This window comes from Stenotrophomonas pictorum JCM 9942, assembly GCF_001431585.1.
GTDB lineage: Bacteria > Pseudomonadota > Gammaproteobacteria > Xanthomonadales > Xanthomonadaceae > Stenotrophomonas > Stenotrophomonas pictorum.
In genome coordinates this window covers 1-178,835 of the sequence record NZ_LLXS01000007.1, presented here as the reverse complement: position 1 = coordinate 178,835, position 178,835 = coordinate 1, and the positions used below count along the sequence as shown (strand labels likewise).

The following is a 178,835-nucleotide window of genomic DNA, read 5'->3' as shown; positions in this document are numbered from 1 at the left end:
CCGCCGCCGCCGGTCAAGAACCTCGCGCCGCCGAAGCCCTCGCCGCTGCCGCCGCCGCCGGAAGCGCCTGTAGTGGACGTGCCGGAACCGCGCCCGAATGACGTGGTGACGCCGCCGTCGCCGCCGGCTCCCCCGGCGCCTCCGGTCGACATCCAGGCCAGCGTGGACATCTCGTTCAAGAACATGAACCCGCCGCGTTATCCGCCGGCCGCTTTCCGCGCCGGTATCCAGGGCGAGGTCATCCTGATCATTGATGTCGATGCCAACGGCAATGTCACCAATGTGTCTGTCGAGAAGTCCAGTCGCAATCGCGATCTCGACCGGGCTGCAATGGAAGCGGCGCGCAAGTGGAAGTTCAACCCCGCCCAGAGCGGTGGGGCGAAGGCAGCTGGTCGCGTCCGCGTCCCGGTCAACTTTGCGCTGAGCTGATCCCGGCGGCGGCCCTGACGGCTGCCCCCGCGGAACGTTTTTCGTACTTAGCTACACCCTTTAACACCACACACAACAAAGGTAAGCGTCATGCTGCAGGAAATTTTCATCGCCGCTGCTGCCGGGGGCAACGCAAACAACGCGCTCTCGCAGATGGGCTTCGAGCACCTGATCCACGAGATGACCTCCCAGCCGGGCGACTTCGCCGTCTCTTGGGTCGTGCTGATCACCCTGGTGGTGATGTCGGCCATGTCCTGGTACTGGACGGTCATCAACACCTTCCGCACCGCGCGCCTGAAGTCCGCTTCTGACCGCGTGCCGAGCCTGTTCTGGGATGCCCCGAACGCGCAGGAAGCTGTCCGTGCGATGGAAGAGCAGGCCGCTTCGGAGCCGTTCTCCAAGATTGCCCTGGACGCTGCCCAGGCGGCCGCCCATCACCAGCAGGCTGGTGCCGGCGAAACCCTGAGCCGTTCGGAGTTTGTGGACCGCGCCCTGCGTCAGGCCGTGACCCGCGAATCCAACAAGCTGCAGGGTGGCATGATCCTGCTGGCCACCGTCGGTGCGACCGCTCCGTTCGTGGGTCTGCTGGGTACCGTGTGGGGCATCTACGGCGCGCTGATCAAGATCGGTGCCACCGGTTCGGCCTCGATCGACGCCGTTGCCGGCCCGGTTGGTGAAGCCCTGATCATGACCGCCATCGGTCTGTTCGTGGCTATCCCGGCCGTGTTCGCCTTCAACTTCTTCAGCAAGATCAACAGCGCGACGGTCAGCAAGTTCGACACCTTCGCCCACGATCTGCACGACTTCTTCGCCACCGGTTCGCGCGTCCGCTAATCCGGCAAGCCAAGCAGTCCTCGCAACGATATAGACGGAGCCCGTTATGGCTTTCAGTAGTGACAACAGCAGCGGCCCCATGGCCGACATCAACGTGACGCCCCTCGTGGACGTGATGCTGGTGCTGCTGATCATCTTCATCATCACGGCTCCCCTGATGTCCCACAAGGTCAAGGTCGAGCTGCCAGAGGCCAACCTGGTCATCAATCCGGACGACGCCGAAAAGCGCCCGAGCCCGATTACGGTGGCAGTCAAGGAAGACGGTTCGCTCTACTGGAACGACGAAGAGGTCTCCAAGGAGACCTTGGAATCGCGTTTCGCCACGGCTGCCCAGCAGACCCCCCAGCCTCCGCTCAACTTGCGTGGTGACAAGACCACCAAGATGAAGGTGATCAACGAAGTCACCAAGATCGCGCAGGGCCAGGGCATGTTGGACGTCGGTTTCGTTGCCACCAAAGAAAAGGGGCAATAAGCGATGGCTTTCAGTAGTGGTGGTAACAAGGGCCCCATGGCCGACATCAACGTGACGCCCCTCGTGGACGTGATGCTGGTGCTGCTGATCATCTTCATTGTGACCGCGCCGATCATGACCTACCCGATCGCCGTGGATCTGCCGCAGCGGGTGATCAACCCGCCGCCGCAGCTCAAGGAACCGCCGCCGCCGATCGAGCTGCGTGTGGATGCCAGCAACCAGGTGTACTGGAACAACAGTCCGGTCAACGTGGCTGAGCTGCAGCAGCGCATGGAAGAGGAAGTACAGAAGGATCCGACCAACCAGCCGGAACTTCGCATCGACGCCAATCCGGATTCGGAGTACGAGGTCATGGCCAAGATTCTGGCCCAGGCCAAGAACGCCCGCATGCTCAAGATCGGTTTCGTACAGTAATACGCAACACCAAGTCATGACGCGACTGGAAAACGCCCTCGAGCAATCGGGGGCGTTTTTTTTGCCCGGCGTTCTTCGCCCGCGCGCGCAGTCGCTGGCACTCGCGGCTCTCCTTAATGAAACCCCGGCGCTGTGGGCAAGCCGGGCACCGTGTTGCCGCCTGTTGCGATGGTAGTTGTTGGACATGCCGAGGGCGTGCGCAATGACGCTCCTGCGGTAGCCGGCGGAGCCGCCCTCTTGCTTTATACGCACCCGACAAGGTGCTGCGCGGGGCCGCCTGTGTGGTGCGGTTGCGGGATGCAGGTGCCCCTACCCTTGGCGCGGGTGGCTTGGAGAGCACCGGAAGCGCGGCCTTTTCAGATGCTTCGCCACGGCAGTACGGACGTGCGCACCCACCACGTGGCCGCCGCACGCGTACGCGCAGCGGCAGGGAGCACTTCTTTCTCCGTGGCAGGTGAAGCAACCTGCGCGGAGCACGTGCCTTTCCTGCACCGCCTGGCCGCCCGCCGCTTTGAGGGACGCGTGCAGCCCGCAGAGACTGCGAAAAAGATCTGCTCCAAAGTGCGAGCAATCCCCGCCCACCAGTGGTGGACGAGGTAGAAGCGCTGCCGCGCTGGTGCGGTGAGCGGCAGACCGGTGAAACGCCTGCGTGCCGGAGCGACCCTCAGGCGTTGCCGGATTCGGCCGTGCTGATCGCGGCGAGATAGCCGCCGACGGTGGTCTCCAGCCCCTCGTACAGGGCTTCGCTGATCAGCGCGTGGCCGATGGAGACTTCCTGCACGCCGGGCACGTGGCGCAGGAACGTGGCCAGGTTGGCCTGCGACAGATCATGGCCGGCATTGACCCCAAGACCGGCGGCCTGCGCGCGGCGCGCGGCGTCGGCAAACACCGCAAGGGTGGCGGTTGGATCCCCTTCGGCAAAGGCTTCGGCGTAGGGGCCGGTGTACAGCTCGACGCGGTCGGCGCCGAGCGCGGCGGCCTGGGCGATGGCGGGATTGCCGGCATCGACGAACAGGCTGACCCGGCAGCCGTAGCTTTTGAGTGCGGCGATCAGCGGGCGCAGGCGTTCCCCATCCCGGGCGAAGTCGAAGCCGTGATCGGAGGTCAGCTGGCCATCCCCATCGGGTACCAGGGTGGCCTGGGCCGGGCGGGTCTGCTCGCACAGCGGCAGCAGGCCCGGATAGCCCTCGCGCGGCGGGGCGAACGGATTGCCTTCGATATTGAATTCAACCCCGTGCTGCTGGGTCAGTGCGGACAACGCCAGCACGTCGTCGGCGCGGATATGGCGCTGGTCCGGGCGCGGATGCACGGTGATGCCGTGCGCACCGGCGCGCAGACAGGTCATCGCCGCCCGTACCACGTCAGGCTCCCCCCCGCCGCGCGAATTGCGCAGCACCGCGATCTTGTTGACGTTGACGCTGAGGAAGGTCATGGCTGCGGGGATTCCCGATCCGGCGTTGCCGGCTGCACTGGGGGAGGCGGAGCGACGGTCGGTGCGGCGGCATCGACGCGGAACTGTTCGCGCAGTGCCTGCAGTTCCGCCGGATGCAACGCACGCGGTGCATCGGTCAGAGCGCCGCCGATACGGGCGGCATACAGGCCCTTCACCCACAGCAGCGCAAACACCAGCGATGCCAGCAGCGAGAGCAACAGCAGCCAGGTCTGTGTGGCCGAGATGGCGAGCACGAACGCACCCAGCGCGAGCAGCAGGAACAGCCAGTACATGACGATCTCCCGGTAGAGGGAAGGAAGTGTAACGGGGCGGGCCGGCACGGTTCCACGTGCCGCCGTCGCGTATCAGAGCAAGGGGGACGCCAGCCGTGCGAATGCTTCGGGCAGACGCTGGCGCCACAGCGAACGGCTGCGGTTGGGCTGCACCTCGACGGCACGGTCGAACTCGGCTTGCAGGATGGCGTCCAGTTCGGCGGTCAGCTGGCGGTCGCTGTACATCATCGACAGCTCGAAATTCAGGCGGAAACTGCGATGGTCGAAATTGGCGGTGCCGACGATGCAGGTGCTGTCATCGGCGATGAAGGCCTTGCTGTGCAGCATGCGTGGGCCGTATTCGTAGATGCGCACCCCCGCTTCGAGCAGCTCGTCGAAATAGGAACGCGCGGCAAAGGTGACGAATCGCGAGTCGCTGAGCTTGGGCACCATCAGTCGGGTATCCAGCCCGCCGAGTGCGGCCGAGGTCAGCGCCATGCGCGCGGCCTCGCCCGGCACAAAGTACGGCGTCACCAGCCACACGCGCCGCTTGGCTTCCTGGATGGCGGCCACATGCAGGCGGTGGATCGCCTCCCAGGCCGAATCCGGCCCGGACACCAGCACCTGCGCGTTGATCTGGCCGCACTCGCGGGCCGGCACCGTGGCCGGGAACAGGTCGCCGCGCTCGAAGCGTTCCGGCGCCTGGCCGGTGGCGTAGATCCAGTCCTCCAGAAACACCAGCTGCAGGCTGTGGACAACATGGCCGCGGATGCGCATGTGCAGGTCACGGTAGGCGTTGGCATTGCGGCTGTCGTCCTCCTCGTCGGTGACGTTGATGCCGCCGGTGAAGGCGATCTCGCCATCGACCACCACCAGCTTGCGGTGGGTGCGCAGGTTCAGCCATGGCCGTTTGAACGGCTTGAGCAGCTGCCGCGGATGGAACCAGGCCACCTCGCCGCCGGCGTCCAGCAGCGGTTGCAGGAAGCGGCGCCGGATCTTCGAGGAACCCACCGCGTCGAGCAGCAGCCGTACCTTGACCCCGGCGCGGGCGCGCGCGACCAGCGCATCGCGCATCGCGGTGCCGGCGTGGTCGGGCTCGAAGATGTAGTACTCCAGATTCACATGGCGGCGGGCGTCGCCGATGGCGGCCAGGATCGCCGCATAGGTCGCCGCGCCATCCACCAGCCAGTCCACCGCGGTCGCGGTGCTTGGCGCCAGCCCGGTGGTCGCCTGCCCTACCCGCGCCAGTTCGGTGCAGCGGGTATCGGGCGGACAGACCGCCTCGTAGGTGCCCATGCCCGCGCGTGAACGGCCGCGGCGCAGGCGCTGGCGCACGATCTTCTGCGGACCGAACAGGTAGAACACGAACAGGCCGATGTATGGCAGCGCCGCCAGCGACAGGATCCAGCTCAGCGTCGCGACCGGCTCGCGCTTCTGCAGCACGATGTAGCCGGCCAGCACCAGCAGATAGGCCACATAGGCCACCGCCAGGATCTGCCCCCAGTGGGGAATGCTCGACAGGCTTGTCCACAGCTCTTGGAGGGTTTGGCGCATGGGCCGATTCTAGCTGCGGGTGGGAGGCGCGCGCGGGGAGCTGATGTTGCGTTGCGTCAATTTGTACACAAGTGTAATATACCGGGATGGATAAACAGCTCCCGGCAGCCAGCGGCTACGCCAGCATCGATGAGAAGCTGGCGATCAGCAGCGCTCGCCATCCCGGCTTTCCCCGTGACCAGGCCATGCTGGCGCGGCTGGTCAAGCTGGTGCACAAGCTGTTCTGCGATCACGGCAACGCCTTGTTGCGCGATTACGGCATCAGCCATCCCGAGTACAACGTGCTGATGATGCTCGACGGCTCCGAAGCGGGCCTGAGTCCGTCGCAGATCAGCGAGGCCGCCAGCGAAAAGTCCTCCAACGTCACCCGCCTGATCGACCAGCTGCTGGCCAAGGGCCTGGTCAGCCGTGAACCCAGCGGGGAAGACCGCCGCAAGCTGGTGGTGCGGCTTACCGCCGCCGGCGAGCAGCTGATCGAAACCGTGATGCCGGCGGTGATCGCGCAGCTGCAGCGCTTCTTCAGCGGAGTGGAAGCACAGGAGCTGCAGCAGATGGAAGCCCTGCTCACGCGGGTGCTGGTGGGGCTGGAAACCCGGGCATGAGTACGCATCCGGCTGAGTGCGCGCCGGGTGCCGGGAAGCTGTCCCGCTGGACCGGCACGCTGCGCCACGCCATGACCGGCGAGGGGGCGGTCTGGGCCTACATCGGCAAGGTGCTGGTGGCCCTGTACCTGTCCGGCTGGATCGCGATGCGGCTGGGGATGAGTTCGCCGGGCACGGCGATGATCACCGTGCTGGTGGTGATGAACCGCAATACCGGCATGGTCCTGGCCAAGGCGTTCTATCGCGGGCTCGGCACCGTGGTCGGCTGTGCGATGGCGGTGCTGATCGTGGCGCTGTTTCCGCAGAGCCCGGTGATGCTGGTGACGGTGATGGCGCTGTGGGCCGGCTTCTGTGCCGGCGGCTCGGTGTGGAGCCGCGGCATGGCCTCCTATGGCTTCGTGTTGGCCGGCTACACGGTGGCGATGATCATGCTGCCGGTGATCCACCAGCCCCAGCACATCCTCAACAGCGCGCTGGAACGCACCGGTGAAGTGCTGCTGGGCATGGCGGTGACCAGTATCGTGTTCGACGTGCTGTGGCCCAACCGCCTGCGCGCCGGCCTGCGCGCGGCCGATGACGGCAACCTCAACGACTTCCTGGATTTCGTTGCCGGTGCGATCGGCGGGCGGCTGCAGGGTTTCGAGGTGATCGAACGCACCCAGAGCCGCGTGGTGCAGGGCGCGCTGCAGTTCGAGGAGCTGCGTGCCACCGCGTATTTCGACGATCCGATCCTGCGCAGCCGCAACGGCCAGCTCAAACTGATCAACCAGCACTTCATGGCCGCGACCTCGCGGTTCCAGGCGCTGCACCACCACATTGACCGGATGCGGCGTCGCGGCGAGGACGAGGTGGTCGCCGCGGTGCGCAGCGTGCTGCAGCCGCTGCCGTTGCTGCTGGAGGACCCGACGCTGCGCGGCGACCGGCTTGCACTGGCCGCGCGCCTGCGCCACTGGGGCCAACAGCTGGAAGGCGCGTTGGCGCAACAGCGGCGGCAGCTGCCGCCCACGCGCGCGGACGGCTTTGATGCCAGCGCGCTGCTGGTACGCCGCTTCGCCGAGGAGCTGCATGCCTATGTGCAGGCCAAGGCGCGGATGGAACGCGGCAAGGGCGCGTTGCGCGCGCGTGCGCCGCGGCTGTCCAAGGTGCGCTTCACCCGTGCCCAGGACGGGTACGCGATTGCCCTGGCGGCCACGCGCTGCTTCGGGGTGATGCTGGCGCTGTCGTTGCTGTGGTTGTGCAGCAGCTGGAACCAGGGCGGACTGGCGGTGTTCGGCGTGTCCGCGCTGGTGGCGATGGCCTCGGCCGCCCCGGACCCGCTGTGGGTGGTACGGCGGGCCACCCTCGGTCATCTGGTGGCACCGTTCTTCGCCCTGCCCGGCTTCATCGCGATGGCGCTGGCGACCGATTTCCCGATGCTGGTGGCGGTCACCCTGCCGACGATGATCGCCGCGCTGTACATCTCCACCCGCCCCCGGTTTGCGGTGACCGGCATGGCGTTCAATGTCGGCATCCTGGTCTCGTGGAACCTGGGACCGTCGTTCCACCCCAGTGCGCAGGCCTATCTGGACAACTCGCTGACGCTGGCCATCGGCGCGTGCGTGGCGATGGCGGTGTTCATGCTGGTGCCGGGATTGCCGGGCGGCAAACAGCGCCAGCGGCGTCTGCTCGAACGGCTGCGCGCGCAGGTGCAGCTGGCGGTGAGCGCGCCGCTGCCCGGCCTGCTGCCGAAGTTCGAGAGCGTCAGCCGCGAGCTGTTCCAGCAGGTGGCCAGCCGCACCACCCCGGGCAGCCGCGCCTCGCGGCAGCTGTTCGAATGGGCGCTGCTGGTGCACGAGGCCGGCCACAGTGCGATCGACCTGCGCCATGACCTGGCCGAACAATCATTGCCGCCGGCCCTGCAACGGCAGATCGGCCAGGCGCTGGCCCGCCTTGGCCAGTTGTACCGCATGCCGCGCGCGCAGACCCTGCAGGCGGCCCAGGACAGTGTGCAGGCGGCACTGGGCGGACTGTCCGGCCCGCAACCGCAGCCATTGCGCCGCGTGCGCGAGCACCTGTTGCTGCTGCAGATGAGCCTGGAAGACAGCGCCACCGTTCTGGCCGCCCACGTGCAACGTTCGCGCCGCCACCACCGCCTGAAGGAGGCCCGCCATGCCGTATGAAGTTTCCATCGGCGACATCTACTTCCCCGGTGCGCTGGTGCTGGTGGTGCTGTTGTTGCCGGTGTTTGGCCTGCTCGATTTCGGGCTGGGCCGGGTTGGCCTGTACCGGCGCGCGCTGCATCCGTCGCTGGTACGGGTTGCGCTGTTTGCCAGCCTCTACTGCGCGGCGCTGTTGCTGTTTCTTCCCCCCTTTTCCTAACCGAGGTTCCCGATGAAGACCGCCAGCCTGATCCGAGGCGGTGTCACCTGCGTGGTTGTGCTGCTGGCTGCAGTGATGGCCTATGTGGTCTGGCACCAGTACATGCTCTCGCCGTGGACGCGCGATGCGCGCCTGCGGGCCGAAGTGGTGCGCATCGCGCCGGACGTGTCCGGCCTGGTCACCGAAGTCGCGGTGCGGGACAACCAGCCGGTGAAAAAAGGCGAACTGCTGTTCGTGGTCGATCCGCAGCGCTACCAGCTGGCCGTGGCCCAGGCCGAAGCCGACCTGCGCGCCGCCGAAGCCGCCGCGCGTGCCGCCGGCGCCAGCATCTCGGCCGCCGCGGCCGGGGCCAGCGCCAGCCAGGCCGAATACCTGATGCGGCAGGAACAGGCGCAGCGTCGTGCCCGGCTCGGCGGCGTGGTCTCGCGCGAAGCACAGGCCGACGCCCGTGCCCTGGCCCAGGCCGCGCAGGCCAGCTGGAAACAGGCCCAGGCCGGCACCCATGCCGCCAGCGCCAGCCGCCAGCAGGCCGTGGCCGCATTGCAGCAGGCGCAGGTCGCCCTGGAGCGTGCACGGCTGGACCTGGCGCGCACGCACGTGCGGGCCAGCGCCGACGGCAGCATCACCAATCTGGACGTGCGGGTGGGCGACTATGCCGCCGCCGGCGTTCCGCGCATGGCGCTGGTGGCCAGTGAAGGCCTGTGGGTCTACGGCTACTTCGAGGAAACCAAGCTGCCCAGGATCCATCGCGGCGATGCGGTGGATATCCGCCTGATGGCCGGCGGCGTGCACCTGCGCGGCACCGTCGAAGGCATCGCCACCGGCATCGCCGATGCGGCCGGCCCGACCGGCAGCCACCTGCTGGCCGAGGTCGAGCCCACCTTCAACTGGGTGCGGCTGGCCCAGCGCGTGCCGGTGCGGGTCAGCATCGATCCGCATTCGGTGCCCGAGGGCGCGGTGCTCAGCGCCGGGATGAGCGCCACGCTGGTGATCCAGGGCGTGGACACAAAGCACAAGCCCGGCTGAAGCGCGCGGGCGCTGAATACGGACCGTCGCGCCCGCTGCGACGGCCGCGCGCTAGCGTAGGCGCATGCCTACACCCACCCCCATCAAAGGCCGCGGTGCGACCAGCCACCTTGCCGGCCGTTTCGAAACCCGGATTGCCGAAGCCGTCGACGATGGCTGGTCGGCCGATGAAAGCGAGGAGTTCGCCGCGCCACGGCTGCGTACCGACGTGCGCCCGGAAATCGCGCGCAGCATCATCAGCCGCAACAATTCGCCGGACGTGGGTTTCAGCCAGTCGGTCAATCCGTATCGTGGTTGCGAGCACGGCTGCTCGTACTGTTTCGCCCGGCCCAGCCACGCCTACCTCAACTTGTCCCCCGGCCTGGATTTCGAAACCAAGCTCTTCGCCAAGACCAACGCCGCCGAGGTGCTGCGCCGCGAACTGGCCAAACCGGGCTACGTGCCGCAGCCGATCGCGCTGGGCATCAACACCGATGCCTACCAGCCGATCGAACGCAAGCTGGGCATCACCCGCCAGCTGATCGAGGTGCTGGCCGAAACCAGGCATCCGTTTTCGCTGATCACCAAGAACGCGCTGGTCGAGCGCGACATCGACCTGCTGGCGCCACTGGCCGCGCAGCAGCTGGTCAGCGTGCACTTCTCGGTGACCTCGCTGGACCCGCACCTGTCGGCCAGGCTCGAACCGCGCGCCTCGGCCCCCCATGCCCGGTTGCGCGCGATGCGCCGCCTGAGCGAGGCCGGCATTCCGGTGGGCGTGATGGTGGCGCCGGTGATTCCGTGGATCAATGACGCCGAACTGGAAGCGGTGCTGGAGGCCGCGCGTGGAGCCGGTGCCGGCAGTGCCGGCTACGTGCTGCTGCGCCTGCCCTATGAGGTGGCGCCGCTGTTCCGCGACTGGCTGCAGGCACATTATCCACAGCGCGCCGAGCACGTGATGAGCACCATCAACCAGCTGCGCGGCGGCAAGGACTACGACAGCCGGTTCGGTACGCGTATGCGCGGCCAGGGCGCCTACGCCGAGCTGCTGGCCAACCGTTTCAAGCTGGCCAGCAAGCGGCTGGGCTTCAACGCCTCGCGCCAGCAATGGCCGGCGCTGGACTGCGGCAAGTTCACCGCACCGCTGCCGCCGACGAAGCCCTCACCGCAGGGCGAGCTGTTCTGAGCGCGGCAAAGAAAACGGCCACCGGAACGTTGCCGGTGGCCGCGGGCGCACAGTGGCCGGCAATCGGGATTACCTGGCGTCGTGCTCGCGGTGGTAACGGGTGGCTTCGGCCACTTCGTGTTTGGAGCCCAGGAACACCGGCACGCGCTGGTGCAGCTGCTCCGGGGCGACATCGAGGATGCGCTCACGGCCGTTGGTGGCGGCACCGCCGGCCTGCTCGACCAGCAGAGACATCGGGTTGGCCTCGTACATCAGGCGCAGCTTGCCGGCCTTGGACGGATCCTTGCTGTCCCACGGGTAGATGAAGATGCCGCCGCGGGTGAGGATGCGGTGCACGTCGGCGACCATCGAGGCGATCCAGCGCATGTTGAAGTTCTTGCCGCGCACGCCGTCCTTGCCGGCCAGCAGGTCGGTCACATAGGCCTGCATCGGCGCCTCCCAGTGGCGCTGGTTGGACATGTTGATGGCGAATTCCTGGGTGTCGGCCGGGATCTGCATGCCGCGCTGGGTCAGCACGAACTCGCCGGTTTCGCGGTCCAGGGTGAAGGCATGGGTGCCGTGGCCCACGGTCAGCACCAGCATCGTGCTCGGTCCGTAGATGCAGTAGCCGGCCGCGACCTGCCGGGTGCCGGCCTGCAGGAAATGTTCATCCCCAGGGTTATCCACACCCTCGGGTGCCCGCAGCACCGAGAAAATGGTGCCGACGGACACGTTCACGTCGATGTTGGAGCTGCCGTCGAGCGGATCGAACAGCAGCAGGAAGTCGCCCTGTGGATATTCCGAGGGCACCCGCTGGCTGTGGTCCATCTCCTCCGAGGCGCACGCCGCCAGGTGGCCGCCCCAGGCATTGGCTTCCAGCAGGATCTCGTTGGAAATCACGTCCAGCTTCTTTTGCGCCTCGCCCTGCACGTTGCCGGTACCGGCATCGCCGAGCACGCCGCCCAGGGCGCCCTTGCTCACCGCGATCGAGATGCTGGTGCAGGCGCGGGCCACCACCGCCACCAGCTGGCGCAGGTCGGCATTGATGCGCTGGGCGTGCTGCTCTTCAATCAGGAAGCGGGTCAACGACGTGCGGGACATGGGCAAGGACCACCTTCAGGCGAAAGGAGCGCCATTGTCGTGGGTCGGGCTGTTTTTTTCGAGCCAGCGGTCATGCCATGTCCGTTTGTGGACAGGATCGACCCGCGCGCCGGCCATTGGCTTTATCTACAGGGCTCGTACCATGGCAGGACCTGCAAGGGGAGTGGCATGGACTGGAATCAGGTGACACAGGGGCTGCTGTCGGCACTGGGTATCGGGCTGCTGATCGGCGCGGTGCGCGAGCGTCAGCATGGCAACGGCCGCCCGCTGCAGGCGGGGGTACGCACCCATGCGTTGCTGGCGCTGATGGGGACAGTGGCCATGCTGCTCGGTCCGCCGGCTTTCCTGGTGGCGCTGCTGGCCGCTGCGGCACTGGCATGGACCAGCTACCGCGCCACGTCCGCCGACGACCCGGGCCTGACGGGGGAGATCACCATGCTGACCACCGTGCTGCTGGGCGGGTTGGCGTTGCAACAGCGCGCGCTGGCCGCCGCGCTGGGGGTGGTGGTGGCGATCCTGCTGTGGGCCAAGGCCCCGCTGGCACGTTTCAGCCGCGAGCTGATCAGCGACCAGGAAATGCGCGATGCCCTGCTGCTGGCAGCCTGCGCGCTGGTGGTGCTGCCGATGTTGCCGGTGACAGCGGTGGACCCCTGGGCAGTGCTGGTGCCGTACAAGCTCTGGCAGATCGTCGTGCTGGTGATGGGCACCGGAATGCTGGGCCATGTCGGGTTGCGTGCGGTGGGCGCGCGCTGGGGCCTGCCGGTGGCCGGTTTCCTTTCCGGCTTCGCCTCCTCTACCGCTTCGGTGGCCGGGTTCGGTCGCAGCAGCCGTGCCTCACCGATGCTGGTGGCACCCTCGGCATCGGCCGCGCTGCTGGCCAATCTGGCTTCGCTGCTGCTGTTCGCCGCGATCCTCGGTACCACCTCGCCTGCGCTGTTGCAGGCCAGTGCCTGGCCGCTGCTGACCGCGGCGCTGGTGCTGCTGGGTTTTGCGGCGCTGGGTCTGCGCCATGTGCCGGATGAATCGGTTCCGGAAACCTCCACCGCCAAGGCGTTCCAGTTGCAGCACGCGCTGATGATCGCCGTGGCCATCGCAGCGGTGCTGTTGCTGTCTGAAGGGCTGCGCCGGGTATTCGGGCAGGCCGGCGCGCTGGTGGGGGCGACGGTGGCGGGGCTGGCCGAACTGCACGCGGCGGCGGCCAGCATCGCCAGCCTCACCGCCTCCGGTGGCCTGGAGCTGGGCAAGGCACGCTGGGGGGTGATCGCCCTGCTGGCGTCGGCGTCGCTGGCCAAGTCGGTGCTGGCCTTTCTCAGTGGCGGGGCCCGCTATGGCGGCATCGTCAGCGCCGGCCTGGGCGGGATGGTGATCGGGGCGGCGCTGGTGGCCTTGGGGACGGGATGAGACGGCGGGAAAACGGACAGGCACCGGTTCCCGGCCTCCGGCTTGTCCGGGCTGCGGACCTCGGGGGTGACGCCCGCCGGGAGACCAAAAAAGCCCGGGTTTCCCCGGGCTTTTTGTGTCACTGGCGCATGGCCGGTGCTCAGCTGCGGCTGACCGCGCACACGGCCTTGGCCACGTAATCCAGGTTGCCCTGGTTCAGTGCGGCCACGCAGATACGGCCGGTGCCGACGGCGTAGATGCCGTACTCGTCCCGCAGCGTATCCACCTGCGCGCGGCTCAGCCCCGAGTAGGAGAACATGCCGGCCTGCTGCTGGATGAAGGCGAACTCCGGTGCGCCCAGTTCGGCCAGTTTGGCCACCAGTCCGGCGCGCAGGGCGTGGATGCGGGTGCGCATCTGGCCCAGTTCCTCTTCCCACATCGCGCGCAGCTCGGTGCTGCCCAGCACCCCGGCCACCAGCGCGGCACCGTGGGTGGACGGGCTGGAGTAGATCGTGCGGATGATGCGCTTGATGTGCGACTGCACCGCCCTGGACTGCGCGGCGTCGGCCGCGACCACCGACAGCGCGCCGACGCGCTCGCCATACAGCGAGAACGACTTGGAGTAGGAGTTGGCGACGATGAAGCTGTCGATGCCGGCCTCGGCGACGATGCGCACGGCCACGCCGTCCTCGGCGATGCCCTTGTCAAAGCCCTGGTAGGCCATGTCGATGAACGGGAACAGCTGGTGTTCCTTCAGCAGCGCGGCGACCTGCTTCCACTGCGCCTCGGTCAGGTCCGCGCCGGTCGGGTTGTGGCAGCAGGCGTGCAGCAGCACCGTGGTGCCCGGTGCCAGCTTGGCCAGGTCGGCGAGCATGCCGTCGAAGTCCAGGCCGTGGCGGGCGGCGTCGAAGTAGGTGTAATCCACCACCTTGAAACCGGCCGCGGTGAACACCGCACGGTGGTTTTCCCAGCTCGGGTTGGAGATGGCCACGGTGGCGTGCGGCAGCGTGTGGGCCAGCAGCTCGGCGCCCACGCGCAGCGCGCCCGAACCGCCCACGGTCTGGGTGGTGGCGACGCGGCCGGCGGCAACCAGTTCCGAGTCCTTGCCGAACACCAGCTCGCGGGTGGCCGAGGTATAGGCGGCCAGGCCGTCGATCGGCAGGTAGCCGCGCGGTTTGGCCTCGGCGGCCAGCTGCTGTTCGATCTGTTTGACCGCGCGCAGCAGCGGAATACGGCCGCTCTCGTCGTAGTAGATGCCCACGCCCAGGTTGACCTTGGTCGGGCGGGTATCGGCGTTGTAAGCGTCGGTCAGACCCAGAATCGGGTCGCCAGGAACCTGTTCCACAGTTGCAAAGAAGGACACGGCGGTACTCGTATCAAGTGGCGGGAAGTGGGGGCGGTCCGGCGCGAAAGCATGCAGCGGCGGCCAGAACCGCGTCATCGTAGCAGGGCTGGAAGCCGCTGACGGCAGGGTTTCAGCTGGAACTTCCGCTTCCGCGGCGCTGCCGCCGCCGTGCCGGATCGGCGATCATTGCGCGATGACGGCATGTAAGCGTTTTTTCCTGTTTTCCGGGCTGCTCGCGGCCCTGCCCGCCGCCGCGCAAGAGCCCGCGCCGGAAGCGCAGACGCTGGACCGCGTGCAGGTGCAGGCGGCCCGGGTGCGGGCGCTGGCCGATGTCGAACTGCCGGCGGCCATCACTACGGTGAACGTGGACAGCGACCACAACGGCCGGGGCGCGCTGCTTTCCGAAGTGCTGGCCGGGGTGCCCGGCCTGCTGGCGCGCGAACGGCAGAACCTGGCCCAGGACACGCAGCTGTCGATCCGTGGCTTTGGCGCGCGTTCGAGCTTCGGTGTGCGCGGCGTGCGGCTGCTGGTCGACGGGGTGCCGGCAACGATGCCCGACGGCCAGGGCCAGCTGTCGCATTTCAACCTGCTCGGTGCCGAGCGTGTGGAGGTGCTGCGCGGGCCGTTCTCGGCGCTGTATGGCAACGCCTCCGGCGGCGTGTTGCAGCTGTGGAGCGCAGAAGGCCAGCCCGGTGATCCGTGGCGGCTGCGCAGCAGCTATGGCGCCCATGCCACGTCCAGCAGCGGCGTGCAGCTCAAGGGCCAGGCCGCTTCGATGCACTACAACGTGGCCGCCAACCACTTTTCCACTGCGGGCTGGCGCCGGCACAGCGCCGCGCGGCGCGAATCGCTCAACACCCGGCTGGATTTCGATCTGGCCCCCGGCCAGTGCCTGGCGCTGCTGTTCAACGCGCTGGAGGCACCGCACGCGCAGGATCCGCTGGGCCTGAGCGCGGCGCAGGTGCGCGAGAACCCGCGCCAGGCCACGGCGGTGGCACGCCAGTACAACACTCGCAAATCGGTCGCCCAGCAGCAGGCCGGCCTGGTCTACACGCGTGAGCGCGGGCGGCAGACCTGGCGGCTGATGGGCTATGCCGGGCAGCGCGCGGTCGAGCAGTTCCTGGCCATTCCGCCGGGGCCGCAGAACAGCCCGCTGCACGCGGGCGGGGTGATCGATCTGGACAGTGGTTACGGCGGCCTGGACGCGCGCTGGGCCTGGCAGGGCACGCTGGCCGGGCAGCCGCTGGATCTGGTGGTGGGTGCCAATGCCGACCGCCAGCGCCAGCACCGGACCGGCTACGAGAACTTTGTCGGCGACACCGTGGGGATCAAGGGGCGGCTGCGCCGCGACCAGCATGACCGGGTGTGGAATATCGACCAGTTCGCGCAGGCGTGGTGGCAGTTCAGTCCGCGCGGGTCGGCATTGCTGGGCGCGCGCCACAGCCAGGTGCGGTTCGCCTTGCGTGACCACTACCGCACCGCGGCCAATCCCGACGACAGCGGCCAGCGCGACTATGCGGCGACCACGCCGGTGGCCGGGCTGGTGTTCCGCGCCACGGACGCCCTGCGCCTGTATGCCTCGGCCGGGCATGGCTTCGAGACCCCGACCTTCAACGAGCTGGGCTACCGCGCCGATGGCGGTGCCGGGCTGGCGCTGGATCTGGCCGCGGCGCGCAGCCGCAGCTACGAGCTGGGCGGCAAATGGCACGGGCACAGCGGGGCGCGGCTGGAACTGGCGCTGTTCCGTGCCGACACCGAGGACGAACTGGCGGTGGCGGCCAATGTGGGCGGCCGCAGCAGCTACCGCAATATCGGCGCCACCCGCCGCCAGGGCGTGGAGCTGGACTGGCGCCAGCCGGTCGGCGCAGCGCAGGAACTGCAACTGGCCGCGACCTGGCTGCAGGCCACGGTGCGCGAGGGCTATCTGACCTGCACCGGCGTGCCGGCGCCATGCACCACGCCGCGCAACCGCGTCGCCGCGGGAACCCGCCTGCCGGGCGTGCCGCGCCAGCAGCTGTCCGCGCGCTGGCAGTGGCAACCGGGGACCTGGCACTGGGCGGCCGAACTGGTTGCCGCCAGTGACCTCGGCGTCGACGATCGGGGCGATGCGCGCGCGCCCGGCCACACTCTGGTGAATCTGGAGGCGGCCCGGCAGTGGTCCACCCCGCACGGCCCGCTGCGCGCGTTCGCCCGGCTGGACAATGTGCTGGACCAGCGCCACATCGGCTCGGTCATCGTCAACGACGGCAACCAGCGCTACTACGAGCCCGGCCCGGACCGCAGCGTCACGGTGGGCGTGCAATGGCAGTGGACGCGGCAGCGGTGAACAGCTCACCTCCGGGTAACGGTGCGATCACGACCCGCTGACGGCGGTGGCGGTAACTGTGTCCACCCCGCAGGGAGGTTCGTGCCATGTACCGTCCAGAGCATCCGGAATACCGCTCCGCCCCCCGGCTGTTCAATGCCCATCTGGGGGCGATACGCCGCGGTGTTTTCAAACGCCGCGCGGCCGATGCCGACGAGGTGGCGCAGGACTTCCTGCAATACAGCCTGGCCGACTACGCCAAACGCCGCCGCCAGGGATTCACCCGCTGGCGGGATGTCTATCCGGCCTATGCCTTCGCGCTGGCCAGCCATGCCGCCGACTGGCCGCGGGGCACCGGGGACACCGAGGCCGAACTGGCCGCGTACTGGGAGCAGGCGCGCGGCGAATCGCGCTTGAAGTGGGACCAGGCCCGGGCGGTGATCGAGGACGCGTGGCTGGCCCTGGACCGCATGCCGGCGGCCGCGGTCCACAGCCGTCCGCTGTAACCGGCGCAGGAGGCGCCGGCGGGTGGATCAGCCGGCCAGCACGGCCGCTTCGCGCGCCAGCTGCTCGATCCGGGCCCAGTCGCGTGACTGCAGCAGCTCGCCGGTGGTCAGCCACGAGCCGCCCACGCACAGCACGTTGGGCAGGTGCAGGAACTGTGGCGCGGTCTGCGCGCTGATCCCGCCGGTCGGACAGAAGCGCACATCGCCGAACGGGCCGTTCCACGCCGACAGCATCGCCGCGCCGCCGGCCTGCATCGCCGGGAAGAACTTGAACGTGTCCAGGCCGTGCTCCAGTCCGCGCATCAGCTCCGAGGAGGTGGCCACGCCGGGCAGGAACGGCAGGTCGACATCACGCGCGGCGGCATAGAGCCGGTCGGTGGCGCCGGGCGAAACCGCGAAGCGGCCACCCACGGCCTTGAGCTGCTCCAGCTGCCGGCCTTCGAGCACGGTGCCGGCGCCGATCACCGCCTCGGGCACGGCCTCAACCATCGCCTTGATCGCGTCCATCGCGCGCGGGGTGCGCAGGGTCACCTCGATCACCGGCAGACCCCCGCGGAACAGCGCGTTGGCCACCTGCACCGCATCGTCGATGTCGTTGGGGGTGAACACCGGAATCACCGGTGCCAGTTTCAGGATTGCGCGCACGCGCGGATCAGCGCCGGACATCGAATTTTCCTTCGCCCACCAGGGCCATCACGTCGGCGACGCCGACCGGGTTGAAGTCACCGGGAATGGAGTGTTTCAGGCAGCCGGCGGCCAACCCGAAGCGGATCGTGGCCCCGGCATCGAAGCCTTCGATCAGCCCGTGCAGCACGCCGGCGGCAAACGCGTCACCGCCACCGATGCGATCGACGATGCCGGTCAGCGTCTCTTCCGGGGCGATGGCACGGGTGCCGTCGCGGCCGAGCAGCATCGCGCCGAGCGAATGCCGGTCCACGCTGTGCGCGGTGCGCTGGGTGCACGCCATGTACTGCAGGCGCGGGAAGGCGGCAAAGGCCATCGCCGCGGCCGCATCCACGCGCGCCTGGGCATCGGCCTGCGCGAACTGCCCGCCGAGCACCACACCGATGTCGCGGTAGTCGGCGAACCCGATATGCGCGCAGTCGAACAGGTCGCGCAGGATCGCCGTGGCATCGCCACCCCAGCGCTCCCACAGCTTGGGCCGGAAGTTGCCATCGAAGGACACCTTGATCCCCATCGCCACCGCCGCGCGGGCCGCATCCAGCGTGGCCTGTGCGGCCTCCGGGCCAAGCGCCGGGCTGACCCCGGACAGGTGCAGCCACTGCGCGCCGTGCAGCAGCACCGGCCAGTCATGGCTGTCGGCGCGGGCGTTGGCGAAGGCCGAATCGGCGCGGTCGTAGACCACCTCGCTGGGCCGATGGCCGGCGCCGGTGGTCAGGAAGTACAGGCCCATGCGGCCCTCGCTGCGTCGCACGCGACTGGTGTCGAGCCCGTGCCGGCGCAGCTCGCCGGTCACCGCCGCGCCCAGCGGGTTGTCGGCGACCACGCTGACCATCGCCACGTCGTGGCCGAAGTGGGCCAGCGACACGCCGACATTGGCCTCGGCGCCGCCACAATGCACCTCCAGCGCCGGGCTCTGCAGCAGCAGCTGGTTACCGGGGGCGCCCAGCCGCAACAGCAGCTCGCCAAAGCAGACCACACGGGGGAAATTCATCAAGCGCTCCTGCTTGCAGTCGATTTCCGGGAATGATGGCACGGAAGTTTGACCATCGGTGTCATAAGTGGATCCTGTCCCTGCTGTCCTGTCCCGCACTGCCCGCCAGCAGTGCCTGGACAACGGTTTGGCACGCGTTTTCCCCCTGCTGCAGTGCAAGATGCTCCTCTTTCACGCAGCTGCTACTTTCCGTTTTGACTAGCGGTGTCATTCAGCGGATGACACAACAAGAACACCGCATCACATGTAGACCTTGGAGAGGGGAAGCACATGGATCCACGTAACGCGAAGAAAAAGACACCGGTTACCTTGCTCGCTTTGGGCATCAGCCTGGCCCTGCACTCCGGTGCCGTGCTGGCGCAGGATGCCGGCGGCGCAGCCGCGACCGAACTGGACACCGTCACCGTCACCGGCTACCGCGCCAGCGTCGAGAAGGCGCTGGACATCAAACGCGGCGAGAGCGGCGTGGTCGATGCGGTGGTTGCCGAGGATATCGGCAAGTTCCCCGACAGCAACCTGGCCGAGTCGCTGCAGCGCATCCCCGGCGTGGTGATCACCCGGGATGGCGGCGAAGGCCGCAACATCTCGGTGCGTGGCCTGGGTCCGGATTTCACCCGCGTGCGCATCAACGGCCTGGAAGCGCTGAGCACGGTCGGCAGCAGCGACGGCCAGGGCGGCACCAACCGCGGCCGCGGTTTCGATTTCAACGTGTTCGCCGCGGACCTGTTCTCGCAGCTGATCGCGCGCAAGACCGCCTCGGCCGATGTCGAGGAAGGCTCGCTCGGTGCCACGGTCGATCTGCGTACCGCGCGTCCGTTCGACTATGACGGCCTGACCATCGTCGGCAACGTGCAGGCCGGTTACAACGATGCCTCGCAGTCGGCGATGCCGCGCTTTGCCGGCCTGATCGCCAACAGCTGGGCCGACGGCAAGTTCGGCGCGCTGCTGTCGGTGGCCTACTCGGAGCGGGAGACCGTCGAGGAAGGCTCCGGCACCGTGCGCTGGGCCGGTGGCGGCACCAATGGCGGCTTCAACGCGGCCTCGCCGTTCAAGGACGCGCTGAAGACGGATGTGTATGCGCCGCGTTTCCCGCGCTACACGCTGATGGAGCATGACCAGAAGCGTCTGGGCGTAACCGGTGCACTGCAGTTCAAGCCGTCCGACCGCACCACCTTCAGCCTGGATGCGCTGTACTCCAAGATCGACGCCAAGCGCGACGAGAAGTACATCGAGGCCAACGGCCTGAGCAAGTCGTCCAACGACGGCAAAAAGGAAATCCTGGTCACCGATGGCGAGGTGCGCAACGGCGCGCTGGTCTACGCCAGGATGGACAACGTCGATATCCGCGCCGAAAACCGCCACGACGAGTGGAGCACGGACTTCTACCAGATCAGCCTGGATGGCGAGCACCGTCTGAGCGACAACTTCACCATCACCGGCAAGGTGGGTACCTCGCGCTCCAAGCACGACAACCCGGTCCAGGCCACGGTCATGATGGACAAGCTCAATGTCCAGGGCTACAGCTACGACTACCGCGGCAACGTCAACAAGCCGGTGTTCAACTACGGCGTGGATCCGACCGATCCCAATGGCTGGACCCTGTCCACGATCCGCCTGCGCCAGAACTACGTGACCAACGAGTTCGACAACGGCCAGCTGGAGTTCTCGTGGGTGATCGGGCCCTCGTTCACGCTGGAAGGCGGCGTGCAGGCCAAGAACTTCGGCTTCGATTCGATGGAGCGTCGCCGCGTCGGCAACGAAACCGTGGTGCCGACCTTCAACGGCAGCAAGATCGTGCCGGTCAACATGACCGAACTGGCCGCGCTGCAGGGCATGACCGGCGCACCGGGCAAGTGGGTGGTGCCGAACTTCAACGGCATCGCCAGCGAGTTCGACATCCTCAGCGGCGAAGGCATCTACGCGCTGGCCGACTACAACGCCAGCATCCGCAACGTGCAGGAGCAGGATCGCGGCGCCTGGCTGATGGGTAAGTTCGGTTTCGACATCGGTGCGGTGCCGGTCTCGGGCAACCTCGGCGCGCGTTACGTCAAGACCAAGCAGACCTCCACCGGCGTGGCCACGGCCAGCGGTACGCCGATCACCACCACCGTGACCCGTGAGTACAACGACTTCCTGCCCTCGCTGAACCTGGTGGCCGAGATCACCCCGGACTTCCTGGTCCGCTTCGGTGCGGCCAAGGTGATGTCGCGTCCGGGCCTGGGCAGCCTGACGCCGGGTGTGACGGTCAGCGTCAGCGGCAGTGCCAAGACGGTCAGTGGCGGCAACCCGCTGCTGGATCCGGTGCGCGCCAAGACCGCCGACCTGGGCTTCGAGTGGTACTTCAATGAAGGGGCGATGCTCGGTGTCGGCCTGTTCTACAAGGACATCGAGAGCTTCATCCAGAACACCCGCGAAACCCGTCCGTATGCGAGCAGCGGCCTGCCGGCCAGCCTGCTGGAGAACCTCAACGCCGCCGTCACCGACGATTTCGTGTTCAGCACCCCGGTCAACACCCCCGGTGGCGACCTGACCGGCGTGGAGTTCAACTACACCCAGCCGTTCACCTTCCTGCCGGGCAAGTGGTCCAACCTCGGCACGCAGCTGAACTACACCTACGTCGAATCCAAGATCCAGTACGTCACCGGCGCCGGCGTCCTGGCGCAGAAGGCCGACCTGACCGGTCTGTCGCGCAACTCGTGGAACGCCACCCTGTTCTATGAAGGCGAGAAGTGGTCCAGCCGCGTCTCGGCGACCAACCGCGACGACTACCTGATCCAGGTGCCGGGCACCGAAGCCGGTTTCGACAGCAAGGGCCTGGGTGTGCATGGCCAGAGCGGCACCACCTTCGTCGATGCCTCGATCCACTACCGCATCAGCGACCAGCTGGAGATCAGCCTGGAAGGCGCCAACCTGACCAACGAAGCCCAGGAATCGTGGGTGGCCAATCCGTCGGTCTCGCTGCCGCTGGAATACAGCGAAACCGGCCGCCAGTACACGCTGGGCCTGCGCTACAAGTTCTGACCGTTCCACCGGGCCTGTGAAGGGCCGGGTCGCCCCCACCGACCCGGCCCTGTTCCGTTGTCCACAGCGCGGCGCTGCCGGCGTCCGGCAGACCGCTCCTGCGCGGTTGCGTCTGTGCGCTGCTGGACCTGTGCTGGCGTATCGAACACTCCCCGGCCCGTGCTGGCCGGGGCTGCCAGCGCGATCAGCCCTCGCCACCGCCCCTGCTTCGTTGCCACGTTGACCGAGTCCCTCCGGGGAGGAGCCCATTACATGGATCGTCGTATGCGCCAGATCAGAAAGACACCGGTTACCTTGCTTGCCCTCGCCATCACTTCGGTGCTGGCGACCCCGGCCGCACTGGCCCAACAGGCCACCGTGCCGGCCAGCCCGACCGAACTGGACGGGTTGACCGTCACCGGCTACCGCCAGAGCCTGCAGAAATCGCTGGACGAGAAGCGCTATTCGACCGAACAGGTCGATGCCATCTATGCCGAGGACATCGGCAAGTTCCCCGACCAGAACCTGGCCGAGTCGCTGCAGCGCATCGCCGGCGTGTCGATCGACCGCGAGGGCGGTGAAGGCCAGCGCATCTCGATCCGCGGTCTGGGCTCGGACTTCACCCGGGTGCGCCTGAACGGACTGGAGGCGCTGGCCACCGCCGGCAACGGCAGCAGCGGCGTCAACCGCAGCCGCGGCTTCGACTTCAACACCTTCGCCTCGGAGCTGTTTTCCCAGGTCAAGGTCAACAAGACCCAGTCGGCGCAGATGGACGAAGGTTCGCTGGGCTCGACGGTGGACCTGCGCGGCTCGCGTCCGTTCGATTTCGACGGGTTCCAGGCCTCGGCCAGCGCCCAGGCCGGATACAGCGAGCTGGCCAGGGACTACGATCCGCGCGTGTCGGCGCTGATCAGCAACACCTGGGCCGATGACCGCTTCGGCGCGTTGCTGTCGGCGTCCTACAGCAAGCGCAACGTCTACGAGGAAGGCTACAACCCGGTGCGCTGGGAGCACGGCAACCACCGCAACTCCAACCAGTCCAACGCCGCCAACAACGGCACCTACGGCTTCTGTTCACCGCTGGGCTACAACCCGCAGACGCCGCGCAATCCGGCCTCCAACGAGACCCCGGCCGGCAGCGGCAGCCAGGCCAACCAGGACCGCAACAACGGCTGGGGCAGCTACGGCATCAGCGCCACCCATTGCGGCACCGGCCTGCCACGCCCGACGGCCACCGCCGCGAACATCGCCGCCTACGAGACCGCCACCAACGCCTGGATCCCGCGCTACCCGCGCTATATCCGCACCGCGCACGAGATCGAGCGGCTGGGCGTCACCGGCGCGCTGCAGTTCAAGGTTTCCGACGACACGCTGCTCAGCTTCGATGCGATGTACTCTCAGCTGGACAAGGACCAGCGCGAGGATTCGCTCGGCGCCAACCTGCACCGTGCCGCCAACCTCGGCGGCAAGACCCAGATCGTGGTGCGCGAGGCCGAGGTGGATGCGCAGAACCGGCTGGTCTATGGCGTGTTCGACAACGTCGACTTCCGCACCGAGTCCAGCCAGATCCAGGAATCGACCCGATTCCAGCAGTACAGCCTGAACCTGGACCACCACTTCAACGACGCGGTGAAGCTCGAAGCGCAGGTCGGCCATTCCCGCTCAGACTACGAGCGCCCGGTGTTCTCGCTGGTCAGCTTCGACAACAGCAACATCGACGGCTTCGTGATGGACATGCGCAACGGCGGCGACATGCCGGCCATGACCCTGCCGTTCGCGCTCAATGATCCGGCGGCGTGGTCGTGGCTGGGCTACGGCGCGGTGCCGGTCAACAGCAATGGCACCTCGCGCGGCAGCAACATCAGCGAAGTGCGCCTGAATCCGAGCTACGTCAGCAACGCCTTCGACACCGCCAAGCTCGACCTGCAGTTCAACCTCAATCCGACCTTCACCCTGCGTACCGGCCTTGCCTACAAGGACTACGACATGGCGTCGGAAGAGTACCGACACATCAGCTACGGCCGCCTGGCCCAGGCGCTGCCGGCCGGGGTGAGCATCGCCGACCTGAGCACCACGCTGACCGGCTTCGGCAAGAACCTGTCGGGCAATGTGCCCAGCGGCTGGCTGGTGCCGGATTTCGACAAGATCGCCACGCTGCTGGACATCAACTGCAACTGCGACAAAGGCGTGCAGGGGGGCGACTACCGGTTGGCCGGTGTTGGCCACTTCGGCGCGTCCAACAACAACTTCGAGGTCAACGAAAAGAGCCTGGGCGGCTACCTGCAGCTGGATTTCAACACCGAGCTGCTGGATCGCGCGTTCCGCGGCAACCTGGGCGTGCGCGTGGTCGATACGCAGATCAGCGCCTCGGGCTGGGCGCCGTGCAACGCAGCCACGACGGGCAACAACTCGGCCAACTGCGAGTCGTTCTTCGGCGTGGCCAGTGCCACCGCCGCGGCCGGCGAGCGCTCGCTGGTGCGCTCGATCGTCAACCACAGCTACCAGGACGTGCTGCCCTCGCTGAACCTGGCCTGGGACGTGGCCGAGAACGTGGTGCTGCGCTTTGGCGCGGCCAAGACGATGGCGCGGCCGACCCTGGCCTACCTCTCGCCCAGCGTCAGCGGAGGCCCCACCGGCTACTTCGACGACGGCCGCGTGTTCGCCATCAACCTGGGCAATCCCAAGCTTGATCCGTTCCGTTCGACCAACTACGACCTGAGCGCGGAGTGGTACTTCGCCGAAGGCGCGCTGCTGTCGGCGGCGGTGTTCTACAAGGACATCGAAAGCTATGTGCAGCGCACCCGCCTGCTGACCACCTGGGGCGACATGGGCTACTCGCTGGATCTGCTGCCGGCCGGCTTCACCGCCGACACGCTGTTCAACGTGCAGAGCTACTACAACACCCCCGGTGGCCCGCTGAAGGGCTACGAGCTGACCTACCAGCAGCCCTTCACCTTCCTGCCGGGCATCTGGAGCAAGTTCGGCATCCAGCTGAACTACACCCACGTCGAGTCGAGCATCAAGTACATGTTCAGCACGGCGGCCAACAGCAACACCAGTGTCACCACCACCTTCACCGAGAACGACCTGGTCAACCTGTCGCCGAACTCGTACAACGCCACCCTGTACTACGACGACGGCACCTTCAGTGCGCGTGTCTCCACCAGCTACCGCGACGGCTATATCGGCGAGATCCTCAGCCGCGAGAACGTCTGGGACCTGGATGGCAAGCAGCTGACCACCGCCGATGTGACCGGCAAGGACAGCGTGCGCAACGTCGACTTCAACATGTCCTACCGCCTGAGCAAGAAGCTCTCGCTGACCTTCGAGGCGATCAACCTGCTCGATACGCCGGACAGCCGCTACGTCGATTCGTCGTTGCAGCTGGCCGACCGCTACACCGTCACCGGCCGCCAGTACTACCTCGGTGCCCGCTACAAGTTCTGAGCAAGCGCCCGCCGCGCGGCGCAGGCGCCCGCGCCGCGCGGGTCTGCTGCGGTGGCGACGGTGTGGGACACCGGGGGTGTTTCCGCTACCGGTGTCTGTCGCCCCGGCTGCGGTGCCCGACACCGGGTGCCGCAACCAGGGCGCCGGCGCTGACCGCCGTGGGCGGGTGCCCTGGTTGCGCACCCTGACGGAGGCGCACGCCGGCGGCGCCTCCCGTGCGCGGATCCCGGGCGACTGGAGACCTATCCGATGAATGCAGTGCTTCGATTCCTACGCGCTTTGCTGCTGGCGACACTGCTGACACCGGCCGCGACCGTGCACGCGGCCGCCCCCACCGATCCGCAGGCCGAGACCATGCTGCTGCTGCAGACCGCCTCCGGCGGCTGGTCCAAGCACTACCGCGGCAAGGCGGTGGACTACCGTCGCCCGCTCAGCGCGGTCGAACGTGACGCGCTGCGCGCGCCCGGGCGCAAGGACGATGCCACGCTCGACAACAAGGCCACCACGTCGGAGATCCGCTATCTGCTGCAGGCCCATGCTCGTACCGGCAACCCGGCCTATCTGCAGGCCGCGCGGCGCGGGGTGAGCTATCTGCTGGCCGCGCAGTATCCCAACGGCGGCTGGCCGCAGTACTACCCGGACCGTTCGTTCTACCGCCACCAGATCACCTTCAACGACGATGCCATGACCCGGGTGCTCGAGCTGCTGCAGGACATCGTCGAGTCACGCGATGAGGCGGCACTGCTGGCGCCGGAGTTCGGCTCCGCCGCACAGGCCGCGCTGGCACGTGGGCTGGACTGCGTGCTGGCCACCCAGGTGCGCATCGAGGGTCTGCCGACCCTCTGGGCGGCGCAGTACGACGAGGTCACGCTGCTGCCGGCCAAAGCGCGGTCCTACGAGCTGCCGTCGCTGGCGGTGGCCGAATCGGTCGGTGTGCTGCGGTTGCTGATGCGCCAGCGCGATCCCTCACCGGCACAGGTGGCCGCGGTGGAGGCGGGCGTACGCTGGTTGCAGGCGCACCGGCTGCCGGATGTGGCGCTGGAGAGGGTCGACGCGCCCGAACAGGAAAGTGGACGCGATGTGCGGATCGTGCAACGGCCCGGCGCATCGCTGTGGGCGCGGTTCTACGACCTGCAGCACCAGCAGCCGATGTTCGTCAATCGTGACGGCGTGCAGGTTGCGCAGTTCGCGGCCATTCCCAACGAGCGCCGTGTCGGCTATGCGTGGTATGGAGTGTGGCCGGAGAAACTGCTGCGCAGCGAATGGCCGGCATGGCGTGCGCGCTGGGGCGTGTCGCCGCACGGCGCCCCGGCACCCGCGGTGCAGTGACGGCAGTGAAGAAACATGTGTGGAAAGAGTGAGCTGATGAACCCGAAGACTTGTTTGCGTCCCTCCCTTCTGGCCTGCGCGCTGGGCATGCTGCTGCAGGCGCCCACGGCATGGGCGGCACCGGCCCAGTTGCTGTTCCAGGTGTCCGCCGATGAGGGGTTTGTCGCCGATCGCGCCGCGGGCGATGCCACCCCCAACTTCCAGGACAAGGTGAAGATCGTCGCCGACGGCGCGCGGGGCAGCGCGATCGAGTGGGCCGATGATGGCGTGCTGTCGTGGAATGCGCCGGGCAACATCCACGCCCAGCGCGGCACGCTGTCGTTCTTCTGGCGTTCGCGTTATGCCGTGGGCGAGGCGCCGTTCGTGATCTTCCGCGTCGGCTATGCCGACCACAGCAGCTGGGACATGGCCTGGCTGCGCATCGACTGGAACGGCCACGGCTTCGATGCTTTCGTCACCGACGCCAACCTGGCGCGCACCCGCGTCTCGTTCAAGCTGGATAAAAACCCGTCGCCACAGCAGTGGCAGCACATCGCTTTCGGCTGGGATGAAGACCACGGCGTCAAACTTTTTGTCGATGGCAAGGAAGTGGCACGCGCGCAGACCACCGGCGACTACGATGCGGCGCTGGACCAGCTCGGCCTGGCCGGGCGGGTGATGGCGCCCTACCAGGTGCAGAGCCGCTACAACTTCCTGCGTGGCAGCGACTTCGACGAGATCCGCGTCTACGACCGCCTGCTCGATGGCGAGGCGGTGGCCGCCCTCGCCCGCCATGCCGAACCGCCTGTGGCGCCCACCGTCGCGCCCTCTCAGCGCAGCTGGTGGCATCGTCACGGCTGGGAAGGCGCGCCGCCACCGGCGCTTGCCGCGTCGACCACGACGATCCGCAAGGTCGAGTTTGCCGACGTCAAGGACCTCAAACAGTGGATGTGGAAAGGCACCGACGGTATCGCCGAGACCACCTGGCCGGGCGTCTACAACCGCTCGCGGTTGGCCGGGCGTGACGACTATTTCCAGCTGCCGGACTGGAACACCTATGTCGAGGGCGGCCAGCAGCTGGACCTGACCGTGCCCGACGGTGAAACCATCAACCGGGTGGAGATCCGCGGCGCCGCATTCGGCACCCTGGCTGGCACCGCCGGAACGCTGTTCACCCGGCCGCAGGGCGTGGTGCGCAGTGTCGACAGCTTCGCCGCGCAGCGCGGCGGTCAGCTGCACTTCCGCAACACCGAGCAGGAAACGCCGATCCAGGAGATCTGGGGCTACCACGTCAGCGACGCCGCCGAGCCGGCAGGCACGGTCAAGCAGCGCTACCTGATCGACAGCAGCGTGCTGCCCGATTACACCAACATCGCCGCGCTGCGGGCGTATATCGACGGCCGTTATCCACAGGCCGAACGCAGCACGGTGATGGCGCTGCCCAAGGGGGCCGGGGCACGCAAGCGCGGCGCCGGCACCTTGCCGGCCGATCCGCTGCCGATCGTGCATGTGCTGATTCCCTCCGGCGTGGGTGATGCACCGGCCGCGCAGCCGCTGATCCGCAGCTGGGCGCACAGCTGGGAGAACATGCATGACGGCCTGGACGGGGTGGCCATCGACATTCCGGCGCTGGACCTGCCGGCCACGCACGACGGACTGATCCCGCTGAACATCCGCATCAAGGACCCGATCTGGCCGGCGCGCGACATGATCGACGTATCGGTCTCGGTCAAACCCGGGCAGAAGCGCACGCTGTGGCTGGACCTGCGTGACCGCATCCTCACCGCCGACAGCCTGTGGATCTCGGTGGCCTCGGCGGCACCGGGCTTCAATGCCGCATCACTGGATGGTGGCGAAGTACGCCTTGTATTCAAGGACCGCAAGCAGGCGCTCGGTGAACACGTGGCCGACCGCTTCAACCAGGTACGCGACAACTGGGGTTTCCTGGTCGAGGAGCACACCACCTCCAAGCGCCAGCGCCTGTACGCGCGCGTCTATGCGGATCTGAGCGACCTGCTGCGGGTGGATCCGGACCACGAACTGGGCCGCCTGTACTGGAACTACATCAGCTACAACAGCCAGGGCAAGCCGCCGTTCGCGCAGCCGGCCGCGCCCAAGGGCGTGCCGCTGTGGGCGTTCCGGCAGACCGAAGACCTCAAGTACGTGCGCCGTTTCATCGACTGGTGGATCGAGAACCGCCAGGTCGCCTATGGCGATTTCGGCGGTGGCCTGTCCGATGATTCGGACCTGGTGCAGCAGTGGCCGGGACTGGCCTTGATGGGCGTGCAGCCGGACAAGCTCAACGCCTCGCTGACCGCGCTGTCCGATGCGATCTACCGCAACGGCATGTTCGCCAACGGCCTGAGCACGATCGAGACCGACGAGCTACATTCCTACGAGGAAGGCATCAACGCCAACAGCGCGATGCTCTACCTCAACTGGGGCGATCCGCTGACCGTCGAACGGCTGATGGAAACGGTCAAGGCCTTCGACGAGCGCATCATTCTGCCCAATCCGCAGGGCCACCTGCTGTTTTCCAGCAACTGGTTCGGCGGCAACAAGGTCTACCGCGAGCCGAACTGGCAGTGGCAGAAGCCGTACTCGTTCCCGGCGTTGCATCCGGCCTTCCTGATCGGCGAGTACAACGCCGATCCGACCGGTCGCAAGCTGGTCACCGGCCTGGCCGACAGCTGGCTGGCGCACGCCTACACCGACGACAAGGGCCGCTTCACCTTGCCCAATGAAATCAACTGGGCGACCGGGCAGACCCGTGGCGGCGAGTTGAACCAGGGCTCGGGCAGTGGCGATGTGATGCACACGTTCTGGGCCGCGTGGCGCTGGAGTGGTGACGACAGATATCTGCAGGGGCTGGACTACCGCGTGCAGCGTGGTGGCCCCGGCGCGCTGTCCAACCTGGGCGAGAACCTCGTGCAGGTGCTGGGCCGCGAACAGGACTGGGGCAAGCAGCTGATCACCGAGGCCGACAACGGTGGCGGCGGCTTCGCCAGCGTGACCGCCTGGCAGCTCACCGGCGACACCCGGTACCTGGAGCAGCTGCACGCCGAGGGCATCCAGGCCAAGGCGCAGCGCGAATACATGAACACCGAAGGCCACTGGTGGAGTGACCGGGTCGAGGCGCCTAGCGAGTTCCTGCAGCGCGCGCGGCTGGGCGGTATCGCGCTGAAGCGCAACCAGAGCTGGCCGGGGCACACGGTGAGCTGGAGCTTTGCCGACGCTGCCGCCGCCGAGCAGGTCGCGCTGCTGGTGGACGCGCCCTCGCCCGAGCGCTTCAGCGTCACCGCCTACAACCTCAGCGGCCGCAAGCAGGCGGTGCAGATGACCGGCTGGAACGTGGCCGCCGGCCGCTGGCAGGTGCGCAGCGGCATCGATGCCGATGGCGACGGCCGCATCGACGGGCGGGTGCAGCTGCGTGAGATCGATTTCGAAAAGAGCATGGCCACGCCACTGGAATTCGTGCCGGGCAAGACCCAGCGTTTCGAGTTCGAACGGATCCAGGCCGGCACCCCGGTCAGCGGGCGTGCCGATCTGGGCATCGGCCGCGGCGATCTGCGCATCGAAGGCGACACGCTGCATCTGACCGTGCACAGCCTGGGCCATGTCGCCACCGTCCCCGGCGTGGCCGTGGTGCGCGATGCCCGCGACCGGGAAGTGACGCGGGCGGTGATTCCGGCGCTGCCGGCGCCCAGTGACCTGCTGCCCAAGACGGTGACCGTGCAGCTGCCGTTGCCGGCCGGTTTCGTGCGCGCAGGGGCGCGCGTGCAGGTGCTGCAGGACGGCGAGGTGGCCGAGGTGACGGCGCTGAACAACAGCCTGCCGCTGCAGTGAGGTAGCCCTGGGTGCCCCCGCACCTGGCCGGTGCGGGGGCACCCAGGGCCTAGCCGCCGCTGGCCACCGCGGTGCGCTGGGCCGGCGCGGTCTCGGTCTGCAAATCGCGGGTTTCGCGCAGATACCAGTGCGGGTGGGCCGGATCGGGCAGGAACACCGTGCAGCGCTCCATCACCTGCTGGTAGACGTGCACCGACACCGCGATCTGATCGGGGCTCGGGTTGCAGATGGTGTGGTACTCGTGCGGCGGGATCAGGCAGCCGGCGCTGCCGCGTCCGGCCAGCAGCCCGCGCCCGGCCCGGAACTGGAACCGCTCGCCGGCCTGCTCCTGCAGCGCGTACTGGGTGATCTGCAGCGTGCCGTTCCAAACGCCTTCCACGCACCACAGCCCGCTGTGGTCATGCAGCGGGGTCGCCTGCCCCGGGCCCCAGGTCATCGCCACCACGCTGTAGCCATGCATAGGGCTGCGATACAGCTCGCGGCGGGCGTAGTGATCGTGGACGGGCTCGTGCACGCCCGCCGGCAGGACGATCTGGTCGTCGGCGATCGCCTCGCGCAGTACCTGCTCCACGGTGTGGGTGATCGCCTTGATGCCGGGCTGCTGGATGGCCTGGTCGAGCGCGGCCAGCAGGCGCTTGCGGCCCGGGAACGGCGGGTAGCGGTGGAGGTCATCATGCATCAGTCGATATTAAGCCAGAGCGGTTATCGCTGTGTTCCGAGGCCCGCGCCGGGTGGAGCATGGACGCCATCCGAGAGTTCTCAGGGGATCAGGTTGCGGCGCAGCGCCGGCACCTGCTGCGCCAGCTCGTCGGCCACCATTGCCGCAAAGAAGCCGGCGCCTTCCGGACCGAGGTGGGTGTAGTCGAAGGCGATCTTGGCCTGGCCCATCGGCTCGATCGCGTTGGCATCGACCCCGCCGGGCGCCGGCGTACCGGGTGCTGGCGGCGCGCCGATGGTGGTGCCGGCCTGCGCCGCGCTGACCTGGACCGGCAACGCCGGCGCCTGGGCAAAGCGCATCGCCTGCACCGGGCCCATCCCCTGCACCGCCGCCGTGCTGCGCGCATGCAGATCCACCAGCGGCACGTCCAGCTCGGTGGCGACGCGGCGCGTGGCGTCTGCCCACGGTGCCAGATCGTCGATCAGCACCCCGGCGCGGAACTGGCGCCGGGTCAGCGGTGTGAGCAGCACCGGCACGGCGCCGGCGGCGCGGACCTCGCGCACGTAGCGGCGCAGGTTGTCCGGGAATTCGTGCTGCAGATCGGTCGAGCGTCCCGGCTTGCCGGGCTGGTCGTTGTGACCGAACTGGATCAGCACATGCACGTCGCGGTAGGCACCGGGCCGCATCTCCTGCAGGGCGATGTCCCACGAACCCTCGGCACGGTAGTTGTAACTGCTGCGACCGCCGCGGGCCAGGTTCACGCAGCTCAGGAACGCGCTGACGTGGCGCGCGCAGAATGCCGGGCCCCAGCCGCCCTGCACCGCCGTGGTGGAATCGCCGACCAGCACGATCTTGCTGGCGCGGATCGGGGTGGGCGTGGGCCGCTCGGTGATGGACGGATCCAGCGCGGCGCAGGCCACTGCCGGCGTCAGCGCCAGGGCGAGAGAAAACAGCAACGGTCGCAAGGTCATGATCGGGCTCAGAAGGTACCGCGCTGGATGAAGGGGGCCTGCTGGTAGAGCCGGCGTTCGCCGCCGCGCGGATCGTCCATCTGCCGGCTCGGCGTGTCGAACACCATGGTCTGGCGGCGTGCCAGTCCGTAGCGGTCCCAGCGCGGCAGACCGGCATGGTTGGGGTCGCCGGTGCGGGCCAAGGCCAGCAGCGCGTCGCTCATGCTGTCGGACAGCTGTTGCATCGCGGCCCCGCTGCCGGTGCGCGAGCCGGGCTGGGCGTTGTTGTGGAACACCAGCGGAATATCCAGCGTGTGGAAGGCGCGCAGCGCGGCGGCGTCGCCGTCGCGGTCGTACCCGTCCAGCTGGTAGGCCCAGGTCGGCGCGCCCTGCCGGGCGCGCGCTTCCAGCTCCTCGACCGCGCCGCGCCACGAGCGGCCGGCGGTGGTGGCGGCAAAGAACACCTCCGAGGGCGTGTACTGCGGGTACAGCCGCCGGTATTCGGCGATCACCACCGAGGGCAGCAGGTCGACGTACTGCTGGGCTTCCAGTTTGGCCGGCAGTTCTTCCCAGCTGAGCGCATGGTGCTTGGGGTCGTTGCCGAGGAAGGCACGGGTCTCGTCGCGGGTGTTGCCGATCACCATCGGGATGCCGGCCGACTGCGCGGGGGCCTGCGGCCAGAACGGATGTACCGGCAGGTTGCGGGCATCGAGCACCGGCCCCAGGTACAGCGCGGTGTTCTCCACGCGCGAGGGATCGCGCAGCTTCACCGCTTCGAGCAGCTGCGCCATCGGCAGGCGCCGCAGCGTTTCGGCATCACCCTGGAAATGGTCCAGCACCTGCTGCGCGCGCTGGCTGGCCGCGCGCGGGCCAGCGGCGGTGACCTGCTGCCCGCTCATCGTCCACGCCTTGTGGAACAGACCCTGCGCGGCCGGCATCGCCATCAGCGTGGCGATCTTGGCGCCGCCGCCGGACTGGCCGAACACGGTGACGTTGCCGGCATCGCCGCCAAATTCCGCGGCGTGCTGGCGCACCCACTGCAGCGCCTGCACCAGATCCAGCTGGCCGACGTTGCCGGAGTCGGCAAAGCGCTCGTCGCCGAGCTGGGCCAGATAGAGGTAGCCGAACAGGTTGAGGCGGTGGTTGACGGTGACCACCACCACATCGCCGCGCCGGCAAAGATTGCCGCCGTCGTACAGCGGATCGCTGCCGGAGCCGTTGTTGTAGGCGCCGCCGTGGATATAGAACAGGATCGGCCGCTTGCCGCCGTCGCGCAGCGCCGGGGTCCAGACATTGAGGTAGAGGCAGTCCTCGCTGCCCGGACCTTCGCTCCCGCCCTGCGGTGCGGCCGGGCCGTAATCGAGCGCATCGCGGATGCCACGCCACGGTGCTTCCAGCAGCGCCGGCTGGAACCGGCGCGGTGCGGTATCGCCGCCATAGGGAATGCCGCGGAATACATGGACGCCCTGCTCGGTCTGCCCGGCGACCCTGCCGCTGCGCAGCCGTGCGATCGGGCTGGGGCTGGCCGGCGTGCCTGCAAGGGCGGGGCTGCCCAGACCGGCGGCGATACCCAGCAGCGCGCTGCGGCGCAGGAAGTCGCGCCGGGCCGGGGCCGGGGGAGAAGAGGTCGTGCTCATCGGTTCGCCTCCGGCGATTGTGCGGCGATCCAGGCCAGCGCCAGCTGCGGCCAGACGGCGGTGGTCAGGCCGGCTGTGCCGCGCGTGCCAAAGCCATGTCCACCCCGCGGGAACAGGTGCATTTCGCTGGGGATGCCGGCCTGTTGCAGGCGGTGGTAGAACAGCAGGCTGTTGCCGACCGGCACCACCTCGTCATCGGCGGCGTGCAGCACGAAGGTCGGCGGTGTGCTTGCGCTGACCTGCTGCTGCATCGAATAGCGCTGCCGCAGTGCAGGGGTATCGGCGCCACCGAGCAGCCGTTCGCGCGAGCCGGCATGGCTGTCGGGCCCTTCCATGTCGATCACCGGATAGACCAGCAGCTGGAAATCCGGCCGGGCGCTGACCGTGTCGATGGCATCGGTGGCCGGGTATACCGGCGTATCGAAGCCGTTGCCCAGCCGCGCCGCCAGGTGGCCACCGGCGGAAAACCCCATCACCCCGATCCGCCGCGGGTCGATGCCCCAGTCGCCGGCGCGGTGGCGGATCAGCCGCAGCGCGCGCTGCGCATCGGCCAGTGCCGCCTCGCGGTCGGCGCGGCCTTCGCCGGGCAGCCGGTAACGCAGCACGAACAGGGTCATCCCGCCCTGTTCGACGAACGCCGGCACCAGCGCGGTGCCCTCCTTGTCCAGCACCACCCGCTGGTAGCCGCCACCGGGGATCACCAGCAGCGCGCTGCCGTTGGGCCGGGCCGGTCGGTAGGCCACCAGATAGGGCGCGCTGACATGGTCGATATAGCGGTCCGGCAGCGCCGGATCGGTGCTGCGCTCGACGATGCGCGGTGCTTGCGGCAGCGGCTTGTCTCCCGGTGGCACCTCCTGTGACCACAGCGCGATCCGGTCGGCCGATCCCGGCTCCGGTTCGGTGGCCGCGGCCAGTCCCGGAATTGACCACAGAAAAGCCAGAACAGTCGCAAGACGCTTTGAATGCAAGGGTTTGGGGAGTTTCCGGTTCGGCATCGAGGGAGGCATGCAAGGAGGGAACGGGCGGGTCTGGTGCACTGCACATTGCCAGATGACACCGGTTTACCATATACAGCCAGTCACGGCACTGTCGATGCGCGGTGCAGCAAAGCCATCAGGAGACTCACTTGAGCAACGACCAGGACAGCCAGGACCCGCAGACCGCAGGGCTGGACGCTATTGCCCGCAGCTTTGTCGATGCCCGCCGCAGCGGCGCATCGCTTCCGGACTTCCCGGGCGAGATCCCGGAGGATCTGGTCACCGCCTACCGGGTGCAGGACTTGGCCATCGCCCGCTGGGACGATGCGGTGGTGGGCTGGAAGGTCGGTTTCATCGCGCCGGAGCGCCGCGATGGGTCCGGTGACGAGCGCCTGCTGGGCCCGGTGTTCTCGCGCCATCTCTGGAATGCTACCGGTGGCATCAACGACATTCCGGTGTTTTCCGGCGCCGGCGGTTTTGCCGCGGTCGAGGCCGAGTACGTGCTGCAGCTGCAGGCCGATGCCCCGGCAGACAAGCTGGAGTGGACGCCGGAGGAAGCGGCGGCGTTGCCGGCACGGATGTTCATCGGCGTGGAAGTGGCCAGCAGCCCGCTGGCCACGATCAACCAGCTCGGCCCGCGGGTGGTGGTGTCGGATTTCGGCAACAACAATGGCCTGGTGCTGGCGGCGGAGATTCCCGACTGGACGGCGCTGGACGAATCGCAGCTGCGTGCCAGCACCGAGATCGACGGTGAGGTGGTCGGCACCGGCGGCGCGGGTAACCTGCCCGGAGGGCTGCGCGCGGCCTATGCGTTCGCGCTGTCGCGTTCGGCCAGGCGCGGGCGGCCGCTGAAGAAGGGCGAGCTGATCGCCACCGGCAATGCCACCGGCATCCATGACATCGCGGTGGGCCAGCAGGCGGTGATCCGCTTTGAAGGCCATGGCGATATTTCCTGCAAGGCTGTGGCGGCCGGCTGACCGGTCCGTACAGCGGGTACGCGCGGAGGGCGCAATGATCACTCGCAGAGGTTTTCTCACCACCGGCCTGGGCGCGCTGGCCGCGCCGCTGCTGGGGGCGTGTTCGGCCGGCGGCGGCAATGCCGGCCGTGGCGGCCAGCTGTTGACCGCCACCGACGTGCATGTGGCCGACTACCCCACGGTCACCGCGGTCAAATGGATCGGCCAGCAGCTCGAACTGCATACCGGCGGCCGGCTGCGCCTGAACCAGTACCACTCCGGCCAGCTCGGCCGCGAGTCCGAGGCCATCGACATGGCCCGGTTCGGCGCGATCGACATCACCCGGGTGTATTCGGGCGCGCTCAACAACGCTTTCCCGCTGACCCGCGCGCTGTGCCTGCCGTACGTGTTCGACTCGGTCGCGCACATGCGCCACGCGCTGGACAGCGGCATCGCCGAGGACGTGCTGCGCGGCTTCGAGAGCCGCGATCTGGTCGGGCTGGCGATCTACGACTGCGGCGCGCGCTCCTTCTACAACACCAAGCATCCGATCGTGGAGCCCAGGCAGCTGCACGGGCTGAAGCTGCGGGTGGCCAGCTCGGACATCTTCCTGCAGCTGATGCGCCTGTTCGGCGCCAACCCGACGCCGATGTCGCTGGGCGACACGTTCTCCGGCATGGAGACGCACATGATCGACGGCGCCGAGAACAACATGCGCAGCTTCCATTCCAGCCGCCATTTCGAGGCGGCCCGCTACTGGTCGCAGAGCGAGCACTCCTACGCGCCGGACATCCTGCTGATGTCGCGCCGCAGCCTGGAGGCGCTGAGCCCGGCCGACCGTGGCCTGCTGCTGGAGCTGGCGCGGCAGTCGGTGCAGCAGATGCGCAGCGCCTGGGACGCCTCCGAGGACAAGGCGCGGCAGGCGGTGCTGGCGGCTGGAGTGGAGACCAACGCGGTGGATATGGCGGCCTTCCGTGCGGCGGCCGCGCCGTTGCTGCGGCAGTACCTGCAGCAGCCGGAGATCGCCGCCCTCCACCGCCGCATCCGCGATTTCGCCTGAGGTCCGTCCTGATGTCCGATTCCAACGCAACTCCGATCCTGACCGGCCCGCAGAAGCTGCTCGAGCAGTTGGCCACGGTGGTCATCCATATCGCCGTGCTCGCCCTGCTCGGGCTGGTCGTGGTGCAGGGCTGGCAGGTGTTCGCCCGCTACGTGATCAACGATTCGCCCAGCTGGACCGAGCCGGTGACGCTGCTGCTGCTGAGCACGACGATGAGCATGGGCGCCGCCGCCGGCGTGCACACCAACCGCCACTTCGGTTTCTACCTGCTGGCCGAGCACATGAACCCGCTGTTCCGGCGCCTGGTCGAGGCGCTGGTGCCGCTGATCATCGCCACCATCGGCGGTTTCATCGCCGTCTGGGGCTGGCTGCTGTGGAGCGACGGCCTGCACATCAAGACTGCTGGCGCCGCGTTGCCGCAGAGCGTGAACTACCTGCCGCTGAGCCTCGGCGGGGCGCTGATGGCGGTGTTCGCGCTCAACCGCCTGCTGCTGTCGCTGCGCGTGGACGTGGCCATGGCCGCCGCCGCTGTTGAAGGAGACCGCTGAACCATGGGTATCGCAATCCTGTTTGCCGTGTTCGGCGTGCTGTTGCTGATCGGCGTGCCGGTGGCCTATGCGCTGGCCGCGGCCTCGCTGGCCACCCTGCTGTACCTGGACCTGCCCAGCATCGTGCTGGTGCAGCAGATCTCCGCCGGTACCGGTTCGGCCTCGCTGATCGCCATTCCGCTGTTCATCTTCGCCGGTGAAATCATGATGCGCGGCGGTATCTCCGAGCGCCTGATCGCGCTGGCCTCCTCGCTGGTCGGGCGCCTGCGCGGCGGCCTGGGCCAGGTCTCGATCCTGTCCTCGCTGTTCTTCGGCGGTGTCTCCGGTTCGGCCATCGCCGATGTCTCGGCGGTCGGCGGCACGATGATCCCGCAGATGGTCAAGCGCGGTTACGACCGCGACTTCGCGGTCAACGTCAGCATCACTGCGGCGCTGGTGGCGCTGCTGGTGCCGCCCTCGCACAACCTGATCCTGTTCTCGGCCGCGGCCGGCGGCGGCCTGTCCATCGCCGACCTGTTCGCGGCCGGCATCGTGCCGGCGCTGCTGATGACCGTGGTGCTGATGGTCACCGGCTATGCGGTGGCGCGCAGCCGCGGCTACGGCGTGGAGCCGTTCCCGGGCATGCGTGCGGTGTTCACCCGCCTGATCGCCGCCCTGCCCGGCCTGGGGCTGGTGGGGCTGATCTTCTTCGGCATCCGCGCCGGCATCTTCACCGCAGTCGAATCGGCGGCGATCGCGGTGGTCTACGCGCTGCTGGTCACCGCCGTGCTGTACCGCCAGCTGCGCATCAAGGAGTTCATGGAAACGGTGGTGCATGCCGCACGCAGTACCGGTGTGATCCTGTTCGTGATCGCCACCGCCGCCGTGTTCGGCTGGTTGCTGGCCTACCTGCAGGTGCCGGCCGCCGCGGTGGAGTTCCTGCAGTCCTTCGCCCACAGCAAGTACGCGGTACTGCTGATGATCGTGGTGATGCTGCTGCTGCTGGGCACCTTCATGGACCTGGCGCCGCTGATCCTGATCTGCACGCCGATCTTCCTGCCGGTGGCCAAGGCCTATGGCATCGATCCGATCCACTTCGGCCTGGTGCTGGTGCTGACCGGTGGCCTGGGGCTGGTCACGCCGCCGGTGGGCTCGGTGCTGTTCATCGGCACCGCGATCGGCAAGATCAGCGTCGGTGAAAGCATGAAGACCATCTGGCCGTTCTGGCTGGCCGGGCTGGCGGTGCTGCTGGTGGTGACGCTGTTCCCCGGCATGTCGCTGTGGCTGCCGGCGCTGCTGCGCAGCTGATGCAACGACGGGGCGGGCGTGCCTGCGGGCGCACCGTTCCGGCTGTCTGATGATCGGGGGCCCCGGCCCCCTGCCTGTGGAGAAGAGAATGAACGTGACCCGTAGCCTGGCCGCGCTGGCCCTCGGTTGCCTGCTGGCCGCCGCCCCGGCGCTGGCCCAGGAGGCGCCCTCCCCCTGGAAGCGCGGCATCGAACACCAGCGCCAGGCCGATCTGGGCAATGGCAGTTTCCTCAATCCGGTACTGGCCGGCGACCGTCCCGATCCGTCGGTGCTCAAGGATGGTGACGACTACTACCTCACCCTGTCCTCGTTCGATGCCTATCCCGGCCTGCCGATCTGGCACTCGCGCGATCTGGTGAACTGGCAGCCGCTGGGCCATGCGATCCGCACGAATGTCGGCTCGATCTGGGCGCCGGACATCGTCAAGCACCAGGGCCGTTACTTCATCTATTTCCCGGCGCGCGTGGGCGGCACCGAAGGCAACCTGCGCAGCAACTGGGTGGTGTGGGCCGATGACATCCGCGGCCCGTGGAGCGAGCCGGTCGAGATCGGCCTGGGCAAGTACATCGACCCGGGCCACGCGGTGGGCGAAGACGGCAAGCGCTACCTGTTCCTGTCCGGCGGTGATTACGTGCAGCTGGCCGACGACGGCCTGAGCGTGGTCGGGCAACCGAAGCACGTCTATGACGGCTGGCGTTATCCGCAAAGCTGGGACGTGGAAGCCTACGCCCAGGAAGGCCCGAAGATCAGCTTCCGCGCCGGCTGGTACTACATGACCACCGCGGTGGGCGGCACCGCCGGCCCGCCGACCGGGCACATGGTGATCACCGCGCGTTCGCGTTCGATCCACGGGCCGTGGGAGAACTCGCCGCACAATCCGATCACGCGCACCGTCAGCCGCGCCGAGCCGTGGTGGTCGCGCGGCCACGCCACGATTGTCGAAGGCACGGACGGCCGCGACTGGATGGTCTATCACGGCTACGAGAACGGTTACTGGACGCTGGGCCGGCAGATGCTGCTGGAGCCTATCGAATGGACAAAGGACGGCTGGTTCGTGGCCAAGGGCGGCGATCTGGCCCGTCCGCTGGCCAAGCCGGCCGGCCAGTCGCAGGCGCATGGCATGGCGCTGTCGGACGACTTCCGCGGCGACACGCTCGGCGCGCAGTGGTCGTTCTTCAACCCGGCGCAGGACGAGTACCAGCGGCTGGGCTTCGGCAAGGACGGCCTGACCCTGCAGGGCAAGGGCCGCACCCCGCGCGATGCCTCGCCGCTGACCGCCATCGCCGGGGATGTGGCCTACCAGTTCGAGGTGGAAATGGAGATCGAACCGGGCGCCTTCGGCGGCGCGCTGCTGTTCTACAGCGACCGCCTGTATGCCGGGGTCGGCAGCAACGGCGAGGATTTCATCCTGCACCGCTACGGCGATGAGCGCCCCACCCGGCCCCGGCCCAGTGCCACCGGCGGCAAGCTGTGGCTGCGGGTCACCAACAACCGCCATATCCTCACCGTGCACAGTTCCCGCGACGGTACGAACTGGGAAAAGTATCCCGTTCAGATGGAAGTCTCCGGCTACCATCACAATGTCTCCGGTGGCTTCCTTGCCCTGAAGCCGGCGATCTACGCCGCGGGGGACGGCAAGGTGCACTTCCGCCAGTTCCGCTACCGCGCTCTTGATTGAACGCGGATCGCTAGAATGCCTGTATTGAACGGTTTCAAGGACATCGCCTTGCGCAAGAAAGCCGACACCGACCCCACCTCCCGCCCGGTAGGACGACCCGCCACGATCAATGACATCGCGCGGCTGTCCGGGGTTTCCAAAAAGACGGTGTCCCGGATCATCAACAACTCGCCGCTGGTGCGCAAAGACACCCGCGACAAGGTCGAGGCGCTGATGCGCGAGGTCGGCTACGCGCCCGATCCGCTGGCCCGAGGGCTGGCGTTCCGGCGCTCGTTCCTGATCGGCATGGTCTATGACAACCCCACCGCGCAGTACGTGGTGGACATGCAGAACGGTGCGCTGGACGCGCTGCGCGGCTCCAGCTTCGAGCTGGTGGTGCATCCGTGCGATACGCGCAGTCCCGGCTATATCGAAGGCGTGAAGCGTTTCGTGCAGCAGCAGAAGCTGCATGGGGTGATCCTGGTCCCGCGTGCCTCCGAAGACCAGGCGCTGGCGGACATGCTCGAGGAGATCGGCTGCCGCTTCACCCGCATCGCCGCACTGCCGCTGGATGACACCTCGCAGATGGTGATCACCCACGACCGCGATGGCGCGGCCGAAGCGGCCGACTACCTGCTCTCGCTGGGCCATCGCGACATCGCGCTGATCACCGGCCCGACCGCCTACCGCTCGGCGCATGAACGCACCGCCGGCTTCATCGAGGCCCTGCACAACCGCGGCATCGAACTGCCGCCGGCGCGCATCATCGAGGCCGGCTACACCTTCGAATCGGGTGTGGCCGCGGCCGAGAAGCTGTTGCTGGGCAAACAGCGACCGACCGCGATCTTCACTGGAAACGATGAAATGGCCGCCGGCGTGTACAAGGTGGCCATGCGCGCCGGCATCAGCATTCCCCGGGAACTGTCGATCGTGGGCTACGACGACAGCCCGCTGGCCTCGCGGCTGTGGCCGTCGCTGACCTCGGTGCGCCGCAATACCCGTGACACCGGGCGAACAGCGGCCGCGATGCTGATCCAGCCCGAGGGCCACAGCCCGCTGCCGATGGCCAGCGTGCGTCCGCACCTGATCGTGCGCGATTCCTGCCAGCCGCCGCAGGACTAAACCCCCAACAGTTTGTTTTCAATGGATTTGTGTGATCTTGCGCTGCAAAATGACACCGGTTTCCATAATTGGCTAGAATGGCCGCGAACGGGCCGGAACCTCACCGTCAGGCCCTGGCCTACGCCCGCACCGGCGGCTGCAATGCCGGCGCACCCCCTCCGGCGACCCCGCCGGCATCACGAACCCGAACCACCGCTTCAGGGAGAGGAACACCATGACGAATCCATTCAGTCTTGAAGGCAAGGTCGCGCTGGTCACCGGCGCCAATACCGGCCTGGGCCAGGGCATCGCGCTGGCACTGGCCGCCGCCGGCGCCGACATCGCCGGCGCGGGCATCGTGCCGGCCGATGAAACCGCCGAGAAGGTGCGTGCGCTGGGCCGGCGCTTCCTCAATATCGAGGCCAACCTGATCAGCATCGAGCCGGTCGAGCGGGTGGTGGCCGAAACCCTCGCCGGCCTCGGCCGGCTGGACATCCTGGTCAACAACGCCGGCCTGATCCGTCGCGCCGACGCGGTGGACTTCAGCGAGAAGGACTGGGATGACGTGATGAACGTCAACATCAAGTCTGCGTTCTTCATGTCGCAGGCCGCCGGCAAGCATTTCATCGCCCAGGGCAGCGGCAAGATCATCAACATCGCCTCGATGCTGTCCTTCCAGGGCGGCGTGCGGGTGCCGTCCTACACCGCTTCCAAGAGCGGCATCGCCGGCATCACCCGCCTGCTGGCCAACGAATGGGCCGGCAAGGGCGTGACCATCAACGCCATCGCCCCGGGCTACATGGCCACCGACAACACCGCGCAGCTGCGCGCCGATGAAGACCGCAACAAGGCGATCCTGGATCGCATCCCGGCCGGTCGCTGGGGCAAGCCGGAAGACCTCGGCGGCACCGCCGTGTTCCTGGCGTCCAGCGCCTCGGACTACGTCAATGGCGCGATCATCCCGGTCGATGGTGGCTGGCTGGCGCGCTGATTCCCGTTTCCCGCGTGCCGGCCGCCGCCGTGCACGCTTCATGCAATCCCGTACTGAATAGAGAGTTCCGCAATGAAAATCGCATTGATGCAGGAGTTCAGCCAGGCCGCCAAGAACCCGGTGGTGCTGGAACAGCTCAACACGGTGGCTGCCGCGCAGGGCCACACCGTGTTCAACGTCGGCATGGACGGTGACAACGACCACCGCCTGACCTACATCCACCTAGGCATTTGCGCGGCGCTGCTGCTGAATTCCAAGGCCGTGGACTTCGTCGTCGCCGGTTGCGGTACCGGCCAGGGCGCGCTGATGTCGCTCAACGCATGGCCGGGCGTGTTCTGCGGCTACTGCATCGAGCCGACCGACGCGTTCCTGTTCGCCCAGGTCAACAGCGGCAACGCGCTGTCGCTGCCGTTCGCCAAGGGCTTCGGCTGGGGCGCGGAAATCAACATCCGCTACATCTTCGAGAAGGCGTTCGCCGGTGAGCGCGGCCAGGGTTACCCGGCCGAGCGTCGCGAATCGCAGATGGCCAATGCCGGCATCCTGGCGCAGGTCAAGCAGGGCGCTTCGAAGGACTTCATCGAAGGCCTGAAGGCGATCGACCCGGAGCTGGTGAAGCAGGCCGTCGGTGGCGAGCGCTTCCAGAAGGCGTTCTTCGACAACGCCCAGGACGCGGACATCGTCGCCTACGTGAAGGGCGTGCTGGGCAAGTAAGCCGGCCCGCAGCTGTATCGCCCTTGCAGGGCAGACAAGGGCGCCCAACGGCGCCCTTGTTGTTTCACCTTCCACCGCCGGAGCCCATGCCGATGAAACGCCACGTCCCCTTGCTGCTTGCGCTGCTGTCGCTGGCCGGCCTCGCCAGCGCCGCCCCTCCCGCGCAGCGGGTCTTTATCGCCGCCGATTCCACCGCCGCCACGTACGGCCCGGAGCGCGCGCCGCAGGCCGGCTGGGGGCAGATGCTGCAGAGCTGGCTGGACCCGGGGCAGTGGCAGGTACGCAACCATGCCATCGGCGGGCGCAGCACGCGCAGCTTCCTCAATGAAGGGCGCCTGCAGGCCATTGAAAAGGAACTGCGGCCCGGCGACGTGCTGCTGATCCAGTTCGGCCACAACGACGCCAAGTTCGAGGACCCCACGCGGTACACCGATCCGGATACCGACTACCCGGCGTTGCTGTCGCGCTATGTGGCAACCGCGCGCGCGAAGGGCGCCACGCCGGTGCTGATAACCCCGGTCGCGCGGCTGCTGTACGACTTCGGCGCGCTGCTGGACACCCATGGGCTTTACACCCGGTCAATGCAGCGGCTGGCGCGCGAGCAGAATGTGCCGCTGATCGATCTCAATGCCAGCTCGATGGCCTGGATCCGCGCGCTGGGCGAGCAGGGCGCGCAGCCGTACTTCATGTTCGTGCCCGAGCAGGGCAAGGCCGATGGCACCCATTTCAGCGCGGCCGGTGCCACCGCGGTGGCCTGTCTGGTGATGCGGGGCTGGGTGGAGCTGCAGCCGGAAATGAAGGCCATGCTGAAGCGCGATATCGATTGCGGTGCGGTCACCTCGTCGCCGACAGCGACAGCGACAGCGCCCCGCAGCGCTGCAACCGCCCTGGCTTTGTCCTCGCCTGCAGCAGTACCGAAGATCGAGGTGACGAACCCGCACGGCTCACAGGTGATCCGTGAACAGGACATCGCCCGCGAACAACCCGGTCCGCACGGCGGCGCCGGTCCGACCACCGCCTATTCGTTCTTTGCCGACGTGGCCGATCTGCCGTTCGTGCTGCGCAAGCGGGTGCTGCACAAAGGCGCCGGCATCGGCCTGCATCCGCAGCACAAGGACGAGATCTACTACATCGTCAGCGGCCGTGGCCGCTATGTGCTCGATGGCACGCACTATGACGTCGGCGCGGGTCACGCGCTGCTGACCCGCGCCGGCAGCACGCATGCACTGCAGCAGCACGGCGAGGCGGATCTGGTGCTGCTGCTGGCCTATCCGGCGATCGCGCCGCGCTGAGACCGGCGCAGCGCTCAGACGGCGCCGGCAACACCACGCTTGCGTGACCACCTCGCGCTGGTGGCCGCACCGTTCAAACTGCCTGCCGTTGCAGCAGTGCCCTGGATCGCCCGGGCCCAGGGTTTGCGGCCCTGAGGCACAAAACAGTGCCCAGCACCGTCGCCGGTTTCCACTGCCAGCGAATGGGGCAGCAGCGGAACCACATTGAACAGCCGGGTCCAGCACCGCCGCCGCCGGAGGATATCCGCCAGCGGAATCCCGGTTTTCCCGGTTTGCCCATTGAACCGGTGCGTGATGACGTGCAGGCGCCGGTCGGTCGGGAACCGCCGGCCACCGACGGTTTCGCTGCCGCGCTGCCGAGTGGCGGCGGCTTCGCGCAGCAAGGTTTCGTCGCGATCATGGGCCGGGCGCATGCGGGCGGATCCCAGAGCGGGCAGGGCCGGGCGGCACTACCGGCGCCGGTGAGGCGTCCCGCCGGTCCGGCACATCATCTCGCAAAGGGAAATGATCCTTTGCCGCCGGGCGCGTTTTTGCCGGACGCGCCGCGCCCTAGACTGCACCCCTCACATCCATCGTTCCACAGGAGCACGCCATGATTGAACGTCGCCCGTTCGCCAGCCTTGGGGGAGCCAATCACGGCTGGCTCGATGCCAAGCACCATTTTTCGTTTGCCGGTTACCACGATCCGGCGCGCATGCACTGGGGCGCATTGCGGGTGTGGAACGACGACACCATCGCCGCCGGCGCCGGCTTCCCGCCGCATCCGCATGCGGACATGGAGATCATCACCTACGTGCGCGAAGGCGCGATCAGCCACCAGGACGACCAGGGCAACCGCGGCCGCACCGTGGCCGGCGATGTGCAGGTGATGAGTGCCGGCAGCGGCATCCGCCATGCCGAATACAACCAGGAGCCGGGCGTCACCCGTATCTTCCAGATCTGGATCTTCCCGGAGCAGCGCGGCGGTACCCCGGCCTGGGGCGCGAAGCCGTTCCCGCGCGGTGAGCGTTCCGGCCGTTTCGTGGCGCTGGCCAGCGGCCTGCCCGGCGATGACGAGGCGCTGCCGATCCGGGCCAACGCGCGGGTGTCCGGCGCCACGCTCAAGGCCGGGGAGAGCACCGAATACCGTTTCAGCGATGCCAGCCGTCACGGCTACCTGGTGCCGAGCACCGGCAACGTCGAAGTCGACGGCGTGCTGATCGAGGCCCGCGACGGCGCCGCGATCAGCGGCGTGGACACGATCGTGGTGCGCGCGCTGGAAGATGCCGAGCTGGTGCTGGTCGATACCGCGGCCTGATGCCCGGTCATTGCCGGAGGCACCAGGACAACGGCGCGTGACACCGCGCCGTCTGTCTGCCGGTTGCCGCAGGCCTCCCAGCGGACGTCACTCCGGCGCTGCGTCCGGGATCTGTTCCGCCGCCGCAGACGCCTTGCGGCGACGCGGAGCGGAACGGCGCGCGGCCTTGCGGGCGGTGCCGGTACGGGCCGGCTCCGCGCCCTGCGCGCCGCCAGCGGTATGCAGCTGCTCCAGCCACGACAGCGCATCGCTGTAGGCCAGAAAGTGCTGCAGGTACTCGGGCGAGATATCACGCATCAGCGTCATCGCGCGGTGCAGCAGCACGCTCGAGTGCAGCGGACCGGCGTCTTCGGAGATCGCCTCCTGCGACTGCCGCAGCAGGCTGTCGATACGGATGCGGCCCCACAGCTGCTGGAACTCGTCCAGCACCGCGAGCGGTTCCCGCGCCGTGGTGGCCGCCGCGGTGGCGGGGGTGGCACCCGCTGGTGCCGCCGCAGGGGGTGGCCAGGCTGACAGCGCCGGTTGCGCCGCACCGCCGATATGCGCAAGCAGCGCGCGCAGCGGCGTTGGAGGGCTCACCGCCGCCGCGGCCGTGGCCGGTGGCGAGGCCGCCACGACGCGCGCATAGTCGGCGACCAGCTGCGCCAGCCGCGCGTGCAGCAGCTGGGTGACCTGGCCGTCGTGCGCTGCCGCGCGCCGTGCCAGGCCGTCGATGAGGCTGAAGCGCAGCGGATCGATGCGGTCGGCGCCCTGTTCGCGCCACGCCTGCAGTTGCAGCCACGGTGAGGTCGGTTTATCGGCCATTGCCGGTGCTGTCCACCTTGGGGCGCGGAATCGGCGCGATCTCCACGCGCCGGTTCCTGGCCCGCCCGGCTTCATCGGCGTTGGAGCTGACCGGTTGTTCGGCGCCGAATGCGGCGGCGAAAACCGACGCCGACGGCACCCCGTCGGCGATCAGGGTGCGCGTCACGGTCAGGGCGCGTGCGGCGGACAGTTCCCAGTTGTCGGCAAAACGGCCGTTGCTCACCCGCACCGGCTGATCGTCGGTGAAACCGCTGACCATCAGCACCTCCTCGCGCGTGCCCAGATAGTCGCGCAGCGGCGCAGCCAGGCTCTGCAGCAGCGCGCGGCCGTCAGGCTGCAACTGGTCGGAGTTCAACGCGAACAGCACGCTGCCGCTGATGCCGATGCGGCCGTTGATCACGGTCACCCGGCCGGCCGCCAGGGGGGCGGCCAGAGCCTGCTCCAGCGTCTTGAGTTTGGCCGCTTCGACCTGGCGCTGCTTGACCTCCTCATCCAGCTGGCGGGACAGCTGCAACTGGATGCCGATCACACCGGCCAGGATCAGCACGAACGCACCGAGCAGCACCGACATCAGGTCACCGAAGGCGGCCCAGGTGGTGGCGGTGGATTCGGAATCGAGCTCGATCTCGTCGCTCATCCGGTTTATGCCCCGACCGCGGCGCGCTGTCCGGTCAGCTGCTGCAGCTCACCGATGATCTGCTTCTGCGAGAGCATGCTCAGGTCGATCACCTCGCGCGCCTGGGCGACGTAGTAGGCGAGCTGCTCGTCACTGCGGGTGAGCGATTTCTCCAGCACCGATTCGATCCCCTGCAGGCGCGCGTTCAACGCTTCGGTGGAGCTGCCGAACAGCTGTACCGCGGTGCCGAAGGCTTCGCCCAGGCTGGCCACTTCCATCGCGCTGCTGGTGACATGTGCGGCGGCATGGTCGAGCTTGCCGGTCTGGCTTTCGATCTGGGAGGAGAAACGGCTGCCGACGCGTTCGAGCAGATCGGCCGAGGTGCTGACCAGCGCCTCCACCGCGGAGCGCTGTTCGGTGGAGGCATGGTTGACCGCATCGAGCAGCGTTTCCAGCGTGGCCAGCAGGCGGCTGCGTTCTTCCAGCATGGCGGTATCGCGCACCATGCTGTCGGACAGTTTCTGGCGCAGCTCGGCCACCACTTCGGCGGCCGCGCGCGGGGCTTCGGAGGCGCTCTGCACCAGGCGCGAAATCTCGGCGATGGTGTCGCGGGCATGTGCCTGTGACTGCTCGGACATCGCGTTGGCGGTCCGCGCCAGCGTGTCGCAGATCTCCTGCTGGCGGCTGGCGACATGGTCACTGCTTTGCTGCCAGCTCCGGCTCAGCGTCGTGGTGATGGCCGACAGGGCCTCGGACCATTGCGCCAGACGCTGCGTATCGCGCGCTTCCAGCGTGGCCTGCAGCTGGCCATGCGATTGCTGCATCGCGTCCAGCACGGTGCCGGTGCGCGTATCGAAACGTTCCGCCGCGGTGGTGAGCTGCTGCGCGTGGCGCGAGAGTTCGGCCAGGGTGTCGGCCGCGTTGCCCTGCAGCTGGGCGGAAACGTCGCCGGCGGTCCGTGCCAGGGTGTCGCAGATGGCCTGCTGGCGGTTGGCGATCTGCTCGCCACTGTGCTGCCACTGCTGGTCGAGCGTGGCGGTCATCGCAGCGAAGCTGTCGGCCCACTGTGTCAGGCGCTGCTGATCGCGCGCTTCCAGCGTGGCCTGCAGTTCGGCATGCGAGTGCCGCATCACTTCCAGCAGCGCGCTGGCGCGCTGTTCGAAACTGTGTGCCACCTGGGTCAGGGCCTGCTCGTTGCGCGTGGCCAGCTGCTCGTTGATGTCCTGCTGATGCGACAGCGCTTCGTTCCAGGCCCGCGTGGTGGCCTGGCTGCTCTGCTGCAGGTGCGACGACACGCTGGCCAGCAGATCGTCGGAGCGTTGCCCGAAGGTCTGGGTGAACTGCTGCAGGCTGTCGCGCAGGTGCTGCAGCAACGCATCATTGGTCTGCCGTTGCTGCTGTGTGGCCGCATTCCAGGTCTCGGCGGCCGCGCGGGTGGTGGCCTGCAGATTGCCGGCCAGACCATCGAGCTGCTGCTGCACGGCGTGGCTGACGCTGGCCTGCATCGCCGCGGTTTCGCGGGCGAGCCCGGCCAGCGTGGTTTCCACCACCGGCTGCAGCGCGTTGCCCACGGTCCTGGCGCTCTCGGCCATGCCGGCGGTGAGGGACTGCTGCAGCGAGCTGGCCAGTTGCAGATGGCTGGCTTCGGTGCGACGGTGGAACTCCTGCTGGCTGCTGGCCAGGCGTTCGGCGGCGCTGAGGTTGTGCTGTTCCAGCGTGGCCATCATCGACTGCAGGCGATCGACCAGGGCCGGCATCAAGCCGGTCTGCTGCTGCAGCAGGCGGAAGGCTTCTTCGCGCTGGTGGGCGTGCGAGTACGGGCGCAGGGTGGTGGCCAGTTGCAGGTCCAGGCGCTGCACCGCGTCCACGCGTTCGCGCCGGCACAGTGCTGACAGCAGGCCGAGCATGGCCGAACCGGCGACACCGGCAATGGAGGTGCCGAAGGCGAACGCCAGACCCTTGACCGGCGCCCCGAGCGAGCCACGGATGGCTTCCAGATCGGTCGCGCTTTCCAGCGCCAGGCCGGTACCGCGCAGGGTCGCCATCATGCCCAGCAGCGTGCCCAGCATGCCCAGCAACACCAGCAGACCGACCAGATACGGGGTCAGCGCCGGTGCCGGCAGCGGCACGCGTTCGCCTTCCACGCGCAGCCGTACCGCGTTGCGCAGGCCCGGATGCAGGCGTGCCAGCCAGGCGCCGAGGTCGGACTGTGCCGGCGCGACATCGGCAAGGGCCTGCTCCAGGGTAAGTGTGGCCTGCCGGTAGCGGCGCAGCTCCAGTGCGCCGGCGAGATAGCAGGCGGCGATCACCGCGGTGATCCCCAGTCCCAGCAGATTGCTGGTGACATAGCCCGCGCCGATCCAGCAGATGGCGAGCAGACCGACAACAAACACGGCGACACGGAGCAAGGTCTTGGACATGAGGTTCGGTTTACCGGCTACGAAGCGCTGCAAGCAGGCCTTCAATGGGGTGGAAACGGACATCCAGTTCGGCCAGCAGCGCAGTGCGCAGGTCCTGTTCGAACACGGCCAGCCAGGGGCCGCACGGCACCGCTGCGGCATCTTCGGATATATCGGGGCAAGCAGGGGCCGCCAGGTCGTGCCGCCAGGCATCGTGCAGGCGGGAGAAATGCATACCCAGCAGGGCGGGCACGCGCGACAGCAGGCTGTGCTCGCGCGGGCTCAGGGTGGCCTCCATCACCGCGTCCACTTCGGCCAGCCGCGCCTTGGCGGGCGATTGCAGCGCGAGCATGTCGCGCAGGCGTCCACGCAGGGTGCCCGTGGTGATCTGCATCGAGCGCTGCACGCCCAGGTAGTGCTGGTGGTAGGGCGCGTAGGCTCCATGGGTCTGGATTTCGGCCGCGCCGATGCGTCGGGCCGGTGTCGCCGGCAGCCCGGCGTGGATCGTGTCCAGCAGCGTGGCCCGCAGCCGCGCGCACTCGGCGTCTTCGTGGCTGTCGAAACCAGGCCCGTCCAGCGCCGCCGGAAGCCGGCCCTCCAGGGCCCTGGAAAGCGTGATCGCCCGGTTCCAGTCGAACCACTGGTTCAGCCGCTCGGACAGGGCCGGCGGCGTACGGGAAAGCTCCGCGTCCGCGAAGCGCGCCAGCAGGCGAATGAACGCCGGGCCTTGGAGGGACGCCCGTTGGGAAGCTTTCGCCATGGTTCCTGACTAAAAACGGGGCATTTTACATGGCCGGCCCCGCACCGCCGGACCGGCCCGGTTCAGCGGCGGCACCGGCCGCGCGAAAGGCCGCATTCAGCGGGCATGGCGCTTGAGCAGGTCCAGCAGCACCGCGGCCTCGGCTTCGCGCCGGGCCTGATCCGGTTCGGCCACCAGATGGTCGCTGAGGTGGCCGGCCATCACCTCCAGCATCAGCCCGTGCATGGCGCCCTTGGCCGCGGCGATCTGCACCAGCACCGCATCGCAGTCGTCGCCGGTCTCCAGCGCCTGTTCCAGCGCCGCCACCTGGCCGGCGATGCGGCGCACCCGGGTGAGCAGTTTCTTCCTGTCGCGCTGGATATGGGCCATGCGCGCATCATATACCCATGGGGGGTATATGATGCGCGCCACTTTTCTCCGAAGCCGCCGTCATGTCCCTGGACGCCCTTGCCGCCGCCCGCCGCCACCGGCATGCCTTCAGCGAAGGCAATCCGATGGCCGAAAAGAACACCCGTCGCGCCATGATCCTGACCGTGCTGATGATGGGGGTGGAGATCGCCGGCGGCTGGTGGTTCAACTCGATGGCGGTGCTGGCCGACGGCTGGCACATGAGCTCGCACGCGCTGGCGCTGGGCCTGGCCGCGTTCGCCTATGCCTGCGCGCGGCGCTACCGCGACGATCCGCGCTTCGCCTTCGGCACCTGGAAGATTGAGATCCTGGCCGGCTACACCAGTGCGATCCTGCTGCTGGGCGTGGCCGGGTTGATGGCGTTCGAGTCGATCGCGCGCGTGTTCAAGCCCAGCCCCATCCACTACCCGCAGGCCATCGCCATCGCCGTGGTGGGGCTGGCGGTGAACCTGCTGTGCGCCTGGTGGCTGCGCGACCAGCACCATCACGGTCATGACCACGCCCATGGCGATCACCACGATCATGGCCACCACCACGGCCATCACCATGACCTCAACCAGCGTTCGGCCTACCTGCACGTGCTGGCCGATGCGGCCACCTCGGTGCTGGCGATCATCGCGCTGCTGGGCGGCCTGTACTTCGGCGCTTCGTGGCTGGACCCGCTGATGGGCATCGTCGGCGCGGTACTCGTGTCGGTGTGGGCCGTTGGCCTGATCCGCCAGACCGGCCGGGTGCTGCTGGATGCGGAAATGGACGCGCCGGTGGTGGCCGAGATCCGCGAGGCGGTGGAGCAGGGCGCGGTGCCGGCGCGGCTGGCCGATCTGCATGTCTGGCAGGTCGGCCGTGGCCGTTTCGCCTGCGCGATGGAGGTGGTCACCGCGCCGGGCGTGGAGTCAGAGGTGTTCCACCGCGCGCTGTCCATCCACGAGGAAATCGTGCATGTGACGGTGGAGGTGCGCCACGCCGCGGGGTGAGGGTTGCCGGCGGCGTGCATCGCGCGGCTTGAGACGGAACAGCCGCCCGGGGTGGCTGCTCCCTTGCGGCGCCAAGGGCAAGACGTCTCAGACGTCGCCGCCCTCGGCCCAGCCCTCGCCACTGCCGCGCTGGAACACGATATCGCCCTCGTGCACCTGGCCGGCCGGCAGGTGCGCGGTATCGGCCAGACGCGCGTAGATGGGGGTGAAGTCCGGTCCGGTCGCCGCCATCAGCTGCTCGAAGCTGTCGATGACGAAGTAGGTTTTCTGGAAGGTGTCGATGCGGTAGCGGGTGCGCATGATCCGCTCCAGGTCGAAGCCAATCCGGTTGGGCGCGGCGGATTCCAGCGAGTACAGCGATTCGCCCTTCGACGAGACGATGCCGGCACCGTAGATGCGCAGGCCATCGGCGGTATTGATCAGGCCGAATTCCACTGTGTACCAGTACAGCCGGGTCAGGTTCTGCAGTGCGTCCGGGCCGATCGCATGCGCCTTGACGCCGCCACGGCCATAGGCGGCCATGTAGTCGGCGAACACCGGGTTCATCAGCAGCGGCACATGGCCGAACAGGTCGTGGAACAGGTCGGGTTCGGCGATGTAGTCGATCTGGTCCGGGCGGCGGATCCACCAGGTCACCGGAAAGCGGCGGTGCGCCAGGTGATCGAAGAAATCGAGTTCCGGCAGCAGGCCTTCGACCCCGACCAGGGTCCAGCCGGTGGCCGCACCCAGCACTTCGTTGAGCTGGTCGAAACGCGGAATCATGTGCGCGCTCATGCCCATCGCGTCCTGGGCATCGAGGAATTCCTGGCAGGCGCGGCCGACCAGCAGCTCGCGCTGGCGCTGGTACAAGGTGCTCCAGGTGGCGTGGTCATCGGCGCTGTAGCCGTCCCAGGGTTGCTCCACCACCGCGGTGGTATAGACCGGCACGTAACCCTTGTCGGTCTGCTGGTGTTCGACGCGGCGCGGGGTGGCTTCCATGACGGTGGTTCCGGGTAACGAGGGAATCCATCGATGGTAGGGACGAGGCCGCGCAACAGGTGTGCAAAGTTGCGACGCTGCGGCTTTGTGACGCAATATTGTTGCGCGCATACAATGTTGCGGAGCAACAAAGATGGGTCCAGTCATGTTTGACCGAACGGATCTTCGGCTGTTGGCCGAAATCCAGCAGCAGGGCCGCGCCACCAACGCCGAGCTGGCGGCCCTGGTGAACCTTTCACCGTCGGCGTGTCTGCGCCGGATCCAGCGGCTGGAAAGCGAAGGGGTGATCGGCGGCTACGGCGCCCGCCTGGAGCCGCGCGCGATCGGGCTGGGACTGCAGGCGTTCGTACGGGTGCAGCTGTCCAAACATGGAAAGGAGGCGATCGACCACTTCGTCGAGGCGGTGCTGCTGTGGGATGAAGTGGTGGCCTGCCACGCGCTGACCGGCGACATGGACTACCTGCTGCACGTCTACGTGCGCGATCTGGACCACTTCTCCGCGTTCCTGCTGGACAAGCTGCTCAATGCCGCCGGTGTGGCCGACGTCAATTCCAGCTTCGTGCTGCGCGCGGTGAAGGAATTCCGCGCGCTGCCACTGTCACAGCTGGGACGGGGCTGAGCGGCGGTATCCGGGACGCACATGATCGCCCCGTCGGCGGTTGGACTCAGCGCGCCTGCGCGCCGCAGTCCTTTTCCTTGCCGCGCAGTTTGTCGATACGCGAGCGGCTGTCCTGGCAGCGCTGCACGGCCTCGGCCTGCAGCGCCGCGGCGCGTGCATCGGCGCTGCGTGCGCTGGCGACACGCGCCTGCTGCAGGCGGGCAACGCCGGCGCGGATCTGCGGCATCGCCGCCATGGCGGCCTTCTCGCCTTCCAGAATGGCGCGGCCGCGCTGCTCGAAATCGGCCGCACCGATATCCAGCACCTGCGGGCGGATGATCACGTCGGCGCGCGCCAGTTCCTGCTCGCCCAGCCGCTGGCCCATGATGGTGATCGACTGGCCGACCGCGCCGAGCAGGCCGCTGGGGCGCTGGCCGGTGGCGCGGCTGGAAATATCCACCGCGATCACGAACTCGGCACCGAGCTGGCGTGCCGCGTCCACCGGCACCGGGCTGACCACGCCGCCATCGACGAAGGTCTTGCCGCCGATGCTGACCGGCTCGAACACGCCGGGAATCGAGCTGGAGGCGCGCACCGCCTGGCCGACATTGCCGCGCACGAACACCGCGCGGTCGCCGGTCTCCAGCTGGGTGGCGACCGCGGCGAACGGTTTCTTCAGCTGCTCGGCCGGCTTGTTCCCGACCTGGGTGTTGACGTAGTCCTGCAGCTTCTGGCCCTGCACCAGGCCACCGGAGAACAGGCGGATGTCGCGGATGCTGGCTTCATCCAGCGCCACCGCCTTCTGCTGCATCTGGAACGCGTTCATGCCGCTGGCATAGAGCGCGCCGACCACGCTGCCGGCGCTGGTGCCGGACACCACCACCGGCTCGAAGCCGTTGGCCTCGAGCATCTTGATCACGCCGATATGGGCAAAACCCTTGGCCGCGCCGCCGCCCAGCGCCACGCCGATCTTCACCGGCTTGACCGGGGTCACCGGCGCGGCCACCGCCGGTGCGGCGGGTTTGACGTTCTCACCGCCGCAGGCGGCCAGCAGGCCAAGCAGGGAAAGGAACAGCAGCAGGCGGGAAGTGCGCGCTTTCATGATTAACAGGGGGCGTCGGAAAGGGCGCCAGCATAGCGCTTCGCGCCTTGCCGACGCCGGCCCCCGTGCTCCCCGTTTAGAACCGGTTGTCGCCGTCCAGCAGCCGCCCCAGGCCGCCCAGCACCGAGCCTTCGCCGCGGCTCTGGCCACCGCCCTGCGGCGCGGCGGCGAACATGCGACCGGCCAGACGCGAGAACGGCAGCGACTGCAGCCACACCTTGCCCGGTCCGGTGAGGGTGGCCAGGAACACGCCCTCGCCGCCGAAGACCATGCTTTTGATGCCGGCCACGCGGCGCACGTCCATGTCCACGCTGGCGTGATAGGCGACCACGCAGCCGGTATCCACATCCAGTCGCTCGCCGGCAGCCAGTTCGCGTTCGACCACGCAGCCGCCGGCATGCACGAACACCCAGCCATCGCCTTCGAGCTTCTGCATGATGAAACCCTCGCCGCCGAACAGGCCGGTCATCACTTTGCGCTGGAAGTGCACACCGACCTGCACGCCGCGCGCACCGGCCAGGAAGCTGTCCTTCTGGCAGATCAGCTTGCCGCCGTGTTCGTCCAGCTTCATCGGCAGCACGGTGCCGGGATAGGGCGCGGCAAAGGCCACCTTGGCCTTGCCCTGGCCGGTGTGGGTGTAGAGCGTGGCGAACAGGCTTTCGCCGGTGATCACGCGCTTGCCGGCGCTCATCAGCTTGTCCATGAAGCCGCCGCCCTGGCCCTCGTGGCGGCCGTCGCCGAACACGGTGTCCATCTGCACCGCCGCATCCTTGAACATCAGCGCGCCGGCTTCGGCGATCGCGCTTTCGCCCGGATCCAGCTCGATTTCGACGAACTGCATCTCATGGCCGACGATGCGGAAGTCGATGTCGTCGGCGCGCGGGCGGCTACCCCCCAGCGGCGGCGGCATCGGCGGCGGCGCGGCCTGGCCGCCCAACTCGGGCAACTGGCCCACCGCCAGCCAGCCCTGCATGCCTTCGCGCCAGGCCAGCGCCTGGTGATTGCCCTGCGCGAACTGGCGCGCGGCGGTCTCGTCGAGCGGGCCGATGCGGTCGGCCTGGCCGGGAACATGGAAATACCACTGGGTCATGGCGCTTTGCCTGGTAAGGGATGAGGGAAGCCAAGTCTAGGCATAGCCGGCCTTTCACGCCGCTGACAGAGGTCATGCGGCTGAATGCCGGGGATTTGCGGCATGAATTCCGCGCTGCAACAATCCCGTGCCAGGCGCAGTTCCCATTCCTCCAACAGGTCCTTCTCCGCCATGACTCCGACCCGTACCGTCCGCGGCCGCCTGCCGGCTGCGCATCCGCTGTTTGTCGCTGTGCTGGCCGTGCTGCCGTTGACCGCCGCCGCCCAGGACGTCCCCCCGGCCAAGGAGGCCGTCGCCCTCGATACGCTGCAGGTCACCGCGCAGCGTCGTGTGGAAAACGCCAAGGACGTGCCGGTCTCGATCACCGCCATCCAGGGCGAGAAGCTCGATGTGCTCGGCTCGGCCGGCGATGACATCCGCTTCCTGTCCGCGCGCGTGCCCAGCCTGAACATCGAGTCGTCCTATGGCCGTGCGTTCCCGCGGTTCTATATCCGCGGCCTGGGCAACACCGATTTCGATCTCAACGCCTCGCAGCCGGTGTCGCTGGTGTATGACGATGTGGTGCAGGAAAACCCGCTGCTGAAGGGTTTCCCGCTGTTCGATCTGGCCGGCGTGGAAGTGCTGCGCGGCCCGCAGGGCACGCTGTTCGGCCGCAACACCCCGGCCGGCGTGGTCAAGTTCGATTCGGCCCGTCCGGCGCAGGACGCCGATGGCTACCTCAAGGTCGGCTACGGCAGCTACAACACCTGGAACACGCAGGGCGCCTACGGCGGCCCGTTGACCGATCGCTGGTCGGCGCGGGTGTCGGCGCTGTACCAGCGGCGCGACGACTACGTCGACAACACCCTGGCCAACGCGCCCAGCGACGGCTTCGAGGGCTATGACGAAGCGGCCGCCCGCGTGCAGTTCCTGTACGAGGGGGATGCCTTCGAAGGCCTGTTCAACCTGCACAAGCGCAAGCTCAACGGCACCGCGCGCCTGTTCCGCGCCAACATCCTCCAGCCGGGCAGCAACGCGCTGGTCGAGGATTTCGACCGTGACAAGGTCGCGCTCGATGGCGTGAACTATTCCGAGCTGGAAACCTGGGGTGGCAGCGCCCGCCTGAAATGGGATCTGGGCAAGCTCACGCTGTACTCGATCAGCGGCTATGAAACGGCCAAATCGCAGAACCGTGGCGACATCGATGGCGGCTATGGCGCCGCCTTCCTGCCGGTGTCCGGCCCGGGCTTCATCCCGTTTGCCGCCGAATCGATGGACGGCCTGCCCGACCACCGCCAGATCACCCAGGAATTCCGCGTCGAATCCAACGAGTGGGGCCGTTTCGACTGGCAGGCCGGCGTGTTCTATTTCGATGAAGACGTCACCATCGACAGCTTCAACTACGACTCGTTGAGCCCGGGCAATCCGCAGACCGGCCACGCCGTGCAGAGCCAGCGCAACAAGGCGTGGGCGGTGTTCGCCTCCGGCGATTTCGACGTGACCCAGAAGTTCAAGCTGCGTGGCGGCGTGCGCTACACCCAGGACAAGAAGGATTTCACCGCCAGCGTGCTGCAGGCCGTGCCGTTCGGTACTCCGGTCAGTGGCCCGTACATCGCCGCTACCGATGTGGATGATGTCAGCTGGGACCTGAGTGGCGTCTACCAGCTCAACGACAACCTCAACGTCTATGCGCGGGCGGCCAAGGGCTTCCGCGCGCCGTCCATCCAGGGCCGGCTGGCCTTCGGTGGCGTCTCGCAGGCCGATTCGGAGACGGTGATCTCCTATGAAGCCGGTATCAAGGCCGACCTGTTCGACCGTCGCGCCCGGCTGGGCTTCAACGTGTTCCGCTACCACGTCGATGGCCAGCAGTTGATCGCGGTGGGCGGCAGCAACAACACCGCCACGTTGCTCAATGCCGACAAGACCATCGGCCAAGGTGTGGAGCTCGACTTCGAGGCCTACCTGACCGACACCGTGCTGCTGACCCTGGGCAGCAGCTACAACGACACGCAGATCAAGGACAAGGATCTGGCCGTGGCGATCTGTGGCGGTGGCTGCACGATCACCGATCCGACCACGATCATCAACGGCGGCACCTATGCGCTGGTCAACGGCAACCCGCTGCCGCAGGCGCCCAAGTGGATCCACAACCTGACCCTGCGTGCCGGCTTCCCGCTCACCGATGCCAGCGAGCTGTATGCCTACACCGACTGGGCCTATCGCAGCCCGGTCAATTTCTTCCTGTACGAGTCGCCGGAGTTCCGCAGCCGCAGCTCGCTGGAGGGCGGCCTGCGGGTGGGCTACAACTGGGCCTACGGCCAGTACGACGTGGCGGTGTTCGGCCGCAACCTGACCAACCAGACCCGCGTGGTCGGGGCGATCGACTTCAACAACCTCACCGGCTTCCTCAACGAACCGCGCACCTACGGCGTGGAGTTCACCGCCAAGTTCTGAGCGTTGCGGTTGAAGGAGTGAAACACGCAGGGCGCGGCATGCCCCGCCCTGCGTGCATGCGGCCGTCGGCTCGTTGCCCGCCGTGCAAGGCGTTGTGCCGCACGGCGGCGGATGTGGAGGATGTCGCGCCGGGCTCACCTCGCCGAAGCTGCGGGGCGTGGAACGGCGCGCCGACGTTGCGCGTGGGCGCCGGCACGCCGGCATCGAGGAAGTACTGCACCGCCGCCCCGGTGTTGTGGCCCTCCGGCAGGGCCAGCGCCGCATTGCGCAGGCCCGGATGGTGGCCGGTGGCTCTGGTCAGGCTGCCGCAGAAGCGGCTCTTTAGCTTCTGCAAGCTGCGTTACCGGGCTTCGGAAAGCTCCGTCGCCAGCGCCGCCGTTTCGGCCGCACAGTCGCGCGGCGGCGTCCGCTTCAGGCTGCGGGCGTAGTGCAGTTCGCGCCGTGCCAGCGCCAGATCGGCGCTGAATTGCGGGTCGTCATGCAGCCGCGCCACGGTGGCCGCGCCCAGGCGCTGGCCCTGCAGCACATCGCTGTGCCAGTGCACATTGCAGACCAGCCGGCTGTGGCCATAGCTGCGGCCGCGCTGGAGCAGGGCGGTGGCGTGCTGCGGATCGATTTCGGCCAGGATCAGCGCCCACGCCCAGCCGATGGCGGTGTGTCCGGACGGATAGGAACCGCTCTTGCGCAGGCCGTCCTCGCTGTCCGGGGTGCAGGTGGGCTGCTGGTTGACCATGAACGGACGCGGCCGCTGGTAGTGGTGCTTGGCGGCCTTGGTGGCGGCGCTGGCGTCGATGCGGCTGCGTTCAAGCAGGCGGTACAGCGCCGGGGTGTGCTGTGTATCGACCGTCACGCCCAGCGCGGCGGCGGCCGAGCCGGGTGCGGGCGGCAGCGGGCTCAGCGCCAGACTGTCGGGGATGGCCGGACCATGCAGATAGCCGGTTACCGGCGGCGCCGCCCCGGCGTCTGCGGTGGTGGCCGACGGTATGGCCGGCGCGGGGGTGTCGACGAGGGCGGGCGTGCTGGCGCAGGCGCCCAGTGTGGTGGCCAGGACGAAGACGGCGCCCAGGCGTGGGAAACGGGAGGAAAAGGACATTGCGACGGTGACCGGAGCGGTGGAACAGGCGGCATGATCGCACCCTCGCGCCACGCCGGGGATCAGCCGGCGCAGGCCCAGGCGCTCAGCCGGCCATGCTCCTCGCGCACCTCGATGCGCCCGCCGAACACCTCCGACAGTGGTCCGGGCCGCAGCAGGTCCGCACGGTGGCCGTCGGCGAAGATGCGTCCCCCCTTCATCAGCACCACCCGTTCGATCTCCGGAATCACTTCCTCGATGTGGTGGGTGACCAGCACCAGGGTGATGCCGCGCTGGGCGAGGTGGCGCATGGTCTCCACCAGGTGCTGGCGCGAGACCAGGTCCAGTCCGGTGGAGGGTTCGTCCAGCAGCAGCGCGTGGGGCTGGTTGACCAGTGCCCGGGCGATCAGCACGCGGCGGGTTTCCCCGGCCGACAGTTCGGCATAGCCGCGGTCCAGCAACGGCAGGGCGCGGGCCAGTTCCAGCGCCTGCCGGGCGCGCTCGCGCATGGCCGGGGTGATGTCGCGATGCGGCGGTACCACGTAGCTGGCGAAGAAGCCGGAAATGACCGCCTCCTCCACGCCCAGCCCGGGCATGTCGGCCAGATTGCCGGACAGATCGCCGGTGACGATGCCCAGCTGCGCGCGCAGCCGGTCCACCTGCCAGCGGGCCTGGCCCATCACCTTCACCGGCAGCTGGCCGTCGCCGCGCGCCAGCGGGTACAGCTCGCGCGTGATCAGCTTGATGAACGAGGATTTGCCGCAGCCGTTCGGCCCCAGGATCGCGGTGTGCTGGCCCTGCTCGATGCGCAGATTCAGCTCATGCAGCACGCGGACCTGGCCACGGATCACGCAGGCCTGGTCCAGTTCGATCAACGGGGCCGCGTCGGCGGCAGGTGCGATGGACATGCAGGACAGGACGGGGCAGCGGACGGGTTGGACGCGGGACGGCGTCCCGGGCGGATGCAGTTTGCAGCGGCAGGCGCCATCATGGAACCACTGGTTTCATCTGCCATCGACCGGCCCGGAGCTGCGCAATGTCCCCCACCGTTATCGACTTCCTCTGCCGCGGCCTCACCGGACGGGGCGGATGGGAGCTGCTGGCGGTGCTGCGGGTGGCCACCCAGCGGATCATCTTCGCGGCGACCTTGTACCTGCACCGCAGCCCGGCGCAGGACTGGATCGAACGGCACCTCACGTTGCCGGTGGAGCATCGCGCGCGCCTGTCGGCATTGCTGGAAGCGCGCAGCCACCCTGCGGCCGAGCGCCGGCACCAGCGGCGGCAGCGATGCCATGAGGCCCAAGCCAGCGGCAGCGCGGCATTGCCGGCGCATGCCGCACGGCTCAAAGACTATCCGCCGGGTACCGCATGAAGACACGACCGTTTTTTCTCCTCGGGCCCGTCCTGCTGTTGGCCGCGCTGTCGGCCATGGCGCAGGTACAGGACACCAGCCAGTACCTGCAGCGGATGGACAGCGATGGCGATGGCCGCGTCAGCCCGGACGAGTACCTGCAGTGGATGCTGTACGCCTTCGACCGCATGGACCGCAACGGCGATGGCGTGCTGGAGCCGGCCGAACAGCCCGGCGGCCGCGGCAAGCCGATCACCCGCGAAGAACAGCGGCAGGTGATCCTGTCCCGTTTCGCCCGCCAGGATGCCAACGGTGACGGCTACCTCAGCGCCCGTGAACTGATGGCGCCGCCGCGCTGAGTGCGTGCGCCCACGCCAGCCGTCCGAGCGGCAAGCAACTGCACCGAAAGAGAATTCCGCATGCCCGAATTACCCGAAGTCGAAACCACCCGCCGCGGCCTGGAGCCGCACCTGCAGGGCCGGCGCATCCATGGCGTGATCCTGCGCCGGCCGGACCTGCGCTGGCCGATCCCGGCCGAAGTCGAAACACAGTTGCCTGGCCAACGTATTGCCGCGATCCGCCGCCGCGCCAAGTACCTGCTGCTGGATACCGCGGCCGGCAGCGCGCTGCTGCATCTGGGCATGTCCGGCAGCCTGCGGGTGCTGCCCGGCGACACGCCGGTGCGCACGCACGACCATGTCGACCTCAGTCTGGAGGACGGCCGCGTGTTGCGCTTCAACGATCCACGCCGGTTCGGCTGCCTGCTGTGGCAGCCGGTGGGTGAAACCCATGAACTGCTGCGCGATCTGGGACCGGAGCCACTCGATGGGGACTTCGATGGCGACTACCTGTTCGCGCGCAGCCGCGGCCGCAGCGCATCGATCAAAACCTTCCTGATGGACCAGCGCATCGTGGTCGGCGTGGGCAACATCTACGCGGCCGAGAGCCTGTTCATGGCCGGCATCAACCCGTTGCGCGAGGCGGGCAAGGTCTCTCTCGCGCGCTACCAGCGGCTGGCCGATGCGGTGAAACAGATCCTCGGCTACGCCATTGTGCGGGGCGGTACCACCCTGCGCGATTTCATCAGCCCCGACGGAGCCCCGGGCTACTTCGAACAGGAGTTGCTGGTGTACGGACGGGAAGGCCAGACCTGCAAGCAGTGCGGGCGCGACCTGCGCTACGCCGCCATCGGCCAGCGGGCCACTGTCTGGTGTGGGCACTGCCAACGCTGAGCGGGCGGAGGCGGGCTTCCATCCAGCGTACGGTTAGGCGGGCTGTGCCTATCATGCGCAACCTCCTGCCACGGATGACTGCATGCACCGCCGCGATTTCCTCCGTCGTGCCTCGCTGGCGCTGGCCGCCTTCGGCCTGCCCGCGTTGCCTGCCTGCGCCGCCAGCCCCCAGCAACAGGGTCTGCGCCGTATCGGCCAGCCGCAGCCGTTCGACTTCGCCACGCTCAAGGGCCAGGCGCGCGCGCTGGCACAGGCGCCGTATCGCAGTCACAAACGGGTGCTGCCGCCGGCGGTGGAGAAGCTGGACTGGGACCAGTACCAGTCCATCCGTTACCGGCAGGACCATGCGTTGTGGGCCGATCAGCCGGGCAAATTCCAGGCCAGGTTCTTCCATCTGGGCCTGTACTTCCATTCGCCGGTCCGCATGTTCGATGTGGTCGATGGCCAGGCGCAGGAGCTGGCCTATGACGGCGCGGCGTTCGATTACGGCAACAGCGGCATCAACGGCAGCCAGCTGCCGGCCGATCTGGGCTTTGCCGGGTTCCGCCTGAACACCCGCACCGATACCGATCGCGATTTCGCCGCCTTCCTCGGCGCCAGCTATTTCCGCGCCGTGGGCAAGGAGGGCCAGTACGGACAATCGGCGCGTGGCCTGGCTATCGATACCGGCCTGGGCCGCCCGGAGGAATTCCCCGACTTCATCGCCTATTACCTGGAGCAGCCCAGCGCCGATTCGGAGACCATCGTCGTCTATGGCCTGCTGGATTCGCCCAGCTTGGCCGGCGCCTACCGCTTCGCCATCACCAATGGCGAGGTGCTGCTGATGGACATCGACAGCGCGCTGTATCCGCGCAGGGAAATCGAGCGCCTCGGCATCGCGCCGTGCACCAGCATGTACCAGGTCGGCGAGAACGACCGCCGCATGGGCTGGGACTGGCGCCCGGAGATCCACGACACCGACGGCCTGTCGATGTGGAACGGCGCCGGCGAATGGATCTGGCGGCCGCTGTGCAACCCCGCCCACCTGCGCTTCAACATGTTCGTGGACCACAATCCGCGCGGCTTCGGCCTGCTGCAGCGTGACCGCAATTTCGACCATTACCAGGACGACGGCGTGTTCTACGAGAAGCGCCCCTGCCTGTGGGTGGAGCCGAAGGGGCAATGGGGCGAAGGCTCGGTGCAGCTGGTGGAGATTCCCACGGTCGATGAGACCTTCGACAACATCGTCGCGTTCTGGAACCCCAAGGCCAAGCCGCAGCCGGGCCAGGAACTGCTGGTCGGCTATCGCCTGTACTGGGGCGCGCAGCCGCCGGCCCGCCCGCCACTGGCGCACTGCGTGGCCAGCCGCACGGGTCTTGGCGGAGTGATCGGCAAGAAGCGCGAGTATTTCTCGTGGCGTTTCGCGGTGGATTTCGAAGGCGGCGAACTGGCCGGCCTGATCGACAAGGCCGAGGTCGAGGCGGTGGTGGAAACCAGCCGCGGCCGCGTGGAAGTCGTCTCGGCGCGCCCCTTGCGCGAGATCAAGGGCTACCGCGCCATGTTCGACCTTGTGCCGCCCGACGACGGCACGCAGCAGATCGATATCCGCCTGTACCTGCGCAGCGGCGGCAAGACCCTGACCGAAACGTGGCTGTACCAGTACAGCCCGCCGCCGGCGGAGCAGCGCACGCTCTACTGATCCGCGTTGGCGCCGATCCGCGGCCGCCCATCGGGGCGCCGCACGGGATGGACCGGCTGCCTGCCGCCGCGGCGGGCGGCGCCATCGGCGCGCGCTGCCCCCGCCTTTTTCATGCTGCATTGCAGCGATAAATCCCTTCCTGTTCCGCGGCTTGCCGCTGCACGAGGCCTCGCGCGGGCTTTCTCCATCCGGCCGATTGACAGCGTTGTCAGGTGGCGCGTAAAACGACCTTCGCCGGCCACCGCGCCGTCACAAACATTCCGAAAGTCTTGGGGAGAGAGACCAGATGACCAGCCAATGCCGGCAACACGCGCTTGCACGCGCGATCTTCGCTGCACTGATCACCACCGCCACCGCATTGCCCGCCGCCGCGCAATCGGTGCCGGAGGAGGGCAAGACCGAAACCCGCGATGCCTCCACGCTCGACGCGGTGATCGTCACCGTCGAGCGGCGGGAACAGGACCTGCAGAAGTACGCCGGCACCGCGCAGGTGATCTCCGCCGAGGACACCCGCGCGCTGGGCATCAACAACGAGCTGCGCAACATCCAGGCGCTGGTGCCGGGCCTGAGCATGGCCAACCAGGAGGGCAACTTGGAAATCTTCATCCGCGGCGTCGGCTCGTCCAACAACACCGAGCTGGGCGATCCGGGCGCCGCGCCGCACATCAACGGCGCCTACATCCCGCGCCCGCGCGGCCTGGGCGGCATGTTCTATGACATCGAGCGCGTGGAGATCAACAAAGGCCCGCAGGGCACGCTGCGCGGCCGCAACGCACTGGCCGGCACGCTCAACATCATCACCAAGCGCCCGGATTTGGAGGCATTCGGTGGCTACGTGCAGGCCGAGGCGGGCAACCGCGACCACCGCGGCGGCGAGTTCGCGCTGAACATGCCGCTGGGCGGCTGGGCCGCGATCCGCGTGGCTGGCTACCAGGTCGAGAAGGATTCGTCGTTCGAGAACGCCGGCAGGATGCAGGAGCTTGACCCGGCCGGCATCCAGGACGAGCACGGTGCGCGCGTGTCGTTCCTGTACCAGCCCGACGACAAGCTGTCGGTGTTCGCCATGGCCGACATGGGCAAGGAAGGCGGCACCGGCTACCCGGGCGCCACGGTCTACACCGCCGCCAAGGCCGGCTACCTGCCCGAGGACCTGGACCTGCGCAAGATCGTCTACCGCGGCGCCCAGGGCACGCTGGACAGCACCAACTGGGGCGCGCAGACCAACGTCAGTTACGACTTCGGCCCGGTGGCGCTGGAATACAACGCCAGCTACCGCGACGTCGATTACCGCCAGACCAACGCGCAGAGCGAAGGCATCCTGTGGCCGGACCGCAACATCGAGCCGGTCTCGCCCGCCAATCCCGGCGGCGTCGACTACGACAACTATTCCACCCAGTACTGGATGACCCAGTCGCAGTCCTACATCCACGAGCTGCGCCTGTCCTCGGCCGACGACACGCGCCTGCGCTGGACCACCGGCCTGTTCCACTTCAACGAGGACCAGCAGGTTGGCTACCTGTCGCTGGTGGACAAGGGCAGGTGGTATTCGGGCACTGAATTCACCATGCCCAAGGTCAACGGCCGTTCCTCGGCCGCGTTCGCCGATGGCACCTTCGACGTCACCGAACGCCTGCGCCTGAAGGGCGGCCTGCGCTACACCCAGGAAGAGAAGTCTCGCTACGGCATCGGCGGCAACTGGGCGCTGGGCCTGCCGGGCGAAGGCGGCGATTTCTCCACCCGTCTCGGTACGCCGGGCTTCGAGCCGGCGTTCATGAAGCGCCCCAATTTCGACGTGAGCAACATCACCTCGCAGGCGGAGATGGCGCGCTTCCTGCTGCAGGGCATCCTCGCCCATGGCCGCAACGACACCATCCAGCAGCAGATCGGCGACGTACCCAATGGCGGCGCGTTCGGCTGCGTGGACCGCCCGGACATCGGCGGCGACACCGTCGATTGCCCCTACCAGAGCTGGGTGCAGGTCAGCGGCATCCCGGCGCAGCAGTTCGGCAAGAGCAAGTTCAACTTCACCGACTGGCGCGTGGGCTTCGAGTTCGACGTGTCCGACGACAGCCTGCTCTACGGATTGATCTCCAGCGGCCACAAGGCCGGCGGTTTCAACGACACCTTCGATCCGAAGGAGATCCCGGAGACGTTCAAGCCCGAGTCCATCGTCGCCTACGAGATCGGCAGCAAGAACTCGTTCCAGATGCTGGACCGCACCTCCACCTTCAACGCCAGCGGTTTCTACTACGACTACAGCGACCAGGTGTTCCAGGACCTGGCGGTGATCGCCACCAATCCGTCCACCGGCGAGGCCACCGGCTACTCCCTGGTCAACCGCAACGTCGGCAAGTCGGTGGTGTACGGCGTCGAGCTGGAAAGCGTGCTGCGCTTCCCCGGCAACGTGATGCTGAACCTCAACGCGTTGTGGCTGGACAGCGAGATCAAGGAAGGCAAGGTGGCCGACGTGCGCAGCCAGAACTACGGCGCCGGCGGCATCACCTCGATTATCGACCTGTCCGGCAACGAGCTGCCGCTGGCCTCGAAGCTAACCTTCAATGCGCGCCTGCAGCACACCATGGAACTGCCGTTCGGCACCCTGGACTGGCAGCTGCTGGCCTCATACCGTTCGGCCTACTACCTGACCCAGTACAACAACCGCGACGTGGTGTTCATCTCCGACACCGCCGGCACGGTGGACTACATCGAAGGCGCCGTCGAAGCCGGCTTCCCCGACCGCCAACGCGCCCGCACCACGGTCAACGCCGGCATCGGCCTGACCACGCTGGACGGACACTGGCGCGTGGAAGCCTGGGGCAACAACCTGCTGGACAACGACATTTCGCAGAAGGCGCTGGTCGGGTCGGGCATCAACGTGCGTTTCCTCAACGATCCGCGCAGCTACGGGCTGCGTCTGCGCTACCAGTTCTGATGTGACAGGATGGACCGCCCGCGGCGGCCGGCCTTTGCCGGCCGCCGCGTTGCGGATGCGCGTGGGCAACGCCACGCATGACGCCAACATTCCGCCATGACGGAAGAGCCATGACCCAAAAAACCCGCTGGTCGCAGTTCGGTGTACTCATCACGGTGTTCTTCTTCTGGGGCTTCGTCGCCGCCAGCAACGGCATCCTGATCCCGGTGTTCAAGAAAGCCTTCGACCTGACCCAGGCGCAGAGCATGTACGTGGCGATCGCGTTCTACGTCGCCTACACGGTCGGCTCGCTGATCTACGTCGCCGTGTCCAAGGCGATGGGCGTGGACGTGCTCAACAGCATCGGCTACAAGAACGGCATCTGCATCGGCCTGCTGATCTCGGCGCTGGGCGCGCTGCTGTTCTACCCGGCGGCCAACCTGGGCTCGTTCACCCTGATGCTGTCGGGCCTGTTCATCGTCGGCCTGGGCTTCTCGCTGCAGCAGATCGCCGCCAACACCCTGGCCATCATCATGGGCGATCCGGCCACCGGCTCGCAGCGGCTGACCATGGCGGGCGGCATCAACAACCTGGGCACCACGGTCGGTCCGCTGCTGGTGAGCATCGCCATCTTCGGCAGCGTCGCTGCCGGCAATACCGAGGCCAGCATTGAAAGCGTCAAGACGCCCTACCTGGTGCTGGGCGCGGCCTTCGTGCTGGTGGCGCTGTTCTTGAAATTCTCCTCGGTGCCCAACCACTTCGACCTGGAGAAGCTGTCCGAAACCGAGGCGCAGGACAGCAGCCAGCTGATCCACAAGAAATCAGCGTTCGCCTACCCGCAGCTGGTCATGGGCATGATCGGCATTTTCCTCTACGTCGGCGTTGAAGTTTCCACCATCGACAATCTGCCGGCCTATCTGGAGCTGCCGGTAGAGAAGGGGGGGCTGGGTATCGACACCTCGCTGATCGCGCCGTTCGTGTCGCTTTACTGGGCCAGTCTGATGATCGGTCGCTGGGGCGGGGCGGCAGGCGCTTTCGATGTCAGGGCGGGGACAAAGAAGTTGCTCATGCTGGTTCTGCCGTTCGTGGCCTTCGGCGTGTACCTGGCGGTCAATGCGATCTCCGGCCATGACGTATCCCGGTTCTACCACTATGCGCCGGTGATCGTGCTGATGATCCTGGCCACCCTGGCCAGCAAGGGCAATCCGGCGCGGATGCTGCTGTATTTCGCGTTGTGCGGAATCATCGCGCAGCTGGTGGGCATGTTCACCACCGGCATGCTCAGCGTGATCGCCTTCATCAGTGTCGGCCTGTTCTGCAGCACGATGTGGCCGTGCATTTTCACCCTGGCGATCACCGGGCTGGGTAACAACACCAACCAAGGCAGCAGCCTGCTGGTGATGATGATCATGGGGGGCGGCCTCGTCAGCTGGGCGCAGGGCGCGCTGGCCGACAAGGTAGGGGTGCATCACAGCTTCATCGTCGGCGTGCTGTGCTACGCCTATCTGGCGTTCTACGCCGTTGCCGCCACCCGCACCTTGCGCCGGCAGGGTATCGATCTGGACCAGTTGGCGGCCGAAGGCGGGCATTGAGCTCAAGCGCCGGGCCCGTGGAAAAAACGGAGCCAGAGGTCGTGCCCGGGCAAGCGCCGGTGCGTACGGCCTGTTCCATGGGTTCCCCGCCTATTTCGGTGCCCGCTGTTTCACCGGTCCGGTTGAACGCCGCACCTGCAAGGTGTAAGCCACGTCCACCACGCCACCGCTGCCCATCTCGCGGATTTCCTTGAGCAGTTCGGTGGCGGCCAGCTTCCCCATTTCACGGGTAGGCTGGCGCACGGTGGTCAGTGCCGGGTAGATCTGCCGGGCGATAGGCGTGTCATCAAAGCCGCAGACCGAGATGTCCCCGGGGACAGACAGGCCGCGCTCGCAGACGGCACAGATGACACCTGCGGCCATATCGTCATTGGCCGCGAAGATGGCGGTGGGATGATCGGGCAGGTCCAGCAGCGCATTGGCCCCGGCATAGCCGGATTCGTAGGAAAACTCGCCATCCACCACCAGCGCGGCCTCGTAGCGCAAGCCTGCCCGGCGCAGACCTTCGCGGTAGCCGGCCAGGCGCCACATGGCGGCGCCGTGCGCGGCATGGCCCTTGATGTGCGCGATGCGGGTGTGCCCGAGCGCGGCCAGGTGCGCCATCAGCGCGCAGACCGCGCCGATCTCGTCCACCACCACGCCGACATGCCGGTTCTGCTCCTTGGCCGAGATGCTGGAGTACGGAATGCCCAGGTCGACCAGCCGTTCCAGCAGCGCGGTATCGTCGGTGAGCGGCGGGGTGAGCACGATACCGTCCAGCTGCGACTGCATGATCAGCGATTCGACCTTGCCGACGATGTCCGCCGCGTCGTACACCAGCGGCGCCAGCATCAGGTTGTAGTGCTGCGCCTGGCAGGCGTCGAGCACGCCCAGCTCGATCTCCATCAGGTAGTTCGAGGACGGGTTGTCGAACAGCATGGCCACCAGGTACGAGCGCCGACCCGCCAGCACGCGCGCCGACGGCAGCGGCCGGTAGCGCAGCTGCTCCACCGCCGCCTCGACCAGCGTGCGAGTGCGCTCGGATACGTTCGGTTCGTTGTTGAGCACGCGCGAGACGGTCTTCATCGACACGCCCGCCGTCGCCGCCACGTCCTCGATGCGCACGCGTCCGGGCTTGCCGGCGGTTGCCTGCGTGGATTCGGCCGCCGCCCGTTTCTTGCCAGTCATATGGTTCCCGGTTTCCGCCTGGCAGGTGCCAACGCACATGGATACAGGTGCAACTTTATCCGCAATGCGGCGTGCCGCTATGCAGCAAGCCATCATCGCGCACTGGCGCTATTCTGCAGCTGCCTGACAACGCTGTCATGGTGTTCTGCACAATCGTGCGTTCCTCCAGCCCTCCGTCCAGGAAGACCCTCGCCCATGAAGCCCAGCCTTCCACACTCCCGCCCCCGCACAGATCGTCGACGGCTGCGCCCGCTCCTGCTTGGCGTCGCGCTGGCGCTGGCCTGCGCGCCTGTCGTTGCCGCATCGGCATCGAAGGACGCCGCCGCACCGGTCCGCATCGACCCCGCGCACTGGCCGCAGCCGGCCTGGCCACTGGCGCTGGACCCGGCGATGGAAAAACGCATCGACGCGCTCGTGGCGGCGATGACGCTGGAGGAGAAGGTCGGCCAGGTAGTGCAGGGCGATATCGCCAGCGTCACCCCCGAGGACGTGCGCAGGTATCGGCTCGGCTCGATCCTGGCCGGCGGCGGCTCCGATCCGGGCGGCAGGTACAACGCCAGCCCGGCCGAATGGCTGGCGCTGGCCGATGCCTTCTGGGAGGCATCGATGGATACCCGGGGCGGCGGCAAGGCGATCCCCATCATCTGGGGCATCGACGCCATGCACGGCCAGAGCAACGTGGTCGGCGCCACGCTGTTCCCGCACAACGTCGGCCTCGGCGCCACACGCAATCCGGAATTGCTGCGTGAGATCGCCCGCATCACCGCCGCCGAGACCCGCACCACCGGCATGGAGTGGACCTTCGCGCCGACCGTGGCGGTGCCCCAGGACGACCGCTGGGGCCGCGCCTACGAAGGCTATTCGGAAGATCCGGCGCTGGTGGCCAGCTACGCCGGGGTGTTCGTCGAGGGCCTGCAGGGCAAGGTCGGCGCCGCCGATTTCCTCGACGACCACCATGTGATGACCACGGTCAAGCACTTCCTCGGCGACGGCGGCACCGACAACGGTAAGGACCAGGGCGACACCACGGTCGGCGAAGCGCAGCTGCGCGACATCCATGCCGCCGGCTACGTGCCGGCGATCGCCGCCGGCGCGCAGTCGGTGATGGCCTCGTTCAACAGCTTCCACGGCGAGAAGATGCACGGCCACAAGCCGCTGCTGACCGACGTGCTGAAACAGCGCATGCAGTTCGGTGGTTTCGTCGTCGGGGACTGGAACGGCCACGGCCAGGTCAAGGGCTGCAGCAACACCGATTGCGCGCAGACTTACATCGCCGGCCTGGATATGGCGATGGCGCCGGACAGCTGGAAGGGCATGTACGAAAGCACCCTGGCCCATGCGAAGGACGGCACCCTGCCGATGGCGCGGCTGGACGATGCGGTGCGGCGCATCCTGCGCGCCAAGTTCCGCATGGGCCTGTTCGAAAAACCGAAACCCTCGGCGCGCGCGCTGGGCGGCAGGTTCGAGCTGCTGGGCGCCCCGGAACACCGCGCTGTGGCGCGCCGGGCGGTGCGCGAATCGGTGGTGCTGCTGAAGAACCACGGGGGCGTGCTGCCGCTGGCGCCGAAGCAGCGCGTGCTGGTGGCCGGCGGCGGCGCCGACAACATGGCCCAGCAGGCCGGCGGCTGGACGCTGACCTGGCAGGGCGACGGCACAAAGCGCGCCGATTTCCCCAACGCCGACACCCTCTGGGACGGGCTGAAGGCGCAGGTGGAAGCGGCCGGCGGCAAGGCCGAGCTGGCCGTCGATGGCCGCTACCAGGCCAGGCCGGACGTGGCGGTGGTGGTGTTTGGCGAGGAGCCGTACGCCGAGTTCCAAGGTGACCTGCCCGACCTGATGTTCAAGGGCGGCAAGTCGGGCGACCTGGAACTGATCAGGAAGCTCAAGGCCGACGGCATCCCGGTGGTGGCTGTGTTCCTCAGCGGCCGACCGCTGTGGATGAACCGCGAGATCAACGCCGCCGACGCCTTCGTCGCCGCCTGGCTGCCGGGTTCGGAAGGCGCGGGCGTCGCCGACGTGCTGCTGCGCCGGCCCGACGGCGGCGTGCAATACGACTTCCACGGCAAGCTGAGCTTCTCCTGGCCGCGCCGCGCCGACCAGTACGCCAACAACGTCGGCCAGAAGGACTACGACCCGCAGTTCGCCTACGGCTATGGCCTTACCTACGCCGACAATGGCGACCTGGCGGCGTTGTCCGAGGACCCGGGCATCGACCCGGACGCCTCGCGCACCAGCGTCTGGTTCGATCGCGGCGTGGCGACCACCGGCCTGGTCCTGCGGCTGACCGGCGCCGACGGCGAAGCGATGGATATCGTGCATCCCAACGCGGCGACCACCGATGGGTCGGTGGTGATGACCGCAGTCAACACCGAGGTGCAGGAAGGCGCGCGCCAGTTCGCGTTCAACGGTCCCGGCCGCCTCGAGCTGCGCGCGAATATGCCACTGGACCTGGTGCGGGAAACCAACGGCGACGTACTGGCGATCGCCAACGTGCGGGTCGATGCGCTGCCGGCCGGCGCCAAGGTGGATTACCTCGCCACCTGCGGCACCGGCTGCAGCGGCGAGCTCGCCATCGGCAATGCGCTGGCCAAGCTGCCGCAGGGCCAGTGGGCGCGCCTTGGCGTGCCGCTCAAGTGCCTGCGCGACACCGGCGCCGACACCGCCAGGCTGGACATGCCGTTCGCCCTGCGCGGCAGCGCCGGCCTGCGCCTGTCGCTGGCCAGGGTGAGCATCGGCACCGACTACGACCGGAAGATCGAATGCCCGACGCCTTGAAGCTGCTGGCGGCGCCGCGTAGGCCGCGCCGCCATGTTGGGAGCTGATGTGGCAGGAGGAGTTCGATGGCCCGGCCATCGAACTGTCGAAGTGGGAGCTGGAAGACACCTGCTGGGGCGGCGGCAACCACGAGCAGCAGTGCTGCACCCCGCCCGCGACTGCCCGCCGGGCCCCAACGCCTGGCGGGCCGATGGGCTGCTGCACGTCGTCGCGCGCCGCGAAACCAGGACCGGCCCGGCATCGTCGCAAGATCGCGGCGGTGCCACGGCCACGCTGCGTACGCCTCGGCGCGGCAGCGTACCCAGGGGCGAGGAGCGGACGTTCGGCCGCTTCCAGATCGACACCCTGGAGGCGGTGAACCGGGCCATGCCCGCGGACATGCCTGGCGCCGTGCCTGGGACTCCGGAAACGCGCGTGTACGGCACCCTCCACTACGGCCGGCCGCCAACGTGCATGCCGGCACCTGGCACCTGCTGCCCGGCGGCGCGAGCCCGGCTGACGGCTTCCCCGTTTACGCGCTGTAGTAGGAACAGGACGAGATCCGCTGCTACGTCGATGGCGTGCACTACGCCAGCCCGCGTGCTCCCCGCGGCAGGACGCGTGGCGACTGGGCGGGCAAGGTCAACGCCACCGGCATCGATCCGGACGCCTACCCGCAGCCGATGCAAGTGGACTGCGGGCGGGTCCAGCGCTGCGGCGCCGGCAACGCCGCCGGCATGGGCTGCGCCACGTGCGACCCGGCGGCGGAACAGGTCGCCCTGGAAATCCCGAAACCGTAGATGCGGGACGCGCCACGCATGGGCATTCCCCGTGGCTCCGGGTGCGGGGTGCCCTCGTACCTACAACGGCAGCGGCGCCTGCATCGGGTCGATCCGGCCTTCGCCACGGGTGATCTTCTTGAATTCGGCACGCGACACCGACACATAGCGCTCGTTGCCGCCGATCTCCACCTGCGGGCCGTCCTGCACGGCAAAGCCGTTCTCGTCCACGCGCACGGTCATCGTCGCCTTCTTGCCGCTGTGGCAGATGGTCTTGATCTCCTGCATCTCGTCGGCCCAGGCCAGCAGGTACTGGCTGCCTTCAAACAGCTCGCCACGGAAATCGGTGCGCAGCCCGTAGCACAGCACCGGGATGCGCAGCTGGTCGACCACCTCGGACAGTTGCCAGACCTGCGCCTTGCTCAGGAACTGCGCCTCGTCCACCAGTACGCAGCCGAGCCTGCCGTGGGCGGCAATGTCCTGCTGGATCAGCTTCTCCAGGTCGGTATCGCGCTCGAAGGCGGTGGCCTGCGCCTGCAGGCCGATCCGCGAGGCGACCATGCCGGTACCGGCGCGGTGGTCCAGATGCGGCGTCAGGATCGCCACCCGCATGCCGCGCTCGCGGTAGTTGTGCGCCGACTGCAGCAGGGTGGTGGTCTTGCCGGCATTCATCGCCGAATAATAGAAATAGAGCTTGGCCATGGCGGGATTTTACCGCGACATGGGAGGGGGCTCGAGGCGCAGTCAGCGTTTGACCGGTGTCAGGGGGCCGACCTCGGTCGAGCCGAGGCGTTGCTCGCTCACGCCGACGCGCCAGTTGCGGTCCTGATGCTGGAAATACAGTTCAGGCTTCCAGTAATGGGGTGCATAAAAGCGGCTTCCGGCGATGGTTACCACCGGGGCGAAATTGTCACCTTCCATTCCCGGGCTCGCCGCCGCACGCCGGACGCCACTGCCCCCCGGTGACAGGGCCAGGATGGTGACCCCGCCGGCAAACCCGGTATTGCTGCCGGCGACCTTGTTTGCCTGCCGGCGCAGTTGCCTCGCCAGACGCGGGCGGGAGACCTCATCGCCATAGCGTTCATACAACTTGCGACCCACGGCCAGCGCTTGGGCCTGCTCGGCCGGAGACAGGGCCGCCCAGTAGGCCTCACGCAGGCGCAGCAGCTCGGGGTAACCCCGTTCGGCGGCCAGATCCATCCATGCGTAGGCCGCCGGCCGGTCCTGTGGCTGGCCGTGTGAGCCATTCCACAGGATTTCAGCCACCAGGGCCTGGGACGGCTTGTCGGCGAAATGAGCCGCCCGCTTGAGTTGGCGCATCGCCTGGTCGTTCCTGCCGGCCTCCAGGGAGAGCTGGGCCGTGCGGCGGAAGTACAGGTCTCCGTGGCTGTTCGCCAGGCCGGCCATGAGCAGGTCCTCGTCCATGTGGATGGACGGTCCTTCGCTGTCCGCAGCGGTCAGCGGCGGCGGAGCCACCAGGCAGGCCAGCAGCAGTGTTGCAACAACAGGGCGGACAGACGGCATGGTCAGGCTCCGGATCATGTCGGTGACCGGCCAAACCTAGCACACCCGCTAGTGGGCAATGGCGCTGTCCTCCATTCATTCCCCCGGTACAGGCCGGGTCGGCCTGGGCTGGCTAAAATGGCCGTCTGCCTGTGGAACCGCTCATGCTCGACAAGCTCAATCCTCCCCAACGTGCTGCCGTGCTCCATGCCCAGGGGCCGTTGCTGGTGCTGGCCGGTGCCGGCAGTGGCAAGACGCGCGTGATCGTGGAGAAAATCGCCCATCTGATCGGCATCGGCCGCTATCCGGCCAAGCGCATCGCGGCGATCACCTTCACCAACAAGTCGGCCAAGGAGATGCGCGAGCGTGTGGCCAAGCGTCTGCGCGCCGAGGATGCGGCCGAGGTGACGATCTGCACGTTCCACGCGCTGGGGCTGAAGTTCCTGCAGATCGAGCACCAGCATGTCGGCCTGAAGCGCAGCTTCTCGATCTTCGACGCCGACGATGCGGCCGCGCAGATCAAGGATCTGCTCGGCGGCAGCAATGCCAAGCCCGACGACATCGAGGACGTGAAAAACCTGGTCTCGCGCGCCAAGAATGCGGGGCTGTCGCCGGAGCAGGCGATGGCGGCGGCGCGCAGCAGCCGCGAGAAGAACGCGGCGATGGTCTACGCGCTGTACCAGGCACGGCTGACCGCCTTCAACGCGGTGGATTTCGATGATCTGATCCGGCTGCCGGTGCAGGTGCTGGAAGAGAACCCGGACATCGCCCTGGCCTGGCGCGAGCGCATCGGCTACCTGCTGGTGGACGAATGCCAGGACACCAACGATGCCCAGTACCGCCTGCTCAAGCAGCTGGCCGGGCCGGCTGGCAACTTCACCTGCGTGGGCGATGACGACCAGTCGATCTACGCCTGGCGCGGCGCCAATCCGGAAAACCTGCAGCAGATGGGCCGGGACTATCCGGCGCTGCAGATCATCAAGCTGGAGCAGAACTACCGCTGCTCCAACCGCGTGCTGCGTGCGGCCAATGCGCTGATCGCACACAACCCGCACGAGCACCTGAAGACGCTGTGGTCCGACCAGGCCGATGGCGAGCGCATCCGCGTGTGGGAATGCCGCAACTCCGAGCACGAGGCCGAGAAGGTCGCCGCGGAAATCCACTTCCTGGCCACCAGCCGGCGCATTCCGTGGAGCGATTTCTGCATCCTGTTCCGCGGCAACTTCCAGTCGCGGCCGCTGGAAAAGGCGATGCAGCTGGTCGGTGTGCCCTACCACCTCAACGGCGGCACCGTGTTCCTGGAACGGCAGGAGGTCAAAGACACGCTGGCGTGGCTGCGGCTGATCGTGAATCCGGACGATGACACCGCGTTCATGCGCGCGGTGCAGTCGCCCAAGCGCGATGTCGGTGCCACCACCCTGGCCAAGCTGGCCGAGCTGGCCTCGGCCAAGGACATGCCGATGGCGCAGGCCGCCGAGGCGATGGGCGCGCTGGCGCAGCTGCCACCGCGGGCGGCCAACAGCCTGAGCAAGTTCACCGACATCCTGCGCGCGCTGCGCATGGACATGCGGCAGCTGAGTTCGGGCGACCTGGTGCGGCGCGTGGCCAAGGATTCGGGGCTGCTGTCGGAGCTGCGCAACCAGGCCAAGGACACCGGCAGCTACGAGCGCCGTGCCGGCAACATCGAGGAGCTGGCGTCGTGGTTCGAGGGCGGCCCGCGCGGCGCCAGTGCCGCCGACATGGCCGCGCAGCTGGCGCTGATCTCGCGCAACGACAAGGACGATGGCGGCAACCAGGTGCGGATGATGACCCTGCACGCCTCCAAGGGCCTGGAGTTTCCCTACGTGTTCATCGTCGGCTGCGAGGATGGCGTGCTGCCGCACCAGGTCAGCCTGGACGAGGGCAATCTGCAGGAGGAGCGGCGCCTGCTGTATGTGGGCATCACCCGCGCCAAGGTGCAGTTGTGGATGAGCTACAGCAAGCTCACCCGCAAGTTCGGCGAGCACATCCGACTCAAGCCCAGCCGCTTCTTCGCCGAGCTGCCGGCGGCCGAGATCCAGCGCGATGGCGCCGATCCAGTCGCCGATGCCGCGCACAAGCAGGAGCGCGCCAAGGCCGGACTGGCGGCGATCGAGGCGCTGTTCGACTGAGCCGCCGGCTGATGGCACTTGCCAGCCGCCCGCGTCGGCGGCAGTTTGCAGGGGGCGTTCAACCCGGGCATGTCCGATGACGATGGTGATCCAGACCGAACGTCTGCGGCTGCGGCCGCTGCGTGATGACGCGGCCGATGCGGCGGCGATGCTGGAGCTGCTCAACGACCCGGGTTTCCACCAGTACATCGGTGACCGCGGCGTGCGTACGCTGGAGCAGGCGCGCGATTACCTGCGCAATCACACCTTCAGCAGCTATGCCACGCATGGCTTCGGCATGTACGCCATCGAGCGGCGCAGCGACGGCGCCTGGCTGGGCAATGCCGGACTGGTGCGACGTGACGGTCTGCCTTGTGCCGATCTTGGTTACGCCCTGCTGGGCGCCTACACCGGCCAGGGGTATGCGCTGGAAGCGGCACGCGCGGTGCTGGACTACGCGCGCAACACCTTGGGATTGGGCGAGCTGCGCGCGGTCGTGTCGCCGGACAACACCCGCTCGGTGGCGCTGCTGGAAAAGCTCGGTTTCCGTGGTGACGGCACCGTGCTGCTGCCGGGCAAGGACGAACCGCTGCTGCTGTTCGTCAATGCCGGGAACTGAGCGCCGTCAGCCGCCCGGTTGCTGCTGCAGCCGGGCCAGCTGTTCCTGCAAGAGGGCCACCGCCGCCTCCAGCTGCAGCACGCGCTCTTCCAGCGCGCTGTTGTCGGCCGCTGACGCCGCGCCGGCGGGGGCGCGGTACTGCGCGGCCAGGGCCTCCCCATCCACCGGGCCACACAGCAGGTGCATGAAACGGTCCTCGCGTTGCCCCGACGCGCGCGGCAGCAGGATCACCAGCCCGCGCTGCTGCAGGCGCTCGAGCTGATGGCGCAGATCATTGGCGTCGGCGAAGCGGGCCATGCGCTCGCTGCGTGCGGCCAGCTCGCCCACGGTCTGGGGGCCGCGCAGCAGCAACAGCCCCAGCAGCGCGACCTGCTGCCGCGGCAGGTCCAGTTTGGTCCCCAGCAGGTGCTCATAGCGCTCGGCACGCGAGGAGAAGTGCTGGCGCGCCAGCCCCATACCCTCCAGCTGGCGCAGCGCGTGCTGCACGTTGCCGGCGGCAAGGTTCATCACCGGCTCGCGCGCGGTCTTCTGGTTGGCCGCGACCTGCGCGGCGTTGACCGTCAGCGGGTAGGTATCCGGCGTGGTGGCCTCTTTTTCGATCAGGCAGCCCAGTACGCGGGCCTGGGCGGCATCGAGTACGGGCAGGTCGGCGGGCTGCTTGGCGTCGGTCATCATCGGTGGTCCGGTCACACGGGGGCGCAAGGATAGCCGAGCCGCCGGCCCGGGCAAGGCGGGGAGCCGGTAAACTGCGCGGGTTTTCGAACAGTCCGGTAGTCCCATGTCCCGTATCCCCGCCTTCACCCTGCTGGCCGGCGCCATGCTGTCGCTGGCCGCCTGCACCACCGCCGACCGTCTGCACCGCGAGCCGGCGCCGGTTGCCATGGCCGCCCACGGCGCCCACGACAACCTCAACGCGGTGCTGTGGGTGCAGCGCTCGCAGGAATACCGCGCCAGTGCGTTGCAGACCTGGAAATCGGCCGGTGAGCACCTGGACCGCGCCCTGGCCGATCCGGACTGGACCGCACTGTTGCCGGACGAGGGTGGCAACCACCAGTCGGCCACGCTCAAGCCGGCGGTGGTGGTGGATGTGGACGAGACCGTGCTGGACAACTCGCCCTACCAGGCCCGCCTGGTGCGCGACGGCACCAGCTACAACGACGCCACCTGGGCGGCCTGGGTGGACGAGCAGCAGGCGCAGGCGGTACCGGGCGCGGTGGCCTTCGCCCAGCTGGCCGCGGCCAAGGGCGTGACCATGATCTACATCAGCAACCGCACCGCGGCGATGAAGGACGCCACCGTGGCCAACCTGCGCAAGGTCGGCTTCCCGGTGGCCGATGACAGCGTCTATCTGGGCCTGGGCACGCCGGTGCCGGGCTGCACCGAGGTCGGCAGCGAGAAGGGCTGCCGCCGCCAGCTGGCCGCACGGCAGTACCGCGTGCTGATGCAGGTCGGTGACCAGTTCACCGATTTCCTGCAGATCGAGGACAACACCCTGGCCAACCGCGATGCGCTGCTGGACAAGCACCAGGACTGGATCGGCTCGCGCTGGTGGATCCTGCCCAACCCCACCTACGGTGGCTGGGAGGGCGCCTCGTTCAACAATGCCTGGTCGCTGCCGGCGGACCTGCGCAACGGCGCCAAGCGCGAGGCGCTGGAGCTGGCCCGATGAGTCGCGCGCCGCTGCCGTTGCGCACCGATGAACGCCTGATCTTCGCCCTGGATGTGCCGGGCAAGGCGCAGGCCATCGAGTGGGTGGAGCGCCTGGGCGATGCCGTGTCGTTCTACAAGATCGGCATGGAGCTGCTCGCCTCGGGCGAATATTTCGATGTGCTCGAGGCACTGGCCAAACGCGACAAGCGTGTGTTCGTCGATCTGAAATTCTTCGATATTCCGGCCACGATCGCCGGTGTTATCGGTCGTTTGTCGCAATGGCCGGTGAGTTACTGCACCATCCACGGCTGGCATCCGGCGATGATGGAGGCCGCCGCCGCGGCCAACACCTCGGACATGCGGCTGCTGGCGGTGACCGTGCTGACCTCGATGGGGCGGCCGGATCTGGCGCAGATGGGCATCGACCGCGAGCCGGTGGACGTGGTGGTCGAACGCGCGCTGGCCGCGCAGCGGGCCGGCATTGACGGGGTCATCGCCTCCGGCCAGGAGGCCGCGCCGATCCGCGCCGCCACCGGTGCCGGTTTCTCCATCGTCTGCCCGGGCATCCGTCCCGGCGGCCCGGTCGGGGATGACCAGCAGCGCACCGTGGGCGTGGCCCGGGCCTTTGCCGACGGCGCCGATGCGATTGTGGTCGGGCGGCCGATCCGGCTGGCGGCCGATCCGTACGTCGCGGCGCAGCTCATCCAGGCGGAAATCGCAGAATCATTCAAGTAAATCAATTACTTGAATTGTGATTCATGAAGTGTTGCATTAACTTAATCGGGCGCGTAGGCTACGTCCCGTCCGGTGTTGCCGGCCATGCGTCAAAACTGTCCACCGGCTCGCGCCGGCTTGAGGAGGTTCGCTGCCGGGTACCGGTGCGGCCTCTTTTTTTTGCCTGTTCACCCGCTGGACGGGCGCCGGGACGTAAGCCCCCGGTCTCCGCCGGCCGGTTTGCGCTTGCGCCATGAGGCGGGCGCGGCGGGACGGGGGAAGGAGCGCCGGCGCCCGCACGTGATGGCTGTGCTTGCTGGGCTCACCGGGCAGGCCTCAAGATGCCACCGCCCCCGGGGGAGGACCGACAACGCCATGCCACGCTCTTCATCACGCAGCCGCCCGTACCTCATGTCCGTGTCGCTGACCGCGCTGCTGTTGCTGGCTGCGTGCGGTCGCACGCCGCAGGAACTGCCCGGCGCGGCCACCGAGCCGGCCGCTGCCGTGCGCCAGCTGGCCATGCATCTGCGCAACAACGATCTGGCCGGCTACGCGCGCGCGGCGGTACCGCCGGCGCAGTACGTCGCGCTGGAAACGGCCTGGGCGCAGGGCCACAGCCGCTGGCCGTTGAGCGACTTGCCGCTGGATGAAAAGTTGCCGGCGTTGCTGGCCGCGCTTTCCGAGAAGAATGCCGAGCAGCAGCTGCGGCGCGCATTCAAGGCGCAACTGGAAGGGCAGGCCGCCAGCGTGCGTCAGGCCGCGCACTCGCTGGAGCTGTTCGGCGTGCAGTACATCACCCATCAGGGCGACTACAGCCCGGCCCAGCGTGCCCATTACGTGCAGCTGGTCGCCGCGCTCAGTGGCTGGGCGCAGGCCGCGCCGCTGTCCGATCCCACGCTGGCGCAGAGCGCGATCACCACGTTGACGACCGCCGCCCGCGCGACCGGGCTGGACAGCGTACAGGCCTTCCAGCAGGCCGGTATGACCGCCAGCCTGCAGCGGCTGGGGCCGTTCGCGGCCGCGCTCAAGCAGGTGCTGGCCAGCTACGGACTGCGGCTGGATGACAGCATCGACCAGCTGCGCACCGGTCTGGTCACGCAGCAGGGCGAGCAGGCCACCGTGCGCGTGCAGTACCCGCTGGCGGGCACGGAACTGGATCTGCAGGTGATGCTGGTGCGGCGCGATGGCCACTGGTACCCGGCGCAGACGCTGGCCGAGGTCGACGCGCTGCTGGCCGCCGCCCAGGCCGCCGAGCAGGCCAGGGTGCAAGAGGCCGCGGCCGCCGCGCCGTCGGTGCCGGAAACCGCCGCGCAGGACGGCGGCGATAACGCTGGTACAGCGGCTAAGCCATAATGGCGCCGATGTCGAAACAGAAATCCCAGCCCGACCAGGGCGAGCTGCTGCCGCCGGACACCGCCCATGCGCCGTCCGCCTCTCCTGCCGCCTCCGCGGCCGGCACCGCCGCGCGTGCGCCGCATGTCCGCGCCGCCGGTCGCCGCCCGTTGTGGGCGCGCCTGCTGGGCAAGCTGATCGAGCCGTGGCTGGGGTTGAAGATCGAACCGGAGCAGGCCGGTGACCACGATGACGGCCGGCCGGTGGTGTACGTGCTGGAAAACTACGGCCTGTCCAACGCGCTGATCCTGGATAAGGCCTGCCGCGACGCGGGACTGCCCTCGCCGCTGGTGCCGCTGGCCGGCGACCTGACCGGGCGCAAACGCGCTTACGTGGCACTGTCGCGGCGCTCCAGCAACAGCGCGCTGATTCCCGAACAGCGCGGCGCCAAGACCCATTCGGACTCGCTGGCCAAGCTGCTGCAGGCGCACCGTGCCAATCCGGCGCTGGATGTGCACCTGGTGCCGGTATCGATCTTCGTCGGTCGCGCCCCGGACAAGCAGAGCGGCTGGTTCGCGGTGCTGTTCTCGGAAAACTGGGCGCTGGTGGGCCGCTTCCGCCGGTTGCTGGCGATCCTGCTCAACGGTCGCGACACCATCGTCCGCTTCGCTCCGCCGGTATCGCTGCGCGAGACCGTGGATGAAGGCCTGGAGCCGGAGCGCACCGTACGCAAGCTGCAGCGCGTGCTGCGCACCCACTTCCGCCGGATCCGCGAATCGATCATCGGCCCGGATCTGTCCACCCGCCGCCTGCTGGTGGACAAGGTGCTGGAGTCCGATCCGGTGCGTGAAGCCATCGCGGTGCAGGCCAAGCGCGACAACTCCAAGACCACCGAGGCCTGGAAGAAGGCGCAGGGCTACGCCTGGGAAATCGCCGCCGACTACTCCACCCCGGTGGTGCGCTCGGCGAGCTTCATGCTCAGCCACGTCTGGAACCGCATCTACGCCGGCGTGCTGGTGCATCACCTGGACAAGTTCAAGGAAGCCGCGCCCGGGCATGAGGTCATCTATGTGCCCAGCCACCGCAGCCACATGGACTACCTGCTGCTGAGCTACCTGCTCTACGACCGCGGCATCGTGCCGCCGCACATCGTGGCCGGCATCAACCTCAACCTGCCGGTGGTCGGCACCCTGCTGCGCAAGGGCGGCGCGTTCTTCATCCGCCGCTCGATCAAGGGCAATGCGCTGTATTCGGCGGTGCTCAGCGAGTACGTCGCGCAGCTGGTGTCCGGCGGCTACTCGATCGAATACTTCATCGAGGGCGGGCGCTCGCGGACCGGACGTCTGCTGCAGCCCAAGGGCGGCATGATCTCGATGACGCTGCGCGCGTTCCTGCGCCAGCCGCGCAAGCCGGTGCTGTTCCAGCCGGTCTACATCGGCTACGAGAAGCTGATGGAGGGCAACAGCTATCTGGACGAGCTGTCCGGCCGGCCGAAGGAGAAGGAGTCGATCTGGGCGCTGCTGTGGGGTATTCCCAAGGTGCTCAAGCAGAACTACGGCCAGGTGGTGGTGAATTTCGGCGAGCCGATCGCGCTCAACGACGTGCTGGCCAGGATGGCGCCGGAGTGGGACGGGCAGCCGGTTCCCGAGGACGAAAAGCCGGGCTGGCTGGCCGGCACCGTGGACACGCTGGCCACGCAGATCCAGGTGCACATCAACGGCGCCGCCGACGTCAATCCGATCAACCTGCTGGCGCTGGCGCTGCTGTCCACGCCCAAGCACGCGATGGGCGAGGCCGACCTGATCGCGCAGATCGAGCTGTGCAAGAAGCTGCTGGTGGAAATGCCGTATTCGGACCGGGTCACGGTCACCCCGCATTCGCCCGAGCGGATCATCGCCCACGCCGAGGAGATCAACGTCCTCACCCGCGTCAAGCACCCGCTGGGCGACGTGCTCAGCGTCAGTGGCGACACCGCGGTGCTGCTGAGCTACTTCCGCAACAATGTGCTGCACCTGTTCACGGCGTCGTCGTGGGTGGCGTGCTGCTTCCAGAACAACCGCCGCATGAGCCGCGGCGGCCTGCTGCGGCTGGGGCGCGGGCTGTACCCGTTCCTGCAGCAGGAGCTGTTCCTGCCATGGAGCGAGGACGAGTTCGCCGCGCGCATCGACCAGACCATCGACGTGTTCGTGCGCGAAGGCCTGCTCCAGCATGTGGGCGAGGACGACGGCGGCATGCTCGCGCGCAGCACCGGCCAGACCGACGAGGTGTTCCGCCTGCGTGCGATCGGCCATTCGCTGCAACAGGCCTTCGAGCGCTACTACATCGCCATCTCGGTACTGGTGAAGAATGGCCCCGGCACACTCGGTGCCGGTGAGCTGGAAGGGTTGTGCCAGCAGGCCGCGCAGCGCCTGAGCCTGCTCTATGCGCCGGCCGCGCCGGAGTTCTTCGACCGCACGCTGTTCCGCAGCTTCATCCAGAAGCTGCGCCAGCTGCGGCTGGTGTGGCCGGACGAGAACAGCAAGCTGCTGTTCGACGAACGCCTGGACGCCTGGGCCAAGGACGCCAAGTTCATTCTTGGCCGCGAACTGCGCCACACCATCGAGCGGGTCAGTCCCGAAGCGGTGAAGCCCGAGGCGCCTGCGCCGCAGGGCTGAGCGATGCGGCCAGCGCAGGGGGTCGGATGCCGGCGCGGCGGACTTCCGCAGGGCCGGTGCCGGGGTGTTGCAGGCACTGGCCGCACGCTTGTCCGCCGTCGGGGGCGGTCATCCGATACGGGAGGGGCTCAGGCCGGCTCGTCCGGGATCAGCATCGCTTCCAGTTTGCCGATGCAGTCCTTGAGCTGCAGCTTGCGCCGTTTCAGCCGCTTGGCTTCCAGCTCGTCGTCCGGGTTGGCGGCCAGCCGCGCGATGCGCTCGTCCAGACTGCGGTGCTCGGCCCGCAGTTCGGCGATGCGCTGGCTGATCTGGTCTAGGGTCATGGTGTCCACAGCTGTCGAGCATACCCGGTTGCCGGGTTCAGCGAGAGCGGCGTCGCCAAGCCGGTAGAATGGCGCCAATGACTGCTGTTATTCCCCTTCCCGATCCCGCGCCGCGCGCCCGCGACCCGCGCGTGGCCGAGCGCGAGCACCACAAGCTGGCCAAGCGCCTGCGCCGCCAGGTGGGCCAGGCCATCGCCGACTTCGGCATGATCGAGGCCGGTGACAAGGTGATGGTGTGCCTGTCCGGCGGCAAGGACAGCTACACGCTGCTCGATGTGCTGCTGCAGCTGCAGAAGAAGGCGCCGGTGCCGTTCGAGCTGGTGGCGGTGAACCTGGACCAGAAGCAGCCGGATTTTCCCGAGCAGGTGCTGCCCGACTACCTGGCCGGGCTGGGCGTGGCGTACCACATCATCGAACAGGACACCTATTCGGTGGTCAGCCGGGTGATCCCGGAAGGCAAGACGATGTGTTCGCTGTGTTCGCGGATGCGGCGTGGTGCGCTGTACAACTACGCCGAGCAGAACGGGTTCACCAAGATCGCGCTGGGCCACCACCGCGACGACATGGTGGCCACGTTCTTCATGAACCTGTTCCAGCACGCCAAACTGTCGGGCATGCCGCCCAAGCTGCTCAGCGATGACGGTAAGCATGTGGTGATCCGCCCGCTGGCGTATGTCCGCGAGGCCGACATCATCGAGTACGCCGCCGCGCGCCGCTTCCCGATCATTCCGTGCAACCTGTGCGGCAGCCAGGAGAACCTGCAGCGCAAGCAGGTCGGACTGATGCTGCAGCAATGGGAGAAGGAGCACCCCGGTCGCGTGGAACAGATATCGCGCGCGCTGGGGACGGTGCGGCCTTCGCAGCTGGCCGATCCGGCCTTGTTCGATTTCATGGCGCTTGGCCGCCGCGCGGCGGCGCCGTTGCCGGACGCGCATGCGTGGCTGGCCGGCATCACCGCTGCGGGTGCTGAGACCGCCGACGCCTAAGCGGACGCCGTTGGCGTCTTTTTCTGAATTCCTCTTTACAGGCAATCCATGTTTTTCAAAAACCTGACGTTCTTCCGCTTCCCCTCGTCCGTTGATTTTTCCGAGATCGATACGCTGCTGCCGCCGGCCGTGCTCAAACCGGTGGGCGCGCTGGAGATGAGCTCGCGTGGCTTCATCTCGCCGTTCGGCCGCGAGGAAAAGGAGCAGTTCTCGCACCGTCTGGGCGAGGCGCTGTGGCTGACCATCGGCGGCGAGGACAAGATCCTGCCCAGTACCGTGGTCAACGACCTGCTCGAGCGCCGGCTGGAGGAGATCGAGGAGAAGGAGGGCCGCAGGCCCGGTGGGCGCGAGCGCAAGCGGCTGAAGGATGATCTGCTGCACGAACTGCTGCCGCGCGCCTTTGTCAAGACCTCCCGCGTGGATGCGTTCTTCGATCTGGTCCACGGCTATGTGGTGGTCAACGGTTCCAGCCAGAAGACCGCCGAGAACGTGATGAGCGATGTGCGCGGGGTGCTCGGCAGCTTCCCGGCGATGCCGCTCAACGCCGAAGTGGCGCCGCGTTCGATCCTGACCGCGTGGATCGCCGGCGAACCGCTGCCCGAGGGCCTGAGCCTGGGCGAAGAGTGCGAGATGAAGGATCCGGCCGAGGGCGGCGCGGTGGTCAAGTGCCAGCACCAGGAACTGCGCTGCGACGAGATCGACAAGCATCTGGATGCCGGCAAGCAGGTCACCAAGCTGGGCCTGGTGTTCGAGGACAACCTGTCCTTCGTGCTCGGCGATGACCTGATCGTGCGCAAGCTCAAGTTCCTCGATGGCGCGCTGGACCAGCTCGAGCATATCGATGAGGACGGCCACCGCGCCGAACTGGAAGCGCGCTTCGCCTTGCAGAGTGGCGAGATCCGCCGGTTGTTCCTGCTGCTGGAACAGGCGTTCAAGCTGAGCAAGGCCGACGCCTGACGCCACCGTGTTCCTGCCGCGCTGCTAACGCGGCGGGGACTAAGCTGCGACCATGTCCCGTCTGCTCCGCCGCCTGATCGCACCCGCCGCACCGGTGATCCAGCGCGATACCGTGCGCCTGCGGCTGGGCGAAAGCGATGAAATCGACGTGCTGCGTGTGCGTGATCCCCGGGCGCGGCGTCTGAAGCTCAGCGTCGACGAGCGGGGTGCGCGGTTGACCCTGCCGCTGCGCGCGAGCCTGGCCTCCGGCGAGCAGTTCCTGCACGCCAACCGGCAGTGGCTGCAGCAACAGCTGGCCCGCTTCAGCGACCAGGCACTGCCGGTGCCGACCCTGCGCCTGCGCCAGCCCGGACAGTTGCCGCTGCGCGGTGACTACCTGCCGGTGCAGTGGCAGGTCGGGCGGTTTGCGCGGGTCGAGCTCGGCGCGGAGGTGGCCTGCATCCAGCTGCCGGCGCGCGCCGGTGAGCCGGCGTTGCGGCGCGCGCTGCGCGAGTTCTACGAGGCGCAGATGCGGGCCGATGTCGGCCGCTGGCTGCCGGCGTATCTGCCCGGGCTGCCGCGGGCGCCGTCGCGGTTGCGGCTGAAGGTGATGTCCTCGCAGTGGGGATCGCTGGCACCGGACGGCTCGATGGCGCTGGATCTGGCGCTGATCCTCGGCCGTCCTTCGGCGTTCGAGTACGTGCTGGTCCATGAACTGTGCCATCTGTTGCAGGCCAACCACTCGCCGGCGTTCTGGGTCGAGGTGGAGGCGCGCTTCCCGCACTGGCGGCAGGAGCGCGACTACTTCCACGCCGAGGGCCGGCGGCTGAAGGCGACCTTGCGGATGTTGCTGAGCATCACCCCGCCAGCGGACCGCTGAGCAGTGTGTGCTGGTCCCGGAGAGGAGCGCCGGGCACGGGCCGATCCCCCACCGTTTTGACCCCGCCACCGCACGATTTGGCACCGGGCGGCCCTCATCTGTGGTGCGTTGCCGCATCGTTTTGTCCGGGTGTGGGCGGCACTTGCGCAGCCGGCGTCCCTCTCGCCGCAGCGGCATCTGCGCCGGATCCGTGGTCCGGAGCGGCGCCGTACAAACGGCGGCGATGCGGGCGGATATTGCGCAATGCAGCAAGTTTTCCACGCGGATAACGGTTGCCCGGACCCGGCGTTTACGGCACGATCCGGGCACGATTTGAATCGATTCAAATACTGCTGGGCCGGTGTCCTCGCACCCCCGGCGCATGCCCAACGGCGTGCGCCGGGGCGCGTCTGCCGGGCTGGCACCTGATTTCAACCTGGCTCCGAGAGACACGTCCTTGAACCTGCCTGCCATCCCGCGCGTCACGCCCTCCCCCCGTCCGCTGCTGCTTGCGCTGGCGTTGCTGCCGCTGCTGGGCCATGCCGCCACGCCGGGGCTGTGGACCTCGTTCGAGCCGGGCCAGCCGGCGCCGGCAAGCGCCGCTGACACGGCGCTTTCGCTGCAGGTCGGCAGCGGTCCGCAGGCGCCGTACGCGGCCAAGGCCAAGGCCGGCTACAGCGGCCTGCAGGCGCTGCACTACGCCAGCAGTGGCGGCCAGGCGCGGCAGCGGCTGCTCGAGGCCGACGTGCTGGTCGAGGCCGATACCACGCTGTCGTGGCTGGTGCTGCCGGAGATCGTCGCCGGCGACACCGTGGCCTCGACCTACGTGTCGCTGGATCTGCTGCTCGATGACGGCAGCCGGCTGTCGGCCACGCCGGCGCGCGACCAGCATGGCATGGCGCTCGGTGCGCGGGCGCAGGGTGATTCCAAGACGCTGTATCCGCAGCAGTGGACGCGCAAGTCGGTGCGGCTGGGTGACATCGCCGCGCTGCGTGGGCGCCGCGTGGTCGCGGTCGAGCTGGAAGTAGCCAGTGCCGCCGGCACGCCGGTCTCCGGCTGGATCGACGATGTGCGCCTGGACGCACAACCGCGGCAGGTACCGCAGCGCGTGTCGGACTGGGTGTTGACCACCCGTGGCACCCAGTCCAACGGCACCTTCTCGCGCGGCAACAACATCCCGGCCACCGCGGTGCCGCACGGCTTCAACTTCTGGACGCCGGTGACCGATGCCGGTTCGATCAGCTGGCTCTACCACTGGAACGAGCGCAGCAACGCCGACAACCGGCCGCAGCTGCAGGCGCTGGCGCTGAGCCACCAGCCAAGCCCGTGGATGGGCGACCGGCAGACCTTCCAGGTGATGCCTTCGCTGGACCGTGGCGTGCCCGAGGCCGACCGCGGCAAGCGCGCGCTGTCGTTCTCGCACGACCAGGAGCAGGCGCGCCCGTACCGGTACGCGGTGAACTTCGACAACGGCATCGCCGCGGCCATCGCCCCGACCGACCACGCCGCGGTATTCCGTTTCGACTTCCCCCAGGATGGTGACGCCAACCTGCTGTTCGACAATGTCGACGCGCGTGGCGGCCTGACCCTGGATGCGGCCACACAGACGCTGAGCGGCTACACCGACGTGCGCAGCGGGCTGTCCAACGGCGCCTCGCGCATGTACGTCTATGCCACCTTCGATACGCCCTGGCAGGCCAGCGGCCGCATCGACACCGGCCGGCCCACCGGCTACATCAAGTTCAACACCGGCAGTGCGCGGCGGGTGCAGATGCGCATCGCCACCTCGCTGATCTCGGTGGAGCAGGCCAAGCACAACCTGGCGCTGGAAATCAGCGCCGCCGACGATCTGGACAGCGTCGCCGCGCGCGCCCAGGACGCTTGGGACCAGCGCCTGGGCGCATTCGACATCGGCGATGCCAGCGACGACCAGAAGACCACGCTGTACTCGAACCTGTACCGCCTGTACCTGTACCCGAATTCGGGCCATGAGAACGTCGGCAGCAAGGCCGCGCCGGACTGGCGCTACGCCAACCAGGCCAGCGGCTCGGACCAGAACACCGACGGCAGCGCGGTGCGCAGCTATGTCGGCGTGCGTGACGGCAGGATGTACGTCAACAACGGCTTCTGGGACACGTTCCGCACCACCTGGCCGGCCTATGCGCTGTTCAGTGCCGACGATGCCGGGCAGATGGTGCAGGGGTTCATCGAGCAGTACCGCGCCGGCGGCTGGATCGCGCGCTGGTCTTCGCCCGGCTATGCCGACCTGATGGTCGGCACCAGCTCGGATGTGGCCTTCGCCGACGCCTGGCTCAAGGGCATCGGCGGCTTCGACCCGGCCGAGGCCTACGAGGCCGGCCTGAAGAACGCCACCGTGGTGCCGCCGGACCGCCATGTCGGCCGCAAGGGCATGGCCCGCTCCACTTTCCAGGGCTATGTCGAGGCCGGTATCCACGAAGGCCTGTCGTGGACGATGGACGGCGCATTGAACGATTTCGGCCTGGCCAACCTGGCCCAGGGCCTGTCCGAGCGGGCCGGCACGCCGGCCGCGCGTGAGCGTTACGCCACCGAAGCGCAGTACCTGCGCCATCGCGCCGCCGACTACGCCAACCTATTCAACCGTGACGCCGGCTTCTTCATCGGCCGCGACGCGCAAGGCCGCTGGCGCGTGGAGGGCAAGGACTACAACCCGGCGCAGTGGGGCTATGACTACACCGAAGCCAACGGCTGGACGTTCGCCTTCACCGCCGCGCACGACGGCGAGGGCCTGGCCGCGCTGTACGGTGGCCGCGCGCAGCTGGCCGCCAAGCTGGACCAGTTCTTCAGCACGCCGGAAACCGCCAGCCGCGCGCTGTCCGGTTCCTACGGTTTCGTGATCCACGAGATGACCGAGGCGCGTGACGTGCGCCTGGGCATGTACGCGCACAGCAACCAGCCGGCGCACCACATCCCGTGGATGTACCTGTATGCCGGGCAGCCGTGGAAGACGCAGAAACTGACCCGCGAGATCCTGTCGCGGCTGTATCTGGGCAGCGAGATCGGCCAGGGCTACCCGGGCGACGAGGACAACGGCGAGATGTCGGCGTGGTACCTGTTCGCCTCGCTGGGCCTGTATCCGCTGCGCATGGGCGCGCCGGAGTACGTGATCGGTTCGCCGCTGTTCCGCGAGGCCAGCGTGCGCCTGCAGAACGGCAAGCAGCTGGTGATCAAGGCACCGGCCAACTCGCCGCAGAACGTCTACGTGCAGTCGCTGAAGATCAACGGCAAGCCGTGGAACAAGGTCTGGGTGCCGCACGCGCTGCTGGCCGGGGGAGCGGTGCTGGAGTTCGAGATGGGGCCGCAGCCCTCACGCTGGGGTACCGGCGCCGATGCGCTGCCGCGTTCGCTGACGGCACCGGGCCAGCAGCCGACGCCGCAGCGCGATCTGCTGCAAGGGGCGAAGGCCACCGTGGGGGAGGGCGACCCGGCACCGGCGCTGCTGGATGACGATGCGGCCACCGACAGCCCGCTACGTGGCAATGCCACGGTCACCTTCACTGGCGCGGCCCCGGGTGCGGCGGCGATGTACACGCTGACCAGCGGCGGTGATCCGATCCGTAGCGCCAGCTGGACGCTGGAGGCACGCAGTGCCGGCGGCCAGTGGCAGGTGATCGACCAGCGCAGCGACGAAGCCTTCGCCTGGGCACGGCAGACCCGGCCGTTCCGCATCGCGCAGCCGGGCAAGCATGCCGAATACCGCTTGCGCCTGGCCTCGCGCGACTCGCTGCGCCTGGCCGAAGTCGAGCTGCTGGCACCGGCCACGCCCTGATCCGCAAGGCGGCATGTGCAACGCCGCGCCGGTTGCCGGCGCGGCGTTGCTGGCACTGGCCACCGTGCCCGGCCCGCGTGGGCGATGCTGGCAGATGGCAAGGGATGAGGCATAAACAAGGCCCGCACGGCGGGCCTTGTTGGTACACGCGGCTGAGCGCAGCCGGCCGGCGGAATCGCCTCGCGCTGGATCAGTACGAAGCCACCCGACGCGCGCTGCTGGGGTGGTCATCGGCGGTGCCGCCGTAGCGGAACACCGACACCGCGTCGGCCAGCGCATCGGCCTGCTGTTCCAGCGTGCGCGCCGCGGCGGTGGCTTCCTCCACCAGCGCGGCGTTCTGCTGGGTGGTTTCATCCATCTGTATCACCGTGTGGTTGACCTGCTCGATACCGGTGGACTGCTCCTGCGAGGCGGCGGAAATGCGCGCCATGATGTCGGTGACCTGCTGCACCGAGCCGACGATCTCGGCCATGGTGCTGCCGGCCTGGGCGACCAGCGCGGCGCCATCGTCGACCTTGGTCATCGAATCATCGATCAGCGACTTGATCTCGCGCGCGGCCGTGGCCGAACGTTGCGCCAGCGTGCGCACCTCCGAGGCCACCACCGCAAAGCCGCGGCCCTGCTCGCCGGCGCGCGCCGCTTCCACCGCCGCGTTCAACGCCAGGATGTTGGTCTGGAAGGCGATACCGTCGATCACCGAAATGATCTCGGCGATGCGGTGGGACGACTGTTCGATGGCCTGCATGGTGTTCACCACCTGGCCGACCACCTGGCCGCCACGGGCGGCGACATCGGCCGCGCCGATCGCCAGCTGGTTGGCGTGCCGCGCCGAGTCGGCATTGGCGCGCACGGTGGACGTCAGCTCCTCCATCGAGGCGGCGGTTTCCTCCAGGTTGGCGGCCTGCTGCTCGGTGCGCCCGGACAGGTCGGTATTGCCGACGGCGATCTCGCGCGCGGCGGTATTGATCGCCCCCGAGCACTGTTTGATGCGATCGACGATGTCGGCCAGGCGCTGCGCGGTGAGGTTGGCATCGCGCTTCATCGCCTCGAAGTCGCCGGCGTAGTCGCGTTCGATGCGGTGGTCCAAGTTGACTTGCGCCAGCGCCGACAGCATCTGCCGGATCTCGCCGGTGGCGCCGGCCAGCGTGTCGAGCAGCTGGTTGATACCCGTGGTCAGGGTGCGGATGAAACCGGGCTCCGCCACCGGCTGCAGGCGCCGGCCCAGATCGCCCTGCGCGGCGGCGCCGACCAGCGTGGCGACACTGTCTTCCAGTTCGATTTCCTGGGTGCGGTCGTGCCACTCCACCGCAAAGCCGATGCGGGTACCGGCAGCATCCAGCACCGGCGTCACCGCCTGGCTGAAATGCACGCCTCCGATCTGGATGCGGCCGTAATGCGGCTGCTGCATCGCATCGAGCATCGCGCGGATGCGCCCGGGGTTGGCGTGGAAGCGGTGGATGCTGCTGCCGACCAGGTTGTCGACGTCGAAGCCGGGGAACGCCTTGCGCAGCGTTTCCTGCTGGTTGCGCAACAGCGCCACCACCGAGCGGTTGACGTAGCGGATGATGTGATCGTCATCGGCGATCATCATGCCGGTACGCGAGGCGTCCAGTGATGCGCGGATCTGTGCGTTCTCGTGGTTCAGCGCCTGCTCCTGCGCCCGCTGCGCGCGCAGCTGCGTGTCCATGCGCAGCACGCCGTCGGCCAGCGTACCGGGGGCGGCCTGGATCGCGGCCGTCGCCGAACTGCTTGTGTCGCCGGCAGCCAGCGCGTCGACCACCGCCCGCAGCTGTTCGGGCGACGCACCCAGGGTCAGGACCTGGCGTCGCAGCTGTATCGCCATCACACAGACAAAACCGGCTTCCACCACCACATACAGCGCATGCAGCAGCACGATGCCGGTGCCGCTGCCCGGAGTGAAGGCGCGTACCGGCAGTCCGCGGGTCTGCATCCAGTAGAACCCCAGGTGATGCACGGCGATGGCGGCGGCGGCCACGGCCACGGGTATCCAGTCGCGGTAGAACAGCAGCAGCGCGATCACCACGAACACGCCGAAGTGCATTTCCACCAGGCCCTGGGTCTGCTGGATGGTCGCGGCGACCAGTGCCATCAGCACCAGCGCCACGGTGACGCGGCTGAGCAGGCTGCCCGGTGCCAGGCGCAGCTGCACGGCCATCAGCACCAGCGACGGCGCGCTGATCGCGGCAAACGGCAGCCAGCTGCCGTTCCACGCGGCGATGCCCAGCGAGGCCGCGCCCAGGATCAGGCCGAGCAGCAGAAACAGGCGGTCGGCCGCACAGGCCAACTGCTGGTAATAGGCATCGCGCGCGGGGGCGCTGGTGTGGGGACGGGCGGGCATCGGGGAACTCCGGTTCAGCAGGAACAGCGGGGAGGAAGAATCAGGGGCGGCGTGTGCGCCGAGAGCAGGTCCGGCAGCCAGTCGGCCAGTGCGGCGCGACCCTGTCCGCAGTACAGCGCGGGCAAGGCCAGGGGACCGGCGTAGACCGGCTGGCCGCGCTGATCGAGCACCAGCAGCGCGTAGCCGTGGCCATCGACAAACGCTGCCGGCAGCGTGATGGCGCGGCCGCCCTGGGCTTCGATGGCCAGCACCGTCTGCCGCCATGTGGCGTCGCCGTCGAGGCAGGTGCAACCGGACGAGGGCAACCGCAGCGCCAGCGGCTGTCCCGGCGGCAGCCGCAGGCCGCTGCCTTCCAGCCGTGCCAGCAGCTGTGCGACCGCCGCTGCGTCGCCGACCGGACGCGTGCCCAGGGCGGCGAAACTGGTGGCGGTCCAGCCCAGCCAGCAGGCGAGCAGGATCACACCGGTGAGGACACCGGTCCGGCGGGTAAGGGGGGCGCGCATGGGGCAGGAACTGGGCAGGTCGCTTGCGGGCCTGCGCGGAACATCATCTCGGTATACGGCGTTATCCGGATATCGGCCGCAATCGCCGCCACTTGACCTCTGCGTGCGGCGGATGACGCGGCTTTGTTCAGCTGCCGTCGGGCAGCGCGGCGATGAACGAGGCGAGGATCGCCGCCACCGCGGCGGGCTGATCCATGTGCACGTGGTGGTGGCCGGGCAGAGTTGCCAGCCGCCCATCGGCCAGCAGCGCCGCGCGCTGGCTGCGTTCGGGCTCGGGGAAGTAGTCCTGCGCCGGGGTGGCGTAGATCACCTGCACCGGACAGGCGATGGCGCCGACCACGTCGCGGATCTGTTCCTCGCTCATGCGCACCGCGGTGGGCAGCATCAGCCGCGGATCGCTGCGCCAGCTCCAGCCGCCCTCGACCGGTTTGACGCCGCGTTCGACCAGCAACCGCGCCGACGCTTCGCTGAGCTGGTTGACCATCATCCGTGCCCGCACCGGGGCGGCCAGGTCGGGAAACACCCGCAACGGCCGGCCGTCGAGTTTGCGCAGGGCCTCGACATGGGTGCGCAGTCGCTGCACCGTCTCATCGGCCGGCGCGCTCAGCCCGCCCAGGGCCTCGATCGAGACCAGCGCCTGCACCCGCTGCGGCGCCACCGCCGCGACCAGGCTGGCGATCGCCGCGCCCATCGAATGGCCCAGCAGCACGAAGCGGTCCCAGCCCAGCGCATCGGCGATGGCCAGCGTCTGCACGATCGCGTAGGGCGTGGTGTAGGGGGTGGTCGGCGGCAGGTGATCGCTCAGCCCGTGACCGGGCAGATCCACCATCACCAGATCCAGTGTCGGCAGCTGCGCGGCCAGCGGCAGGAAGCTGGCCGCGTTGTCCAGCCAGCCGTGCAGGGCCAGCACCTTCAGCCCACCGGGCGTGCCGCTGCGCAGCGCCGCGACCGGTAGGCCATCGGCGATCAACTCCAGCGGCTGCACAGTCATCCCGGTTGCGCTGCGGCCAGGCGGGCCAGAGCACGGGCGTGCGCCGGCGCATCATTCAGGCAGGGGATGTAGCGCATCTGCGCGCCACGTTCGGCCAGGGTCTCGGTGAACCCCATCGCCACTTCTTCCAGAGTTTCCAGGCAATCGGTGGCAAAGCCGGGGCAGGCCACATCGATATGCCGGACGCCCGCGGCGGCCAGCTCCCACAGCATCGGCTCGGCATAGGGCTGCAGCCATTGCTCGCGGCCGAAGCGCGACTGATAACCCATGGCCCATTCGTGTGGCTGCAGTTCCAGCGCCGCGGCAATGGCATGCGCGCTGGCCTGGCACTGCTGCGGATAGGGGTCGCCATTGTTGGCCACCCGCTGCGGAATGCCATGGAAAGAGAACACCAGCTTCTCGGCGCGGCCGTGCTGCTGCCAGTAATCACGGATGGAGCCCGCCACCGTCGCCACCCAGGCCGGATCGGTGGCGTAGTCGCGGATGGTCTGCAGCGTGATGGATGGATTGCGGGCCTGCCAGCGCGCCAGCCTGTCTTCAATGGAGGCGGTGGTGGTGGTGGAGTACTGCGGATACAGCGGCAGCACCACGATGCGGCGGATGCCTTCGGCCACCAGCGCATCGAGCGCGTTGTCCAGCGCCGGTTGCCCGTAGCGCATCGCGTAACGCACGCGCCAGTGCGGCAGTTCCTGCTGCAGGCGCGCGGTCAGCCGCTGCGTGTAGACCGCCAGCGGCGAGCCTTCCGGCAGCCACACCTGCGCGTACTTGGCGGCCGAGCGACTGCTGCGCAGCGGCAGGATCACCCCGTACAACAGTGGTTTCCACAGCAGTGCCGGGATCGACACCACACGGGGATCGCTGAGGAATTCGGCCAGATAGCGACGCACCGCAGGAGCGGTGGGCGTCTCGGGCGTACCTAGATTGACCGCGAGCAGCGCGGTGATGGGTGCGTCGGACATGCGTACATTCTCGCAGGTCCCGCCGCTGCCGGCGATGCGGAGATGGCAACGCGGACGCGGCGCCGGATATCTCCGCTCACTGCGTATTCAGAGCGGCGCTCCTATTTTCAGGCACTTGCTTTATCTTCCTGTGCACCGACCTACGGAGTTAACCATGCGCCGCCTGCCGTGCCTTGCCCTGCTGCTGTCTGCCAGCCTGCTGTCCGCCAACGCCGTTGCCGGCCCGCAGGAGGATCAGCGCGCCCGCAATGCGGTACGCGTGCTGAGCGAGATCCAGAACATTCCCGAGCAGGCCATTCCCGACAAACTGCTGGACGAGGGCCGCGCGGTCATCGTCATTCCCGACACGATCAAGGCCGGGCTGGTGCTCGGCGGCCGTCGTGGCCACGGTCTGATGTCGGTGAAGATGGCCGATGGCAGCTGGTCCAACCCGGTGTTCATCAAGCTCACCGGCGGCAGCATCGGCTTCCAGGCCGGCGTGCAGTCCTCCGATGTGATTCTGGTGTTCCGCAACGACCGCAGCCTGGACAACATCGTCAACGGCAAGTTCACCCTCGGTGCCGACGCCGGTGTGGCCGCCGGTCCGGTCGGGCGCAGTGCCGCCGCCGCCACCGACGGCCAGCTCAAGGCCGAAATCTGGTCGTGGTCGCGCGCGCGCGGCCTGTTCGCCGGGGTCGCGCTCGATGGCGCGGTGCTGCAGATCGACGATGCCGCCAACCTCGACGCTTACGGCCCGAACACCACGCCACGGATGATCCTGGAAGGCCGTCTGAACGAGGCGCCGTCCAGTGATGTGGTGTCCTTCCGCGACCGTCTGGAGGAATCGACCTACGCCGCGCGTGAAAAGCGCGGTACCCAGGGCGCGCCGGCACCGGTGACCGCTTCGGCCGCGCGCAGCGCGCCGGTCAGCGTGCAGGCGCCGGTGGTCAGCGGCGGCACCGATACCGCCACCACCGCACCGCTGCAGCCGGCCACGGCCGAGCACGCGCCGCAGCAGGGCTTCCAGCCGGTGTCGGAAGGTGAAATCCGCACCGAATCGCTGGACGGCGGCCACTGACCTTCGGCATAGCGATCGAGCAGGCACGGTGCGCTATGCTCGACCTCCTCCACACAGATAACGCGAGCGGATCATGGGCAGTTTCAGCATCTGGCACTGGTTGGTCGTGCTGGTCATCGTCCTGCTGGTGTTCGGCACCAAGCGTCTGACCAGCGGCGCCAAGGATCTGGGCAGTGCCGTCAAGGAGTTCAAGAAAGGCATGCGTGACGAGGACAAGCCGGCCGCGCAGCTGGGCGACCAGTCGCGCGATGCGCAGAAGAGCGGCGACAAGCAGGCCGAGCACGACCGCGACGCGCGTTGATCCGGGGTTCCGGGCGTGTTCGATATCGGCTTCAGTGAACTGCTGTTGATCGCGGTGGTGGCCCTGGTGGTGCTGGGGCCGGAACGGCTGCCCAAGGCGGCCCGCTTTGCCGGGTTGTGGGTGCGGCGTGCCCGCAACCAGTGGGATTCGGTCAAGCAGGAACTCGAACGCGAACTGCACGCCGAGGAGCTCAAGCGCAACCTGCAGGCCGTGCGCCACTCGATGCAGCAGACCGAGGCCGGGCTGCGCGATCAGGCCGGACAGGTGCGCGGCGAGGTGGATGGCTTCAGGCAGGAAGTGGAGCAGTCCGCCCCGGCGAGCGAACGGGTCATCGAGCCGCGCCCCCTCACGGCGGACCCGGTGGCCGGGGGGCCCTCGCCTGCCGGCAATCACGCGATTCCCTCTGACAGCCCACAGGCCCCGGCCGATGCCCATGCAGCGGAGCCGAAGCCGTGAGCGACCCGGATTTCAACGACAGCACGCTGATCGAGCATCTGGTCGAGCTGCGCGCGCGGCTGGTGCGCGGGCTGATGGGGCTGGGCGTGGTGCTGCTGGCGCTGCTGCCGTTTTCGCGCACGCTCTACACCCACCTGGCCACACCGCTGGTCTCCCAGCTGCCGGCCGGGCAGTCGATGATCGCCACCAATCCGGCCGGCGCGTTCTTCGCGCCGCTGAAGCTGACCTTCTTCACCGCGTTGTTCGTGGCGGTGCCGTGGCTGCTGTACCAGGCCTGGGCGTTCGTGGCGCCGGGCCTGTATGCGCGCGAGAAGCGGCTGGCCGTGCCGTTGCTGGGCTCGGCGGTGGCGCTGTTCTACCTCGGCTGTGCGTTCGCCTACTTTCTGGTATTGCCGACGGTGTTCCATTTTCTGACCACTTTCCGCCCGGAAGTGATCGCCATCACCCCTGATGCCAACGCCTATCTGGATTTTGTGCTAGCCATCTTCTTCGCCTTCGGCGCCAGTTTCGAACTGCCGGTGGCGATGGTCATCCTGGTGCTGCTGGGCTGGGTGACGCCGCAGCAGCTGCGCGAAGGGCGCGGCTACGCGATCGTCGGCATCTTCGTGCTGGCCGCGATCCTGACGCCGCCGGATGTGGTCTCGCAGCTGATGCTGGCCATTCCGATGTGCATCCTGTACGAGCTCGGCATCCATGCCGCGCGCTGGTTGCAGCCGCGCGACCCGAACAAGGCCGCCGCTTCCTGAAACCGCTGGGTCGGCCCAGGCCGGCAGTCGTGGCCAACCGGTCCCCGGCGCGTTCGCCGTAGCGGCGGCAGGCGCTGCTCCCGCCCCCGGCCCGGGGCCGTGACTTGAGGTGGGGATGGCGCCTGCCGGTGGCCTGCTATCCGGACTATCCGTCGGCCAGTGGCTGGCGCGCAGAGCGTCCGCGCGTTGGACGCCAAGGCAAGGCGTGCGCGCGACCGGTCCGGCTCGGGCGCAGGCCTTCAAGCCCGCCCACCCGCCGGCCAGCGCGCACCGGCGCCGCTGTCAGACTTCGATCACGTGTCCAGCCGTCGCCGGCGGCGGTGTGCCGGTACCCGCCGGCGCCAGCATCTGCTTCCAGGCCGCATACACCGAGCCGGCGAACACCGGCATCAGCACCGCCATCAGCACCAGCTGCGCCACCGCCATGGCCGCAGCCTGGCCGGCGATCAGGCCGATGATCAGTGCCACGATCATCACCGCGAAGTAGATCGCGAAGATCGCGATGAAGGCCAGCACGAAGAACACCAGCATCGCCGGCAGGTTGTGCAGGCTCGCGCGCAGGCTCTCACGCAAGGCGTGGAAGCCGGTGCGGCCTTCGAACATCACCTGCGGCGGCATCACGAACAGTGCCAGCGTCAGCGCGGCGAAGGTGCCCAGCAACAGCAGCAGCCACAGCAGGATGCGCCCGGCCGGCAGCGTCGCCACCAGCGCTTCGATCTGCGCCGGGTCCGGCTGCGCGCCGGACTGGCTGATCTCGTTGAGCTTGAGCATCACCTCCGACAGCTGCTGCAGGCCGGCGGTGCCCACCAGCACCAGCAGCAGCGTGCCCAGCAGCAAGGCGGCCACCAGCTGCGGCAGCAGGGCGATCAGCAGGTGCGGCGCGCGGCCTTCCTGGATGCCCTGCAGCAGGTGCGAGGGCCGGGCGATGCGGCCCTGGTCGACTTCGCGGATCGCCCACAGCAGGCCGCCCATGAACAACGGGCCGGCCAGCAGCAGCAGGAACTGCACCGCCGTGCCCAGCAGCGGCACCAGCATCGACAACGACAGCACCAGCCAGGTGCCCACACCCCAGAGGATGCCCAGCGAACCCAGGGCCAGCGGCGCGCGCTTGAGCAGGCCGAACCCGGTCAACAACCATTCCGCGCCGGCAGAGGCCGGCACCTTGCGAATCTCGCTCATTGCAATTCCGAAACAGGGGGGATGCCAGGACCGGCCTGACACCGCACGATTATCGCTGGAACCCGGGCCCCGGGCGAGTGACCTTTGGCGTATCTGCGTTCCGGCGGTAAACGTTGCCCGTAGCCGATGGCGATGGGGCGGTTGGCCGCAGGGTAGAGGCGGCTTGCCGGAGCAGTGCCTCAACGGTTTGCAGCACTTGCGGTCCGCTCAGTGGCGGTTGCCGTGGCGGACGTGGCGCACGAAGCGGCGCAGCAGCTGCCGGGCCAGCGGCGCGGCGCTGACCTCGCGGGCAACGCGGCGGGCGCAGCCGCCATGGCGGGCGATGCAGTCGGCCCGCGCCTGGACGTAGCCGCGCATGTGGTGGGTGGCGAACTCGGGGTGGAACTGCAGGCCCCAGGTCTGCGCGCCCCAGCGGAACGCGTGGCAGTTGTCCTGGTTCGAGCGGGCCAGCACGGTGGCGCCTTCGGGGGCGCGCAGTACCGTCTGCAGGTGGGTGGCATGGGCGGGAAAGCTGGCCGGCAGACCGGCAAACAGCGGGTCGGTCGCGGCCGGTGCTTCCAGTTCCAACCGGATCGTGCCCGATTCGCGCCCGGCCGGGTTGTAGTCGATCTGGCCGCCCAGCGCATGGGCCAGCAGCTGGTGGCCGTAGCAGATGCCCAGCAGCGGCATGCCGCCGTGGGCGGCCTCGCGCAACCAGTGCGCGCTGCGTTCGCTCCAGTCGGCGCGGTCGGTGACGAAGGCGGCCGAGCCGGTGACGATGGTGGCGGCGAATCCGTCGCGCCCGGGCAGGGGTTCGCCGCGTTCGACATTGACCACCACCGTCTCGGCTTGCTCCAGCCCGGCGGCGACGCGGATCCAGTGCGGGAAGCGGCCATAGCGGCGCAGGGTCGGGAACGGTTGCCCGGTTTCGAGGATTAAAAACGGCTGGGGCTTCATTCCGAGGGCGGCAGTACGGACAGGACTTCCTCGATTGTAGTCAGCCCGGCGGCCACCTTTTCAAGCCCGGTGCGGCGCAGGGTGCGCAGTCCTTCCCCCCGTGCGGCACGGCTGAATCCGGCCAGGTCCATGTCGCGGGTGATCAGCGCGCGCAGCCGCGAACCCAGTGGCAGCAGCTCATACAGGCCGATCCGGCCCAGGTAGCCGGTGTGCCGGCACTCCAGGCAACCGACCGGTGCATATGCGGTGACGACATCAGGTAATGCCTCATGGGCATCACGCAGCGGTGCCCAGTCGGCATCGGTGAGCATGTCGGGGATCTTGCAGTGCGGGCACAGGGTGCGCACCAGCCGTTGCGCCAGCACGCCGTTGACGGTGGAAGCGATCAGGTAATGCGGCACGCCCAGATCCAGCAGGCGGGTGATGGCCGAGGGCGCGTCGTTGGTATGCAGGGTGGAGAGCACCAGATGCCCGGTCAGCGAGGCCTGCACCGCCATGTGCGCGGTATCCAGGTCGCGGATCTCGCCGATCATGATGATGTCCGGGTCCTGGCGCAGCAGCGTGCGCACCCCGGTGGCGAAGTCCAGGTCGATGTTGGTCTGCACCTGCATCTGGTTGAATTCCGGCGCGATCATCTCGATCGGGTCCTCCACCGTGCACACGTTCACCTCCGGCGTGGCCAGCCGCTTGAGCGTGGAATACAGGGTGGTGGTCTTGCCCGAACCGGTCGGCCCGGTGACCAGCACGATGCCGTGCGGACGTGCCACCAGTTCGTTCCAGCCGGCGGCCTCCTCGGGGCTGAAGCCCAGCTGCTCGATGCTCTTGAACGCCGAGTCCGGGTCGAAGATGCGCATCACGCACTTCTCGCCGAAGGCGGTGGGCATCGTCGACAGGCGCATCTCCACCTCGCGTCCGCCCGGCGAGCGGGTCTTGATGCGGCCGTCCTGCGGACGCCGGCGCTCGGCCAGATCCATGCGTCCGAGCACCTTGATGCGGCTGACCACCGCGGTCATCACCGACGGTGGCACCTCGAACACCTTGTGCAGCACGCCGTCGATACGGAAACGCACCCGGCCCATGTCGCGCCGCGGTTCCAGGTGGATATCGCTGGCGCGCTGTTCGTAGGCGTACTGCAGCAGCCAGTCGACGATGCTGACGATGTGGTGGTCGTCGGCGGTGACGTCACCGGTGCGGCCCAGTTCCACCAGCTGCTCGAAACTGGGCAGCGCGCTGCCGTTGCCGCCATCGCGGGCATCGCCGCGGGCGCCGCGCACCGAGCGGGTGACGCCGAAGAATTCCATCGAGTAGCGGTGCAGGTCCAGCGGATTGACCAGTACCACCTCGATCCGGCGCCGGCTCAGGTGCTGCAGGTCCGGCACCCAGTCGCGCGCCATCGGCTCGGACGTGGCCACCAGCACGCGCTCGCTGTCCACCGCCAGCGGCAGGATCCGGTGGCGGCGGGCGTAGGCGTGGGAGACCACGGCGGTGGCGGCGGCCACGTCCACGCGGGTCGGATCGATGCGCAGGTAACGGGTGCCGGTGCGCTGGGCCAGCCATTCGGTGAGCCGTTCCAGCCCCAGCTCGCCGGAGGCCGGCGCGGCGGCGGCCAGTTTCAGGTTGGCCAGCAACACCAGCGGATGCACCTCGCTGGCGTTGCGCGCGCCCTGCGCGGAAAAGCGGATGCGTTCGTGGTCGTGCGCGGCCACCAGCCCGTCGGCGAACAGGGCGGCGGCGACATTGGAGAACTGCAGCCGTCCGGGGGCGATCGGGACGGCCGCGGAGGGGATCTGCGCGCCGTGCGCGGCCTGTTGTTCCACTGCCCACCCCTTGCTTGCCCGGCCACCGCGCGGCCGGTCGCTATACTAGCGCACCCCTCCGTACGGCAATCCGCAGCATGTCCGCGACCCCGACAGTTCCGATCACCTTCCAGGGCCTGATCCAGACCCTCAACGACTTCTGGGCGAAGCAGGGCTGCGTGCTGATCCAGCCGCTGGACCTGGAAGTGGGCGCCGGCACCTTCCACCCGGCCACCTTCCTGCGCTCGATCGGTCCGGAAAGCTGGAATGCGGCCTACGTGCAGCCCTCGCGCCGTCCCACCGACGGCCGCTACGGCGAAAACCCCAACCGCCTGCAGCGCTACTACCAGTACCAGGTGGCGATGAAGCCCAGCCCGGACAACATCCAGCAGCTGTACCTGGATTCGCTCAAGGCGCTGGGCATCGATCCACTGGTGCACGACCTGCGTTTTGTCGAGGACAACTGGGAATCGCCGACCCTGGGCGCCTGGGGGCTGGGCTGGGAAGTCTGGCTCAACGGCATGGAAGTCACCCAGTTCACCTACTTCCAGCAGGCCGGCGGCCTGGAATGCAAGCCGGTGCTGGGCGAGATCACCTACGGTCTGGAGCGCCTGTGCATGTACCTGCAGAGCTGCGACAACGTCTATGACCTGGTCTGGACCTACGGCCCGGATGGCAGCCCGGTCACCTATGGCGATGTCTACCACCAGAACGAGGTGGAGCAGAGCACCTACAACTTCGAGTATGCCGACGTGGACGAGATGTTCCACCGCTTTGACGCCTGCGAGGCCGAAGCGCAGAAGCTGATCGACGCCGGCCTGCCGCTGCCGGCCTACGAACAGGTCACCAAGGCCAGCCACAGCTTCAACCTGCTGGACGCGCGCCGCGCCATCTCGGTGACCGAGCGCCAGCGCTACATCCTGCGCGTGCGCACCCTGGCGATGGCCGTGGCCAAACTGTACGAGGCCAAGCGCCTTGAAGCCGTGGCCGCCAAGGAGGTGCAGGCATGAGCATGCAGCCGCTACTGATCGAACTGGGCGTGGAAGAGCTGCCGGTCAAGGCGCTGCCGGGCCTGGCGCAGGCGTTCTTTGATGGCGTGATTGACGGCCTGGCCAAGCGCGGTATCGCCTTTGACCGCGACGGCGCCAAGCCGCTGTCGACCCCGCGCCGTCTGGCGGTGCTGCTGCCGGGCGTGGAAACCGAACAGCCCGAGCAGCACTCGGAAGTGTTCGGCCCGTATCTGAACATCGCCCTGGACGCCAATGGCGAGCCGACCAAGGCGCTGACCGGTTTCGCCGCCAAGGCCGGTATCGACTGGACCGCGCTGGAGCGCACCACCGACGCCAAGGGCGAGCGCTTCGTGCTGCGCTCGGTGACCCCGGGCGCGCAGACCGCCGCGCTGCTGCCGGAGATCGTGCGCGAAGCCATCGCCGCGATGCCGATTCCAAAGCCGATGCGCTGGGGCGCGCACGCGTACGCCTTCGCCCGCCCGGTGCACTGGCTGGTGCTGCTGCACGGCAACGACATCGTGCCGGCCGAGCTGCTGGGCCTGAGCGCCGACCGCTTCAGCCGTGGCCACCGCTTCATGGCCGACAAGCAGGTGTGGCTGAGCCATCCGAACGATTACGTGGAGTCGCTGAAGGCGGCCAACGTGCTGGTCGATGCTGATGCGCGCCGTGCGCGCATCGTCGCCGAGGTCAACGCCGCGGCCGCCCAGGCCGGTGGCGTGGCGCGCATCACCGAGGACAACCTGGAGCAGGTGGTCAACCTGGTCGAATGGCCGGCCGCGGTGCTGTGCAGTTTCGAGCGCGCGTTCCTGGCCGTGCCGCAGGAAGCGCTGATCGAGACGATGGAGATCAACCAGAAGTTCTTCCCGGTGCTCGATGCCGGTGGCAAGCTGACCGAGAAGTTCATCGGCATCGCCAACATCGAATCCAGGGTCGTGGCTGAAGTTTCCAAGGGCTACGAGCGGGTGATCCGTCCGCGCTTTTCCGACGCCAAGTTCTTCTTCGACGAGGACCTCAAGCAGGGGCTGGAAGCGATGGGCGACGGTCTGAAGACCGTCACCTACCAGGCCAAGCTGGGCAGCATCGCCGACAAGGTGCTGCGAGTCAGCACGCTGGCGCAGGTGATCGCGCCGCAGGTCGGTGCCGATCCGGTGCAGGCCAGGCGTGCCGCCGAACTGGCCAAGAACGACCTGCAGTCGCGCATGGTGGGCGAGTTCCCCGAGCTGCAGGGCATCGCCGGCCGTCATTACGCCGTGGCCGGTGGCGAGTCGCCGGCGGTGGCGCTGGCCATCGACGAGGCCTACCAGCCGCGCTTTGCCGCCGATGCCATCGCCGCCTCGACGCTGGGCAAGGTGCTGGCCATTGCCGAGCGTCTGGATACCTTGGCCGGCGGCTTTGCCGCAGGCCTGAAGCCGACCGGCAACAAGGATCCGTTCGCGCTGCGTCGCAATGCCTTGGGTCTGGCGCGCACGCTCATCGAGTCGGGGTTTGATCTGGATCTGCGCGCGCTGCTTGCCGCAGCCAATGCCGGACTGGTCGAGCGCACGGTGCAGGCCGATGCGAACGAGCTGTACGACTTCATTCTCGATCGCCTGAAGGGCTACTACGCCGACAAGGGCGTGCCGGCGACCCACTTCAACGCCGTCGCGGAACTGAAGCCGGCTTCGCTGTACGACTTCGACCGTCGCCTCGACGCCATCAGCATCTTCGCCCAGCTGCCCGAAGCCGAGGCGCTGGCTGCGGCCAACAAGCGCATCCGCAACATCCTGCGCAAGGCCGAAGGTGAGATTCCGGGCACGATCGACGCCTCGCTGCTGCGCGAGCCGGCCGAGAGCGAACTGGCCGAAGCGGTGACCGCGGCCATCGACGACACCGGCATCGCGCTGGCGCAGAAGGACTATGTGGCCGTGCTCGGTCGCCTGGCCCGCCTGCGTCCGCAGGTGGATGCGTTCTTCGACCAGGTGATGGTCAACGCCGACGACTTGGCCCTGCGTGGCAACCGGCTGGCGCTGCTGCGCACGCTCGGTGACCGCCTCGGCAGCGTCGCGGCGATCGAGCATCTGTCGAGCTGACGGCCGTCTGGCACGAGTTGAACAAGGCCCGCGCAAGCGGGCTTTGTTTTTATTTTTCTTTACGTGGATTTCACGCCGGTTTTGAGTAGTGAACCGCGATTTTGCCGGTCACGTTCAGGCCGGTATGCTGCTGCCCATGCCGCCTCTACGAATCACGTTGCCTCTTCTGTTCGCCGCCCTGCTGGCCGCGCCCCTGTCCCACGCTCGCGGCACGATCGACAAGGTGCAGCTCAAGGGGCTGGACAAGGGGAGCGATGCCGAGATCATCGAGAACATCGAGGTATCGCTGTCCGTCTATGACGCGATCGGCAAGGTGCAGGGCGAATCGCGGCTGGAATACCTGCTGTCGCAGGCCGAGCGGCAGACCCGCAAGGCGCTGGAGCCGTTCGGTTTCTACAATCCGACCATCACCGTGGAGGCCCCGCGCGAAGGCGATACGCTGCAGGTGGTGATCCAGGTGGACAAGGGCGAGCAGGTGCGGGTGCGCCAGGAGGAGGTGATCATCACCGGCCCGGCGGCACGCGACCAGTATCTGCAGAAGGACCTGGCCGCCTTCGAACCCAAGAGCGGCCAGGTGTTCGATTCGGTCAACTACGAGGCCAGCAAGGTCACCATCACCCGGCGTCTGGCCGAGCGTGGCTATTTCGATGCGGATTTCACCCAGCGCCGGGTCGAGGTCACCCGTGCCGAGAACGCGGCCGATATCTTCCTGACCTGGGACAGCGGCCGCCGCTACAACATGGGGCCGATCCGCTTCGAGCAGGACTACTTCCGGCCGGACCTGTTCGAGCCGCTGGTGTACTGGGAGCAGGGCAGCTACTGGCACGAAGGCAAGCTGGACCGCCTGCGCGAATCGCTGACCAAGCTGGACTACTTCAGCGTCATCGACATCCAGCCGCACCCGGAGCTGGCCGACGACAATGGCGAGGTGCCGGTGGACGTGAAGCTGACCCGTGCCAAACGCACCATCTACACCGCCGGCCTGAGTTACGGCTCGGAAAGTGGCGCCGGTGTGCGCGGTGGCGTGGAGCGGCGCTACGTCAACCGCCGCGGTCACAAGCTCAACACCCAGCTGGACTATGCGCAGAAGCGCAAGAGTTTCATCACCAGTTACCGCGTGCCCGGCTTCCGCTGGCTGGATGGCTGGTACACCTACGCGCTCAGCGCCTACGACGAGCAGACCGATTACATCGACCTGCGCAACGTCAAGCTGATCGCCAGCCGCAGCGGCGAGATCAACGACTACTGGACCGCGATCGTGTCGATGAACGCACTGCGCGAGCGCTGGCGCTACAGCTCCGGTGATGCGGTCAACGATGCGCTGTACCAGTACTCCACGCTGATCTATCCGCAGCTGACCGCCGATTACGTGGACGTGGATGATGAGCGCTTTCCGCGTCGCGGCATCAGCGGCAACGCGACGCTGCGCGGGGGTATCGGTGGCGCCGGCTCGGACACCAGTTTCCTGCAGGCCGATGCGACGCTGCGCTGGTACCTGCCGGTCGGTGCGGCCGACCGCCTGATCCTGCGCGGCCAGGCCGGCAGTACCTGGACCAGTGATCTGGTGGCGATGCCGCCGAGCCTGCGCTATTTCGCCGGTGGCGACCGCTCCATCCGCGGCTACGCCTATCGCGAAGTCGGTCCGCGCACGCCGGCGCCGGACCGGTTCGCGCTCGGCGCCAAGCATCTGGTCGTGGGTTCGGCCGAATACGAGCATTACTTCAACGGGGGTCCCTGGGGCGCGGCGGTGTTTGTCGATACCGGCAGCGCCTTTGACAACACCATCGACCTGCATACCGGTGTGGGCCTGGGCATGCGCTGGAAATCGCCGGTGGGCCCGGTGCGCATCGACATCGCCCACGGCCTGAACAGTCCCGATTCGCAGTTCCAGCTGTATCTGAACATCGGAGCGGACCTGTGAGCCGGGTGCCGGAAGAAGTGACGCCCGAAGAACGCGAGGCGCGTATCGCCGAACTGCGCGCCAGGCGCAAGGCGCGGCTGCGCACGCTGGCGATCCGCAGTGGCATCACCGTCACCGCGCTGCTGTTGCTGGCGCTGTTCGCGCTGTACTGGCTGCTGCAGACCGTGGCCGGGCGCGAGGTGCTGCTGGCGCAGGTGGTGGCACGGCTGCCGGCCGGTTCCTCGCTGACCTGGAGCAAGGCCGAGGGCCCGCTGGCCGGCCCACTGATCCTGCACGACCTGGATTTCCGCTATCAGGACCTGCATTTCAGCGCCGCCCAGGCCTACCTGGATCCGGATATCCGTCCGCTGCTCGGGCGCAAGCTGCGCCTGGACGCGCTGCGCATCACCGATGCTGCGCTGGAGCTGGGCCCGCCGGAAGACAAACCGTTCGAGCTGCCGCGCTGGCCGGATGTATTGCCGCCCATCGCGCTGCCGCTGGCGCTGCAGGCCGACAGCATCGTGATCGACGGCCTGCGCATCACCCGGCTGCAGGAGCCGTTGATCGACATCACCCGCATCCGCGGCGGGCTGGAAGCGGCCGAGGGCGAGTTCAGCGCCAGCCAGCTCAGGATCAACAGCAATCTGGGGGATTTCCGCATCGATGGCCATTACCTGCCGCGTGAGGACTACGCCACCGACCTGACCGTGCGTGCGCTGATGCCGGCGCGGCCGGGCCAGGCGCCGGCGCGGCTGGGGCTGGTCGCGCGCGGCGATCTGGCGCACATGGACGTGGCGCTGGCCGGCTATGCGCCCAAGCCGCTGCAGGCGCGGCTGGTGTTCGATGGCCGCGATGATCCGGTGTGGAACCTGACCGCGCGTTCGGAGCAGCTGGAGATCGGGCAGCTGGTGCCGGCGCCGTTCCTGGCGCAGGCGCCGGCACCGCTGGCGCTGGATTTCACCGCGCGCGGGCGCGGCGGCAAGGCGCAGCTGCGCGGCCGGGTGCGCCAGGGCGAGAACGAACTGGTACTGGCGCCGTCCCATGTGATGCTGGAAAACCAGGTGCTGACCGTCGCCCCGCTGGTGGCCGAAGCTTTCGGGGGCACTGTCCGGCTGCAGGGCACGGCCGACTTCAGTGATGCGCAGAACCCGGGCTTCCGCTTTGCCGTGGTGGCCCAGCAGCTCACCTTCACCCCCGAACCCGATCCCACGGTGGCCGACCGCACGCCGGTACCGCTGCACCTGAAGGAGGCACGCCTGGGCGTGGCCGGCAACCTGAAGAACTGGGCGGCGATCGGCAAGGCCGAGGTGGCGCGCGAGGCGCAGGGCGCGCAGCTCGATTTCGATGTGCGCGGCAACGACCAGCAGGCGCGGATCGAGCAGCTCACCGCCACCATGCCGGGCGGTTCACTGGCACTGAGCGGTTCGGCGGCATGGGCCCCGGTGCTGGCATGGGATGTGGACGCCACCCTGGCCCGCTTCGATCCGGGCTATTTCGTGCCCGGCTGGGAGGGCGAGCTGTCCGGCACGCTGGCCTCGACCGGCACGCAGCTGCCCGCACCGGCGGGCAGTGACGAGCTGCGTTTCGAGGCCACGCTGGACGTGCCGCAGCTGAAGGGCCGGCTGCGCGGTCGCGCGGTGGACGCACGCGCCAAGCTGGCCCTGCGGGGTACCCAGGGCGAGGGCGATGTGCGTCTGGTGATGGGCGACAGCCGCCTCCAGGCCACGGGCAAGGTGGGCGATCGGCTGGACGTGGATGCCCGGCTGGAGCCGTTGCATCTGTCCGATCTTCTTCCCGGCAGCAGCGGTACGCTGGCCGGCACGCTGCGCCTGCGCGGTACCCCCCGCCAGCCGGATATCACCGCCGATCTGCGCGGCAGTGGCCTGCAATGGGAGGACTGGAAGGCCGGCCAGGTCAGCCTCACCGGGCAACTGCCGTGGAGCGGGGACAACGGCACGCTGCAGCTGCACGCCCGCGCGGTGGAGGCGGGGATGCTGCTCGACCAGCTGCGTGTCAGCGCCCACGGCAGCCTGCGCGACCTGCAGCTGGAGGCCGACACCCGCAATGAACTGGGCACGCTGGCCCTGGCCGGCCACCTGCGCCAGGCGGGACCGGCGTGGCGGGGCGAGTTGTCCTCGTTGCGGCTGGTGCCGGTCAAGGGGGCGCCGTGGGATCTGCGCGCGCCGGCGGCGTTCAGCGTGCAGGGCAGCGCCTTCACCCTGGGCGATGCCTGTCTGGGTTCCGCCACCGGCGGCGCGCTGTGCGTGGCGGCCAACTGGCCACGCGAAGGCGTGCAGCTGCGTGGTGACGCCCTGCCGCTGGCGCTGGTGCAGCCGTGGCTGCCGCCCAATGCCGGTCGCCGCATCCATCTGCGTGGCGAGATCACCCTGGACGGCAGCCTGCGCCCGCGCGGCAATGCGTGGGAGGGGGCGTTCAAGGTCGCCTCGGCCGAGGGCGGCATCCGCCTGGGCGACAACGCCCGCGGCGAACTGGTGCGCTACGACCATTTCTCCCTCAACGTGGAAATGCAGCCCAACAGCATCAAGGGCTATCTGGGCGTGGGCTTCCAGGGGGATGGCTTCATCGACGCCAAGGTGCAGACCGCGTGGGAGCCCGGCGCGGCGCTCAACGGCGAGCTGTACCTGAACATGTCGCGGCTGTACTGGATGGAACTGTTCTCGCCGGATCTGGTGCGGCCCAATGGGTTGATCGAAGGGCACGTGAGTCTGCGTGGCACCCGTGCGCAACCCACCCTGGGCGGCGAAGCCAAACTCAGCAACTTCACCGGCGAACTGCCGGCGCTGGGGCTGACCCTGAGCGAGGGCAAGGCCGATTTCATCGCCCAGCCCGATGGTTCGGCGCGGATCGGCGCCTCGGCCAACACCGGCGGTGAAGGCGTGTTGCGGGTCGACGGTGGGCTGTCCTGGTTCGGCGATGCGCAGCCGCTGCAGTTGCATATCTTTGGTGACAACGTGCTGCTGTCCAACACCAGCGAGCTGCGCCTGGTCGGCAACCCGGATCTGGATTTCACCCTGGCCGGCACCGCGATGGCGCTGAGCGGGCGCGTGCACGTGCCGGAGGCCGATCTGGATCTGGAGCGGCTGGATCGCGGCACCTCGGTCTCGGAGGACATCGTGGTGCTGGATCCGGTCGATCCGGAAGAGGGCCCGGCCTCGCCGCTGGACATGGACCTGACCATCAGCCTCGGCAACAAGGTCAAGATGAGCGGCTTCGGCCTGAAGGGCGCCCTGACCGGCAAGATGCAGGTACGCGCCATTCCCGGCCGCGAGATGACCGCCAACGGCGGCCTGGACGTGACCGGCCGCTACAAGGCCTACGGCCAGGACCTGACCATCACCGACGGCCAGCTGCTGTGGAACCACGGCATCGTGTCCGATCCACGCATCAATATCCGCGCCGAGCGCCAGATCGGCGAGGTCACCGCCGGCATCCACGTCACCGGCCGCGCCCAGGCGCCGCGGGTGGATGTGTGGTCCAACCCGGCCATGTCGCAGTCCGAATCGCTGGCCTATCTGGTGCTCGGACGCAGTCTGAGCATGGCCAGCAGCGATCAGGCGCAGCAGGTCAATGCCGCCTCGGCGGCGCTGTCGGCCGGCAGCGGCCTGCTGGCCGCGCAGGTCGGCGCCAAACTGGGGCTGGACGATGCCGGGGTCAGCCAGTCGCGCGCGCTGGGCGGTTCGGTGATCGGCGTGGGCAAATACATCACCCCCAAGCTGTACATCGGCTATGGCGTCTCGCTGGTCGGCAGCGGCTCGGTGCTCACCCTGAAGTACCTGCTGCGGCGCGGCTTCGACGTGGAAATCGAATCGTCCACGGTGGAAAACCGCGGTTCGGTGAACTGGCGCAAAGAGAAGTAGGCAAGCACCGGGCCGGGCGGAGCGACCCGGTAACCCTCCACTGCCACAGGAACGGGCGATGACGTCATCCACACCAGCGGTTTTCTGGAAACGGTGCCGGGGCATGGCCCTGGTTGCCGGAGGCGCGATGGGCATGGCCCATGCCGCTGCGCCGCTGCCCGAGCCGCCGGCGGTGCCGGCGCCACTGCATGGCCTGTGGGTCGGCGATGACCCTGAAGGCCAGGCGCAGTGCGACCGCTATCGCGTGCTGGCCGATCCGTGGGAGCACGCCGGATCGGCGATGGTGGGAATGCTGCTGGTCCGGCCAGGCTATCTGCACGAATTCTCCGAGTACGGCGAAGGGACGTTCTACCAGCTGCAGCAGCTGCGGCTGCGGGCTCCCGGCCGTTGGCAGGCCACCGCGTGGCTCGGCATCGACCAGCTGCCCGAGCCCGGGGACGCGTCGCCGGTGGAGCTGCGGCTTCTGCTGGAGGGAAAGCGGTTGACCGTGGAAACGGCTGGGCGCGACTACCGCGACGTGAAACGCTGGCGCTACTGCACGGCGCGGCTGCCCGGCGATGCGGGGTAATCGCCCGCCGTGGCCGGATCCGCCGCTGTAGGCAGATCCGTGCGGTGCGGCCCGGGATCGGCCGCGGCGGTTGCCGCCGTCTGCGCCACTTCGCGGACGCGTGCGCCGCGCAGCTGCGGTTTGCCAGCGACCACATCGGTCCAGACCAGCCGCGCACCACCGGGCTCGGCGAGCAGGCGCGGGAAACCGGTGCCGTGGCCGCGACCGTGCAGCGCCGCCACCTGGAGGCGGGCGAGCTCGCGCTGCAGTGCCGGCCCATAGCGGGCCAGCCATAGCGACTGTCCGCTGCCGTCCTCACGCAGCCAGGCCAGCCAGACACCCCCGGCATCGACGGCCAGTTGCACCCGCCCCTGCAGTCCGGCCCCGCGATCCGGTTCCACCGGCGCGGCGAACGTGGCGCCGCCATCGCCGCTGTGGGCCATCCGCAACAGCGGCTCCCCCTGCGGCGCGGTGTACCAGGCCACCACGACATCGCGGCCGGAAGCCGCCACCGCAGGACCGTTGACCGGGCAGGCCGGCATGGTCCAGTTGTCGGCATGCACGCGCTGCATGGGACGCCAGTCACTGCCGGTACGGCGGCGCAGCTGGATATCACGGATCTCGGCGGCATCGCGGCCGCGGTACACCAGCAGCGGGCCGTCGGCCGCCATGCCGGCGGCGGTCTGGCAGCAGTCGCAGGTCATCGCGTCCAGTTCGACCTCGTCGTGCTTGTGCAGCCGGGCATCGAAGCGCGCGCTGCGCAGCGTCATCGCGCCGGCGCCGTGATGGGCATGCCCGGCGCTGCCGGCGGTGTTGCGCCCGTCCAGCCAGGCGATGCCCAGGCCCTCGGCGCCTTCGGGCCACAGCGAGACGAAGCCGTGCTCGCTGGCGGTGCCGTCATCGTGCACGGTGACCGGCGCCGACCACCGCACGCCGTCAGCCGAGCGTGCCAGCTGCACCTCGTAGGCATACGGGGTGCCGGCGGATTTGCGCAGCCACTGCGCCCACAGCGCGCCATTGGCGCTGGCCAGCAGATGCGGGGTGTCGGCCCAGTTCACGAACCAGTCGTCACCGCGGGCGATCTGTTGCGGCGGCTGCCACCGGTTGCCGGCAAAGCGTGCATAGCGCAGCCGGTGGCCCTGCGCATCGGGCGAGAGCCACGACAGCAGCACGCTGCCATCGGGCGCGGTGACCAGATCCGGCTGCGCGGCGACCGCATCGGCCGGCAGCGTCCACGGCTCGATTCGCAGCGCCAGCGCAGGTGCGCTCGCGTGGGCAGAGCGGGACCGGTCCGGACCGGAGCAGGCGCCCAGCAGCAGGCCCATCACGACGAGGGAAGCGGCAACGATACGCATCGGCGCAGGATAGCCCCCTCGTTACCAACGATGGTTGCCGCTGCGCGCGGTGGCCGCTACTGTCGGCGGCTGTTCTGAAGGTCTGCTGGAGTTTTCGATGACGCGTAAACCGCTTGCCGCCACGCTGGCGCTGGGGATGGGCCTGGCCGCTGCGGCCAATGCCAACGAGGGCATGTGGATGCCCACGCAGCTGCCGGAGTTGGCCAGGACGCTGAAGGTGGCCGGTTTCAAGGGCGATCCGAAGCAGCTGGCCGATGTCACCGCGCCGCCGCTCAGTGCGGTGGTGCGGGTCGGCGGTGGCACCGGCGCGTTCGTCTCCGGCGATGGCCTGCTGCTGACCAACCACCATGTCGCCTATGGCGTGATCCAGTACAACGCGACCAAGGACCACAACACCATCGACGAGGGCTTCATCGCCCGCGGCCGCGATGATGAGCGCGCGGCCAATCCCGATTACCGGGTGCTGGTGACGGTGGGCTTCGACAAGGTCACCGACGAGGTGCTCAAGGACGCGCGCGGCAAGACCGGTCGCGGTTATTACGACGCAGTGGAAAATGCGCGCAAGCGCATCGTCGCCGACTGCGAGGCCGAAGCCGCCGTGCGCTGCTCGGTGGCCAACATGTACTACGGCAGCGATTTCTACCGCATCCGCCAGCTGGAGCTGACCGACATCCGCCTGGTCTATGCACCGCCGCGTGCGATCGGCAATTACGGCGACGAGATCGACAACTTCATGTGGCCGCGGCACACCGGTGACTTCACCCTGCTGCGCGCCTACGTCGGCAAGGACGGCAAGCCGGCCCCGTACAGCAAGGACAACGTGCCGTACCAGCCGCCGGCGCACCTGAAGATGGCGCTGGATGGCCCCAGGGAAGGCGACTACGCGATGCTGGCCGGTTACCCGGGCACCACCTACCGGCTGCGCACCGCCGACGAGTTTGCCAACCAGATCGATACCGTGCTGCCGCGCCGCGTGGAGGTGTTCCAGCAGCTGATCGACACTATCGAGGCGGTCGGCAAGGGCAATGCCGATGCCCGCACGCGCTACGCCTCGCAGCTGCAGTCGCTGAAGAACAACCGCAAGCGTGCCGCCGGTGAACTGGAAGGCCTGTTGCGCAGCGACGCCAAGGCCCAGCGCGCCGCTGACGAACAGGCGATGCTGGCCGCCACCGACGCCAGCTACAAAGCCGACATCGATGCGTTGTTCGCCTCGCTGGCGGAGGAGCGGGCCGTGGGCGAGCGCGAGCTGCTGGTTGGCTTGATGTCCAGCCAGACCCAGTTGCTGCGTTCGGCGCTGCTGCTGGAGCGGCTGCGCATCGAATCGGCCAAGCCCGATGCCGAGCGCGAGAGCGGCTACCAGCAGCGCGACCAGGCGCTGATCGAAGGCGTGCTCAAGCAGGTGCAGCGCCGCTACGACCCGACGGTGGAGAAGGCCATCCTCACCGCGCTGCTGACCCGCTACCAGCAGCTGCCCGACGACCAGCGCGATGCGCATTACGACAACCTGTTCGGGCGCACCCCGGCCGAGTTGGCCAAGCACCTGGACGAGCTGTACGCACAGACCACGCTGGGGGATGAGGCACAGCGGCTGTCGCGCTTCGAGGCCGCGCGCAAGGGCGGTTTCATCGAGTCCGACCCGCTGGTCTCGGTGGCCTCGGCGCTGGTGATGGCGCAACTCAACGACGAGCGGCAGAGCAAGGAGCGCCAGGGCGAGCAGCTGCGCCTGCGTCCGTCCTACATGCAGGCGCTGTTCGCCTGGCGTGCCAAGCAGGGCCGTGCGGTCTACCCCGATGCCAACAGCACCCTGCGCATCAGCTATGGCAAGGTCGAGGCGCTGCACCCGCGTGATGCGGTCAGCTACGCGCCGGTGACCACGGTGGCCGGCATCGTCGAGAAGAACACCAACACGGTGCCGTTCGATGCGCCCAAGCCGCTGCTGGCGGCCATCGCCAAGGGCGATTTCGGCAGCACTGCCGATCCGGCGCTGAAGACCCAGACGGTCAACTTCCTGACCAACCTGGACACCACCGGCGGCAACTCCGGCTCGCCGGTGCTCAATGCCAAGGGCGAGCTGATCGGCCTGAACTTCGATTCCAACTGGGAATCGGTCAGCGCCAGCTGGTGGTTCGATCCGCGCTACAAGCGGGCCGTGCATGTGGACATGCGCTACCTGCGCTGGCTGCTGGCCAAGGTCTACCCGGCACCGGAGCTGCTCAGGGAAATGGGCGTCCCGGCCGAGTAAGCAGACAGAAGGGGAGCGGTCATCGCTCCCCTTCTTCGTTGCCGTCGGGGCACGGGCGACCAAAGAAGGGGCGTAATTGGAATTACGCTACGCTAGAATCCCTGAATACGCAGGCTCCCCTCTCCCGCTTGGCCTGCGCCCAGGAGCCGGTTGTCGTGCAACAGAACGCAGTAAGCGGTGCGCGGGGCCAGCTGGCGCTTGCACCGCTGCGGATATGGATTGTCGGCGATAGCGAAATCGTCCAGCCGCTGGAGTGCCACGGCGCCCAGCAGACCCAGCTCAACCCGCAGGCCAGGCGCATCAGCGACGAGGCGATCCATGCCGACCTGGCGTCGTACGAGGCCACGCAGGGCCGGATCCAGGCGCTCAACGACGGCGGTCGCCCGATCCGCGACTACCACCTGTCCAAGGCGCAGTGCTGGCTGGACGTGTCCTTCCACGAATACACCCGCAACGACCGCAGCGCGTTCCCGCAGGAAGCGCTGACCGAGTCGGAGAAGCTGATCGTGGACATGGAGAACGGGGTTTCGCCGATCCCCACCGACACCGCCCTGGTCAACGACGCCAAGCACCTGCGCGCCGACCTGTGGCAGCGGCTGAAGGTCATCCATGGCACGCCGGGCTTTGCCTGCGCCGCGCAGAAGGTGGCCTGCGGCGAGGTCGAGCTGGTGCACGCCGGCAACGAGTTCAACCAGCAGCAGTGGCGCCACTCCAAGCCCTACATCCAGATCGCCGAGGACCTGGTCAACGAGGCCGAGGCCGCCGCGCGCCTGTGCGGTGTCGATCCGGGCGGTCCGGTCGCAGGTCCGGCCCCGGTAATGGGCCCGCTGATCGCCAATGTCGTGTTCGAGTTCGACCGTGACCAGTACCGCGACATCCGCACCTACTCGCTGGAAAGCGTGGACCGTGCACTGGCCACCATCGAGAGCGAGAAGCGCGAGTTGGCCGGGGTGACCCTGGTCGGTCATGCCGACCGCATGCAGGGCCGCGGTTTCGACTACAACCAGGGCCTGTCGCAGCGGCGGGCGCAGACCGTGCGCGAGCTGCTGATCGGCCGTGGTATCGATCCGGCCCGGATCAGCTACGAGTACCGCGGCGACACCCAGCAGGTGCAGCAGTGCGACGGCGTGAAGCCGCGTGCGGCCTTGCTGGAATGCCTGCTGCCCAACCGCCGCGTGGAAGTGCAGTTCCAGCTGGCGCAGTAATTCCGCGCCCGCGCTTCCCCGCCAACGCCCCGGTCCTGCCGGGGCGTTGGCGTTTGCGGCCGTGCACAGGGCCCTTGCAGGAAGTACCGCTGCCGGCGTGTGCGTCGCCTCCATTCAGCAGCGGGGCAGGGGCGTGGCGACCGGCGGAATGGCTACACTGGGCGCGCTCCGTCGCACGGGATGTGTTCTTGGTCTCCAGCTGGATCCTGCTACTGGTCTCACTCGGCTATGCCGCGCTGCTGTTCGGCGTGGCCTGGTGGGGTGACCGCCGTCCGCTGTACCCGGACCGGCCGTGGCTGCGGCCGGTGGTCTACAGCCTGGCGCTGGCGGTGTACTGCTCGTCGTGGACCTTCTACGGTGGCGTCGGCAGCGCGGTGCGCTATGGCGTGGGCTACCTGCCGATCTATCTGGGTCCGCTGCTGATGCTGATCTTCGGCTGGCGCATCATCGAGCGGCTGGCGCTGATCGCGCGCAGCGAGAACGTGGTCTCCATCGCCGACTTCATCTCCTCGCGTTTCGGCCGCTCGCGGCGGTTGGCGGCGCTGGTGGCGCTGATCGCGCTGGTCGGCGTGGTGCCGTATCTGGCGCTGCAGTACAAGGCGGTGGCGATGAGCCTGCAGGTGCTGACCGGCAATGCCGCCGGCAGCGGTGTGTTCACCGATCCGGCGCTGTATGTGGCCCTGCTGATGGCGCTGTTCGCGATCCTGTTCGGCACCCGCCAGGTCGATGCCACCGAGCACCACTACGGGATGATGCTGGCGATCGCGCTGGAATCGATGATCAAGCTGCTGGCGATCGTGGCGGTGGGTGTGTTCGCCTATGTCTGGCTGGCCGACCGTGGCGATTCGGTGGTGCGCTCGGCCCGCGCCCTGTTCGAGGGCATGCCACCGGTGGGTTTCGTCTCGCAGACCCTGCTCAGTTTCCTGGCGCTGATCTGCCTGCCGCGGCAGTTCCACGTGGCGGTGGTGGAATGCGCCGATGCCGGCGACGTGCGCCGCGCGCGCTGGATGTTCGGCGGCTATCTGGTGCTGATCTCGCTGATGATCGTGCCTATCGCCAGCGCCGGCGCGGCCCTGTTCGGCACCGGTCTGGCGTCCGATGACACCCTGGTGCTGGCGCTGCCGATGGCCGGCGGCAACACCGCGCTGGCGCTGGTGGCCTATGTCGGCGGCTTCTCCGCGGCCACCGGCATGGTCATCGTCTCCTCGATCGCGCTGGCGACGATGATCAGCAACGACCTGGTGATGCCGCTGCTGCTGCGGCGCAGTGGCGACCACCGCGAAGCGGCCAGCGTCGCCTCACGGGTGCTGTGGATCCGCCGCCTGGCGATCCTGCTGCTGGCGCTGGTGGCCTACGGCTATTACCGCGGCAGCAGCAACGACACCATGCTCGCCACTTACGGGCTGATGGCGTTCGCGGCGGTGGCGCAGTTCGCCCCGGGCCTGCTCGGCGGCCTGTACTGGCGCGGCGCCAGCCGGCGCGGCGTGGAAACCGGCATGGTGGCCGGTTTCTGCGTGTGGGTGTACACGCTGCTGGTGCCGGCGCTGGCGCAGGGCGGCTGGCTGGACCAGAGCCTGTTGCGGACCGGGCCGTTCGGCATCGACTGGCTGCGGCCGCAGCAGCTGTTCGGGCTGGCCGGCTGGGATCCGCTGACCCACGGCACCTTCTGGTCGCTGCTGCTCAACACCGCCACGATGCTGCTGGTGTCGATGCGCTGGCGTCCGGATGTGGCCGAACGCCTGCGCGCGGCACCGTTCCTGGATCCTTACGCCAAGCGCCCGGTGGTGGCCGGCGATTGGCCGGCACACATCAAGGTGCGCGATCTGCTGGCGCTGGCCACCCGGGTGATCGGCGACAATCGCGCCCGCCGTTCCTTCGCCGAACAGGCCCAGTCCCTGCGCCGCGAACTGCAGCCGGCCGCGGCCGCCGACCGCGTCTGGGTGCAGTTCACCGAACGCCTGCTGGCCGCGTCCATCGGTGCGGCCTCGGCGCGGCTGCTGCTGACCAGCCTGCTGCGTGGCTCGGGCATGGACCTGGGCGAGGTGGTGGCGGTGCTGGACGAGGCCGGCCAGGAGCTGCGTTTCAACCGAGAGATCCTCTCCACCACGCTGGAGAACATCAGCGGCGGGGTCAGCGTGGTCGATCCGGAAATGCGCCTGACCGCGTGGAACCGCCGTTACCAGCAGATGTTCGGCTACCCCGACGGCATGCTCTACGTCGGTCGTCCGGTGGCGGACCTGATCCGCTACAACGCCGAGCGTGGCGAGCTGGGCGAGGGCGATATCGAGATCCAGATCAACCGCCGTATTGGCTACATGCGCGCCGGCTCGCCGCATGTGTTCGAGCGCACCGGTGCCGACGGCAAGGTGATCGAGCTGCGTGGCCAGGCGCTGCCGGGCGGTGGCTATGTCACCAGCTACAACGACATCACCGATTTCAAGCAGGCCGAACAGGCGCTGCGGGAAGCCAACGAGACGCTGGAGCAGCGCGTGGCCGAGCGCTCGCGGGCGGCCGAGGCCGCGCAGCAGTCCAAGACCCGCTTCCTGGCCGCGATCAGCCACGACGTGCTGCAACCGCTGAACGCGGCGCGGCTGTTCGCCTCGGCGCGGCGCGACAGCCTGCATGAGAGCGACGAGCAGCGGCACCTGGCCGAGCGCGTGGACGCCTCGCTGCGCGCGGCCGAGGAGCTGCTCGACGGTCTGCTGGACGTGTCGCGGCTCGATGCCGGCGGCCTGCGCCCGACCCTCAGCGAGTTCGACGCCAGCGTGCTGGTGCGCGAGCTGGCCGCGCAGTACACGCCCATTGCCGCCGGGCGCGGCCTGCGCCTGCACGTGTTCGCGCGTCCGGCCTGGGTGCGCAGTGACCGCCGGCTGCTGCGTCGGGTGCTGCAGAATTTCATGGCCAATGCGCTGCGCTACACCCGCAGCGGCCGCATCGTGCTGGCGTTGCGGGTGCGCGGTGGGCAGGTGGAACTGCAGGTCTGGGATACCGGCCCGGGCATTCCCGAACACCACATGCAGCAGATCTTCACCGAGTTCCACCGTTACCAGCAGCCGTTCGACTGGGGCGAGCAGGGGCTGGGGCTGGGGTTGTCGATCTGCCAGCGCATCTCGCGCCTGCTCGACCACGCGCTCAATGCGCGCAGCCAGCCCGGTCACGGCAGCATGTTCTCCATCACCCTGCCGCGGGTGCCGACGCCGGCGGCACCGCCGCCGGTGCCACGGGCGTCCTCGGCATTCGGCAATGACGATTCGCTGGCCGGCATGCGCGTGCTGTGCGTGGACAACGACCAGGAGATCCTGGACGGCATGCGCGCGCTGCTGGGCCGCTGGAAGGTGCAGGTGATCGCCGCCAGCACCGTGGACATGGCGCTGCAGAAGCTGGCCGAACAACCCGATGTGATGCTGGTGGACTACCACCTGCATGACCGCCTGGATGGCCTGGATACGCTGGTGGCGCTGCGCGAGGCCGCCGGCCGGCCGCTGCCGGGCGCGCTGCTCACCGCCGACGGCCGCGACGAACTGAAGCGGCTGGCGCGCGAGCGCGGCTACCGGGTGCTGACCAAGCCGGTCAAGCCGGCCTCGCTGCGCGCCTTCCTCACCGCCCTGCACGAGCCGCGCCGCAAGTAGCCGGCGCGGATCGTTCCCACCTGACGGCTCAGGCCGCGCCGCCCAGGTGCTGGTAGAGGATCGAGCTGCCGATCACGATCAGGATCACGCCGCCGATGATCTCGGCGCGTTTGCCGGCCAGTGCGCCCAGCACGCGGCCGAGCATGATGCCCAGCGTCACCATGGTCAGGGTGCACAGGCCGATCACCAGCGCGACCACGCCGATATGCACATCCAGGAATGCCAGACCCACGCCGATGGCCATCGCGTCGATGCTGGTGGCAAAGCCGGTGGCGGCCAGTGCCCAGAAACCGTGCCGCGCCTTGCCGCTTTCCGGGCTGCCGGCGTCCTCCCCGTCATCGGGTTTGAGCCCGGCCACGATCATGTGCACGCCGAGCACACCGAGCAGGCCGAACGCGATCCAGTGGTCGAAGGCTTCCACATACTGCGAGGCGGCGCGGCCGAGCAGCCAGCCGATGACCGGGGTGATGGCTTCGATCACGCCGAAGATCAGGCCGGCGCGCAAGGCATCGGGCAGGCGCGGTTTGCGCATCGCCGCACCTTTGCCGACCGCCGCGGCAAAGGCATCGGTGGACATGGCAAAGCCGATGAGAACAATCGAAAGAGGGGACATCTGGATTACCTGGTCGGGCGGACACGAACGACCCGCGTGGCGCCCAACCGTCGTTGCGCACGCAGGCCGCTGGTCTCGCCAACCGGATCTGGCTGCCCACGCCACGGCGCACTGGCCGAGTATGTTGACGTGGGCGCTTCCATTGCTGGAAGCAGGCTACTCCCCAAGGGAGCGCGGATTGTAGCAGCCCGGGGACCGGACCGGCTCTGTCAGGGCGTGTGCCGGACCCCTCAGTCCTCTTCCGGCGGCAGCACGATGCTGTCGTCGTCGATGGCCAGCTTGCCGGCCATCAGCACCGCCTGGGTGCGGTTGGTGACGCCGAGTTTGCGCAGGATCGCGGTGACATGGGCCTTGATGGTGGCTTCGGACACGCCCAGATCGTAGGCGATCTGCTTGTTCAGGCGGCCGACGCCGAGCATCTGCAACACCCGGAACTGCTGCGGGGTGAGCTCGCGCAGGCGCTGGCCGACCTCGCGCTCCTCGTTCGGCGTGGGCGGCACGTTGTGCGCCTCGGCCGGCGCCCAGCGCTCGCCGTCCAGGATCGTGCCCAGCGCGTGGCCGATGGTGTCCGAGTCGGCGGATTTGGGAATGAAACCGAATGCGCCGTGGTCCAGCGCGCGGCGCATCACCGTGGGCTCCTCGCGGGCGGATACCACCACGATCGGCAGCTGTGGATGCAACGCGCGCAGGTGCACCAGCGCGTTGAAGCCCTGCGCGCCGGGCATGTTCAGATCCATCAGCACCAGGTCGGCATCGGGATGCTGTTCGGCCAGCGCGTACAGCGCTTCCACGCTGTCGGCCTCCAGCAGCTGCACGCCGGCAATGATCCGTTGCACCGCGCCCTTGAGGGCTTCGCGGAACAGGGGATGGTCATCGGCGATCAGGAGGGTGGGCATGTAAGGTCCAATGCGTGGGAAGGGGGGCGCCCTTCCGGTGGAACAGGATAACGGCAGGGCATACCGGTCCACGCCCTCCGCGCGGACCGACAGCCGGCGCACCGCGGCGCGCCGGCATGGTCGAACGTCACTTCACTTTGCGTTCTTCCACCAGCGAGGCCACGACCGAGGGATCGGCCAGGGTGGAGGTGTCGCCCAGCTGGTCCGGCGCGTTCTCGGCGATCTTGCGCAGGATGCGGCGCATGATCTTGCCCGAGCGGGTCTTGGGCAGACCCGGCGCCCATTGCAGGTGGTCCGGTGCGGCGATCGGGCCGATCTCCTTGCGCACCCACACCACCAGTTCCTTGAGCAGCTCCTCGGTCTGCGCCTCGCCCGCCACCAGGGTGACGTAGGCGTAGATGCCCTGGCCCTTGATGTCGTGCGGGAAACCGACCACGGCCGCCTCGGCCACCTTCGGATGGCTGACCAGCGCGCTTTCGACCTCGGCGGTGCCGATGCGGTGGCCGGAGACGTTGATCACGTCATCGACGCGGCCGGTGATCCAGTAGTAGCCGTCGGCGTCGCGACGGCAGCCGTCGCCGGTGAAGTAGCTGCCCGGGTAGGTGCGGAAGTAGGTGTCGATGAAGCGCTGGTGGTCGCCGTAGACGCTGCGCATCTGCCCCGGCCACGAGTCGCGGATGATCAGGTTGCCTTCGGCCGCGCCGTGCTGGATTTCGCCGTCGGCATTGACCAGTGCCGGCTGCACGCCGAAGAACGGCAGCGTGGCCGAGCCCGGCTTCAGGTCGATCGCGCCGGGCAGCGGCGAGATCAGGATGCCGCCGGTTTCGGTCTGCCACCAGGTATCCACGATCGGGCAGCGCGCATCGCCCACCACCTCGTAGTACCAGCGCCAGGCTTCGGGATTGATCGGCTCGCCGACACTGCCGAGCAGGCGCAGGCTCTTGCGCGAGGTGCGCTTGACCGGTGCCTCGCCCTCGCGCATCAGCGCACGGATCGCCGTCGGCGCGGTGTAGAAGATGGTGACCTGGTGCTTGTCGATCACCTCCCAGAAACGCGAGGTATCGGGGTAGTTCGGCACGCCTTCGAACATCACCGAGGTGGCGCCGTTGGCCAGCGGGCCGTAGACGATATAGCTGTGGCCGGTGACCCAGCCCACGTCGGCGGTGCACCAGTAGATGTCGTCCTCGCGCAGGTCGAACACCGCTTCATGGGTGTAGGCCGCGTACAGCAGGTAGCCGGCGCTGGTGTGCAGCACGCCCTTGGGTTTGCCAGTGGAGCCGGAGGTGTAGAGGATGAACAGCGGATCTTCGGCGTTCATGCGCTCCGGTTCGCACACCGCCGGCTGGGTATCGACCACGTCGTGGAACCAGCGGTCGCGCGGGGCCTGCATGTCCACCGCCGCGCCGGTATGGCGCACCACCAGCACGGTTTCCACCGTGTGGGTGCCCGGCAGCTTCAGCGCGGCGTCGACGTTGGCTTTGAGCGGCACCTTCTTGCCACCGCGCAGGCCTTCATCGGCGGTGATGATCAGCTTGCTGCCGCAGTCACCGACGCGGTCGGCGATGGAGTTGGCGGCAAAGCCACCGAACACCACCGAGTGGATCGCACCGACGCGGGCGCAGGCCAGCATCGCCACGGCGGCATCGACGATCATCGGCAGATAGATGGTGACGCGGTCGCCCTTCTTGATGCCCAGCGCACGCAGCGCGTTGCCCAGGCGGCACACGCGTTCGTACAGCTCGCGGTAGCTGACCTTCTGCGCCGGGCTGTCCGGGCTGTCGGGTTCGAACAGCAGCGCGGTCTTGTCGCCGCGGGTAGCCAGCTGCCGGTCCAGGCAGTTCACGCTGACGTTGAGTTCGCCGTCCTCGAACCACTTGATGCGGAAATCATCAAGCTGGTAGCTGACGTTCTTGATCTTGGTCGGCTTTACAAACCAGTCCAGGCGCTCGGCGGCCTTGGCCCAGAACACGTCGGGGTTTTCCACCGATTCGCGGTACAGCTGCTGGTACGTGTTCTTGTCGATCCGCGCCTTCGCGGCGAATGCGGGATCAACGGGATAAACATCAGTCATGGCAACCCTCACCTTTGCACTTGTAACCAATGGGGGGAGCTGTGTTTGTGGCACAGCCGGAACTTCCCAAGTGTGCCGCATACGCTCCATCACGCGCTGCCCCCCGGGTTAGACGATGGTCGAATACGGCGCCGGGTTCGACTAATGGCGAATAGCCGGGCGTCTTGCTTGCCGCGCACGCTGGCTGCGACCGTGCAACTGGTGGCGGCCGCCGCCCGCCTGGAGAGAGGCTGATCCGATGAATCGACACATGTTGAAAACCGTCCGCCGCCCGCTGGCTGCCGCGCTGTTTCTCGCGCTGGTTGCGCCGGGTGTGGCCTTTGCGGAAACGGCCAGGGAAAAAGCGCTCGAAGCGCGCGTGGCCGAACTTGAACGGCAGGTGCAGCTGCTGGTATCCACCCAGCAGCAACAGCAGGGGGCGATCACGCAGACGCAGAGCGAGGTGCAGCAGGTGCGCACCGTGCAGGCCGAACGCGCCGCCACACCGGCGCTGCCGCCCGGCAAGCAGCCGATCCAGGTCACCAGCATCACCCCGGGCGCCACGCCCGGCACCACGTTCAAGTTCGGCGGCTTCATCAAGGCCGACTTCCTGGCCACCCAGACCGGGGATGGCCAGCTGGCCGACGATGCCACCGGCCGTGCGCTGTACCTGCCCGGGCAGACTCCAGTGCAGGGCGCCGGCGGCTCGGGCGAGCGCTCGGACATGGACTACAACGCCCATGCCAAGTTCTCGCGTTTCAACCTCGGTGTGGACCATGTGGCCGACAACGGCGACAAGGCCGGCGCGCTGGTGGAGATGGACTTCTTCGGCAATGCGCTGGGCAACCAGACCGCCACCAACACCTATGGGGTGACCCTGCGGCACGCCTACATGTACTGGAACAACTGGCTGGCCGGCCAGACCTGGTCCAACTTCATGGACGCCGCGTCGATTCCCGAAGCGGTGGATTTCGTCGGCCCGACCGATGGCGTGCTGTTCGTGCGCCAGGCGCAGGTGCGCTACACCAAGGGCGGGCTGAGCGTGGCGCTGGAGAATCCGGAAACCACGCTGATCGGCGCGCCCAATTCCGATCGCGGCTCGGTGCCGGACCTGACCGTGCGCTACGGCTGGAAAGGCGACTGGGGCACGTTCGGAGTGGCCGGTCTTTTGCGCCAGCTGAAAGTGGACAACCAGGTCACCGGCGCCGATGCCAGCAAGATCGCCGGCGGCCTGACCCTGGGCGGCAAGTGGGTGATGGCCGACAGCGACAGCCTGCACTACCAGCTCACCGGTGGCGAAGGCATCGCCCGCTATGTCGGCCTGGGCATCACCGCCGACAGTGCCTATGACGCGGCGCGCGACGAACTCGATCTCACCGGTGTGCTGGCCGGTTACGTGGGCTGGCGCCATGCGTTCTCGCCGCAGCTGCGCACCAACCTGATCTACGCCCGCAGCGACTACGACAACGACGCGACGATCACCGGGCCGCTGGTGACCAAGAGCGTGCAGTCCATCCGCGGCAATGTGTTCTACACCCCGATGCCCAAGGTGGATATCGGTGCCGAGCTGATGTACGGCGTGCGCGAGATCGAGGACGGCCGCAAGGGCGACATCCGCCGCGTGCAGTTCACCACCAAGTACAGCTTCTGACCCCTCCGGTACCGGCGGTGCAGTGTCGCCGGTACCGCGTCCGAAAACGCAGTACGCCTCTCTCCCTACCCCCACGGGGAGCACTCATGTCGCAGCGACAGCGCGTTGGCGCGTTGTGGCCGCGGTATTCCCTTCCTCCGGAGAATCAAAATGACTGCTTCCGCCGATCCCCGTGTAGAGCGGATCGCCTCCAACCCCAAATACCAACGGCTGCGCAGCACGCGCAACAAGCTGGGTTGGACCCTGACCATCGTGATGCTGCTGGCCTACTACGGTTATATCGGCCTGATCGCCTTCGACAAGGCCTTCCTGGCCACGCCGATCGGCGCCGGCAAGATCACCACCGTCGGCATTCCGATCGCCTTGGGCCTGATGGTGTTCACCATCCTGATCACCGGCTTCTACGTGCGCCGTGCCAACAGGGAATTCGACAAGTTGACTGAACAGATCATGGAGGAAGCACAATGACCTACTCCGTCCTGCGATCCGGCGCCCTGCTCGGTCTGCTGATCGCCAGCGGTGCGGCCATGGCCGCCGGGGGCGACATCGGCCAGACCGTGCGCCAGCCGACCAACTGGACCGCGATCATCATGTTCGCGACCTTCGTGGTGTTCACGCTTGGCATCACCAAGTGGGCCGCGGGCCGCACCAAGTCCGCGTCCGACTTCTACACCGCCGGTGGCGGCATCACCGGTTTCCAGAACGGCCTGGCCATTGCCGGTGACTACATGTCGGCCGCCTCGTTCCTGGGCATCACCGCCGCGGTGATGACCAACGGGTATGACGGCCTGATCTACGCGCTGGGCTTCCTGGTCGGTTGGCCGATCCTGACGTTCCTGATGGCTGAGCGCCTGCGCAACCTGGGCCGCTTCACCTTCGCCGACGTCGCCGGCTACCGCTTCCAGGCAAAACCCATCCGCATGTTCGCCGCCTCCGGCACGCTGGTGGTGGTGCTGTTCTACCTGATCGCGCAGATGGTGGGCGCCGGTGCGCTGATCAAGCTGCTGTTTGGCCTGGACTACTGGGTCGCGGTGGCGCTGGTGGGCGTGTTGATGATGGTCTATGTGCTGTTCGGTGGCATGACCGCCACCACCTGGGTGCAGATCATCAAGGCCTGCCTGCTGCTGTCCGGCGTCACCTTCATGGCGGTGATGGTGATGTGGCACTTCAACTTCAGTTTCGAGGCGCTGTTCAGCGAGGCGGTGCGGGTCAAGACCCAGATCGCGGCCAACAGCGGCAAGAGCGCGGAGGAAGCGGCCAGTACCGGCCTGGCGATCATGGGCCCGGGTGGCTTCGTCAAGGATCCGATCTCGGCCATCTCCTTCGGCATGGCCTTGATGTTCGGTACCGCGGGCCTGCCGCATATCCTGATGCGCTTCTTCACCGTTCCCGATGCCAAGCAGGCCCGCAAATCGGTGCTGTGGGCAACCACCTGGATCGGTTACTTCTACATCCTGATCTTCATCATCGGTTTCGGCGCCATCGCACTGGTACTGACCAATCCCGAGTACGCCGATCCGGTCACCGGCACCATCCAGGGCGGCCCGAACATGGCCGCGGTGCTGGTTGGCAAGGCGGTGGGCGGCAACCTGTTCATGGGCTTCATCTCCGCGGTGGCCTTCGCCACGATCCTGGCGGTGGTCGCCGGCCTGACCCTGTCCGGTGCCTCGGCGGTGTCGCATGACCTGTACGCGACGGTGATCATGAAGGGCAGGCCGCCCGCAGGCACGGAACTGCGTGTCTCGCGTGTCACCACCCTGGTGCTGGGCGTGATCGCGGTGCTGCTGGGGATCGTGTTCGAGAAGCAGAACGTGGCCTTCATGGTGTCGCTGGCCTTCGCCATCGCCGCCTCGGCCAACTTCCCGGTGCTGCTGCTGTCGCTGCTGTGGAAGGATTGCACCACCCGCGGCGCGGTCATTGGCGGTTCGCTCGGTCTGGCCTCGTCGCTGATCCTGACCCTGCTCTCGCCGTCGGTGTGGGTCGACACGCTGGGCAATCCGGCCGGCAGCGCGCCGTTCCCGTACACCAGCCCGGCGCTGTTCTCGATGACCATCGCCTTTGTCAGCATCTGGCTGTTCTCGATCACCGACAAGAGCAAGAACGCACAGGCCGAACGTGCCGCCTATCCGGCCCAGCAGGTGCGTGCCGAAACCGGCATCGGCGCCAGCAAGGCGTCCTCGCACTGAGGTTCCGGCAGTGATGGCCAAGGGCCGCCCGGCGACGGGCGGCCCTTTTTTTTTGTGCGACGCACTCTGGTTTACAGTGGCCGCTGACCTTGGGGAGGTTGTGATGGATTCGCCCGGCGACGTACAGACCACATTGACCCAGACCCTGGCGCAGTTGCGCCAGGCCTGGTTGCGGCAGCGGCCCGACTACCGCCAGCGTCGTGATGACCTGTGCCGGCTGCGCGCGGTGTTCAAGACCCGCATCGGCGCGATGAGCGAGGCCATCGCCGCCGATTTCGGCCACCGCTCGCACCATGAGTCGGTGATCGCCGATGGCATGACGGTCACCGGCGAGATCGATCACCTGCTTGCGCACCTGCGCGGCTGGATGAAGCCCGAGCGGGTCGGCGTGGGTTGGCGCTTCTGGCCGGCGCGGGCGCAGGTGCGGCCGCTGCCGGTGGGCGTGGTCGGGGTGATCTCGCCGTGGAACTATCCGGTCAACCTGGCGCTGGTGCCGTTGGCCACGGCCATCGCCGCCGGCAACCACGTGCTGCTCAAGCCCTCCGAACACACGCCGCAGACTTCGGCGTTCCTGCAGTCGCTGCTGGCCGAGGTGTTTCCGCCCGAGCGGGTGCGTGTGGTGCAGGGCGATGCCACCGTGGCCGCTGCGTTTTCGGCCCTGCCGCTGGACCATCTGGTGTTCACCGGCTCCACCGCGGTCGGCCGCAAGGTGATGGCCGCCGCCGCGCAGCATCTGACTCCGCTGACGCTGGAGCTGGGCGGCAAGTCGCCGGCGATCATCGCCGCGGACTATCCGCTGGAGACGGCCGCCGCGCGCCTGGCCACCGGCAAATGGTTCAACGCCGGACAGACCTGCATCGCCCCGGACTATGTGCTCATCGATGAAGCGCGCGTGGCCGCGCTGGTGACGGCGCTGCGCGCGCAGGTGCGCCAGCGCTACGGTGACTTCAGTGACCCGCGTGACTACAGCCGCATCATCAACGACGCGCAGTACCAGCGCCTGCACGGCTATGTCTGCGATGCGCGTGCGTGCGGTGCGCAGGTGGTGGAACTGGCGATGATCGATGGCGAGCGCGCCCGCCGCGAGCGGCTGTTCCCGCCGACGCTGATCCTCCAGCCCGGCGATGACACGCAGGTGATGCAGGAGGAGATCTTCGGGCCGATCCTGCCGATCCGCAGCTACCGCACGCTGGAGGAGGCCATCGCCATGATCAACGGCCGCGATCGCCCGCTGGCGCTGTATCCCTTCAGCCATGAGCGGGCCACGGTGGAGACGATCCTCGGCCAGACCCTGGCCGGCGGCGTCACCGTCAACGATGCCTTGCTGCATTTTGCGATCAACGGCCTGCCGTTCGGCGGCATCGGCGCCAGCGGCATGGGCGCCTACCATGGCAGGGCCGGCTTCGATGCGATGAGCAAGCGGCTGCCGGTACTTTGGCAGAGCCGGCGCGCCGGCAGCGATCTGCTGCGTCCGCCCTACCGCAAGGTGGCGCGCTTCATCGACCTGATCTCGCGCTGAGGCGTCTGGCGGTTAGAAAAAGCCGCGACCGGTCGCGGTGGAGTCTGCGTACGGTCGCGGTGTGCCGGGTGGGGGAGAGTCCGGTCGGCAGCGAAACACCTAAAGAAATCAGTGCGCGGTAACCGGCAGCGGCTGCGCCAACGCGGCCGCCTCGGCCGCGCAGTTCGCAGGGGGAGCCGGATTGCGGGCGCGCAGTGCCGCCAGTTCGCTCCGCGCCGCGTCCATATCGGTGCGGAAGCGGGCATCGGCATGCAGACGGGCAACCACCGCCGAGCCCATCAAGCGGCCCGACAGCACATCGCTGTGCCAATGCACATTGCACACCAGCCGGCTTTCACCGTAGCTGCGGCCACGCGCCAGGATGGCGTCGATGCGATCAGGCGCCAGCTCGGCCAGGATCAGCGCCCACGCCCAGCCGATGGAGGTATGCCCGGAAGGGTAGGAACCGTTCTCGGCCAGACCGGCTTCCTTGTCCGGCGTGCAGGTGGACTCACCGTTGGCCACGAACGGACGGGTGCGGTTGTAGTGGTGCTTGGCGGCGTCGCTGACCACGGCGGCATCGGTGCGGGTACGCCGCAGCAGGCCGTACAGGCGCGGCGTGGTCTGTTCGCTGACGTCGGTGCCGATGGCGCAGGCGAAGATCGATGCCGCCGCCGGGAACTGCAGGTTGGCATCGGCAATGGCCTGCTCCCAACGCGGGGTGCCGCGCAGATTGCGGGCCAGGTTGACCTGCTCATCGAGCGCGAACGCGGCCGAGCCGGCTGCCGGTGGTGGTGGCAGCAGCGCGATGCTGTCGGGCAGCTGTGCTGTTTCCAGATAGCCCTGGGCAACGCCGGGGCGGATCTCCGGCACGCTGAAGGAAGACGCCGGGTCGGTGGCGCAGGCGCTACCCAGCGCGCACAGACCGAGGGCGATGATGCGGGAAAGCGGACCACGGATACGCAGGGACATGGCAATAACCTCAGGCAAGACGCAGGGCAATCATCTGCCGCAGCGCATTCAGATCTTTGGCGAAAGCATCAATACCGGTGGCCAGCTTTTCGGTGGCCATCGGATCGGCGGCCAGATCGGCGTCGAACCGGGCCTGGTCGATCGCGGCGGCATTCACCGCTTCCGCAGCACCAGCAACCAGCTTGCGCGGCAGCTCGCCGAAATCGGCGCCCAGCGTTTCCAGCAGGTCCGGCGAGATGGTCAGACGGTCGCAACCGGCCAGCGCCTCGATCTGTGCGGTGGAGCGGAACGAGGCGCCCATCACCACGGTCGGCGAGCCGCGGCGCTTGAACTCGGCGTAGACGCCGCGCACGAACTTCACGCCCGGGTCCTCGTCGATGCTGGCTGGGGTCTGGCCGTTGGCCACATACCAGTCCAGGATGCGGCCGACGAACGGTGAAATCAGGAACGCACCGGCTTCGGCGCAGGCCAGCGCCTGGGTCGGGTTGAAGATCAGGGTCAGGTTGCAGTCGATGCCCTCGGCCTGCAGCACGCGCGCGGCTTCCACCCCGGCCCAGGTCGCGGCGATCTTGATCAGCACCTTGCTGCGCGGCACGCCGGCCGCCTCGTACATGGCGATGAACTCGCGCGCCTTGGCAATCGTCGCTTCGGTGTTGTGCGCTTGGTCGGCATCGACCTCGGTGGAGACGCGGCCCGGCACGAGCTCGGCCAGCATCGTGCCCACGCCCACGGTCAGGCGGTCGACCACGGCGTTGGCAACAGCCTGCCTGTCACCGGACTGGGCCTGGCCCCACTGCAATTCGCGCTCGATCAGGCCCGCGTAGACCGGCAGGTCGAGGGCTTTCCTCACCAGCGTGGGGTTGGTGGTGCAGTCAACCGGCTGCAGGCGTTTGATCGCCTCGTAATCACCGGTATCGGCGACGACGATCGACAGTTCGCGCAGCTGGGCGAGTTTGGAGGGCGAGGTCATGCGGTGTTCCTTGCAGTCAATCGGCGGAAGGGGCATCGAGCAGCGCGCCCACGGCAGCGGTGTCCTGATCGAAGACGGGAGCGGCGAACGGTTGCGGGCCGGGCGTGCGGCCGAACACGATCGGGCGGGTAATACCGCGGTAGCTGCCCAGCAGCGGGTGCGGCAGCGAGGCGATCATGTCCTCGGCCAGCACCTGCGGGTGGTCGAACATGTCCTCGACCTTGCGCGCGGCCGCGCACGGCACCTCTTCGCCGAACAGTGCTTCCCATTCCAGCGCGCTGCGCGCGGCCAGTGCGGTATGCAGCTGCGACAGCAGTAGGCTGGCGTGTTCGGCGCGTTTGCGCACGGTGTCGTAGCGCGGGTCGCTGGCCAGTTCGGCCAACCCGGTCTTCTCGCACAGGGCCTGCCAGAACCGCGGTGTATTGGCCGAGACATAAAGATAGCCATCGGCGGTCGGGTGGATGCCGGTGACACCGCCCGAGCGCATGTCGCGCCCCACCACTTCGGGTTCACCCTCGGCCCAGATCATCCGCGCCGACTGCATGGTCAAGGCGCTGCGCAGCAACGACACGCCAACGAACTGGCCTTCGCCACTGCGCTCGCGCTCGTACAGCGCCGAGGACACCCCGGCGGCCACCAGCGCGGCGGCGTAGTAGTCCACCACCGAACCGTAGAGGATTTCCGGGGCGCCACCGGCCTTGCCCTGCATCATGCACATGCCGGTCATGGTCTGCAGCACCTGGTCGTATCCGGCCTTGTCTTTGAGCGGACCCTGCTCGCCGTACCCGGTGACCGAGCAATACACCAGCCGCGGATTGAGTTTGTGCAGGCTTTCAAAGTCGATGCCAAGACGGGCCGGAACGCTGGGGCGGAAGTTGTGCACCAGCACGTCGGCTTCGCGCACCAGCCGCATCAGTACTGCGCGCTGGTCGGACTGCTTGAGATCCAGCACCACCCCGCGCTTGGAACGGTTCACCCCCAGGAACGCGCGGCTTTCGGCTTCCAGCGTGGACGGGTACTGGCGCAGATTGTCGCCAACCGGTGGCTCCACCTTGATCACTTCCGCGCCCTGGTCGGCCAGCAGGGTGCAGCCGTACGGGCCGGCGATATAGGCGCTCAGGTCCAGTACGCGCACGCCGCTGAGCGGGCCGCGGGCACCATCGCGCCGGGCGATGTCGAACGGAGATGGGTTGTTGCTTGCTGACATGGGCTGCACTCGAATCCTTGATCGCAGTTTCCTCCGCGTGCACGGGAGGAAACATATCGTGCGGGTATTTTCAGCGAGGACAAAAAGCAGGGATCGCCTTGCCAACGCCTTCCTCTCAACCGCTGCCTGCACCCTGCAGGGGGCAGACGGTGGCAACAGCTTTATTGCGGTGCCAATGACAGCCACGTGAGGCGCCATGCACCGTGCTCACGTCCACCGCAGCGGTAGTACGGTGTGAACGCCAGCGGCGCGCGGCACTCCAGCTGCATTGTCACCGGCGCGCCTTCACCGTCGTCTCGGCCCACCTGCAGCCAGCGCGAGGGATCACCTTCCGGCAGCTTTATCGTTTCATCGGTCTTGAAGCCATCGATCAGCGTGGTCGCATAGACCAGCGGGCCGTAGCTCAGGCCGATGTACTCCCAGCGCAGTACTTCCTGTGCCACCGGCGAACCGTCCGGTGCACGCGATTCCTGCACATTGATGTTGGCGGCGCGGTGCAGCTGCGGCTGCATCGGCAGCTTCACGCTGACCAGATCACCGGCCTTCCATTGCCGCTGCAGCTGCACGTAGCCATCCGCGCCAACCTGTACCGGTACGTTGATGCCATTGACCTGGATGCGGGCGTCCTCGGCCCAGGCCGGGATGCGCAGGCCGATGCCGAAGCTGGCGCTGTGCTCGGGCGTCACCCGCAGGCTGATATCACCGTTGAACGGATAGCGGGTCTGCTGCTGCAGCACCACCTTGCCGGCATCTGCATGATGGAGCGTGGCTTCGCCGGCCCCGTACAGGTTTACCCGCAGCCCGCCATCAGCTGCAACGCCATAGGCGATCTGCGGCAGCTCTTCCACCGCCATTGCACCGGAGGATTTGCAGCAGCGCCAGTACGTGGTGTGCACGCGCTTGCCGTTGGGAAAGGTGTAGTAGCACCAGTCCTCACCGTTGGGTGCCATCGCGGCCAGCAGGTCGTTGTAGGCGGTACGCTCCAGCTCGTCGGCATAGCGGGCGTGGCCGCTGATGGCCAGCAGTTCACGGTTGAGCTGCATCCAGGCCAGTACCGAGCAGGTTTCCACATAGGCCTGCGGGAAGAACGTACGCGGTGCGTTGAACACCTCGCGCGAGCGATGCGCCACGCCGCCCCACGGGCCCCCGCCCAGGGTCAGGTGCTGCTCGCGGATGTTGTCCCACAGGTTGTCGATGGCCCGCTTGTAATCGGCGTTGCCGGTGGCCTTGTACAGCTTGGCCAGGCCCACCAGGTTCCACGACAGCTGGTAAGCCTTGCCGGTGGCGATGAAGGCCGCGTCTTCGTTGGCGATGCCCTTGTCGAGCAAGGCCAGGCGCGGATTGGCATTGGCCTGCTGCAGGATCTTCTCGGCCAGCGCCAGATAGCGTGGCTCGCCGGTGACCAGGTACAGGTCGGCAGCCGGGTCCAGCAACACCGTGGCCGACATGCCGTGATGGTTGCCCAGGGTGGTGATGTCGATGCCGCCGTCCAGGGTGTCCCAGCACAGGTCGGCAATGCGGCGCGCCGCCTGCAGGTAGGCGTCATCGCCCAGCGCACGCCAGGTCTCGATGAAGCCCAGCAGCAGGTAGCTGTGAGTCCACATGTCCCAGGTGCGCAGCGCCGGCTCGCCGTTCCAGCTCTCGGGCTTGGGCGGCTGCGGCACGGTGAAGCGGCGGTTTTCGGCGTAATTGCCCAGGTAGCCATCGGCATCCTGCTGGCTGATCAGCCAGTCGGCCACGCGGCGCAGGTTGGCTTCCAGCTGCGGCTGGCCGCCCTGGGCCACGGCACGGGCGGTGGCCGAGAGCCACTTGCCGGCGTGTTCGCCGTACCAGTCGCCTTCCTGGTTCTGCTGCTTGTGGGCCTGGCCGAAGATCGAGATCGACGGGCTGTTCTCGTCCACGATGAAGCTGGACAGGCGCCCGGACCGGTTGGCCGCGAGCATGTCGCCGAACACGCCCCCCAGCTGCACGGCGGCCGGGGCGATCAGCTGCTGGCTGAAGGTGATGGACGCGCTCATGCCGCATCCACCACGCAGCGGAAGCCGAGCATGCCGCTGCGGTCCTTGGCCGGGGCCATCAGCAGGTACTTGCCGTGCTGGTCCAAGCGGTAGGCCTGCGGGAAGTACCAGTGCGAGGTCTGCGGCTGGTAGCTTGATCCACCGCGCAGGATCGCCACGCGGGTGTGCTCGTCGCCAAATTCCTCGGTCCACTGCCAGACATGGCCGACCAGGTCTTCCACGCCGAACGGGCTTGCCGCCTGTGGGAAGCTGCCCACATCGTCAGCGGGGAGGATGCGGCGGCCACGGTTGATGCGCGGCACGCGGGTGTCATCCCAGTCGTTGCCCCACGGATAGCTGCGGCCGTCGGTGCCCTGCGCGGCGTACTGCCATTCCCATTCGTGCGGCAGGCGCTTGCCGGCCCAGGCGGCATAGGCGCGGGCATCTTCCAGCGAGACCCACACCACCGGCTTGTTCTCCCAGCCGGCGCGCGGCGCGCCATCGACCCAGTGGGCCAGGAAGTTGATGTTGTCGGCCGGTGCATAGCCGGTGGCATCGGTGAAGGCCTTGAACTGGGCATTGGTGACCAGGTGGCGGTCGATGTGGAACGGGGCGATGTCCATCACCTGGCGGTGGTGGCGGCGCGGCACCGATTCCCAGGGGTACTGCACGTCCTGGCCGGCCCAGTTGAAGCCTTCGATTTCCACACCGCCCACGGCAAACACGAACTCGCCGCCCGGCACGCTGACCATGCCTTCCGGTGCCGTGGCGGCCGGCGCGGTCGGGGCGATGTCCACGATCTGCTGCGGCAGCGCCTTCCAGGCGCCCGAATAGGCCGACAGCGGCTTGGCGTTGGCTTCAGCCGTCAAGGCAATGAAGTCGTCCAGACCGTCGACGTTGGTGCCAGTGGCTATGCTGAGCACGGCGCCGAAGCCGCGCGCTTCGATGTCGAAGGACAGGTAGGCCTTGCCATCACGTATCGCCGGGCTCAGCTCGCGGCCGTTCCAGACATCAAAGTAGCGGGTGCCGTCGACGTGATCGATGGCGATCTGCTCGCCGCACACGTCGTATTCGAAGCGGTTGATGAAGGTGCGCAGGGCCAGGCCCGCGACCGGGAACACGCTGGCGAAGATGCCGCCCTGCAGGCACACCTGGTACGGCGCCCAGTCCATGGCCACCACCAGCTGCGGGAACTGGCGGTAGATGCGGGCGATGCGGCGCAGGGTCTCGCCGTCACGGTCGGTGAACTGGTTCCAGATGCCCCAGATGTTTTCCCATGCGTTGTAGCCGATGCCGTTGAAGAAGCAGTACTGCAGGTCGTGGTTGCGGTTGCGGCCCCAGCGGTTCTCGTAGTTGACCATGTGGCGCGGTTCGAGCCACTTCCACTTGGACACCGGCGGCACCGGGCCGTCCGGGGCCTTCTTGCCCCAGCTCTGCACGTTCCAGATCAGCTGCTCTTCGGAGCTGATGGTCGATTCGGGCTGCACCACCACCGGGTTGCCACGGGCATCGCAGGCGTCGAAGAACGCACGCGGCACGCCGTTGAAGGTGTCACCGTTGATGCCGTCGGCACCGGTGTACTGGATGATTTCGGCCAGGCCGTCCCAGTGGGTCACACCCGGGTCGCGGGTGCCGTGATCCCAGGGCTTGGCCGGCAGGAACACCTTCACCCCACGGGCCTGGAAGGCCTGCACCGCGGCCTTCAGGCCATCGATGCCGCCGGGCAGGGTGTGGGCCAGGTCGAACTGGTTGCGGTCATCGATGCCGATGTTGGGGTAGATGTACCAGATCAGCACCGAATCCAGCCCGCCGAAGCGCGCCTCCAGGTCGTCCAGGTACTTGTCCACGGTGTACTGCGCGGTTTCCACGTCATAGAAGTAGCGGTCCTCGACCATCATCTGCGCATGGACGAAGTTGCGCTGCGCCCACTGCAGTTCCGGGCGACGGTAATTGACGTCGGTGTAGCCCAGACGCACCAGGTGCTCGGTGCGCCAGTCGCGCAGCTCGGTCAGCCAGTCGCCGGCCGAGGCATTGGCGTCGATCATCCAGCTGCCGATGTCGGCAAACGGCCAGGCCGGCGCCTTGCCCGGCGTGGGCAGGTAGCGGCCGGTGGTGACGTGGGAGAATTTGTACTCGGTGGTGACTGCCTCACGCCCGTGATCGGCTGCTTCATTGTCGTAGTCGGGGATCTGATAAGGCATGGTCATGGGCGAGGCATCCAGCAGGGAACGGAAAGAAAAAGCATCAAAGCGCGCACCATGCCGCGAGCGCGGCATGGGCGTCATCACCGGGTCGGCGGGTGCGGTCCGCCAGCAACGCGGCAACTTCGGAGAAGGTAGGAATGCTCGACTGCGCGCCCAGCCGGGTGCAGGTCAGCGCCGAAGCGGCACTGGCCATCAGCAGGGCATCTTGCAGCCGGGAATTGCGGGCCAGCGATGCGATCAACGCGCCGCAGAAGGTGTCGCCGGCAGCGGTGGTATCCAGCGGCTCGATCCGGAATGCCGGTTGCAGCAGGATCTGCCCGTCCACGCGTGCCAGGCACCCCCGTGCCCCCAGCGTCACGATCACGCATGGCACGTCCACGCGCGCCAGCCCGGTGGCCAGATCCGGAGGGTTGCCGGCCACCACCGCCAGTTCGCCCTCATTGACGATCAGCATGTCCAGCAGCGCCAGCAGCGCATCGGGCAGCGGTTGCGCGGGGGCCGCATTGAGCGCGACCTTGACCCCGGCCGCACGCGCGGCGCGTGCATAGGCGGTGACCGTGTCCAACGGTGTCTCCAGCTGGAGCAGCAGCCAGCCGATGCCGTCCAGCGCTGGCAGGTGTTCGGCGCGCAGTGCCATGTTGGCGCCGGGCGCGACGGTGATCGCGTTCTCGGCGTCGTCGGACAGACAGATGAAGGCGGTGCCGGTTGGCAATGCAGCGTCACGCACGGTGTGCAGCAGCACGCCGGCGTCATGCAGCGAAGCTTCAATCGGCCTGGCGAAGTCGTCCTGGCCCAGGGCGAGCAGCATCTGCGTGGCGGTGCCACCGGCGCGCGCGCAGGCCACCGCCTGATTGGCACCCTTGCCGCCAGGGAAGGTGCGGAACTCCCGGCCGAGCACGGTTTCACCCGGGGCCGGCACGTGCGAGGCACGTACGACGAAATCGAGATTGGCCGAGCCGGCGACGAGTACAGTGCGGGGCTGGATCTGGGTCATGGATGTATCGCCTCATCGACGAGGTTGTAGAACCGGGTACTGATGCGCGGCAGATCCTGTGCGCCGCCGGGGAGGTGCTGCAGCATCAGGATCGCGACCAGTTTTTTGCCCGGGTCGATCGTGTAATAGGTCGAGGCGGCACCGGACCAGCCGAACGCGCCGGGCGCGGCGGTGCGGCCTTTCAATGCCGGATCCAACAGCACCGAGCCGCCCAGACCGAAGCCCTCGGCATCGCTGAATTCGGTGACCGGCTTGGGCAGCGCGGTGTGCACCAGCTGGTTCTGCAGCATCAGCGCCACGGTATCGGCGCGGAGCAGGCGCACGCCATGGGACTGGCCGCCATCGAGCAGCATCTGCGCGAAACGGCCGTAGTCATCGGCGGTGGAGTACAGCCCGCCGGCGCCGCTGCGATAGGGCCGCAACGCGGTGCCGGGTGCACGTGCATGCGCTTCATCGGCCAGCACCAGCGTGGCGCCATCGCCCATCGTGGTCAGCTCGACCACCCGCGCGCGCTGTGCCAGCGGCACTTCAAAGCCAGTATCGAGCATGCCCAGCGGGGTGAAGATGCGTTGTTGCAGGAACTGCTCGAAGGGCATACCGGCGACTACTTCCACCAGTCGCGACAGGGTCTCGGTGGAGGTGCTGTCGTAGCGGAAGCGGGTGCCGGGTTCGGCGGCCAGTGGCACCTGGCTCAAGCGTGCGGCGTACTCGGCCAGCGTGTCCACCTCGCGCACCCGGTGCTGTTCCAGCAGCTGCGTCACCGCTTCGAACCCCTCGCCGCCGGCGGCGAAGCCGGCGGTGTGGGTGAGCAGATGACGCACGGTGAGGGTGCGGGTTGCCGGGCGCAGTTGCGGGGCGGCGGCGCTGCCGCCGGTGAACAGCTGCAGCTTGGAAAATTCGGGGAGGTGACGTGCCACCGGATCGTCCAGACCCAGCTTGCCCTCGTCCATCAACATCAGTGCCGCGACCGAGGCCACGGTCTTGGTCATCGAGTAGATGCGGAAGATGCTGTCACGGCGCATTGGCCGGGTATGTGCCAGATCCTGCCAGCCATAGCTGGCGGCATGCACGGTCTTTCCGTCGTGCAGGATCAGTGCGACCGCGCCGGGATAGCCGCGCTCGGCAGTTGCATCGCGCAGGAAGTCGTCGATTGCCGGCAGCGTTGGTGCCGCTGGCAGGGCCACCGGTGCCACTGGTAGCGCGGCGCTGCTGGGCGCGGTGGCGCAGGCCACCAGCGGCAATCCCGTCAAACAGAGCACGGCGCCCAGGGCCAGGCCCCAGGCACCGCGGTACAGCCACACCGCGTCACGCCGGCCACCGGGGCCGGCATGATCGCGATGACGGAGGCGCACGCCCCTGGCTGTGAGGTCGCTCATCAGAAGTTGATGTTATGCGACAGGGAGAACACGCGACCGCGACCGGCCATCCAGTCGTCGTTGCTGTTGCTGGCCTCGGAGGTGGTGAGGATGTACTGCTTGTTGAGCAGGTTCTCCACGCCCAGGGTCAGCTTGCCGAAACGGCCGGTGTCGTAGTTCATGCTCACATCGAGCAGGGTGCGCCCGGAGGTGTGTTCGGCGCCGCTCTTGCCCTGGTTGAGGGTGCGCGAGAGCAGGGTCATCGCGCCCAGGTTCAGATCAACCTGCGGTGCCAGGCGCCAGAACAGGTTCACACCGATCTTGTCCGGACTGACATCGTTGGCGCCCATGCGCTTGTCCAGCGGCCCGTTCTTGGTGAACCAGGTCTTGCCGACGATGTGCGAGTACATCGCATTGACCTTCAGGTCATCGCTGAAGTCGTAGCTGCCGCTGAACTCGATGCCGTTGATCTTGACCGGGCCGCGGTTCATGACGAAATCGCCGGTGACCGGATCGGTGCTCAGCGACACACCGAAGTCCGAGTCGCTGCGGTAGTAGGAGCCACTGAATGTGGCGTTGCCGGTGCGCCAGTTGAAGCCGATTTCCCGGTTCTCGACGATGATCGCCTGCAGATCGAGGATGCCGCTGACGCTCTGACCCGGCTTGTTGATGTTGCGCAGCGGAATACCGACGTTGGGCAGGCTGAAGCCTTCCGAATAGGAGGCATAGGCCGACAGCTGGTCGGTGAAGCGATAGACCACGCCGAGGTTGGGCAGATCGGCCTTGTAGTCCAGCTTGCCGCCTTCCACGAACACGCGCTTGTTGTAGTAGGTGGTGGTGTAGCTGTCCACGCTCAACTTGCCGTCTTCCTGGCGCAGGCCGCCACTGACCGTCAACGGGCCGATGTCCCACGACAGCTGGGCATACGGCGCGGTGCTGGTGTACTCCATCGGCGGTACCCACACGCGCTGCGTCAGTGCCAGCCGCTGGTCGGTGAGGTCCTTGACCACGTCCACACCGGCACGCAGTTCCAGCCCTTCAACGCCGAACAGCTCGCCACGGGTCCACGAGGTGCGCACGCCGCGCTTTTCCGAATTGACTTCGGACTGGTCGACCAGCTGGCCGAGCGGTGCGAACAGCGGGTCCTGCTTGTCCGAGCCGTTCTCGGCCGGATAGCGCATCGCCTGATCGGCGCGGTAGGCGTCGGCGAGCAGGGTGCCGCCGAAGAAATCGGCGTGGCTGTAGGACAGCGAGAACTGGTTGAAATTGTTGAACTCGGTCTTGGCGCCCAGCGGGGTGCCGGCGATCGAGGTCGAGGTGACATTGTTGGCACGGTCACCGTTGATGCCGGTGTAGTTGCCCTTGCCGGTCAGGTTGAAGCGGCTGAGCGTGGCCTGCAGGCGCTGCATGTCCGCTTCGCCGAAGTTGGTGCCCACTTTCAGGAACAGGTTCTTGGACTCGGAATCGTTGATCGTGCCTGAGCCGCGCATGCCGATCTTGCGGCCCTTGGCGTCATAGGCCATGCCACGGTCCACGAACGAGGTGGACAGCAGCAGGTCGTAGGCGTCCTCCTTGTGGCCGAAGGTCAGGCCGACCTTCCAGCCCTCGCTGTCGTCGCGGCCTTGGCTGCTGTAGCGGGTACTGACGTTGGTGTGGCTGCCTTCTTCCGGTGTCTTGGAAATGTAGTTGATGATGCCGCCCGCCGCGCCCACGCCTTCCGCCGCGGAGGGGCCGTTGACCACTTCGATGCGGCCGATCACGCCCAGGTCGGTGAAGCTGCCGGCACGGTTGGTCTCACGCAGCGGCGAGGTCTGCGGAATGCCGTCGAACAGGCGCAGCGCGATGCGGCCGCGCAGGGTTTCACCGGAGTTGGTCAGTGCCTGGGTCGATTCGGAGTAGCCGGGAATCGTGCGCGTCAGTACCGCGGTGGCGTCCTCGGTCAGACTCAGCGAATTGTTCAACTCCTGCAGACTGATGATGCTGACTGCGCCCGGGATGCGGTCCACCGCCTTGGGCGCACGGGTGCCGGTGACAATGACGTTGTCCAGCGTGGTGGCGCTGGGTTTGTCGCGATCTGCCACTGTGGTGTCCTGTGCGTGTGCGTTTGCCGACAGCAGCAAGGCCAGGGTTATGCTCGATGACAACAGGTTCTTCATGGTGCGCTCTCTCTCCAAAACGCGGTGGTGGTGCGGCTGGCGCCAACGGGGCGCGCGAAAAAAAAAGCGCCACCAAAGCGGCGGCGCTCTATGCATCAAGCCTCTGTCAGAACTTGATGGTATGGCTCAGAGAAACCATCCGGCCACGGCCGGAGAAGTAGTTCTGCCAGCCCGGCAGCTGCGACCAGGTCAGCACGTACTGCTTGTCGAACAGGTTCTCGATGCCTACAGACAGCTGGCCATAGCGGCCGGTGTCGTAGTTCACGCTGAGATCCCACAGCGCATAGCCGTAGGTGCTCTCTTCGTTCTCATAGACATCGCCGTTGGTCGGATTGGTGAAGGTCTCACGGAGGTCGCGGCTGAAGGTTTTGCTCACGCCCAGCGTGGCGTTGAGGTTGTCGGCCGGGGTCCAGGTCAGCGAGGCGTTCACCTTGTCCGGTGAGATGTCCAGGATGCCCATTTCCTTCACCAGGCCCGAACCTGCGTAGTACTGGGTCTGGCCGCGGATGCGCGAGTACAGGAAGGTGGCCTTCCACTGGTCGTTGAACGTCCAGGCGCTGTTGAGCTCGATGCCTTCGATCTCCACCGGAGCACGGGTGAGGATGAAGTCTTCGGTGACCTTGTCGATGGTCAAGGTGGAGCCGAAGTCGGAGGTCGAGCGGTACGCCGACGCGCCGACCTGGCCCTTGGCGCCACGCCAGTTGAAGCCGATTTCCTTGTTCTCGGTGATCAACGGCTGCAGGTCGGCGATACAGGACACGGCCTTGCATGGGCTGTTGGCCTGGATGTTGCGCAGCGGAATACCGACGTTGGCAATGCCAAAGCCCTCCGAGTACGACGCGAACACCGACCACTCATCACTGATGCGCCAGATCGCACCGAAGTTGGGCATGTTGGCCTTGTAATCCATCTTGCCGCCCTGCACACGGGTATTGTCGCGGAAGGCCACGGTCGTGTAGCTGTCGATCTCGAGCTCGCCGTCTTCGCGGCGGATGCCCGCATCCAGCGTCACCGGACCGATATCCCAGCTCAGCTGGGCATAGGGGGCGAGGCTGGTGTACTTCATCGGCGGCACCCACAGGCGGTTGGTCAGTGCCAGGCGCTGTTCAGCGGTGTCTTCCACCAGATCCAGGCCGGCGCGCAGGCGCAGCCCCTCCACCTTGAGCAGGTCGTTGTAGGCGTAGCCGAAGCGCAGCCCCTTCTTCTCGCTGTTGATCTCGGACTGGTCCCAGATACGCTCGGCTTCCGGTGGCGCCGGCTTGACCAGCTGGCGATCCGAACCGTTCTCAGGCACGTAGCGCATGGCCTGTTGTGCCCAATAGGCGTCCACGCTCAGGTCGCCACCGAAGAAGTCGGCGTTGGTGTACTTGGCCGCGAACTGTTCGAAATCATTGAACTCGGCCAGTGACCCGGCGATGGAGCCCTTCACGGCGGTGTTGGTGGACGGCACCGGGCATTCGACCGGATCGAAACGGCAGCCTTCCTCCGGTTTGTAGTTGTGCTTACCGCCGATATGGAAGTTGCTGTAGCTTGCCTGGATGCGCTGCATCTGGCCTTCGCCGAAGTTGTAGCCGCCCTTCATGAACAGGTTCTTGCTGTACGAATCGGACAGCGAGCCGGAGGTGTTCAGGCCAACCCGGCGCCCGTCGCCGTCGTAAGCCACGCCGCGGTCGATGTAGGCACCGCTGACCAGGAAGTCGGCCGCATCACCCTTGTAGGTATGCATGATGCCGATCTTGGACTGCGCGCTGTCATTCTTGAACTGGGTGCCGTAGCGCGTGCTCACGGTGGTCTCGTGGCCGTCCACGTCCGGATTCTTCGACAGGTAGTTGATCACGCCACCGGCACCACCGATGCCCTCGGCGGCCGAGGGACCATTGATGACTTCGATCCGGCCGATGACGCCCATGTCGGTGAATGTGCCGTTGCGGTTGCCCTCGCGCAGCGGCGAGCCCTGTGGCACGCCATCGAACAGGCGCAGCGCGATGCGGCCGCGCAGGGTCTCACCGGAGTTGCTCATCGCCTGCGAGGATTCGGAATAGCCCGGCACCATGCGTGCGAGCACCGCAGTGGCGTCTTCGGTCAGGTTGAGGGTGCGCTGTACTTGTTCGGGGGTCACCAGGGTGACCGCGCCGGGGACCTTGTCGATCGCAACAGGAGTGCGGGTACCGGTGACGATGACCTGGTCCAGGTCGGTGGCGTTCTTGTCCTGCGCCTGGGCAGGACTCATCACGCATGCGAGCAGTGCCGCACTGATGGCTGCGGAAAGTGGCTTGATCATTGATTTCTCCCCCGTTGGAAAAAAACAGCGGGGACAATTGGGGATTGTCAGCGCCGAATGGTTTGCATGGACGCAAGCGTCCAGGTCGCCGACCCGTGTGTACGTCCCTCCCAGGGCGCTGCAAGCACAACCGGCAATACGCGTGAGACTAGAGCCGGCTCCAGGGTGATAGAACCGAGGCTATCTATGTTCATTCCCTAGGGTTTGTTGCTTATCGCCCCCTGCGCACAGGCGCAGGACCGCTGTTTCAGCGCTGACGCTCGTTCAACGCGGCGCGGGCTTCTTCCAGCAACACGTTGACCAGCCGGATCCGCACCGAAGATCGCGACCAGGCCACGCCGATCCGGCGCGGTTCGCTGGGCAGCGGCAAAGGGATGCGCACGACATTGAGCCCTTCGGGCCACGGTCTGGCCCAGTCCGGAACCAGCGATACGCCAAGGCCCCGGTCCACCATCACCGCGATGGCGTTCAAGGCGTTGAGTTCGAAACGCTCGCGCGGCACGATCCCTGCCTGGCGCAGATACTCGTCGGCCTGCCGGCCACCCCATTCATGGCGGTCGTAACGTATCAGTGGCTGCTCGCAGAGCAATTCGTGTGGGTCGCGCCCGGCAAAACGGGCCGGCGCCAGTACCACCAGTGGTTCCTCACGCAGCAGCTGCCAGTTGCAGGTCTTGGGCAGCGGAAAGGGTGCCTGCATCACCATCGCCGCATCCACGTCGCCGCCTTCCACCGCGCGGTACAGGTCCGCCGAATAGCCGGGTTTGATGAAGACGTTGATCTGGGGGAATGTGGCCACCATCCGCGACAGGATGTCCGGCAGCAGTCCGGCCAGTGCGGTGGGGCACGCGCCCAAACGCAATTCGCCTGCCAGATCGTTCTCGTTCGCCACGCTGCGCAGGTCGGCGACGTTGCGCAGCAGGTCGCGCGCGCGCTGCAATATGCGCGCGCCTTCCTCGGTCACGCTCACCGTACGTCCGGCGCGGGCGATCAGCGGCACGCCCAGTTCGCGTTCCAAGGTGCGAATCTGCTGGGCCACGGCGGCCGGCGTGATGTGCAGCAAACGTGCGGCGGCGGCCATCGAGCCACGATCGACCACGGTGACGAATGTATTGAGGAACTGGGTTTCCACGATCTACCTCTCAGCTGCCAAGCACGCTACATCAGCCGACCAGCCGGTGCGATGGACCAAGGTCATGGTTCAACGCCCAGGGGTCGTTATGCCGTGTCCTGTTTGTAGATGGTCAGACCCTTCAGCGAGGCTGCCGGCGGTGGGAAGAAGAGGCTGGCCAGATAGCCGATAACGATGCACAGCAGGATGGAGATGGCCAGATAGAAGTACGGATGGACCAGACTCATCGACCAGAAAATCAGGGTGATGAGAATGCTGCCGGCTACGCCGATCGCCACGCCCTGCCAGTTGGCACGGCGGGTGAACATGCCCAGCGTGTAGGCACCGGCGAAACCGCCGCCGAGCAGTCCCGCCAGTTCGATGGAGACATCGAACAGCGAATGGATGTCATACCTGCTCATCACCAGTGCGATACCGATGGCGATCAAACCGACCAGCACCCCGATCCACTCGGCAAACCGGACGCTCTGCTTGGGAGTCGGATTCTTTTTAAGCCTCTCGTAGAAGTCGACAGAGGCCAGTGTGGAGACGCTGTTGATGATGCTCGACAGCGTGGACATCGCGGCGGCGAAGATACCGGCGATGATCAGTCCGGTCACCCCCATCGGCAGTTCGGCCGCGATGAACAGCGGAAACGTGGCATCAATCGGCAGGAGGGGATTGAGTCGTTCCGGATTGTTCTTGTAATACACCCACAAAGCGGTGCCAATGCCGTAGAAAACAAAGCCCCCGGGAATCATCATCGCCGCGAACGTCCAGATGGAACGTCCGGCTTCCTTGTCGGACTTGGTCGAGAGCACGCGCTGCATCAACACCTGGTCTTTGGGGAACGTCAGCACCACGTCGAACACGACCAGGAAGATGAAGCCCCATACCGTGGCTTTGGTCAGATCGAAGCTGAAATCGAACAGCTGGGTCTTGTTTTCGGCCATGGCCGTGGACAGGAACTCCGGCATGCCGCCGTTGATCTGCTGGATGATGAAGCCGATGGCGAAGATGGCGCCGCCGAACATCACGAACACCTGCACGAAGTCGGTCCAGATCACCGCTTTCATGCCGCCCATCGTGGTGTAGATGATGGTGAACACCCCCATCAGCAGGATGCTCCAGACCACATCAATACCGGTGATGGTGGAGATCGCCAGCGCCGGCAGAAACAGGATCACGCTCATCCGGCTGCCGATCTGCATGACGATGCACAGCCCGCTGGCCAGCATGCGGATGGTCGGATGGAAACGGGTTTCCAGATAGGAAAAGACGCTCATCAGGTCCAGGCGGCGTAACAGTGGCACGATCCAGATCGCCACGAACATCAGGCCCAGAACGGCGATCAGGTTGTTGGTCATGTACTGCCAGTTCGTCTCGAAAGCCTTGGCAGGAATGGCGATGAAGCTGATGGAGCTTGTGTTGGTGGCATACAGGCTGATGCCGGCGGCCCAGAAAGGAATGCTGCGACCGCCGACGAAAAAGTCGGAGGTGCTGCCATGTTTTTCCTGGAAATAGAACCAGGCGCCGATGCCGAGCATCGCTGCCAGATAGACGATGATCACTGCCCAGTCGAGCCAGCGCAGCAGGTGTTTGCTGCTTTCTATCTGTGCGTACTGGAATTGACTGCCGCCAGCGCCGGTGCTGGCCCACAGCAGGCCATTGCCCCAGCTGGTGATCGCCTGCGGTGCGGCAATGGCGGGCGCATCTTCGAGCGTGTTCCAGGCACTGGTGATCGAGTGGAAGGTCCGGGCCTGGATCTTCCCGCCTGGAGTTTTCACCAGCATCAGCAGATGGGCCTGGCCCAGGGCGCGCATCGATCCGTCGATGAGCTTGCCTTGCAGCGGTGGCATCGACTGCCAGCCGTCTTCAGCGGACCAGCGCCATAACTGGTCGTTCTGCTGTGCACCACCCACCACGGCATACAACCTGCCTCTCTGGGCCTGCAGCGCGCTGGGTGTGCCGGTTTGCGGCCAGACGGTCTTCGGCTGCCAGGCGCTGGTGGCAGAGGCTGCAAGGCTGCGGCTGTACAGACGGGTAGCGCCCGTATCGTCATTGCCGCTCAGGTACAGCGTATCGCCCAGCACGGTGGCATGGGTCGAGGTCAATGCCAGCGGCAGTGGCACCGCACTGCCCTTCTTCAGATCGTTCTTTTGCAGCTGGAGTGGCTGCAGGCGATCGCTGGTGCCTGCGGCGCTGCCTTCCAGCAGATAGGCCCGTCCGCCTGCGGCTATGGCCCCGTGTACCGTTGCATCGATCTTGCCCGTCAGCAGTTCCCAGGCCTTGTTGTCGGCGCGCAGTGCCCATGCCTGACCTTTGCCGAGCGCCACGGTACGGCCATCGATGCTGAGCAGTTCCTCCGGGGCGACATTCCCCGGCAACGGCGGCAGGGTGCCGGCGCTTACCGTAGTCAGGCTCTCGGCTGCCACGGTACTGCTGACCATGAACAGCATGGTGATGGCGATCATGCGCAGTGGGTGTGCGCAGTATCGGAGCAGGGTGGGGACGAAAGCGCAGGCCGCGGATCTGGACATGGAAGGACCGGGTAAAAGGTGGGCGGGTCCGGACAGGGCCGCCGCACGATAGGCAGAAGGAATTCGAACGTCGACGGAAGCGATCTAGATTGAGACGGGGCGCGCTGCGGCGAGCAATGCTTCGGCGCGACGCAGAAAAGGCAGGTCGATCATCCGGCCTTCGAACAGGAATGCGCCGCGGCCGCTGTCACTGGCCTTGGCCGCCGCGGCCACAATCCGCTCTGCCTCTTCGATCAGCGCCTGGGGAACGCGGAAGATATCGTTCGCCAATGCCACCTGGCTGGGATGGATGCAGCTTTTGCCGATAAAGCCCAGCCTTTGCGCCATCTTTGCTTCGATACGGAAACCCTCACTGTCGGCCACATCTGGCCAGGCGCCATCGCAGGCGAACACACCCGCTTCGGCGGCGGCCATCTTCAATACGGAGAGGGTGAAGTGCACGTTGGCCGGATCGCGCGCAATGCCGTTGGGCGCGAACATGTCACCCAGACCGAGCTGCAGGCCGGCCACGCGCGAATGCGCCGTGGCCAGCTCAGCGGCCAGGCGCAGGCCACGCGGGGTTTCAATATTGAGCAGCAGGCCGATCGGCCGGGTGACGCCGTTGGCGATCTCGGCCTGGTCCAGCGCGGCAGCGATGTGGCGAATCTGCGCGACCGATTCAATCTTGGGTACGTTCAGCAGCCACAGGCCGGGCACAGCCACGGCGGCAAGATCGGCGGCGAAGTGCGGGCTGTCACTGCCATTGGTGCGGACGATGAGACGCTTGCCGGGGGCGGTGATGTCGGTGCGGGCGAGGAAGCTGGCCACCTCTTCACGGGCGGCCTGCTTTCCCGCCTCGGGTACCGAATCTTCCAGATCAAGGGACAAGGCGTCGGCCGGGCCGGCCATCGCCTTGTCGAACAGTTCCGGACGTGCGCCGGGTACAAACAGCTTGCTACGCATGGCTTCCCCTCATCTCCACGGGCAGTCTGCGCGAATCGGAACGCTGAAAAAGTGTATTCCCCAATATTCACTAGATAGGCTTTGTTGCCCTTTGCAGGGGAACTGGCCTCCCTTTGCGAGGGCGCCGGATTAGAATCACTGCCATGAAAATCGCTTCGTGGAACGTCAATTCGCTCAACGTCCGCCTGCCGCATCTGGAGCAGTGGCTGGCCGGCTTCGCCCCCGACGTGGTCGGCATCCAGGAAACCAAGCTGGAGGACCACAAATTCCCGGACACACGCCTGCTCGAACTGGGCTACCGCAACGTGTTCGCCGGGCAGAAGACCTACAACGGTGTCGCGCTGCTGGCGCGGCAACCGATCGAGGACGTGCAGATCGGCATTCCCGGCTTCGAGGACGAGCAGAAGCGGGTGATCGCCGGCACGGTCGATGGCGTGCGCATCATCAACCTGTATGTGGTCAACGGCCAGGATATCGGTACCGACAAGTACGCCTACAAGCTGCGCTGGCTGGAGGCGGTGCACGACTGGATTGCCGCCGAGCTGCAGAAGTATCCGCAGCTGGTGGTGCTGGGCGATTTCAACATCGCCCCGGACGCGCGCGATGTGCACGACCCGGCCGTGTGGAACGAGGAGCACATTCTCACCTCGGCGGCGGAGCGTGGCGCACTGGAGAAATTGCTGGCCCTGGGGCTGCATGACGCGTTCCGGCTGCACAACGACGCCGCCGGTGTGTTCAGCTGGTGGGACTACCGTGCGGCCGGCTTCCGCCGCGATCTGGGCTTGCGCATCGACCTGACCCTGGTGTCCGAGGCGCTCAAGCCGCGTGCGGTGGCCGCGGGCATCGACCGCGAGCCACGCACCTGGGAGCGCCCCAGCGACCATGCCCCGGCATGGGTGCAACTGGGCTGACGGCTGCGGCCCTGGCCGGAGCGGGGCGGTTCGCGCCGGCAATCAGCCACGGCCCGGCTGTTGCCAGTCGGGCCGTGCCGATCCGTGATTGCGCGCCGGGCTCAGCGCACGCTTTTGCGGGTGAACAGGTTGACGATGGCCAGCAGAATTACCGCCCCCACCAGTGACAACAGGAACGAGCGCAGCGTGATGGCCGCATTGATGCTGCCGCCGCTGAAGAAGAAGCCGGCAATCATCGCGCCGATAATGCCCACGACAATGTTCAGAAGGATGCCCTGCTGTGCATCGCGGCGCATGATGAGACTGGCCAGCCAACCCACGACGCCACCGACGATCAACCAGATGATGAGGCCCATGCCTGATTCTCCCTGCCTAAAAGCACCTGTGCCGGTGCGGGGCCTACAGTCAACGCGCGGCGCCGTGAAAACCTTGTCGACCCCTGCCCGGTTCCATTCAGCATGAACCGGGGGCCATGGCCGTCCTGGCGGTTCGAACCGGTGCAGGTGTGGATGCTGCCGCATACCCCGGGTACGCGCGGCGAGCCGCAGGCTCGTGAGGTGCTGGCGGCCGAACTGGGTATGACACCGCAGGCGCTGCCGCTGACCCGTGATGAGCGCGGCCGGCCTTGGCTGATCGGCGCGCTGGACCATTACGGCACCGGCTGGAGCCACAGCGGCGGGCATCTGCTGGTGGCGCTGGGCAAGGGCGCGCGGCTGGGCGTGGATCTGGAGCAGCAGCGCCCGCGCCGGCAGATGCGCGAGGTGATCGGCCGCTTCTTCCATCCCGATGAGATCGTATGGCTGCTGGGACTGGATGACGCCGACTGCGAGCACTGGTTCTTCCGCGTGTGGTGCGCCAAGGAGGCGCTGCTCAAGGCGCACGGGCATGGCATCTCCTTCGGCCTGCACAAGTTGCAGTTCGCGCCGACGGCGGCCGGCGCGCTGGTGCTGGCCTGGTGCGATCCGGGGCTGGGCCAGGCCCGCCACTGGCACCTGCACGAGTGGCAGGCCACGGCGGACTTTCGCGCGGCGCTGGCGTGGTATCCGCTGTGAGGCCGGGCGTCGTGGGCGCGGGCGCCGGTCGTACGGCGCGGACAGGGTGCCGGCAGGTCGTGGAACCTCATGGTTCGGGGCCTTATTTCACTGTCAGCCAGGCGGGAGGCGGCGGAAGCGGCATCGGGCCTGCGATAATTCGCCCATGAATGACATCTCCCTTCCGCCGGAAGTCGCCACCGATCTGGCGCGCGGCCTGCAGGCCATGGGTCTGGACACCGCTCTGGCCACGCCGCTGCTGGCCTACCTGGCCCTGCTGGTGCGCTGGAACCGCACCTACAATCTCACTGCCATCCGCGACCCGCGCGAAATGGTGACCCGCCACCTGCTCGATTCGCTGGCGATGGCCTCGCATGTCGATTCCGGCAGTCTGGCCGATCTGGGAACCGGCCCGGGCTTGCCGGGCATTCCGCTGGCCATCACCCACCCGCAGCTGCAGGTCACGCTGGTGGAGAGCAACGGCAAGAAGGCCCGCTTCCTGCGCGAGGCGGTACGCAAGCTGGGGCTGGGCAACGCGCGGGTGGCCGAATCCCGGGCCGAGGCGCTGGAGGAGCCGGGCGCCTACGACAACCTCACCGCCCGGGCGATGGATACCCTGGCCGGCATCATCGCCGTCGGTGGCCACCTGCTGCGGCCGGGAGGGCAGCTGCTGGCGATGAAAGGCGTCTACCCGCACGAGGAAATCGCCCAGTTGCCGGCCGATTGGCAGGTGCTGGAAGTGCGTCCGCTGCAGGTACCCGGGCTGGTGGGCGACCGCCATCTGGTGGTGGTCCAGCGCCGCTGAGACCGTCATCACGCTTCCGCCGCAGCGTTCCGAGCGCGCGGTCAGCGGTGCCGGCGGGCCCCGTTTGCCGGTGGTTGCCGGCGCGCGGGTGCGCGCGCCGATTTCCGCCTGCGCGCCGCTAGCCGCATAATGCCCAGTCCCAACCCGCCTACGAGGCTCTCCTGCATGGCTCGCATCATCGCCATCGCCAACCAGAAAGGCGGCGTCGGCAAGACCACCACGGCCGTCAATCTGGCTGCTTCCCTTGCCGCCGCACCCAAGCGCGTGCTGCTGGTCGACCTGGATTCGCAGGGCAATGCGACCATGGGCAGTGGCGTGGACAAGCGTGAGGTCGCCGCGTCCACCTGCGATCTGCTGCTGGGCGAGATCAGTGCTGCCGACGTGCGGGTGAAAACCCCGGAAGGCTTCGACCTGCTGCCGGGCAACATCGACCTGACCGCGGCCGAAATCCAGATGATGAACCAGAGCGAGCGCGAGCAGCGGCTCAAGCGCGCCCTGGCACCGATCCGCGAGGAATACGACTACATCCTGATCGACTGCCCGCCGGCGCTGTCGCTGCTCACGCTCAACGCGCTGGCCGCCGCCGATTCGGTGATCGTGCCGATGCAGTGCGAGTACTACGCGCTGGAAGGCCTGAGCGCGCTGGTGGAAACCATCGAGGCGCTGAAGATCAACCTGAACCCGGCGCTGGAGATCGAAGGCGTGCTGCGCACCATGTTCGATGTGCGCAACAACCTTGCCAACGCGGTGTCCGCGCAGCTGGTCGAATACTTCGGCGACCGCGTGTTCCGCACCATCGTGCCGCGCAACGTGCGCCTGGCCGAGGCCCCCAGCCATGGCCAGAGCATCGTCGGCTATGACCGCGGTTCGCGTGGCGGGGTGGCCTATCTGGGCCTGGCCGGCGAGATCATCCGCCGCAACACCGAACGCAAACCGGCCGTCCACGCCGCGGAGGCTGTCTGATGAGTACGGCGAAGAAGCGCGGTCTGGGCCGCGGGCTGGATGCGTTGCTGGGCCCGCGCGGCGCGGTGACACCGGTCTCTGTTGCCGCCGTGGCCGAGCCGCAGCCGGGGGAAGTGCTGCGCAAGCTGCCTATCGATGCCCTGCAGCCGGGCAAGTACCAGCCGCGTCGCGACATGGACGAAGGCAAGCTGGCCGAGCTGGCCGAGTCGATCACCGCCCAGGGCGTGATCCAGCCGATCCTGGTGCGCCAGATCGAGGGCGGCAAATACGAAATCATCGCCGGTGAACGCCGCTGGCGCGCCTCGCGCCTGGCCGGGCTGGACGAAGTGCCGGCGGTGGTACGCGAGCTGGAAGACCGCACCGTCATCGCGATGGCGCTGATCGAGAACATCCAGCGTGAAGACCTCAATCCGCTGGAAGAAGCCGAAGCGCTGGCACGGCTGGTCAGCGAGTTCTCGCTGACCCACGCCGAAGCGGCGCAGGCGGTGGGCCGCTCGCGCGCTTCGGTGTCCAACCTGCTGCGCCTGATCGATCTGCCGGTCGGGGTGCGCGTGCTGCTGGAAACCCGCCGCCTGGAAATGGGCCATGCCCGCGCGCTGCTGACGCTGGCGCCGGAACTGGCCACCAAACTGGCCCAGGACGCGGCCGATGAGGGCTGGTCGGTGCGCGAAGTCGAGCACCGCGCGCAGCAGTTCGCCGCCGGCAAGGTGCCGGGCGCGCGCAAGGCCAAGCCGGGTCCGAGCGCGCCGCAGGCCGACATCGCCTCGCTGGAGACCGAGCTGTCCGAATCGCTGGGCACCAAGGTGGCGATCGCCCACGGCCGCGGTGGCCGGGGCAAACTGGTCATCCATTACACCGATCTGGACACGCTCGATGGCGTGCTGGAACGGCTGCGCGTCCGTCAGCCGGGCTGACGTCATCCACTTTTCCGAGGTGCACCTACCGCAATGAACCCCACCAAGGTCGACCGCAATCATTTGCTGCGTCTGACCGACCTCCCGAATGTGGGGCCGGCCTGTGAAAAGGATCTCCGTCTGATTGGAATCCGGGTTCCCGCGCATCTGCGCGGGCGTGATCCTTACGACATGTACGCGCAGCTGTGCCTGAAAACCGGCGTGGAGCACGACCCCTGCGTGATCGACGTGTTCCTGTCGGTGGTGCGCTTCATGGCGGGCGAGGCGCCGCAGCCGTGGTGGGCCTTCAGCAAGGAGCGCAAGGCGGCGTTGGCCCGGGAGCCGCTCAGGCTATGAGCATCCTGGTCACCGGCGCGGCCGGCTTCATCGGTGCCTACACCTGCCAGGCGCTGGCTGCCCGTGGCGAGCGGGTGGTCGGGCTGGACAACTACAACGACTACTACGATCCGCAGCTCAAGCGTGACCGCGTGGCCGCGTTGTGTCCGCAGGTGGATATCCGCACGCTGGACCTCACCGATCGCGACGGCCTGGCCGCGCTGTTCGACGAGGTCCAGCCGACCCGGGTGGTCCATCTGGCCGCGCAGGCCGGGGTGCGCTACTCGCTGGAGAATCCGCACGCCTACGTTGAAAGCAATCTGGTGGGCTTCGTCAATGTGCTGGAGCTGTGCCGCCATCGCGGCGTGCAGCACCTGCTGTATGCCTCCAGCAGCTCGGTCTATGGGGACTCGGCCACACCGCCGTTCTCCGAAGACCAGCGGGTGGACCGGCCGCGCTCGCTGTACGCGGCGACCAAGGCGGCCAATGAGCTGATGGCCTACACCTATGCCCAGCTGTACGGTCTGCCGGCCACCGGCCTGCGCTTTTTCACGGTGTATGGCCCGTGGGGCCGGCCGGACATGGCACCGCTGCTGTTCTCCCGGGCGGTACTGGCCGGGCGCAGCATCGAGGTCTTCAACGAGGGGCGCATGCGGCGTGACTTCACCCATGTGTCGGACATCGTGGCCGGCATCCTCGGGGCGCTGTCGCAGCCCTCGGCCGAACCCACGCCGCACCAGGTATTCAACCTGGGCAACCACACGCCGGTGGAACTGGAACATTTCATCGAGGTGATCGCCACCGCCGCCGGGCGCCCGGCGCACAAGATCTACCGGCCGATGCAGCCCGGCGACATGGTCGAAACCATGGCCGATACCCGCCGCGCCCACGCCGCGTTCGGTTACGCGCCGCGCACCCCGATCGAAACCGGGTTGCCACCGGTGGTGCAGTGGTGCCGCGAGTATTTCGGCAGCGCCGCCTGAGCCGGCGTTGCCGCGCCGGTACGGGTACGAGGGCGCCGTTTCGATGACAGCAGGTGCGGTCGAGGCGCCCGGTAGGCATCTGGTTGAGCGCTGCCACCGGGCGGACCGCTGGCCGGGTCGTCCTCAATTCGAATCGAATAACCCCGCCACTTCCCGGCTATGTTTTTCAGGGCTCCGGCCGGCGGGCTATCGTTCCGCAGCGACCGGCCGGCGCCTAGGGGCGGGCGGGGTTGACCGGGGCTGCAGTTCCCGGGCCGGCACCGCATAACGCTGCTGGTTGTAGGCCCAGCTGGGCCACAGCGCGTGGGCCAAGGTCAATCTGGCCAGCGCCGGATCCACCGCGGCAGGCGTCAGCGTCTCGCCCTCGCGCCGGTAGTGGAACTGCTCGGCCGGCTGTTGTGGCTGCAGGACCAGCAACTGCTCGCCCTGCAGATAGCCGTAGTTGTCGCCGTACTGCATGATCGCGCGGCCCGGCTGGCGCACGGTCAGGTCCACGCCCAGCATCGGATGGGTACTGCTGATGCCGATCAGTGACAGCAGTGTCGGCGGCAGGTCGATCTGGCTGACGAGCTGCTCGTCGCGCCGCACCGGCACCCCGGGGCCGAGGATCAGCGCCGGGATGTGGAAGTGCTTGACCGGCACCAGGCTGGCGCCGAACACGCGTGAATCGTGGTCGGCCACCACCAGGAACACGGTGTTCTCCCAGTACGGCGACTGCCTGGCGCGGGCGAAGAACTGGCCCAGCGCCCAGTCCGCGTAACGGGCGGTGTTCTCCACGCTGGCGGCCGGTGTGCTGGGCTGGATGCGCCCGGCCGGGTATTCCCACGGGCTGTGGTTGGAGACGCTGAAGGCCATCGTGAAGCGCGGCTGGCCGTCATCGTGCAGCAGGCGGTGATGCAGCTCGTTGAACATGTCCTCATCGGAGGCGCCCCACGAGCCGACGAAGCCGGGTTTGACCGCAAAGCGCGGGCGGTCGATGACCTCATCGAAACCGTTGCCGAGGAAGAATGCCTTCATGTTGTCGAAGTGCGCTTCGCCGCCGTAGAGGAAGCGCGAGCGGTAGTCGAACTGGCCGAGCAGGCCGGCCAGACTGAAAAAGCCGCTCTGGCTGCGCGGCAGCTTCAGCACTGCCTCGGCCGGGGTGGGCAGGAAACCGGTGCTCAGCGCCTCCAGTCCGCGCACCGAGCGGGTGCCGGTGGCGTAGGCCCGTGCCAGCAGCCAGCCCTGTTCGGCCAACGCGTCGAACTGCGGTGACAGCTTCTGCCCGCCCAGCGTGCCGATGTACTGCGCGCCCAGGCTTTCCTCGACGATAACCACCAGGTTCAGCGGTTTGGCCGGTGCGGCGCTGGCCTGCTGCCGGTGCACGCTGGGATGCAGCGGATCCAGCGGTGGCCCGGCGATGCCGGCGGCCTCGCGCACCAGCTGGTGCATTTCCGGCTCGGGCATCGCGCCGTAGACCTGCGCGGCCGAGCGTTCGCCGGTCATGCCGCGGATGGCGTGCAGCACGTTGTACAGCGAGTTCAGCGGCAGCGCGTTGATCATCGCATCGTCACTGAAGGCCACTTTGGAAGCGTTGAGCGGACGGTGGTCCAGGGTGCCGCGCGCGGCCAGGAACAGCACCACAAAGGCGCTGGCGGTAGCCACCGCGCGCAGCCAGGGTTTCAGCGAAACCGCATCGCGCCTCGCCTGCAGCCAGCGGCATCCGGCCCAACCCAGCACCGCCAGGCCCAGCGTGGCCAGCAGCAGAACACCCTTGTAGCCCTGCCACAACATCGCCGAGACCTCCTGCGGGCTGTTGAGGTACTCCACGTACAGCCGGTTCGGGCGGGTGTCGTATTCCAGGAGGAACTGCGGCGTGGACACTTCCAGCAGCACGAACAGCAGCCACCACAGCCGGTACCACCCGCCGGTGATGCGGGTGGGCCAATCCCGGTGGCCGAGCCAGGGTGAGAGCAGGACCGGGACAGCGCAGACCATGGCCAGCAGGCTCAGATCGATGCGCCAGCCGCCGAACAGGATCGGCCACAGTCCACCGGCCGGCTGCACCCGCGGCCATAGCCACAGCGCCAGTCCGAGCCGGCACAGGGTCAGGAAAACCAGGGTGAGCAGCAGGAAACGCCAGGTGAGCTTACGCAAAGCCGAGATCCGTTGAAGGTGGTGCACAACACGCCTGAAGTCCCTTCATTGCACCGCCCGGGAAACCTCCCGGGCCGGCTGTCATGGGCGTCGCATAACCGGGAAATATTACCCTGAATACGCGCCTCGCCCCTGCCCTCCACTGCCGCCGCGGACGTGGCACCGGTGAGGCCGGGTGGCCGGGTGAGTTCACACATGTTTCCGACATCGTCGCCGCTATCTTCCCGCGGTTGTCACCTCCGGCGGCCACCCTCGGTGCTTGGCTGCGCTACAGCCGCCGTCCCCGTCGCGCCGTCGGCGTGGCAGTATCTGGCCGTCGGGTGTTCCGCTGCCAGGGCGCTGCGCCTGCTCTGGATCGCGCGCCTGATTTCACGCTGTGCTAAGTCGGGCCCGGGAGAATGCCTGTTCCGTTTCCTTAATACGCATGCCCCATCACCCTGCCTGCCTTACGGATCCTGTAATGAATCACCCCGCGCTTTCCGTGGTTGTTCCCGTTTTCAACGAGCGTGACAACGTCGCCTCGCTGGTCAGTGAAATCACCGCCGCGCTGCGCGGGCGGCTGGCGTTCGAGATCGTCTACGTCGATGACCATTCCAGCGATGACACGTTGCAGCAGCTGCAGGCGCTGAAGGCCGACAATCCCGAGCTGCGGGTGCTGCACCACGTCAGCCAGAGCGGGCAGAGCACCGCGGTGCGGACCGGGGTGAAGGCGGCGCGGGCGCCGTGGATCGCCACCCTCGACGGTGACGGCCAGAACGACCCGGCCGATATCCCCCGACTGCTGGCCGAGCGGGATACCGCCCCGGCCACGGTGAAACTGTTCGCCGGTTGGCGCGTCAACCGCCAGGACAGCGGCTCCAAGCGCTGGGCCAGCCGATGGGCCAATGCGATCCGTGCGCGCATGCTGCGTGATGACACCCCCGATACCGGTTGCGGCATCAAGCTGTTCGAGCGGGAGGCCTTCCTCGAACTGCCGTATTTCGATCACATGCACCGCTATCTGCCGGCGCTGATGCAGCGCGCCGGCTGGAAGACGGTCAGCGTGCCGGTTAACCATCGCCATCGCACCGCCGGGGTGTCCAAGTACAACAACCTGGGCCGCGCGCTGGTCGGCATCCGCGACCTGCGTGGCGTGGCCTGGCTGATCGCGCGCTCCCGGCGCACCGCAGTGGAAGAGGTCTGAGCATGGAGTTCATGAACCAGCCGCTGGTCTGGCTGGAGTGGACCGGCGTGCACATGTCGCCGTGGAAGCTGATCGGGTTGACCGGGGCGCTGATGTTCGGCGGCCGCTGGCTGGTGCAGTTCACGGCCTCGCGCCGCGCCGGCAAGCCGGTGATCCCGCGCCTGTTCTGGTACATGAGCGTGCTGGGCAGCCTGATGACGCTGAGCTATTTCCTGTTTTCCGCCAAGCAGGACGCGGTGGGGGTGATCCAGAACCTGTTCCCGGCGTTCACCGCGCTCTACAGTCTGCGGCTGGATATCCGCCATCACGGCTGGAAGCGGGACAGGGCCGGCGACTGACGCGGATGGGGCGGTCCGCCGGCCGGAGGGTGCGGGCAGGACTTTCGAACCATGTCAGGCAGCGGCCTGCGATGCCATGATCGGTGCTCGCAATCCGGGAATCCGCTGCTCGTGAAAACCTCGCTCTCCGTCGCTCTGCTGCTCGCCCTGTCACTGCCCACCGCGCTGCAGGCCGCACCGGCCAAATCCGCGGCGCCGGCCACCTTGGCCGCGTACAGCGCCGATGAGCAGTTCAAGGCGATCTACGAGAAGGAATGGGCCTGGCGTCAGGCCGGCGGTGGCGAGGCCAGCGAGGACGGTGATGCCCCGGCCAATGCCACCCGGCTGCCCGATGTGGGCGCCGAGGCCCAGCAGGCGCGGCTGAAGGTGTGGGAGGAAGTGCTCGCGCAGCTTGAGGCGATCGATCCGGCCACGCTCTCGGCCGAGAACCGGATCAACTACGCCATCTACCTGTACCAGGTCGAGAACCTGGCCGACGAGGTGCGCCTGCGCGCCTACGAGATGCCGTTCAATTCGGACTCCTCGTTCTGGTCGAACCTGGGCTTCATGGCCCGGCGCGAGATGAAGACCGTGCAGGACTACCGCAACTACATCGCACGGCTGAACGATGTGCCGCGCTATTTCGGCCAGCAGACGCAGAACATGCGTGCCGGGCTGGCGCGTGGCTTCAGTGTGCCGCGGGCGGTGCTGGAAGGGCGTGACGGCTCGATCGCCGCGGTGGCCGAGCTGAAAGATCCCACCGAATCGCCGTTGTATGCGCCGCTGAAGAAGCTGCCGTCCAGCATTCCGGCCGCCGAGCAGGCCCAGCTGCAGGCCGAGGCCCGCCAGGCCATCAGCGGCAGCGTCATTCCGGCGTTCGCCAGCTTGCTGACGTTCTTCCGCGAGGAGTATGTGCCGCAGGCGCGCACCACGCTGGCGGCGGAAAAGATGCCCGGCGGCAAGGCGTTCTATCGCCAGCAGATCCGCGAATACACCACCCTGGACATGAGCCCGCAGCAGATCCATGCGCTGGGCCTGGCCGAGGTCAAGCGCATCCAGCGCGAGATGAACGACATCATCGACAAGCTGGGGTTCACCGGGAAAAGCGAGGAGACCCGCTTTGCCGATTTCCTCGAATTCCTGCGTACCGATCCGCAGTTCTACGCCAAGACCCCCGAGGAGCTGCTGTGGCGCGCGGCGTGGATCTCCAAGCGCGTGGACGGGGTGATCGGCAAGATCGTGACCCTGCCGCGTGCGCGCTTCACCATCGTGCCGGTGCCGCCGGATATCGCGCCGTTCTGGACCGCCGGCCGCGGCGGCATGGGCACCTACTGGGTCAACACCTACAACCTGCCGGCACGGCCGCTGTACAACCTGCCGGCGCTGACCCTGCACGAGTCCGATCCGGGCCATGCGCTGCAGGGCGCACTGGCGGCCGAACAGGGCGAACAGCCCGAGTTCCGCCGCAACAACTACATCTCCGCCTATGGCGAGGGCTGGGGCCTGTACAGCGAGAAGCTCGGCGTGGACATGGGCATCTATGAAACCCCGTACGAGGACTTCGGCCGGCTGACCTACGAGATGTGGCGTGCGGCGCGACTGGTGATCGACACCGGCGTGCACCACTACGGCTGGACCCGCGAGCGCGCCATCGCCTACCTGCGCGACCACACCGCGCTGAGCGAGCATGAAGTGACCACCGAGGTGGACCGCTACATCTCCTGGCCGGCCCAGGCACTGAGCTACAAGCTCGGCGAGATCACCATCGTCAAGCTGCGCGCGCTGGCCGAGAAGGAACTGGGCGACGCGTTCGACCTCAAGGCCTTCAATGACGCCGTGCTCAAGCAGGGTTCGGTGCCCTTGCCGGTGCTGGAGCAGCAGATCAAGGCCTTCATCGCCGAGCGCAAGAGCGCAAAGTAGGTTTGGCCCCCCCTCTCTCGATCCGGGGGAGGGGCGGCAAAGGGCGCAGTGAAAGCAGAAGCACGAGGTCAGTGGAGCCATTTGGGCCTGAAGTCGCGCGCCCATGCGATTGTGTAACCCGGTGATCACCGGCTAGGCTGCGCCGATGCTGCGTACCCTGCGCCACCGCCGTCTCCACCTGTTGCGCCTGCTGATGTTGGCCCTGGTCGGCATCGGCGTGTTTGGCACCTCGCTGTCTGCCGCACTGACCGACATCCACATGCTGGCGCACACCGACATCGGCGCCGGCGTGCATGAACACGACGACAGCAAGCTGGCCGCGGCCCCGGATGCTGAAGACAGCGCCAATGCGCTGCTGCACGCGCTGGTGCATTGCGTGGACTGCCACGGCCATGGGGGCGTACTGCCCACCGTCACCCCTGCCTGGAGCGTGGCATCGCCGCCCGCACAGCAGGCCGTAGTCATCCTGGGTACGCAAGCGGTCACGCACCCGACCGAGAGCCTGTTCCGCCCCCCGATAGCCGTCTGACGTCCCGGCCCCTTGGCCGGTCCCCACGTCTGAACCTGCTATCTGGAGAAACCCATGTGGATGCGCCTGGCGGCGGTTGCCGCCTTTATGCTGGTGCCGCGCGCGTATGCGCAGGTGCCGGTGCCTGCTGTGCCGTTGACGCTGGACGATGCCATCGTCCGCGTTGCCCTTGATCACCCCGAGCTGCGTCTGATCGATGCGCAGCGCCCTGTACTTGAAGCCCGCCGCGACGCCGCGCTGCTGCGCCCGCCGATGCAGCTGGGTGTGGAACTGGAGAACCTGCCCGGCAGCGGCGATGCCCGTGGCGTGCAGGGCGTCGAAGCCACGGTCACCTTGTCCGGTGTGCTGGAACGCGGCGACAAGCTCGATGCGCGGCGCATGCTGGCGCAGGCCAATATCGATGCACTGGCGCCGCAACGCGCCACCGCACGCCTTGATCTGCTCGCCGAAACCGCACGCCGTTATCTCGCGGTGGCACAGGCGCAAGCGGCGTTGCAGATCGCCAACACCGATATCGAACAGCGCCGCCGCGCCGTCGCCGCCGCCCGTCTGCGGCTGCAGGCCGGTGCTTCGCCGGAGTCGGTGCTGTTCACCGCGCAGGCAATGCTGGCGCAGGCCGAACTGGACCGCGATCGTGCCATCGAAGAAGCCAGCGCAGCGCGGCTGTCGCTCGCCGCGTTGTGGGGCGCACGCTCGCCCGACTTCAACACCGTGAGTGGCGATGCGTTGCAGCTGCCGGCACTGCGCGATTTCGCATTGCTCAATGACGATCTGCAACGCGCACCGGAACTGGCCGAGCTGCTGGGCGAGCAACGCATCCGCGAGGCCCAGCTGCAACTGGTGCGCACCCGCAGCCGTCCGGATTGGAATTGGCAGGTGGGCGTGCGCAACAGCCGTGCCGACAACGCGACCTCGCTGGTTGGCGGCTTCAGCATTCCGCTGGGCAGCGCCCGCCGTGCCGCGCCGGAAATCCGCGAGGCGGAAGCCGATCTCGCCCTGCTTCCCTATCAGCGCCAGGCCCGTCAGCAACAGCTGTACGCCACCTTGGCCGAGGCACACGGACGCTATGTCACCGCGCGGTTGGAAGTGCAGCGCATGCGCAGTGATGTGCTGCCGCAGTTGCAGAAGGCCGAACGTGCTGCCGAGCAGGCCTGGCGCGCCGGTGCCGTCAGCTACATGGAGTGGGCGCAGCTGCAGGCCATGCGCATTGAATCGCGCCAGCGCCAGTTGGACGCAGCCATCGCCGCACAGACCGCGCTGATCGAGATCCAGCGCCTCACCGGCCAGGGAATGCTGGCCACCGATGCAACCGTTGCCGTGGAGAACGCACGATGAGCCGTCCGATGAATGTTGTCGCTGCCGGCGTGCTGGCAATGAGTCTGTTGCTGGTCGGTTGCGGTGCAGAGCCGGTGGCTGAAGCCAGTGCTGGTGCAGAAGAAGCTGGCCACGATCACGATGAAGAAAAGGGCGGCGAAGCCGGCGATCACGCCCATAACGAGGGCGAGGAAGCAGCCGACAGCACCACCATCAAGGCTGCTATGGCCGAACAGTCCGGGATCCGCAGCGCCGCGGTGCAGGCTGGCACCATTGCCGATGAGCACGAGGTGCAGGGCCTGTTGACCCCAGTGGATGGTCGCATCGCGCAGGTGATGGCGCGCTTTCCCGGGCCGATCCGTTCGCTGCGTGCAAACGTCGGTGATCGCGTCAGTGCCGGCCAGACCTTGGCCAGCATCGACAGCAATCTCAGCCTGACCACCTACAGCGTCAGCGCGCCAATCAGCGGCGTGGTGCTGTCGCGGCAGGCACAGGTGGGCGCGGTTGCGGGCGAGGGCACGCCACTGTTCGAAATCGGCGACCTGTCCGAACTGTGGGTGGACCTGCATATCTTCGGCAACGACACCCAGCACATCACCGCCGGCGTGCCGGTCACGGTGACGCGCATGACCGATGGCCTCAGCCAGGGCACCACGCTGGAGCGCGTGCTGCCGGGCACCGCCACTGCAAGCCAGAGCACCGTGGCCCGCGCCAGTGTGCGCAATGACGACGGCCTGTGGCGGCCCGGTGCAGCGGTGAAGGCGCGCATCGTGGTGGCGATGCAGCCCGCCGCGATGGTGGTGCCGCTTTCCGCACTGCAGACCATGGGAGGCCGCGAGGTGGTGTTCGTTCGTGAGGGCGACACCTATAGCGCCCGTTCGGTGGTGCTGGGCGCACGCGATGCCGGCAAGGTCGAGGTCAAGGACGGCCTGCGCGTGGGCGAGCAGGTTGTGGTCGAGCAGAGCTATGTGGTCAAGGCCGACATCGGCAAGGCGGGGGCCGCGCATGAACATTGACCAGTGCATGCAAGTTGGAGGGTGCCGCCATGCTTGAGCGCATCATCCGCAGCGCCATCGCCCATCGCTGGATGATGATGGTGCTCACCTTCGCGTTGATCGCGATCGGCAGCTGGAGCTTCACCCGCCTGTCCATCGACGCCACGCCCGACATCACCAACGTACAGGTGCAGATCAACACCGCCGCCGATGGCTACTCGCCGCTGGAGAGTGAGCAGCGCATCACCTGGCCGGTGGAAACAGTGATGGCGGGTCTGCCGAAGCTTGAACAGGTGCGCTCCTTGTCGCGCTACGGCCTGTCGCAGGTGACGGTGGTGTTCAAGGACGGCACCGATCTGTACTTCGCCCGCCAGCAGGTCGCCGAGCGTCTGCAGCAGGTGAAGTCACAGCTGCCGGAAGGCCTGGACCCGCAGCTGGGGCCGATTGCCACCGGCCTGGGCGAGATCTTCATGTACACCATCGACGCCGATCCCAAGGCGCGCAAGCCCGATGGTTCGCCCTACACCGCCACCGACCTGCGCACGCTGCAGGACTGGGTGGTGCGGCCGCAGCTGCGCAACGTGCCCGGTGTTACCGAGGTCAATACGATTGGTGGTTACCAGCGGCAGATCCATATCACCCCGGATCCGGCCAAGCTGCGTGCGCTGGGCTTCACCCTGGAGGATGTCGCCGACGCCGTGGAAGGCAACAACCAGAACATCGGCGCCGGTTACATCGAACGCAACGGCCAGCAGTTCCTGGTGCGCGTGCCGGGACAAGTCGCCGGGCTGGAGGAAATCGGCAACATCGTGCTGGCCCGCCGCGAAGGCGTGCCCATCCATATGCATGACGTGGCCGAGGTAGCCGAAGGGCCGGAACTGCGCAGTGGTGCCGCCACCCAGAACGGCCACGAAGTGGTGATGGGCACGGTGGTGATGCTGGTGGGTGCCAACAGCCGCGAGGTGGCGCGCGCGGCTGCGGCGAAGCTGGAACAGGCGCAGCGCAGCCTGCCTATCGGGGTCACCGTCACCGCCAGCTATGATCGCACCGCGCTGGTGGATCGCACCATTGGAACGGTGGCAAAGAACCTGCTGGAAGGCGCGCTGCTGGTGATCGTGGTGTTGTTCCTGTTGCTGGGCAACTTCCGTGCGGCGCTGATCACCGCCGCGGTGATTCCACTGGCGATGCTGTTCACCCTGACCGGCATGGCACGCGGTGGTGTGTCCGCCAACCTGATGAGCCTTGGCGCGTTGGACTTCGGTCTGATTGTCGATGGTGCGGTGATCATCATCGAGAACTGCCTGCGCCGCTTCGGCGAACGCACCCATGCGCTGGGCCGGGCGATGACCCGCGAGGAACGCTTTGCCGAAACCGCCAGTGCCACCGCCGAAGTCATCCGGCCCAGCCTGTTCGGCCTGGGCATCATCACCGCGGTCTACCTGCCAATCTTCGCGCTGACCGGCGTCGAAGGAAAAATGTTCCACCCGATGGCCATCACCGTGGTGCTGGCATTGAGCGGCGCGATGCTGTTGTCGCTGACCTTCGTTCCCGCGGCGATTGCCATGTTCCTCGGTGGCCGCATCGAGGAGAAGGAGAACCGCTTGATGGTATGGCTGCGCGCACGCTATGCGCCGTTGCTGGCGTGGGTGATGCGACGCGGGCGCCTGGTGGTTGCCGGCGCCCTGGTGCTGGTGGTCGGCTGTGGCTTGCTGGCGACGCGGCTGGGCAGCGAGTTCGTGCCCAATCTGGATGAAGGTGATGTCGCCATGCATGCCATGCGCATTCCCGGTACCAGCCTCTCCCAGTCGGTGAACATGCAGAAGCAGGTGGAAGCACGCCTGCAGCAGCTGCCGGAAGTGGACAAGGTGTTCTCCAAGATCGGCACACCGGAAGTCGCCTCCGACCCGATGCCGCCTTCGGTCGCCGACACTTTCATCATGATGAAGCCACGCAAGCAGTGGCCGGACCCGCGCAAACCGCGCGCCCAGCTGTTGTCCGAGCTGGAGGCCGCGGTGGAGGAGTTGCCGGGCAACAACTACGAGTTCACCCAGCCGATCCAGATGCGCATGAACGAGTTGATCTCTGGCGTGCGTGCCGACGTGGCGGTGATGCTGTTCGGCGATGACATGGAAGCGCTGGCGCAAGTGGGCCGGCGCATCGTCGCGGTGGCCAACACGGTGCCCGGTGCGGCCGATGTGCGCCTGGAGGAGACCAGTGGTCTACCTCTGCTGACGGTCACGCCGAATCGTGCGGCATTGGCGGGGTATGGACTCAACCCGGGCCAGCTGCAGTCCACGGTTTCCACCGCGGTAGGCGGGCGTGTGGCCGGGCAATTGTTCGAAGGTGATCGACGCTTCGATATCGTCGTCCGCCTGCCGGAAACCATCCGCCAGGACCCTGCGGCACTGGCCGATCTGCCGGTGTCGCTGGAGCCCGCACTGGCACAGGACAGTGCGGATGAGTCCAGCCGTGCGGGTGGCTGGCGCAGCGGTGATGCGCGCACGGTTCCGTTGCGTGAGTTGGCGAGCATCGAAAGCAGCGAAGGGCCAAACCAGATCAACCGTGACTACGGCAAGCGCCGCATCGTCATCACCGCCAATGTACGTGACCGCGATCTGGGTGGTTTCGTCAGCGAGCTGCAACAGGCTATCGATACGCAGGTGAGAGTGCCGGCCGGTTACTGGGTGGAATACGGCGGCAGCTTCGAGCAGTTGATCTCGGCCAGCCAGCGTCTGGCGGTGGTGGTGCCGGTGACTCTGCTGCTGATCTTCGCCTTGCTGTTCTGGGCCTTCGGCTCGGCGCGCGATGCGAGCATCGTGTTCAGCGGCGTGCCGCTGGCCTTGACCGGTGGCGTGCTGGCGCTGGCGGTGCGTGGCATTCCGTTGTCGATCTCGGCCGGCGTCGGTTTTATCGCGCTGTCCGGTGTGGCCGTGCTCAATGGTCTGGTGATGATCAGCTTCATCCGCCACCTGCGCGAACAGGGCCGAAGTCTCGATGTGGCCGTGCGCGAAGGCGCGCTGGGCCGTTTGCGACCGGTGCTGATGACCGCCCTGGTCGCATCGCTGGGCTTCGTGCCGATGGCCTTCAACGTCGGTGCCGGCTCGGAAGTGCAGCGGCCGCTGGCCACGGTGGTGATCGGCGGCATTGTCTCCTCTACGCTGCTGACCCTGCTGGTATTGCCGGTGCTGTACTGCTGGCTGCACCGCAAAGACTGACTGCCTGTCGGGATGGGCAGCACCGGACTTGCTAGAGTCCGGTGGTCGGCTCCGGGAGGCAGTCAATGCGCGTGTGTCAGTTTGTGGTGATGGGGCTGCTGTTGCTCGGTGGCGGCAATGTTGCCGCTCAGGCGCCTGACCTCTACATCGAGTTCTTGTGGTCCAAGCCGCCGGTGGATGCGCTGGCCCGCCAGCAGACCCGCCAGTTCGTCATGCAGGGCGACCACGGCCATCAGATCTGCATTGCCGCCAATGCGGTTTCCACGGATGTGGGCGGCTTGCAGATTGAACTGCGAGATGCCGAGGGTGCGCAGGTGTCACTGCAGCAGCATGATGACTATCGCGGAATCAAACGGTGCTACCCGGCCGATCTGGCCGCTGGGCGCGCGGCGGGGGACTGGACGGTGCACGTCGTCCTCGGCGATGGCCGTACCGGGACGGCCAAGGTCCGGGTCGATCCGCGTATCGAGGATTCACCGCACTACCTGACGCGCTCGGTTCCCTATGTGGCTGGCCGCCCGAACTACGATGCGTCGATCCCGGCCGGGCAATGGGTGGGCCGGCTGGTGTGGGCGATGGATGTCGACCCCCAGGGGCACGTGACCCATGTCGAGGTGGAAGTGGCCGAAGGCGTCGGTGAGCGCTTGCGTGAACGGGCCATCGCTGCCGGCTACCTGACCGTGTTCCCACCCGATCCGGGCCGGGCCACCCAGCCGTTGCGCTGGCGCCGGGCCTTGGCATTTGCCCCGGAATAGCCCCCGGTCGCCGTGTTCCGGGCGTGGATTTGCGCTTTGGCCTGTCCTTGGGCATAATTTCCGGCTCGCTGTGTCCGGAAACCTCTGGATCGGTGGCCGGGAACACGTCATCCGGACATCCTCGACAGCGTAACCCTTTGATTCCCATGACGCGTGGCGGGCAACCGCCGGGGCCGCCGTCTTCCTGGCTAAGGAAGTCATCAATATTATCGAGGTGCGCAATGTCCCGCGTATGCCAAGTTTCCGGTAAGGGTGTGCAGACAGGTAACAACGTCTCGCACGCCAACAACAAGACCCGCCGTCGTTTCCTGCCGAACCTGCATGAGCGCCGCTTCTGGGTTGCCAGCGAGAACCGCTGGGTCAAGCTTCGTGTTTCCGCGCATGCACTGCGCACCATCGACAAGAACGGTATCGATTCCGTTCTGGCTGAGCTGCGTGCCCGCGGCGAAAAGGTCTGAGGAGTAAATAATCATGGCAGGTAAGCGCGATAAGGTCCGTATGATTTCCTCGGCCGGCACTGGCCACTTCTACACCACGGACAAGAACAAGAAGAACACCCCGGGGAAGATGGAATTCCTGAAGTACGATCCGGTGGTGCGCAAGCACGTGATGTACAAGGAAGGCAAGATCAAGTAATCCCCCGGGATTGCCGGTTTTGCGTTTCATCCGGAACCCGCCGCAAGGCGGGTTCTGCGTTTCTGCGGAATGAAACATCGCGGGTATCACGCCCATGGGCACCTGCCCTGACGGCATCAGCCGCGGGCATGCCATCCCCTACAATCGGGCCTATGAGCGTTATCGATACTCCGCATCTGTACGACCTGGCCATCATCGGTGGTGGCGCTGCCGGCACCCTCACGGCTATTGGCGTGCTGCGTGAGGCGCAGCGGCCGCTGCGGGTGCTGATTCTGGAGCCCGATCTGCCCTTGGCCCGGGGCGTGGCGTACGCCACGACCTATCCAGAGCACCTGCTCAATGTGCCGGTGGCCAAGATGAGCGGTTTTGCGGCGCAGCCGGAGGATTTTCTCGATTACCTGCAGGACGTGCAGGCCTTCCCGGCGCTGGATCGCGACACGTTGGCCCACCGCTTCGTGCCGCGACAGCACTATGCGGACTACCTGCGCCTGCGCCTGCAGCAGACCGCCGCTGCCAGCATCGCGCAGTTGCAGGTCCGCGCCGAACATGTGCGGGCGCTGCAAGCCGATGCCGAGGGCTTCACCCTCGCGCTGGATTCAGGTGCGCAGCTGCGCGCGCGGGCGGTGGCGTTGGCACCGGGCAATGCCTTGCGGCCGCTGCCGGCACGGGGCGCCGGTGCGCTGCCCGCCGGCAAGCGGGTCGAGGCATGGGATTACCCGGCCGTGCGTGCTATCTCCCCGGCGGCGGATGTGGCCATCGTCGGTTCCGGGCTGAGCATGGTCGACACCGTGATGTCGCTGCTTGCCAGCGGCCATCACGGGGCCATCCACGTGCTGTCGCGGCATGCGCTGCTGCCGCTGCCGCACGCGGCCGGGCCGGCGGCCGACTACGATCCGCAACCGCTGCTGGCGATGAACCTGCGCCAGCGCATGCGCGCGCTGCGCCGGCATGCGGCCGAGGCGAGTGCGCGCGGCATTCCGTGGCAGAGCGTAATGGAGCGCATCCGCCCGCTGGGCCAGGCGCTGTGGCAGTCGCTGTCGTTCGATGACCAGCGGCGCTTTCTGCGCCACGTGGTGCGTTACTGGGACGTGCACCGGCACCGCGTTGCCGCACCGGTGCACGCGCAGCTGCTGACACTGGCCGAGCAGGGACGCCTGCAGGTGCATCGCGGCCGCTTGCAGGCGGTAGTGAGCGAAGGGGCCTGCGTGCAACTGCTGGCCCACGACATCCGTCGTCGGCCGCTGCAGCTGGATGTGCACTGTGTGGTCAACGCCACCGGTGTGGAGATGCGGGCGCAGGCCATGCGCAACACCTTGCTGCAGCAGCTGCTCGGCAGTGGCGTAGCGCGTCCGGGACCGCACGGGATCGGTATCGACAGCGCGCCCGATGGCAGCCTGATCGATGCCCACGGCACTATCGAGACACGCCTGCAGGTGCTGGGCAGCCTGCGCATCGGCCGGTTGTGGGAAAGCCTGGCCATCCCCGAACTGCGCGGGCAGGCCGCACACGCGGCCACGACCCTGTTGCAGCAGCTGCAGCCCTAGCCGCCATGCGGCGGGGACCGGGCGCTTCCCGTAAAATACGTCCATGGATGTTTCCCACCTGCTCGACGGGCTGAATGCAGCCCAGCGCGAGGCCGTTTCCGCGCCTCCCGGTCATCACCTGATCCTCGCTGGCGCCGGTTCCGGCAAGACCCGCGTACTTACCCACCGTATCGCCTGGCTCAACGAAGTCATCGGCGTGCCGACCCATGGCATCTTCGCGGTGACTTTCACCAACAAGGCGGCCGGCGAGATGCGTCATCGCATCGACGCGCAGCTGGCCCAGGGCAGCCGCGGCATGTGGGTCGGCACCTTCCACGGTCTGGCCCATCGTCTGCTGCGCCTGCACTGGGCCGATGCCCGGTTGCCCGAAGCCTTCCAGGTGATGGATTCGGACGATCAGCTGCGGCTGGTCAAGCGTGTGGTGCAGCAGCTGGAGCTGGACGACGGCAAGTACCCGCCCAAGCAGGTGATGTGGTGGATCAACGCGCAGAAGGATGAGGGCCGGCGTCCGGCGCACATCCAGCCCGAGACGCATGACCACTGGGGCGAGGCCATGCGTCAGGCCTACGCCGCTTACCAGGAACGCTGCGACCGCGCCGGGCTGGTCGATTTCGCCGAGCTGTTGCTGCGCGCGCATGAATTGCTGCGCGACAACCCGGCACTGCTGGCGCATTATCGCGCGCGCTTTCGCGAGATCCTGGTCGACGAGTTCCAGGACACCAACGCCATCCAGTACGCCTTCGTGCGGGTGCTGGCCGGTGACAGTGGCAACGTGTTCGTGGTCGGTGATGATGACCAGGCCATCTACGGCTGGCGTGGCGCCAAGGTCGAGAATGTGCAGCGCTTCCTGAAGGATTTCCCCGGCGCGCAGACCATCCGCCTGGAACAGAACTACCGTTCCAGCGCCAACATCCTCAACGCCGCCAACGCGGTGATCGCACACAACCCGGACCGGATCGGCAAGCAGTTGTGGACCGACAGCGGTGATGGCGATCCGATCGACCTGTTCGCCGCCTACAACGAGATGGACGAGGCGCGCTATCTGGTCGAGCGCGCCCGCCAGTGGGTGCGCGATGGTGGCAGCTATGGCGATGTCGCCGTGCTCTACCGCAGCAACGCGCAGTCGCGCGCGTTTGAAGAAGCCCTGCTCAGCGAGCAGGTGCCGTACCGCGTGTACGGCGGCATGCGCTTTTTCGAACGTGCCGAAATCAAGGATGCACTCGCCTACCTGCGGCTGATGACCAACCGCAACGATGACGCCGCGTTCGAGCGCGCGGTGAACACGCCGACGCGCGGCATTGGCGAGCGCACGCTGGATGAGGTGCGGCGCATCGCGCGGCAGCAGGCGCTGTCGCTGTGGGAAGCGTCGATGCTGGCTACCCAGGGCACCGACCTGACCTCGCGCGCCAGGAATGCGCTGGCCGGTTTCATCACCCTGATCGGCCAGCTTGCTGCCGAATCCGGTGAGATGGATCTGGCCGAGCGGATCGATCACGTGCTGGCACGCTCGGCCTTGCGCGAGCATTGGGGCAAGGAAAGTCGCAATGCGCTGGATTCGGAATCGCGTATCGACAACCTGGACGAACTGGTCTCGGTGGCCTCGCGTTTCGTGCGCCGCGAAGACGATATCGAAGAAGGCGCCGAGGACATGAGCGAGCTGGTCGCGTTCCTGTCCTATGCCTCTCTGGAGGCGGGCGAAGGCCAGGCCCAGGCGGGCGAGGAGGGCGTGCAGCTGATGACACTGCACTCGGCCAAGGGCCTGGAATTCCCGCTGGTGTTCCTGGCCGGCATGGAGGAAGGCCTGTTCCCGAGCGCGCGGTCGCTGGAAGAGAGCGGGCGGCTGGAGGAGGAGCGGCGTCTGGCCTATGTGGGTATCACCCGCGCACGGCAGCAACTGGTGCTCGGCTATGCCGAGTCGCGTCGCATCCATGGCCAGGACAACTACAGCCTGCCATCACGCTTCCTGCGCGAGATCCCGCGCGAGCTGCTCAACGAGGTTCGCCCCAAGGTGCAGGTGTCGCGACCGGCCTCGCTGGGCGCCAACCGGGTGATGGGCGGCCACGCCAGCATCGAGCTGCCGCCGATCAGGCTCGGTGCGCTGGTCACCCACCCCAAGTTCGGCGAAGGCATGGTCACCGACTATGAAGGCAGCGGCGCGCATGCGCGGGTGCAGGTGGAATTCGCCGAGGCCGGCAGCAAGTGGCTGGTGCTGGCCTACGCCAACTTGACGCTGCTGTAGCCGCGGCGCGACGCGCGCCTACGCCGGCGGCGCGTCCGTACCTGCAGGGTGGCCGGTGCCCGTCGCCTGGCGGAACAGCGCTTCGGCGGCGGTCTTGTCCACCGAGCGCAGGTGCAGGTCCTGCTGCGGGAACGGTATCTCGATCTGCGCCTGGCTCAGCGCCGCATGGAGGTTGGCTACCAGTGCGCTGCGCACACCCATCCAGTTGTCCGCGTCATGGGTCCAGGCGCGCACCGAGAAGTCCAGCGCGCTGGCGCCAAAGCCCAGGAAGAACACCGACGGTGGCGGAAATGTCGCCACATGCGCGGTGTCGCTGACGGCCTGGCTCAACAGCGCCTGCACCTGTGCCACATCGCTGCCATAGGCCACGCCCACGTCCACGCTCAGCCGGCGGCTGCTGTCCAGCAGGGTCCAGTTGGTGAGCTTCTCCGACAGCAGCATGCCGTTGGGGATGACCACATCGGCGCCCTCGAATGTCTTCAAGGTGGTGGCGCGCATGCCGATGTTGTGGACGCGGCCACTGGTGCCGTCGAAATCGATGACATCGCCCGGCTGCAACGGGCGTTCGAACATCAGGATCAGGCCCGAGACGAAATTGTTGACCACGCCCTGCAGGCCCAGCCCGATACCTACGCCTAGCGCGCCGAACAGGAAAGTCAGCTGCCCGACCTTGAAGCCGGCGGCGGACAACGCCAGCAGCAGGCCGATCAGCAGCAGCGCGTAGTAGCCGAGCGAGGCGACGCTGTTGCCCACACCGCGTGGCAGTGACATCCGCGCCAGCACTTCCTCCTGCAGCACCAGTCGCAGCGAGCGGGCGATCCAGAAGGCCAGAAACACCGAGACGAAGAACACCAGCACATCGCCCAGACTCAGTGACAGTTCGCCATATTCGAGCCGGCGTGTCAGTGCCGACTGGGCCAGCGACCACAGCGGGCGGAAGACCCGGAAGCGCTCCATGGCGAACACCAGCCACCCCGCCGCGGTACCCAGCCGCATCACCCGGATGATGCCGTCGGCCAGGCTTTCGCGATGCGCCTGCAGCAGCCGCAGGTGGTGCAGGCCGGGCTGGGCCAGCAGGGTCCGCAGCAATGCCGAGAACACCGCGAGCGCGGCGTAAAGTACCAGTGCCATGTAGCCGCAATCGATGATGCCGCCGGCCAGCATCACCGCCATGGACACATTGCCCAGCACATTGCTCACGATCGAGCCGCTGAGCAGCGCCACCGCGGACCACGCCAACGCCCGTGCCGCCGTGCGTACCGAGGCGCTGGCATGGGCCGTGTGCCGACGGGCCAGCCGCAGCAGCCACAGGGTCAGCAGCAGCATCGCCGCGGCCAGCAGCAGGTAGTACCAGCGATACAGCGGGTGGTTGGCCAGCAGGAAGAAACCCAGCCGCTGCAGCAGATAGAAGCCGGAGGCCAGATAGGGCCACGGTCCCAGCAGGGCGCGCGCCGGGGCCGGTAACAGGCGCAGTACCGGGATCAATGCCACGACCATGGTGATCTGGTGCAACAGCAATGGGGCATCCGGCTCCAGCACCATCACCCCGATCATCGACAGCAGTACCCAGCACGACACCGGGCGCAGCAGCACGTGCGCCGAGGCCGCGGTGGTCGCATCCACCTGCGGGGTACGCCGGGTCCTCCACGCCAGCCAGCCCAGCAGTGGCACCAGTACGATTTCCAGGGCGCGCAGTGCCCGCTGGTTGCCCAGCCCCGCCTCGGCGTACTGGCGCATGAACTCCAGCTCCAGCGCCAGTTCCTTGCGCAGCACCTGGCGCATGCTGTCATTGACCGCGGCCGAGGCGCTGGTTGTCCACAAGGGCCGGGCATCGATCCGCAGCAGGCGGCGATCGATATGCTCGATCGCGGCGGCCACCGCGTGTGCGCCGCTGCGGATCCGGGCATCGAGCAGGTTGGCGCGTCGCCCCAGTTCCATCTGCTGCTGCAGGGGTCTGGACAACGAGTTCTCGGCCTGGCGCAGACGGGCGATGACCGTATCGATCCGCTGTGACAGCGCCTCCGGCAGCGACCCGGGCGGATACGCACGGCGCGTGGCCTCCCACAACGCGCGCCGGCCGGACAGCTCGGCGGCATCGCGCGCGTAGGGATCGGTGCTGGCCCTGAGCTCCTGCTTCCAATGGCTGAAGCGCAGCGCATCGAACTTCCAGTGGCGCTCCAGGCTTTCCAGGCGCAGTACGGGCAGTCGTCTGAGTTCGGCGTAGGCGAACATCCCGCCCTTGGCATCCACCGACTGCTCGATCGCCCGCAGTTCCGGTTCGGCGCTGCGCTGGATCGGCAGATCCTGGGTGCTGCGGACCAGCACTTCGTCAGCGTAGCGCTCGTCGGTGTCCGCCCGCGCCGGGATGTCCTCCAGCGCGATCGGGCGGGGGCTGGCGGCGGGCGTGGCCGCTGCGCCGTTGGCAGGGGGCGCCGGGGAAGTGTCCTGCGCCACCGCCGCCCCGGGCAGCAGCGCCAGGGCCAGCACAAGTCCCAGAACGGTCGATGCGACACGGGTCATACGGAGCCATGGTGGGGAGCGTCAGCGGTCAGATCATAGGAGCCGGCGTGGTCCGGCCGTGAAAACACCGCCTCCGCCACCCGTCCGCCGGTTTGATCAGGGTCAAGGCGAAACCTGAACGTCTGGTATGTCATGGTGGTGTCCCCGCGCCCGCGGGTACTTTCAGGGAGCAGACCATGTACAAGAGCATTCTGATCGCCACCGATGGTTCCGAGCTTGCCGGCAAGGGCCTGGCCAAGGGCCTGGAACTGGCCGCGCAGCTGGGTGCGCATGTGGATATTGTCAACGTGTCCGAGCCGTGGGCGGTCGGCATGTATGACGCGATGGGCTGGAGCTCCGGCTATGAAGCCACACCGGAGTACAAGCAGGACCGCGAAGACGCCGCGCAGAAAATCCTGCAGCCGGCGCTGCAGGCCGCCCAGGCCGCCGGTGTCGCCGATGTGAAGACCCATCACGTACTGGACCGCTATGCGGCCGACGGCATCATCGACACTGCCCAGGCCTGTGGCAGCGATCTGCTGGTGATGACCTCGCACGGCCATCGCGGCATCTCGCGCGTGCTGCTGGGCAGCCAGACCGCCGAAGTGCTGGCCCGCAGCACGGTGCCGGTGCTGGTGATCCGCTGACATTCACGTCGTGCCGGCCCTGCGCCGGCACGACTGGACGAATCCGGCGTGTACCTGCGATCGCACTGCTGGCGACGCCCAGCGTCGCTTCTGGTCACAGTGCAGCGGGATCTGCCGTAGGGCGCCTGCACCCGCATGCGCGGCGGCAGGTCGCGCCGGTTACGCGCGGCGCCAGTTCAGGATGTTGTTTTCGCGTGGCGCGCGCAGTGCCAGGGTCTGCGATTCGTCCAGGCTGCCATCGGCCTGCACCACCACGTAGCGCGCATCGTCGCGGTCGAACAGCACCGGCACCGCGTCGCGGAACAGCGGGCGGCGTACGAAGCGCAGTTGCCAGCCGAAATGCTCCAGGGTTTCCACCGCCTGCTGCTGCGCGTGGTTGAGCCCGTTCTGCGACGGCGAGGGAGTCGGCGGCTGGCGGCGTTCAGTCGAATTCATGGGTGATGCTGGGGGCGGGGGATGGGACATGACTCAAAGCAAGTCACGTTCCAACCTCCCCCGGTTGCGCTGCCGGCGATCACCAGCTGTACAGCTTCCAGTACACCGGCGAGGCGCCGTCCTTGTCGCTGTCCATACGACCGTCGCCGTTGCGGTCGTAGATGTAATACGGTGCGCCGCGTGCCGGGGTCACCTTGACCATGCGCAGCTGGCCCTGGATGCGGTATTCCTCGACGAGATCGCCGTTGTCCTGCGTGCGCGACACGACGTCAGCGCCGGCCACGTCCACGGGCGCATCGCCGCGCGTGCCGCTGCTGGCGCAACCGGCCAGTGCCAGCAGGGAAAACAGCATCAGGTTTTTCATGAAGGGCTCCGAGCGCCAGGTTGTGGTCTCGATTATGCGCTGTCCATGGCGCCGCCGGTGCGGGCGTGCCGCGTAGAATCGCCGCATGAGCAGATTAGTCCTGATTGACGGGTCCAGTTACCTGTATCGCGCGTTCCATGCGCTGCCGCCCCTGTCCAACGCCGCTGGCGAGCCCACCGGCGCCCTGTTCGGCGTGGTCAACATGCTGCGCGCCACGTTGAAGGAAAAGCCCGAATACGTCGCCTTCGTGGTCGATGCGCCGGGCAAGACCTTCCGCGACGAGCTGTATGCCGACTACAAGGCCAACCGGCCGCCGATGCCCGACGACCTGCGCGCGCAGGTGCAGCCGATGTGCGACATCGTGCAGGCGCTGGGCATCGACATCCTGCGCGTGCCAGGTGTGGAAGCCGATGACGTGATCGGCACCCTGGCGCTGCAGGCTGCTGCCGACGGGCTGGAAGTGACCATCTCCACCGGCGACAAGGACTTCGCCCAGCTGGTGCGACCGGGCGTGGTGCTGGTCAACACCATGACCGGCAGCCGCACCGATTCCGATGCCGCGGTGATGGACAAGTTCGGCGTGCGTGCCACGCAGATCGTCGACTACCTGGCGCTCATGGGCGACACCGTCGACAACGTGCCTGGCGTGGAGAAGTGCGGTCCCAAGACCGCCGCCAAGTGGCTGGCCGAGTACAACGACCTGGAGGGCGTGATTGCCGCCGCCCCGGGTATGAAGGGCAAGATCGGCGAAAACCTGCGCGCCGCGCTGCCGCGGCTGGCGCTGAACCGCGAGCTGGTCACCATCCGCACCGATGTGCCGCTGGAACAGGGCCCGCGCGACCTGAAGCTGCGCGAGCAGCACGCGGAGTCGCTGCGCGAGCTGTACGCGCGCTATGGCTTCACCCAGGCGCTGCGCGAACTGGGCGGCGTTGCCGCGCCGGAAGTGGCCGCCGACAGCAAGCCCAGCCTGCGCGGCACCGCCGCCGGCTATGCCAGGGCGGCCGACAGCGCGCCGGTGAGCGGCCTGGATCCGGCCATGGCGGCCAAGGGCGAGTACGAGACGGTGTTCACCACGGAACAGCTGCAGGCCTGGGTCCAACGTCTGCAGGCCGCCGACGAATTCGCCTTCGATACCGAGACCGACGCGCTGGACGCGATGCGCGCCAACCTGGTCGGTATCAGCCTGGCGGTGGAGGTTGGCAAGGGCGCGTATATTCCGGTCGGCCACCTCTATCCGGGGGCGCCGGCGCAGCTGCCGATGCAGCAGGTGCTGGATGCGCTCAAGCCGCTGCTGGAAGACGCCAGCAAGAAGAAGCTCGGCCAGCACGGCAAGTACGACATTCACGTGCTGCGCCGTCACGGTGTCGATGTGCAGGGTTATGCCGACGACACGATGCTGGAAAGTTTCGTGCTCAACTCCACCGCCACCCGCCACGACATGGATTCGCTGGCGCAGCGCTACCTGGGTTACACCACCACCAAGTTCGAGGAGGTGGCTGGCAAGGGGGTCAAGCAGATCTCCTTCGCGCAGGTCGGTATCGACGAGGCCGGCAGCTATGCCGCCGAAGATGCCGATATCACCCTGCGCCTGCACCGGGTGCTGGCGCCACAGCTGGCGGCTGAACCGGCGCTGGAAAAGGTCTACCGCCAGATCGAGATGCCGCTGGTGCCGGTGCTGGCGCGGATCGAGGCCAATGGCGTGCGCATCGACGCGGTCGAACTGAAGCGGCAGAGCAGTGACCTGTCCGCCCGCATGCTGGCCGCGCAGCAGAAGGCCACCGAGCTGGCCGGCCATACTTTCAACCTGGATTCGCCCAAGCAGCTGCAGGCCGTGCTGTTCGACGAGTTGGGCCTGCCGGCGCTGGTGAAAACCCCCAAGGGCCAACCGTCCACCAACGAAGAAGCACTCGAAGCGATCGCCGAGCAGCACGAGCTGCCGCGGGTGATCCTGGAATACCGCGGGCTGGCCAAGCTGCGCAGCACCTACACCGACAAGCTGCCGGAAATGGTCAATCCGCAGACCGGCCGCGTCCACACCAGCTACCACCAGTCCGGTGCGGCGACCGGCCGCCTGTCCTCGTCCGATCCCAACCTGCAGAACATCCCGGTGCGCACCGATGACGGCCGTCGTATCCGCAAGGCCTTTGTCGCGCCGCCGGGACGCAAGCTGATGGCCTGCGACTACTCGCAGATCGAGCTGCGGATCATGGCCCACCTCTCCGAGGATCCGGGTCTGGTGCGTGCGTTCGAGCAGGGCGCCGACGTGCACCGCGCGACGGCGGCTGAAGTGTTCGGTCGCGCGCTGGACGAAGTGACCGCCAACGAGCGCCGCGCCGCCAAGGCGATCAACTTCGGTCTGATGTACGGCATGAGTGCGTTTGGGCTGGCCAAGAACCTGGGCATCGATCGCGGCCAGGCGCAGGATTATGTGTCGCTGTATTTCAGCCGGTATCCGGCGGTCCGCGACTTCATGGAGCGCATGCGCGTGCAGGCACGTGAACAGGGTTATGTGGAGACGCTGTTCGGTCGCCGGCTGTACCTGAACGATATCCACGCCCGCAACCAGGGCCTGCGTGCCGGCGCCGAGCGCGCCGCGATCAATGCACCGATGCAGGGCACCGCGGCGGACATCATCAAGCGGGCGATGGTCAGTGTGGATGCGTGGCTGGCCGATCATCGCGAGCGCGCGCTGATGATCCTGCAGGTCCACGATGAATTGGTATTCGAGGCCGATGCCGATTTCATCGACACGCTGCGCAGCGAAGTGGTGGCACGGATGTGTGCGGCGGCCAGTCTGCGCGTGCCGCTGGTGGTGGATTGCGGGATCGGCGACAACTGGGATGAGGCGCACTGACCTGCGGATTGGGCGCTGAGTGGGGTGATTTGGTGATGCGAATGGAACGTTGCATATCGTGCGACGCATTCACTTTTCGCCAAGGCGTTTTCGGATGAATAACCCCTTAATCACCACGGTTTTCAGCGCAATTCTTCACGAACCATCAATGTTGGGAATGCTCATATAGTCCCCGGCAGACGCAATGTCTGTCGCGGATCTCTCCCATCCCCTGGAGCAGATCTCGGAGCGGGGATTACTCCCCAAATGCCCGCTCCCCGGCCCCGTCGACCCCCCCCTGGTCGGCGGGGCTTTTTATTTGGGGCATCACGCCCTCGCATGCCGTTGATTGCCGCTACGCGAGCATCGACGGCCAACGTGTCGTGGGAGTCGGGGAGATGTCCGAGTTGTTCGCACTGGCGATGCCGTGGTGGGAATTCGTGCTGCGCGCGGTGATCGTCTATGCCGTGGTGCTGGTGATGGTGCGTCTGGCCGGAAAACGCGCGCTGGGCCAGTTCACACCGTTCGACATGCTGCTGATCGTGCTGCTGGGCAATGCGGTGCAGAACGCGTTGCTGGGCCAGGACACCTCGCTCGGTGGCGGGCTGCTGCTGGCGGCCACGCTGATCGCATTGAATTATGTGGTGGGCTGGATCAGCGCGCGCAGTCCATGGGCGGAAAAGGTGATCGAAGGCGAGCCGGTGGTGCTGGCCCGCCATGGCCGGGTACTGCGGGGCGTGCTCAGGCGCGAGCTGGTCAGCAAGGCCGATTTCGAGCATGCCATGCGTGAGGCCGGTTGCGCGGCGCTGGAGGATGTCGAAGTGGCGCTGCTGGAAACCAACGGCCGTATCGCCATCATCCAGCGCCCGGAGTCGCGTTGACGGTCAGGCGCCCAGCCAGTCGCGTGGCACCAGATAGTCTGCCAGGCGCGCTTCATCGCTGCCGGGCTCCGGCTGGAAGCCGTACTCCCAGCGTACCCGTGGCGGCAGGCTCATCAGGATGCTTTCACTGCGGCCGCCGCTCTGCAGGCCGAACAGCGTGCCGCGGTCGTAGACCAGGTTGAACTCGACATAGCGGCCGCGCCGGTACAGCTGGAACTCGCGTTCGCGCTCGCCATAAGGCGTGTGCTTGCGCCGCTCCACGATCGGCAGATAGGCATCGAGGAAACCGTCGCCGACCGCGCGCAGATAGGCGAAGTCGGTGTCGAAATCGTCATGCAGGTCGTCGAAGAACAGGCCGCCGATGCCGCGTGTCTCATTGCGGTGCTTGAGGAAGAAGTAGTCGTCGCACCAGCGCTTGTGCTGCTCGTAGCGCTCCGCGCCGTAGGGTTTGCACAGGTCGCGCGCGACCGTGTGCCAGTGGTGCACGTCTTCGTCGAACGGGTAGAACGGGGTCAGGTCGAAGCCGCCGCCGAACCATGCGGCGACCTTCTGCCCATCACGCTCGGCGTGGAAATAGCGCACATTGGCGTGGGTGGTGGGCAGGTACGGGTTGCGCGGATGGAACACCAGCGACACGCCGCACGCGCGCCAGGAGGCGCCGGCCAGTTCCGGGCGGTTGGCCGAGGCCGACGGCGGCAGGCGGGTGCCGGCGACATCGGAAAAACCGATACCGGCCTGCTCGAACACCGCACCTTCGCGCAGGATGCGGGTGCGGCCACCGCCGCCCAGGGATGGGCCAGTGTCGCTGGAGGCAGGAAGCTGGGGGCGACCGCCGCCTTCGGCGCGCTGCCAGCGGTCTTCAATGAAGCGCGCCTGGCCATCGGCCTGTTCAATGGTGCTGCAGATGCGGTCCTGCAGGCCGGTCAGGTAGTCGCGTACGCGGTCGAATTCATTCATGTGCGTACTTTAGCGCAGGCCTGCGCTGCCGCCGTGCCGGGCGGGTACGGAGCGGCGGCGTGCTGCGGGGGTTGCCGGTATCGTGCCGCTGCCGCGCTCAGTGGAACTGCCTGCGGACGTCCCCACGCTGCAGCTTGATCACCAGCCAGCCATGCAGCACGGCGATGGCCACGGCGGTGACGGCAGCGGTCAGCAGGGTGGTCCACTGGCTCAGGCGCAGTTGTGCACGCAGCTCCTGGCCTTGCGGTGAATCGAGCAGCTCGGCCGGCATGATCAGGTACATGCTGTTGAACATGTCCTGGACCAGCGGCAGGAAGGCGAAATTGGCCACTGCCACCAGCAGCGCAAACACGATGAACCCGATGCGGCCCCACTCGCGGCGTTTGAGCAGACCCCAGGACACCCCCAGAAACGCCAGCGATGCCAGCAGCAGCAACAGTGACAGGCCCAGCAGGTGCTGCGCGGCCCACTGCACCGCTGCCGGAATCGGGAGGGCCTGCTGCTGCAGCCAGCCGGCCACGTCCAGGTGTTGCAGCAGGCCGACGGCCAGCAGCTGCAGCAGGCTCCAGACAATGGACAGCGCCGCCATCAGCAGCGACAGCTTGGCGGTGACATCGATGAAGCCGGTGGCCGCATCGCGTGGGGGGCGGGCAGGGGGAAGGTCGTGCGGGTTCACGCGGGCCGGGCAAGGTGGAAGAGCCCGAACTATCGCCCGGTTCAGCCGGCTTGCCCAGTCCCGGGCGGACCCGCCAGCACGGCGGCGGCCGGCAGGATATGGCGGGCGCTCCGTGGCGCCCGACGGACGCCCCGCGGGGGGTGCAATGGGATCCACGCCCGCCCGCGCATCTCGGCCTGCCCCCGCGGCGGACCCCCCCCCCCCCCCCCCCCCGCCTCCCCCTGCCCGCGCCCGCCGGGGTCGTTGGCCGCCGGTTCCTCCCACACGCCCACGGGCTCTGCACCGCCCGGGCGCAGCCCCACCCCCCACTTCCCCGGCCG

At 67.6% G+C, this 178,835-nt stretch carries 142 protein-coding genes, 1 pseudogene and 1 riboswitch; of the genes and pseudogenes, 85 read left to right on the top strand and 58 right to left on the bottom strand.

All coding sequences use genetic code 11. The features are described from left to right. From ARC78_RS03280 to ARC78_RS03265, 4 genes are all read left to right on the top strand, one after another. On the top strand, positions 1-429 hold a 429-nt coding region (locus tag ARC78_RS03280; RefSeq protein ID WP_145974267.1), incomplete at its 5' end, for an energy transducer TonB. A gap of 90 nt (positions 430-519) precedes the next feature. Further along, complete coding sequence (gene exbB, locus ARC78_RS03275) at positions 520-1,263, top strand: TonB-system energizer ExbB (protein WP_054659089.1); 744 nt, start codon at positions 520-522, stop codon at positions 1,261-1,263. Positions 1,264-1,309: 46 nt separating this feature from the next. Further along, the gene (locus tag ARC78_RS03270; protein ID WP_054659087.1) at positions 1,310-1,735 is read left to right on the top strand and encodes an ExbD/TolR family protein; all 426 of its coding nucleotides are present in this window, start codon (positions 1,310-1,312) and stop codon (positions 1,733-1,735) included. A 3-nt stretch (positions 1,736-1,738) separates the two neighbouring features. Next, entirely contained in the window at positions 1,739-2,149 is a 411-nt protein-coding gene (locus ARC78_RS03265; protein WP_054659085.1) for an ExbD/TolR family protein, read from the top strand. A gap of 664 nt (positions 2,150-2,813) precedes the next feature. Here ARC78_RS03265 and ARC78_RS03260 read toward each other — a convergent pair. The 3 genes from ARC78_RS03260 to cls form a co-directional block, all read right to left on the bottom strand. Further along, complete coding sequence (locus tag ARC78_RS03260; protein WP_054659083.1) at positions 2,814-3,581, bottom strand: pyridoxine 5'-phosphate synthase; 768 nt, start codon at positions 3,579-3,581, stop codon at positions 2,814-2,816. After that, complete coding sequence (locus ARC78_RS03255) at positions 3,578-3,874, bottom strand: hypothetical protein (RefSeq protein ID WP_241772643.1); 297 nt, start codon at positions 3,872-3,874, stop codon at positions 3,578-3,580. The genes ARC78_RS03260 and ARC78_RS03255 overlap by 4 nt, the downstream gene beginning before the upstream one ends. 72 nt (positions 3,875-3,946) lie before the next feature. Next, complete coding sequence (gene cls / locus ARC78_RS03250; RefSeq protein ID WP_054659081.1) at positions 3,947-5,407, bottom strand: cardiolipin synthase; 1,461 nt, start codon at positions 5,405-5,407, stop codon at positions 3,947-3,949. A gap of 86 nt (positions 5,408-5,493) precedes the next feature. Between cls and ARC78_RS03245 the strand changes: the two genes are divergently transcribed. The 5 genes from ARC78_RS03245 to ARC78_RS03225 all read left to right on the top strand — a co-directional run bounded on the left by ARC78_RS03245 (position 5,494) and on the right by ARC78_RS03225 (position 10,555). Next, entirely contained in the window at positions 5,494-6,009 is a 516-nt protein-coding gene (locus ARC78_RS03245) for a MarR family winged helix-turn-helix transcriptional regulator (protein WP_054659079.1), read from the top strand. Beyond that, on the top strand, positions 6,006-8,168 hold the full coding sequence (locus ARC78_RS03240) for an FUSC family protein (protein ID WP_057505725.1): 2,163 nt from the start codon (positions 6,006-6,008) through the stop codon (positions 8,166-8,168). The genes ARC78_RS03245 and ARC78_RS03240 overlap by 4 nt, the downstream gene beginning before the upstream one ends. Beyond that, the gene (locus tag ARC78_RS03235) at positions 8,158-8,367 is read left to right on the top strand and encodes a DUF1656 domain-containing protein (protein WP_054660780.1); all 210 of its coding nucleotides are present in this window, start codon (positions 8,158-8,160) and stop codon (positions 8,365-8,367) included. The genes ARC78_RS03240 and ARC78_RS03235 overlap by 11 nt, the downstream gene beginning before the upstream one ends. Positions 8,368-8,379: 12 nt before the next feature. After that, positions 8,380-9,393 (top strand): HlyD family secretion protein, encoded by a 1,014-nt coding sequence (locus ARC78_RS03230; RefSeq protein WP_057505724.1) that lies wholly within the window; start codon positions 8,380-8,382, stop codon positions 9,391-9,393. A gap of 64 nt (positions 9,394-9,457) precedes the next feature. Then, entirely contained in the window at positions 9,458-10,555 is a 1,098-nt protein-coding gene (locus tag ARC78_RS03225; protein ID WP_054660012.1) for a PA0069 family radical SAM protein, read from the top strand. A gap of 69 nt (positions 10,556-10,624) precedes the next feature. Here the strand turns inward: ARC78_RS03225 and ARC78_RS03220 are convergent, their stop codons facing one another. Beyond that, complete coding sequence (locus ARC78_RS03220) at positions 10,625-11,635, bottom strand: class 1 fructose-bisphosphatase (RefSeq protein WP_054660010.1); 1,011 nt, start codon at positions 11,633-11,635, stop codon at positions 10,625-10,627. Positions 11,636-11,803: 168 nt separating this feature from the next. Between ARC78_RS03220 and ARC78_RS03215 the strand changes: the two genes are divergently transcribed. Continuing rightward, a complete protein-coding gene (locus ARC78_RS03215) occupies positions 11,804-13,036 on the top strand; it encodes an MgtC/SapB family protein (RefSeq protein ID WP_057505723.1) in 1,233 nt (410 codons plus the stop codon). A 139-nt stretch (positions 13,037-13,175) separates the two neighbouring features. On the opposite strand, the gene ARC78_RS03210 is transcribed toward ARC78_RS03215, so the two are convergent. Further along, the gene (locus ARC78_RS03210) at positions 13,176-14,378 is read right to left on the bottom strand and encodes an amino acid aminotransferase (RefSeq protein WP_057505733.1); all 1,203 of its coding nucleotides are present in this window, start codon (positions 14,376-14,378) and stop codon (positions 13,176-13,178) included. A 175-nt stretch (positions 14,379-14,553) separates the two neighbouring features. Between ARC78_RS03210 and ARC78_RS03205 the strand changes: the two genes are divergently transcribed. Both ARC78_RS03205 and ARC78_RS03200 read left to right on the top strand, forming a co-directional pair. Beyond that, the gene (locus ARC78_RS03205; protein WP_057505722.1) at positions 14,554-16,686 is read left to right on the top strand and encodes a TonB-dependent receptor family protein; all 2,133 of its coding nucleotides are present in this window, start codon (positions 14,554-14,556) and stop codon (positions 16,684-16,686) included. A gap of 86 nt (positions 16,687-16,772) precedes the next feature. Beyond that, positions 16,773-17,171 carry a hypothetical protein gene (locus tag ARC78_RS03200; protein ID WP_057505721.1) on the top strand — a complete coding sequence of 133 codons (399 nt, stop codon included), beginning with the start codon at positions 16,773-16,775 and terminating at the stop codon, positions 17,169-17,171. A 27-nt stretch (positions 17,172-17,198) separates the two neighbouring features. Here the strand turns inward: ARC78_RS03200 and eda are convergent, their stop codons facing one another. Continuing rightward, positions 17,199-17,837, bottom strand: coding sequence for a bifunctional 4-hydroxy-2-oxoglutarate aldolase/2-dehydro-3-deoxy-phosphogluconate aldolase (gene eda / locus ARC78_RS03195; RefSeq protein WP_057505720.1), 639 nt, complete (start codon positions 17,835-17,837; stop codon positions 17,199-17,201). Next, positions 17,824-18,846 carry a sugar kinase gene (locus ARC78_RS03190; RefSeq protein WP_057505719.1) on the bottom strand — a complete coding sequence of 341 codons (1,023 nt, stop codon included), beginning with the start codon at positions 18,844-18,846 and terminating at the stop codon, positions 17,824-17,826. Before ARC78_RS03190 ends, eda begins: the two co-directional genes overlap by 14 nt. A 270-nt stretch (positions 18,847-19,116) precedes the next feature. Here ARC78_RS03190 and ARC78_RS03185 point away from each other — a divergent pair, with 270 nt between their 5' ends. The 4 genes from ARC78_RS03185 to ARC78_RS03170 all read left to right on the top strand — a co-directional run bounded on the left by ARC78_RS03185 (position 19,117) and on the right by ARC78_RS03170 (position 30,447). After that, complete coding sequence (locus ARC78_RS03185) at positions 19,117-21,867, top strand: TonB-dependent receptor (RefSeq protein WP_054659144.1); 2,751 nt, start codon at positions 19,117-19,119, stop codon at positions 21,865-21,867. Between the two features lie 264 nt (positions 21,868-22,131). Next, entirely contained in the window at positions 22,132-25,293 is a 3,162-nt protein-coding gene (locus ARC78_RS03180; RefSeq protein ID WP_241772642.1) for a TonB-dependent receptor, read from the top strand. A gap of 249 nt (positions 25,294-25,542) precedes the next feature. Further along, positions 25,543-26,622 (top strand): pectate lyase, encoded by a 1,080-nt coding sequence (gene pelA / locus ARC78_RS03175; RefSeq protein WP_089153166.1) that lies wholly within the window; start codon positions 25,543-25,545, stop codon positions 26,620-26,622. Between the two features lie 36 nt (positions 26,623-26,658). Next, complete coding sequence (locus ARC78_RS03170; RefSeq protein WP_199398890.1) at positions 26,659-30,447, top strand: LamG-like jellyroll fold domain-containing protein; 3,789 nt, start codon at positions 26,659-26,661, stop codon at positions 30,445-30,447. Positions 30,448-30,496: 49 nt separating this feature from the next. Here ARC78_RS03170 and ARC78_RS03165 read toward each other — a convergent pair whose 3' ends face one another. From ARC78_RS03165 to ARC78_RS03150, 4 genes are all read right to left on the bottom strand, one after another. Further along, entirely contained in the window at positions 30,497-31,126 is a 630-nt protein-coding gene (locus ARC78_RS03165; RefSeq protein WP_057505716.1) for a cysteine dioxygenase family protein, read from the bottom strand. 80 nt (positions 31,127-31,206) lie between these two features. Continuing rightward, positions 31,207-32,076 (bottom strand): rhamnogalacturonan acetylesterase, encoded by an 870-nt coding sequence (locus ARC78_RS03160; RefSeq protein WP_057505715.1) that lies wholly within the window; start codon positions 32,074-32,076, stop codon positions 31,207-31,209. An 8-nt stretch (positions 32,077-32,084) separates the two neighbouring features. Further along, positions 32,085-33,692 carry a carboxylesterase/lipase family protein gene (locus ARC78_RS03155; protein ID WP_057505714.1) on the bottom strand — a complete coding sequence of 536 codons (1,608 nt, stop codon included), beginning with the start codon at positions 33,690-33,692 and terminating at the stop codon, positions 32,085-32,087. Next, a complete protein-coding gene (locus tag ARC78_RS03150; RefSeq protein WP_057505713.1) occupies positions 33,689-34,687 on the bottom strand; it encodes an alpha/beta hydrolase in 999 nt (332 codons plus the stop codon). Before ARC78_RS03150 ends, ARC78_RS03155 begins: the two co-directional genes overlap by 4 nt. Positions 34,688-34,818: 131 nt before the next feature. Between ARC78_RS03150 and ARC78_RS03145 the strand changes: the two genes are divergently transcribed. The 9 genes from ARC78_RS03145 to ARC78_RS03105 all read left to right on the top strand — a co-directional run bounded on the left by ARC78_RS03145 (position 34,819) and on the right by ARC78_RS03105 (position 44,272). Beyond that, entirely contained in the window at positions 34,819-35,646 is an 828-nt protein-coding gene (locus ARC78_RS03145; RefSeq protein ID WP_054660792.1) for a 2-keto-4-pentenoate hydratase, read from the top strand. A gap of 34 nt (positions 35,647-35,680) precedes the next feature. Continuing rightward, positions 35,681-36,685: a TRAP transporter substrate-binding protein gene (locus ARC78_RS03140; RefSeq protein WP_057505712.1), complete on the top strand. Its 1,005-nt coding sequence runs from the start codon at positions 35,681-35,683 to the stop codon at positions 36,683-36,685. A gap of 11 nt (positions 36,686-36,696) precedes the next feature. After that, positions 36,697-37,233, top strand: coding sequence for a TRAP transporter small permease (locus ARC78_RS03135; RefSeq protein ID WP_054658433.1), 537 nt, complete (start codon positions 36,697-36,699; stop codon positions 37,231-37,233). A gap of 3 nt (positions 37,234-37,236) precedes the next feature. After that, entirely contained in the window at positions 37,237-38,520 is a 1,284-nt protein-coding gene (locus ARC78_RS03130) for a TRAP transporter large permease (RefSeq protein WP_054658435.1), read from the top strand. An 88-nt stretch (positions 38,521-38,608) separates the two neighbouring features. Further along, positions 38,609-40,198 (top strand): family 43 glycosylhydrolase, encoded by a 1,590-nt coding sequence (locus tag ARC78_RS03125; RefSeq protein ID WP_054658437.1) that lies wholly within the window; start codon positions 38,609-38,611, stop codon positions 40,196-40,198. Positions 40,199-40,213: 15 nt separating this feature from the next. After that, on the top strand, positions 40,214-41,299 hold the full coding sequence (locus ARC78_RS03120; RefSeq protein ID WP_241772641.1) for a LacI family DNA-binding transcriptional regulator: 1,086 nt from the start codon (positions 40,214-40,216) through the stop codon (positions 41,297-41,299). 214 nt (positions 41,300-41,513) lie between these two features. Continuing rightward, complete coding sequence (gene kduD, locus ARC78_RS03115; RefSeq protein ID WP_054658439.1) at positions 41,514-42,269, top strand: 2-dehydro-3-deoxy-D-gluconate 5-dehydrogenase KduD; 756 nt, start codon at positions 41,514-41,516, stop codon at positions 42,267-42,269. Positions 42,270-42,341: 72 nt separating this feature from the next. Beyond that, positions 42,342-42,980, top strand: coding sequence for an RpiB/LacA/LacB family sugar-phosphate isomerase (locus ARC78_RS03110; protein ID WP_054658441.1), 639 nt, complete (start codon positions 42,342-42,344; stop codon positions 42,978-42,980). An 86-nt stretch (positions 42,981-43,066) separates the two neighbouring features. Further along, positions 43,067-44,272 carry a GDSL-type esterase/lipase family protein gene (locus tag ARC78_RS03105; protein ID WP_054658443.1) on the top strand — a complete coding sequence of 402 codons (1,206 nt, stop codon included), beginning with the start codon at positions 43,067-43,069 and terminating at the stop codon, positions 44,270-44,272. 14 nt (positions 44,273-44,286) lie between these two features. Here the strand turns inward: ARC78_RS03105 and ARC78_RS03100 are convergent, their stop codons facing one another. Next, positions 44,287-44,685: a hypothetical protein gene (locus ARC78_RS03100; RefSeq protein ID WP_054658445.1), complete on the bottom strand. Its 399-nt coding sequence runs from the start codon at positions 44,683-44,685 to the stop codon at positions 44,287-44,289. A 179-nt stretch (positions 44,686-44,864) separates the two neighbouring features. Between ARC78_RS03100 and ARC78_RS03095 the strand changes: the two genes are divergently transcribed. Beyond that, positions 44,865-45,569, top strand: coding sequence for a pirin family protein (locus ARC78_RS03095; protein ID WP_054658447.1), 705 nt, complete (start codon positions 44,865-44,867; stop codon positions 45,567-45,569). A gap of 87 nt (positions 45,570-45,656) precedes the next feature. Here the strand turns inward: ARC78_RS03095 and ARC78_RS03090 are convergent, their stop codons facing one another. The 5 genes from ARC78_RS03090 to ARC78_RS03070 form a co-directional block, all read right to left on the bottom strand. Then, positions 45,657-46,373, bottom strand: a complete 717-nt coding sequence (locus ARC78_RS03090; RefSeq protein WP_057505711.1) for a DUF2894 domain-containing protein — start codon at positions 46,371-46,373, stop codon at positions 45,657-45,659. Further along, entirely contained in the window at positions 46,363-47,010 is a 648-nt protein-coding gene (locus tag ARC78_RS03085; protein WP_054659976.1) for an OmpA family protein, read from the bottom strand. Before ARC78_RS03085 ends, ARC78_RS03090 begins: the two co-directional genes overlap by 11 nt. 5 nt (positions 47,011-47,015) lie before the next feature. Continuing rightward, positions 47,016-49,409: a DUF802 domain-containing protein gene (locus ARC78_RS03080; protein ID WP_054659978.1), complete on the bottom strand. Its 2,394-nt coding sequence runs from the start codon at positions 49,407-49,409 to the stop codon at positions 47,016-47,018. 10 nt (positions 49,410-49,419) lie between these two features. Further along, positions 49,420-50,148: a DUF3348 domain-containing protein gene (locus ARC78_RS03075; protein ID WP_057505710.1), complete on the bottom strand. Its 729-nt coding sequence runs from the start codon at positions 50,146-50,148 to the stop codon at positions 49,420-49,422. 96 nt (positions 50,149-50,244) lie between these two features. After that, positions 50,245-50,517 carry a metal/formaldehyde-sensitive transcriptional repressor gene (locus tag ARC78_RS03070; RefSeq protein WP_057505709.1) on the bottom strand — a complete coding sequence of 91 codons (273 nt, stop codon included), beginning with the start codon at positions 50,515-50,517 and terminating at the stop codon, positions 50,245-50,247. A 62-nt stretch (positions 50,518-50,579) separates the two neighbouring features. Here ARC78_RS03070 and dmeF point away from each other — a divergent pair, with 62 nt between their 5' ends. Next, positions 50,580-51,530 (top strand): CDF family Co(II)/Ni(II) efflux transporter DmeF, encoded by a 951-nt coding sequence (gene dmeF / locus ARC78_RS03065; protein ID WP_054660217.1) that lies wholly within the window; start codon positions 50,580-50,582, stop codon positions 51,528-51,530. Positions 51,531-51,617: 87 nt separating this feature from the next. Here dmeF and phhA read toward each other — a convergent pair whose 3' ends face one another. Next, positions 51,618-52,508, bottom strand: coding sequence for a phenylalanine 4-monooxygenase (gene phhA / locus ARC78_RS03060; protein WP_054660215.1), 891 nt, complete (start codon positions 52,506-52,508; stop codon positions 51,618-51,620). A gap of 133 nt (positions 52,509-52,641) precedes the next feature. Here phhA and ARC78_RS03055 point away from each other — a divergent pair, with 133 nt between their 5' ends. Then, a complete protein-coding gene (locus ARC78_RS03055; RefSeq protein ID WP_054660213.1) occupies positions 52,642-53,127 on the top strand; it encodes an Lrp/AsnC family transcriptional regulator in 486 nt (161 codons plus the stop codon). Between the two features lie 46 nt (positions 53,128-53,173). Here ARC78_RS03055 and ARC78_RS03050 read toward each other — a convergent pair whose 3' ends face one another. Then, a complete protein-coding gene (locus ARC78_RS03050) occupies positions 53,174-54,208 on the bottom strand; it encodes a patatin-like phospholipase family protein (RefSeq protein ID WP_057505708.1) in 1,035 nt (344 codons plus the stop codon). Positions 54,209-54,284: 76 nt separating this feature from the next. Beyond that, complete coding sequence (locus tag ARC78_RS03045) at positions 54,285-55,298, bottom strand: TIGR00266 family protein (protein ID WP_057505707.1); 1,014 nt, start codon at positions 55,296-55,298, stop codon at positions 54,285-54,287. 171 nt (positions 55,299-55,469) lie between these two features. Between ARC78_RS03045 and ARC78_RS03040 the strand changes: the two genes are divergently transcribed. Continuing rightward, positions 55,470-57,731 (top strand): TonB-dependent receptor, encoded by a 2,262-nt coding sequence (locus ARC78_RS03040; RefSeq protein WP_054660370.1) that lies wholly within the window; start codon positions 55,470-55,472, stop codon positions 57,729-57,731. Here ARC78_RS03040 and ARC78_RS16515 read toward each other — a convergent pair. The 3 genes from ARC78_RS16515 to ARC78_RS03030 all read right to left on the bottom strand — a co-directional run bounded on the left by ARC78_RS16515 (position 57,715) and on the right by ARC78_RS03030 (position 59,711). Continuing rightward, positions 57,715-58,065, bottom strand: coding sequence for a hypothetical protein (locus ARC78_RS16515; RefSeq protein WP_145974266.1), 351 nt, complete (start codon positions 58,063-58,065; stop codon positions 57,715-57,717). The two genes, ARC78_RS03040 and ARC78_RS16515, sit on opposite strands and share 17 nt — an antisense overlap. Positions 58,066-58,071: 6 nt before the next feature. Beyond that, positions 58,072-58,824: an acid phosphatase gene (locus ARC78_RS03035; protein WP_057505706.1), complete on the bottom strand. Its 753-nt coding sequence runs from the start codon at positions 58,822-58,824 to the stop codon at positions 58,072-58,074. A gap of 62 nt (positions 58,825-58,886) precedes the next feature. Then, the gene (locus ARC78_RS03030) at positions 58,887-59,711 is read right to left on the bottom strand and encodes an ABC transporter ATP-binding protein (RefSeq protein WP_057505705.1); all 825 of its coding nucleotides are present in this window, start codon (positions 59,709-59,711) and stop codon (positions 58,887-58,889) included. A gap of 296 nt (positions 59,712-60,007) precedes the next feature. Here ARC78_RS03030 and ARC78_RS16235 point away from each other — a divergent pair. The 6 genes and pseudogenes from ARC78_RS16235 to ARC78_RS03000 all read left to right on the top strand — a co-directional run. Further along, a pseudogene (locus ARC78_RS16235) lies at positions 60,008-60,175 on the top strand (DesA family fatty acid desaturase); the annotation flags it as partial. Next, positions 60,172-60,513: an EF-hand domain-containing protein gene (locus ARC78_RS03020; protein ID WP_054660197.1), complete on the top strand. Its 342-nt coding sequence runs from the start codon at positions 60,172-60,174 to the stop codon at positions 60,511-60,513. The pseudogene ARC78_RS16235 and the gene ARC78_RS03020, both read left to right, overlap by 4 nt. A gap of 60 nt (positions 60,514-60,573) precedes the next feature. Continuing rightward, positions 60,574-61,386 carry a bifunctional DNA-formamidopyrimidine glycosylase/DNA-(apurinic or apyrimidinic site) lyase gene (gene mutM, locus ARC78_RS03015; protein WP_054660199.1) on the top strand — a complete coding sequence of 271 codons (813 nt, stop codon included), beginning with the start codon at positions 60,574-60,576 and terminating at the stop codon, positions 61,384-61,386. An 82-nt stretch (positions 61,387-61,468) separates the two neighbouring features. Continuing rightward, positions 61,469-63,064 carry an OpgD/OpgG family glucan biosynthesis protein gene (locus ARC78_RS03010; RefSeq protein ID WP_057505703.1) on the top strand — a complete coding sequence of 532 codons (1,596 nt, stop codon included), beginning with the start codon at positions 61,469-61,471 and terminating at the stop codon, positions 63,062-63,064. 286 nt (positions 63,065-63,350) lie between these two features. After that, positions 63,351-65,996 (top strand): TonB-dependent receptor, encoded by a 2,646-nt coding sequence (locus tag ARC78_RS03005; protein WP_057505702.1) that lies wholly within the window; start codon positions 63,351-63,353, stop codon positions 65,994-65,996. 110 nt (positions 65,997-66,106) lie between these two features. After that, the gene (locus ARC78_RS03000; RefSeq protein ID WP_054659015.1) at positions 66,107-67,567 is read left to right on the top strand and encodes an MFS transporter; all 1,461 of its coding nucleotides are present in this window, start codon (positions 66,107-66,109) and stop codon (positions 67,565-67,567) included. 90 nt (positions 67,568-67,657) lie between these two features. Here ARC78_RS03000 and ARC78_RS02995 read toward each other — a convergent pair whose 3' ends face one another. Then, entirely contained in the window at positions 67,658-68,734 is a 1,077-nt protein-coding gene (locus ARC78_RS02995; RefSeq protein ID WP_054659013.1) for a LacI family DNA-binding transcriptional regulator, read from the bottom strand. Positions 68,735-68,929: 195 nt separating this feature from the next. On the opposite strand from ARC78_RS02995, the gene ARC78_RS02990 reads away from it, so the two are divergent. Together ARC78_RS02990 and ARC78_RS02985 are read left to right on the top strand one after the other, a co-directional pair. Then, complete coding sequence (locus ARC78_RS02990) at positions 68,930-71,509, top strand: glycoside hydrolase family 3 protein (RefSeq protein WP_057505701.1); 2,580 nt, start codon at positions 68,930-68,932, stop codon at positions 71,507-71,509. Positions 71,510-72,069: 560 nt separating this feature from the next. After that, the gene (locus ARC78_RS02985) at positions 72,070-72,288 is read left to right on the top strand and encodes a hypothetical protein (RefSeq protein WP_057505700.1); all 219 of its coding nucleotides are present in this window, start codon (positions 72,070-72,072) and stop codon (positions 72,286-72,288) included. A gap of 60 nt (positions 72,289-72,348) precedes the next feature. Here ARC78_RS02985 and ARC78_RS02980 read toward each other — a convergent pair whose 3' ends face one another. Next, a complete protein-coding gene (locus tag ARC78_RS02980) occupies positions 72,349-72,969 on the bottom strand; it encodes a thymidine kinase (RefSeq protein ID WP_054659739.1) in 621 nt (206 codons plus the stop codon). A gap of 42 nt (positions 72,970-73,011) precedes the next feature. Continuing rightward, positions 73,012-73,791, bottom strand: a complete 780-nt coding sequence (locus tag ARC78_RS02975; protein WP_054659741.1) for an SEL1-like repeat protein — start codon at positions 73,789-73,791, stop codon at positions 73,012-73,014. 143 nt (positions 73,792-73,934) lie between these two features. Here ARC78_RS02975 and ARC78_RS02970 point away from each other — a divergent pair, with 143 nt between their 5' ends. Then, positions 73,935-75,920 carry a UvrD-helicase domain-containing protein gene (locus tag ARC78_RS02970; RefSeq protein WP_057505699.1) on the top strand — a complete coding sequence of 662 codons (1,986 nt, stop codon included), beginning with the start codon at positions 73,935-73,937 and terminating at the stop codon, positions 75,918-75,920. A gap of 76 nt (positions 75,921-75,996) precedes the next feature. Further along, entirely contained in the window at positions 75,997-76,518 is a 522-nt protein-coding gene (locus ARC78_RS02965; RefSeq protein ID WP_054659743.1) for a GNAT family N-acetyltransferase, read from the top strand. A 6-nt stretch (positions 76,519-76,524) separates the two neighbouring features. Here the strand turns inward: ARC78_RS02965 and ARC78_RS02960 are convergent, their stop codons facing one another. After that, on the bottom strand, positions 76,525-77,190 hold the full coding sequence (locus tag ARC78_RS02960; protein ID WP_057505732.1) for a YceH family protein: 666 nt from the start codon (positions 77,188-77,190) through the stop codon (positions 76,525-76,527). 106 nt (positions 77,191-77,296) lie between these two features. Here ARC78_RS02960 and ARC78_RS02955 point away from each other — a divergent pair, with 106 nt between their 5' ends. From ARC78_RS02955 to plsB, 4 genes are all read left to right on the top strand, one after another. Beyond that, a complete protein-coding gene (locus ARC78_RS02955) occupies positions 77,297-78,187 on the top strand; it encodes a 5'-nucleotidase, lipoprotein e(P4) family (protein ID WP_054660618.1) in 891 nt (296 codons plus the stop codon). Then, complete coding sequence (gene pyrF, locus ARC78_RS02950; RefSeq protein WP_057505698.1) at positions 78,184-78,903, top strand: orotidine-5'-phosphate decarboxylase; 720 nt, start codon at positions 78,184-78,186, stop codon at positions 78,901-78,903. The genes ARC78_RS02955 and pyrF overlap by 4 nt, the downstream gene beginning before the upstream one ends. Before the next feature lie 390 nt (positions 78,904-79,293). Then, entirely contained in the window at positions 79,294-80,235 is a 942-nt protein-coding gene (locus ARC78_RS02945; protein ID WP_199398889.1) for a hypothetical protein, read from the top strand. Between the two features lie 8 nt (positions 80,236-80,243). After that, positions 80,244-82,868, top strand: coding sequence for a glycerol-3-phosphate 1-O-acyltransferase PlsB (plsB, locus tag ARC78_RS02940; protein ID WP_199398888.1), 2,625 nt, complete (start codon positions 80,244-80,246; stop codon positions 82,866-82,868). A 128-nt stretch (positions 82,869-82,996) separates the two neighbouring features. Here the strand turns inward: plsB and ARC78_RS02935 are convergent, their stop codons facing one another. Then, entirely contained in the window at positions 82,997-83,191 is a 195-nt protein-coding gene (locus tag ARC78_RS02935; protein WP_089153165.1) for a YdcH family protein, read from the bottom strand. Between the two features lie 68 nt (positions 83,192-83,259). Here ARC78_RS02935 and ttcA point away from each other — a divergent pair, with 68 nt between their 5' ends. From ttcA to ARC78_RS02915, 4 genes are all read left to right on the top strand, one after another. After that, positions 83,260-84,177 (top strand): tRNA 2-thiocytidine(32) synthetase TtcA, encoded by a 918-nt coding sequence (gene ttcA / locus ARC78_RS02930; protein WP_054659589.1) that lies wholly within the window; start codon positions 83,260-83,262, stop codon positions 84,175-84,177. Positions 84,178-84,225: 48 nt separating this feature from the next. Further along, the gene (locus ARC78_RS02925) at positions 84,226-85,134 is read left to right on the top strand and encodes a recombination-associated protein RdgC (RefSeq protein WP_054659591.1); all 909 of its coding nucleotides are present in this window, start codon (positions 84,226-84,228) and stop codon (positions 85,132-85,134) included. A 52-nt stretch (positions 85,135-85,186) separates the two neighbouring features. Continuing rightward, entirely contained in the window at positions 85,187-85,993 is an 807-nt protein-coding gene (locus tag ARC78_RS02920) for a M48 family metallopeptidase (protein ID WP_057505695.1), read from the top strand. A 436-nt stretch (positions 85,994-86,429) separates the two neighbouring features. Continuing rightward, positions 86,430-89,780: a GH92 family glycosyl hydrolase gene (locus ARC78_RS02915; protein WP_425480549.1), complete on the top strand. Its 3,351-nt coding sequence runs from the start codon at positions 86,430-86,432 to the stop codon at positions 89,778-89,780. 190 nt (positions 89,781-89,970) lie between these two features. Here ARC78_RS02915 and ARC78_RS02910 read toward each other — a convergent pair whose 3' ends face one another. The 4 genes from ARC78_RS02910 to hemH all read right to left on the bottom strand — a co-directional run bounded on the left by ARC78_RS02910 (position 89,971) and on the right by hemH (position 94,592). Then, positions 89,971-92,139, bottom strand: a complete 2,169-nt coding sequence (locus ARC78_RS02910) for a methyl-accepting chemotaxis protein (protein WP_057505694.1) — start codon at positions 92,137-92,139, stop codon at positions 89,971-89,973. A gap of 14 nt (positions 92,140-92,153) precedes the next feature. Next, positions 92,154-92,642, bottom strand: coding sequence for a hypothetical protein (locus ARC78_RS02905; RefSeq protein ID WP_057505693.1), 489 nt, complete (start codon positions 92,640-92,642; stop codon positions 92,154-92,156). 127 nt (positions 92,643-92,769) lie between these two features. Continuing rightward, complete coding sequence (locus ARC78_RS02900; RefSeq protein WP_057505692.1) at positions 92,770-93,633, bottom strand: alpha/beta fold hydrolase; 864 nt, start codon at positions 93,631-93,633, stop codon at positions 92,770-92,772. Further along, the gene (gene hemH, locus ARC78_RS02895; RefSeq protein ID WP_054660528.1) at positions 93,630-94,592 is read right to left on the bottom strand and encodes a ferrochelatase; all 963 of its coding nucleotides are present in this window, start codon (positions 94,590-94,592) and stop codon (positions 93,630-93,632) included. Before hemH ends, ARC78_RS02900 begins: the two co-directional genes overlap by 4 nt. Positions 94,593-94,746: 154 nt before the next feature. Between hemH and ARC78_RS02890 the strand changes: the two genes are divergently transcribed. The 4 genes from ARC78_RS02890 (at position 94,747) to tatC (ending at position 97,152) form a co-directional block, all read left to right on the top strand. Further along, positions 94,747-95,649: a lipid-binding SYLF domain-containing protein gene (locus ARC78_RS02890; RefSeq protein WP_057505691.1), complete on the top strand. Its 903-nt coding sequence runs from the start codon at positions 94,747-94,749 to the stop codon at positions 95,647-95,649. Positions 95,650-95,722: 73 nt separating this feature from the next. Continuing rightward, complete coding sequence (gene tatA / locus ARC78_RS02885; protein ID WP_054660714.1) at positions 95,723-95,950, top strand: Sec-independent protein translocase subunit TatA; 228 nt, start codon at positions 95,723-95,725, stop codon at positions 95,948-95,950. A gap of 15 nt (positions 95,951-95,965) precedes the next feature. Next, the gene (gene tatB, locus ARC78_RS02880) at positions 95,966-96,406 is read left to right on the top strand and encodes a Sec-independent protein translocase protein TatB (protein WP_054660716.1); all 441 of its coding nucleotides are present in this window, start codon (positions 95,966-95,968) and stop codon (positions 96,404-96,406) included. Beyond that, a complete protein-coding gene (tatC, locus tag ARC78_RS02875; RefSeq protein ID WP_057505690.1) occupies positions 96,403-97,152 on the top strand; it encodes a twin-arginine translocase subunit TatC in 750 nt (249 codons plus the stop codon). Before tatB ends, tatC begins: the two co-directional genes overlap by 4 nt. A 282-nt stretch (positions 97,153-97,434) precedes the next feature. Here tatC and ARC78_RS02870 read toward each other — a convergent pair whose 3' ends face one another. The 3 genes from ARC78_RS02870 to ARC78_RS02860 all read right to left on the bottom strand — a co-directional run bounded on the left by ARC78_RS02870 (position 97,435) and on the right by ARC78_RS02860 (position 101,054). After that, complete coding sequence (locus ARC78_RS02870; protein ID WP_054660930.1) at positions 97,435-98,331, bottom strand: BPSS1780 family membrane protein; 897 nt, start codon at positions 98,329-98,331, stop codon at positions 97,435-97,437. Between the two features lie 207 nt (positions 98,332-98,538). Next, the gene (locus ARC78_RS02865; protein WP_057505689.1) at positions 98,539-99,267 is read right to left on the bottom strand and encodes a glutamine amidotransferase; all 729 of its coding nucleotides are present in this window, start codon (positions 99,265-99,267) and stop codon (positions 98,539-98,541) included. Next, the gene (locus tag ARC78_RS02860) at positions 99,264-101,054 is read right to left on the bottom strand and encodes a GspE/PulE family protein (RefSeq protein WP_096144891.1); all 1,791 of its coding nucleotides are present in this window, start codon (positions 101,052-101,054) and stop codon (positions 99,264-99,266) included. Before ARC78_RS02860 ends, ARC78_RS02865 begins: the two co-directional genes overlap by 4 nt. A 107-nt stretch (positions 101,055-101,161) precedes the next feature. Between ARC78_RS02860 and glyQ the strand changes: the two genes are divergently transcribed. The 5 genes from glyQ (at position 101,162) to ARC78_RS02835 (ending at position 110,488) form a co-directional block, all read left to right on the top strand. Next, the gene (gene glyQ / locus ARC78_RS02855) at positions 101,162-102,073 is read left to right on the top strand and encodes a glycine--tRNA ligase subunit alpha (protein WP_054660686.1); all 912 of its coding nucleotides are present in this window, start codon (positions 101,162-101,164) and stop codon (positions 102,071-102,073) included. Next, positions 102,070-104,142: a glycine--tRNA ligase subunit beta gene (glyS, locus tag ARC78_RS02850; RefSeq protein ID WP_057505687.1), complete on the top strand. Its 2,073-nt coding sequence runs from the start codon at positions 102,070-102,072 to the stop codon at positions 104,140-104,142. Before glyQ ends, glyS begins: the two co-directional genes overlap by 4 nt. A gap of 124 nt (positions 104,143-104,266) precedes the next feature. Beyond that, positions 104,267-106,063 (top strand): autotransporter assembly complex protein TamA, encoded by a 1,797-nt coding sequence (locus ARC78_RS02845; protein WP_057505730.1) that lies wholly within the window; start codon positions 104,267-104,269, stop codon positions 106,061-106,063. 44 nt (positions 106,064-106,107) lie between these two features. After that, positions 106,108-109,920 carry a translocation/assembly module TamB domain-containing protein gene (locus ARC78_RS02840; protein WP_057505729.1) on the top strand — a complete coding sequence of 1,271 codons (3,813 nt, stop codon included), beginning with the start codon at positions 106,108-106,110 and terminating at the stop codon, positions 109,918-109,920. 103 nt (positions 109,921-110,023) lie between these two features. Then, positions 110,024-110,488 carry a hypothetical protein gene (locus tag ARC78_RS02835; RefSeq protein WP_057505686.1) on the top strand — a complete coding sequence of 155 codons (465 nt, stop codon included), beginning with the start codon at positions 110,024-110,026 and terminating at the stop codon, positions 110,486-110,488. Here ARC78_RS02835 and ARC78_RS02830 read toward each other — a convergent pair. Further along, a complete protein-coding gene (locus ARC78_RS02830) occupies positions 110,452-111,822 on the bottom strand; it encodes a hypothetical protein (protein WP_057505685.1) in 1,371 nt (456 codons plus the stop codon). The two genes, ARC78_RS02835 and ARC78_RS02830, sit on opposite strands and share 37 nt — an antisense overlap. A gap of 97 nt (positions 111,823-111,919) precedes the next feature. Here ARC78_RS02830 and ARC78_RS02825 point away from each other — a divergent pair, with 97 nt between their 5' ends. The 3 genes from ARC78_RS02825 (at position 111,920) to ARC78_RS02815 (ending at position 118,898) form a co-directional block, all read left to right on the top strand. Then, entirely contained in the window at positions 111,920-114,064 is a 2,145-nt protein-coding gene (locus tag ARC78_RS02825; protein WP_057505728.1) for a S46 family peptidase, read from the top strand. A gap of 155 nt (positions 114,065-114,219) precedes the next feature. Beyond that, a complete protein-coding gene (locus tag ARC78_RS02820; protein ID WP_054659599.1) occupies positions 114,220-115,269 on the top strand; it encodes an OmpA family protein in 1,050 nt (349 codons plus the stop codon). A gap of 188 nt (positions 115,270-115,457) precedes the next feature. Continuing rightward, on the top strand, positions 115,458-118,898 hold the full coding sequence (locus tag ARC78_RS02815; protein WP_057505727.1) for a hybrid sensor histidine kinase/response regulator: 3,441 nt from the start codon (positions 115,458-115,460) through the stop codon (positions 118,896-118,898). Positions 118,899-118,926: 28 nt separating this feature from the next. On the opposite strand, the gene ARC78_RS02810 is transcribed toward ARC78_RS02815, so the two are convergent. The 3 genes from ARC78_RS02810 to acs form a co-directional block, all read right to left on the bottom strand. Next, on the bottom strand, positions 118,927-119,511 hold the full coding sequence (locus tag ARC78_RS02810; RefSeq protein WP_057505683.1) for a manganese efflux pump MntP: 585 nt from the start codon (positions 119,509-119,511) through the stop codon (positions 118,927-118,929). Between the two features lie 7 nt (positions 119,512-119,518). Further along, a riboswitch (yybP-ykoY riboswitch) is annotated at positions 119,519-119,678 on the bottom strand. A 63-nt stretch (positions 119,679-119,741) separates the two neighbouring features. Next, a complete protein-coding gene (locus tag ARC78_RS02805; protein WP_054658387.1) occupies positions 119,742-120,407 on the bottom strand; it encodes a response regulator transcription factor in 666 nt (221 codons plus the stop codon). Positions 120,408-120,534: 127 nt separating this feature from the next. Beyond that, positions 120,535-122,478: an acetate--CoA ligase gene (gene acs, locus ARC78_RS02800; protein WP_054658385.1), complete on the bottom strand. Its 1,944-nt coding sequence runs from the start codon at positions 122,476-122,478 to the stop codon at positions 120,535-120,537. A 250-nt stretch (positions 122,479-122,728) separates the two neighbouring features. Here acs and ARC78_RS02795 point away from each other — a divergent pair, with 250 nt between their 5' ends. The 4 genes from ARC78_RS02795 to ARC78_RS02780 all read left to right on the top strand — a co-directional run bounded on the left by ARC78_RS02795 (position 122,729) and on the right by ARC78_RS02780 (position 127,813). Then, positions 122,729-124,108 (top strand): DcaP family trimeric outer membrane transporter, encoded by a 1,380-nt coding sequence (locus ARC78_RS02795; protein WP_425480548.1) that lies wholly within the window; start codon positions 122,729-122,731, stop codon positions 124,106-124,108. Between the two features lie 150 nt (positions 124,109-124,258). Next, on the top strand, positions 124,259-124,576 hold the full coding sequence (locus ARC78_RS02790; RefSeq protein WP_054658381.1) for a DUF485 domain-containing protein: 318 nt from the start codon (positions 124,259-124,261) through the stop codon (positions 124,574-124,576). Further along, complete coding sequence (locus ARC78_RS02785; protein ID WP_057505681.1) at positions 124,573-126,294, top strand: cation acetate symporter; 1,722 nt, start codon at positions 124,573-124,575, stop codon at positions 126,292-126,294. Before ARC78_RS02790 ends, ARC78_RS02785 begins: the two co-directional genes overlap by 4 nt. 103 nt (positions 126,295-126,397) lie before the next feature. Further along, positions 126,398-127,813, top strand: coding sequence for a coniferyl aldehyde dehydrogenase (locus ARC78_RS02780; RefSeq protein WP_057505680.1), 1,416 nt, complete (start codon positions 126,398-126,400; stop codon positions 127,811-127,813). A gap of 108 nt (positions 127,814-127,921) precedes the next feature. Here ARC78_RS02780 and ARC78_RS02775 read toward each other — a convergent pair whose 3' ends face one another. The 12 genes from ARC78_RS02775 to ARC78_RS02720 all read right to left on the bottom strand — a co-directional run bounded on the left by ARC78_RS02775 (position 127,922) and on the right by ARC78_RS02720 (position 146,518). After that, positions 127,922-128,764, bottom strand: coding sequence for an acid phosphatase (locus ARC78_RS02775; protein WP_054658379.1), 843 nt, complete (start codon positions 128,762-128,764; stop codon positions 127,922-127,924). A gap of 10 nt (positions 128,765-128,774) precedes the next feature. Beyond that, a complete protein-coding gene (locus ARC78_RS02770; RefSeq protein WP_057505679.1) occupies positions 128,775-129,734 on the bottom strand; it encodes a transaldolase in 960 nt (319 codons plus the stop codon). 16 nt (positions 129,735-129,750) lie between these two features. Further along, positions 129,751-130,941 carry a CaiB/BaiF CoA transferase family protein gene (locus tag ARC78_RS02765; protein WP_054657287.1) on the bottom strand — a complete coding sequence of 397 codons (1,191 nt, stop codon included), beginning with the start codon at positions 130,939-130,941 and terminating at the stop codon, positions 129,751-129,753. Between the two features lie 161 nt (positions 130,942-131,102). Continuing rightward, on the bottom strand, positions 131,103-132,959 hold the full coding sequence (locus ARC78_RS02760; RefSeq protein ID WP_083468371.1) for a glycoside hydrolase family 127 protein: 1,857 nt from the start codon (positions 132,957-132,959) through the stop codon (positions 131,103-131,105). Continuing rightward, positions 132,956-135,145 carry a formylglycine-generating enzyme family protein gene (locus ARC78_RS02755; protein ID WP_241772638.1) on the bottom strand — a complete coding sequence of 730 codons (2,190 nt, stop codon included), beginning with the start codon at positions 135,143-135,145 and terminating at the stop codon, positions 132,956-132,958. The genes ARC78_RS02760 and ARC78_RS02755 overlap by 4 nt, the downstream gene beginning before the upstream one ends. Before the next feature lie 37 nt (positions 135,146-135,182). Continuing rightward, entirely contained in the window at positions 135,183-136,136 is a 954-nt protein-coding gene (locus tag ARC78_RS02750) for a ribokinase (RefSeq protein WP_054657288.1), read from the bottom strand. Beyond that, positions 136,133-137,512, bottom strand: coding sequence for a serine hydrolase domain-containing protein (locus ARC78_RS02745; RefSeq protein WP_054657290.1), 1,380 nt, complete (start codon positions 137,510-137,512; stop codon positions 136,133-136,135). The genes ARC78_RS02750 and ARC78_RS02745 overlap by 4 nt, the downstream gene beginning before the upstream one ends. Beyond that, positions 137,512-139,647, bottom strand: a complete 2,136-nt coding sequence (locus tag ARC78_RS02740; RefSeq protein WP_057505678.1) for a TonB-dependent receptor — start codon at positions 139,645-139,647, stop codon at positions 137,512-137,514. The genes ARC78_RS02745 and ARC78_RS02740 overlap by 1 nt, the downstream gene beginning before the upstream one ends. Positions 139,648-139,753: 106 nt before the next feature. Then, positions 139,754-141,928 carry a TonB-dependent receptor gene (locus tag ARC78_RS02735; RefSeq protein WP_057505677.1) on the bottom strand — a complete coding sequence of 725 codons (2,175 nt, stop codon included), beginning with the start codon at positions 141,926-141,928 and terminating at the stop codon, positions 139,754-139,756. Positions 141,929-142,175: 247 nt separating this feature from the next. Next, positions 142,176-143,057 (bottom strand): LysR family transcriptional regulator, encoded by an 882-nt coding sequence (locus tag ARC78_RS02730; RefSeq protein ID WP_057505676.1) that lies wholly within the window; start codon positions 143,055-143,057, stop codon positions 142,176-142,178. Positions 143,058-143,143: 86 nt separating this feature from the next. Next, positions 143,144-145,510: a sodium:solute symporter gene (locus tag ARC78_RS02725; RefSeq protein WP_057505675.1), complete on the bottom strand. Its 2,367-nt coding sequence runs from the start codon at positions 145,508-145,510 to the stop codon at positions 143,144-143,146. A gap of 150 nt (positions 145,511-145,660) precedes the next feature. Beyond that, the gene (locus ARC78_RS02720; RefSeq protein WP_054657304.1) at positions 145,661-146,518 is read right to left on the bottom strand and encodes an HpcH/HpaI aldolase/citrate lyase family protein; all 858 of its coding nucleotides are present in this window, start codon (positions 146,516-146,518) and stop codon (positions 145,661-145,663) included. Positions 146,519-146,661: 143 nt separating this feature from the next. Between ARC78_RS02720 and xth the strand changes: the two genes are divergently transcribed. Next, positions 146,662-147,429 (top strand): exodeoxyribonuclease III, encoded by a 768-nt coding sequence (gene xth, locus ARC78_RS02715; protein WP_057505674.1) that lies wholly within the window; start codon positions 146,662-146,664, stop codon positions 147,427-147,429. A gap of 101 nt (positions 147,430-147,530) precedes the next feature. Here xth and ARC78_RS02710 read toward each other — a convergent pair whose 3' ends face one another. Next, complete coding sequence (locus tag ARC78_RS02710; RefSeq protein ID WP_054661002.1) at positions 147,531-147,785, bottom strand: GlsB/YeaQ/YmgE family stress response membrane protein; 255 nt, start codon at positions 147,783-147,785, stop codon at positions 147,531-147,533. A gap of 102 nt (positions 147,786-147,887) precedes the next feature. On the opposite strand from ARC78_RS02710, the gene ARC78_RS02705 reads away from it, so the two are divergent. From ARC78_RS02705 to ARC78_RS02680, 6 genes are all read left to right on the top strand, one after another. Then, entirely contained in the window at positions 147,888-148,481 is a 594-nt protein-coding gene (locus ARC78_RS02705) for a 4'-phosphopantetheinyl transferase family protein (RefSeq protein WP_057505673.1), read from the top strand. 145 nt (positions 148,482-148,626) lie between these two features. After that, positions 148,627-149,265 (top strand): 16S rRNA (guanine(527)-N(7))-methyltransferase RsmG, encoded by a 639-nt coding sequence (gene rsmG, locus ARC78_RS02700; protein ID WP_057505672.1) that lies wholly within the window; start codon positions 148,627-148,629, stop codon positions 149,263-149,265. Between the two features lie 165 nt (positions 149,266-149,430). Next, positions 149,431-150,228: a ParA family protein gene (locus ARC78_RS02695; RefSeq protein WP_057505671.1), complete on the top strand. Its 798-nt coding sequence runs from the start codon at positions 149,431-149,433 to the stop codon at positions 150,226-150,228. Next, a complete protein-coding gene (locus ARC78_RS02690) occupies positions 150,228-151,142 on the top strand; it encodes a ParB/RepB/Spo0J family partition protein (RefSeq protein ID WP_057505670.1) in 915 nt (304 codons plus the stop codon). The genes ARC78_RS02695 and ARC78_RS02690 overlap by 1 nt, the downstream gene beginning before the upstream one ends. Positions 151,143-151,175: 33 nt before the next feature. After that, positions 151,176-151,478, top strand: coding sequence for a helix-hairpin-helix domain-containing protein (locus tag ARC78_RS02685; protein WP_054657710.1), 303 nt, complete (start codon positions 151,176-151,178; stop codon positions 151,476-151,478). Next, complete coding sequence (locus ARC78_RS02680; protein WP_054657712.1) at positions 151,475-152,440, top strand: SDR family NAD(P)-dependent oxidoreductase; 966 nt, start codon at positions 151,475-151,477, stop codon at positions 152,438-152,440. Before ARC78_RS02685 ends, ARC78_RS02680 begins: the two co-directional genes overlap by 4 nt. Positions 152,441-152,626: 186 nt before the next feature. Here the strand turns inward: ARC78_RS02680 and ARC78_RS02675 are convergent, their stop codons facing one another. Beyond that, positions 152,627-154,576 (bottom strand): LTA synthase family protein, encoded by a 1,950-nt coding sequence (locus ARC78_RS02675; protein ID WP_054657714.1) that lies wholly within the window; start codon positions 154,574-154,576, stop codon positions 152,627-152,629. A gap of 460 nt (positions 154,577-155,036) precedes the next feature. Here ARC78_RS02675 and ARC78_RS02670 point away from each other — a divergent pair, with 460 nt between their 5' ends. The 12 genes from ARC78_RS02670 (at position 155,037) to uvrD (ending at position 169,223) form a co-directional block, all read left to right on the top strand. Next, positions 155,037-155,759 (top strand): glycosyltransferase family 2 protein, encoded by a 723-nt coding sequence (locus ARC78_RS02670; RefSeq protein ID WP_054657715.1) that lies wholly within the window; start codon positions 155,037-155,039, stop codon positions 155,757-155,759. A 2-nt stretch (positions 155,760-155,761) separates the two neighbouring features. Beyond that, a complete protein-coding gene (locus tag ARC78_RS02665) occupies positions 155,762-156,097 on the top strand; it encodes a lipid-A-disaccharide synthase N-terminal domain-containing protein (RefSeq protein ID WP_054657716.1) in 336 nt (111 codons plus the stop codon). Positions 156,098-156,208: 111 nt separating this feature from the next. Continuing rightward, entirely contained in the window at positions 156,209-157,996 is a 1,788-nt protein-coding gene (locus tag ARC78_RS02660; RefSeq protein ID WP_054657718.1) for a DUF885 domain-containing protein, read from the top strand. Between the two features lie 145 nt (positions 157,997-158,141). Continuing rightward, positions 158,142-158,525: a hypothetical protein gene (locus ARC78_RS02655; protein WP_054657720.1), complete on the top strand. Its 384-nt coding sequence runs from the start codon at positions 158,142-158,144 to the stop codon at positions 158,523-158,525. A 54-nt stretch (positions 158,526-158,579) separates the two neighbouring features. Continuing rightward, the gene (locus tag ARC78_RS02650; RefSeq protein ID WP_057505669.1) at positions 158,580-159,860 is read left to right on the top strand and encodes a TolC family protein; all 1,281 of its coding nucleotides are present in this window, start codon (positions 158,580-158,582) and stop codon (positions 159,858-159,860) included. Continuing rightward, the gene (locus ARC78_RS02645) at positions 159,857-160,855 is read left to right on the top strand and encodes an efflux RND transporter periplasmic adaptor subunit (RefSeq protein WP_054657722.1); all 999 of its coding nucleotides are present in this window, start codon (positions 159,857-159,859) and stop codon (positions 160,853-160,855) included. The genes ARC78_RS02650 and ARC78_RS02645 overlap by 4 nt, the downstream gene beginning before the upstream one ends. Positions 160,856-160,884: 29 nt before the next feature. Further along, a complete protein-coding gene (locus tag ARC78_RS02640) occupies positions 160,885-164,049 on the top strand; it encodes an efflux RND transporter permease subunit (RefSeq protein WP_057505726.1) in 3,165 nt (1,054 codons plus the stop codon). 65 nt (positions 164,050-164,114) lie between these two features. Continuing rightward, on the top strand, positions 164,115-164,804 hold the full coding sequence (locus ARC78_RS16915; protein ID WP_241772637.1) for a hypothetical protein: 690 nt from the start codon (positions 164,115-164,117) through the stop codon (positions 164,802-164,804). A 221-nt stretch (positions 164,805-165,025) separates the two neighbouring features. Beyond that, a complete protein-coding gene (rpmB, locus tag ARC78_RS02630; RefSeq protein WP_057505668.1) occupies positions 165,026-165,262 on the top strand; it encodes a 50S ribosomal protein L28 in 237 nt (78 codons plus the stop codon). 10 nt (positions 165,263-165,272) lie between these two features. After that, on the top strand, positions 165,273-165,440 hold the full coding sequence (gene rpmG / locus ARC78_RS02625; RefSeq protein ID WP_172675037.1) for a 50S ribosomal protein L33: 168 nt from the start codon (positions 165,273-165,275) through the stop codon (positions 165,438-165,440). A 152-nt stretch (positions 165,441-165,592) separates the two neighbouring features. Beyond that, a complete protein-coding gene (locus tag ARC78_RS02620; RefSeq protein ID WP_057505667.1) occupies positions 165,593-166,984 on the top strand; it encodes an FAD/NAD(P)-binding protein in 1,392 nt (463 codons plus the stop codon). Between the two features lie 43 nt (positions 166,985-167,027). After that, positions 167,028-169,223, top strand: a complete 2,196-nt coding sequence (gene uvrD, locus ARC78_RS02615; protein ID WP_054660275.1) for a DNA helicase II — start codon at positions 167,028-167,030, stop codon at positions 169,221-169,223. Positions 169,224-169,241: 18 nt separating this feature from the next. On the opposite strand, the gene ARC78_RS02610 is transcribed toward uvrD, so the two are convergent. Next, complete coding sequence (locus ARC78_RS02610; RefSeq protein ID WP_057505666.1) at positions 169,242-171,743, bottom strand: mechanosensitive ion channel domain-containing protein; 2,502 nt, start codon at positions 171,741-171,743, stop codon at positions 169,242-169,244. A gap of 176 nt (positions 171,744-171,919) precedes the next feature. Between ARC78_RS02610 and ARC78_RS02605 the strand changes: the two genes are divergently transcribed. Continuing rightward, a complete protein-coding gene (locus ARC78_RS02605) occupies positions 171,920-172,369 on the top strand; it encodes a universal stress protein (RefSeq protein ID WP_054660487.1) in 450 nt (149 codons plus the stop codon). A 159-nt stretch (positions 172,370-172,528) separates the two neighbouring features. On the opposite strand, the gene ARC78_RS02600 is transcribed toward ARC78_RS02605, so the two are convergent. Both ARC78_RS02600 and ARC78_RS02595 read right to left on the bottom strand, forming a co-directional pair. Beyond that, on the bottom strand, positions 172,529-172,804 hold the full coding sequence (locus ARC78_RS02600) for a hypothetical protein (RefSeq protein ID WP_054660489.1): 276 nt from the start codon (positions 172,802-172,804) through the stop codon (positions 172,529-172,531). 79 nt (positions 172,805-172,883) lie between these two features. Further along, positions 172,884-173,168 carry a DUF2782 domain-containing protein gene (locus ARC78_RS02595; RefSeq protein WP_054660491.1) on the bottom strand — a complete coding sequence of 95 codons (285 nt, stop codon included), beginning with the start codon at positions 173,166-173,168 and terminating at the stop codon, positions 172,884-172,886. Positions 173,169-173,253: 85 nt separating this feature from the next. Between ARC78_RS02595 and polA the strand changes: the two genes are divergently transcribed. Further along, on the top strand, positions 173,254-176,022 hold the full coding sequence (gene polA / locus ARC78_RS02590; RefSeq protein ID WP_057505665.1) for a DNA polymerase I: 2,769 nt from the start codon (positions 173,254-173,256) through the stop codon (positions 176,020-176,022). 377 nt (positions 176,023-176,399) lie between these two features. Then, positions 176,400-176,882: a DUF421 domain-containing protein gene (locus tag ARC78_RS02585; protein ID WP_054659788.1), complete on the top strand. Its 483-nt coding sequence runs from the start codon at positions 176,400-176,402 to the stop codon at positions 176,880-176,882. 3 nt (positions 176,883-176,885) lie between these two features. Here ARC78_RS02585 and hemF read toward each other — a convergent pair whose 3' ends face one another. After that, positions 176,886-177,839 carry an oxygen-dependent coproporphyrinogen oxidase gene (gene hemF, locus ARC78_RS02580; RefSeq protein ID WP_054659790.1) on the bottom strand — a complete coding sequence of 318 codons (954 nt, stop codon included), beginning with the start codon at positions 177,837-177,839 and terminating at the stop codon, positions 176,886-176,888. A 97-nt stretch (positions 177,840-177,936) separates the two neighbouring features. Continuing rightward, positions 177,937-178,515: a hypothetical protein gene (locus ARC78_RS02575; protein WP_057505664.1), complete on the bottom strand. Its 579-nt coding sequence runs from the start codon at positions 178,513-178,515 to the stop codon at positions 177,937-177,939. Positions 178,516-178,835 lie beyond the last annotated feature (320 nt).

Coding starts and splice junctions, on each gene's coding strand:
- exbB (WP_054659089.1), top strand. CDS start 520: ATGCTGCAGGAAATTTTCATCGCCGCTGCTGCCGGGGGCAACGCAAAC.
- ARC78_RS03270 (WP_054659087.1), top strand. CDS start 1,310: ATGGCTTTCAGTAGTGACAACAGCAGCGGCCCCATGGCCGACATCAAC.
- ARC78_RS03265 (WP_054659085.1), top strand. CDS start 1,739: ATGGCTTTCAGTAGTGGTGGTAACAAGGGCCCCATGGCCGACATCAAC.
- ARC78_RS03260 (WP_054659083.1), bottom strand. CDS start 3,581: ATGACCTTCCTCAGCGTCAACGTCAACAAGATCGCGGTGCTGCGCAAT.
- ARC78_RS03255 (WP_241772643.1), bottom strand. CDS start 3,874: ATGTACTGGCTGTTCCTGCTGCTCGCGCTGGGTGCGTTCGTGCTCGCC.
- cls (WP_054659081.1), bottom strand. CDS start 5,407: ATGCGCCAAACCCTCCAAGAGCTGTGGACAAGCCTGTCGAGCATTCCC.
- ARC78_RS03245 (WP_054659079.1), top strand. CDS start 5,494: ATGGATAAACAGCTCCCGGCAGCCAGCGGCTACGCCAGCATCGATGAG.
- ARC78_RS03240 (WP_057505725.1), top strand. CDS start 6,006: ATGAGTACGCATCCGGCTGAGTGCGCGCCGGGTGCCGGGAAGCTGTCC.
- ARC78_RS03235 (WP_054660780.1), top strand. CDS start 8,158: ATGCCGTATGAAGTTTCCATCGGCGACATCTACTTCCCCGGTGCGCTG.
- ARC78_RS03230 (WP_057505724.1), top strand. CDS start 8,380: ATGAAGACCGCCAGCCTGATCCGAGGCGGTGTCACCTGCGTGGTTGTG.
- ARC78_RS03225 (WP_054660012.1), top strand. CDS start 9,458: ATGCCTACACCCACCCCCATCAAAGGCCGCGGTGCGACCAGCCACCTT.
- ARC78_RS03220 (WP_054660010.1), bottom strand. CDS start 11,635: ATGTCCCGCACGTCGTTGACCCGCTTCCTGATTGAAGAGCAGCACGCC.
- ARC78_RS03215 (WP_057505723.1), top strand. CDS start 11,804: ATGGACTGGAATCAGGTGACACAGGGGCTGCTGTCGGCACTGGGTATC.
- ARC78_RS03205 (WP_057505722.1), top strand. CDS start 14,554: ATGACGGCATGTAAGCGTTTTTTCCTGTTTTCCGGGCTGCTCGCGGCC.
- ARC78_RS03200 (WP_057505721.1), top strand. CDS start 16,773: ATGTACCGTCCAGAGCATCCGGAATACCGCTCCGCCCCCCGGCTGTTC.
- eda (WP_057505720.1), bottom strand. CDS start 17,837: ATGTCCGGCGCTGATCCGCGCGTGCGCGCAATCCTGAAACTGGCACCG.
- ARC78_RS03190 (WP_057505719.1), bottom strand. CDS start 18,846: ATGAATTTCCCCCGTGTGGTCTGCTTTGGCGAGCTGCTGTTGCGGCTG.
- ARC78_RS03185 (WP_054659144.1), top strand. CDS start 19,117: ATGGATCCACGTAACGCGAAGAAAAAGACACCGGTTACCTTGCTCGCT.
- ARC78_RS03180 (WP_241772642.1), top strand. CDS start 22,132: ATGCGCCAGATCAGAAAGACACCGGTTACCTTGCTTGCCCTCGCCATC.
- pelA (WP_089153166.1), top strand. CDS start 25,543: ATGAATGCAGTGCTTCGATTCCTACGCGCTTTGCTGCTGGCGACACTG.
- ARC78_RS03170 (WP_199398890.1), top strand. CDS start 26,659: ATGAACCCGAAGACTTGTTTGCGTCCCTCCCTTCTGGCCTGCGCGCTG.
- ARC78_RS03165 (WP_057505716.1), bottom strand. CDS start 31,126: ATGCATGATGACCTCCACCGCTACCCGCCGTTCCCGGGCCGCAAGCGC.
- ARC78_RS03160 (WP_057505715.1), bottom strand. CDS start 32,076: ATGACCTTGCGACCGTTGCTGTTTTCTCTCGCCCTGGCGCTGACGCCG.
- ARC78_RS03155 (WP_057505714.1), bottom strand. CDS start 33,692: ATGAGCACGACCTCTTCTCCCCCGGCCCCGGCCCGGCGCGACTTCCTG.
- ARC78_RS03150 (WP_057505713.1), bottom strand. CDS start 34,687: ATGCCGAACCGGAAACTCCCCAAACCCTTGCATTCAAAGCGTCTTGCG.
- ARC78_RS03140 (WP_057505712.1), top strand. CDS start 35,681: ATGATCACTCGCAGAGGTTTTCTCACCACCGGCCTGGGCGCGCTGGCC.
- ARC78_RS03135 (WP_054658433.1), top strand. CDS start 36,697: ATGTCCGATTCCAACGCAACTCCGATCCTGACCGGCCCGCAGAAGCTG.
- ARC78_RS03130 (WP_054658435.1), top strand. CDS start 37,237: ATGGGTATCGCAATCCTGTTTGCCGTGTTCGGCGTGCTGTTGCTGATC.
- ARC78_RS03125 (WP_054658437.1), top strand. CDS start 38,609: ATGAACGTGACCCGTAGCCTGGCCGCGCTGGCCCTCGGTTGCCTGCTG.
- ARC78_RS03120 (WP_241772641.1), top strand. CDS start 40,214: ATGCCTGTATTGAACGGTTTCAAGGACATCGCCTTGCGCAAGAAAGCC.
- kduD (WP_054658439.1), top strand. CDS start 41,514: ATGACGAATCCATTCAGTCTTGAAGGCAAGGTCGCGCTGGTCACCGGC.
- ARC78_RS03110 (WP_054658441.1), top strand. CDS start 42,342: ATGAAAATCGCATTGATGCAGGAGTTCAGCCAGGCCGCCAAGAACCCG.
- ARC78_RS03105 (WP_054658443.1), top strand. CDS start 43,067: ATGCCGATGAAACGCCACGTCCCCTTGCTGCTTGCGCTGCTGTCGCTG.
- ARC78_RS03100 (WP_054658445.1), bottom strand. CDS start 44,685: ATGCGCCCGGCCCATGATCGCGACGAAACCTTGCTGCGCGAAGCCGCC.
- ARC78_RS03095 (WP_054658447.1), top strand. CDS start 44,865: ATGATTGAACGTCGCCCGTTCGCCAGCCTTGGGGGAGCCAATCACGGC.
- ARC78_RS03090 (WP_057505711.1), bottom strand. CDS start 46,373: ATGGCCGATAAACCGACCTCACCGTGGCTGCAACTGCAGGCGTGGCGC.
- ARC78_RS03085 (WP_054659976.1), bottom strand. CDS start 47,010: ATGAGCGACGAGATCGAGCTCGATTCCGAATCCACCGCCACCACCTGG.
- ARC78_RS03080 (WP_054659978.1), bottom strand. CDS start 49,409: ATGTCCAAGACCTTGCTCCGTGTCGCCGTGTTTGTTGTCGGTCTGCTC.
- ARC78_RS03075 (WP_057505710.1), bottom strand. CDS start 50,148: ATGGCGAAAGCTTCCCAACGGGCGTCCCTCCAAGGCCCGGCGTTCATT.
- ARC78_RS03070 (WP_057505709.1), bottom strand. CDS start 50,517: ATGGCCCATATCCAGCGCGACAGGAAGAAACTGCTCACCCGGGTGCGC.
- dmeF (WP_054660217.1), top strand. CDS start 50,580: ATGTCCCTGGACGCCCTTGCCGCCGCCCGCCGCCACCGGCATGCCTTC.
- phhA (WP_054660215.1), bottom strand. CDS start 52,508: ATGGAAGCCACCCCGCGCCGCGTCGAACACCAGCAGACCGACAAGGGT.
- ARC78_RS03055 (WP_054660213.1), top strand. CDS start 52,642: ATGGGTCCAGTCATGTTTGACCGAACGGATCTTCGGCTGTTGGCCGAA.
- ARC78_RS03050 (WP_057505708.1), bottom strand. CDS start 54,208: ATGAAAGCGCGCACTTCCCGCCTGCTGCTGTTCCTTTCCCTGCTTGGC.
- ARC78_RS03045 (WP_057505707.1), bottom strand. CDS start 55,298: ATGACCCAGTGGTATTTCCATGTTCCCGGCCAGGCCGACCGCATCGGC.
- ARC78_RS03040 (WP_054660370.1), top strand. CDS start 55,470: ATGACTCCGACCCGTACCGTCCGCGGCCGCCTGCCGGCTGCGCATCCG.
- ARC78_RS03035 (WP_057505706.1), bottom strand. CDS start 58,824: ATGTCCTTTTCCTCCCGTTTCCCACGCCTGGGCGCCGTCTTCGTCCTG.
- ARC78_RS03030 (WP_057505705.1), bottom strand. CDS start 59,711: ATGTCCATCGCACCTGCCGCCGACGCGGCCCCGTTGATCGAACTGGAC.
- ARC78_RS03020 (WP_054660197.1), top strand. CDS start 60,172: ATGAAGACACGACCGTTTTTTCTCCTCGGGCCCGTCCTGCTGTTGGCC.
- mutM (WP_054660199.1), top strand. CDS start 60,574: ATGCCCGAATTACCCGAAGTCGAAACCACCCGCCGCGGCCTGGAGCCG.
- ARC78_RS03010 (WP_057505703.1), top strand. CDS start 61,469: ATGCACCGCCGCGATTTCCTCCGTCGTGCCTCGCTGGCGCTGGCCGCC.
- ARC78_RS03005 (WP_057505702.1), top strand. CDS start 63,351: ATGACCAGCCAATGCCGGCAACACGCGCTTGCACGCGCGATCTTCGCT.
- ARC78_RS03000 (WP_054659015.1), top strand. CDS start 66,107: ATGACCCAAAAAACCCGCTGGTCGCAGTTCGGTGTACTCATCACGGTG.
- ARC78_RS02995 (WP_054659013.1), bottom strand. CDS start 68,734: ATGACTGGCAAGAAACGGGCGGCGGCCGAATCCACGCAGGCAACCGCC.
- ARC78_RS02990 (WP_057505701.1), top strand. CDS start 68,930: ATGAAGCCCAGCCTTCCACACTCCCGCCCCCGCACAGATCGTCGACGG.
- ARC78_RS02980 (WP_054659739.1), bottom strand. CDS start 72,969: ATGGCCAAGCTCTATTTCTATTATTCGGCGATGAATGCCGGCAAGACC.
- ARC78_RS02975 (WP_054659741.1), bottom strand. CDS start 73,791: ATGCCGTCTGTCCGCCCTGTTGTTGCAACACTGCTGCTGGCCTGCCTG.
- ARC78_RS02970 (WP_057505699.1), top strand. CDS start 73,935: ATGCTCGACAAGCTCAATCCTCCCCAACGTGCTGCCGTGCTCCATGCC.
- ARC78_RS02965 (WP_054659743.1), top strand. CDS start 75,997: ATGACGATGGTGATCCAGACCGAACGTCTGCGGCTGCGGCCGCTGCGT.
- ARC78_RS02960 (WP_057505732.1), bottom strand. CDS start 77,190: ATGACCGACGCCAAGCAGCCCGCCGACCTGCCCGTACTCGATGCCGCC.
- ARC78_RS02955 (WP_054660618.1), top strand. CDS start 77,297: ATGTCCCGTATCCCCGCCTTCACCCTGCTGGCCGGCGCCATGCTGTCG.
- pyrF (WP_057505698.1), top strand. CDS start 78,184: ATGAGTCGCGCGCCGCTGCCGTTGCGCACCGATGAACGCCTGATCTTC.
- ARC78_RS02945 (WP_199398889.1), top strand. CDS start 79,294: ATGTCCGTGTCGCTGACCGCGCTGCTGTTGCTGGCTGCGTGCGGTCGC.
- plsB (WP_199398888.1), top strand. CDS start 80,244: ATGTCGAAACAGAAATCCCAGCCCGACCAGGGCGAGCTGCTGCCGCCG.
- ARC78_RS02935 (WP_089153165.1), bottom strand. CDS start 83,191: ATGACCCTAGACCAGATCAGCCAGCGCATCGCCGAACTGCGGGCCGAG.
- ttcA (WP_054659589.1), top strand. CDS start 83,260: ATGGCGCCAATGACTGCTGTTATTCCCCTTCCCGATCCCGCGCCGCGC.
- ARC78_RS02925 (WP_054659591.1), top strand. CDS start 84,226: ATGTTTTTCAAAAACCTGACGTTCTTCCGCTTCCCCTCGTCCGTTGAT.
- ARC78_RS02920 (WP_057505695.1), top strand. CDS start 85,187: ATGTCCCGTCTGCTCCGCCGCCTGATCGCACCCGCCGCACCGGTGATC.
- ARC78_RS02910 (WP_057505694.1), bottom strand. CDS start 92,139: ATGCCCGCCCGTCCCCACACCAGCGCCCCCGCGCGCGATGCCTATTAC.
- ARC78_RS02905 (WP_057505693.1), bottom strand. CDS start 92,642: ATGCGCGCCCCCCTTACCCGCCGGACCGGTGTCCTCACCGGTGTGATC.
- ARC78_RS02900 (WP_057505692.1), bottom strand. CDS start 93,633: ATGACTGTGCAGCCGCTGGAGTTGATCGCCGATGGCCTACCGGTCGCG.
- hemH (WP_054660528.1), bottom strand. CDS start 94,592: ATGTCCGACGCACCCATCACCGCGCTGCTCGCGGTCAATCTAGGTACG.
- ARC78_RS02890 (WP_057505691.1), top strand. CDS start 94,747: ATGCGCCGCCTGCCGTGCCTTGCCCTGCTGCTGTCTGCCAGCCTGCTG.
- tatA (WP_054660714.1), top strand. CDS start 95,723: ATGGGCAGTTTCAGCATCTGGCACTGGTTGGTCGTGCTGGTCATCGTC.
- ARC78_RS02870 (WP_054660930.1), bottom strand. CDS start 98,331: ATGAGCGAGATTCGCAAGGTGCCGGCCTCTGCCGGCGCGGAATGGTTG.
- ARC78_RS02865 (WP_057505689.1), bottom strand. CDS start 99,267: ATGAAGCCCCAGCCGTTTTTAATCCTCGAAACCGGGCAACCGTTCCCG.
- glyQ (WP_054660686.1), top strand. CDS start 101,162: ATGTCCGCGACCCCGACAGTTCCGATCACCTTCCAGGGCCTGATCCAG.
- glyS (WP_057505687.1), top strand. CDS start 102,070: ATGAGCATGCAGCCGCTACTGATCGAACTGGGCGTGGAAGAGCTGCCG.
- ARC78_RS02845 (WP_057505730.1), top strand. CDS start 104,267: ATGCTGCTGCCCATGCCGCCTCTACGAATCACGTTGCCTCTTCTGTTC.
- ARC78_RS02835 (WP_057505686.1), top strand. CDS start 110,024: ATGGCCCTGGTTGCCGGAGGCGCGATGGGCATGGCCCATGCCGCTGCG.
- ARC78_RS02830 (WP_057505685.1), bottom strand. CDS start 111,822: ATGCGTATCGTTGCCGCTTCCCTCGTCGTGATGGGCCTGCTGCTGGGC.
- ARC78_RS02825 (WP_057505728.1), top strand. CDS start 111,920: ATGACGCGTAAACCGCTTGCCGCCACGCTGGCGCTGGGGATGGGCCTG.
- ARC78_RS02810 (WP_057505683.1), bottom strand. CDS start 119,511: ATGTCCCCTCTTTCGATTGTTCTCATCGGCTTTGCCATGTCCACCGAT.
- ARC78_RS02805 (WP_054658387.1), bottom strand. CDS start 120,407: ATGCCCACCCTCCTGATCGCCGATGACCATCCCCTGTTCCGCGAAGCC.
- acs (WP_054658385.1), bottom strand. CDS start 122,478: ATGACTGATGTTTATCCCGTTGATCCCGCATTCGCCGCGAAGGCGCGG.
- ARC78_RS02795 (WP_425480548.1), top strand. CDS start 122,729: ATGTTGAAAACCGTCCGCCGCCCGCTGGCTGCCGCGCTGTTTCTCGCG.
- ARC78_RS02790 (WP_054658381.1), top strand. CDS start 124,259: ATGACTGCTTCCGCCGATCCCCGTGTAGAGCGGATCGCCTCCAACCCC.
- ARC78_RS02785 (WP_057505681.1), top strand. CDS start 124,573: ATGACCTACTCCGTCCTGCGATCCGGCGCCCTGCTCGGTCTGCTGATC.
- ARC78_RS02780 (WP_057505680.1), top strand. CDS start 126,398: ATGGATTCGCCCGGCGACGTACAGACCACATTGACCCAGACCCTGGCG.
- ARC78_RS02775 (WP_054658379.1), bottom strand. CDS start 128,764: ATGTCCCTGCGTATCCGTGGTCCGCTTTCCCGCATCATCGCCCTCGGT.
- ARC78_RS02770 (WP_057505679.1), bottom strand. CDS start 129,734: ATGACCTCGCCCTCCAAACTCGCCCAGCTGCGCGAACTGTCGATCGTC.
- ARC78_RS02765 (WP_054657287.1), bottom strand. CDS start 130,941: ATGTCAGCAAGCAACAACCCATCTCCGTTCGACATCGCCCGGCGCGAT.
- ARC78_RS02760 (WP_083468371.1), bottom strand. CDS start 132,959: ATGAGCGCGTCCATCACCTTCAGCCAGCAGCTGATCGCCCCGGCCGCC.
- ARC78_RS02755 (WP_241772638.1), bottom strand. CDS start 135,145: ATGACCATGCCTTATCAGATCCCCGACTACGACAATGAAGCAGCCGAT.
- ARC78_RS02750 (WP_054657288.1), bottom strand. CDS start 136,136: ATGACCCAGATCCAGCCCCGCACTGTACTCGTCGCCGGCTCGGCCAAT.
- ARC78_RS02745 (WP_054657290.1), bottom strand. CDS start 137,512: ATGAGCGACCTCACAGCCAGGGGCGTGCGCCTCCGTCATCGCGATCAT.
- ARC78_RS02740 (WP_057505678.1), bottom strand. CDS start 139,647: ATGAAGAACCTGTTGTCATCGAGCATAACCCTGGCCTTGCTGCTGTCG.
- ARC78_RS02735 (WP_057505677.1), bottom strand. CDS start 141,928: ATGATCAAGCCACTTTCCGCAGCCATCAGTGCGGCACTGCTCGCATGC.
- ARC78_RS02725 (WP_057505675.1), bottom strand. CDS start 145,510: ATGATCGCCATCACCATGCTGTTCATGGTCAGCAGTACCGTGGCAGCC.
- ARC78_RS02720 (WP_054657304.1), bottom strand. CDS start 146,518: ATGCGTAGCAAGCTGTTTGTACCCGGCGCACGTCCGGAACTGTTCGAC.
- xth (WP_057505674.1), top strand. CDS start 146,662: ATGAAAATCGCTTCGTGGAACGTCAATTCGCTCAACGTCCGCCTGCCG.
- ARC78_RS02710 (WP_054661002.1), bottom strand. CDS start 147,785: ATGGGCCTCATCATCTGGTTGATCGTCGGTGGCGTCGTGGGTTGGCTG.
- ARC78_RS02705 (WP_057505673.1), top strand. CDS start 147,888: ATGAACCGGGGGCCATGGCCGTCCTGGCGGTTCGAACCGGTGCAGGTG.
- rsmG (WP_057505672.1), top strand. CDS start 148,627: ATGAATGACATCTCCCTTCCGCCGGAAGTCGCCACCGATCTGGCGCGC.
- ARC78_RS02695 (WP_057505671.1), top strand. CDS start 149,431: ATGGCTCGCATCATCGCCATCGCCAACCAGAAAGGCGGCGTCGGCAAG.
- ARC78_RS02690 (WP_057505670.1), top strand. CDS start 150,228: ATGAGTACGGCGAAGAAGCGCGGTCTGGGCCGCGGGCTGGATGCGTTG.
- ARC78_RS02685 (WP_054657710.1), top strand. CDS start 151,176: ATGAACCCCACCAAGGTCGACCGCAATCATTTGCTGCGTCTGACCGAC.
- ARC78_RS02680 (WP_054657712.1), top strand. CDS start 151,475: ATGAGCATCCTGGTCACCGGCGCGGCCGGCTTCATCGGTGCCTACACC.
- ARC78_RS02670 (WP_054657715.1), top strand. CDS start 155,037: ATGAATCACCCCGCGCTTTCCGTGGTTGTTCCCGTTTTCAACGAGCGT.
- ARC78_RS02665 (WP_054657716.1), top strand. CDS start 155,762: ATGGAGTTCATGAACCAGCCGCTGGTCTGGCTGGAGTGGACCGGCGTG.
- ARC78_RS02655 (WP_054657720.1), top strand. CDS start 158,142: ATGCTGCGTACCCTGCGCCACCGCCGTCTCCACCTGTTGCGCCTGCTG.
- ARC78_RS02650 (WP_057505669.1), top strand. CDS start 158,580: ATGTGGATGCGCCTGGCGGCGGTTGCCGCCTTTATGCTGGTGCCGCGC.
- ARC78_RS02645 (WP_054657722.1), top strand. CDS start 159,857: ATGAGCCGTCCGATGAATGTTGTCGCTGCCGGCGTGCTGGCAATGAGT.
- ARC78_RS02640 (WP_057505726.1), top strand. CDS start 160,885: ATGCTTGAGCGCATCATCCGCAGCGCCATCGCCCATCGCTGGATGATG.
- ARC78_RS16915 (WP_241772637.1), top strand. CDS start 164,115: ATGCGCGTGTGTCAGTTTGTGGTGATGGGGCTGCTGTTGCTCGGTGGC.
- rpmB (WP_057505668.1), top strand. CDS start 165,026: ATGTCCCGCGTATGCCAAGTTTCCGGTAAGGGTGTGCAGACAGGTAAC.
- ARC78_RS02620 (WP_057505667.1), top strand. CDS start 165,593: ATGAGCGTTATCGATACTCCGCATCTGTACGACCTGGCCATCATCGGT.
- uvrD (WP_054660275.1), top strand. CDS start 167,028: ATGGATGTTTCCCACCTGCTCGACGGGCTGAATGCAGCCCAGCGCGAG.
- ARC78_RS02610 (WP_057505666.1), bottom strand. CDS start 171,743: ATGACCCGTGTCGCATCGACCGTTCTGGGACTTGTGCTGGCCCTGGCG.
- ARC78_RS02605 (WP_054660487.1), top strand. CDS start 171,920: ATGTACAAGAGCATTCTGATCGCCACCGATGGTTCCGAGCTTGCCGGC.
- ARC78_RS02600 (WP_054660489.1), bottom strand. CDS start 172,804: ATGAATTCGACTGAACGCCGCCAGCCGCCGACTCCCTCGCCGTCGCAG.
- ARC78_RS02595 (WP_054660491.1), bottom strand. CDS start 173,168: ATGAAAAACCTGATGCTGTTTTCCCTGCTGGCACTGGCCGGTTGCGCC.
- polA (WP_057505665.1), top strand. CDS start 173,254: ATGAGCAGATTAGTCCTGATTGACGGGTCCAGTTACCTGTATCGCGCG.
- ARC78_RS02585 (WP_054659788.1), top strand. CDS start 176,400: ATGTCCGAGTTGTTCGCACTGGCGATGCCGTGGTGGGAATTCGTGCTG.
- hemF (WP_054659790.1), bottom strand. CDS start 177,839: ATGAATGAATTCGACCGCGTACGCGACTACCTGACCGGCCTGCAGGAC.